The organism is Pseudomonas sp. H2_D02, from assembly GCF_054677635.1.
Genome location: NZ_CP162816.1, coordinates 3451751 through 3682436, shown reverse-complemented (window position 1 = coordinate 3682436; position 230686 = coordinate 3451751). Strand labels below are relative to the sequence as shown.

Sequence of the window (230686 nt, the reverse complement as noted above, 5' to 3'; positions counted from 1 at the left end):
GGCCATCCAAGGGGCCAGGCGCAGGGCATGAACGGCGGCCAACGTCACGCCGCTGTGGCAACTGACCACCGACAGCCCCGGGCAGCCCTGGGACATTTCGTAGATCGGAAACCCGTCGACACTCATCACCCGCAATGCGCCCCAGGCCCGCACCAAATGCACGTCACCCAGCAGCGGAAAACACTGCACGGCGCGCCTGGCGATAGCGGCCATGACCTGGCTACCGGTGCCATCGTCGAAACCGGCCGATTCATGGGAATCGCCCAACTGCACCGTGCCTTCGTCGGTCTGGCGAACATAGGTGGTGGGGTAATGCAGGAAGGGCTTGAGGCGTTCGGTCACCAGGATCTGTCCGCGATTCGGCTGCACAGGCACATCCAATCCAACCTGCTCACCCAACGCGCGATTGCCAAGGCCGGCGGCCAGGACCACCTGGCGGGCCGACCAACGCTGATCGCCTGTCCTTAATTGGAAACCCGTGTCATTCGGTTCGATGGCGTCGACGTGGTAGCCGTTGATCAATCTGACACCACGCGACTTGCACGCCGCGTAGAGCGAACGCAACAGTTTCAGCGGGTTCACATGGCCGTCCATGGGCGAGAAGCAACCGCCCACCACGTCGGGCCCGATGCCCGGCAGGCGGCCGCGCAGTTGCGCCGAGTCCAGCAGCTCGTAGGGGTAGTCACCGTCAAGGGCCTCGCGCAGCCAGCCCAGGCGCGCGGCTTCCTCGGCCATTTCCGAGTCGCTCAGGCACAGCTGGAAACCGCCCTGCTGGCGCAGATGGATATCGATCCCGGTATCGGCTTGCAACGCTGCCGCGAAGCGTGGCCACAACGCCACCGATTCGCGGGTCCATTGCGCATAAGGGCTCATGCCGTAGCCCTTGCCCTGAACCCAAAGCAGGCCGAAGTTGCCCCGGGCGGCGCGGATTGCGTCGTCGCCCTCGTCGAGCACGCTTACCTGGCGTCCGAGCAAGGCCAGGCCATAAGCGATGGACATACCCACCAGGCCACCGCCTACGATGATCACATCAGTTTTTTGCATGGCTGCCCTGCGCTGTATTTAGCCGCTGCGTTTCATTAGAAAACGTTGATTTTTCGGCCTTGTGAATCGTCGAGGGAAATCCTAGGACGCTGCCAAGCTCATGAAAAATGCTTTATTTTGGATAGCTCATGTCTTTTTGTTATGGATAGGTAAACCTATGAACCTTCGCCAGCTGGAAGCCTTTCGTGCAGTGATCCTGGGGCAGACGGTGACCCGCGCCGCCGAAATGCTGCACATCTCCCAGCCCGCCGCGACCCGGCTGATCGCCAGCTTGGAGGAAGACATCGGTTTCAGCCTGTTCGACCGCATCAAGGGGCGCCTGCAACCCACCGCCGAAGCCATGACGCTGTATCAGGAAGTGCAGCGTTCGCTGCTGGGCGTCGAGCGGATCGCGCGCACCGCCCAGGACATCCGCAATTTGAAGCGTGGTTCGTTGCACATCGCCTGCGCACCGGCCATGGGCTTGTCGTTCCTGCCCCGGGCTATCGCCGCGTTCATGGCCGAGCATGACCAGGTGCAGATCACCCTGATGGTGCAGTCATCGCGAGAAGTGGTGGACCTGGTGGTGGGCCAACGCTGTGACCTGGGCTTGATCGTCCTGCCCAACACCTACCCGAGCCCCCGCGCCGAAAGACTGCTTGCGACGCGGATGCTCTGCGCCCTGCCCGCCGGCCATCGCCTGGCGGAGCGCACGACGATCGTCCCGGAAGACCTGCAAGGCGAGCCATTCATTTCCTACCCGCAATCCATTGGCTCTCGCCAGCACATCGACGCAATCTTTGCCGCCCATGGCGTGGAACGTGAACTGCGGCTGGAAACGCAGCTCTCCCAGCCCATGTGCACCTTCGTCGAACAAGGCCTCGGCGTTGCTTTGGTGGACGCGATCAGCGCGGTTGAATACCGGGGCAATGGCATCCTCTTCCGCGCCTTCGAACCGGCGATTGAAATGGACTTCAGCATGCTGTTGCCGATCCAGGGACCACTGTCGAAATTGCAGGCGAGCTTCTTGGCGCACATGCAGCGATTCATCGAGGCGCAGGTGCCGGTGGCGTACCGCTTTTAGGTGGTCCAATGGATCCATTGAGAGCAACCAATCATCAGAAGACCCGCCAAAATCGTTGACAAGTAAATTAGTTAAGAGAGTTAATGGATCCACAGATAAAAACAAAACCAGCCTGGAGATCCGCTCATGTACCCCAAGAACACCTGGTACGTCGCCTGCACGCCTGATGAAATTGAGGAGAAGCCGCTGGGGCGGCAGATCTGTGGCGAGAAAATGGTTTTCTACCCAGGGCACGAAGGCAAAGTCGCGGCGGTCGAGGACTTCTGCCCGCACCGTGGTGCCCCGCTCTCGCTGGGTTATGTCGAAAACGGCAACCTGGTGTGTGGCTATCATGGCTTGGTGATGGGGGGTGACGGCAGGACTGTCGAGATGCCCGGCCAGCGGGTACGCGGTTTTCCCTGCAACAAGACTTTTGCGGTGCAGGAGCGCCATGGATTTATCTGGGTCTGGCCGGGTGAGCAGGCACTGGCCGACCCGGCGCTGATCCCGCATCTGGAATGGGCGGAAAGTGACGAATGGGCGTACGGCGGCGGCCTGTTCCACATTCACTGCGACTATCGCCTGATGATCGACAACCTGATGGACCTGACCCACGAAACCTACGTGCACGCGTCAAGCATCGGGCAAAAGGAAATCGATGAGGCGCCGCCAGTGACCACCGTCGAAGGCGACGAAGTGGTCACTGCCCGGCACATGGAAAACATCATGGCCCCGCCGTTCTGGCGCATGGCGCTGCGCGGCAACAACCTCGCCGATGATGTGCCGGTGGACCGCTGGCAAATCTGCCGCTTCACCCCGCCCAGCCATGTGCTGATCGAAGTCGGTGTGGCCCATGCCGCTAGCAAAGGCGGTTATCACGCGGCGCCGCAGTTCAAGGCGTCGAGCATCGTGGTGGATTTCATCACCCCGGAAACCGAGACGTCCATCTGGTACTTCTGGGGCATGGCCCGGCATTTCCAGCCCCAGGACGAAGCGCTGACCGCCAGCATTCGCGAAGGCCAGGGCAAGATCTTCAGCGAAGACCTGGAAATGCTCGAACGCCAGCAGCGCAACTTGCTGGACCATCCGCAACGCAACCTGCTCAAGCTCAACATTGACGCCGGTGGCGTGCAATCGCGCCGGGTGCTGGAACGCTGGATCGCCCGGGAGCGGGAGCAAGAAGCGGCCCTGATCGCCAGCACGCGCCAGCCGCAACACGCGGAGCAACGGCCATGATCGAAGTCCAAGTCGCGGCGCGGCACGACGAAGCCCTGGACATCTGCAGCTACGAGCTGACACCTGTCGACGGCCAGGCACTCCCGGCCTTTACCGCTGCGGCGCCCATATCGATGTGCATTTGCCCGATGGGCTGATCCGTCAATATTCATTGTGCAATCACCCCGAGGAGCGGCATCGCTACCTCATCGGCGTGCTCAAGGATCCCGCGTCACGGGGCGGCTCGCGCAGCCTGCATGAGCAGATCCGGCCGGGCATGCGCCTGCTCATCAGCGAACCGCGCAACCTGTTCACCCTCGCCGCCGAGGCGCGGCGCAGCCTGTTGTTCGCCGGCGGGATCGGCATCACGCCGATCCTGTGCATGGCCGAGCACCTGGCCCAGAGCGGTGCCGCATTTGCCCTGCATTATTGCGCCCGGTCCAGGGATCGCGCCGCTTTCGTCGAACGCTTGCAGCAATCGCCTTATGCCGACCGGGTTTTCCTGCACTTCGATGAAGACCCCGCCACGGCGCTGGATGCCGCTCGGGTCCTGGCGTCGCCCAGTGACGACCTGCACCTCTACGTGTGTGGCCCCGGCGGCTTCATGCAGCACATTCTCGACACCGCCAAGACCCAAGGCTGGCGGGAACCCAACCTGCATCGGGAATACTTCGCCGCCGCCCCGACCGACACCAGCGCCGATGGCCGATTTTCGGTGAAACTTGCACGCAGCGGCCAGGTTTTCGAGATACCGCCGGACAGGAGCGTGGTCCAGGTGTTGGAAAGTCATGGCGTCGAAATCCCGATCTCGTGCGAGCAAGGCGTCTGCGGCACCTGCCTGACCCGAGTGCTGGAAGGCGTGCCGGAGCATCGGGACATGTTCCTCACTGAAGCCGAGCAAGCCTGCAACGACCAGTTCACGCCGTGCTGTTCAAGGTCCAGGACGCCGTTGTTGGTGTTGGATCTCTGAGTCCGCAGCCCTCTACAAAACCCTGTGGGAGCGAGCTTGCTCGCGATAGCGGTGTGTCAGCAACGTCTTTATTGCTGAACCTCCGGCCATCGCGAGCAAGCTCGCTCCCACAGATATTTGCGCCTCTAGTCAGGCCGCAGGATCACCTTCATCCGCTCATCCGCCAGCGTCGAGCCAAACACCTCGGCATAACGCAGGGTGGCGTTGGCATGCTCGCGCATGATCGCCTCGGCACGGGCGCCCTGGCGATTGACCAGCGCGTCGAACACCGAGTGATGCTGCATGTGGGCGTAGTTGAAACGACGGTACTCGCCGGCCATGTTCTGGCGATCGACCGCCAGGGCGGTGACGGAGGCGAATGGCAGGTGGTCGTTGCGCGCCAGGGCGTCGGCGATGGCCGGGTTGTGGCTGCCTTCGACGATCACTTGGTGAAAGCGCATATTGAGGTCGTGATAGACCTCCAGGTCCTCTTCGGTCACATGGCCTTTGGCGAACAGTTCGTCGCCTTGCACAAGGCACAGTTCGAGCGCGCGCCGAGCCTCGTCGGATAAACCGCGTTCGGCCGTCTGGCGGGCGGCTAACCCTTCAAGCACCCCACGCACCTCCACCGCTCCGGCAATCTCCTCGGCGCTGACAGAGCGCACCTGGAAACCACGCCCGCCAAAACGCACCAGCAGCCCTTCCTGCTCCAAGGTACGAAACGCCATGCGCACCGGCATGCGCGAGACGCCGAACAATTGCGCCGTGGGGATTTCCATCAAGCGCTCCCCCGCCGCCAGTTCGCCTGAAGCGATCATTCGACGCAATGCAACCAGCACCGTTTGGCCGGGCTTACTCATTCAGGTGATATCCAGAGAAGAGAGAGCCGCCATAGTAAAAGGCCTGGAACGGGGTGTCACGGCGCTATATGAATCAGCAGAGGCACCTGTGGGAGCGGGCTTGCTCGCGAAAACGGTGTGTCAGTGAACATGGAAACGACTGAACCACCGCATTCGCGAGCAAGCCCGCTCCCACAAAAAGCGCTTTCAGCCGGTGGTGCTCGAGCGCGCAAGACGGTGGGGTCTTCTCCCCGATACAGCGCCTCGACCTTGGCCGCGCGCCATTGCAACACGGCGCGCTGGTTGATCGAGCCTTTGTCGGTGATTTCACCACGGTCGATGGAGGCCGGCTCGTCGAGCAGTGCGATCCACTCCACACGACTGGCGTTGCCATTGGCATCGCGGTTCAGGCGCTGCAACCAATCGGCAAACCATTGGCGCACCGGCGGGCTTGCCAGGACCTCGGCGTCGCTGGCGTCCGCGGCCAGGCCCGCGAGACGACGGCAGTCGTGCAGGCGCGGGAACACCAGCGCACCGAGGTGCGGGCGATCCGGCGCCGTCACCACCAGGTCCTGGACATACGGCGTGCCTTCGAGCACCGCGCGGTTGCGCAACGGCCCGACGCTGACGAACACGCCGGAGGACAGTTTGAAATCCTCGGCGATGCGCCCGTCGAACATCAGCCCCAGTTGGGGGTTGGCGGAATCGGCGAGCTTGATGGCATCGCCCGAGCAGTAGAAGCCGGCGTCGTCGAACACTTCGGCGGTCTGCTGCGGCGAACGCCAGTAGCCGGGCATGATGTGCGGTCCGCGAAAGCGTCCTTCGAACTTGCCATCCACCGGCACCAGCCGCACTTCGCAACCGGGCGCCGGCAGACCGATGTAGCCAGCCATGGACAGCGGCCCCGTGGTGAAGGTGCAGGACGGCGATGCTTCAGTCATGCCCAGGCCGGCCATCATGCGGATCCGTTCGCCGCAATGTTGCTCGGCGACTTTGTCGAGTCGATCCCAGGTGCTTTGGGAAAGGCCCGCCGCGGCGAAGAAGAACAGGCTGATGCGCTTGAAAAAGCGTTCGCGCAACTCGGCGTCCTGTTCCAGGGCGCTTACCAATTCTTCCCAGCCCTTGGGCACAGTCAGGTAGGCCGTCGGGGAAATTTCCTTGAGGTTGCGCAAGGTCTCAGCGAACCCCTGGACGGTGGGCTTGCCATCGTCCAGATAAAACGTGCCGCCGTTGTACAGCACGATGCCGACGTTGTGGCTGCCGCCAAAGGTATGGTTCCACGGCAACCAGTCCACCAGCACCGGCGGTTCTTCGCCGAACACCGGGAAGGTTTGCAGCAACATCTGTTGATTGGCGCAGAGCATGCGCTGGGTGGTGATCACCGCTTTTGGCAGCTTGGTGGAACCGGAGGTGAAGAGGAATTTGGCGATGCTGTCCGGCCCCGTGGCGGCGAAGGCTCGCTCAGCCTCGACACCACGCGGTTGCGCGAGCAGGCTGGCGAAACTTGTCCTGGTCCGGCCGGGTACGTCTCCACGCACCGTGACCAGGGGAACATCCGCCGGTAACACGGCGTTGATTGCGCGCTCGAACGGCGCGGCGTCGCTGACGAACACCAGCCCCGGCTGCAACAGCTCGCAGACATGCCGCAGCTTGGCGAAATCCTGAGACAGCAGCGAATAAGCCGGCGACACCGGGCAATAGGGAATCCCTGCGTACATCGCGCCCAAGGCCATCTGCAAATGCTCGATGTCGTTGCCCGACAGCAGCGCCAAGGGTTTTTCCGCCGATAAACCATAGGCCAACAAGCCTTGGGCGATGGCCCGCACGCTGTCGAGCATCTCGGCATAACTGACGTGACGCCAGTCGCCCTTGTGTTCCCGGGCAGCGATAAAAGTCTGGTTCGGCCGTACCTCGGCCCAGTGCACCAGGCGATCGAGCAAACGCTGCGGCAACGGCGCCAAGGGTTCGAGGGAACGCATGTGCAGGACGCCCTGCTCTTCCTTCACTTCTACGGCGGGGTGACCAATCGACACCTGGCGATAGCGCACAGGCTCGGGCCGGGAGGATGATCTGAACTCGGAACTCACGGTGCATCTCCTCCATCAAGGCACGCTCGGGTCGCGCGAAGCGAGCGGAACGTGGCAGCACCTGGCTGCGGCCTTGTCATTGTTATGTCTGGCCTGCATCGGGCGATGGCTTTCGCGGCACACCGCCGGCAATGCGACGGATTTTCAGATCGGGTAATGCCGCGGACCGTTCTGCAACGTCACCCAGCGCAACTGGGTGAAATGCTCGATGGACGCCTTGCCGCCGAAGCTGCCGTAACCGCTGGACTTGACGCCGCCGAAGGGCATTTGCGCTTCGTCGTGTACGGTCGGGCCGTTGATGTGGCAGATGCCCGATTCCACACGCTGCGCCAATGCCAGCGCACGCCCGGTGTCGTGACTGAAGATCGCCGCCGACAAACCGAACTCCGAATCATTGGCCAGGCGCAGCAGCTCTTCGTCACCCTCGCCGCGCAGCAGCACCGCCACCGGTCCGAAGGATTCTTCGCGATACAGGCGCATGTCCGGCGTGACACCGTCGAGCAAGGTCGGCTGCAAGATGCTGCCGTCCAACTGGCCGCCCGCGACCAACTTCGCGCCTTTGGCCAGCGCATCGTCGATCAGGCCCTTGATGCGCTGGCCGGCACTGGCGTCCACCAGCGAACCCAGCACCGAATCACTGGCACCTGGATCCCCTGCGCGCAAGGTGGCGATCTTCGTCGTGAGGCGTTCGATAAAAGCGTCGGCAATGCTCGCATCGACGATCAAGCGCTCGGTGGACATGCAGATCTGGCCCTGGTTGAAATACGCCCCGAACGCTGCGGCTTGCACCGCCGCATCCAGATCGGCATCGTCCAGCACCAGCAGCGGCGCCTTGCCGCCCAGCTCCAGCAATGCCGGCTTGAGGTGACGGGCCGACAATTCGCCGACGATGCGACCGACGTGGGTCGAGCCGGTGAAATTGACCCGTCGCACCGCCGGGTTGGCAATCAGGCGTTCGACGATGGCGGGTGCATCCGCCGGCGCGTTGCAGATGACGTTGACGACGCCGTCACCGAGGCCGGCGTCCTGCAATACCTGACCGATCAAACGGTGCACCGCCGGGCTGATTTCCGAGGCCTTGAGCACCACCGTGTTGCCGCACGCCAGCGGCATGGCGATGGCGCGGGTGGCGAGGATCACCGGAGCGTTCCATGGCGCGATTCCCAGCACCACGCCGCACGGCTGACGCAAGGCCATGGCGAAACTGCCGGGCACATCCGAGGGAATGACTTCGCCATTGATTTGAGTGGTCATGGAGGCGGCTTCGCGCAGCATGTTCGCGGCCAGGTGCACATTGAAGCCATACCAGTTGGCCATGGCACCGGTCTCGCCGGCGGCGGCGATGAACTCGCCGCTGCGGGCCTGCAATTGCTCGGCCGCGCGCAGCAAGCGCGTGCGACGTTCGTTGGGCGCCAACGCGGCCCAGGCAGGGAAAGCAGCTTGTGCGGCAGCCACGGCGGCGTCGGCGTCTTCCAATGTGGCGGCAGCGACGCGAGACACCACATCACCGGTCACCGGATTGCGGCGCTCGAAGGTCCGACCGTCACGGGCCGGGCACGATTGGCCGCCGATCAACAGGGGCACGTCCAGCATGGTGATTCCTCTTTATTGTCTTTATCGGAATGCATTCACAGTAGCGCCGGGAGCCGTGGGCGAACAGCTCCGAGGCGCCTTGTTATCTCAACGCTTGTAGGTTTGCAGGCCCGGCTTGATGCTCTTGTCGTCGAGGAACTGCTTCATCCCCTGCTCGCGTCCGCCTTCGGTGTCGAGCAGGCGCGACTGATCCAGCTTGGCGTAGAGGTAATCCTCGTTCTGCTCCCACGTCAGTTCGCGGCAACGCTTGAAGCCATGCTTGGCGGCACGCAGGACCACCGGGTTTTTCTCCAGCAGGTTGCGCGCCAGCTCGACGGTGACTTCACGCAGTTGCGCCAGGGGCACGCTTTCGTTGACCAGGCCCATCTCGGCGGCTTTTTGCCCGCCGAAGGTCTTGCCGGTCATGATGTAGTACAGCGATTGGCGATGGCCCACGGTGTCGGCCATGGCTTTGCTGACCAGGTTGCCGGGTGGGATGCCCCAGTTGATTTCCGAGAGGCCAAAGGTGGCTTCGTCGGCGCAGATCGCCAGGTCGCACGCCACCAGAGGGCTGAAACCACCACCGAAACACCAGCCATTGACCATGGCGATGGTCGGCTTGGCGTACATGCGCAGCAGCTTCCACTGCCATTGCGAGGCTTCGCGGCGGATTTTTTCCTGGAGGATTTCCGGCCCGGCATCCACTTCGCGGAAGTATTCCTTGAGGTCCATGCCGGCGGTCCAGGCTTCACCGGCGCCAGTAAGCACCAGCACGCCAGCGGCGGGATCCTGTTCCAGGGTTTCCAGCACATCGACCATCTCGCGGTTGAGGGTCGGGCTCATGGCGTTGCGTTTTTCCGGGCGATTGAGGATGACCCAGGCGATGCCGTCGTCGATCTCGACCTTGACCGTTGTCCAGCGACCTTCGTAGTTGCTCATGGCGCGTGCTCTCTTGTTCTTGGTTGAAGATGATCAAAAACTAAACCTGAATATTAGTTATGTCAATTAACTATTAATCGATTTATCTTTGTTTTTTCTGCAGCTGGATTGGCGCACTGAACGACAAATATGTGAACGACCGTAGCCATCGCCCGACAACCTCGGCAAACTGGATAGCGTTGTTAACCACTGACTTTGAGGATGCACCTTTCGATGGCCAAGTCTTCCAAGCTCGCCGACCCCGCCGCCGAGGCTCCGCTCGACGCCAGCGACACGCAGGCATCGATGGATTCCGCCCTGGACGAGCTGATCGGCTACGCCTTGCGTCGCGCCCAGTTGAAGCTGTTCCAGAACCTGATCGGCCGTCTCGCGGTCCACGATCTGCGGCCCGCGCAATTTTCAGCCCTGGCGATCATCGACCAGAACCCGGGCCTGATGCAGGCAGACCTGGCCAAGGCGCTCGCCATCGAGCCGCCACAGGTGGTGCCGTTGTTGAACAAACTGGAAAGCCGGGCCTTGGCCGTGCGGGTGCGCTGCAAGCCGGACAAGCGCTCCTACGGGATTTTCCTGAGCAAGACCGGCGAGACACTGCTCAAGGACCTCAAGCAGATCGCCACGGAGAGTGATCTCGATTCCACTGCCGCGCTTTCCGCAGCAGAGCGCGAGGAGCTGCTGCGGTTGTTGAAGAAGGTTTATCAATAGAAGACACCGCTCCCCCGTGGCGAGGGAGCTTGCTCCCGCTGGGTTGCGCAGCGACCCCTTTTAATCTGCTGTCTCGATACTCCAGATTGACCGAGGCGTCTGCGCAAGGGTCTGCTGTGCCCGAAGCGTCGGACCGGCCCAGCGGGAGCAAGCTCCCTCGCCACACAAGCTCTTTCACACGGAGCCAATCACCAAATCGGCACGCTATACGTCACCAGAAACCGCGTCTGGTTTTCATCGCGAAACGCCGCCGTGCCGGGGAAATCGTTGCGATAGATCGATTTGCGCGCCAGCAGGCCGACGTTTTTCAGCGGACCGCTCTGGATCACGTAGCCAAGCTCCATCTGGAATTCTCGCTCCTTGCGATCCTCGGCGTTGAGGGCCGCGAGCTCGATGTGATCGCCACGCACGTAGCGCAACCGGGTTCGCAGGCCTGGCACGCCCACGGCGGCGAAGTCGTAGTCGTGGATCGCTTGCCAGGTGCGTTCCTTGGCGTTGAGGAAGTCCGAACTCATGGTCATTTCGCTCAAGCCCATCAGCTCGGTGCCAGACACGTACGGCGTCGCGGTGTCGCCGCTGGCATGCATGTAGCCCAGGCTCACGCGATGGCCGCCCAGGCGATACCCCACCAGCGCCGATACGTTGCGATTGTCCACCTTGCCAGCCTTGGCGGCGCCATCGTCGTCGCTGAAAAAGCTGCGCAGGTCGGTGGTCAGCACGCCGTCGCCCAGCGGCAGGTTGTGCAGCAATGCGAAGGTGTCCTGTTGGTACAGGTCAGCCACCTCGGCGTGGTAGACGCGCAGGCTGAGGTCCTTGTTGACCTGGTAATCGCCCCCCACGTACGCCATATGGGACGTGGTCGCCGCGCCGTTGAAACGACGATTGGGCGACGCGATGGTCATGGGCTGGTAATCGGTGGAGTCGCGCCGGGCGATGCGGTCGATATAGCCGGTGTTCAGTGTCAGGCCATCGAAGTCCTTGGAGCTGAGCGTCGTCCCGCGAAACGTCTGCGGCAGCAACCGTGAGGGGCTGGCGAAAGCGAACGGCAAAAAGATCGACACGTCGCCGGTCTTTACGGTCGTCTGGGCGAAGCGCAGTTTTCCAGTCAGGCCCAGGCGCGAATACTCGTCTGCCGCGCGCTTATCGCTGGCGGACACCGGCAGCAGCTCAGTGCCGCTGCGATCCGGCGATGAGTCGAGCTTGATGCCGAGCAATCCCCGCGCATCGAGACCAAATCCGACCGCGCCCGGGGTGAACCCCGACTCCATGTTCATGAAGATGCCCTGGGCCAATTCCCGGGCCGCCGTCTTGGCGCCGTCGTCCTTGTAGTCGCGGTCCAGGTAGTAATTGCGCAAGGTCAACGTGCCATGGCTGTCGTCGACGAAGCCTTCGGCCCACGACGCGGCGGAACACAGGCTCAGACCGGCCAGGGCGAGCAGGTGAATGATCGGTGAAACGGCGGGCACGTGGGCGTACCGGATAACGTTCGGCATGTTCGATGTCCATTTTTTGTTGTTGTTTTTCTATCGAGGCGGGCGCCGGATGGCAGCCCCGCGGACAAAGAATGGAAATGATCGAGGCGCCTCGTCAATTGAGAATGTCCGATAATCGAACGTTAATATCTTTAACCAGTTTTACAAAGGACATGCTCTTTCCAAGCAAGCCTTTGATTTGCCGGGTGATCTGCGTCTGTTTTCCAGTCAGCACAGGACGATTCATTTTTTAGTTAGCTTTGTTATCTTAATCGCACCTGCTGGTTGCTTTGCGCCACAGTCCTGACAAAAACAATAAGAGGATTCGCCATGAACCATTCGCCGCGCCGGGCGACGTTGACCATCGCCTTGTGTTTCATCGTCGCGTTGATCGAGGGGTTCGACCTCCAGTCAGCCGGCACCGCTGCCGCCGGCTTGCGGCAGACGTTCAGCCTCGACCCGAAAATGATGGGATGGGTGTTCAGCGCGGGCATCATCGGGTTGCTGCCGGGTGCATTCTTCGGCGGCTGGATCGCCGACCGAATCGGTCGCAAGAAAATCCTGATCGCCGCCGTCCTGCTGTTCGGCGTGTTTTCCCTCAGCACTGCTTATGTCGAACAATTTTCCAGCCTGCTCGTGGTGCGCTTCATGACCGGACTTGGGCTGGGCGCCGCCCTGCCCAACCTCATCGCGTTATGCGCCGAAGCGGTAGGCGAACAGCGGCGCGGCACGGCCATCAGCGTGATGTACGCCGGTGTTCCCCTGGGCGGCGCACTGGCGGCAGTGGTCGCGATGACGTTTGGCGAGCATTGGCAGATGACCTTTTTCATCGGTGGCCTGGCGCCCTTGCTCGTGGTGCCGCTGATGCTGTTGTGGCTGCCGGAGTCGAGCGCGTTCAAGCAGGTCCGGCACGTCAGTGGCGAAGCCCGCAGCTCCGTCGGCCAAGCGTTGTTTGGCGAAGGTCGAGGCATGACCACGCTGGGTCTCTGGTTGAGCTATTTCTTCACCCTGACGGTGATGTACATGTTGCTCAACTGGCTGCCCTCGTTGCTCTTGGAACAAGGCTTCAGCAAACCACAGGCCGGCCTGGTGCAGATGTTGTTCAACATCGGCGGAACTCTCGGCTCGCTGCTCGGCGGCCTGCTGCTGGACCGTTGCAACGCCATCAAGGTCGTGCTCTTCGTTTACGCCGGGCTGTTGAGCGCCCTGGCCGGGGTCGGGGTGTCAGTCGGCATCGTGCCGATGGGCATTGCCGGGTTCGCCGCCGGGCTGTTCGTCATGGCCGCACAGCTGGTCCTCTACGCGTTGGCGCCACCCTCCTACCCCACGGCCGTCCGTGCCACAGGTGTCGGAGCCGCAGTGGCCATCGGACGCCTGGGCTCGGTGGCCGGGCCGCTGGCCGCCGGCCAGATCCTCGCGGCCGGGGCCGGTACCAGCACCGTATTGCTGGCGACCTCACCGGGACTGATAATTGCGACGCTGGCCATCCTCGGCGTGATCCGCAACGCGGGCGGAACACGGGTCAGCACGGTGAACTCGGCGGCGGAGCACTCCTGAAAACAGGAACAGCGGGATACACCGTGCTACCGCCTTCGCGAGCAAGCCCGCTCCCACATTGGATTTGTGGCGGTCACAAGAAGCACATACACCGCAAAACCCTGTGGGAGCGAGCCTGCTCGCGAAGAGGCCGGTACTTTCAGCATCTCCATCGACTGTCATGCCGCCTTCGCGAGCAGGCTCGCTCCCACATTGGATTTTCGGCGGTCACAAGATGCGCATACGTCGCAAAACCCTGTGGGAGCGAGCTTGCTCGCGAAGAGGCCGGTACTTTCAGCATCTCCATCGACTGTCATGCCGCCTTCGCGAGCAGGCTCGCTCCCACATTGGATTTTCGGCGGTCACAAGATGCGCATACGTCGCAAAACCCTGTGGGAGCGAGCCTGCTCGCGAAGAGGCCGGTACTTTCAGCATCTCCATCGACTGTCATGCCGCCTTCGCGAGCAGGCTCGCTCCCACAATGGATTTTCGGCGGTCACAAGATGCACATACACCGCAAAACCCTGTGGGAGCGAGCTTGCTCGCGAAGAGGCCGGTACTTTCAGCATCTTCATCGACTGTCACACCGCCTTCGCGAGCAGGCTCGCTCCCACAATGGATTTTCGGCGGTCACAAGATGCACATACACCGCAAAACCCTGTGGGAGCGAGCTTGCTCGCGAAGAGGCCGGTACTTTCAGCATCTTCATCGACTGTCACACCGCCTTCGCGAGCAAGCCCGCTCCCACATTGGATTTGTGGCGGTCACAAGATGCGCATACGCCGCAAAATCCTGTGGGAGCGAGCTTGCTCGCGAAGAGGCCGGCACTTCCAGCATGTCCATCGACCGTGACACCGCTTTCGCGAGCAGGCTCGCTCCCACTCAGATTTGCGGCGGTCACAAGATGCGCATACGCCGCAAACTTACAGGGGCAATGCGCCCCGCTCAAAGCGCCAAAGCAATAGCCTCCCCAACCTCCTGGGTCGAACCCCGGCCGCCGAGATCAGGCGTAATCGGCCCCTCGGCAATCACCCGTTCAATGGCCCTGAGAATCCCGTCATGCGCCGCACGATAGCGCTCATCACCATTGCCCAGGAAATCCAGCATCAAGGCCCCGGACCAGATCATCGCGATCGGGTTGGCAATGTTACGTCCATAGATATCCGGCGCCGAACCATGCACCGGTTCGAACAGCGAGGGATAGCGGCGCTCCGGGTCAAGGTTGGCCGAAGGCGCGATACCGATGGTGCCCGCGCAGGCCGGCCCGAGGTCGGACAGGATGTCGCCAAACAGGTTCGACGCCACGACCACGTCGAAACGATCCGGTTGGAGCACGAAGCGCGCACAGAGAATATCGATGTGTTGCTTGTCCCAGGTGACGTCCGGGTACTGCTGCGCCATGAGTGCCGTACGTTCGTCCCAGTACGGCATGCTGATGGAAATGCCGTTGGACTTGGTCGCCGCCGTCAGGCGTTTGCGTGGTCGGGCCTGGGCAAGATCGAAGGCGAACTTGAGGATCCGGTCCACGCCGCGTCGCGTGAACACCGACTCCTGCAGCACGAATTCATGTGCGGTGCCCTCGAACATCTTGCCGCCGACCGAGGAGTATTCGCCCTCGGTGTTCTCACGAATCACCACGAAATCGATGTCCCCGGGTTCGCGTCCGGCCAACGGGCACGGCACGCCGGGAAACAACCGTACGGGGCGGATGTTGACGTATTGGTCGAAATCCCGACGAAACTTCAGCAGCGAGCCCCACAGCGAAATGTAGTCCGGGACCTTGTCCGGCCAACCCACGGCACCGAAGTAGATCGCGTCGAAGTCCTTGAGCTGCTCGAACCAGTCGGAGGGCATCATCTGCCCATGTTCCAGGTAGTAGTCGCAGTGGGCCCAGTCGAGCACTTCGATGCTCAAATCCAATTGCCATTTTTTCGCCGCCTGCTCCAGCACCCGCAGGCCCTCCGGCAAGACTTCCTTGCCAATGCCATCGCCGGCAATCGCGGCGATCCTGAATGACTTGCTCATCAACCCAATCTCCTCTGTCCAAACGGTGAAGGGATCACAGCCCACCGATGTGGAAGGCTTTGACTTCAAGGTATTCGTCCAGGCCGTACTTGCTGCCCTCGCGGCCCACGCCTGACTGCTTGATACCGCCAAAGGGGGCAACGTCCATGGAGATTAGCCCGGTATTGAGGCCGATCATGCCGAACTCCAGTGCCTCGCCGAACCGCCATGAGCGGCGCAAGTCCTGGGTAAAGAAATAGGCACCCAGGCCATAAGGCGTTGCGTTGGCCAGGGCCAGCGCCTCTTCTTCCGTGCTGAAACGCATCAATGGCGCGACCGGACCGAAGGTTTCTTCATTGGCAAGCAACATCCCCGCGTGCGCCTCGCCGAGCACCGTTGGCTGGACGAACTGGCTTTCGCCATCGGGGATGCCGCCGCAGAGCAGGCGCGCGCCCTGGCTCAACGCCTCATCGATATGCCGGGCAACCTTGCTGACCGCCGCCGCGTTGATCAGCGGGCCCACGTTCACCTCGGCATCCAGGCCATCGCCGACCTTCAGCTTGCCGACCTCCTCCACCAGGCGCCGGGCGAAGCGATCGTAGATGCCGTCCTGCACGAGGATCCGGTTGGCACAGACGCACGTCTGCCCCGCGTTGCGGAATTTGCTCAGCATGACGCCGGCCACGGCCTGCTCCAGGTCAGCGTCGTCGAACACGATGAACGGAGCGTTCCCCCCCAGTTCCAGGCTCAGGCGCTTGATGTGTTCGGCACTTTGGCGCATCAGCAGCCGACCGACCGCAGTGGAGCCGGTGAACGAGATCTTGCGCACCGTCGGGTTGCCGGTCAGCTCTTCGCCAATGCCGGCGGGCATGCCGGTCACGACATTGAAGACCCCGGCCGGAATGCCGACCCGTTCAGCCAATACCGCCAGCGCCAAGGCCGACAGTGGTGTCAGGTCCGAAGGCTTGACCACAATTGTGCAACCGGCGGCCAGGGCCGGCGCGCACTTGCGGGTGATCATCGCGTTGGGGAAATTCCATGGGGTGATCGCGGCACAGACACCGACCGGTTGCTTGAGCGTCAATAACCGACGATCACCGCTCGGGGCTTGCATGGTTTCGCCGTAGACCCGTCGCGCTTCTTCGGCGAACCATTTGACGAAGCTGGCGCCGTAGCGGATCTCGCCCATGGCCTCGGTCAGCGGCTTGCCCTGCTCACAGGTCAGGATCAGCGCCAGGTCGTCGAGGTTATCGAGCATCGCCTGATACCACCGGTCGAGCAACGCCGCTCGCTCCACCGCCGGGCGCGCCCGCCAGGCCGGCCAGGCACGGTCGGCGGCCTCGACGGCGCGCCGGGTTTCGCTGGCGTGTATCGCCGGTACCCGAGCGAGTACCTCGCCGGTGGCCGGGTTGATGACGTCCAAGGTAGCGGCGCTGTCGGCACCGACCCACTGGCCGTCGATGTAAGCGAGTTCCACCAGCAGGCTGGGGTCTTTCAGGCGATTCTTGAGCATGGCGTGGAGTCCTGTTTTGAGACAGTCTCCAGTCTATTGAGTCGTCCTGGACGAGGATGCTGAAAACGCCGGTCCTACAGCCGTGAATGCTGAATTTCAGCCTTCGACGGCACGCTTTACCGCGACACTACTGAACCCGCATCGAACCCAACAACCCTTGCAGAAAACGTTCGCCCGCGTCCATCTGGCTGACCTCGACGAACTCGTCAGGCTTGTGCGCCTGTTCTATCGAACCGGGGCCACAGACCACCACCGGTACGTCCAGGCGTTGCTTGAACAACCCGCCCTCGGTGCCGAACGAGACTTTGGCGGTGCCGGTGTCCGGGGCGGCAAAGTTTTTCAGGAAACGCACGGCTTCGACGCTCGGGTGGGTGTCGAGGCCCGGATAGACGTTCAAGGTCTCGATTTCGATGCCAGCCACGCTGGAAAGCTTCTTGGCTTCGCGCACGATCAAATCCGCTCGCTCGGTCATTTGCTCCAGGAACCGGTCGAGGTTGTCCGCCGGCAAGTTACGCACTTCGAAATCCAGGGTGCACAGGTTTGGCACGATGTTCAGCGCCTTGCCGCCGACAATCTGCCCGACATGCACGGTGCTGTAGGGCACGTCGTAGTCGGTATCCTGGGCGCCCTGCTCCTGCAACTGTTGCTGGCTCAGGCGCAGCGCGGCGATGAAATCGCAGGCCACGTGGATCGCATTGACCGAGCGCGGTGCGAGGGAGGAATGCGCTTCCAGGCCGCGACAGTAGGTGCGGTAAGAGCCCTTGCCCTTGTGCCCGAGCACGAATTGCATTTGGGTCGGCTCGCCGATCACGCACAGGAACGGCCGGACCGGTGCCAGGTGCAACACATCCAGCAGGCGCCGCACCCCGACGCAACCGATCTCTTCGTCATGGGACAGCGCCAATTGCAATGGCCGGCTCAAGGGCTCATCCGTGGCGTCGAGCATGGCGTCGATGGCCAGCGCGATGAAACCCTTCATGTCGCAACTGCCACGCCCATAAATCCGCCCGTCCCGCACCGTCGCCTCAAACGCCGGGACAGTCCAGGCCTGCCCCGCCACTGGCACCACATCGGTATGACCGGACAGCAGGATGCCCGGCACATCCCGTGGTCCGGCGCTGGCAAACAGATTGGCTTTCTTGCCCGTCTCATCCTTGACGATGAGCGACTCGATGCCCTGGGTCAGCAACAGGTCACGTACATACTCGATCAAGGCCATGTTCGACTCCGAGGAGACGGTGTCGAAGGCCATCAGCCGTTTCAGAATTTCCAATACCCTGGGTTTCATGCGTACGCCGCTACGGTCAGAGGGTTCGATTGCTGGGTTTTTATCAGTTCGGCGCTGTCATGGTGGCAGAGAATTTCACTGCCGCTCGGCGATGGTCCGCCGCTCTGGCGCGACACAATTGCAGAGGCCATCCACCCGCACCGGGCAGCGGCTGAGGAAGGTGCACAAGCCAGGCACATTGGCTCGGGGCCCTAGGGTCGGCAATGTCTGGCACGTCGTTGCCCCGCAGCTTTCCAGCCAGCCCTGACGCAGTTCCGGCACGGAATGGATCAACAGGTCGGTGTAGGGATGGAACGGTGCTTGTGCGTAGGCGTCGCGGGTCCCGGCCTGGATCTTGTGGCCGCTGTACATCACCACGATGTCGTCACACAGGGCCCGGACGGTGGAAATGTCGTGACTGATGAACAGATAGGACACCCCGAGTTGCTGGCGCAGGTCGCGCAGCAGTTCCAGGATCGCCGCTCCGACCACCGTGTCCAGCGCCGAAGTCACCTCGTCGCAGAGAATCAGGTCCGGCTTGGCCGCCAAGGCCCGGGCCAGGTTGACCCGTTGTTTCTGCCCGCCGGACAGCTCGTTCGGCCGCCGGTCGGCCATCGTGCGCGGCAAACGTACCAGGTCCAGCAGCTCACCGATACGCTCGCGCAACGCCGTGCCCTTGAGGCCGAAATACATCTTCAACGGACGACTCAGGAGGGTGCTGACGCTGTGCATCGGGTTGAGCGCGGTGTCGGCATTCTGGAAAACCATTTGAATGCGTCGGAACTGCTCGTGAGTGCGTGACGACAGGCTGCCACCCAAGGGTTGACCATCGAAGGTCAAGCCGCCAAGGGCCGGTGTCAACAGCCCCGCCACCACTCGGGCCAAGGTCGATTTGCCAGAGCCCGACTCGCCAATCACGCCGATGGCCTGGCCTCGGCGGATCGTCAGGTCGATGTCTTCCAGCACGCGAATGGCGGGCATGCCCTGGGCATTTTTGTTGCCGTAGCCGGCGGTCAGTCCCTGGATGGTCAGCAACGGTGTTTCTTGCGCGATGTCGGCCGGTGGACGAATCGTCGTGTCCGGGCGCGCCGCCGCCAGCAAGCTGCGGGTGTATTCGTGGGACGGCCCTTGCAGCAAAGGTGCCGTAGCGCTGTGTTCGAAGATTTCACCGCCGTTGAGTACGACAATCTGGTCAGCCATCTGTGCCACGACCGCCAGGTCGTGGGACACATAGACCGCCGTCGCCCCGCGCTCATGGACCACTCGCTTGAAGGCCCGCAGCACATCGATCTGCGTTGTTACGTCCAGCGCCGTGGTCGGTTCATCGAGCACCACCAGCAACGGATCGCTGATCAATGCCATGGCCGCCATCACCCGCTGCAGTTGCCCGCCGGACACCTGGTGCGGATAGCGTTGGCCGATGCGATCCGGGTCCGGCAGGGCCAGGTCGCGGAACAGTTCGACTGCCTTGGTTTCAAGCTCGGCCCGGCTGCCCAGGCCGTGGATCAATGCGCCCTCCACCACTTGATCAATGAGTTTTTTCGCCGGATTGAACGCCGCTGCGGCGCTCTGGGCGATGTACGACACCCGGTTGCCCCGCAGCTTCTGCAATTGGCTGTTGTTCAGCGCCAGCATGTCATGCTCACCGACGTGCACGCTGCCGCCGGCCAACCGGCAACCGCGTCGGGCATACCCGAGCAGCGCCAGAGCAATGGTGGTCTTGCCGGAGCCGGATTCACCGATCAACGCCAGCACTTCACCCTTTTCCAGGGAAAAGCTGACGCCCTTGACGATATCGACTTCTCCACGCTCGCCACAGGCCACGACTCGCAAGCCCTCGACTCGAATCAATTCGCTCATCTCAATGGCCTCCCGTACGTCGATTGCGCCGCGACGACACCCGGTCGATGAACAGATTCACGCCGATGGTCAGGGTGCCAATCGCCAGGGCCGGAATCACGATGGCCGGCGCGCCCTGATTGAGGCCACCGATGTTTTCGCGCACCAGGGAGCCAAGGTCGGCGTCCGGCGGTTGCACGCCCAGCCCGAGGAAACTCATGCCGCTGAGCAGCAGCACGATGAAACCGAAGCGCAGACCCAGGTCCGCCAGCACCGGGTTGAGGATGTTCGGCAGGATTTCCACGCAGGCGATGTACAGTCGGCGCTCGCCCCGGGTGCGGGCGACTTGCACGTATTCCAGGGCTTCGATATTCACCGCCATGCTACGGGCGATGCGAAAGGCGCCGGGGGTATAGCTCAGCACCGCCGTACAGATCAGCAATGTGACCGAGGAACCGAAAGCCGAAACCATGATCAACGCGAGCATCTTGCTCGGGATCGAAATGAACGCGTCCATCAGCCGGCTGATCAGCTCATCCAACCACTTTGGCGACACCACCGACAGCAAGGCCAGGCTCGTGCCCAACGTGCTGGACAGCACCGCGGCTACCAGCGCGAGGCCGACGGTAAAGCGTGCGCCGACGAGAATCCGGCTGAGCATGTCACGGCCCAGGTAATCGGTGCCGAACGGGTACGCGGCGCTGAAGCTGTCGAAGACATTGTCAGAGACCACCTCACCCACCGGGTGCGGCGCCAGCCACGGGCCGAATATCGCCACCAACAGCCAGATCGCACACATCGCGGCGCCGGCCAGGCCCAGCCAGGACGCGCCATGGGGGTCTTTGCCCAACCCCAGCGCTGCGGCCGCAGGCGGGGATTTCACAATGAGATTGTTCATTGGTTTCTCAGCCTCGGATTGGAAAGAATCGCGCACAGGTCGGCAATCAGCACCAACGCCAGGTAAGCGGTACAGAACAACATCGTGCAGCCCTGGACCAGGGCCATGTCGCGGTTGGTCACGGCGTCGACCATCAGGCTGGCGATACCGGGGTAGTTGAAGATCGTTTCGACGATCACCACCCCGCCCAGCAGGTAGGACAGGCTCAGGGCGATGGCATTGGCGATGGGCCCGATGGCATTGGGCAAGGCATGGCGAAGCACGATGCGGACATTGCTCACGCCTTTGAGCCGGGCCATCTCCACATAGGGGCTGTCGAGCTGATCGATGACCGCCGCCCGGGTCATGCGCGACATCTGCGCGACAATCACGCAGCACAGCGTCATCACCGGCAAGGCGTAGGTGCGCATGAATTGCCAGGGTGAGGTGATGTCACTGGCGTAGGACAACGCCGACAGCCAACCCAGGTTTACCGCGAATATCAGCACCGCCAGGGTGGCCACCAGAAATTCCGGCACCGCTACCATGGTCAGGGTGAAAAAACTCAGGAAACTGTCGATGCGCCCGCCCCGGCCCATGGCCGAGCCGATACCCAGGGTCAACGCCACCGGCACCGAAACCAATGCCGTGGCCGCCGCGAGCATCAAGGTGTTGGGGACCCGGCCGGCCATCAGATCGACGACCGGCATGGCATTGGAAATCGACATCCCCAGGTCACCGCTGAGCAGGCTCGTCAGCCAGTGCAGGTAACGCAACACACCGGGCTGGTCGAGACCCATTTTCGCCCGCAGCGCGGCGACTTGTTCCGGTGTCGCGAACTGGCCCAGGGACTGTTGCGCCGCGTCGCCCGGCAGCACCGCCGTGATGGCGAACACCACCATGGACACAATCAGCAAGGTCAGGACCGCCGCCCCCAGGCGTCGGCCAATCAACCACAGTGTGTTGCTATTCATCACCCGTCCCTCATGCAATGCAGCGCGAACCCGACGGTCATCAGGCGTCCAGCCAGACTTGCTCGGCGAACATGTAGCCCATGAAACCGCCCAACGGGTTGGCGCCATAGCCTTTGACACGCTGGTCGGCGCCGTCGATGTTGCTGATGAACACCGGCACGCCAATCCCGCTGTGTTCATGCACCAGGGCTTGCATGTCGCCATACATCTTGCCGCGCTTGGCCTCGTCGGTTTCCCCTCGCGCCTGTACCAGCAGTTGGTCGAACTGCTCGTTTTTCCAGGCCGATTCGTTCCACGGGGCCGTCGACTGGAAGAACTGCGAGAAGATCATGTCGGCATTCGGACGCGGGTTGATGTTGCCGAAGCTCAGCGGGTGCTTGGCCCAATGGTTGGACCAGTAGCCATCGCTGGGCAGCCGGTTGACGTCGAGCTTGAGCCCGGCCTCCTTGGCCGATTGCTGCAGCAACACCGCGACATCCACCGAACCGGTCGCGGCGGGTGAGCACATCAACGGCATGCTGATGCTTTCCATGCCGGCCTTCTTGAGCAGGAACTTGGCCTTTTCCGGATCGTAGGCCCGTTGTGGCAACTCCGCGTTATAGAAACGCGCACCGGGTGCGATGGGATGGTCGTTGCCGACCCGGGCGTAGCCACGGAAGATCGCCGACTTGATCTGCTCACGGTCCAGCAACAGCTTCATGGCCTGGGTGAATTCCGGGCTTTGGCCCGGCATCTGGTCCTGCCGGATGATCAGGTCGGTGTAGTTGCCCGACGGCGAATCGATGACCCGGTGCTTGGCGCTGGCCTTGATGCGTGTGGTCGAGCGTGGGTTGACCTCGTTGACGATGTGCACGTCGCCCGACAACAGCGCGTTGATCCGCGACGATTCGTCGGCGATGCCGATGAATTCGATCTCGTCCAGGTACGGCAAGCCGGGTTTCCAATAATTGGCATTGCGCGCCCCCACAGAACGCACGCCGGGCTTGAATTCCTTGACCTTGAACGGCCCGGTGCCAATGCCCTGGCTGAAATCGCTGGTGCCCTCGGGCACGATCAGCATGTGCGAGACGGCCAGCACCGACGGCAGTTCAGCGTTGGGGCCGCTCAACTGTATCTGCACTTCGTGGGTGCCAACGGCTTTCACATCGGCGAACTGCGACGCCAGCGGCAGGACCTTGGAACCGGTGATCGGGTCCTTGTGACGCAACAACGAGAACACCACGTCGGCAGCGGTCAGTGCCTTGCCATTGTGGAAGGTCACTTCCTTGCGCAGGCTGATCACCCAGAGGGTGGCGTCAGTGGTTTCGATACGCTCGGCCAGCTCCAGTTGCGGAACCATGTGGCTGTCGAAACGCGTCAGCCCGTTATAGAACATGTAATGGCGCACATAGTCGGTGGACGACGATCCTTTGGCCGGGTCCAGGGTGTCGGCGGTGGAACTGGTCGAACCGGCGACGCGGATCCGCCCGCCCGGCTTGCCTTTGCCAGGGCTTGCGGCCTCGTCATCGGCGAACAGCTTGCCGGCGGTGCCGAACAGGCTGCCGGCACCGGCCACCGCTACCCCGGCCAATCCGAGCATCTGCAACGCATTGCGGCGTGACATGCCGCGATTGAGCCCTTCGAAAATGCGCAGACTTTCCGTACCTGTTACCAACTGGGTGTCGATACTGTTTTTCTTGTCAGTCATGTCAGTTCTACCTTTCGGAAGTGATAAGGCTCGATGGCTCGCGATTAACGCAACGTTGTGAAACGTGATGCGTCCCCCATTAACTCAATGCAAATAGTCTTGAAGCCGGTAATACGCCCCCACGAACGGCAGGAACCAAGGCTTGCCGAAATGCCCGGGGATGGCCGGCCAATCGAGCTCGCGCCAAGGATTGGCCTCGAGGTTGCCAGCCATGACGTCGGCCATGACCTGGCCCATGTGCACCGACATCTGCACGCCATGGCCGCTGTAGCCCATGGAGTGATAAACCCCGCCGTGCTGGCCGGCCCGGGGCAACCGATCGGAAGTCATGTCCACCAACCCGCCCCAGCAATAATCGACTTTTACCTGGGCCAGTTGCGGGAACATCTGCACCATTGCGGCATGCAGAACCTTGCCGCTCTTGGCGTCGGACACGCTGTCCGACATGGCAAACCGCGCACGCCCGCCAAACAGCAGGCGGTTGTCCGGCGTCAGGCGAAAGTAATTTCCGATCATGCGGCTGGTGACATACGAGCGATGGGCCGGCAGCAGGCGGTCGACCAAGGCCTGGGGCAACACCTCGGTGGCGATCACGAAACTGCCCACCGGCACGATCCTGCGCCGATACCAGCCCAACCCGCCTTGCTGGCAGGTGCCGGTGGCCAGCAGGATTTGCGTGGCCTGCAGCGAACCCTTGGTGGTGTTGACCCGATAACCGCCCGCACTGGCTTTCCAGTCCGTAACGGACACGCCCTGGAAAATCAACGCGCCGTGACGCGCGGCGGCCTCGGCCAACCCGACCCCGAAGCGCCCTACATGCATTTGCACGCCATTACGCTGCAGCAAGCCGCCATGGAATTGGGCCGAGTCGACTTCAGCACGGGTCTCCTGGGCGGATAACAACTCGACCTCGGCATCGACCTCGCGGCGAATCAAGTCGCACGTGCGCGCCAGGCCTTCGTAATGCATCGGCTTGGCGGCCAGCTTGAGCTTGCCATTGCGCTTGAGATCACAGGCGATCCGCTCCTGCTCAACCAGCGAGACAACGCTCTGTACCGCGCTTTCATAAGCCTGGTAATAAGCGCGCGCCTTATCGGCGCCAAGGCTGGCACTGAGGGCCGCGTAGTCCTGGGCAACGCCGGTGTTGCACTGGCCGCCATTGCGCCCCGACGCCTCGCCAATCACCCGCCCGCCTTCCAGCACCGCCACGCTGGCACCCTTCAAGGCCAGGGCCCGGGCCGCCGCCAGGCCGGTGAAACCACCACCGACGATGACCACGTCGACCTGTCCGGGCAACGCGCCGAGCTGGGCACCGGTGAACGCCGGTGCGGTATCGAGCCAATAGGACTCACTGCCCATGTCAAAACCCCTTTAGCCTTGAAGAGAGCTCAGAAACTCAGAGACCGACCAGCCCGGCCAATCCGCCGATGTCCGGGATCTGGTGGTAACCAAAGGCCGCGTTCGCCGGGTGTTCATGACCACGGGCCACGAAGGCTTTGTGCTTGATTTTCATGTCGTGGGCCGACATCAGGTCGTAGCGGAAGCTCGAAGACACGTGCAGGACGTCCTCCGGCCCGCAGCCGAGGTTATCGAGCATGTACTCGAAGGCGGCCAGGCGTGGCTTGTAGGCTTGGGCTTGCTGGGCGGTGAAGACTTTATGGAAAGGCGCACCGAGCTTGTCGACGTTGGACATGATCTGCTCGTCCATCGCGTTGGAGAAAATCACCAGGGGAATCTTGTCGGCGATTTTCGACAGGCCGGCCGGCACGTCGGCATGCGGGCCCCAGGTCGGTACGGCATCGTAGTAGAGCTGGCCTTCGCCTTTGTATTCGACGCCCCAGCGTTTGCAGACTCGCGCCAGGGCTGTCTTGAGAATCTCATCATAGGGCCGCCAGTCACCCATCACCTGGTCCAGGCGATACGCCGAGAAATCCTTGACGAACTGCTCCATTTGCTCGGCAGGGACCCGGTCGGCGAACAGCTCGCGCGTCATGGTGCCCATCTGGAAATTGGTCAACGTGCCGTAACAGTCAAAGGTAATGAACTTGGGGCGAAGGAAGCTCATGAGTGCAGTCCTGAGTGATGGTGGAGGTCATGAGGGGCAAGCGATTGCACCGTTCTGGAGGTGGGGGTGCGACGCTGCATCACGGATTTATTACAGCATCATGAGACCGCGCATATACCGTTAAAAGTATAGGTCGCTTGGCACAAACCACCGTTTTTCGGGGCCCGCTCAGCAGACTGTGCGGGATGCGCCATGCCTGGGCATCCGGGCCTTTTTCAAGGCGTCCGGGGCCATTTATGGTGCGCGCAAAGCCTCTTGAACCGCGGCGTGCGGCAGAATCTGCGCCGGCACAACGAGAACGGGCGCAGCCCCTGCGGGTGCGCCCGTTTGTTGTCTTGCCAGTGAGATTTCCGCGTCTCTAGAACTCCGCGACCTTGCCCCAGGACGAAGACTGGAAACGGTCCGGATGATAGGGTCGTGGGTCAACCAGGGGGGCCATGCCCGTGACGATATCGGCGATCAGATGACCCGCGCCCGGGCCGATGCCAAAACCGTGGCCACTGAAGCCCGCCGCCAGCACCAGGCCCGGGAGCTCCGCCATTTCACCGATCCCCGGGACACCGTCAGGCGTGCTGTCGACATAACCGGCCCAGGCTCCGGTGATCGATGAGGCCTTCAGCATCGGCACCAGGTCGATCGCACGTTTGTACGTCAATTCAACCACCCGGGCATCTGCCTTGGGATCCAGGATCCGCATTCTCTCCATCGGGGTGGGCTGGTCCAGGCGCCAATGACCCAGGCCTTCGTGTCCCGCCTGGAACCCTTGCAAGCCACCGGGCGCCAGCTTGCGCCAGCGGCGCTGGAACATCGGCAGGAACTGCGGGGCGAAACGCAGCAGTTGCGGCGTCGGGTCAACCCGCCCCCTGCCACTGATTGCCAGGGTGAAGCCGCCATCCGAGCGCCGGGTCATGGAAATGTCGGCGGTGTGCAGCGCATCCGGGATCTCCGGGGCGCCCTTGGACACCGCCATTACGGTCTGGCGAATGGTCGCCTGGGGAAAACGAATGCCGTACTGCCGGCAGAACGACGAGGCCCACGCGCCGCCCGCGAGAACAGCAAGAGGGGTGCGAATGGTGCCCTTCTCGGTCACGACGGCGGACAGCCGTCCGCCCTCGGTCTCGAGGCCACGCGCCGCGCACCCTTGATGCACCGTGCCACCCAGCTTGATGATTGCCCGCGCCACCGCCGGTGCCGCGCGGGACGGGTCAGCGGTGCCGTCGGTCGGTGAAAACACCCCGCCCCTCCAGGGTTTGCCCGTCACTCGACCGTGTTGAGCAGCCTGTTCCGCCGTCAACATATGGGTTTTGACATTCACGGTCCGGGCGAACTCACCCCATTGCGCCCAGCCGTCCAGCTCCTTCTCACTGTTGCTCAAGTAGAGCAAACCACAGCGCTTGAAGCCGGTGTCCTCGCCGGAGTCCGCTGCGAACTGCTCCCACAGGTCCAGGCTCTTGGTCGACAGCGGCAACTCACGGGCGTCTCGATTCTGTTGGCGGCACCAGCCCCAGTTTCGACTCGATTGCTCGGCACCGATCCAGCCTTTTTCCACCAGGGCGACTTTCATGCCGCGCTTGGCCAGGTAATAGGCGGTAAAGGTCCCGATGATGCCGCCGCCAATCACGACCACATCAGCGTGCGTCGGCAGCTCGGAACTCGTCTCTACGGAAGTTAACGGTGCAGGCATTTGTCAGGATGTCCATTGAGGGCCGGGAAGTAAAAAGCACATCTTCTTCATGGCTTTATTACAACACTTGGAAACCGTGCATAAACCGTTAAAAGCATAGGCTGCCTGGTACAAACCACCGTTTTACGAGACCTGTTCAGCAGACTTTGCGGGACGCCACGAACGCGGGCATCGGTGTGCTTGAAATCGACGAGTTGCTCGTTGGAATACAAAATCCACTCGACAATGGGCCGTCAAAGCCCCGATGGGGCATTTGAGAACAATGCCCCGTGGCGAGGGAGCAAGCTCCCTCGCCACGGGTCCATCATGGTTCTCAAGTGAACAGCATCATCTACCAAAGCGCCACGTCATAGGTCACGTAGATCCGGTTGCTGTCGCGCCCCCGGGAAAAATCGGAGCGATAGACATAGTTGCGCAGTTTCACGCCCAGGCCTTTGAACGTGCCTTGCTGCACGACATAGGCGATTTCGGCATCACGCTCCCACTCCTTCACGGTGCTGTTGGACTTGCCGTCGTTGCCGCTGAGGTAACGGCTGGTCAATGTCAGGCCCGGCATGCCAAGGCGAGCGAAGTCGTAGCCGTAACCGAGCATCCAGGTCTTTTCGTCTTCCTCGATGAACTTGCCGATCCCGACGTTGCTGAAGGAATACACGGTGGCGCCGCTGATGTAGGGCAGCCCCGCTTCGCCGCTGAGTTTCTGGTAGCCCGCGCTGAACGTGTGGCCGGTCACGGCGTACGACAACAGGCCATTGAGCATCTCGTTGTCGACTTTACCGCCGTAGGCCGAGCCGGAATCGGCGCTGTTGAAATAGCGCAGGTCGCTGGTGAGCACGCCGGGGCCCAGCGGCAAATCGTGTTGGATCCCGGCGAAGTGCTGCCGGTAGAAGTTCTCCAGTTCGCCATGGAAATAGCTCAAGCGCAGGTTCTTTGTCAGCTTGTAGTCGCCACCGGCGTAGCTGAAATCGCCTGACTGGTCGCCACCATAACCGTCGGGCACGATCGGCATGCTGTCGCTGGAGTCCCGTAGCTTGAAACGCTCCACGTGCCCGCCCGTCAGCGTGAGGTTGTCGATGTCATTGCTACTGATCTGGGTCCCTTGATAGGTCTGGGGCAACAACCGCGCATCGTTGTAGATCAGCACCGGAGTTTTTGGCAGCAAGGTGCCGTATTTGACCGTGGTCTTGGCCAGTCGGGCCTTGGCGGTCATGCCCGCGCTGGCAAATTCGTCGGCGGCACGGCCGTCATCGTGAACCGGTAGCAGACCAGTGCCGCTGCGGCCACGCCCGGAGTCGAGCTTGACCCCGAGCAGGCCCAATGCATCGACCCCGAAGCCGACAGTGCCTGGCGTAAAACCCGATTGGTAGTCGAGCAGGAAGCCCTGGGCCCATTCGGTGCGTTCGCTTTTGGCGGTCCTCGCCGCCCGTGGGCTCATGCCGTGCTCATCACGAAAATTCTCGTTGAAGTACACGTTGCGCAGTTGCAGCTTGAGCTTGCTGTCATCAATGAAACCTTCGGCGCTGGCCGTGGCGAGGGGCAATAGCCCAAGGATCGGAAACAAAGCCCCGCGGGTAAGCAAAGTGTTCATGTCTGGCTACTCATTGTTTTTATTGGGTGCAGGCCAGCCCGCACCCGCGTGCGGAGGGTGCGTCAGGCGATCAGGCAACGTGATGTCGGGTGAATCAGGAGAACAGCGTCAGCGCCCCGGTCAGCAAGGCCAGCGCGGTAATCACCAAGGAGGTGAGCACGGCCCATTGGATGGTGGCTTTCTGGAAGTCACCGAGGTCGCGGTCGACCATGCCCACCAGCAACAAGGTCGAAGCCACCAGCGGGCTCATCAGGTGCACCGGTTGGCCGAGGATGGACGCCCGGGCGATTTCGACCGGATGGATCCCATAGGCGGCAGCGGCGTTTGCGAGGATCGGCACGACCCCGAAGTAGTAGGCGTCGTTGGACAATACGAACGTCAGCGGCATGCTGGTGATTGCCACCACCAGGGGGAACAGATGGCCCCAGGAAGGCGGAATCCAGTCGACCAGGGTTTGCGCCAGGGCGTCGACCATTTTCGTCCCGGAAAATATCCCGGCGAAAATCCCCGCCGCGAATACCAGCAGCACGACGGTCATGGCGTTGCCCGAATGGGCGAGGATGCGCTCCTTCTGGATGTCCAGTTGGGGATAATTGATGACCAGCGCCAGCACGAAGCCGATCAGGAACAGGATTGCCGAGTGCATTATCCCCATCACCAGCGCGACCATCACCGCGACCACCAGCAGCAGGTTGACGTAGGCCAGTTTCGGACGCTTGTGCGGGGTGTCTTCGAGGATCGCCTTGATATAGCAATCACCGCCACCGCTTTGCAGTTGGATATTGCCGATGCGCTTGCGCTCGGCACGGCCCAGTAGGAACGCCGTGAACACCACCCACATCGCGCCACCGATCATGGTCGGCAGCAACGGCACGAAGTACTCGCCGGCATCCAGGCCCAGTGCCGCGATGGCGCGGGTCGCCGGGCCACCCCAAGGCGTCATGCCGCTCATGATGCTCAGCGACAACATCGCCACGGTCGCCAGGATCATCGGGTTCATGCCGATGCGCTTGTACAAAGGCAACATCGCCGCGCAGGTGATCATGTAGGTGGTCGTGCCGTCACCGTCCAGTGCCACCAGCAGCGACAACAGGGCCGTGCCCACGGCGATTTTCATCGGATCGCCATTGACCCGCTTGAGGATCTTGCGGATCAGCGGGTCGAACAGGCCGGCGTCGATCATCAGGCCGAAAAACAGGATCGCGAACAGCAGCAACGCGGCCGATGGTGCGACCATCTTCAGGCCGTCCAGCATCATCTTGCCGGTGGTGCCGCCAAAACCACCCATCACCGCGAAGATGATCGGCACGATCGTCAGAGCAACGATCGGCGACAGCCGTTTGGTCATTATCAGGAAGGTGAAGACCACCACCATGGCCAAGCCAAGTAAAGCGAGCATATGTCAGATCTCTTGTTGTTATTGAGTAGCTGATGCAATGACAAGGACTGCCTGGGTTATCCGGCCAGGCGCTGGGAAACCGTGGCGTAGACGAAACCTGAAAAGAGCCTGCGAGCGGTACGGACCACCGAGGCGCGGATGGTCTCACCCTTTTCGCCGGTGTAGGACAACACCACATCGATACCACCGCTGGGGTGCTCGATGCGCACCCGCTGCAAACGCGGCTCTCTGGCGCCACCGATGAGATTGGCCGCGACGCTGCCGTCGGTCACGCAGGCGGTCGCCAAGCCGATGGAGCCGGTGATCGCCAAGGCGCGATGACAGTTGTGCGGCATGAAGTAGCGCACCTGGATCGTCCCGCCGCACTTTGGCGCCGACACCAGCACCGGCTTGGGAATCACCTTGTCGCTGACATCGCCCAGGCCCATGGCGAGCCCGGCTTTGAGTCGCAGGGATTCCAGGCGCTGCAAAAACGCCTTGTCCGCGTCCAGCTCTGCGGGGCTTTCGTCACCGCGCTTGCCCAACTGGCTCGCCTCGACGATCAGCATCGGCATGGCCATGTCGATACAGGTCACCGGGATGCCGTCGATCAGGTCCAGGGATTGCCCGGTGGGAAAGAGCTTGCCCGTCTTGCTGCCCGCCGCATCAAGGAAGGTCAGTTGCACCGGAGCAGCCGTGCCCGGCACGCCGTCGATGGCGGTGTCGCCTTCGTAGCTGACCTTGCCTTCCGGCGTCTGGACCTCGGCATTGACGAACGTTCCGGTATTGAGGTTGCGGATCCGCACACGGGTCAGGTCGCCCGTTGCCTTGACCAAGCCTTGCTCGATGGCAAACGGGCCGACGGCGCACAGCATGTTGCCGCAATTGGGTGCGGTATCGACCCGACGCTGGGAAACCATGACCTGGACGAACAGGTAGTCAACGTCGGCATCGGCGTGCAGCGACGGGCTGACAATCGCCACTTTGCTGGTCTGTGGGCTGCCGCCGCCGATGCCGTCGATTTCTAGCTCATGGCCCGAGCCCATCAGATTCAGCAGCAACTCGTCACGTTCAGGGATCGCTGTCGGCAAATCCCACGCAAGAAACACCGGACCTTTGGAAGTGCCGCCGCGCATGAGTACACAAGGAATTCGTTGCATGAACAGTAACTCTTGTTGATCAATCTGGATAATTGATGTTCAGGACACAAGAGTGGCAGGGTTTAAAAAGTGATTCCAATGCAAAGATCGGAGCTATTATTGCGTTTCACAAAAGAATTATCTTAGGATCCGACGCCAGTCAATCCGCCCATCCCACCGAGAGAAAACATGGAATACGAGCTCCAGGACATCCGATCTTTCGTGAAAATCGCTGAACTTGGCAGCTTCCACGAGGCGGCCGATGCGCTGCACCTGTCGCAACCCGCCTTGAGCCGACGGATGAAAAAACTCGAAGAGGGATTAGGCACCGCCCTGCTCGACCGCACGACACGAAAGGTCAGCCTCACCAGCGTCGGGCGTGATTTCCTGCCCAAGGCGCGGCGCCTGCTGGACGACTTCGACGATTCGATCCTCAACATCCGCGAACTGGCGGAGCGGCAGATCGGCCGCGTGACCTTGGCCTGCATCCCCACGGCGGCGTTCTACTTCTTGCCTTCGGTGATCCGGCTCTATAACGAGCGCTATCCGAAGATCCGCATCCGTCTGCTGGATCTCAGCGCCAACGAAGGATTGGAAGCCGTGCTACGCGGCGAAGCCGATTTCGGTATCAACATGATGAGCGGCCAACACCCGGACATCGAGTTCGTGCCCTTGGTCAACGAACCCTTTGTGCTGGCTTGCCGCCGGGACCATGAACTCGCAGCGCGCAGTGCCGTGACCTGGTCGGAACTCAGCGATTATCGGTTGATCGGGGTTGGACGCCTGAGCGGCAACCGGATGCTGCTCGATCACGCCCTGTCCGGCCTGAGCTGGCGCCCGCAGTGGTTCTACGAAGTGCAGCACCTGTCCACCTCGCTGGGGTTGGTCGAGGCCGGCCTCGGCGTGTCGGCGATGCCCAGCCTGGCAATGCCCGCCGAGGACCATCCCACGTTGGTCAGCGTGCCGCTGATCGAGCCGGTGGTGAACCGATCCCTTGGCCTGGTCTATCGACGGGGTGCATCGCTGTCTCCCGCGGCGGAGAAGTTTGTTTCGATTCTGTTGGAGCAGTGGCCGCAGTAGGAGCGGCAAGAACAGGACGTACAACGATGGCAACGCCTGCAATCGGGATAGCTGAGCGCTGTTCAGGAACAGTTCAGCCATACCATCACGCTATAGTGAACCGCCCTTTCCCCGGATGCGCATCCCGGATGCCGGATCGCGTCGCTCGATCGAATGTATGAACCTACCAGTCAGGAGACCCCATGAAGCTCAGCCACCTGTTTTATGCATGCGCGTTATCAGCCACCCTGGCGATTGGCAGTGAGGCATCGGCGCAAACCCTGCCTCCCACGGCTGTGGTCCGTATCGCGCAGCTGGAAATCGATCCGACTCAACTGGAGCGCTATACCGAGATCGTCAAGGAGGAGATGGAGATCTCCGCACGGGTGGAGCCTGGCGTGCTCGCTATTTATTCGGTGGCGGATAAAGACCATCCGCATCAACTCCATTTCTTCGAAATCTATGCAGATGAGCAGGCTTACCAGTCCCACATCATGTCTGCTCATTTCAAGCGTTACGTCGAGCAAACGCAATCGATGATCCGCTCGCGTCGGCTGATCGAGACGATGCCGGTCCAACTGAGTTCGAAATAAAACCGTCGGGGCAGCTTTGCTGCGCAGCAAAATCGCCGGGCCCGGACGAACGCCCAGGCCCAGCCAACACTCAATAATCCCAAGACCCCGCCACCCAGCGAAACGCATCCCCGTTGACCGCCACCCGGCCCACGGAAGGAAACGAAAGGTGAGTGGCCACGAACAGCTCGCCGCTCGCCGCGGCTTCTTGCATCAGCCGTACACGAACGCGCACCGCTTCTTCAGGGTCGTGCTCGAAGCCGTTCTGCCAATCGGGATGGTCGAAGGCCACCGGGAACAGGGCATCGCCGGCAAACGTCAGTTTTTCATTGCCGGACGTCACATGCACCACGCTGTGCCCCGGCGTATGCCCGCCCGTGCGCTTGACCACCACGCCCGGCGCCACTTCATATTCCTGCTCGAAGGTGTGCAGTTTGTCGTGGTACGCCTCCATGAATTGCTGCGCGGTGGTGTGCAACACTTCCGGTATTGGCGAAGGCATGACAGTGCGTGAGAAATCGGGGTTGGCCCAGAACTCGACTTCGGTCGCACACACATGAATCTTCACATCCGGCCGCAGACGGCTCTTCACCTCATCGACCAGCAGCCCGCCTATGTGGTCCATGTGCATATGGGTGATGACCACGTCGGTGATGGAGGAAAGCTCGATGCCGGCCGCTTCCAGTCGCTTGGGAAACAGGCCGGCGCGGGGGAAGCCGGGAAACTGGCCACCCAGGCCGGCGTCGACCAAAAGGGTCTGCTCGCCGCTGCGCACCACCAGCACGTTCAGCGCCCAATCGAATGCGTCGGGGCCGAGGTACATATCCTTGAACCACGCGGCGCGGGCGGCCGGGTCGACGTTGGTGGACATGGTCGAGGTCGGCAGCGGCAGCACGCCATCGCTGACCACCAGCACATCGATGTCGCCGACCTTGAGTGCGTAGCGCGACGGAACCAGTTCTTCGGTCGCGGATACCCCTTGGATCGCTTGTTTTTGCGCGGTGTCTTGCTGATGCATCGTCATGATCGCTCTCCTGTCATGAATGGGGCGAACCGTCTTTCCTGTGCCAGAACAACGGTTCACCTGGAGAACGAGTGTGCGGCGTGGCGTGGCGCGCTCGATACCATACGAGGGTATGCCGCGCCCACATCTTGGCGTGATCGTTTCAAACGAACGGTGGGTGATTTGCAAGATTGGGCAATCATCGGACCGGATCGTGCAAGCTATCGTCCCCAATGCTTCCTATAGTAATCGGTGCCCAACCATCTGGAGCTGGTCCGACTATGAGCGCCCTCAATATCAATGGCCGTGAGCACACGGTTGACGTAGACCCTGGCACCCCGATCCTGTGGGCCCTGCGCGACACGCTGGGCATGACCGGCACCAAGTTCGGCTGCGGCGCGGCCTTGTGCGGCGCCTGCACCGTTCACCTGGATGGCCAGGCCATCCGGTCCTGCGTGACGCCGGTCGCGGCGGCGATTGGCAAGAAGATCACCACCATCGAAGCAGCCACCGATGGCAGCGACCCGGTGGGCAGCGCCGTCCACGAAGCCTGGGTCAAGCACGATGTCGCGCAGTGCGGTTACTGCCAGAGCGGCCAGATCATGAGCGCCACCGCATTCCTCAAGGCCCAGCCCAAGGGCAAGCAGCCGACCCCGGCCGAGATCGACTCGGCCATGGCCGGCAATATCTGCCGCTGCGGCACCTATGCCCGAATCCGCGCCGCGGTGGCTGATGCCGCCAAAGCCCTCGCCTGACAGGGACTTCGCCATGCTCAACGAGATTTTTCCAACCGAACTTCCGCGCGCCTTGCAGCACCTGCTTGAGCGCGATGATGCGGACGGTCCAGCGACCCTGCCCCGCCGCAGCTTCCTCAAAATCGTCGGCATCGGCGGCCTGGCCTTGGGTGCGTTTCCTCACCTGGCCCTTGGGCAGCAAGCCAATGGCGCGGGCGAAGGTCCCCTCAAGCCGACCCAACAACCTTCGGCCTTCGTGCAGATCGCGCCGAGCGGCGAAGTGACGGTGACGATCAATCGCCTGGAGTTCGGCCAAGGTGTGCAGACCGGCCTGCCAATGATCCTCGCCGAAGAACTCGACGCCGACTGGAGCCTGGTGCGCACGCGCAACGGCAGCAACGACGCGGCCTACATGGACCCGGCCTTTGGCATCCACCTCACCGGCGGTTCCAATTCGATCAAGAACAGTTACACCCAATACCGCGAACTGGGCGCCCGCGCCCGGTCGATGCTGCTGGCCGCGGCGGCGGCGCGCTGGAACGTCGACGCCGCCAGCCTGACCACGCAAAACGGCACGGTGTTGGGCCCGGGCGGCCGCAAGGCGACCTACGGCGAGTTGGCCGAAGCCGCCATGGCGATGCCCGTGCCGGAGAAGGTCACGCTCAAGGATCCCAAGGATTTTCGCATCATCGGCCAGGCCACCAACCGCCTCGACGCCAAGGCCAAGAGCAGCGGCCAGCAGGATTTCGGCATCGACGTGCATTTGCCGGGGCAACTCACCGCAGTGGTCGCCCGGCCGCCGGTGTTCGGCGCCCGCATCGCCTCCCTGGACGACAGCGCCGCACGCACCACCAAAGGCGTAAAAGCCGTGCTGCGCGTGCCGCTTGATGGCGGTGCCGAAGGTGTCGCGGTGATCGCCGACGGTTACTGGCAGGCGAAGCTGGGTCGTGACGCGCTGAAAGTCGAATGGGACGCGGCCAAGGTCGAAAAAGTCGACACGGAAAAACAACTGGCCCAGTACCGCGAGCTGGCTGGCCAATCCGGCCCGCTGCACTTCGATGCCGATATGAAGCCCCTGGCCTCCGCGCCGCACCAGTTGGAGGCCGAGTTCGTATTCCCTTATCTGGCCCATGCGCCCATGGAACCGCTGAACTGCACCGTCCAACTGTCCGAGGGCCGTGCCCAATTATGGGTGGGCACACAGTTCCCCGGCGGCGATGGCGCGGCGGCGGCCAAGGTGTTGAACCTCAAGCCCGAGCAAGTCCAGGTGAATGTGCAGACAGCGGGCGGTGGTTTTGGCCGACGCGGCGTGCCCACCAATGATTTTGTCGTGCAGGCCTGCGAAGTCGCCAAGGCCGCCCGCGCCGCCGGGCTCGATGCGCCCATCCGCACCCTGTGGAGCCGGGAAGACGACATCAAGGGCGGCTATTACCGGCCCATGCACCTGCACCGCGCGCGCATCGGCTTCGACGACAGCGGCAAGGTGTTGGCCTGGGACCACGCCCTGGTCGGCCAATCCATCCTCACCGGCACCCTGTTCGCCGGGCAGATGAAAAACGGCATCGACCCCACCGCCACGGAGGGCATGCGCGATCCGTATCCATTGCCGATGCGATTGACCGTGCATCATCCGAAGCTCAACGTGCCCGTGCTCTGGTGGCGCAGCGTCGGCTCGACCCATACCGCTTTCGTGATGGAAACCCTGATCGACGAAATCGCCCGCACGACGAAGCAGGATCCAGTGGCCTACCGGATGAAGCTGTTTGGCGAGCAGAGCCCGCGCCATCGTGACGCGCTGCAACTGGCGGTGGACAAGAGCGGCTACGGCAAGCGCCAACTACCCGCCGGCCAAGCCTGGGGCGTGGCGGTACATGAGTCGTTCAGCTCGGTGGTGGCCTACGTGGTCGAGGCGTCGGTGCAGGATGGCCGTCCGGTGCTCCACAACGTTACGGCGGGCGTGCATTGCAATCTGGCGGTCAACCCGCGCAGCGTCGAAGCCCAGGTACAGGGCGCCGCGCTGATGGGGTTGTCAATGTGCCTGCCTGGTGGCGCGGTGACGTTGAAGGACGGCGTCGTGCAACAAAGCAACTTTGCCGACTTCAGCGTGCCGCGCATCACCGACATGCCGCAGATCGCCGTGCACATCGTCCCCAGCGCCGAGCCGCCGACCGGCATGGGCGAACCCGGCCTGCCGGCCTTGGCGCCGGCGTTTGCCAATGCCATTGCCAGCCTGACGGGCAAGCCACTGCGGCAGTTGCCGTTCAGCCTGGCTTGATTGGAAGTGGATGCCAAACCCGTGGTGAGGGAGCTTGCTCCCGTTGGGTCGCGAAGCGGCCCCAAACCAGCCACCGCTGGGTGTCAGGCTGATCCCAGCTAGCCTTGTGGGGTCTACTGCGCAGCCCAGCGGGAGCAAGCTCCCTCGCCACGGGGACACCGCTTGTCAGCTATTGCGGCGACTTCACAGATGGTCTGCGTCAATCACAGCCTGGGCGAAGGCCTGCGGTGCCTCTTGCGGCAGGTTATGACCCACGCCACCGTCGATCAGTCGATATTGGTATTTACCGGTGAAGCGCTTGGCATAGGCTTCTGCCGGTGGATGCGGCGCACCATTGGCGTCGCCCTCAAGCGTGATCGTCGGCACGGCGATGGACGGAAAGGTCGCGAGTTTCTTTTCGAGCCCTGCGTATTTGGCCTCGCCCTTCAGCAGCCCCAGGCGCCAACGATAGTTGTAGATCGAGACAGCCACGTGATCGGGGTTCTGCAAGGCCGCGGCGCTTCGATCGAAGGTCGCGTCGTCAAAGCTCCACTTCGGCGAGGCCAGTTTCCAGATCAGCTTGGCGAAGTCATGGGTGTTCTTCTCGTAGCCCAGGCGACCACGCTCTGTCGCGAAGTAGAACTGATACCACCATTGCAACTCGGCGGCCGGCGGCAGCGGAGCCTTGCCAGCCTCCTGGCTGCCGATCAGGTAGCCACTCACCGCAACCAGCGCTTTCACACGCTCCGGCCACAATGCTGCGACGATGTCGGCGGTTCGCGCGCCCCAGTCATAGCCGCCGAGCACGGCTTGCTTGATGTTCAGTGCGTCCATGAAATCGATCAGGTCACTGGCCAGCGCCGATGGCTGGCCGTTGCGCAGGGTCTTGCCCGACAGGAAGCGTGTATCGCCGTAGCCCCGGGCATAGGGGATCAGCACGCGATAGCCCTTCTCGGCCAACGCCGGCGCCACATCCGCATAACTGTGAATGTCGTAAGGCCAGCCGTGCAGCAAGATCACCACCGGCCCGTCGGCGGGACCGACTTCAGCGTAGGCCACGTCCAACAGGCCAGCCTTGACATGCTTCAACGGCCCGAACGAAGTGTGGCTGCCCGGGATGATCGTGCCGACAGTGGTGGCGGGAACATCGGCCGCATTTGCCTGGAACGATGCCAATCCCAACGCGCCCAGTTGCAGCAGCGCGCATGCGAGGACGGTGGGTGCAAACCGGCGACGGTGGCGCTGTAGGTTTTCTGGCTTCGACAAAGTGGTGTACATGGTAGATCTCCTTGAAGGCCGACGCCTCAGTTGTCCTGGCCGCAATCCTGGGCAATCGCGCTGTAGTCCAGCGCCCGGATCGCGCCGGTGGAGTCCAGGTAGGTCATGCGCGATTCGACGACGCCACAACCCGACCCCGCCCCTTGCTTGACCGACAGCACCTTGGCGATGTCCAGGTGATCGCCGTACATGTAAGCCTGCGGCTTGACGGTGTCCTGGGCGTTGGCTGCCACGGCGCCGAGACTGAGGATGGCGAACAAGGAAGCGATGCTGAGGTGCTTGAAGTTCATGGCGGTGTCTCCGACGTTTGAGTGAGTACCTGGGACGGCGTGTGCTGTCTCAATGGGGCTCATTTGACGCCGGTGAGGTATCTCGGGTGTGTCGCCGATGGGCTTGGAGGAATCGTTTCGTGTCTACAAAGGCTCTGGATACACAGCGATACATTTGCCTCGGGAGGACTTCGATCTTTTCCTGCGGGAAGTTTGCTTTATCATGGCGACCACCCTTCCCCGACCTGATGGAACCACCATGACTTTCGATTTCGACCTGGTGTTCGAGCGCCACGGCACCGGTAGCACCAAGTGGAGCCGCTACCCGGCCGAGGTATTGCCGATGTGGGTGGCCGACATGGATTTCGCCGCGCCACCGGTGGTCGTCGATGCGCTGCGCAAGCGCCTGGAGCATCCGATGCTCGGCTACAGCGTGGCCCAGGACAACCTTCGCGCCGCCATCGTCGCCGACCTCTGGAGCAAATACGCCTGGCGCGTCGAGCCCCAGCAGGTCCTCTTCCTGCCAGGGGTCGAGCCGGGCTTCAACATGGCCTTGCATGCGCTGGTGGAACCGCAGCAGAACGTCGTGGTGCAGGTACCCAACTATCCGCCGCTGCGCAACGCCCCGGGGAACTGGGGCCTGAAGAAGGTGGAGCTGCCGTTCAACCCGCTCAACGGCGAATTCCACACGGACCTGACCGGGCTGACAGCTGCGTTGCACGGCGGCGGCGCACTGTTGCTGAGCAACCCGCACAACCCGCTGGGCAAGGTGTTCGGCCACAGCGAATTGAAGGCAGTTGCAGACATCTGTGTCGAGCAGGACGCCTGGATCATCTCGGATGAAATCCATGCCGAGCTGTGCTTCGACGGTCGCAAGCACATCCCCACCGCCACCCTTGGCGCAGAGATTGCCGAACGCACCATCACGCTGATGTCCGCCAGCAAGGCTTACAACATCGCCGGCCTGAAGACCTCCTTTGCCATCATCCAGAACGCCAAGCTGCGGGAACGGGTCAACGCGGCCAGGGCCGGCATGGTCGACAGCGTCAACGCCCTCGGCCTCGAGGCCACCCGTGCGGCCTACAGCGAAGCGGGTCCGTGGCTGGAAGCCTTGAAGGACTATCTGCAAGCCAACCGCGATTACCTGGTCGAAGCCGTGAAGACCCGTCTGCCGGGCATCACCATGACCGTGCCCCAAGGCACCTACCTGGCGTGGCTGGATTGCTCCGGGTTGGGGCTGGACGACCCGCAGGGTTTCTTCCTCAAGGAAGCCAAGGTCGGCTTGAGTGCCGGGTTGGATTTCGGCGACGACGCGGGGCAGTTCGTGCGGTTGAACTTCGGCTGCCCCCGGGCGTTGCTGGAGGAAGGGATTGCGCGGATGGAGCGCAGCCTGAAATCCCGAGCCTGACCGAATCTCTTGTGGCGAGGGGATTTATCCCCGCTCGGTTGCGCAGCGACCGCAAAAAACAGGGCCGCTGCGCGACCCAGCGGGGATAAATCCCCTCGCCACAAAGGCACCAATCTCAGACCATGCTGGTGTCAGTCATGCATATCCGGCGTATGCACAAAGCACAACTTGTTCCCCTCCGGATCCCGGCAATAGGCGCCGTAATAATCCTTTGAATATTGCGGCCTCAGGCCCGGTGCGCCTTCGTCGAAACCGCCCAGGTCGAGCGCTGTCTTCCAGGCGTCGCGCACGGCTTGCTGTGACTCAGCAGCAAAGCTGACTTGCATGCCATTGCCCCACGTCGCCGGCAGCCCATTGATCGGCACCTGGACGAACACTTGCGGCCAATGCTTGCCAGGCTGATGCCAGCCCTCCCCGGGTGGCCCCGAATCATCCTCGCTCTCCATGCGCACCAAGCCCAGGCAGCCGAGCACGGCATCATAGAATGCGACCATTTTCGGCAGGTCCCGCGCGCCAATCTGTATGTGACTGAACATGCTGTTTCTCCTGTTGAATCTTTCCTGACATTTGAATAGACGGCCTTACCCACGTTCACCCGGACGTAGGGTCAGTCGACGAACCGCTGCCGGTCACGCTCATCGACCGACGGGATAATCCAACCGAACTCTGCTGGAAAGCCCGAAGTCCACCCTCCATCGCAACCACTCGACATGGAGAACGACAATGGCCAACTACCCCACCCCACCCTTCCCCAAGCAACAACAACCCGTACCTGGCAGCCAGCAGAAGATGGAGCCTTACCCAGACTGCGGCGAACAAAGCTACAAGGGCTCCGGACGCCTGGCGAACAAGATAGCGCTGATCACCGGCGCCGACAGCGGCATCGGGCGCGCCGTGGCGATTGCCTTCGCCCGCGAAGGCGCGGACGTGGCCGTTTCCTACTTGAACGAACATGAAGACGCCAAGGAAACCGCGCGCTGGGTCGAGCAGGCTGGCCGCCAATGCCTGTTGCTGCCGGGCGACCTCGCCGACAAGGCGCAATGCCGCAAGGTCGTCGATGAAACCGTGGCGCGCTTCGGGCGTATCGACGTGCTCGTCAATAACGCCGCGTTCCAGATGACCCATGAGAGCCTGGAAGAAATCCCCGACGAGGAATGGGTCCGCACGTTCGATATCAACATCACCGCGATGTTCAGGATCTGCCAGGCCGCGGTGCCGCACATGAAGGCCGGCGGCTCGATCATCAACACCACCTCGGTCAACTCCGACATGCCCAAGCCGACGTTGCTGGCGTATGCCACGACCAAGGGCGCCATCGCCAACTTCACCTGCGGCCTGGCGCAGATGCTCGGGCCCAAGGGCATCCGCGTGAACAGCGTTGCGCCGGGGCCGATCTGGACGCCGCTGATCGTCGCCACCATGCCCGAGGAAGAAGTGCAGAATTTTGGGTCCCAGACGCCGCTGGGCCGTCCCGGCCAGCCGGTGGAAGTGGCGCCGATCTTCGTGCTGCTGGCGTCGGATGAGTCCAGTTACATCTCTGGCTCGCGATATGCGGTGACGGGGGGCAAGCCGATCCTGTAAGCACACGCACATCCCCGTGGCGAGGGAGCTTGCTCCCGCTCGGTTGCGCAGCGACCGCAAGATGTTGGGGCCGCTGCACACCCCAGCGGGAGCAAGCTCCCTCGCCACAGAAGCGTCCTTCGGATCACTCTTGGCAATCACCGAAATCTTCCCGTTACGCTCGATAATCGCAAACTTGATCTGGTCCAGGGTCTCGATGCCCTGGCTGGAGCGGGCCGCTTCCATGATGTCTGCCTCGATCAGCCGGGCATGGCGCATGCGCCCCTCCAAGATGCGCCCGTCCTCGACGATGATGGTCGGGCCGCCGTCTATCAGCCGGGACACCCAATCGGAGCGCAGCTTGAGCAACGAAAACCCGACGTCGATGGCAATCAGCGTGACGATGACCATGAACGAGTTGGTCATCGAAAAGTCATCCCCCAGCAACGCCTGCTGGGTCGCCTCGCCGATAATCATCAACAGCACAAAGTCGAAGGTGGTGATCTCAGCCAGAGAACGACGCCCGCGATCCTGAACAGCACCATCAATACCGCGTACATCGCGGCGGCGCGCAATACCGAATCCATACGTCACCTAAGGAAAGATGAATTGATTGAACGTCACCACCGCGCCATGGGACGTGGCGATGCGGGTTTGATAGGTGCCAAGGCCTTCGCCGAGCAACGACAGGTGCAGGTTGGCCTGCCCCTCGCCATCCGCCTGCAGCCAGATTTTCATGCCCGGTCCTGCGGCCGCCGAGCGCATGGGCTGCGGTTGCACGCTCTGCACGTCGAACCCTTCCAGCCAGTCACCCCCGAGTTCCACCTCCAGCACGGCGCCAGGCGCGCCCTTCAGGCGAATGATCATCGGGTTGGTCGAGCCGTTGCGGTGGAATTTTTCGTACTCGACACCAATGCTGCCGTCGGCGCTGTGCATTTCGCGGCTACTCAGCGGGCCACGGGAAAACAACCCGAGCAGGGTCAGGATCACCAGCAGCACCAACACGTACCAACCCACCCGTTCGAAACGCCAGACCTTGTGCTGGAACGCCATGTCCTCGCGCACCGGGAACTCGCGGCTACGGTGGTCATCCTGGTCGTCCTGGTCGTATTCGTCGGTCATGACGGTCCTCCCTATCGACGATCGCCCGTCAAAGCCCGCTGGTGATAGCCCGGTATCTGTTGCAAGGCGTACTCACTGGAGAGACGTTGTACCTGGGAACGATCGCCGAAGAACCGCTCCCGGCGACTGAACAGCGCGCGTTGCCCGTCCACTTCGAACGCCCAGGCAAAACACACCGTGCCGGCGGGAATACCGTCCTTGTCGTCCGGCCCGAGCAGGCCGGTGGTGGCGACCGCGACGTTGGCGTTGGCGTCGCGCAGGGCGCCGAGGGCCATTTCCTCGGCGACTTCACGGCTGGTCAGGTTGAAGGTGTCGATGGTTCGTGGCTTGACCCCGAGCAGGCGTTGCTTGGCTTCTGGGGAATACACCACATAGCCGCTTTCGATCAGCGAACCGCTGCCCGGCACTTCGGCCAACAGCGTGACGATCAGCCCCGCAGTGCAGGACTCGGCGGTGGTCAGGCGCAAGTCATGTTCGCGCATGTACTCGATCAGGGAATGGGCAACAGTCATGGCATACAGTCCTTCATGGATGCTGATGGGTTGACCCCCGCCGTTTCGAATCATTCCCTTTATCGCTCCGTCGCCCGGACCGGCCAAATAAATGAAACCCCTGGCCAATCCTGTACCTCATAACCGTATGAGCCTCATGCAGAGGCTGTCCTGATCAGGAGGTCGTCATGTCCGTGCTTTTCGTCAAACTGTTCACCCATCCCGAATTCGCCTGGGGGGACATCCGCGAGCAAGAGCAGGCTCATCCACACCATTACCTGGCGCATCTGCTGTTGCTCGCGTTGATCCCGGCGGTGTGCCTGTTCATCGGCACCACCTGGACCGGTTGGAGCCTGGCCGAGAACGAAACCGTGCGACTCAGCCACGCCAGCGCGCTACAGCTATGCGTGCTGCTGTACGTGACCATCGTGGTCGGCGTGTCGCTGATGGGGTTGTTCATCCGCTGGATGTCGCGCACCTTCGAGGCCCGACCGACGGTCAACCAGTGCATCGGTTTCGCCGCGTACACCGCGACCCCGTATTTCCTGGCCGGAATCTTCGGCGTGTATCCGAGCCGCTGGCTGGCGGTGGCGGTCCTGCTGGCCGCTTCAGTCTATTCGACGTTCCTGCTGTTCGTCGGCTTGCCCAAGTTCATGGGCTTGAAGAAGGAACAGGGCCTGCTGTATTCGGCCAGCGTCTGGGGCGTGGGTTTGCTGGTGCTGGTGACGATCCTGGTGGAAATGATCCTGCTGTGGTTCAACTATCTGCAGCCGGAATACCTGCGGGTTCCGGTAGGCTGAATGGCTTTTGAAGGTACACAATGTGGGTGGCGGCGGCGTAGCGAAGCGTGAGTTTTCGCAATCTTCGCGTAACCCGACTATCCTGCGACTTTTTGTATCCCGAATCGAGTCGGCAGCGCTGGACCGCCCCGCCGCCCTTAAGGCCAAATTTATATGCCATCTTCAAGCAAACGCTCTCCCAACGTGCCACAGCGACGAGAGCTGAGCCCCAGCAGCCTGGATTTCGCCGTGGTCGGAATCGGTGCTTCCGCGGGTGGGCTACAGGCCATCAAGCAGTTTTTCGAACACATGCCCAAGGACAACGGCATGGCGTTCGTGATCGTTTTGCACCTCTCCCCGGATCATCAGAGCATCGCCGACAAGATCATCCAGGAATCCACCAAGATGCCTGTGTTGCAGGTGACCGAGGCGGTGCCGATCGAGAAGAACCATGTCTATGTGATTTCCCCGGCCCATCAGTTGTCGATGAACGACGGCTACCTGAAGGTTTCCCCGGCCGAGCCGCGCCAGGGCGGGCACGTGGCGATCGACCTGTTCTTTCGGGACCTGGCCGATGTGCACAAGGACCGGGCATTTTGCCTGGTACTGTCAGGCACCGGCTCGGACGGCGCCGTGGGCCTGTCGCGCATTAAGGAACAAGGCGGCGTGACCATCGCCCAGTCGCCCCAGGACGCCGAGTTCGATGGCATGCCCCAAGCCGCCATCGACACCCAAATGGTCGACCTGGTCCTCCCTGTCGTCGAGATGCCGCAAAAGCTCTTGGAGCTCTGGCGCAACTCCCAGGCCATCCGCCTGCCGACCGCCAACGATCCGGAGATCCATACCCAACCGCCGGCCTCCGAGCGTGAGGCGATCGCCGCCGAGCAATCGCTGCATGATGTTCTGGTGCTGCTGCGCGCCGACACCGGCCATGACTTCAAGCATTACAAGCGCGCCACCGTGCTGCGGCGCATCGAACGGCGCATGCAAGTCACCACCCAACCGGACCTGGGCGCCTACTACAGCTACCTGCAGAATCATCCGGAAGAAACCAAGGCGCTGCTCGGCGACCTGCTGATCGGCGTGACCAACTTCTTCCGTGATCGCGAGGCCTTCGAAGCCCTTGAGCGTGACGTCCTGCCCAACCTGCTCAAGCCGGTGGAACCGGGCAGCGTGCCGCCGGAGGAGATCCGCGTCTGGTCAGCCGGTTGCTCGACCGGCGAAGAGGCCTACACCCTGGCCATGTTGCTCAGCGACCAGCTGCAACACGACGCCAGCAGCGCCAAATTGCAGATATTCGCCACCGATATCGATGAACGGGCGATTACCGTGGGTCGCGGCGGCGCCTATCCGGAAGCGATCATCACCGACGTCCCCCCTACCCGCCTGCGCCAGTACTTCTTGAAGGAAGGCGCCAGTTTCAGGGTTCGCAAGGAAATCCGCGAACGCGTGCTGTTCGCCAAGCACAGCCTGCTGTCGGACCCACCTTTCTCGCAGATTGACCTGATCGTCTGCCGCAACCTGCTGATCTACCTCGACCGCGAGGTGCAGCGGGAAATCCTGCAAATGTTCCACTTTGCCCTGCGTCCTGGCGGTTATTTGTTCCTCGGTTCCTCGGAATCGGCGGATGCGTGCCATGAGCTATTCAGCCCGGTGGACAAGCGCAACCGGATCTTCCGGGCCAAGTACGGCACTGCCAGCAGCCGCCGCACCCCGACCATGCCCCGTGGCGGCTACGTGCGCAGCACCTCGTCCCTGGTCCCCGCCCAGGTCCCGGTGCCGCGCAAGGTGTCGTTTGCCGATATCCACCTGCGCGCCATCGAACAGGCCGCGCCACCCAGCATCATCGTCGACAGCAATGGCGACATCCTGCACATGATCGAAAGTGCCAGGCGTTTCCTGCGCCATGTCGGCGGCGAGATGTCGCGCAACCTGCTCACGCTGATCAATCCGCAACTGCGCCTGGAAATCCGCACCGCGTTGTTCCAGGTCAACCAGAACGGCCAGCCGGTCAAGTCGCGACAGGTCAACATGGAGCGCGATGGGCGACGTTTCCTGGTGGACCTGCTGGTCCAGCCGTATCGCGACGAATTGTCCGATGGCGAGTTCGTGCTCGTGGTGTTCGAAGAGGAAGAAGTCGACCCCAGCCAACAGGTCGGCACCATCACCAGCCAGACCGAAAACCAGGTCCTGGCCAATCTGGAGCGCGAGCTGCAGCGGACCAAGTTGCACCTGCAAGACACCATCGAGCAGGCCGAGGTCTCCAGCGAGGAGCTCAAGGCCTCCAACGAAGAAATGCAGGCCATCAACGAGGAACTGCGCTCCGCCACCGAAGAACTGGAGACCAGCAAGGAAGAGCTACAGTCGATCAACGAAGAACTGCTGACGGTCAATTACGAGCTCAAGACCAAGGTTGAAGAAACCGACAAGATCAACGACTACCTGACCAACCTGATCGCTTCCACCGACATCGCCACGGTGTTCATCGATCGCAGCATGCGCATCAAATGGTTCACGCCTCGGGCCACGGAGATCTTCAGCATGCTTCCGGTGGACACCGGGCGTTCGTTGCTGGACATCACCCATCGCCTGGACTACCCCGACATGGCGGCGGACGCGACCCAGGTGTTCGAATCCCTGAACATGATCGAGCGCGAAGTCAGCAGCAGCGATGCTCGCTGGTACATCGCCCGGCTGCTGCCGTACCGCTCCAGCGAGGACCATATCGACGGCACGGTGCTGACCTTCATCGACATCACCAAGCGTCGAGCCGCCGAAGAAGAGCTGCGCTTGGGCGAGGAGCGCATGCGCCTGGTGGCGGAAAGCACCCGCGACTACGCGATCATCCTGCTGGACGAGCACGGCGTGATCACCAGTTGGAACACCGGGGCGGAGCTGATCTTCGGTCATAGCAAGAGCGAAGCCGAAGGCAGTTACTACGACTTCGTGTTCACGCCGGAGGACCGTGCCACCGGCGTCCCCGAAACGGAATTGAGCACCGCTCGGGCCAACGGCCGTTGCGAAGACGAGCGCTGGCACCAGCGCAAGGACGGCAGCCGCTTCTTCTGCAGCGGCGAGGTCACGCTGCTCAGCGGCGACTATTTGCAGGGCTACGTGAAGATCGCCCGTGACCTCACCGGCCACAAGCGCCTGCATGAGGAACAGACCCAACGGCTGATGGAAACCCAGAACTCCAGCCATTTGAAGGATGAGTTCTTCGCGGTCATGTCCCACGAGCTCAAGCACCCGTTGAACCTGATCCAGCTCAATGCCGAGCTGCTGCGGCGCCTGCCGGTGACCAAGACCGTCACCGCGGCAGCCCGGGCCGTGAACACCATTTGCGACGCGGTCACCAGCCAGGCGCGCATCATCGACGACCTGCTGGACGTGGCCCGTGTCCGCACCGGCAAGCTCAAGCTCAAGCGCCAGCCGGTCGATCTGGCTCGCGTGCTGCAAGACATCTACACCGTGGTGATCAACGACAATCACCCGAACAAAGTCACCCTTGAGCTGCCTGAGGGCTCCAGCGGCGAGCTGGTCGTCAATGCCGACCCGACCCGGCTGGAGCAGATCATCTGGAACCTGGTGAACAACGCGCTGAAGTTCACCCCCAACGGCGGCCGGGTGCAACTGGTCGCCAGCCATGACGACCATATGGCTCGCCTGGACGTAAAGGACTCTGGCGTGGGTATCGCGGCGGAGCACCTGAACGAAGTGTTCGACCTGTTCGGCCAGGCCGAGACCCAGCACGCCACCCACCAGCGCGAAGGCCTGGGGATCGGCCTGTCACTGGTCCGGCAATTGACCGAAGCCCACGGCGGCAGCGTCGAAGTCAAGTCCGAAGGGCTGGGCAAAGGCTGCACCTTCACCATTCGCCTGCCCTTGAGCAATGCCGCGATCGAACCTAAACCGCAGTCTTGCGACGAACAGTCCGGGCGCCTGGGCGGTTTAACGATCCTGCTGGTGGATGACTCGCCCGACGTGCTCGACACCCTCAAGCTGCTGCTGGAGATGGAAGACGCCATCGTGGTTGCCTTCGATCAGCCGTTGGAGGCGTTGGAAGCCGCCAAGGATGGCCGTTTCGACGTGGTGATTTCCGACCTCGGGATGCCGGTGATGAACGGCCATGAACTGATGCAGGCCCTGCGCAAGCTGCCCCATATCAAGCACATCCCGGCCATCGCCCTGACCGGCTACGGCGCGTCCACCGACCTGAATAAATCCCAGCAATCGGGCTTCGACCAGCACATCGGCAAGCCGGTGTCCTATGACGAGTTGATTGAAACGATCGAGCAGTTGCGGCGTTCGCAGGTTTATTAAAACCAGGGCCTGACCGCTAACTTGTGGCACGAGATTCATTTGTGGCGAGGGGATTTATCGAAACGTCGCACCGCCCCGCTGGGCTGCGCAGCAGCCCCTGGTTGTTTGTCAGACACAGCGAGGTGTCAGGTCTTAGGGCCGCTTCGCGCCCCAACGGGGATAAATCCCCTCGCCACAGTGATCCCCTCGCCACAATCGTTCGATCTGCCATGTGGTTCCACCTGTCACAAAAGGGGTCCGCTCAAGCTACTTGACAGTCTTCTTCATCCCAATCCGCCGCCGCATGTCGGCGGTGATGCTCTGGCGGGTCTTGCGCAAGTCCGCCCAAGGCTCATGCCCCACCTCCGCCAGCCGCTCATGGACGTTGTGCACGTTCCACAGGTTGGCGCCCTTGAGCTCGGCCACTTCTTCGCGGTAGATCGGCACCGACACCGGCAACCCCTCGCGGGTACGGGCGGCGTAAGCGCAAATGGTGGTGGCGCCCAGGCCGTTGCGCAGGTAATCGATGAAGATCCGCCCTACGCGGTTCTTCGGCCCCGACACCGCCGAGAAACGATCAGGCAACAGCTTGGCGATGTGGCTGACGATGGCGTGGCTGAAACCCTTCACCTCGTCCCAGCCCAACTTGCGGGTAATCGGCACGACAATGTGAATGCCCTTGCCGCCGCTGGTCTTCAGGAAGGCCTTCAGGCCCAGTTCATCCAGCACCGACAAGGTCAGTTGCGTGGCTTCCACCATGCTTTTCCAAGGCAGTGCCGGGTCCGGGTCAAGGTCCAGGACGAAGCGATCAGGCTTGTCCAGGTCCACGGAAGTGCCGTTCCAGGTGTGCAGCTCCACGGTGCTCATCTGCACCGCGCCAATCAGCGCCTCGGCGTTGTTGATGATCATGATGGGTTGCCCGGTCAGGTCCTTGTCCAGGCTGGTGATGCCGGGAATGGCCAGGCGTTCGGGGTTCTTCTGGAAGAACAACTCCCCTGCAATGCCATCCGGCGCCCTGACCAGCGCCACAGGACGGTCGGCCAGTTCCGGCAGGATGAAATCGGCAACGCTGGCGTAGTATTCGGCCAGTTGCATTTTTGTCGTGCCGCTGCTCGCGTCGATGACCCGATCCGGATGGGTGATGCGGACCTTGCCGTCCAACGTTGGCGACTGCGCAGCCTTGGGCTTGGCTTTGGCTTTGGCTTTCGCCTTGGCCGGCGCCGCTTCGTCCTCGTCCTTGGCCGCGGTCTTCTTCATGGTTTTCGGCAATTCCTGGGTGATCGCCTTGGCCGGCTTGTCGTTGCGCAAGCCATGGAACACGGCATGGCGTACCGAGCCTTCCTTGGTCATTTCGGCAAACGCCACTTCCGCCAACAACTCCGGCTTGAGCCAGTGCACGCCCTTGGCGTCGTAGCCGGTGGGCGGATTGACCACGGCGGCTTTTTTCGTTTCCAGGGGCAACAGCTGCTGATAGATGCTCTTGAGCGTGGTTTCGTTGAAACCGGTGCCGACCTTGCCGGCATAACGCAACTCGCCGCTGTCGACGTCATGCAGGCCCAGCAACAAGGCACCGAACGCGCTGCGGGCGCCCTTCGGGTCACTGAAGCCAACCACGACGAATTCCTGGCGATTCTTGCACTTGAGCTTGATCCAGTCGCTGCTGCGCCGGGACACATAGGCGCTGCCCTGGCGCTTGCCGATCAGCCCCTCCATGCGCATCTGGCAGGCGCTGTTGAGCAGCGCTTCGGGGGTCTCTTCGAAAGAGTCCGAGAAGCGCAGCAAGGGGTCTTCATTGGGTTCGAGGACGGCGGCCAACGCGGCCCGGCGTTCCTCCACCGGCACTTTGCGCAGGTCCATGCCATTGAGGTACGGCAGGTCGAACAGGTAATACGCAATCTTGCCGCTGCTGCCGGCGTCGAAGGCGTTTTGCAGGGCCTGGAAATCCGGCACGCCTTGCTCGTTGGCGACGACCATCTCGCCGTCGAGCCAGGCCGATTCCAACCCCAGCGCCGCCAGGGCCTCGGCCTGTTTCGGCAGCTTATGCGTCCAATCGTGGCCGTTGCGGGTGATCAAGCGCACGTCGCCGTTGTCGATGCGCGCCATGACCCGGTAGCCGTCGAACTTGATCTCGTAGAGCCAGTCGCCGTCGGGGGCGCTTTCCACCAGGGTCGCCAGTTCCGGCTTGAGGGTTTCGGGGATCGGAGCGGCGACGGCGCCGCTGAGGGTGGTCTTCCCGGTTTTTTTCGTCGACTTCGGCTTGGCAGGTTCTTCCGGCTGCTTGACGGGTTTTGCAGCAGCGGCCTTGCCTCGACGCTTGGGCACGATGGTGCTGTCGCTGAGCACGCTGTCAGGCTCGGCTGCCACCACGTCGTACTCGCTTTCCGGCCGGGCCGCCTCGTCCTGATGCTTGATCAGGAACCATTGCTCCTGCTTGCCCGGCATATGGGTGCGCACCAGGTTCCACAGGCCCGCGAGCTTTTCCCCGCGCAACTCGAACTTGAGCCGGCCCTTTTCGTAGGCTTCGTGCACATCGCCCTGGGGAATCCACACGCCCCGGTCCCAGACGATGACGTCGCCGGCCGCCATAATGCCCCTCGGGAATGCTGCCCTCGAAGGTCGCGTAGTCCAGCGGATGGTCCTCGACGTGGACCGCCAGGCGCTTGACCTTCGGGTCCAGGGACGGCCCCTTGGGCACCGCCCAGCTCTTCAGCGCACCGTCCAGCTCCAGGCGGAAATCGTAATGCAACCGCGTGGCATCGTGCTTCTGGATGCAGTATTGCAAGGCGTGGGCGGTTTTCGTCGATTTGCGCGAGCGCTTCGCCGCCGGCTCCGGGGTGGCGGCGAAATCGCGCATGCGGTTGTAATCGTCGAGGTTCTTGCTGGTCATGGGCCACCTGCTACTTGCGCCAGGGTCGGATCGGCGACGGGCATTCCGGCGGTTTCCGACAGCAGTTGATCGACCACCCGGCCCAGCGCCTCTTCAGTCGTATCGCCCAGCAGCAACCCCTGTTCATAGAGCACCACTTGTCGATCAGCACTGGTGCCCTGCTGGATGATTCGGCGCGCTTGCTTGAACACGTCCTGCACACCCAGCGCCGTCGCGGTTTCGCCGAAGGTCTGCTCGGCGAGGTTCAGCCACTCGCCAATGAGCATCGGTTGATCCTGGCCCTCGACGATAAACTCCGCGAGGATCCCGTGACGCTTGGCCCGGTAGCGGTTTTCCTTGAGGATCCAGTGGGACATCAGGCTGTAGTTGGCGCCGGGTTTGGGTTGGGCGATAGCATGGGCAATCATCAGCCGAAACAGCGAAACGAGGCACAACACGTCTTCGATCCGAGGGCAGGCATCACAGATGCGCAGTTCCAGGGTCGGATAACGCGACGACGGCCGCAGCACCCACCAGCAATCGCTGGGTTGGCGGATCGAGCCGGTGCGCGTGAGCATGTTGACGTAGCCCTCGAACGTCGGCTCGTCCTCGAAGAATTCCGGCACGCCCATGCGCGGCCACTCATCGCAGGCCACTTGGCGATAACTGCTGAAGCCGCTGTAGGCGCCGTTCCAGAATGGCGAAGACGCACTCAGCGCCAACAGCATCGGCAGCCAGGGCAACACCTCGTTCATTACCTTGACCCGATCATGATCCGCTCGGCACTTCCACGTGCACATGCAGGCCCGACAGTACGCTGCGCCGCGCCACACGCTGGTAATCGTCAAACAGTTGCTGGAAGTGCAGCTCGTCGGTGGGTTGCAAGCCGACGGTCGCCATGGGATGCGACCCTGCACTCAACAAGCCAAGGCCATGGGGCGCCAGCCGCTGGGTCAGGCCGCCGCGTACCTGGGCCAGGTAATCGGCGGCCTCGGCCAGGCTGCGGAAGATGGGCGAAGCCATTTCCACCTGGCTCTGGAACATTTCATGGGCGAAATGCTTGCCCAGCTCCTCCCGACAGGCCGCAACCGCTGCCGCGGGCGGCTGCTCGGGCATGCGGCGGGTTTGCAGGTCGGTGATGAAATATTCCTCTTCAATGCCGAACTTCAGACGCCTGTTCATCGATGTTCCCTCCGATACCCGCACCCGTGCGGGTGACAACCAACGCCACCACGGCGATCCTTTCAACGTCCTGATAACCCGGCGTCAGCAGCTCCTCGCCGAATACGTCCGGGTCCAATTCCCTGTAGGTCCAGGCAAACTCCGCCGAATCGCGCCACGCACCCAAGGCTTCGAGGAACGGGTCGCGACCATCGACCATCGCCACGCCGGTGTAGAGCACCAGCGAGCCGCCAGGCGTCAGCCGGGGCAACGCCTGCTCGACGATCCGCAGCGACAACCCGGCGCCCAGCGTTCCGCCGCCATGGCGATACGCGCGCTCGGCGGGGTCGGCCATGTACGGCGGGTTGGCGACGATCAGGTCGAAATCGCCCTCGACGTCCCGGAGCACATCGCTGCGGGCGATCTCGACGTTGGCAACCTCGGCCAGCGCGGCGTTGACGGCACACAGGCGCAACGCCAAGGGGTTGATGTCGACCGCCAGGACCTGGGCCTCGCGGCGGGCACGGGCGATGATCATCGCCTCGACGCCGGCGACCGCAGCCGATGTCCACGGCGCGATGCACGGCGGTGAAGTTCTGTTGCAAATGGGTATGGATCAGATGGGCGAAACGGTAGCTGTCGGGGCCGAAGAACACCGCGTCATTGGCCTGGGTCGGGAACTGCGAATGGGCGAACAGCATGCCGTCCAGGCTCGACCAGCGTACGCGGCTGCGCAGCAGGCCATCGCGTTCTTCCAACACTTCGGCTTCCTGCAATTGGCGCTGCTCGTCGGCGGAAATCAGCCCCGGTGCGAAGGGCCGGGACCAGCCGAAGACATCCCGCAGGGTCTTCGAGCGTTCGTTGCCGGGCCGTTGGTTGACCCGTTCATGGGTCAACGGCGTCGGCGTGATAAAACGGTAGCCGTCGGCGTGCAGGCGGCGACCCAGTTGCAGCAGCGCCAGGTCGGGTTCGGACAGGCGATCTTCCTGATTCATGCAGGGCTCCTAACGAAGGGCGGACTTGAGTTCGATGAACCGACGGGTCGCGAACAACCCGGCCGGATGGCTGTGGCAACGGGCCGAAAGCCAGGGCATCAGCATCTGCATTTGCTCACGGGGGGCCTTGCCCCGCAGCGTCTGCTGCAGGTTCAACACATCCGGGTCTTGGGCCGGTGCCGGCGACTCATGCACCCCGCCGTGGGGACGGCGGGCGCCGGGGCGACCGCGTTGATCCAGCCAGTCACCCGCAATCCAATCGTGCAGCAACTGCTTTTCATACGGGCTGAAGACGCCGAACATGGCCGCGCCCGCGCCTTCGATCAGGGTCCAGAAGCGGCTGTTCTGCGGGTCTTCGTGGCGCTTGATCCATCCCTTGTTCTGCATGGCGTTCAAAAAACCCTCCAGTTGCCCCGGCTCCGCCAGCCATTGGTTGACGGTCTTGCCTTCGAACTTGCAGTAGTCGGAATGCATGTGCTGGCCGAACGGGCGCTTGCGTTCCAGCATGTCGAGCACTTCACGCTCCAGGTCAAACGATTCGATGATCGCCCGGCTGCCCTGCCCCAGGTCGTTGAGGCGATAGCCCAAGGTGACGCGCTGCCAGAACGATTCACGCCCCGCCTCCATCGGCATCAATTGCAGCAGCGATTGCACGGCCTTGTGGGCGTGACCGGTGCTGGCGTTGTCGATGGTCACGTGCAGCGTGAAGTAATAGGGATCGATGTCGAGTTCGCTCAGCTCATAGGCGCTGATCAGCAGATGCAGCGGCAGTTGCTCGTAACCGAGGTTGTAGCCGATGACTTCGGGCAAGTATTCGTCGCCGGCGATAGCCCAGGGCCAATTGAACCGCGCCTTGCAGATAGCGCTCGTCCTCGATGTCGGGCATATCCTGCAAGCCGTGTTCGGCCAACAGCTTGCGGTAGAGCACGACATGGTTCTGGGCGGGAACGCCATCCCCAAGCTCTTCCAGATAGGTGCACAGCAACCCTTCGAAGCGATGGTCATGCCAGTGCTGGAGCACGCCATACAGCCAGGCGCCGTCCACCAGTTTGGTTGGCGCCACGGCCTGGAGAAAATACAAGGCATGGGCCCTGCCACTGAAGAACTCCCGGGGGCCACCGCTCTTGCGCCGTTCCAGGTAGTCGGCGTATTGCCGGGCCACTCCGGCGCTGTGCTGCTCGACCCAGGCCAGCAATGCCGCGGGGTCGTCGGGGATTTCCTGGGGCAATGCGCTCGCCTCTTCAAGGCAAGGTTGCAGGAAGGCTTGGGCGCCAGCTTGCTTGTCAGCATCGTCAGGCCCTTGTAGCAGTCGTTCGTAGCATTGGCGCACATTGCCGGCAGTGGTCATCGGTTGCGCAATGGCAGGCCGGGATTGAAGGGGTGTCAGCGCAGTCATAAGGGCCTCTCGGGTTCTCGGCAGGACGCTGAATCAGCACGTCTCTTCCATTGCAGAGCCTTGCGAACGGCAAAAAATTCCCCTGGACCGAAAAGCGGTCGGATAAACGGGACGCAGGCGATTTGCGGCGGAACCCTCGCTTCGCCGTGGCCCTCGAATGAAGCAAGCCCGTCCAGGTGAAGCACCGTTATCCAAGGAGCAACCATGATCTTCACAGTGTGGGTAGCCGTGCTCGGTGCGGTCTTGCTGACCTTGGCCCTGACCTCCTCCTACCTGCGCTGGATGCCCGTGACCACTTCGGCGGTTTGCCTGGCGCTGGGGGTTGCCATCGGCCCGGCGGGGCTTGGACTGCTGAGGCTGGGCGTCGATGACTCTTCGGTGTGGATGGAGCACCTGACGGAAGTCGCCGTGGTGTTTTCGCTATTCGTCAGCGGGCTCAAGCTGCGTTTACCGTTGAAGAACCGCAGTTGGCGAGTGGCGTATGGGCTCGCCGGGCCGGTGATGATCCTGACGATTGCCGGGCTCTGCCTGGCGTTGCATTACCTGTTTGGGCTCGGTTGGGGGGTGTCGTTGCTGATCGGCGCGATGCTGGCACCCACCGATCCGGTGCTGGCGGCGTTGGTGCAGGTCAACGATGCCCGGGATGATGACCGGGTGCGCTTCGGCCTGTCCGGGGAAGCCGGGTTGAACGATGGCACGGCGTTTCCCTTCGTCATCCTGGGCTTGCTCATGTTGCGCGAGGACGGCAGCGGATTTCTCGGTGAGTGGGCGTTGCGCAACGTGCTTTGGGCGGTGCCGGTGGGCTTGCTGATCGGCTATTGGCTGGGCCGTGGCATCGGCAAGCTGACCTTGTCGATGCGCATCAAGAACGCCGACAGCACGCTGTCCCCCAACGACTACCTGGCCCTGGCCTTGATCGCCCTGGCCTATGTCGCGGCGGAATCGGTCCAGGGCTACGGTTTTCTCTCGGTTTTCGCCGCGGGCCTGGGGCTACGACAGGCAGAGGTCCAGTCCACCGATGAAAACGCGCCGCCCGCCGAGCACCTGGTGCAGCCGGTGGTCGGCCACGAAGCCGTCGATCCCGAGCAGGCAGTGCACGGCGACACCCAGGCCTTGGATGAAGGCCAACTGGCGGCCGGCGTGATGATGGGCGACATGCTGGCGTTCGGCAGTCTGGTGGAGCGTTCGATGGAAGTGTTCCTGGTGACGCTTCTGGGGGTGGTCCTGGCGAATCATTGGGACTGGCGGGCCCTGGCGATTGGCGCCTTGCTTTTCGCGGTGATTCGCCCGCTGAGTGTGTTGGCGATGCCATGGGGAAGACTGCTGGACCACCCGCAACGGCTGTTGATCGGCTGGTTTGGCATACGCGGCATCGGCAGCCTGTTTTACCTGTTCTATGCCCTGAACCATGACCTGCAGCCCGGCGTGGCACAACTGTGTATCGACCTGACCCTGTCAGTGGTGGCCCTGAGTATCCTGGTCCACGGGGTGAGCACCCAACCTGCGCTGGCCTGGTATGAGCGCCAGCAAAAGCGAGGCTCAGCGATCAACCACCGGGATCGCTGACCTGGATAAACACCGAGTAGACCCCGAGCAACACCCAGAACGCCGCAAAAATCCACGGTGTGCGCACCGAAAACAACAGCGACTTGCGATACCCCTTGTGAGTGGACTCCCGCTCGCTGAACAGCGGCGATTCATCGTACGCCAGGCCCATCAGCGGTTCACTGCGCAGCAATTCGCTTTGCTTGAAATGCCAGTGGTCGATGATTTCGTAGGCCGCGCGAATGCCCGGCCAGGCATTGAGCGAGCTCAGGAACCCGAGCAGCGCCAGGAACGGCGGCACGATCAGCGTAAAGAGCTTGCCCCATTCGGGGTTCAGGTTGGCCATGCACGAAGCGAACGCGATCACCAGGAAGGATTGGGCAGCCAGGTAGGCGTCGGTCCGATTGGCGAGGATGCTGGTTTCGTACTGGATTTCCCGGCGATAGAAATCCAGCCGTTCCTTGGGGGATCCGAAGAGCTTGGCCTTGTGTTCGGTCAGTTCTTCTTCCGGGGTTTGCTGGGTAAGGATTCTGGGCATTGCGCAGCGGGGGCCTTGGGTTTGAATGGATGCATTTGGAACGGGCTATGGGGGGGTAAGTTCAAACCGATGGACCGGAGGTGGTCGCCACAGAAGTTCGTTTCCAATGTGTGCTCACCGGCCCCTGTGGGAGCGGGCTTGCCCGCGAAGAGGCCGGTACATCCAGCATTTTCATCGACGGGAACACCGCCTTCGCGAGCAAGCCCGCTCCCACAGGCGAAATGCGGTGCCCTCACCAGAACCAGGTTCAAGCTCACGGCTTGCGAGTCACCCGCCACACGGTATTCGCCAAGTCATCGGCAATGATCAGCGCACCACGCGGATCCACCGTCACCCCCACCGGCCGGCCACGGGTCTTGCCATCGGAGCCGCGGAAGCCCGTCGCGAAATCGACCGGCTCACCCGAAGGCCGACCGTTGCTGAACGGCACGAAGATCACCTTGTAGCCCACCGGCTGGTCACGGTTCCAACTGCCGTGCTCGCCAACGAATGCGCCTTCGGCGAATTTCTCGCCCATGGCCGCAATGGAAAAATCGACACCCAGGGCGGCGACATGGGAGCCCAGGCTGTAATCGGGCTTGACCGCAGCGGCGACTTTTTGCGGATCCTGCGGCTGCGCCCGTGGATCGACGTTCTGCCCCCAATAGCTGTACGGCCAGCCGTAGAACGCGCCTTCGCGCACCGAAGTCAGGTAGTCCGGCACCAGGTCCGGCCCCAGTTCGTCCCGTTCGTTGACCACCGCCCACAACTGCCCGGACCCAGGCTCGATTTTCAACGCCGTCGGGTTGCGCAGACCAGTCGCATAAGGCCGATGGGCGCCGGTTTCGGCGTCGATCTGCCAGACCATCGCCCGGTCGATCTCGACTTCCATGCCGCGCTCGGTGATGTTGCTGTTCGAGCCGATACCGACATACAGCGAGCGTCCGTCAGGGCTGACGGCCAGCGATTTGGTCCAGTGATGGTTGATCGCCGATGGCAAGTCGGTGACTTTGACGGGCGCCCCGCTCGCCTTGGTCTGGCCGTCCTGATAATCGAAGCGAACCAGCGCGTCCTGGTTCGCCACGTACAACTTGCCGTTCGCAAATGCCAGGCCGTAGGGCGCGTTGAGGTTTTCGGCGAAGACCGTCTTCAGTTCGTAAGTGCCGTCGCCATCGGCGTCGCGCAACAGTGTCAGGCGGTTGCCGCCCTTGACCTGGGTGTTGCCCTTGGCCTTGATGACGCTGGCGATCACGTCCTTGGGCTTGAGCTTCGCCGCGTTACCACCACGGCCCTCGGCCACCAGGATATCGCCATTGGGCAAGACAAGTGTCTGGCGCGGGATCTTCAGGTCGGTGGCGATGGCGGTAATTTCGTAGCCCTGGGGCACGGTTGGCTTCTGGTCCCCCCAAGCCACCGGCTCGGCAATTTTCATGCTGGGCAAGAGGCTACGCTGAGGCTCCGGCAACTTCGGGTCCGGGCCGCGTGCTTGGGTGGCGTCCCCTTCACCTCCGCAGGCGCTCAGCAAGAGTGCCATGCTCACGGCCGTCAATGCGATGCGAGGCTTCATTGTTCACCTCCCGAACGCAGGCTGGTCAGTCCGACCCAGGCCGCCACGCAGGCCAGCAGGGTCACCACGACGGACAGCGCCAGACCCTGGGGCATCACGGCCCAGGCATCCTTGGCGTGCTCGAAGGCGTTGATCAGCCCCAGCACCCACGTGGCGAGCAATAGCAGGAAATACCCTACCGGACGCCCGGCCTTGCGCTCCGCGCGGATCAGGTTGACCAGCGCGAACAACAACGCCAGCCCACAGAACAGCAGCCCGCTCGGCAATCAGCCAGGAGGCAAAGTTGCTCCATTGGATCTGGTAGGTCTTGTAGTAGGCGATATCGCTGAGCAGGCCGCCGAGAAACAGCGGAACCGTGCCGGCAAGCAGGACCGCATGCAGCGGCCCTGGCGTGCTTCGGTAGTAAGGATGGGCGGTAACGGTCATGACAGCTCCTTTTCGTCCACGTTGATACGCTAGAAAAAGGATCGTGCCGTGACCGCGTTAGTTCCGATATTTTCACCCGCAGGGGGACCTGCTACCCGAACTGCTCCGGGGCCGCCACACCCAGAAGCTTGAGCTCGGCGGAGGCATCCTCGCCGGAAGCAAAGATGAAGTTATTGTCGCTCAGTTGCGAAGCCACATTGCCCTCCAGGGTGATCTCGAATCGCCGTCCTTCTTCATCGGCGTTGTAGCTTTTCAGGTAGGTCCGCTGGCCGTCTTCGCTGACCACCGCTCGCAGCGATGTGTAGTAACCGCTCCAGAGCTCGGTGAAGCCCAACGCGGACACATCGATCTTGTCGGTGAGCGGATTGAAGTCAGTGATCCGATCCTGGAAGTTGCCGTCGGCCGTGCGAAAGCTGTCCGCCAGGGCGTCGTAGCGAAAGACATCCGAACCTTCGCCGCCCGTGAGCACATCACGTCCCTGGCCGCCTTCGATGACATCGTGCCCATTGCCGCCCGAAACGACATCGTTGCCCGCCCCGGCGATGATCCGGTCGCCGACCACCGAGCCCACCAAGCGATCGGCCGATTCCGTGCCCTGGATCAGGTGCGGCGCAAAGATCACGTTGGTCTCATTGAGGGCCTGGGTCAGGTCGCCGTCCAAGGCCAGTTCGAAACGATGCCCCTGCCAGTCCGGTTCGAAGCTTTTCAGATAGGTTCGCGTCTCGGCCTCGTTGACTTGCACCGCCAGGGTTCCGTCCAATCCATTGCCGAACCCGCTGAACCCCAGCGACGTCAAATCGATGCGATCCAGGTTGGCGTCGAAGTCGGCAATGCGATCACTCACGACTTGGCCGTCGATGCGATAGCTGTCGCCGATCGTGTTGATCCGAAAGACATCGGCACCGGCGCCGCCCTCCAGCACGTCCCGTTGCCCCGCGCCGTCAAGCAGGTCGTCACCGTCGTGGCCGCTGAGTCGTTCCGGGACATAAGTGCCTGACAGGACATCATCGCCCTGCCCCCCGTCGATACGCGGCAACATGCCCTCAAGTGCACCGAAGGTGGTGTCGAGCGTGCCGTCGGGGTTAAGCCGGATGAGGCTGAAATCAAAGTTGCCGTAATACGTGCTCTGTCCCGCCACGAGGATTTTTCCGTCCTCCAGCACGGCAATGTCCCGCACCGAATCCCGGTCGCCGGCCAGGTCGAACACCGCGACGCCAGCATCGCCAAAGCTTGTGTCCAGGGTCCCGTCGTGATTCAGCCTGATGATTTTGAAGTCAAACCCCGTACCGTCTGACTGGACGCTACCCGCCACCAGGATCTTGCCGTCGGCCTGGACACGGATCGAATCAGCCAGGCCCGCGACCGAAATGTCTGCGGTGCCGTCCGTGCCGAAACTGCTGTCCGGACTACCGTCGGCATTCAATCGCGCCACCACGAAGTTACCGTTGTAACCCGGCACGAGGATTTTCCCGTCCGCTTGCAGCGTGAGGCCAAAACCTTCCGGTGCCGTGAGATCGGGCACGGTGAAATTCACTGAATCGCCGCCATTGAAACCCGTGTCGAGCGTGCCATCGGCGTTGAGTCGATTGACCGAAAACAGCCTCTCGTAGGAGTCGTAATTGGAAACGAGGATCTTCCCATTCGGTTGCACAGTCGCGCTCGGCTGAAATCTCCCCATGCCGCCGGCGCCGAGGCAGTGCCGTTGACGCCGAAGCTTTGATCCACCGAACCGTCGAGGTTCAGGCGAACCATGGCGACGGTGGATGAAGGTGTTTGCGGATAAACCATCAGAAACTTGCCGTCCGGCTGGACGGTCGCACTGTAGCCTTCCCCCGGGTAGACATCGCGGGCAAGCAGTGTCTTGCCGTCGTCGCTGAAAGAGGTATCGAGCGTGCCGTCGGCGTTGAGCCGAATCAGCGAAGCCCTATAGCCTTCGTATTCCTGGTCCGGGTTGTTCACCCCGGTCATCCCGGCCAGCCAGATCTTGCCATCCGGGGCCACGGCTATCCCCGCCGTGTTGTTGTAGCCATCCAGGTCCACGAAGGATTTCCCGGTACCGGCGCGCGCGGCCGATCCCGTGTCGATGTATGAGTGGTTCATGCTGGACCTCGCCATGACGAAGGAAACTCCAAAAAATCGGGCACCTTCTAAAATAGCCCGTCAGGCCGGGTTCGCCAGCTTTGGATCCAGTCACCTAAGCCGAGCGGCTCCCTAGACCCTCACCATCAAGGTGCCTTGGGCATCCGCCGCGCCATGCAGCAACTCGATGACCCAGTCGATGAACACCCGCACCCTGGGCGACAACTGTCGATGGGGCGGATAAACCATCGAAATCGGCCAGGACGGCACGGGATGGTCGCTCAGCACTTGCACCAATCGCCCTTCGGCCAACTGCCGCTGGACGTGGTAACGCGGCGCCTGGATCAAGCCGAAGCCCGCTTCACATGCCGCCACATAGGCATCGGCATTGTTGAGGATCAGATCTCCCGGCAGCTGCATCTCGCGAACCCGCCCCGCCACCTCGAATTCGAACGGGAAGAACCGCCCATTGCCGGACGCAAAGGCGATCGCGCTATGGGCCGACAGTTCTTCCAACCGTCGGGGCGTGCCCGAGCGAGCCAGATAGCCGGGGCTGGCACACGTCACTTGGTGCAACCGTACGACCGGTCGCGCCACCAGTGCCTGATCCGTGATATTCCCGGCGCGGATGGCGCAATCGACGCCCTCGCGTTGCAGGTGCACTTGCCGGTCGTGGAAACCGATGTCCAGTTGGAGCTGCGGATAACGTCGATAGAAATCCGGCAGGTTCGGCACGATCCAGGTGCAACCGAAGGCGATGGGCATGTCCACGCGCAACGTGCCACGGGGTTGGCTGCGTTGCGCCGAAAGCGAGGTTTCGAGGTCGTCCAGTTCATCCAGCAACTGGCCGCAGCGCTGGTAATAGGCTTCGCCATCGAGGGTGGCGCGCACTTGCCGTGTGGTGCGCTGCAACAGTTGCACGCCCAAGTGGCTTTCCAATTGCTGGATCAACAGGCTGACGGTGGCGCGAGGCAGCCCCAGGTCGTCGGCCGCCTTGCCAAACCCGCCCAGCTCGACGATGCGCCGGAACACCTGCATTGCCTGTAATCGGTCCATCGATGCCTTCCACTGTTTAGAAATTACGAATAGTTAAACCAAAAATCGCGGGTTTATCCAGAAACTCCCTTGCTTGAGACTGCGCTGGTCGTTCAATCCAAGGAGTCAAATCATCATGATCACCCGCCAACTCGGCCATCAGGGCCCACACGTCAGCGCGATCGGCCTGGGCTGCATGGGCATGTCGGATTTCTACACCACCGGTACCGACGAGCGAGAATCGATCGCCACCCTCCGCCGCGCCGTGGAGCTGGGCGTGACGCTGTTCGACACGGCAGACATGTACGGACCGCACACCAACGAAGAACTGCTCGGACGGGCCCTGCGCGGTAAACGTGAAGGGATCTATCTGGCGAGCAAGTTCGGCCTGGTGCGCAGCGACGATCCCCATGCTCGGGGCGTCAACGGTCACCCCGAGTACGTCCGCCAATCCATCGAAGGCAGCCTCAAGCGCCTCGGCACCGATTACCTCGATCTGTACTACCAGCACCGCATCGACCCGCAGGTGCCGGTGGAGGAAACGGTCGGCGCCATGGCCGAGCTGGTCAAGGCCGGCAAGGTCCGCCACATCGGCATCTCGGAGGCCAGCGCCGAGACCATCCAGCGAGCCCACGCCGTGCATCCTTTGGCGGCGGTGCAAAGCGAATACTCGTTGTGGTCCAGGGAGCCGGAACACAACGGCGTGCTCGAAACCTGCCGGCGGCTGGGGATCGCTTTTGTCGCCTACAGCCCTTTGGGGCGCGGCTTCTTGACTGGCGAGCTGAAAACCCCCGAGGACTTTGCCGCTGACGATTATCGGCGCTTCAACCCGCGTTTCCAGGCCGATAACTTCTATCGCAACCTCGAGCTGGTCGAACGCGTCCGGGCCATGGCCGAGCAGAAGCAAATCAGCGCCGCGCAACTGGCTCTGGGTTGGGTGCTGGCCCAGGGAAGCAATGTCATCCCGATCCCGGGCACCAAGCAGCGTCGGTACCTGGAAAGCAACGTCGCCGCCGCCAGCGTTTTCCTGAGCGACGATGACTTGAACCAGTTGGACGCCATTTTCGGCCCTGAAGGCGCCGTGGCCGGCGAGCGCTACAGTGCCGAGGTGATGACCTTGCTCGACGGCTGATCAACGCTGGCCTGCAGGAACTTCCCCTGTGGCGAGGGGATTTATCCCCGCTGGGTTGCGAAGCGGCCCTAAAACAGTGAACTCAATCTTGCTGGCACACCGAGTTGCTTGGTTTGGGGGCTGCCGCGCAGCCCAGCGGGGCGGGGCGACGTTTCGCTAAATCCCCTCGCCACGGACGAAGCTCATTGCGCGACAGCACAGCGTCGAAGCCCCGGCGGGGACTCCTCGCCAAAGGCTGCTTAGCTACATCGAGTTCATCCCGCAGCACTAACGAGAGCCAGATCCCGATACGACTCATTCTTGCTTACTGAGAATCCTCTGCTATGACTTAACCGGTCACTTCAAGTCTGTGAGGCAAGGGAATGTCAGCCGCCAAGAAAATGAGCGTGGGGCAGCTGACCATGCTGACCGCCGTCAACATGCTGGGATCGGGCATTGTCCTGTTGCCCACCAAACTCGCCGAAGTCGGCGGTATCTCGATCCTGTCCTGGCTCATCACCGCCACGGGCTCGCTGGCACTGGCCTATGCGTTCGCCCGCTGCGGCATGCTCAGTCGCAAAACCGGCGGCATGGGCGGCTACGCCGAATACACCTTCGGCAAGTCCGGCAACTACATCACCAACTACACCTATGGCCTTTCGCTGCTGATTGCCAACGTGGCGATCAGCATCACTGCCGTCGGTTATATCCAGACGCTCTTTGGAATAAAGCTCGACTCGGTCCAGGTTGGCCTGGCCACCATCGCGCTGTTGTGGCTGACAACCTTCGCCAATTTCGGTGGCGCACGCATTACCGGCAAGATCGGCGCCGTCACCGTATGGGGCGTGATTGCCCCGGTAGTGCTGGTCTCGACCGTCGGTTGGTTCTGGTTCGACAGCAGCGTCTACGCGGCCGGGTGGAACCCCCACGACAAGACCTGGTACGAAGCGGCCGGCGCGTCGGTGGCGATCACCCTCTGGGCGTTCCTCGGGCTGGAGTCGGCGTGCGCGAACGGTGACGCGGTGGAAAATCCCGAGAAGAACGTGCCGATCGCCGTCCTGGGCGGGACGCTCGGCGCTGCGGTGATCTACATCGTTTCGACCAACGTCATCAGCCGGCATCGTCGACAACGCCGAGCTGGTCTCCTCCACCGCACCGTTCGGCCTGGTGTTCGCCAAGATGTTCACGCCCCTGGTGGGCAACATCGTCATGGGCCTGATGGTGCTGGCGTGCGTCGGCTCACTCCTGGGCTGGCAATTCACCGTCGCCCAGGTTTTCAAGAGTTCGGCGGACACCGGCTACTTCCTGCCGATCTTCGCCAAGGCCAACAAGCACGGTGTGCCGATCATCAGCATGTTGATCCTGCTGGCGATGCAGACCGCGATGGCGCTGCTGACCATCAGCCCCGACCTCGCCAAGCAGTTCGACACCCTGGTCAACCTCGCCGTGGTCACCAACCTGGTGCCGTACATTCTTTCCATGGCGACGCTGGTGACCTTGCAGAAGGTTTCCAATGTGCCGGCGAACAAGGCCCTGGTCACCAACATCGTCGCGGGCATTGCCGCGGCCTACAGCTACCTGGCGCTCTACAGCTCGGGCGAACAAGCGTTGATGCTCGGCGGCGTCGCGGTCATCGTCGGCTACACGCTATTCGGCTACGTCAACACCCGCCTGATTCGCCTGGAAGCCATGAACAACAGCGTACCGACCCAGACCGTCGCGGCGCAGCACATCGTTGGCGAGGCGATTCCCGTCAACCACTTGAAGCCGGCTAACCTGGAGGCACTGCCATGACGGAACATCGAAATCTATTGGGCATGCTGGCCTTGCTCGTTTCCAACGCACCCGACAAGCGCAGCGTATTCGGCCGGGCCCTGCTCCAGTTGATCAGCGACGTGGAAGAACGCGCCGTCAACGTGCTGACCTCGGAAACCCTGAGCGACGCCAAGTCGATCCTCAGTTCCGACCCGGCGATCCAGTGCGTGTTGATCAGTTGGGAAATGGACACCAGCGACGACCACCGTGAATGCATCGACCTGCTCACGACGCTGCGCGAGCGCAACACCCGTGTGCCGGTGTTCCTGATCAGCGATCGCAGCACCGCATCCAACGTGCCGCTGATCGTCATGCAGCACGCCGACGACTTCATCTGGCTGCCCGAAGACACCAGCCGCTTCCTGAGCGGACGGATCCTTGCGGCCATCGAGCGCTATCGCCAGGCGGTGTTGCCGCCGATGTTCGGCGCCCTGCTGAAATTCGCCCGCAACTACGAGTATTCGTGGCATACACCAGGCCACGCCGGCGGCACGGCGTTCCTGAAAAGCACCGCTGGCCGGGCATTCTATGAATTCTTCGGGGAAAACCTGCTGCGCTCGGACCTGTCGATCTCCGTCGGCGAGCTGGGTTCGCTGCTCGACCACAGTGGCCCCATCGGCCAGGGCGAGCGTTATGCCGCCAAGGTGTTTGGCGCCCATCGCACCTACTACGTGACCAACGGCTCGTCGATGTCCAACCGGGTCATCCTGATGGCCAGCGTGACGCGGGACCAGATTGCCTTGTGCGATCGCAACTGCCACAAGTCCGCCGAACATGCGATGACGCTGTCCGGGGCGATTCCGACCTACCTGGTGCCGACCCGCAACCGCTACGGCATCATCGGCCCGATCCTGCCGCAGACCCTGAGCGCCGAAGGCGTGAAGGCGGCCATCGCGAGCAATCCGCTGGTCAGGAGCCACATCGACCCGACGCCGGTGCACGCGATCATCACCAACTCCACTTATGACGGCCTGACCTACAACGTGACGCGCGTCGAGGAGCTGCTGGGCGAAAGCGTCGATCGGCTGCATTTCGACGAAGCCTGGTACGGCTACGCGCGGTTCAATCCGCTGTACAAGGATCGCTTTGCCATGCACGGCAGCCCGGACGATCACGACCCGTCGAAACCGACCGTGTTCGCCACCCAGTCCACCCATAAATTGCTGGCCGCGCTGTCCCAGGCTTCGATGATTCATGTGCGCAACGGCCGCAACGCAATTCCCCATGGGCGCTTCAACGAGTCGTTCATGATGCACGCCTCGACCTCACCGAACTACGCGATCATGGCCTCGTGCGATGTCAGCTCGGCGATGATGGAGGCACCCAGCGGGCAGATCCTCACCAGCGAATCGATCGAGGAAGCCGTCGCCTTCCGCCAGGTCATTTCCCACATGCAGAGCGAGATGCACAGCCAGGACGATTGGTTCTTCTCCTGCTGGCAGCCGCCATCGATCAGGGTGGATGGACAGGCGATGCCGTTTCACAAGGTCGACCCGGCCCGGCTGAGGACCGACCCGAGCTGCTGGGTGCTGCACCCCAATGAAATCTGGCACGGCTTCGGTGACATCGAAGACGGCTATTGCATGCTTGACCCGATCAAGGTCTCGATCCTCACCCCCGGGATGGGCGACGACGGCAACCTGCTGGATTTCGGTATTCCTGCGTACGTACTCAGCGCCTACCTGGGCACCCAGGGCATCGTGGTGGAAAAAACCACGGACTTCACCATCCTGTTCCTGTTTTCCATCGGCATCACCAAAGGCAAATGGGGCACGTTGGTCAACGCCCTGCTCGACTTCAAGCGTGACTACGATGCCAACCTGGAACTGGAGCTGTGCCTGCCCGACCTGTTGAGCGCCAACCAACAGCGTTACGCGGGGATGGGCCTCAAGGACCTGGCCGAAGAAATCTTCACCGCCATGAAGAAAATCAAGACCACCGCGGCGATGACCAAGGCGTTCGGTACGCTGCCCAAGGCACAGTTCAGCCCGGTGCAGGCGTACGAAAAACTGGTCAGGAACGACGTCGAACTGGTGGCACTGGACGAGGCTGCCGGGAGGATCGCGGCAACGGGTGTCGTGCCGTATCCGCCGGGGATTCCCCTGTTGATGCCAGGCGAAAACGCCGGCCCCCTGGACGGGCCAGTGCTGAACTACCTCAAGGCGCTGGAGACTTTCGACCGGTCATTCCCGGGGTTCACCCATGACACCCACGGGATCGAGAACGATTCGGGCACCTATCGGATGCTGGTGCTGAAACAAGGTTCGACGCAACAGTGAGGTCAATCCCGCCGGCCTAGGCCAGCAGTTCGGTGATCCACCGGACCTGCCGGGCAATCTCCTGCGTCTTCTCCTCGGGCACGGCTTGCTGCGCCCGGGCAAAACTCGCCAAGGTCTTCTGCTTCAGGCGCAGCATGCGTTGCCACTTCGCCAGGAATACCGGGCTGCGGGCTTGCAGTTGCAACGGACCGAAGTACAGCTCCTCGGCGCTGTACTTCACGGGCCCGTCGCGCTCGGCAACGATGATTTCGTAGTAGAAGCGGTTCTCCCGCAGCACGTCCTCATGCAGGATGCGGTAGCCGTTGTCCATCAACCACTGGCGCAGCGGTTGTTCGCCGCCGTTGGGCTGCAGGATCAGGCGTTCCCGACCACTGAGGCGAGCCTTGCCGACGGCGAGGATGTCGCGAATCGTCTCGCCGCCCATGCCGCACAGACTGATCGCCGTAATCCCATCGGCCGGCTCGATCGCCGCCAGGCCGTTGGCCATGCGCACGGTAACCCGCTCCTCCAGGCCGCTTTCACGCACGGTGCGCTCGGCCGAACGGAACGGCGTCAACGCCACCTCCCCGGCCACCGCCGCCGTGATCACGCCACGCTTGATAAGCGCCACCGGCAAGTAGCCATGGTCCGAGCCGATATCGGCCAGGCGCGCCCCTGTCGGCACCAGCTCCGCCACACGCTCCAGGCGCATGGACAATGTCTGTTCGTTCAAACGTCCCATCCCTCTTTCATCATCTTGGGGCTTTTGCCCTGGCGAGGTTTCACACTGTATCGGCGACAGACGCAATCAAGCCCCGGAACCACCGCTGCGCCGGATGGGTGTCGCTGCGCCTGTGCCAGATCAGGTCGAATTGCATGTGCGGCAGCACAACGGGCGGAGCAAACATCACCAACTTGCTGCTGCCCGATGCGCCTGTCGCCACGCGCTTCAGGACCGTTGCCGTAAAACGGCTGCGGGCAATCAACGCGGGAACGGCAAACATCTGCGGCAGGGTCAACGCCAGCGCCCGCCGCTCACCCAGTTGCGCCAGGGCATGATCCACGACGCCGTGCAGTTCGCCTTCGGGAGAAACCAGGACGTGGCGCAGCGACAGGTACGCTTGCAGGGTCATGCCACGTCGTGCGACCGGATGATCATTGGCGACGATGGTCACGAACTCGTCCGTGAGCAGCATCCGCCCGAGAATCCTGGCATCGGCGTGGGTAGGCGGCACGCCGATGGCCGCGTCGATCATGCCGGCGTCGAGCAAATCCACCGCATGGTCCCGGTCGTTGAACGCATGGACATTCAGCGATACCCCTGGGGCCTGTTCGGCGAGTGCCTCCATCAACGGCGGCAACAGCACGTAGGCCGGGTAATCGGACAACCCGAGCTTGAAGACCATTGACGCTTTTTCGGGATCGAACTCCGGCCGGCTGACCAAGGTAGTTTCCAGCTGCCGCAGCGCTTGGGAGATCGGCTCCGCCAACTCACGGGCCCGCGGCGTTGGCAGCAGGCCATCGGCGCTACGGGCGAAAAGCGAATCGCCCAGGAGCGTGCGCAGCCGACCCAGGGCGGCGCTCATTGCCGGTTGACTCACGCCTACCCGAGCGGCCGCGCGCGTGACATTGCGCTCGTTCATCAGCGCATCGAAGGCCACGAGCAGATTCAGATCGATCCCGTGAAAATCCATAAATCAAATAATCATCCATATCGTTTATTTGTTAGACGGATTGTAGCCCGCGACCGGACAATTTCGCCATCGAACCCAACCGCCGCGAGAACATCATGCAAGCGAATCCTGACCTGACTGAACAATTGAAGCGTGAACGCGTAGCCGTTGAGACACTGTATCGGGCCTTCAACGAACAGAATCCCGATCTGGTAGACGACGTGCTCTCGCCCCAGTGGGATGACATTCCCCTCGCCCCCGGCCAGGTGCCTGGCCCTGAAGGCATCAAGCCAATCATCCGCAGCTTCGTCCAAGCCTTCCCGGATGTCCGGATCACCGTCCACGACATGGTCCAGGAACCCGGAAAAATCGGCGTGCGCGCGGAAATTACCGGGACCCATCAAGGCGAGTTTTTCGGCATCGCGGCCACCGGCACGAAGGTCGGTTTCCGCATCCATGAATTCCACGTGCTGGATAACGCCAAGCTGACCACGACCTGGCACATGGAAGACTGGTTCGGCCTGTTTCTCCAACTCGGTCAATTTCCTGCACAAGCCTGATAACACGCGGATTAAGGGGAGTCTCTTGATGAAAAACGCTTTGATTAAAACCTTCGGCAGCCCGGATGTCGTCGAGGAAGGTGAACGTACGTTGCCTGCGATTCAACCTCACGAGGTCGTGGTCCGCGTCGAAGCGGCCAGCGTCAACCCGCTGGATGTGAAGATTATTGCCGGATACATGCAAGCTATCTTTCCAGTCGATTTGCCTTACGTGCCGGGTACGGATTTCAGCGGTGTGGTCGAGTCCGTCGGCGAACAGGTGAGCGACCTCCAGCCGGGCGACCGCGTGGTGGGCCGGACCGCGCCGAGTGCCGGTGGAGCATTCGCCAGGGCGCTGGTCATCGCCGCCTCGGAACTTTGTCTCATCCCACCACAGATGAGTTTCGAGCAGGCCGCCGCCCTGCCCACTGCCTACGGCACGGCGGCGCTGGCATTGTTCGAGGTCGGCCGGCTGCGACGCAACCAGCGCGTATTGATTCACGCCGGTGCCGGTGGCGTCGGCAGCATGGCCGTGCAACTGGCCCACCTTGCGGGCTGCCATGTGATAGCGACTGCGTCTGCAAAAAACATCGAGCGGGTGAAAAGCCTGGGCGCCCATGAGGTCATTGACTACAGGACCCAGACCCTCGAACACGTGCGTGATATCGACCTGGTGCTCGATACCCTCGGAGACGAAACCCTCGAAGCCTCCTGGCATGTGTTGGGCGCCGGAGGCCGGATCGCCTCGCTGGTGGACTTCGACATAACGTCCCGGGACGGGCATGCCGGCGAGTTCGTTTTCTTCTCGACCACAGTGCCGTTCCTGCCCAGGGCGATCGAACAATTCCAGGCCGGCGACCTACAGGTCCTCATAGATTCGACGTTCCCGCTGGCCGAGGCACGTGGGGCCGTGGAAAAAGTGGCCACCGCGCATGCTTGCGGCAAGGTGCTGATTCGTCCGGGCGTTTAAGAGGTTGTTCGCATAACGCGGCTGCGGCAGTCGTCAGGCACGTGTTTGGGTCTATGCTTGTCTTGGGTTCGCTCAGGAAGAGCGAACCGCCCATCAGGAGAACACGTGAAGCATTCGATGCCTGCCGCAGCGCTGCTCTGTCTGTTGCTCGGCCCTGCGACCGCAAGCGAGCAATATCAGGTCGTCACCGAGGAATGGGCGCCCTACAACTATGTCGAGCACGATCAGCTCACGGGCATGACCACGGAAATCGTGCGGGCCATCATGGCGCTGACCGGGGACAAGTTCGAAGTGCTGTTGCAACCCAGCATGCGCGCCACGCAGATACTGAAAAACCGCCCCAAGACCATCATGTATTCGCTGTTCCGCACGCCGGAGCGCGAGCCTTTGTACAAGTGGGTCGGACCGATCGTGGAAGAATCCATCCATGCCTACCAGTTGGCCAGCGCACCGCCGATCAATTCCCTGGAACAGTTGCTGCACGCCCCGCAGATCACCACCCGACATGCAGGCCTGGTGCCGCAGACGCTACAGTCGCTGGGGTTCAACAACCTGGACAAAAGCGCAACCGAGAGCAAGCTGCTCTACCGCATGCTGCTCGCCGGGCGAACCAGCATCATCGTCGGCGACACGGCTGCGGGGGTGGCTTATTACAGCCGGCAATTGGAGATTGCGCCGGGCACCCTGAGGCAGATTCCCATCGAGCTCTATCGCTCGTCCTTGTACATTGCCTTCAGCACCGACAGTGATGACCAGTTGATTGCCGCGTGGAACCACGCACTGGAGCAGCTACGCCGGTCCGGCGAATTGGCCCGCATCCAGCGGCGCTACGAGCAACCTGCCCAGCCATGACAGGCCGGCCGGCAATTCACGACTTGCCGGCGATGCGTCTCACCCTGTGGCAATCCCAGGGCTGCACGACCTGGCCCGCCGATGAGCGAACCTCCATCGGCAACAGGGGCTGTCCGGACGCGTTGTCCAGCAGTACCGAGCGTGTCTCTTCTTCGGCGAACAGAAACCGCTCGCCCCACTGTCTCAAGCTGATCACGATCGGAAAGACCTGCTGGCCTTTTTCCGTGAGGACATATTCCTTGTAGGCGCTTCCGTCCGATGCCGGTTGTACCTGGAATACGCCGGCCTCGACCAGGGCCTTGAGGCGCGAGGCGAGGATGTTCTTGGCGACGCCGAGGCTTTTCTGGAATTCGCTGAAGCGGCGGATGCCGTCGAAGGCGTCGCGGATGATCATCAGAGACCAGCGGTCGCCGATGATGTCCAGTGTTCGGGCTACCGGGCATTCGTTATTCGTTGATGGAGCGTGTCCTGACATCGTGTTGACCTGTTTGAGTTCTTGTAGGAGCGAGCCTGCTCGCGAAGAGGCCTGTACATCCAGCACCTTCATCGAAAATGACACCGCGTTCGCGAGCAGGCTCGCTCCCACAGGGAACGGCGGTGTAGATAATCTGGTTGCAATTAAAAACCTAATCGCGCAAAAATAAAACAGGTTTCTAATTGCAACCGGATCAAGGAGCACCATGACCGCCTACACCCACCTCCCCCAAGGCCTGTCACCCCGCCTGACGTTCCTCTTCTCGATCACCTGCGCCCTGGCCGTCGCCAACGTGTATTTCGCTCAACCACTCCTCGCTTCAATGGCAGAAAGCCTCGACGTCGCCCCCGCCTCGATCGGCAGCGTAGTAACCGCCACGCAGCTCGGATACGCCTTGGGATTGCTCTCCATCGTCCCGCTGGGCGACCGGATCGACGGCAAACGGTTGATCCTCACTCTGGTTACGTTATCGGTGATTGCCCTGGCGGGCGTCGGCGCATCACAGCATTGGCTGGTCCTGCTGGGTGCCATGATCGTCACGGGTTTGCTGGCCGTGGTCGTCCAGGTGCTCGTCGCCTATGCCGCCACGCTGGCTGCCCCAGCCCAACGTGGGCAGGCGGTCGGCACGCTCACCAGCGCTATCGTGCTGGGCATTCTCCTGGCACGGTTCATCTCTGGATTGATTGCCGACCTGGCAGGTTGGCGGGCGGTTTATCTGGTGTCGTCGGGACTGATGCTGGTCATCGCGATGATGTTCTGGAAAGTGGCGCCCACCACGGCGTCGCCCCCTGACCGGCAGTCTTACCCGGCATTGATCCGCTCGTTGTTCCAACTGTTCATGACCGAACCGCTCTTGCGGATCAGGGGCCTGTTCGCCCTGCTGATCTTCGCCGCGTTTTCCGTACTGTGGACCGCCATGGTCCTGCCGCTGAGCGCCCCGCCGCTGTCGCTTTCCCACACCGCCATCGGCCTGTTTGGCCTGGCCGGCGTTGCGGGGGCGCTGGCGGCTCGACGTGCCGGGCGCTGGGCCGATCGAGGGTTCGGACAACGCGTCACCGGCTTGTCCCTGGCGGTCTTGGCGCTCGCATGGCTGCCCATCTCATTTGCCGAAAGCTCCCTGATCGCCCTGGTCTGCGGCGTGGTCCTGCTCGACTTCGCCGTGCAAGCCGTGCACGTCACCAACCAGAGCCTCCTTTTCGCCGCACGCCCCGACGCGCAAGGTCGCATGGTCGGCGCCTACATGTGCTTCTACTCGATAGGCAGCGCCCTCGGAGCCGTCGCCGCGACCCAGGTCTATGGGCTGTGGGGCTGGGTCGCGGTCAGTTGGCTGGGTGGGTTGATCAGTGCGGTGGCGTTGTTGCTTTGGTGCGCTTCGACTCGTCTGGCAGCGTGCGGCGAATAAAAAACGGTATGAACAATTGGCCATACGGTAATCTTCACCGCCAATTTCAGTGTTGATCCAAGGAGCCCTCGATCAATGTCGCTTAGTTTTCGCAGCTACGCCCTGCTGACGTGCCTGTTGTCTGAGCTGTGCATGGCCAAGACGTTGCCTATAGACCCACGCGGTGAAACGCTTTATCAGCAGGCCGTCCCATATCTAGTAGAAGCGAACAGCAAGCTCGAGGCAGTTACAGCCGAGACGCCAACTACCGGAGCGCAGGAAAAGGAGCGCTCCCTGAACCTGGCCGGAGAAGCTGGGTTATTGCTCAAGCACGCAATGCCCCTCCTGGAACAAGCAGCAGCCCTTGATCATCCGGTCGCCCAATATCGTCTCGGGCTGATTTACGTGATGCTTTCTCCAAGCGAAGTGATAAAAGAAAAAGCCTGCCCTCTGTTTGAACAAAGCCTCGCTCAAGGCTTCGCTCCGCCGGCTTTGGAAATCTCATCCTGGTGCATCGCATTTACCGAAACGCCCGAGTACCAGGCTGCATTGCAAGCCATGGAAACCAGCATTCCGCTCTACGAACAATACTTTCCACAGCCTGTCGTCAGGCTTGAATGCAGGAAAGAGGAACCTGTGGGATTCGCCATGCAATGGGGCAGCGGTCGTGACTTCCAGGCGGAGATCTATCGAATACAGGGAAACATCAACCGCGCTCGACGCTTGGAGTATTACCAGAAAGCCATCGACGTCAACGACTGCTACAGGGCCAAGAAGCGCATGGAGATTTTTAAATAGTCGCAGGCGCGATGAGACTGCAAAGCACATTGTTCGATCTAGATGCAGGTCCGCCTGGTACAAATGCTACAGTCGCGCACCAACAACGAGGGAACGCCATGCGCATCATTGGAACAGCTCTGACCATCGCACTGCTGACAGGATGCGCGACGGCCAACGAAACCTTTGGCAACGGGGGGCTCTGCGGCGTCCAACCTTACTGCGGGGTGTACTTCGATTACCAGATTCTCAAGGAAGCGGTGACTGAGGATAACGCGACGTACGCCAGTGCGTTTGCGCCGTTGGCGGCCATCGACCTGCCCCTGAGTTTCGTCGCCGATACGCTGATCCTGCCCTACACCATTTTTCAGATAAGGCCGTCCGAAGAATAAACCCCGCGTCCACGGCCTGCGCCGCCTAGGCGTTGAAACGCTGCTCCAGCTCCTCGCCATGATCGACCCAAATTGTATGGGCGCGAAACGTTCGGTCGCCTGCCCCTCTCCGCCAGGAAATACCCGACCTCTGCCTACAGCCGAAAACGCTGTTGCATGGCCTCGCCAAGCAGATCAATCGCTTCTTCCGCGTATGACGTTTCGGATCGCATGAACACCACTTTGTGGTCGGCAATCACCGGCAGGCCATCAAGGATGCGCATGTTTTCGGTCACACGGGCGCGGTCGATCAGGCTGATCGCCAACCCGGCCTCGACACAGGCCTTGATGGCTTGGTTGGACGGGCTTTCCAGGACGATGCGCAAACGCCGGCCATTGTCTCTGAGCGCTTGCATCATCGCCCGGCGATACGGGCATTGTGTGGCATGCACCGCTAGCGCGAGCGGCGCTGTAGAGCTGGCTGTCGTGTGGATTGCCCCGACCCAAACGGGCGTCGTGGTAGTCAGGACCTGTGCGCCTGTCGAAGGCTGGTCCATCGGCTGGGTGAGCACGGCCGCGTGGAGCTTGCCGCGCTGCACCTGTTCGCGCAGGGCGTAGCTGGGTGCCGTCTTGAGTTCCAGGATCACGTTGGGCCAGGCAGCCGTGAAGGTCGGAAGGATGTCGCGGATGACATGGTCGGCGTATTCGTCCGGCACGCCCAAACTGATGCGCCCCGCCAGCCGTGTGCCTTGGAGGTCAGCCAGCACCCGGTCGTGGGTCGCGAGCAGCTCGGTGGTGGAAACGAGCAAACGCCTGCCCAGCGCAGTCAGGGCGACTGATTGATTGTCCCGGTCAAGCAGACGACCGCCGGCGACCGCTTCCAGGCGCTGGATGTGCACGCTCACCGCCGCCGGGCTTTTATGCAGCTGTTGCGCTGCCGCGCTGAACTTGCCGATTCGCGCAACCGCATGAAAGGTCCGGATCAGTTCGATATCCAGTATGGCTGTCATGATTCAATCTTCGTGAACGAGTACTGCAGGAAATTTTGATTTATTAGATTAGTCGGCTTTCGTAGCTTGTGACCATGAACTCGCCCAAATCGATCACTTGCGCCTCGTCCCCCAGTTGCTACTGGCTGATCCCTTTGCCGCTGCTCGAAGCGGCGTTGCTGGTGGCGTGGAGCTCCGGCTTCGTCGGTGCGCGATTCTCCATCGATTACGCGCCGCCGTTGCTCGTGGTGTTCTGGCGCTGCGTCCTGGTCACGCTCTTGCTGTTCCCATTTGTCGCCAGGCAACTGCGGCAGACTTCATGGGTCGCGCTGCTGAAAAATGCCGGTATCGGCTTGCTGGCCATGGCCGGCTATCTCGCCGGCATTACCCAAGGCATTGCCCTGGGCGTGCCGGCGGGGCTGGCGGCCTTGTTCGCCGACTTGTTGCCGTTGGGCCTCGCGCTGCTGGCCGCCGGTGTGCTCGGCCAACGTCTGACGTCGCGGATCTGGGCTGGCTTGCTCGTCGGCGTGGCCGGCGTCGCCCTCGGCACCCATGGCGCATTGGCGTGGGGCAGCGCGCCCTTGTGGGTTTACGGCCTGCCGTTGCTGGGCATGCTGTCGCTCGCCGCCGCGACGCTGTGGCAAAAGCAACTCCCGGCCTCGCAGTCCATGGACCTGTTGCCCAACCTCTGGCTGCAATGCTGCGTCTCGGGCCTGGCGTTCGCCCTGATCGAAGGCATGCAGGGCGGCCTGGCGCCGATAGCCAATACCGGGTTCGTATTGAGCGTCTTATGGACGGCGGGGTTGTCGACGATGGGCGGATACGGTCTTTACTGGCTGTGCCTGCGCCGAGCCTCGGCGACCCGTGTCGCCAGCGTCCTGTACCTGAGTCCGCCCATTACGATGCTATGGGCGTGGGCAATGTTCGATGAACCATTGTCATGGCAGATGGCGCTGGGGATGGCGCTGTCTGCGGTCGGGATCTGGCTGGTCGTGCGCGAGGAAACGCGTGACGCGCGACGTAAACAACCTCACGGAACGGCTGCCGGGTCGGAGACTGCCGGATAGGTCAGTTTCAGTCCGGACCGCCGTGCCGCCGGATTCAAGACCGCTTGGGTCGCCTTGTCTTTGTCCATGATATGGAAGACGTCGACGTCGCGAAGCAACAGGTAGTCGGTAATGATCCGGCGATGACAGCGCCACCAGACCGCTTCCGCGCACATGATGGCGCACCGTCGCGTCCGGCTGAGCGCCCGGAGGCGATCCAGGCCCGCCTCGAATTCGTCCGACAACGCGTAATCCGCGTAATTATGGAAGCTACGGTTTTCCCAGAATCCATTGACGTCATCGGGAACCGTCACGGACTTTTTTCGCAAGCCGCCCAGCTCTCGGATCTGCTCATGCTGCAACCCGAGGGGCGCCAGCAATCCAGGCAGCGTATCGAGGTTGTATTGAGGATTGGTCCGCGACCTTGGAACGGTCCTGACGTCGACGATCATCTCGACCTCGAAGCTTCTTACGATCTCCACGAATTGCTCGAGCGTCCGGGTCGAGTGACCGATCGTGTACAGGCTGGTTCTTTCCATGGGGGATCCGAATTCAACGATGTGCCTTCACTAGGAGCCACCCTGCGACGGGTTAGTTTCCTCATAATGTGTATTGCACATCGGCGTCTGGTTCTCCCGGTCGACCTCCGATCCAACTGTGGGAGATTGCTCGCAAAGACGGCGGTACAGCCAACATCCCCATCAACCGAACCATCCCTATCGCGAGCAAGCTCGCTCCCACACTGGATTTCGCTTCATCACGAGTCCGGCATACACACCGATCCCTGTGGGAGCGAGCTTGCTCGCGATGGCGGCCTTACAGTCGATGAAACAACCACAAAAAAGCCCGGCCACATTAACGTGCACCGGGCTTGGTAAAGCGCAGGATCAGGCTGGTTGCTTGAGCGTGTCGTACGCCTCCAGCGAGCGTAGCGAGTAGATATACGCCGCACCGGCATTCAACGAGATGGCGGTTGCCAAGGCGGCGGCGACTTCCTCGCGGCTGGCACCGGCCTTGATGGCGGCATCGGTGTGGACCCCGATGCATCCGTCGCAGTGGGTGGTGATTGCCACCGCCAGGGAAATCAGCTCGCGGGTCTTGGCGTCGAGTACGTTGTTTTCGCTGGCGGCTTCTCCAAGGGCCATATAGGCCTTGACCATTTTCGGGTTGCTGCGGCCCAGGGCACCAAAGGCTTTCTGGATGGTGGGCAACAATTCGGACCAATTATTGAACATGGCATTAACTCCTGAGTGGGTTGGGTGTACTGTTTCAACGCCCTCAGTTTTCCACTTGGGTGCGGGTCAGGTTTGTTCGATCCGCTCAGCTTTTGTCGCGAAACGCTCAAATGAATGCCATCGATAAACTCATCAGCCTGGCCAACGTCCGCGGCAGCCTGGACCTGCGTTGTCAGTTCCAGGGTGACTGGGCCCTGGACCACGAACAGCAGACACTCGGCAACGCGCCCTACCACATCGTGCTGGCAGGGGAATGCCGTGTTGAGTTTCCCGACGGCCAGCGCTTGCCCATGCGTGCCGGCGACATCCTGTTATTACCTCGCGGCGCCCCGCATGTCATGCACAGCCCCGGAAAAACCGTGGCGCCGACCTCGCCGAAGGTCATCAGCGGCGCCACACTGCCGATCCATCGCATCGGCGGTGCCAGCCCGGAACTGGACATGCTCTGTGGTGGATTCCACTTCAATCGCGCCTCGCTGCTGTTTGCGTCGCTGCCTGAATACCTGGTGATCCCCAGCGGTGCGCTGCCGGCCAACGGGCCGTTGCCGGCACTGGTCGATGTGATTCGTGCCGAAGCGGACGCGAACAAAGTCGGCGCGCGCTTCCTCCTTGATGCGCTGTCCCAGGCGCTGTTCACCTTGATCCTGCGGGCCCACCTGGCGAACCACGGCCAGGACAGCGGATCGCTGGCGCTGCTGGGCGATAAACGCCTGGGCCGCGCCTGGCAATCCATGTTGGACGACCCGGCCCACGAATGGACCATTCAAAGCCTGGCGGACCTGGCGAGCATGTCCCGGGCCAACTTCATGCGGGCGTTCGTCAAAGTGGCCGGCGTCTCGCCGTGGGTGCTGCTGACGCAGGTGCGCATGGAGCTGGCGTTCAGCCTGCTGAGCCACTCCCATCTGGGCCTGAGTGATATTGCCGTGCAGGTTGGCTACCAATCCCAGGCGGCGTTCAGCAAGAAATTCAAGGAACTCTATGGCGAGGCGCCGGGACGCGTGAGGCGGACGATCTAATCCGCCTGCATCGCCGGTTTCAGGCCTCCAGCACCAAAGGCTCGCTGCCCTGGGCCGGTACCGCGCAACAGATCAGCACTTCGCCATCGGCCACCGGCTCGGCGGGTTGGGTCAGGTAATGCACCTGGCCTTGGGTCATGCGGGTTTTGCAGGTGCCGCAGGAACCGCCGCGACAACTGAACTCCGGGTTCAGCCCGCGGGCCTCGGCCAGCTCCAGCAACGTCCCGCTGCCCGGTTCCCAGCGCGCCTCCTTGGCCGAGCTGGAGAACAGCACTTTCACCGGCTCACTCGCCGCCGGCACCTGTTCGGCCGCCGGTACGCTGACCTCGATATCGCGCACCAACGTGGACGGGCCGAAGGTCTCCGCGTGGATGCGATCATCCGGGATGCGCAGCTTGCGCAGGCCGTCGTACAGCGCCTGGGTAAAGGTACCCGGGCCGCACAAGTAAAAATCGTAGTCGTCCAGGGGCAACAGTTGCTTGAGCAACGCCACATCGATCCGGCCGGCCACGTCATAGCCCTGCCCGGCCTTGCCGTCGGTAGGCGGTTGGCTGATCAGGCGCAGCACCTTCAGCTTGTCACCGGCCCGCGCCACCAACTCATCGATTTCTTCGCGAAAAGCCAGGTCGGCCACGTGCCGGGCACTCTGCACCAGCCAGACCGGGCGCATGCGGCTGATGCGTTTCCCTTGGTAGACGACCTCGCGCAGCATCGACAACAGCGGCGTGATACCGACGCCCGCCGCCAGCAGCACCAACGGGCGGCGCTCGGTGGGATTCACGGTGAAGTGCCCTTGTGGCGCCCGAGCCTCGATGTCATGGCTCGCCTGGATCTGCTCATGCAGATGCGACGACACCACGCCATCGCGCTTGACGCTGATGCGCAGGAAATCGTCCGAGGGCGCGCTGGACACGCTGTAGGTGCGGATCGACGGCGCCTTCTGTCCCTCCAACAACACCCGCACAGGCAGATGCTGCCCGGCTTCGAACCGGGGCAAGCCGGCACCGTCGGTGGTCTGCAAGTAGAACGAGCGGATGTTGTGGCTTTCGTCCACCACGCGGGTGACCTGCAGCGCGCGCCAATGGGTCCTCAGCGCTTCGGCCTGCAAACGCTCGGCGGTCTGCTCCCAACTGCCGGTCATCAGTGAATTGGGCGAGTCGCCTTCGGCCTGATCCTTCCAGCGCAACGGTATCGCCGCCGGACGGTAGACAATGCGCTGCGGGGTAAACCGCAACAGCCGCTCGGCGCCCTGGAACGCGGCGATCTGCGGGTCGTCCAGCAACACCTGCGCCGAACCGCTCATTTGCAGCAGATCGCCGGTCTGGAAATCGACGAAGACCAAGCCGGCGCGAGGGTTCAGCAGGATATTGCCCAGGGTGTTGAAAAACAGGTTTCCGGAAAAATCCGGGATGGTCAGCGTCCCGTCCTCGTCCATGCGCACGAAACCGGGCTTGCCACCGCGATGGGAAGCATCGACCTGGCGCTCGCCGTCGCGCACCACGTAGGTGGCGACGTAGAACGAATCGGCCGCCGTGACCAGCCGACGAACCAGCGGATCCGCCACCGCCAGTTCCCGGGACACGGCTGGCTGCTCATCGACAAAGCTGTATTGCCGCAGATTGATGTAGCGCGGGCAGTTGCCATAGGCCTGGCTCACGGAAATCTCCAGGCCATGGTCGAGCTGGCGGCGCACCACGCCATTCATGCGATTGCGCCGACGGGTGTGCAACTCGATACCCAACATCCCGATGGCATCGCCCTCGCCCATGCCCGCCTGGGCCGGGTCCTCGGGCTGCGGATCGAAATGGATATGCAGCGTTTCAGGATCCGGTGAATTCATGAAACCGGGCTGGCCGGTGCGCAGGGTCGCCCAGACATCGCCCTGGCGATCTACGGCCCCCAGCACCACGAAAGGCAGTTGCGCATAGAACTCACGGTGCTGGTCCGGCATCCAGGTGCGCGCCAGTTGCCGCTGACCGACACCGGCCATCATCTCCACCGCCCCGACGGAGCGCTGCAAGGTCAACTCACCTTCATGCCAGGGCGAAGGTTGTGCTTTCGTGGCTTCGTTCATCAGCTACTCCTTGCGCCCCCGGCTGTGCAACGGGGTGAATGCGCTGTGGTCAGGGAGGTCCAATCACACCGTTGGCGAACGGTGTGTGCGGTGGAGCCATCTTCTGCCCAAAGCGCCGAGCGCAGGAATACGCACGGATTGAAATCCACTGTTGCACGAAATGGAATGACCAGCGGCGCTGGCGGCCTGGAAGTACGTTGACGCTAGACCCGCCAGGCAAAGTGCTTGGTCAGCTCCAGCAAGGTCGCCCGCAATTCCGGCGGCCGCACCGGTTTGGCCAGGATCGAAATGTTCATGTGGTGCAGCGCGTGGCGAATGCGCTCGATCTCATGCCCGGTCATGATCATCGCCGGCACCTCCCAGCCTCGCTGCTCACGGATCGCCGCAATGCATTCGGCGCCGGAGACCTTCGTGCCCAAGTCGAAATCGGCAATGATGATGTCGCAGTCGCTGGTCACGCCAACCCCGTCGCTGTGGGTCTCGACGACACATCCCCACTTCTCCAGCAGTGCCGACGTTGCCATCAGCACGTTGGAGTCGTCTTCCACCAGGCACACCCGCAATCCTTGAAGACGATTTTGAGCGGCGACCGGCCTGTCTACAGGGGTTCTCGGCGCGATCATTTCCAAGCCTTGGATCATCGCGCGGGTGCCTTTCCCAAGCCTGGAATCCAAACGGATATCCAGGTTGATCAGGTGGCTGATGCGCTTGACGATCGACAACCCCAGGCCCAACCCCTCGACATCCTTGTCCCGCACGTGACGCACCCGGTAGAACTCCTTGAACACCTCGGGCAGATGCTCGGCGGCAATGCCTCGTCCCTTGTCATAGATGACGATCGCCAGGCCATCGCCTTTCGGACGCACGCCAATCAGCACCGGTTGCCCGGAGGCATATTTCAGCGTGTTGGAGACGAGGTTCTGCACCATGGTCGCCAGCAAGCCGGCATTGACCTGCACCCAATGCCGGCAGGGCCGCAAGCGCAGCTCGACGCCGGCCCAACGTGCGGCCTCGGTGTTCTGCTTGACCACATCCTGCAGCAGCGCCCCGAGGTTTACCGGTTCGGCCTGTGGTTCGAGCTGGCCGTTGTCGAGGGTGTAGATGTCGAGGATCGAACGAAACAGTTGCGACACGATGTGCAGCGAGCGGTCGATGTTGTCCACCAACCGTAGCTCCTCCCGACCAAGCCTGGCATCGCGCAGGCAGGCGGTGAACAGGCCGATGGAGTGGATCGGCTGGCGCAGGTCATGGCTGGCCTGGGCCAGGAACCGGGATTTTTCCTGATTTGCCGCAATCGCCTCCTCCGAGGCGATGCGGGTGCGTGTCAACAGTATGTGCGCATAAGCGGGCACCACAATCGTCGTGACGATCAGGGTCAGGAACAGGAACGGCTGGCCGCGCCAGAACGGCGTTAACAGGAAAATCGCCACCAGTGTCGCCAACGCAATCAACGTCGCGATCATCAGGTAGCGCGTGCCGAAGCGCATGCCGTTGCCCAGCGTGACCCACAGCACCGCCGCGTAAAGCGGCAGCGCGCCCTCTCCGCCAACGATCAGGGCAAAGGCCAGGCTCACGTAGTCGAGCGTCATGGCGAACAGCCGACGCAGGAAAAAATGCCCCGGCCAACGCTTGATTGCCATGCGCAACGGAATCGCGACGCTGAAGAAAAAAGTCATGTACCACATGATCGGTACATAAGTCGCGAAGTCGCTGGTCGAGAGGCTCGCCACGACGAAGATATACAGCGAGGCACAGGCACCGACGGTCAATCGCAACGTGGCCTGGTCCAACTCGCTATTCTTTTCAGTCATATTCAAACGAATCTCCCGTCCTAAAAGTCTGTTTCAACATTGAAACCCAGCGCCATTGTTTAAGGTACGATGCCCAGGACTTGAAGATCAGGAGGATCTTTCGCATGACCTGCAGAGTAATCGTGGCGGATGACCATCCCTTGTTTCGCGAAGGTATGCTGAGAACGATTGAAAGGCTCTTGCCGACCGCCGTCATCGAACAAGCGGGTAATCTGAACGAAGTATTGGCGCTTGCCCGAACAGGCGCGGAAATTGATTCACTGGTACTCGATTTGCGTTTCCCGGGCATCAAGTCCCTGGACGTCATCAGCCAATTGCGCAATGAATTCAAACGCACTTCCATCATCGTGGTGTCCATGGTCGAGGACATCGATGTCATCGACCAGGTCATTGCGTTGGGCGCAGACGGTTTCATCGGCAAGAACATCGACCCGGCCGGCATCGCCGAAGCCTTCATGGCGATTCGCGAAGGCGAAGTAGTGGTGAGATACCATGCGGAGAACTCGATCCTGGGCGATGTCGAAACAACGGCGTTGTCCCAATTGACGACACGGCAACGGGAAGTCCTTGGCCTGGTCGCCGCCGGCAAGACCAATAAGGAAATCGCCAAGGCATTGGGGATTTCACCCTTTACGGTTCGTATCCATGTTTCAAGCTTGCTCAAGGCGCTGGATGTCCCTACCCGCGCGGCGGCTGCCGCTCAATTTTCCAATTATCCGACCGCAAGCCAATGGCCTGGCAAACAGCAGACTTGAAGCATCGGATAACCATAAGTTTCCCTTAGTGTTTATCCGTCCTGCGCCCCATCGAAGCCATAGCACACTTGTACTATAGCTTGCGTCATTGCCCTCCCCCTAAGCTGTCAGCGCGCCATTAAAGGCCAACACCCCGGTATATAACTTTTCACGCAACACGGCGTGCAGCCCTGCACGTTCCGACGTTTCGTGGATGGCGCTGCGTGCGGCATTGAATTGAATGATTCGCTGGCGTGCGCTGTTGGGTCAACTTCGCGCCTGGCTGGGTGAAATGGAACGGTCCTGAACATTACTCAAGGTGAGTCTTATGTCTTTCAAGTATGGAAAAACACTTAAAAACGGAATGGCACTGTGCTTGCTGGCGGGCGTCCTGGGGGGTTGTACAAACACGGGGGACTTGATGAATTCGCTGAACGCTAAGCGCACAGAAATACAACGTCGGTTACCTGAAGCAAACCATCATTCCGGGCAAGACCACCAAGAGCCAGATCACCCAGATGTTTGGCGCACCGGCGAGCGAGGAGCTCAATTCGACCAGCACCAGCAATGAGTCGAACTGGACTTATGACAAAAGGGAAGAAGGCCTGGATAAATACATGAAGCTGGCTCACAAGTATGTCTCCACCGAGACGAGCCTGAAGATGTACGACACCTCCGCGCAAATTTCCAAAGCCCAGGGTGTTGCCAATGACGTCGGTAGCGTCACCGGCCAGAAAACCGGCCAGAGCCAGACCCAGGGCACCGTCTTGACCATTTATTTCGTGGATGACGTGGTGAAATATTACCGGGTCTATTGAGGCACCCGTTTTATTGAACCGTCTGGGGAGCGGTCCCTCTTGGACTCCCCCCAGACGCAGCCGTCAACCTAGCCGACCCAGCCAATCGCCGTTTTAGGAATCACTTCCGACTCGTCGAGCTTGGACGCAAACATGCTCACCGCCTCCAGCGCATCGGTGGTCCCGGCCCTGATCTGCACGATGACCGATCCCGCCTGGTCCGCCAGGGTAACGCCGCGCAGCGCGCCCTCGTGCGTCACGCTCATGCTGGCCACCGCATCGCGGGTTTCGGAGAGAATCATGCCGATCATCTCGGCGATTTCCGAGGTCGAGCGGCTGGTGCGCCCGGCCAGTTGCCGGACTTCATCGGCCACGACCGCAAAGCCCCTGCCCTGGTCGCCCGCCCGCGCCGCCTCGATGGCGGCGTTGAGCGCCAGCAGGTTGGTCTGGTCGGCGATACCGCGAATGGTGTTGACGATGGCGGTGATCTCTTCCGAACGCGCGCCCAGTTGCCCGACCAGGCGCGCGGAGGCGCCGATGTTTTCGGCGATCTGGCGCATCTCCTTGGCGGTTTGCTGGATCACCTGGGCGCCCTGTTCGGCGACTCTCTCTGTCTCGGAAGAAATGTGGTACGCACGGGAAGCACCGCGTGAATCTTCTTCGAACTTTTCCACCCGTTCGGTGATGTCACTGGCGAACTTGACGACCTTGCTCAGTTTGCCTTCCGCGTCATAGACCGGGTTATAGCTGGCTTCCAGCCAAACCACCTTGCCATGTTTGCCGAGGCGCTTGAATTGACCGCTGAAGAACTCACCGGCATTGAGACGACGCCAGAAGTCGCTGTATTCGGAAGAGTTGACCAGGCTCGTCTCGCAGAACAAGCGATGGTGCTTGCCCTTGATCTCCGCCAGCGAGTAATTCATGGTCTGGAGGAAGTTTTCATTGGCGGTCAGGATATTGCCGCCCAAGTCAAATTCGATCACCGCCATGGCCCGATCCAGTGCCACCAGCCGGCCACGGATTTCCGCATCGCTGGCCACCCGAGCGGTGACGTCCAGTGCGTACTTGACCACTTTCGCGACTTTGCCCTGCTCATCCAGGACGGGGTTGTAACTGGCCTCCAGCCAGACATTGCGGCCTTGGCCACTGATCCGCTGGAACGTCCCGGAAACGAATTGACCGGACCGTAGCCGGTCCCAGAACTCGCGGTATTCGGCACTGCCGGCCAACGCAGGGGTACAGAAATTGCGGTGCGACAAGCCCGCCAATTGATCTTCGCGATAACCCATGGTGTTGAGAAAGTTCTGGTTGGCCCGAAGCACTTTTCCATCCGGGCTGAACTCGATCACGGCCATGGACCGTTCCAGCGCACCGACCAGTCCCTTATAGGTTGCCAAGTCGGCCGTCCTGGCCGTCAGTTCATTTTTTAGTGTTGTGTTAAACATGACGTACCCTCGACGAACCCAAGAAATTCACCGGACCTCAAAGGGCTATCGGCGAATAACTCAAGGACTGAAATGGTTCGAAGGAATTATCTTTTGACGTCAAGAAAGACTATATCGGCGCACTTACTGGACTATCGCCAAAGGAAATATAGCGACCGTACCCAGGTCTGAAAAAACGCTTATCGCGTGGAATATTTCATATTGATGATTTCACTGATTCTTTCCGGGACACCGTTGAACGCAGGCGTGACCGAGCGAATCGACTGGCCACGATAAGGCCCGTCCACCGGGAACCAGTTATGCACCACGACGACCTGCCTGGCGGCGCCGCCCGTGGTGATTTCGTTGGTGAACTTGCAGGTATCGAATGTTCCTAGCGCGGTCGTGAGGGTTTCCCGGCCGTTGTAGGTCAGCTTCTCGGAAATATCGAACTCCACCGTCCCGCCGGCACTCTGCGCCTTGTTCTTGTAGTTGACGGTGACCGTCTGGCCAGGCTGCAGATCGATCGGCGTGGCGGGCGGCGGGCTGTATGTCGAAGTCACCAGCGACGCCCCATCGCCATGCCGGTCGCCGTAGCGAATCAGTTGGCCATCCTTGATTTCCGCATAGGTCTTGGTGAGGTAAAACGGCACGTTGTTCAGATACGACGTGTGCAGTGATACCACCGGATCGGCGCCGGCAAAGGTTTCACGGGCCAGGGTCTCGGTTTTACTGCGACTGGTGGTTGGCGAAAGATTGTCGCGACTTTCCGACATCACCACGGTGCCGGGCTGGAAATCGGTCTCGCGGGTGCAGGGAGCGGACGACACGTCTGCCGCGTATGCCGCCGACGCAGCGGTCATGACGGTCCATGTGCAGGCGGCAAGGGCGAGGCCCCCGGCGACACGCTTGCGACCATCGGTGTTCACGTCTGGATGGCTTGACGGTGTGTTATTCAAAAGCAGCTCCCTGTCTATTCGACTCATTTGCCCACTGCCCTTGTCTGCCTGACAGAGCGCCCATAGATTAGAGTCCATGTCTCGACGCGAGCCATAGCGCAAATGTGCTATGGCTTCGTCCCGGAACACATGCATTCAACGATAAGGTACGTTTCATGAGCCAAGCGTCTTACGTTCCGCCCAAAGTCTGGAAACATGAGGCTCCCTCGGGTGGCCAGTTCGCCAGCATCAACCGCCCTGTCGCCGGGCCGACCCATGAGAAGCCGTTGCCGGTGGGCAAGCACCCGCTGCAACTCTATTCATTGGCAACGCCCAATGGCGTGAAAGTCACGATCATGCTCGAAGAGCTGCTGGCCCTCGGGCACGCCGGCGCGGAATACGACGCCTGGCTGATTCGCATCGGCGAAGGCGACCAGTTCTCCAGCGGCTTCGTCGAGGTCAATCCGAACTCCAAGATCCCGGCCCTGCTGGACCGCAGCGTCGAGCCGCCGCTCCGTGTGTTCGAGTCCGGCTCGATCCTGCTGTACCTGGCGGAAAAATTCGGCGCCTTGCTGCCCAGCGATCCAGCCGGCCGTACTGAAACCCTGAACTGGCTGTTCTGGCAGATGGGCTCGGCGCCTTACCTGGGCGGCGGTTTCGGCCATTTCTACGCCTACGCGCCAGAAAAAATGGAATACCCCATCAACCGCTTCACCATGGAAGCCAAGCGCCAACTGGATGTACTGGACCGTCGCCTGGCCGAAAACAGGTACCTGGCCGGCGACCAGTACACCATCGCCGACATCGCGGTCTGGCCCTGGTACGGCCAACTGGTGCGGAACAACGTGTACTCGGCGGCCGAGTTCCTGTCGGCCCACGAATACACCCACGTGCAGCGCTGGGCCGAGGAAATCGCCAATCGGCCCGCGGTCAAGCGAGGACAGCGTGTCAACCGGACCTGGGGCGATGAGGCGAGCCAGGTGCCGGAGCGGCATCGGGCGGAGGATCTGGAGTAGCCGTGACCTGACGCGTCGTCATCGGCTACCCCGGCTGCCTCACTTCAACCCATTGGACAGGAATTGCTGCAGGCGCTCGCTGCGCGGGTTGTCGAGGATCTCGGCCCCGCCCTGCTCCTCGACCTGGCCCTGATGAAGAAACAGTAGTTGGCTCGAGACCTTGCGGGCGAAGCTCATTTCATGCGTCACCATGATCATGGTCCGACCTTCCTCCGCAAGTCCCTGAATGACCTTGAGTACCTCTCCCACCAACTCAGGGTCCAAGGCAGAGGTCGGCTCGTCGAAGAGCATGACTTCGGGCTCCATTGCCAGCGCGCGGGCAATGGCGACCCGTTGCTGCTGGCCACCCGACAGAAAGGCCGGAAATTGCTCGGCCACCCGCGCCAGGCAACCCGACCTTTTCCAGGTAATGCCGGGCCCGCTCCTCAGCTTCTTTCTTACCGACACCCAGCACCCGGCGCGGCGCAAGGCTGATGTTGTCGAGCACCGTCATGTGCCCCCACAGATTGAAATGCTGGAATACCATCGCCAAGCGCGTGCGCAGGCGCTGCAACTCACTGGCGTCGGCCACGTGCAACCCCAGATGATCCTTGACCATGCGAATCGGCTTGCCGTCCAGGCTCATGGCGCCATCGTTGGGGGTTTCGAGAAAATTGATACAGCGCAGGAAGGTACTTTTACCGGAGCCGCTGGCCCCAATCAGGCTGATGACATCGCCGGTACTGGCTTTGAGCGACACGCCCTTGAGCACTTCGTGGTTGCCGTAGCTTTTGTGCAAATCTTCAACGGTCAGTTTGTACATGTCGCAATCTTCTTCTTTAAGCGGATCGGGATGGACAACGTTCAGGCAGGCATGACTAATGAGCCGGGCCGAGGAAAGCCAGCCAGCGACGCTCGGCGAGGCGGAACAGGCCGACGAGTGCGAACGTCACCGCCAGGTAGATCAGCGCTGCTATGCCAAACGATTGGAAGGTCAGGAAGGTCGCGGAGTTGGCGTCCCGGGCCACTTTCAAGATGTCCGGTACCGTCGCGGTGAAGGCCACCGTCGTGGAATGCAGCATCAGGATGACTTCGTTGCTGTAGTACGGCAGCGAACGGCGCAGCGCGGAAGGCATTATCACGAAGGCGTAGAGCTTCCAACCGGACAGGCCATAGGCTTTGGCCGCCTCGACTTCACCATGGGCCATGCTGCGAATGGCCCCGGCGAAAATCTCCGTGGTGTAGGCGCAAGTGTTGAGGGCAAACGCCAGGATCGTGCAGTTCATCGCATCGCGAAAGAACGCATCCAGCAACGGCTGCGCCCGTACCGCCGCCAGGCTGTAGATGCCGGTGTAACAGATCAGCAACTGGATATAGAGCGGCGTCCCGCGAAACAGGTAGGTGTAGAACTGCACCGGCCAGCGCACCAGGCAACGGGACGAGACACGGGCAATGGACAGCGGGATCGACACGATGAAGCCGACGAAAAGGGAGGCGCTGAGCAGCCAAAGCGTCATCGCCAGGCCCGTGATCTGCTGCCCATCGCTGTAGAAAAACGGCTCCCCGTACATCTTCAGGAGTTCGATCATCGCACGGCCTCCCGGCAACCCGTTGCATAACGCCGTTCCAAGTGACGCAGGACAACGTTGGAGACGCTGGTGATGACCAGATAGGCCAACGCCGCCAGCACCAGGAAAAAGAACAGTTGGTAGGTACTCTTGCCCGCGTCCTGGGCGGCCTTTACCAGGTCAGCCAGGCCGATGATCGAGACCAGCGCAGTGGCCTTGAGGATGACCATCCAGTTGTTGCCCAGCCCCGGCAGGGCAAAGCGCATCATCTGCGGAAAAACCACCAGGCGAAAGCGTTGCGCCCGGCTCAAGCCATACGCAGTGGCGGCTTCCAATTGCCCACGGGGAACGGCGAGCAACGCGCCGCGAAAGGTCTCGGTGAAATAGGCACCATAGATGAATCCGAGGGTGAGGATCCCGGCCGCGAACGGGTTGATCTCGATGTAGTCCCAACCCAGCGCGACCGTGAGCATCGTCAGCCAGGTTTGCAGGCTGTAGAAAATCAGCAGCATCAGCACCAGGTCCGGTACGCCGCGAATGAGCGTCGTGTAGAGCTGCGCCGGCACGCGAAGCCATTGCTTGCCGGAGAGCTTGGCGCTGGCCCCGGCAAGTCCCAGCAGCACACTGAGCAGCAGCGAAGCGACGGATAACTTGACGGTCATCCAGGCACCGTTCAGCAACAGCGGCCCGAAGCCCTTGAGGCTGAACCCTGCGAGCTCCAACGCGTTTGATAGTGTGTCGATCATGGTCAGCAACCTCAGGCGAAAAGATGCCCATCCCCGCGGACGAGCATCGGAGGGTCATTTGCCGCTGTAGAGATTCAGATCGCCGAAATATTGCTTCTGGATCGAATCGTAGGTGCCATCGTCATGGAGCGCCTGGATGGCCTTGTTCAACAGGGCCTTCAAGTCGGCGTTGCCCTTGGCAATGCCGATGGCCGTCTTGGCCGGCAGGTAGGGGCTGTCCACGGTGTTGCTGAGTTCATAACCGGCACTTTGAGGCGACGCCATGAAACCCAGTTTCGCTTGCAGCGTGTCCTGAATGGAGGCGTCCAGGCGCCCCGCCACCAGGTCGTAATAAACCTGATCCTGATTCTGGTAGGACTGGGTTTTCACACCCGCTTTCTCCAGGACAGATTTTGCGTAGGCTTCCTGGATGCTGCCCTGGAAATAACCGACGGTCTTGCCCTTGAGCGAAGCCACCTCCTCGCTCAGCCCCGAGCCTTTCTTGAACACGTAGGAGGTAGGACCGGAAAAGAGTTCGTCCGAAAAGTCGATGGCTTTTTCGCGTGTGGGGGTCACGGTCATGGAAGACAGGATGCCGTCGAACTTGCCGGCCCTCAGACCAGGAATAAGACCGTCGAAATCGCTCTCGACCCAGACGCACTTGACTTGCAGCCTGGCGCAAATAGCGTTGCCCAGATCGATATCAAACCCTTTGAGGCTGCCATCGGCCGATTTGGATTCGAAGGGCGCGTAGTTGGCATCGACACCAAAGCGCAGTGTCGTGTAGTCCTTGGCCGAAGCCACGCCCACACATAACGGTAACAGCAGGACCGCACACAACTTTCTCAACGAAATCATAAATACATCCCTAACTATTGTAATTGGATTAAGGGCAATCGATGTCGGGCACTGGTGTTCCACGAGCGCAACGATTTCGACTTGAACATTACCGGAGCGTCGCGGTTTTACGAATATGGCAAAGTGAACGATATTACGAGCAAACCGCTCGCCTTTCAGGCAGAAACCAACTTCATCATCAACAAACCACTGACAATCAGGACCGCAGCCACGACGCGCGACAGGCTGGCCGGCTCGCCCAGGAAAATGATGCCTGCCGCGAACGCTCCCACCGCGCCAATGCCTGTCCAGATGGTATAGGCGGTGCCGAGCGGCAAACTTTTCATTGAATAGGACAGCAAGGCAAAACTGGCAATTACCGTTATCAGGGTAATCACCGTCGGGCCGACCCGAGTTAATCCATCGGACTGTTTCATCGAAAACGCCCAAACCACTTCAAGTAATCCAGCAATTATTAAACTCAGCCAAGCCACAATCCAACTCCATTAAATACATGGGCAATTATCCAGGGGCACTCAGCAATGACTGAATGAGATAATTGCTCATAATCTTATTAAAAGAACCCCCGCTGGTACGGGGGCAAAGACGGGTTGACCAAACCCTGTTGCGCGACCTGATCAGCCAAGTTACTTGAATGTTTCATCCAGCGCGGCGGTGATGTCGCTGATCAGATCTTCGGGATCTTCCAAACCGACCGAAAAGCGCAAATGCCCGTACTGGCGAAACTCTTCAGGGTACCTGTCGAAACCGCCCCGGCCCTCCGCGCCGACGTGCACGATCAGCGACTCATCATGCCCCAGCGATACCGCTGACGTGATGATGCGCAGGTTCGAGACAAAGCGGTTTTGCGTGTCCGGATCACCTTTCACCGCAAACGCCATCATGGCCCCGTACCCCTTGTCGAGCGAACTGTCGGCGCGCCAATTCGTGCTGGGGATGAGACGCCAGCCCGGGGTAATAGACGTAGGCGATGCGATCGTCGGAATCGAGAAATTCAGCGATTTTCCCGGCGCTGCTCAATAGCTGGTTCAGGCGCAGCGGCAGCGTGACCGAGCCGCGCATGATCATCCAGGCGTTGAACGGCGAGATGGTCGCGCCGAGGTCGACGAGCGCGTCGTTCTTGATCTTGTCGATCATCCTTTGGGTGCCGATCACCACGCCACCCATGGCATCGCCGTGGCCGTTGATGTATTTGGTCAACGAGTGCACGACAAAATCGACGCCCTGTTGGCTGGCGCGGAAAAATGGCGGGGGCGTGAACGTCGCGTCCACGCTGATCAACGCGCCATGGGCATGGGCAATTTCAGTCAGCGCTCCGATGTCCGCCACCTTGGTGGTCGGGTTGGCGATCACTTCGGTGTGGATCAGCCGGGTATTGGGCCGTAGGGCCTGGCGCACCGAATCCAGGTCGCCCACGTCGACGAACGTCGCTTCGATGCCGTAGCGCTCAGGCAGCAGTTCCGCAAAGAGCCGCCAGACCGCCTGATAGGTAATATCGCTGACGATGACGTGATCGCCGCTCTTCAGGAATGAGAAGAACACCGAATGCAACGCCGCTACGCCGGTGGCGAATACCACAGCCGCTTCACAACCTTCGAGTGCGGCGAGTTTTTTCTCCAGGCACACCTGGTTATGACCTTGGTTGCGCGTGTACACCAGCCCGTCCGGACTCGACCAGTCCATGGTGGCCGGGTCTTCAGGCAGCAGATAAGAGTTGGCCATCACCAGGGGCGTACGAACCGCGCCACTGGTGGCGTCGGCAACGTTGCCGCCATGCACCGCCAGGGTGGCCGCAGACAGCGAGGACAGGTTCTTTTTATCAGGACGCATGGGTATTTCCTCAGAAGGATGTTGTTGTCTTGCCGGGTGAAATCACGCTTGCACCGGTGCCTGTATGGTTAAGGCAGACGACCTTGGGCTGGGTCATCTCCTCGTAGGCAAAACGCACGCCTTCGCGGCCCATGCTTCCGTATTTGAAGCCGCCGAAAGGCATCGCATCAAAACGGAAGTCCGACGAATCGTTGATCATCACACCACCCGCCTCCAGCCGTTTGGCGGCGCTCAGGGCAACGTTCAGGTCTCGGGTGAAAATGCCGGCGTGCAGGCTGTATTGCGGCTCATTGGCCAGCGTCAACGCCTCTTCCAGCGAGCCCACCGATTGCAGCATCACCACCGGGCTGAAGACTTCCTCGTACCAGAGCGGACAATCGCAGCCGACGTTTTCCAGGACCGTTGGCGAATACAGCGAGCCCACGCGCAGGTTGCCGAACAGCAACGTGGCGCCGTGATCAACCGCTTCGTTGACCAACGCTTCAGCGCGCTTGGCCGCCGCTTCGCTGATCATGGGGCCGACGTCCGTGCGCTCGTCCGCAGGATCGCCGACGACCAGTGCGCGGGTCTTTTCGACAAAGCCTTTTTTGAAGGCGTCAAAGGCCGGCGCCTCGATCAAGATGCGTTGAGTGCCAATGCAGTTCTGCCCCGCTGCCCAGAACGCACCCGACACGCAGGCGTCAATGGCAGCGGCAAGGTCGCTGTCGGCCATGACGATTACCGGCGCATTGCCGCCCAAGTCCATTGCCAGCTTCTTCAGGCCGGCGATACGGGAAATCTGCTCACCGGTGACGAAGCCCCCGGTGAACGAAACCATGCGCACCGCGCGGTGCGCGACCAGGGCCTTGCCCAACGCAGCGCCACCTGTCGCAACGCTGACCACGCCGGGCGGCAAGCCGGCGTCGATCAGACAACCCACCAGTTTGATCGCCGACAGCGGCGTCAACTCGGAAGGCTTGAGCACGACCGCGTTGCCACCTGCGATGGCCGGTCCGAGCTTATGGGCCACCAGATTCAGCGGATCGTTATAAGGCGTGATGGCGACAATGACGCCGAGCGGCTCGCGGGTGTACCAGCCCTGGCGGGACTCCGACCCGGCGTAGGCATCGAACGGGATCACCTCGCCGGCATTGCGCCTGGCTTCCTCAGCGGAGAGTTTCAAGGTGTTGATGCAGCGCGAGACTTCCTTCCTTGCTTGCTTCAAGGTTTTCCCGGACTCGGCCACGATAAGCCGGGCAAACGCATCCCTGTCGGCTTCGACACCTGACGCGGTGGCTTCCAATATCCGCGCCCGTTCATGTCGCGGCAGCTCCCTGGCAACCAGGGCCCCCAGCAGTGCCGTGTCAATCAGCGGGGTCGCTGATGAAGCGGGCATGTCCATCACCTCACCCACTGGAGAACCGTCAAAGGGGTTGCTAACAACCATCGCCTTATAATCAGCCGCGAGCGAGAGACTCAAATTATTCATAATGATGGACCTGTTGTTTCAATACCAAACAGGTAACTGCACAGTCAGCCACGGCACGTTCTCGTTGTTATAGTTAGGTACTGACGATGATAATTCCGCCATTGATGTTTACGAAGATGGCAAACAGCGCGTTATTACGAGCAATTTGCTCGCGCATCGGCACACTTCGCTTTTCGGTTTACTTAGTGCAAGACAAGACGAAAGACGTGACGGTATTCAATACACCCGGCAACGCCGAGATCTCGCTCCAGACTTTGTGGATGCGATCCGAATTCAGCGCCTCTACGGTCAAGACGATGTCGAGATCACCGCTCATCACGTTGCAGGACGTGACTTCGGGAATGGTGGCCACTGACCGGACCACCTCGGCATCGCGCATCCGGTCCTTTCGATAGACAAAGACCAGCGCCCTGATAGGCCCTGCTTCCGCCGTGCAGCGTGCCCTTGACGATGGTATATCCCCGGATATAACCATCGCGTTCCAATCGCTCAATCCTGAGTCGCACGGCATTGCGCGACAAATTGACTTTCAATCCGATTTCATTATGGGCAAGCCGTGCATGACGGGTCAGCTCATCCAGTATTTTTTCATCAACTTTATCGAGAACACGTTTCATCGCTGACTCCGGTTTTATAACGAGCGAGACTCCGTGTCTTTGGACAAGTCATCAATAAACTGCACCAGCGCGGCTATATCATTGGGTATTGAAATACAACTTCGGTCGGACAAACGCTGCAGCCCGGCATCACTGATCGATGGATGGGTGGTCGCCAGGCAAATCATCGGAATCAGCAAGCTGCGCCGGCTGACACGCGCCGCACGCAAGCCTATGGCCGTGGGTGGACTGATCAGGTAACCGCTCTGCACGAAAACCTCATGGATGCTATTGAAGGCATCCGCATCCTCCACAGCGAGGGAGTCGAACAATTTGCGCGCTTGCAGCCATTCGTCCTGTTCCAATTGGATCCGCCCGTCTTCCTCCAGCCGCTCCATGTTCCTGGCGACTTTGTTCCCACAACCATTGAGCACACTCCATTGCAACCGCTCGAAGTTCGAAGCCACGGAGACGTTCATGCACGGCGTCTGGGTGGCGCGGATTTCATGGCGGCGGTAGAGGTTGTTCTGCAGGAATTCGTGCAGGCCCGCATTGGCGTTCGTGGCCACGATCAATTGCCTGATGGGCAAGCCCATTTCCCTGGCCACATACCCTGCGTACAGCGCACCGAAGTTGCCGGTGGGCACGCTGAAGGCCACCTCCCTCTTTGGTGCCCCGAGTTGAAGCGCCGAATAGAAAAAGAACGACAGGTGCGCCAGTACCCTTACCCAATTCACCGAATTGAAGGAGATGAGCGATTTGCGGGTTCGGTGGCTGCCCTTGAGGAACTTCTCGCATAACCGATGGCAATCGGCGTAGTCCCCGTCGACTTCGATGTTGATGACGTTGGCTTGCCCGGTGCTCAACAAACGCCGTCGATGCGCCTGCGTCATGCCCCGTGACGGGTGCAGTACGACCAGTGTCACGCCTTGCACGCCGTTAAAAGCCTTGATCGCCGCCGCACCGGTGTCGCCGCCGGTGCAGCCCACCACCAAGGCCTCCTTGCCACTCTTGGACAACGTGTACTCAATCAGACGGGCCATCAGCTGTAGGCCGAAGTCCTGATAGACGTTGGCAGGCCCGTGAAACAACTCCAGCACCCACTCGTTAGTCGCCGTCTGGTAAAGCGGCGCGACCGCCCTGCTCTTGAAGCCGCAATAAGCCTGCTCGACGATTCGGAACAACTGCTCCCGAGGTATCCAGTCGCCCAGGAAAGGACCGATCACCTCGCAGGCCAGCTCATGGAAAGGCAGCCACTCCAGCCGGGAAAGCGCCTGATCCGTAAACCGAGGCACCTTGCCAGGAACGAACAATCCGCCATCCGGGGCATACGCGCCCATGAGCACTTCGCTGAATGCGTAGGTCTTGCCGGGTGTCCGCGTGCTGACGTAGTTCATGAATGAGACACCCTCTTGCCCTCTGCGGGACAACCTGTTGTTCAGTGAGCGCCAGGACCGACCAATGCACTCTCGATCTGTACACCCGGCATCATCGCCTGCAACCCTTCGATCAGCCTGTCGCCCGCCTCGGTCAACGCTTCGAGCGGCATCGCCGGCAGGGTTTCGAGGATGAACCACATGTGCCTGGCGTCCGCATCGAGGCGTGTCCTGACGCCCTGACGCCAGTTCCAGCGACGGCACGTCACGCCCTGGTCGTCGCGCCAGACCACTTCGCCGGCGTCTGGAAATTCATGGGCGGGCGCGCCTTCTTTCATGGTGTCGAACGGTTCGGAGCCGTCGGCGATCACGAGCCGCGGCGAGCCCACGTAGGCTTCGATGTTTTCGCCGCCGACGGGGATCGCGTACTCGATGCTGATGGCGTTGTAGAGATCGACGACGGGATCCAGGCTCGGCAAGCCGCCGTCCCGCAGCACGCGCTTGCGCAGGGCCTCGGCCGAGCATGGCGTGCGTTGTGGCTTGGCGCCGAACTGTCGAAACGTGTCGGCCCATTGCTGCAGGTGGGCCTCACCCCAGGCGGGACCGCCGGCCAGCACCGATTGGCAGGCACGATCCAGGGCCGTGCGGGCGACGTCCGGTTGGGTCAGCGGCGCAGCCTGCACCACGATGCTCAGGGCCCTGAACCCGGGCGCCAGCTCGGCAACGGCTTGGTCGATCAACGGCAGTACTGACAGCATCAAGGTTCTCCAGCGATCCAAATTGGCTTTCATGCTAGTCATCGCCGACCGCCAAAGTCAATATATCGACTTTTCTGGTCGATAAACTCCGACGAGCTGATTGACGACGCCACTGGCAACCGTCGAGAATCCTGGCCTATCTTCCTCACGACTCTTTGGTGATGACCCTGAATACCACTCTATCGACCACGCCTGGCGCGGATGCCCACGCGGTGAGCCTGGCCGTTGCCCGCACGCTCAAGCAGGCGCGCAAGGCTCAGAAAATCACCTTGGACGAGCTGTCCCGGCGCTCGGGCGTCAGCAAAGGGATGGTGGTTGAGATCGAGAAATGCACGGCGAACCCGAGCATCGGCATCTTGTGCAAGATTGCTGCGGCGCTGGGCCTTTCAGTGGCGGATATCGTCAACGTGGCGGAGCCACCTTCGGCCCACATCATCGACAGCCAGGACATCCCGACGCTGTGGACCGGGGAATTGGGAGGCACTGCACGCCTGCTCGCCGGGACGACCGGCCCGAACATGATCGAGTTGTGGCGCTGGGAGATGTTCCCGGGCGAATCCTTTTCTTCAGCCGGACACCCTCAAGGCACGCTTGAGCTGTTCCATGTCGAGAAAGGCACGTTGAAGTGCGTAGTGGGGGAAACGGAACTGGTGATTCCCGCCGGGAGCTCGGCGGTGGCGAAAACCGATGTCGCCCACGCCTATTCCAACGCGGGCAAGTCGAAGCTGGTCTTCACCATGTCGGTTGCCGAAATACATCAATAGGCATGCAGCGCGCCGATCGTCGCCAGGACGATCGGCGCGTGGGCAAGATCAATCGTAGAACGGCTCGACCAACGTCCGGCTACCGACGAAAAAGCTGTCCGCAACCAGGCGTAGCGGTTGCAGGTCCATATCGCTGGCCTTGGCACCGATCAGTTGCTGGAAATGCCGGTACACCGCCGCGTACTCACCCTCTTCCGACACCGCCTGGCGTACACCGTCGATGCTTAACAGCGCGCCGCCGTTGTCCAGGCGCAAGGTGCCTTCGGCGCAACGAATCTCGATGCTCCAGAGCTCGTCATGACCATGGTCGAAATCGAACTCCGCGCGGATGTCGAGATGGCCGGCGTCGGACATCTTGATGCTGGCGGCAATCGGCGACTGGCAGTTATCGGGGACGCGCAGTTCGGCGGACTCGACGAACAGTGACCGCGGCAGCAGGTGGGTAGCGATGGACAAGGCATTGATGCCCGGATCAAACACGCCCAAGCCGCCGGGCTGCCAGATCCACGCCTGGCCCGGGTGCCATTTGCGCACGTCTTCCTTCCAGTCGATCTGGACACTTTGCAGCGTGCGGCTAGTAAGCCAGTCGCGGGCCGCCTCGATGCCGGGCGCATAACGCGAATGCCAGGCAAACAGGCCGCTGACGCCCTTTTCACGCGCCTGCTCGACCAATTCCATCGCTTCGCCCAAGGTGGCACACGGCGGCTTTTCCACGAGCACATGCTTGCCCGCTTCCAGCGCCTGGCGAACCAGGCCGAAGCGCCCTTGCGGCGGCGTGCAGAAGGCAATCGCATCGACGTGCGGACCGTTTTCCAGCAACTCGCCCAAGGACTGGAAGTTCTCCACGCCGGCGCACGGCTGCCCTTGCGTGGCGACCGCCACCAGCTCGAACGCAGGGTTGGCGCGGATGGCGGGGACGTGTTGATCCTGGGCGATCTTGCCGTAGCCCACCAGGCCGAGACGAATCGGTTGCATCGATGACTCCTGACTTTTGTAGTTGTGATGGGGCAGCAAACTAGACGTAAATCGGCTGGCGGACAATGGGCTTGTATCCCATCGTTTCACCTCAGGCCTTGGCGGGCGCCTTCATGACTTTGGATATCCGCGCCAAAAAAGGATCGAGTCGTTCGTGCGGCGCATCGTGCTCCACCACCAGCGCGGTGACTTCTTCGCAGGATGCGACCTGGTAATGCGCAACGCTGGATAGCTTTTGGTTGGTGACCGCCACCACCACCTGACCGCTCGCAGCGACCACCGCGCGCTTGAATTCGGCGTCGTCCAGGCCAAACGCCGTGACGCCGTTGTCCGGGTCGATGGCGCAGGCACCCACGAAACACACATCGAAATTGAACTGGCGCAATTGCTGGACAGCCGCCAACCCGATCGCGCCGCCCGCAACAGGGTTCAGGCGACCACCCAGCAGGATGACTTCGGCGCTGGGCAGCTTCATCAGCTCCACCGCGATCAACGGCGAGTTGGTGGTGAGGGTCAAGCGCAGGCCTGGATCGATGGCGCGGGCGATAGCCAGGTTGGTCGACCCGGCATCGAGGAAGACGTGCTGCCCCGCGCTGAGCAGCGAAGCCGCAGCGCGGGCAAGATTGTCCTTGCGGGCCGAGTCCTGATGGATTCGGACGTCTATCGGCACTTCGGCCGCCGGCAAGCGAATCGCACCGCCATAGACGCGCTTGCATAAACCGGCCGCAGCCAAAGCGCCCAGGTCGCGACGTATCGAGTGTTCGGAAACGTTGAATTCACTGGCCAGATCAGCCGCGATGACCCGGCCATACAGGGCAAGCCGCTCGCTGATCAATCGTTGGCGTTCGCCGGGGAATACTTCGAGAGGGGTACTCATGGATCCACAACCTGCATAAACGAGCACAAATAGACACAACCGAGCGCAATATGCCTCGTCTCCATCGGTTCGTCAAACCGGCTCGGCACCCAAGCCAATCCGCCGCCCGGCGTGTCAACGCTCGTTCTGGAACCACTCCCTGAGCTGTTCAAACGCCGCGCGAACCAGCGCTGCCAGCCGGGCAACCTCTTCCCTGTGAGCTTCATCGCGGTGTACGGCCATCCAGACCTGCATCGGCATTCCTCGGTCGAACAAGTCGGGCAAAGGCTGCAGCGTCTTGTCGAGTGCGCAGACGTAATGCGGCAGCAGGCCGACGCAGGCGCTCCATTGGATCATCTGGCGCATCAGTTCATAGGAGTTGACCTGGGTCACGCCGGAGCGACGCGTGCCGACAGTGCTGTTCCAAGGTTGCAGGGAAGGCATTTTCGCGTAGTCGTGCAGGCTCACCAGCATGTAGTCCTGCAGCTCGGCCAGACTGCGTGGGCGGCTCGCTTCCCGTGAATAACGCTTGGCAATGTGCGGGATGTACTCCAGTTCGGCGAGGCAACTGAGCTCAGCCACCGGAAACGATAGCCGCGGCGCTTGCGCCTGCGGGTCGGTAAGCCAGACGACAACGTCCGCCTCGGCCGGCTCCTGGTCGGGGTTACTGTCGAGACGCAGCAAGTTCAGGCGCACGTTGGCGTGTTGACGTACGAAACCGAGCAGCTCGCGATTGAGGATGTCGTGCAGCAGGGGCTCCGCCACGGCCACGCGAACCAGTGCCTGATCCTCGACGAAAGCATCAGGCAAAGCCAGCAAGGCTCGGTGAGCCAACAATTGGTTGCGCAGGCGCCGACCGTCCTGGCTGAGCACCAGTGCATTGCCTCGGTGCTCGAACAAGGGACTGCCGTAATGGATCGACAACCGCGAGAGCTTTTTTCGCAGCAACGACGCTTTGACGTTCAAGCTCCGCGCCGCCTGCATGAAGCAGCTGCAGCGCGCCGTCACCAGGAAAAACTCCAACGCCTGGAGATCCTTGAGGTTATCCAGATGCCGATCATCGCTATTGATCGAGGGTGGCAACCGCGCACAATCGTGAATCTGGCCAACGTCCTCCAAAGCCATACGCCCTCCTCCCTAAGGTGTCCCCACGCGACCGCGCCGCTTAACGAACAGACTCCAATGCCTGATTCAGTTGCGCGCCATCGATGCTCAGCGTTGCCTTGCTCACCAGCCCTTCCATATAGGCCCTGGCCACTTGTTCCTGGCGCTGATTGCGCAGCGCCTCGCGCAGTTGTTCGCGAACTTCATCCAGGCTGGCGGCGCGTGCTGGCTGCATATCGGTCAGTTTGAGAATGTGAAAGCCCGCCTGGCTCCGCAAAGCGTCGGAAACGCTGCCGACCCGTTGTCGGCTCAAGACCTGGCGCATCTCCGGCACATATTGCTGCAACGGTTGCAAGCCGCTGTCACCGCCCCGTTGGGCCGTCGCCTGGTCCTCGGAAAACTGCCGGGCGAGCTCGGCGAAATCGGCGTTGGGAGCCTGGGCACGACGGGCCAGCTCGGTGGCTTTCTTGCGGAGCGATTCTTCGTTGGCTCCCGGCTCAACCGCGATGAAGATCTGGCTGACGCGGTACAACGCCGGGCTTTGCAGCTTGTCCTTGGCACTCTCGTAAGCCTGTTTCAGGGCTTGCTCATCCGGATAGTCGGCGGGGACCTGGCTGACGGATTGCAAGTAAGTGCGCAGCAAAATCTGTTCGGTGGCCGCGCGGGTCATCTGTTGGATGTCCGGACGCTCCTGCCAACCCTGGGCGTCGGCCTGCTGCAACAGGGCTTTCTCTGCCAGGCGCGCACGGATCCAGCCCTCCAGTGCGCCACGATTGCCGCGCAGTTGCTCGCGCACCTGCGGTGTGAGCGAGCTCAACACAGCGTTGAGCTCGACGCTGCTCAGTTGCAGTTCGCCCAGGCTGGCCACGGCCGGCGCCGCCTCGTCCGGGGTTCTGGCGGGTTTCGGTTGTGCCGCGGGCACCGAGGCTTGGGATACGCCGTCAGGGTTGGAGATCACCGTCAGTACAATGCCGCCGAGCACCAGGACAGCCGCACCGATGCCAGCCAGTTTGCTAAACCTGTTCATCGTAATCAGGCCTCTTCGACCGCAGCTTCCTGCGTTGCATCCGCACCGTCCTTTTGCTGCTCGCGTGCGTGCTGGCTGTAGTCGCGCAGGTACACCACGAATTCTTGCAACAGCCGGTCCCAGAGTTCCAGCACGCCACGCACGTGGTCTTCACTGACACCGGCGGCAACGATGGCGTCCATTTCCATCACCAGGAAATCACCCTGGCGACTCAGGCGGGCAAAGCGGCGGCTGGCATTCCATACCTGGACCAGGCCTTCAGGCAATTCGCCCTCGATGCGCAGCGCGCAACTGAACGTGAAATCCAGAAAGCTGCCCTCGGTGGCGGCCGGGTTGCCGAAACGCACGGCAAAGCCAATGCCCTGGCTGGCGCTCAACAACTGCACCACGGCGCCTTGTTCGGTACGATTGACGCGGTAGCCGGCGGCTTGCAGCAGTTCGCCCAGTTGTTCGGGAGTGATGCTCAGGATCAGTGTTTGTGCGGTCATGACTGGATTTCCCTTGTGGTCATTTGATCAATGGTTATTTGCCGGCGGTGGTCTTGGTGGCATCGAACTGGGTCTGGTACAGCGCATCGCCATAGCGCTGCGCCAATTCTTCGAACTTCACCCGCGCGCCACTGGCGAAGGGTTGGCGGATCTTCAATACGTCGCTGACCTCGATGTTTTCGTAGGCAGTCAGGATCTCTTTGGCGATGCCGTACATCTCTTGGTTTTTCGCCACGCACTGCTGCACTTCACTGTCCCGACTGGTCAGGCTGGCTTGCAGCGTGGCACGCGCCGCCTCTATACCCCGCGCACGGCCCAGCAGTTCTTCGTAGGCCTGCTTGAACTTGCCGACCTGCTCGGTACTGGCGGCTATCTGCGCCTGGGCGCTGCTGCGGACAGCGTCTTGCTGTGCGCCCAGTTGTTCGCTCTGGCTGCGCGCCTTGGCGAGTTCGGCGGTCAGTTGCTTGATTTGCGCTTGTGCCGCACTCAGCTCGGTTTGCGCCGCCTGGCGCGCGGCGGTGCCTTGCGCCTGTTCGCTCTGCAAGGCTTGCAGCTGTTGGGTGGTGCTGCGCAACTGGGCACGCAAGCGTTCCTCCATGGTCTCTGCCGAAGCGCCGAGGGCTGCGCCGAGCCCCAACAGCAGCACCACGGCGTGGATCGCGGGATGAAATGACTTTTTCATGCTGTCCCTCCCGGCGCTAGAAGCGCGTGTTGAGCTCAAGTTGCAGGACGTCGATATCGAACGGCGCGCCGTAGACTTCTTCGCTGCTCAACCAGCGCGCGGTCGCGAAGACGTTGTCTTCGATGCCGTAGTTGCCGCCGAGGAAATAACCCTTGGCGTTGGTGCCGCCGAGGTGGAACGAGGAGTCGTTGAAGCCGTCCGGCAAGGCGTCCGGCTCGATGTATTTGTAGCCGGCGAACAGGTTCCAATCGCCGCGCTTCTTCAGGTCCAGGGAACTGCCCAGGGTGAACTGCAGCATCCAGGCGGTATCGCCGCTTTCGATGTCACCGTTTTCGTCCACGTTGTTGACCAGCGCACCGGCCGAGCGCTTGCGCATCTTGCCTTCGTCGTAGCCCAGGTTGACCAGGTAGTTGCCCTGGCTGCGCAACTTGAGATCGTCGAACAGCAAGGTGTCCCAGGCCAGATTGAGGTCAAGCACGTTGAACTCCGAGGCCAGGCCCACGAATTGTGGTTGCGGCGACGTGGTCGGTGCGGACGGGTCCGGCACCAGGTTGCGCAACTCCATCAAGGTGTTGCCCTTTTGCATGAACGCCGGACGCGTTTCGTCGCTGTCACAAGCCGGCGCGCCGTCATAGATGGCGCAGGGATTGGAGCGTCGTCCTTCGATGTCGTCAAATTGGTAGTAGGCCAGCGCGCCCTTGATGCTGTTGTCCGGCGCAAACGCCCAGTTCGCACCGAGTTGCGCGCCGTAGAGCCATTTGTTCTCGCTGTCTTCTTTGTTCAAACCATCGCTCGACGCGCTGTCGGAGCTGTATTCCACCGGGAACGCGCCCAAGGTGCCGAATACCGCCAGGTCGCGGTTCAACGGGTGATTGAACGAGCCGGCGATACCGTCGAAATTGAGATCGTTGGAATACAACAGATCGGTAGACATGAATGGATTGGGCATGCGTCCCCCGGTGAAGCTCCACTCCTTCGTCGGGCGGTAATTGAGGTAGCCCTGATCGAGCCACAGGTCCTTTTTGTCGAAGCCGCCGCCCAGCGTCTGGGTGGTGGACACAGGACTGCTGTCCGAGCCCGTGCCCAGCCGGATGGCGGCGGTCCATTGAGGGGAAAGCGCGGCCCGCAAGCCCATCCGGGCACGCAAGCGCAGCATGTTCTCGCGATCTTCGCGGGTGTTGAGCAGCGGTGGGTATTGCGTACCGCTTCTAGGGTTGACGTCATAGGGCCCGCTGTTATTGAGCTCGGCGAAATCGACGATCTCGTTGCTGTTGCTGCCCGAGTAATAGCGCGACTCGTTGCGCAAACGCACGTCGCCTTCAAACGTGATGCGCGACACCCAGTCGGGAAAGGTATTGGGCTGTGCCCAGTTTTCCTGTTTGGCCTGGGCGATCACCTCGGCCTTCACCTGGTCGCGAATCTGTTCCCGCACGATCGCCGGCACGTATTGCACCCGCACCTCCCCCGGCGCGCCGGGTGCTGGCACCGGCGCGGCAGTCGCGGCGGCCTGCCGGGCTTGCACGGCCTCGGCTTCGGCCTGGTCGATCAGCGCTTGCGCCTGGTCCTGCTTGAGCACGCCTTGTTGAACCAACAGGCGGATCAGGTTGACCGTAGCGTTCTGCGACGGCGTCTGCGCCAAGGCACTGCCCGTCAGGCTGGCGATCACCAGGCCGACACCCAGCGCCAATCGATTGATTTTGCAGATCATGAACACAACTCCTAATGGTCTCTTGGCGACCCGGCTCAGCCCGGTCGGCGTCCTTGTAGGCGGATACGCACCGGCACCTGCAACGAGGCGGGTGGACGTTCCAGATGGGGTGAAGCGCGCAAGGTCGCCAGGACCTTGGCGTCGAGTTCGGCATCGCCACTGCTGCGTCCCAGCTCCACGCGCGTCACGCGACCGGCCTGGTCCAGCCAGACGTCAGCCTCCAGGCGAAACGCCAGGTTGCGCAGCTCGGGCGACTCGCGCAGCAAGCGCTGGAAGCTGTAGGCCAGGAACTGGCTGTAGGTGCCGTTGCCGAGGCGCCCGCCGCCGGTGCCGGCCATGCCGCCGCCCTTGCCCGCGCCAATGTTGAAAGCGTCGGAACCCGCCTGGGCGTCACTGTCCATTTGCATCGGGTCGGCCAGGTCTTCGGCGGGCGAAGGCGGCGCCTCTTCCTCTGGCTTGACTTCCTCGGGCTCTGGCGTGGGCTCGGGCTCGACGATTTTTTCTTCCACCGGTTTTTCCGGCTCCGGCGGTTTTTCCGGTGGCGGAGGCGGAGGTGGCGGCAACGGAATGATCGCCGGGATCTTTGGCGCCTCGCGGCGAATGCCGCTCATGTCATTGGCCCATGTCCACAGCAGCCAGGCCAGGCCCGCGCCCGCCAGCAGGCCAACGCTCCACAGCAGTACTCGACGCACCGTCCTGGTGACGTCGCGCTGTTGCTCCAGATGGCCGTTCTGCGGCTGTTCAGGAAAAGACGTCATGGCTCAGCCCTGGCTCGGTTTGCCGGTGACCAGGCCGACCTGGGACAGCTCCAGGCGACGCAACAGGTCCAGCACTTCAATGACTTTCTGGTACTGCACGGTGGAATCACCGCGCACGATCACCGGAAAATCCGGGCTCTGCGCCTTCTCGATGCGCAAGCGGTCTTCCAGTTCGTTGAGGGTGACCGGGTAGGCATCGAGGAATACCTGGCCGCCATCATTGATGGAAATCGCCTTGGTCTTGGGCTGCGAAAGCGAGATGGTCGAGCTGGCCTTCGGCAGGTTGATCTGGATGCCGGAGACCTGGGCGGTGGCGGTGAGGATGAACATCACCAGCACCACCATGAGCACGTCCACGAGTGGCGTGATGTTGATGGTGTCGACGGCAGCATCTTCGTCATCGTCCAGGGCGCTGTTGAGGTTGGCCATGGTCGTCCCCTCACACCGTCAACGACGGACTGGCGACATGGTTGCCCCGTCGATGCGCCGCTTCGCTGGATTGGCTTTCACCGTGGACTTCGGCCAGGCGGGTGATGAACTCATCCACGAAGACGCGCATGTCGGCGCTGACTTCCTTGTTGCGCGTGGTCAGGCGGTTATAGCCAAACAGCGCCGGGATCGCGACGAACAGCCCCATGGCCGTCGCCAGCAAGGCCGCCGCCATGCCCGGCGCGATGGCGTTGATGTTCACGTCACCGGCCATGGCGGTGCCGAGGAAGACCACCATGATCCCCAGCACGGTGCCGAGCAGGCCAATGTAGGGCCCACCGGCGATGGCATTGGACAGGGTCGACAGCTTGGCGCTGAGCTGCTGGTTTTCACGTGTCCGGACGCCGTCCATGGAGCAACGGATGGCTTCGATGGTGGCGGCGGAAATCGACGACGTATCGGCGCCCTGGTCGCGGCGGGTGCGGATCTCGGCCACCGCCACCGTATACAGGCGCCACAGCGACGAGTCCGCCAGGCGCTGCGCCAGGTCGCGTTCATCGGCCAGCATTTCCAGCCGAGTCCCGACCTTGGCGAAGTGACTGCGGAACAATTCGTTGGCACGGCTGACACGGGCGACATTGCGACTCTTGCGCACCATGATCACCCACGACTGCAACATCATCAGCACCAGGATGGCAATGATCACCCAGGCGTCCAGCGGCACCGCGTTGAGCAGGAAACCCAGGCTGCCGAAGCCGAAGCCGGACTGTTCTTCGTCCACGCCGTAGACCACCAGGCGTGACTCGGCGCCCTGGGCGGTGGCATCGGCCAGGATCAGCTCGGGCGAGCGAGCGATGCGGGACACGCGCAGTTCATCAAGGACGCCGGTGAAGGCCTGATAGGTCGAGGTCGGCGCGCCGACAGCCACCGCTGCCGGTGCATCGCCACCAATCGCGATTGCACTCTGCAAGGCCGGCAGCGGCTGCGCCAGGTTGGCCGCCGCTCTGCCGTTGACGTACAAACGCAACCCACTGGCATCGGCTGTCAACGCCAGGTGTTGCCATTGCCCAAGGGCCACGGCCTGGTTCGCCACCGCGCGCTGGCCGTTCACCTCGACGAAAGGAACGCCCTGGTTCATGCCCACCAAGAGCGAGTTGCCGGCGTCACGACGGGCCAGCAGCAGTTGTTCCCCTGCCCCCTGCTCCATGCGCAACCAGGTGCTGAACGTCATCGCGCCCCCCGCGTTGACGCCCAGGGACGCGCTGGCCGGTAACAACAGCGGTTGGCCGTTGAATTGCGCCGCGCGGCCGATCACGCCGTCAAGGATGCCTGCCGGTGCGTTCTGCGCGTGGTTGGCAAAGGCGCTGGCATCACGCGGTGGCGCGCCAACGGCACCATCGAAGTGATAGACCAGGCTGTAATCGGCGTCGAACGCCAACTGGGGATTGCTGGTGGCCGGTGCTTTCGGGTTGCCGTAGTACATCCAGATGTCCGAGCGCTTGCCCCCCTCCACCATGGGCACGTCCACCCAGATCAAGGCCATGCCCATCAGCGGATCGAAGCTTTCAATCTGGTGGTTGAGCACGGTGTGGTCGTCGGCGGCGACAAAGCGAATGTCCGAGCCGTTTTCGTTGACACCGTCAAAGGTGAAATTGCCGGTGTGCAAACGCACCAGCAGCGCAGTGCGCCCCACCGCCTCGTTGATCGCCGCGCCCTGGGGGGTGGTGTCGATGCTGATCTGTTTGCGGTAATGCCAGTCGTCCTGCCACCAGGCGTTGGCCGTTGCCGAGCAGCGCAAGGCCCAGGCAAGCGAGAAGAATGAAAATCAAGCGATGCATAACGGGTTGCTCCAAGGTCTGTTGCCTGCCGGTCAAAAAGTTGCCTGCACGTTGAAGTGCACGCGTGAGTCGTGTTTGCGGGTATTGGGGCCGTCCTTGAGCGGCAGGCCCCAATCGAGGCTGCCGGACAACCACTCACGCAAGGTCGCGCGAGTGCCAAAGCCAACGCTTGCCAGGCTGTAATCGGCTTCCTGGTCGGGTAATGCGTCTTGCAGGGCCATCTGCGCGCCCTCGGCGAAGACATACCAACGCCAACTGTCGACGTAGCTGCCAAGGCCTTCGCCCAGGTGTTTGCTCAACGACGGCGTGCGCAGTTCCTGGGAAAACAGCACCCCGTCATCGCCCGTGCGTTCCGCAGCCAGGTAACCGCGCACGCTGGTGGCGCCACCGGCGGAAAACTGCTCGTTGGAAACCAGCGGCCCGGAAGCCAGCTGGAAGCTCAACTTGCTCGCCGCTTGCCAGTCACCGGCAAACGTCTGGGTAAAGGTGCTGTCGCCCTTGAACACCGCGAAGCTGGGATTGGATTCATAGCGCTTGGCGCGAAATTCATCGGCGTCGCTGCCATAACCGAAGAAGCTGCGAGTGCCGGCGACGATGCTCAGGCCCAGGCCGAACTGCGAGGTTTCGGTGTAGCGAAAGCCGTTGTAGGCAAGGGTGATGGGCGCGTACTTGATCGGCACTTCATCGCTCGAACCGCCGAACTGCAGGGCTTCATCGAAATCCTTGAAATCCACACCCACCGACAGCGAGTTGGCCCAGACGCCTTGCGGGGGCACGCTGTAGATCAGTGACACGCCGTAGGAATGGCCCTTGCCCAACACATTGCTACCGCCGATGGTTGCGACGTTGCTGTCGGATTGATAGCCGGCGAACTGCACGTTCCAGCGCTCACTCAAGGGGGCGTTATAGGAACCCGACCAGACCTGCGCGTTGTCCCGGTCCTCGGGGGCGGTGAAATAGGTCAGCGAAGCCGTATGGCCGCGCTGCCAGAGATTGTTGTGGCCGAGCGTGACCACCGAACGCAGCTTTTCGGTGTCGGCGCTGTAGTCGTTGTTGAGCCCGATACTGGCCTGCCAGGGGTTCTTGTCTTCGACTTGCAAGTCGACATCCATCGTTCCCGGGCGCTGCCCTTCGCGCACGACCGGCACCACCTGGCGTCCCGGGTTGCGGTTGGCAACCGCCAGCTGGGTTTGCACCGCCGCGAAATCGGCCACCTTGCCTTCTGTCAGCGCCGGAACTTCTTCGCGCACATTGACGGGAGAGTAGTGCTGGGTGCCAACCACGCGCACCCGGCCGATCCGGGTTTCGCTGACTTGCAGGTACACCACGCCGCCTTCGACCTGCTGCTCCGGCAGTTCGACGAACACCGACTGGTAACCCTTGGCCTGGTAGCGTTGTTGCAACGCGTCGCGGGCACCTTCGATATCGGTGAGGCTGCGTTGCGGCCCGAGGAACGCGTACACCGCTTCTTCGATGTCGCGCGCGTCGAGCACGGTATTGCCGCGCACGACGTATTCGTTCACATCCACCAGCCGCGCAGGCGTTCCGGCGTCAGCCTCGATCAGCGTGGCAGCCTCTTCGGCGAATGCCAGCGCCTCGAAGGCCAGAGCGAGCATCAGTGCCGTGGGCAGGAAAGGCCACGGCCTGCGCTTGCTGTTGAAATCCCAATGATCCACACATCCCCCTCGATTCATTTGCGCCACCCGTGCAGCGCCTGCTGCCAAGCCGCGCGCTGCCAGGCCCGCAGCGTTGGCAGCGTGTTGTCCTGTGACGGTTTATTTGTGTTTCGAATGCCTGGACAGCCAGGTGTGCAACAAGGCGAAGTTCAACGAGAATTCCGGCATGTGCATCAAGTCGCCGCAGAACACTTCGCTGACGATGCGCTCGAGCAATTTCGCCGCGTGAGGGCTATCCAGCAGTTCGCCGATATCCCGCACGAAGACGGCGAACGTCCAGACCCGCTGGTTCAGCTCGAGGCCGACAAACCAGCGGAACAGCAAGTTGTAATTGAGCTGCTCGTACAGCTGCTTTTCGCTGGGCAGCGAGTACAACAGTTGGAGCAACAAGGCGAGCATCAACGCCGGCACCGGCACCTGAATCTGATGTTCCCGTGCCCATTGCTGCAGGGGTTCGGAGGAGGCCTCCAGCAGTTCTTCGATTTGTGGGCGCAACATGACCAGGGAATGGCCAGGCGGCACGTAGCTGGACAACTCCTTCAAGGCGCTCTGCCAGTCGTCCTGGGACACGATCCACACCCAGGGTGCGCCGTAGCGATAAACCGAAACCGGCTTCTTGCGTGCAGCCTCGACGATCTTCGACAGGCGCTGGTCCAGCTCCTGCATGCCCACTTTCGAGTAACTTTCCATAGACCCCATAGCCCCTGTCACACCTGGCATCCAGCGCGAAATAGCGCAAAAAAAGTTGTCCGGGCGTCCCTGCCAAAAGCTTCTTTTATGAACGGCAATCCAGTGCCGTTGCCCTTTCACACAACCTTGACCGAGGCAACCGGCCACTACCGAACTTTTGTCATCGAATCTTCATGAACGGCTACGGACAGCGCCCGCGCCCATAAAAAAGGGCGACAGTTGCCTGTCGCCCTCGGGCCTTGATCACAATGCTTACAGCGTCAGGTTGCGGCGCTCCTCGGGGGTCAATTGATTGCGCGCCTGGTCGTCCAACCGTCCAGCCCCCAATACCCGCACGCTGTTGCTCGGTTCCTGGGCCGGCGCACGGCTGGCGCCTTCCTGGGACGGCGCCAGACGTTCGTTGCCGAAGCCCAGTACCTGCACGCTGAACACCGATGGCATACGGTTGCGCGAGGCGGCCTGTTGTTCGCGCGCGACGCCTTCCGCGGCATCGCTCGCGGACGCTGCGGCGGAGCTGGCGTTGGTCAGTGCGCCAGTGTTGACCACCGCGCTGACCGGCACGCCGTTGGACTTGCCTTGCACCTGGATGTTGGCGGCGTTCACTACATGCAACGCGGCAATGTTGATGTTGCCCGAGACCCGGATGCCCGCCTCTCCCGCGTCGATGGTGCCGAGCGGCGCGAGCAGGTCGATGTCGCCCGGCGCGACCTCGGCGATGGGGTTGAGGGTGGCAATGCCGGCGCCAGTGCTCGGCACCGACGGTGACAGGGTGACGTTGCCCCAGTCGTCGTAGACGCGCTTGGGCGGCGTGTACACCAAGGTGGTTTTCGAGCCGCGACCGGCGTTGATATCCCCGGTCGCCGACCAGGCGAGAATGTCGCCGCCGAAGGTGGTCATGATCCGGCTTTGTCCCAGCAACACGCTGCCGTTGCTGAACAACTGGATGTCACCGGTGCCTTGGGTGATGACCCCGGCACTGGACGGCGGGGCCTCGCCTTCGATACCGAACACCTGCTGCCCGCCGGGCGTCAGCATCTGGATATCGCCGCCGAAGTTGGTGTGCACCCCGGCGCCGCCGAACATCGTGATGTCGCCCTGGTAAGCCAAGGCGTTGCCGGCCACGTCATGGGTGGGAAACAGCGCGGCGATGGCGTTGCGACCGCGCAGGTAGCTGCCGGAACGCGGGCTGCTGGCATCGTTGTACTCGCGGCCACCGGCACGCAGCTCAGCGAAGTACACCTGGCGGGCAAACACCCGTTGTTGTTCGGACGGCAATGCCGCGAAGTAGGCCTGTGCCTGCTCGGTATCGCCGTCGAAGCCGTACCGCAATGCCAGCCACGCCGCCAGCTCGACCTCATAAGTCTTCGCCACCTTGCCCGGCTGTTGGGCCAGGCCGGCACCGGCGTCCGCCAAGTTGGCCGGGTCCAGGTATTGCCGCACGAAGCCCAGGTAATCCGGCCCGGCGGCGCCTACACCGGCTTGCATCACGATGCTTGCGCCGGGGCGATTGTCACCGGCTTTCACCGGACCGAGGCTGGTCACGGCGGCCTGGTCTTCCATCAGGATATTGCGCCCGGCGCTGATCTCCAGCGTACCGGGGCCGGCAACGTTGAAGGTGCTGTAGAGGATGTCGCGGCCGGCGGAGACAATGGAGATGTCGGTGGGGTCGTCGTGGACGAACAGGTTGCCGGTGCTGGTGGGCCCGGTTTCGAACTGCGTCAGTAAAGTGCCCGCAATGTCACCACTGTTGACGATATCCCGCCCCGCCATGATCCAGGCGGGACTGGCGGCCTCGTACCAGGTCTCGCCGCCCCTGCGACCGGCACTGAAGGCAATCAGCTCGCCCGTGCGCAACCCAACGATATCGCCCCTGACGGCGTAGAAGCGTACCGGCTGGTCCGCGCCTCGATAATCTCCGCCAGACCCTGTACCGCCGAACGCGAACAAGCCCATTCCGATGCTGCTGAGTAGCGAAGGGTTCGCACTCGCTCCTTCCAGGTCGCCGTGTAGCACACCCGATCGGTCCTTGTAATAGAACGCAGGATGGTCCGGAGTTGCCAGGCTGCTTGCTGAAGCATTGGTCGGTGATATTGCGTAGCCTCCCGCATAAATCGAATCCCCAGCGAGAAACTCCAGCTGCGCCTGGTTTCCAGGCGCCAGGATCAAGGAATAGGGGGTCACAAAGCCCCCTACCCCACGTGATGAGGGCCCGTAATACAGGCTGCCTGAGGGCGCGGCTACCCGCAAAATCGACGGATAGACGAAACGCCCGTCGGTCGGTGAATAGTCCATACCGCCACGAGGCGTGGCGATATTGACGCCAGTCGAAAGCTCTGCGCCTTGGGTCGAAGGCGTAAGGTTCCCTCCAGCGGCAAACAGATCGATAGACGTATGGTCAGTCCACAGGCTGAACCAGGAATATCCGGGGCCTCTGGCCCCGCCGCCCAGGTCCACCGACTGGGCGGCTCGTGTCGGCGCACGGCCCGGGTCCACTGCGGCGCCAAGCACGAGATCGCCACGGGCATCCAGACTGGCGGTGGCATCGCCGGGTACCAGCAACAGTCCACCGGTCGCGCTGGCCATCGTTGCATCGTATGGGTTGTAGGCACGGATCTCTCGGGGGTCCTGCGAAACCTTGTCCGGACCGTTGATCAATTCCATGCCGCCGAACGAACCGGCACTGGCCCTCAGCGAACCCCGCAAGTTCGTCAGGCTGCCATTCATGTCATGGCGCGAATCAACCGGCTGGCCAGCTAAGTCGAGAAACGCCCTAGCCTCCAGTGAAGGGTTGAGCGCGCCGCCGATTGCCAGCGACAGGTCACCGCCACCCGTGAACTTCAATTGACCGTCCACCATGCGCCCGGTCGAGCCGACCGCCAGGACTATCCCCTGACTGCGACTGGCGCCCTGCTCGCCTCGCTCCCCACGGGGGGCCAACATGCCCGCATCTCCCGCGACTCGCACATCCACGTTGCCGCCGCCCAAGGTACCGATACCGGTGAAACCGTTCAGTACCGGATCGGTGCCATGGGGCACATAGGTGCCGAAATTGATCCACCAGGCCGTAGGCGTACCGTCACCATCGCCTTGGCGCCACAACCAATTCCCAACCCCCGAGCTCTCTATCTGCGGTGCGTCTTCGGTCACGAGAGTACTTTGTTTTCTGCCGACTATGTCACCGGCCAAATCGCCGCCCACCGACAGCAGCAGGTTGCCGCCATGGTCTGGATACCATGCGCGATATCGGCTGTCTGCGCCGCCATCCACCAAGCGTTCATAAGGGCTGTCACCGTTCCCCAGGATCGAGTCAGTCGGCAGGCCGGCGTTGTTCACCGAGACGCCTCGCGCAAGGTTGTACGCCGCCGAGTCGGCCAGGCTCAAGGACGACATGCCCGCGGTATAAATGCCAAACAGCGATTGCATGCTGAAATCACCTGCGCTGACCAGGTCCAGATCACCTGTACCGGTACGAAGCACACTGAAGCTGCTGGTGCCCACCACGTAGGTGTAAACGCTCCCACCGACGCATAACCCCGGCGCCTGGGCACAGAATTCGTCCTCCGACATACCGTACAGGTCCGCCAACTCCGCCACTGGCCGACCGGCATAGGTCAGGTCACCGAAATAGTCGAGCGAGGCTTGCTCGGTCAACGTCCGCCCCGCCGCGACGCAGAGCCCTGGCGCCTGCCCGCAGAACTCGTCGACGCTCATGCCGTAAAGGTCAGCCAACTCCGCCACGGGTCGCCCGGAGTAGCTCAAGTCACCAAAATAGTCGAGCGAGGCTTGATCGGTCAGCACCTGGCCTCCCGCCTTCGCCAGCATTCCATAGTGAGTATCGGCCACGGTAAAGCGCCCATGCTCGGCATACGGATTGACCAGGCGGGTATCAGCGGCTTGCAAATCAGCGCCCGCTACGGCACGTAGCGACCAGGACTGCGAACCCTCGGCCAACATGGGCGCGATTGCCCAGTTGTGGCCCTTGCCATCGCCGCCGCGCAGATTGATCTTGTCCACGCCTTCGGCCAGCTTCACGTCGGTGCCTGCGGGTATCAGCGCGCCCAAGGGCAACAGCAACGCGCCCGCCTGAACCACGGTGCTTGGGCTATGAACTGTCACCGAACTTGCCGGGCGGCTGGGCAAAGCCACGCCTTTTGGCCAGACCAATCCGGTCAAGGCGGTATCGCCGATCAACACCGAACCACTCCCGAGGATCATCCCTTGCGCCACGGTCAGGTCGGCGGTCAGGCGCGTACCGGCGGCATACGCCACACGGCCGTCGCGGTAACGGATATTGGCCGCCAACACCGTGCCGGCAGGCAGTGAAATCGCCTCGGCCAACTCACCGTCCACCGGCAGGCGCGTGCCTGCGGCCAGAGTGATGGCTTGCAACGGCAGGTCGTAGTTGAGGATGACGCCGGAGAGGAACGTCGTGCCGTCCTGCAATTCAATGCCCGCGCGGGGCACGATCACATCGCCGTTGAACATTTGCTTGCCGGGCGTCAGCACCCAGCCATCGTCGTCCGGTGTTTCTGGCGGCGGCGCGAAACCATCGTTAATGCTGCCAAGCACGGTCAGGTCGCCCCCGGCGCGCAGTACCAGGCTGCCGACTTCGCCGGAACCGTATACAGACGTTTGGGGTGTCAGCGGATTGAGGCTGGCGTAGCGATAGCCGGACAAGTCCAGGTCGCCCTGCACCACCAGGTCACCGTCGGCGGTGGCACTGACGATTTCGACGCCGGGGCGCAGGTGGAACGCGTTGCGGTACGTCGCATTGTTCAGGCCGGCCAGCTTACCGTCGCGCAAGGCGTCGTTTTTCAAGGCGTTGTCGATGAAGGCCCGGTTTTCGCGGTCGATGTCGTTGAGGTAGTCCTGATTGATGATCTGATACGGCCTGCCGCTGGCCGCCGGATCGCTGCCGTAGTGGGCATTGTCGTAACGCTGCACACCATTGAGCGCTATCAGCTTGGCGCCCTGGATATTCAGGTTGCCGCTGGCGTCGATGGCGATATCGTCGGCAGTCGCCCCGCCCAGGCGAGGAGCGTTCAGTTCCAGGGTGCCGCGGGCCTTGCCGTCGTGGCCGGTCTTGGCGGCAGTGCCGTGACGCAAATCGATCCGAGCGCCGTCGGCCAAGGTCAGCAGGCCATCACCGGAACTGAGCTCGACCATGGCGCGGTTCGGCGAATCGATAATCTGGCCGTAGCTGTCGACCCGGAGCACGCTGCCATGGGCGTCGAGCATGGCGTTGCCGCCAACGGTCAAGCCTTGCTTGCCCGCCAGGCGAATGGACCCCACGCGCTCGCCACTGGCGTCCACGGTGCCGTTGACTGTCAGCTTGCCGCCGTCCACCGACACGCTGATCACGCCGGCCTTGAGCCCATCGCCGATCACCAAGTCACCCTGCTTGAGCTGGAAGCTGCGGCCGCCGAAGACCTGGCCCTGGTTCAGGCGTTGGTTGAGGGCGGCGAAATCCTCGCTCAGGCTTGCGTCACCCAGGCGTTGGGCGCGGATGTCCACGCTGCCGGCCTTGTAGGGCACGGCGGTGCCGCCCGCATCGTAGTAGCCGCTGCTGCTGCCAAGAACAGTGCCCGCCAGGTCGACCTTGCCGGCGGCCGCCGCCAATGCGGTGGCCTTGAGGCTCCCGGCCTGGTTGTTCACGGCGGAGAGATCGATCACCGAGCCGGCGGCCTGGCGGATATTGCCGTTGCGGCTTTCGAGGATCAGGTCACCGCCCCAGCTGTACTTGTTGACATCGTTGAAGGTGACTTTGCGTCCGGCCAGGTCGAGGCGCGCGGCATCGGTGAGGGTCAATTCATCCTCGGCGCTGAGGGTCAGCTTGCCGCTGGGCAGCACCACGTTGCCTTCGACCCGCACATTCTTGCCGTTCAACGCCAGCTCGGCGCCCAAGCTGTCGGCGCTGGCCACCGGCAGGCGACTGCCCGCCGGCGCGCTGACGCGGATATTGCCGCCTGCGGTGATCCGGTTGACCGACCCGGCCTCGCCGGTCATCAACGGCGTGAGGATGTTCAGGTTGCCGCCGCTGTACTGGAAACCTTTACCGGTGATGTATTCGCCCTGGCTCTGGTAAACCGACAAGCCTCCCTTATGGTTGGCGGTGATGCGTTCGCTGGCGTTGAGATTGACGTTGGCGAATCCCAGGGCCAGGCGGTCATAGGCCTTGGCCACCTTGGACTCGGTGGCTGGGGCATAACCAAACTCGATGCGTTGGGCATCGATCTGCAGGTTGCCCGTGCCGGTGCCCGCGCCGCCGGCCACGATGCTGCCAGCCTCGTTTTGCACGCCATTCCAGATCAGGTTACCGGTGCGAATCAGCGCCGTTTCATTGGCATTGCCTTTGCCGTAGATCGCTGGAGTGCCAAGCACCAATTCCTTGAGCCGCGACTTGCCAGTCACCGCGTCAAAGGTATCGAGGCTGGCGTTGCCATAGAAATTCAGTGAATCGCGCGCACCCAGCACCAGGGTTTCGAGCGCCGGCGCGCCAGCGCTGGTATCGCCCAGCAACAGGCGGTCGAGCACCTGCTGGTTGAGTGTCAGGCCGCTGGGCAACAGATTGCGTGACGCCAGGTCGGCCAGGGTCTCGGCGCTGCCAACGTTGATGCCGCCAACCGCCAGGGTCAGGTTACGGGTACCGAAGCGTACGGCATCCGTCAGCTCGAAGCGATTGTCCGTGGCCGAGGCGATGGTGCCTTCGGAATACAGGCGAGTGGTGCCGGTGCAAACGCCGTCGCACACGCCGATGCGGATACTGCCAGGTGCGCTGTCCGGCCTTTGCGGGTTGGGTGCGGAAGGCGCCAACATGTTCACGTAGCCATTAGAGACGGCGAGCACGCTGTTGCGACCGGGGTTGTAGAGATAGCCATCGCGCGAGTCACGCGCCACGGCGCCCATGCCCAGCGTATTGATCGACGCGCCCTGCTCCACGGTGATGCCGCCATTGGGACTCGACGTCACCAGGAACACTTCCGGCGCCCGCAGGGTCGCACCGCTGCGCAGGGTGATATTTTGGGTTCGGGAGGCGCTGCCGTTGCCATCACTGAATTCAAGGAAGTTACCGCCCTGGCCATAGCGGGCCAAGGCGTAACCGCCAATGAACAGGCTGCTGGCGCCGATGGCATTCACCGCATCGTCGGTCAGGGTTACAACGTCCAATCCAGAACTGACCGCCTCTCCTGCCTTGATGATCTCCAGGTTCCCGGCCCTGACCAAGGTGAGTGCGGTGGTGCTGCCGCGACCATCTTTGGCTGCTTTGCTCAGCAGTTTCCCGGCAAAACTGAAGCTCGGTTGGTCACTCTGGTTGCGCTCGAACGTAACGTTGAACGCCTTGGCATCCCGGGGCAGCAACACGGAGGGCACGCCCAGGCGCGCCGCGTCGGCCAGGGCGAACTGGCTGAAGCTGGTCTCGTTGTACTGCGAATAGCGGCGCAGCGTATCCGCCGCGGTGACGATGACCTGGCTCGCCAGGCTGTCGCGTACGCCGGTGCCGGCAATACCCAGCGTGCCGGCCGTTGCCCAGGAGCCGTTACGCATGGCCTGGGTCGGCACCACCCCACCCTGCCCGGCCAGGCCGTTGACCTCGATGCGAAACGCACCCGGCAGCAGCGCGTAGGTCGAGGGCAGCAAGGTATAGGTGCCGGCCGGCAAGCCGGGTACAGCCGGCACCGAGGGTAATCTGCTGGCCGACCAAGGGGGCGACGGCGCCGGCTTCACCACCCGCGGGCGCATAGCCGGTCTGTACGCCAGGAACGATAGCGTAGACCGGGTTGCTGCTCAGTGCCGGTAACAGGAAACCGTCCGGACCGAACTGCACCAAGGGGTTGAAGCGCGCGTCAGTGGAGCCGCCACGCCCCGAGATGAACCCGGCGCCGGTCAATTCACCCCCACCGGACACGTCCACAACGGCTCCCGCCGCAACGTCGATGGTCTCGCCCACCAGATCGATCTTTCCCGGCACGCCATTGAGGGCTGGCCGCAGCAGGCTCTTGTCGAGCGTCACGCCATCGAACACGTAGGACTTGCCATCCGCTGTTCCGCCATAGGGCATGACGAGCCCCGCGCCGCTGACGGAGGTCAGGCTGCCGGGCAGCATGTTCACATCGCTGCCGGGACGGGACGCGGTCTCCAGTGCCGTCTGGCCAATGATCAGGTTGCCCAATGGCGCTCGCAGAATGCCGCCCTGGTTGATGACATCCGCTTCAAGCCGCAACTCGCCGAACGCGGAATAAGGCACCGAGGGAATCGCCGAGCCGTTGCGGCCTATGTCCATGCGCTTGGCGGTCAGCGTCCCTTGCACGCCGGTGCCGGGATAGATCTGCGCGGCGGTGAGGCCCAGGACGCCGGGGGTGCGAAGTAACATTTTATGATCGGCCTGGCTGCTCGCCATCCGAATGTCACCCTGGCTGTTCAACTGCAAATCCGCAAAACCACGACGATCGACGTTTCGAACTTCGCCCTGGGCCATCGTCAGCGTTCCGCTGCCGCCGATCCTCACCGCGTCGCGAACCTCAAGCAACCCGGTCGCTGACACCAACAACTGCCCTGCGGCAGGTCGTGCCGAAGGCGCCAGCCCTATGCCGGTGCTGCTGTTGTCAGCCCCGGCGGTCGTATTATCTTGCGCGCCGGCCAAGCGCACATAGTTACCGCGCAGTTTGACCACCGAGTCCGCCGCCGCTGTCTCCGCCATGCCGTACGCACCCGCGTAGAGCTGAAGCGCATTGGCCATCGTCAAGTTGACATTGCCATCGAAGGTCAGCAGACCGGTACTGAAGAGGGACAACGTATCAAAGCCGCCGGCCTCGACCTGATCCACCGCAAGCCGTGCATAGCCGTGCTCCAGCAGGGAGGCGCCCTGCTCTGGCGCGCTCCCGGCCGTGATACCCGTCGCGGAATGGTGCTGCTCGATAATCAGTTCGCGAGTCTTGCGCTGGTTGTCCGGCAAATCCGAGCTGTTCAAATAAACCGTCGCCCCGAGCCCGACCGACAAGCTTCCGCCCGCCGCTCCGGCACCATGCGGCGGCAGCCTTGAACTGACCGTCCAGGTAAAGCCCACTGGTCGAGCCAAAACTGATGTCGCCGCCGTGGCTGGCAACCACTCGGCGTTGCCCCGCGTCATCCAGCACCGCCTGGGCACCCGAAGCATCGAGCAACGCGCCTTCGCGCACCACGATGAATTTGCCGATACCGCCGCCGTCGCCCGTCGCATGGTCGATTTCACCACCGATGACGATACTTCCGCCGTTACGCACGAACCCGTATTGGGTCCCCCTGGTACCCGTGGCGGTGGCGGCGCGAGCGGCTACGTCCAGGACCGCGTTCTCGCCGATCCAGATCGACTTGAAGTTGTCACTGGGCGGTATGACCGCCGCTTGCGGCCCAGGCGCGGAGCCGACAGTGATCGAGCCGCCCCAGGCATTCAAGGTGCCGTCCACGGTGATCTGGCCAATACCCGTCAAGCGGATCGCTTGTCCGGGGTCGACATTCAACACCGCCGACTTGCCCACCAGCAGGTCAGCCGTGGCGACATTCGCCGCGCCGGTTTGCTGGCTGCCGGCTTGCAAGGACAGGCTGGCACCCTGGCGCTGGGTCAGCACGCCCTTGCTGGCGTCCTCGACGTACAGCGGTGGCGTCCAGGTTTCCAGCGCGCTGCCCAATGCACCACCGGTGGCGACCCCAGGCGCGCCAGCGCCTTGGCGATAAACCGGCAGGGTGACATCGACCCGGGTGCCCTCGGCAACCTCAAGGCCGTCGTTGCCGATGATGTCGTAGGCGGAAAAGCCTTTTTTGAAGAAGCCGCCATCGAGCAGCAAGGTACCGGCCGCCGCGGAGGTCGCGGTGTCGCTGATCAGGACTTTACCGGCCTGCAATTGCAAGGTGCCGCCGCCCTTCACACCCTGGCCCCGCAATTCGCCCCCCAGGCTCAATCCGCCGTTCAGGCTACTCAGGGTTACATCGCCCCCTTTGCCGCCCTGCACCTTGCCCGAGTTGAGCAACACCGCTCCGGAAGAAACGTCCAGCACGCTGCCGGCGCCCAGCGCGATGGCGCCGCCGGTTTTCAGGGCGATGCTGCCGCCGTTCTGGTAAGGCAAGGCGCTGATATCGCCAGGGTCCAGTTGTAGATTGCTCCACAGCCCGCTGGCATCCAGACGCACCCCGTCAGCCACCCTGACCGAGGACGCGCCGACAACCGGCATCGTGCCGTCGACCTGGACGAAATCCCTGCCTACCTGAATGGCACCAGCGTGGGCAGTAAGATTGGCATTCACGGCCACCGTCGGGCCAAACAGGCTGATGGAACCGGCCGGAGCCACCTGCAACGCACCGTTGACTGTGACGCCTTCGCTCGCAGCGACCTTGACGGCACCGAGCTTGAAGCCGTTGAGCTGGTTGCTGTCCAGGTACAACGTGCCCTGGCGATCCGTCGGCAAGGCACCGTCCAGACCGACGCTACCGGCAACGCCCGCCGCGTCTTGGCCGAAAATCACGTTCTTCAAAGTATTGGCCGTGGCGCCAAGGGCATATTCCACAGTACCGCTTTCCTTTACGTAGAACGGCACGTACGAGCCGACCACCAACTGCCCGCCACGGGCCACGGCTTTCTGCGACTGCTGGTAGCCATCCAGGCCAGCCTGGGCGGCGCGGGTCTGGCGGTCACCCTGGAAGGTATCGCTGGCGAGCGTGCCTTCGAGCACCGCGTTTTTAGTCCCGATCACCAGGGTGCTCGGCATCGCGGCCGACCGTGTAGCCGGCCTCCTGGCGCGAACGTGGAGCAATCAAGGGATTGTAGTAATACTTCGTTTGCCCCCAGCGCTGGGTGTGGTCTTCGTATCCCTTGTAGATCCCGGTGTAGAGCATGTCCCCAGGCGCACTGTTGAGTTCATACAAGCGGCCATCGGCGCCCTTGAGCCAGGTCTGCTTGACGGTGCCGCTCTGCACATCCAGCGTGCCGCCGGACAGATTGATCTGCGAGCCGGCTTGGGTCACCACATCATTACCGGTAAAACTCACGGTGCCGCCCTGGGCCATCCATTCGCCAGCGCTGTGGCCCTGGGTGCCGAGGTAGCCGCTGACTTCCAGCAGACCACCGGCGGTGTACCAGCGATCAGTGGCGTAGCCGTTGGTGCCGGCGGGTACGAACACCAGCTCACGCGCATCCACCCACACGTCGTTGTTGTTCAACGTACCTTCATCCCGGTTGCCGGCGGCATCGCGCTGCTCGTTGCCCTGGATGTTGACCTTGATGCTGTTGGCTTCCATCGCCACCTTGACGCCGGTGGCGCCGGAGACGTCGATCACCGCACCGTCACGCACCAGGCTGCGGGTGCCGGCGTTCACCGCCACCTGACCGCCCGTGGCGAGGGTGATCGATCCCTTCTGGAAATCGACGCTGCCAGCGCTGTCGATCTGCACCAGGGACAGGTCTCGGCGATAGGTGTCCGCTGGAATGACTTTGCCGTCCTGGCTGACGATCGGTTTCAAGGCACTGTCGCGTTGGCTGTCCAGGGCCGTAGCGCTGGCATCCACCAGAATCGCCGTGGTACTGCCCTCGCCCAGGGTTACGTTGGCATCGCTGCCTCGCGCCGTGAGGTGCAGCGTGCCACGGGTGTCCGCCGAGGTGCTGGCCAGGGCCACGCCGTTCTGCCGCACCTGGTTGCCGGTCAGGGTCACGTCGCCGTTGGCGGCCATCAACAGCCCGGTGTTGCTTACAGTCCCGGCGCCGCTGGTGCCATCCTGATGGGCGGTGACTTCATTGCCGCGGGTGGTTGACGTCGAGTTGCCGTCGCTGGCGAAGCCTTTCTTGATGGTGAAACGGTCACCGGCCGCCAACACGGTTTGTCCACGCTCGGTACTGATGGTGCCGGCGTTGTCGACACTTTTGCCCAGCAACAAGACATAGCCGCCCCCGGCAGTCGATTTGCTCGGGGCTGTCGTGGAAATCTGCGCGCCCTTCTCCACCCGGATCGCGCCTTGGGCGTTGGTAAAGCTCGCCGCGTTGGCGTTGTAGAGGCCACCGGTCTTGAACTGTTCGTCGCTGAAATCCGTAGCGGCCGCCACCAGGTTACGCACGTTGACCTGGCTGCTGCCGCTGAACACCACGCCGTTGCTGTTGAGGATCATCACCGTGCCGTCGGCCTTGATCTGGCCCTGGATCTGGCTCGGCGCGGTGCTGTTGTTGACCTTGTTCAACGCCGCCCAATTGGCGTCCTGTTGAAACGCCAGGGTGGTGTCACGGCCAATGTTGAACGTGTCCCAGTTAAGGATCGCCTTGTCGGCGGTCTGCTTGATCGTCACGATAACCTTGCCATTGGCGTCGGTCTGTACCGGACCGTTGGCGTTGAGAAACAACGGCTTGCCATCCGGCCCGATCACTGCGTTCAAGCCATTGCCGCCCAAACCGTTATGAATGGTTTGCGGCGCGCCGAAACTGGCCGCACGCCCTGCCGCCTGGGCAGCCTGGCTGGCCGCAATCGCCGCCACCGTGCTGTTCATGTTCGCCAGCGAACGGCCCAACTGCTGCTGCACCCGTTGCTGCTGCGCCAGCGGTGGAGGCGTTCCAGGGCGAGGCGCGCTGGGGCTGGCCGGGCCTGCGACAGGTGCCGCGCCCTTGGCCGCGAACCAGGCCGAACTGAAACTGGTCGCTGCGTAGGCGGGATTGGCCAGCAGCAGCAAGGCGATGGCCTGGGCCAAGGGTTTGAGGCACAGCACAGCAGCGGAATCAGTGTTACGGCGAGTGACTTTCTGGGGGCGGCAACGCATCACTACGGATCCTTTTTACGCAGGGCGAATTCGATAGCGCCCTCTGGACGAGGCGCGCAAATGACTAATCCCAAGGCAGGTTGAAGCCGTCGCGACCGAACTTTTGTCACGCAATGTTCATCTGTCGGGCGGTTGGCTGAAATGAAAAACCGGCAACAGCGCGAGGCTGTTGCCGGTTCATGAAGCAGACCCTGATCAACGCTTATTGCGGACGACCAATGCCGTTGCAGGCGGTGGTGTTACCCACCGACAGCGAGTTGGTAGCGGTCCAGAAAGTGCTGCGAATGGCCGTTTTCCAAGTGTCGGTGATAGGAATCAGCTTGGCGGCGATGATTTCATCGTCGTTGTTGTTGGCATCGGACAGGGTGTAGTGGCGGCTGATGAAGTCACGTACGGCCGCGGTATCGGTGCTGTCCTTGTAGCATTGGTTGAACACCAGGAAGGTGTAGCCGACGATGCTGTAGCCCGTCGCCGGGTTAGGCAGGACCTTGGCCCAGTTTTCCGGCAGGCCACGATCAGCGGTGGCGGGCGGCGCAATGGTGCTCAGCGCGGTCGTCACGTTGCCGACGGTAGGCAGGTTGCCGTTGACGCGAGCGACCACGGCGTTGCTGGTGGCGTTGACATCTTCCGGCCCGACGTAGCCGATGGCGCCTTCGGTGGACAACACGGTGCTGGCCATCGCGGCGCTGCCAGTCACGGCAGTGGCGTTCGCCGGAACGGTGCCGACCGCCGTGGTGAAGGTACCGTTGGTGGTGAACTTGGTCGGGCACTGACTGTTCAGGTGACGGGTGAAGATCTCGCTGGTGCCGCTGCTGCCAGCACGGTAGTAGACCTTGATCGGGGTGGTCGGGTAGGTGCTGTTGACCTGGTTCCAAGTGGTGACGGTGCCCGAGAAAATGTCGCACAGTTGGGCGCTGGTCAGGTTCAGGTTGTTGACCGCGGTACCGTTGGCCAGCGTCAACTTATACGGAACGGTCACCGAAGTGGCTTCGGCAGGAATCTGGATGATCGGACCCCAGTTGGCAGCGTTGCCGGTTGGCACGGCTGGCGACTGGTGAGCGGCGCGATAGGTGGTCAGTTCGGCAGTGGACAGAATCGAATCACTGCCGGCGTAGTCAACGGTCACGGCCGGAACGTAGACCTTTTCCAGGGCAGTTGCGGAGTTGCCGTCGAGGTTCCAGACCAGCACGTCCGAGTTGTTGGTCAGAAAAGCAGTCTTGCCGCCACCGCTGCCCACACCCACGTAGTTGTCGAAGGCCGGTTGTGGCGCTGGACCGTTGAGGATGCCGACGGGCGCTGCGACGCCACCAGTCGGTGGCACGCCGTACAGGTTTTGCGGCAGGGTGGCACCGCCACCGACGACAGCGGCCATGGCCTGGGCAGAGCAAAGGCCGGCGACGGCCATGGAAACGGCGAGAACGTTGCGCTTGAACATGAAGAATCTCCTTTCATCGTGTCTGGACGTTGGTAGTTCGCTTGTGCTTCTCATCGCGACCGCTGCCCCGAGCGGACTTCCGGCGCTCGTTCGAAGGGGTGGCCACGGCGTAGAAACTCTCAATTTCCAGTGACAGAGAAAGGAAAAAAACTCGGGTGTTCGACCTTGTTTTTCCTAAATATTCTCGGGAGTTACCGACACTTTCCTGACATTTTGCTCAGTTTTAGCAGCGCGAGCGTGAGACCGTGGCATGCCCTCCCCCGTGCGCCGTAGCCTGGCGCAGCGTAGATGTCGAACGGATGAACCCGAGTGGCGCTCAGGAGTGGGCTCGCGCAGGTGTCATTGCACCAGCTGATTGATCTCGATGATCGGTAGCAACACGGCCATGACGATGGTCAACACCACCCCGCCCATGATCACGATCATCAGCGGCTCCAGGAGTGCCGTCATGCCCATGGCCCGGCGCTCGATGTCGCGCGACAAGGTTTGCGCGGCGCGCTCGAGCATGGGCGGCAAGGCCCCGGTTTTTTCACCGCTGGCGATCAGGTGAATCAGGATGGGCGGGAACACCTTGCCGACCCGCAGTGCATTGGCGAGGCCCACGCCTTCGCGCACCCGCAAGGTGGCGTCGGCCACGCAATGGGCCAGGCGATCATTGGCCAGGGTCTGCCCGGCGGCATCCAGGGCGCGCAACAGCGGCACGCCAGCGCTGCCAAGAATCGCCAGGGTCGAGGCGAAACGCGCGGTATTGACCCCCAGCACGAAGCGGCCGATCAGCGGCAGCCGCAGCACCCGGCTATGCCAGGCCAGGCGTGCGTCGGCGTTACGCAAATAGCGCCGCCATCCCCACCAGCATCCGGCAAGCCCGGCAAAGCAGGCCCAACCCCAGGCGCGCAGGAAGTCGCTGGCCTGCAACATCACCCGGGTCAGGGTGGGCAAGTCCTGGCGCGCCTGGGAAAAAGCGCTGACCACCTGTGGCACCACGAAACCCAGCAGGAAGATGACGATGACAATCGACACCACGCCCACCACCGCTGGGTAGATGAAGGCCGTGAGGATCTTGCCCCGCAGGTTGTTGCGCTCTTCGATGTAGTCGGCCAGGCGCTCCATCACCTGGGCGAGATCGCCAGACTCCTCGCCAGCGGCAATCATCGCCCGGTAGATCTCGGGAAAATCCCGTGGTCGCGCGGCCAACGCATCGGCCAGGCGCATGCCGTTGCGCACATCGCCGCGCACCGCGCCGAGGGTTTCGGCGATGTGGCGTTTCTCGGCCTGGTCGACGGTAGCCGACAGGGCCGCTTCCAGCGGCAGACTGGCGCCCAACAGGCTCGCCAATTGACGGGTAGCCCAGGCCAGGTCGCTGTCCGACAATTTTGCGCTGAACAGGCCCGAGGCACCGGCGCTGCCGACGTGCAACTGCTCGTCGATGCGCAACGGCGTCAGCCCACGGCCGCGCAGTTCGCCCATCGCACTGCGCTGGCTATCGGCCTCAAGCACGCCTTGCTCGATGTTCCCCGAGGCATCGGCGGCCTCGAAACGGTAGCGGTTCATCAGGCGTCCCGGGTCACGCGCAGGATTTCTTCGCGGGCGGTGGAGCCACTGCTCACCCAGCGTTCGCCGTCCTCGCGCATGCTCAACATGCCGGCCTGTCGCGCACAGGTGCGCAAGGCCTGCTCGCCTTCACCCTGATGGATCAACCGCCGCACTTCATCGTCCACCACGAAGAGTTCGTGGATACCGGTACGGCCGCTGTAACCGGTATGGTTGCAGCGCGGGCAACCATGAGGACGCCATTGGCCCGGCGCGGCTTCGTCAGGCTGTTTGCACGCCGGACACAGGCGACGCACCAGGCGTTGCGCCAGGACGCCGAGCAATGACGACGCCAACAGGAACGGCTCGACGCCGATGTCGGTCAGCCGCGTCACCGCCGACACCGCATCGTTGGTATGCAAGGTCGCCAACACCAGGTGTCCGGTCAGCGAGGCCTGGACCGCGATCTGCGCGGTCTCCTGATCGCGGATTTCACCGATCATGATCACGTCCGGGTCCTGGCGCAGGATTGCCCGCAGCGCCAGGCCGAAGCTCATGTCGATCCGCGTGTTGACCTGGATCTGGCTGATGCCCGGCAAGTCGTATTCCACCGGGTCTTCCACCGTCAGGATATTGCTGGTGCTGGCATCCAGGCGGGCCAGGGCGGCATACAGCGTGGTGGTCTTGCCGCTGCCGGTGGGGCCGGTGACCAGCACGATGCCGTGGGGTTGGCGGATAAGTTGATCCAGTTGGCTCAGCACCGCGGGCGCCATGCCCAGGGTTTCCAATTGCAGGCGCCCGGCCTGTTTGTCCAGCAGGCGCATCACCACCCGCTCGCCGTGGCCGGTGGGCACGGTGGACACCCGCACATCGATGGGCCGTCCGGCAACACGCAGGGCGATGCGGCCGTCCTGGGGCAAGCGTTTTTCGGCGATGTCCAATTGCGCCATGATCTTGATCCGCGACACCAGCGCCGCGTGCAGGGCCTTGCGCGGCGCGACCACGTCCCGCAGGGCTCCGTCGACGCGATAACGCACCACGGAATGGCTTTCGAACGGTTCGATATGAATATCGCTGGCCTCATCCCGTGCGGCCTGGGTCAGCAATGCGTTGATCATGCGGATGACCGGGGCGCCACCTTCGCTGTCCAGCAAATCGGTGACTTCCGGGATGTCCTGCATCAGGCGATCAAGGTCGACTTCGTTTTCCGCCGCGCCGACGATCGCCGCGGCGCTGCCGGTGTCGGCATAAGCGCTGGTCAACAGCGCTTCGAGCTCTTCGTCGCGTATCCGTTGCAACGCAGTGGGACCATAACGCCGGCGTACCTCGTTGATGGCCCAGCCCGGCGTCGCGGCACTGACCAGCAATACGTTGCCCTCCTCGCCGGCCTTGAGGAGGAGCCGCTGCGCCTTGGCCCACGCATAGGGCAACGCGCCCGCACCGGTTTGCAGGGAGGGGCTCATGGCTGCCCACCTGGTTCCAGCGGCACGGCGCGCATCGCTCGGGGTGGCTGATTGAGCGGTATCGGCTGGCGGGGTGACGGATTGAGCGGCATCGCCTGGGCGGCCGGCGGCAACTGCGGTGCTTGCATATCGGTGAGCGGCCATTTGTGCGCTGGCTGCAGATTGCCCTGGGCACGGCGGATAAAATCGTAGCGATTGAGGGTAATGCTGCGGCCGACGTTACTGTCGCGAATGATGTAGGGCCGCAGGAAGACCATCAGGTTGGTCTTGGTCCGCGAGCGGCTGTCGCTGCGAAACAGCGCGCCAATGCCCGGGATGCTGCCCAGCCCCGGAATCGCGTCGGAGCTTTCGGTAAAGCCATCTTGCAACAAGCCACCCAACACCATGATTTGTCCGTCGTCGAGCAGGATGCTGGTGTCGATGGCGCGCTTGTTGGTCACCGTGCCGGCGTCGCTGGAGGCGCGCGGGTCCACGCTGCTGACTTCCTGGTAGATGTCCAGCTTGACCGTGCCACCCTCGGAAATCTGCGGGCGCACGTTCAGGCGCAGCCCGACTTCCTCGCGCTCGATGGTCTGGAACGGGTTGTTGCTGTTGCCGCCGCCGTTGGTCACGTAGTTGCCGGTGACGAAGGGGATGGTCTGGCCCACGAAAATGCTCGCCGCTTCGTTGTCCAGCGTCAGCAGGTTGGGCGTGGACAACACGTTGGTTCCGCCCTTGCTTTTCAGGGCGCGGGCCAGCACCTTCAAATCGAGCACCTGGCCGATGCCGGGAATATTCACCGTGCCCGACACCTTGCCGATGCTCAGGCCTCCGGGCAGTGCATCAATGCTGTTCCTGGCCGAGGTATTGATGCCAGCACCGCCCAGGTTGGCGCCACCGATCCAGCCGTTGCCCGCCAGATCGCCAGCTTGCCACTGGATGCCGAACGCACTCGCATCGTCTTCGCTGACCTCGACGATCAGGCTTTCGATCACCACCTGGGCGCGGCGCTGGTCGAGCAGATCGATGACTTCGCGCAGGTTGCGATACAGCGGGTCGGGCGCGGAAATCAACAAGGTGTTGGTGGTGGTATCGGCCTGCACGGTGACGCCGTTGGCGGAAAACGCCACTGCGCCTTCGCCTGCCTGATGGCTGCCCTGGCCGCTCGACATCTGCAGGCCTGCACTCTGCCCATTGTTGGTTTGCGAACTGCTGCCGGTAGTGCTCGACGAATTATTGCCGTTTCCGCTCGTACTGCTGCCCGCCGGGCCACCCAGGCCACCGCCGTTCAACAGGTTCCGTGCGCTGTCGGTGGACGCACCGGCCATTTCCCCTTCACCGGTGAGCAAGCCGCGCAAGGCTTGCGCCAGCTTGTTGGCCTGGGCGTTGCGCAGGTACACCACGTGGAGATTGCTCGGGTTGTTCTGGGCATTGTCGAGCTTGTAGATCAGCTGCCGGGCCAGCTCGGTGCGTTCGGGGCTGCCGGTGCGCAGGATGATGCTGTTGGATCGTGGGTCACCGATCACCGACACCTTTTGCGTCGCATCGGCGCCCTGCACGTCGAGCAACTCGGACACCATCGTCGCAATGTCGACGGCAATACCGTTCTGCACGGGCACCACATCGGTGTCGATGGCGCCGGGTATGTCGATGTTGGCGATGATCTGCGCCACCCGGTTGAGGTTTTCCGCATAGTCGGTGACCACCACCGTGTTATTGCCGGGGTAGGCATTGATGGGGTTGTTGGCCGATACGATGGGCCGCAGTGCCGGGATCAGGTTGACGGCGTTTTCGTATTGCAAGCGAAAGGTCCGGGTGATCATGCCGTTGCCCGCCGCGCGATCGGCATCCCCCACCGGCCCGCCCAGCAACTTGGCGTCGGCTTCCGGGACCACCTGGCTGACGCCTTCCACTTCGACCACGGCAAAACCCTGCATGCGCAGGGCCGCGAGCAACATGTCATAGGCCGTGCGGGCCGGCACCTCGCCTTCGGACACCAGGGTCAACTGGCCTTTGACACGTGGGTCCACCAGGAACTGGCGACCGGTGGCGCGGGACAGCGCACGCACCACGGCGGGAATATCGGCCTCGACGAAATTCAACTGCACCGGTTGATTGCCCAGTCCGTTGCCAGTCGGGCCAGCATCGAGCGGACGGAGGTTCGGGCGCGACGATGCCTTGCGCGTGACCTGGCGTCGTTGCTCTGCCTGTGCCTGCACGCGCTGGCGCTCGACCAGCGCGTCACCGCTGCCGGTCTGTGCGAGCGGCTGGCCCAGCTCACTTTGAGCGGGAATGGGCTGCGCCTGCTCGCTGCCCAATTGGCTACAGGCACTGAGCAACAGCGCCAAGGGAATTGTTGACGCATACGTACCAAACCGCTTCATGAGGATTCCTTAGCGCCGGGCGCCTGTTCCATGCCAACGACCCCGGAAATCCGCGCGGCCGTCTCAGTGCTTTGCGAGGTTGCCCGTTGCAAATGAGCGTCGCGCACCTGCAGGCCGAGCCTCGGTGCGTCGTCCAATAACCAGTTCAACAAGGCATCGGCGGGCGCGTTGTCGAGGGTCAGCCGCCAGGTTGTGGCGTCGGCCTCGACCCGGTGCTCCAGGTCGTAGGCGCCGGCCAGGCCGATGCCATCCAAACGCTCTTTCACAAGCTGTGGCGTGATCGCGCCGGGCACCACGCCGGCGCCCTGCACCTCGGCCAGCACCCCATCCAGCGCTGCCGCCTGGGAACGCAGGCGCGGCAGTTCGGCTTGCCAATGGTCGATGCGTTGCAGTGGCGGCTGGATCAGGCCGTACCACAGCACCACCACGGGCAACACCAGCGCGGCAATCCGCAGGATGCGTTTATCCCGGGCGCTACTGCGTTGCCAGAACTGCTGAGCGCTGGCTCGCTGCGCCTGCCAGCGGGCGCGGTAACGTGCCAGGCTATTCATCCGTGCCTCCCGCAACGGGCGCTGCCCTGGCGTCCGCGGGCAAACGCTTCAGCGTCCATTGCCCATTGGCGAGATCGGCCACGATGCCCGCTTGCGCCAGGCTGGTTTGCCAGTTGCTATCGGCGGGTGGCTTGCGGGCAGGCGTGCGCGGGGTCAGGTGCAATTCGCTGCCGTCGAAGTCGAGTTTGTCGACCGCGCCCGCCATGAACGGCAACTGCCCAGCCGCCTGCTGCACCAAGGCGGCGAAGCTGACCGGACCTTCGGCCAGCGCCCCATTGCGCCGGGCATCGCGTTGCTGGCGAGCCTGCTGCAAGGGATTGAGGATCACCGGCAGTTCAGGAAAAGCCTGCTGGACCCGGCTGGTCATCTGTCCCTTGATTGCCTGGCCCTCGCCGGCCAACCGCACCGCGTACAGGTTGAGGCCCAGGGTCCAGATCAACGCCGCCACCGCGCAACAGCCGACCGCGCGGCCCCAGCGCCGATTCCCCCGCACGTTTTGTTCGATCCCGTTCAGTAGATTCCAGGCGGGAACCGGACCGAGCCAGCGCTGCTCGTCCGGCCATGAATCGACGGATTCCGGCCCCTCGCCGACCCAACGCACCGTCCGTTCGCGCAACTGTTCGGCGCCTTCCTGCATCATGGGATGCACCCAGGCGCGCTGGATATCCTCACGGACCAGCAAATGACCTTCCACGCTTGCCGCCGTGCATGTGCCCGGCTCAGCCAGCGGCAGAAAACAAGGCGCCGCGTACACACCACGCGGCTGCAACTTGAGCCCCTGCAACAATTGCAAAAGACCCAACAGGGCCGCACGCTCGAACCAAGCCAGTTGAACCTGGCCGCCCGCATCACGAGGCCCGTGCACCAGGTGCACGGTATCGTCGCAGCCCAGCAGGAGGTTGTCTGCCGCACAGCGCACGGCATCGCCAAGGCGCGCCGGTGGAAGTGGCGGCAATTCGATGCAGGCAAGCAACGTGTCTTGAGGATGCAAGCAGAGCTCCATGGCTTTGCCTTGGGCCGCGCCGCTCAGCTCGAGCAGGGGTTGCCTCCCCTGTTCGACCAGCGCGCCCTTGCGATCGAGCCAGGCGAAGTCCAACGGGCTGTCGGCCGTCAACTGGGCCAGCGGCGCCAGCGCTATCCGTAGCAAGGTGCTCATGCGCCCACCCGCGACCAGACCACTTGCGGCCTGCGCTGCTCGCTGCGATAAAACAACGCTTCGACGCCGAAGCGGCGCTGTTCGACCGTGGCCTGCCCCCGCAATAGAAACCACTCGCTGGTAATGCCCAGGCGCAGCTGCTCGGTGCTCATCTGCGGCACGCGCAAGCGGTTGAGGAAATCCCCGCTGTTGATGAACCACTGGCCGCGGTCACGCTCGGTAATCAGCGCCTGCGCCTGCGCCACGCTCATGCCGGGCACTCGCGCGGCCAAGACCTGGGCCGTGGTGGTATTGCCATTCACCCAAGTGGGCGCCGGCAGCACCGTGACATAGGGGCGCAGGCGCTCAAGGGCCGCGAGGTCGATCCCGGGCAGGCCGGCCAGGTCATCGAGACCGCGCAACATCGGCCGGGTGGCGGGCAGCGGCTGGCTTTCGGCGTCCGGCGATGTCAGGCGACCGCTGTCGAACCCGGGTGCCGCGCTGGAGGCTGGCGGCGGTGGACGCAAGCGCTTGGGGTAGGCCTCCACCACGCGTTGGACGATACGGTTGCCCTGGGCCACGGGCACGCCCAGCTCGGCGCACAGGCGTTCGAATACGGCGACTTCCAGTGTGTCGAGTTGGCCGTCGAGGATCAGGTTGCGCAGGTTGAACTTGCTTTGCTCATCGCTGATATGGCCGTCGAACACCCCGCTTTCAGCGTCCAGGCGCACCCCACGCAAGGGCTGCGCCCACGCCTGGTCCAAACGCGTCATGGGCTCGCGCAAGCGTTGCTGCCAGAGCGCCTGGCGGGTCCATTCCAATACGCCATTGGACAGCCAGGCACCCCGCACCCGCTGGCTTTCGCTTTCCACGCTGCGAGTCACCTGGACCTGTCGGGCGATCATGCCAGCGGCGATCACCGCGACCACGGTCGCCACCAGCAAGGCGCTGATCACCGCCATGCCACGCTGGGCTGAGCGATTCACGACTAGAGCTGCCAGGAGCCGATATCAGCGTTGACACCTTCGCCGTCGGGCTGCCCATCGGCGCCGAGGGAAAACACATCGACCTCACCGTTGGTGCCCGGATTGAGGTAGTTGTAGGCGCGGCCCCACGGGTCCTTGGGCAACCGTTCCAGGTACGCGCGCCAATTGCCGCTGGTGGCGTTCGCGGGTTTTTCCGCCAGGGCCTTGAGCCCTTCGTTCATGGTCGGGTAGCGCCCTTGGTCGAGACGGAACAGCTTGAGTGCCTGCATCAGCCCCGCAACATCCTGGCGGGCCGCCGTGGCCCTGGCCTGGTCCGGGCGGTCAAGCACCTTCGGCACGACCATCGCGGCAAGGATGCCGAGGATGACCACCACGACCATGATCTCGATCAGGGTAAAACCTTGCTGCCGGCGAGGGCCATGTGTGGGACGGCCAGACGATGCGACACCCATCTCGACACTCCTTGGCTGGCGCCGCGTTCTGGCGCTGGTTGAGGTTTCCATTCGCTGCGGATTGTTCCAGCGGCATATGTCACTGGTATAAAAAATCCTCAGGAGCTTTGGTCAGCAATCCGTCAAACGCGGGCATTAGGCTGAAGCACATTTCCCCGACGATGCTCATTGCCATGACCCGACAGGTACCCCGGCAACGCGGCTTTACCCTGATCGAAGTATTGGTGGCGCTGCTGATCGTGGCGGTGGCGATGTCAGCGGCTGTTCGCGCCAGTGCACAAATGAGCCAGAGCAACGCGCTGTTGCGGGATCGCTCGATGGCGCTGTTGGCGGCCCAGAACAGCCTGGCCGAATTGCGTCTGCGCGGGGCCACAGATAAGGGCAGCGCCATGCAACGCTGTGATCAAGGGCGCTTGAAACTCAGCTGCGAGCAGCAGGTAACCCGCAGTGGCGACCTGCTGAGCGTGAAAGTGCTGGTGCATGAACGTGAACATGACGGACCGCCGCTGGCGCGCCTGGAAACGCTGCTCAGCCGCCCTGTCACCCCGCCATGAATCAGCGCAACGACGGCAGCGCCACCGGCACCGGCAGACGAGCCATCGACAGGCGAGATTCAACGCCGGCCCGCTCGATGACCACGGCATCAGCCTCGATTCCGCGCAGTCGCACACCTTCGCCCAATTGCTCACCCGCACGAAAAGCCCGCGGCGGCGAGTCCTCGATGCTGAGAATCGCCACCGCGCCATGGGGTCCGGCCAGCAGGCCGCTGAGCTTGATCTCCAGATTCTGCGCGGAACTGGCGAACCATTGCGCCGCGGCTTGGCCAGTGGCTGCCAAGGGCGGCAAGGGTTCGCTATTGGCCTGGGCTTGCACGGGCGCCGAATCGTTGAGCAAGAAGCCCCAGGTGACAAGCCCCGCCACGCTGGCCAACACGGCGACAGCCTGGACCAGCGTGGCCGGATCGAGGCGATGGAAATGGCGCATGAGCGGATCCTCCGTGACGTCCAGTGCTTCAGGCTACCAGCGCTTTCTCACGGTTTTATTGCAAATTCACCCCAGCGAAAGGCGTAGCGACCATGAATGAATGGCGACACCGACAACGCGGCTTCACGCTGATCGAATTGATGGTCGTGCTGGTGATCATCGGCATCGCCACCGCCGCCATCAGCTTGAATATCCACGCCGACGCTGCCAGCGGCCTGCGCGAAGATGCCAAGCGCCTGGCCTTGCTGCTGGAAACCGCCCAGGCCGAAGCGCGCAGCGATGGTCGTCGCATCGCCTGGGTCGCCGACAGCCAGGGTTACCGTTTCGTGCGGCTGGATGCTGTCGGCGCACAGGATCGGGAGTTCATCAACGACCCGCAACTGCGCCCCAGGCACTGGAGCGCGGGACCGGTGCAGGTGCGCATCCACCCAGGGAAAACGCTGGTGCTCGATGCCGAATGGATTGCCCCGCCCCTGCAAGTCATTCTGTCCAGCAACCAGGCCAGCGTATCGGTGACGCGCACGGCGGCTGGCAGCATCGAGGTGCATTGATGGTCCGGCAGAACGGCTTCACGCTGATTGAAGTGATGGTCGCCATCCTGCTGATGACCATCGTCAGCCTGATCGCCTGGCGCGGGCTCGACGGTGTGACCCGCGCCGACGCCCACCTGCAGGACAGCGCCGAACAGCACGCGCAACTGATGCGCGCATTCAACCAGCTGCAGCGTGACTTCGCCCTGCGAGCCACCACTGAACTGGCCGAGCCGCCACCGCCCGATGAACCCACCGCCACCCGCCCCTCGGCGCCTGCCGCGATCAGCATTCGCAGCAGCGACAGCGACCCTTTGCAGTTGGAATTGATACGCGCCGCGGCGGACCAGGACGGCAAGATGCAACGGGTGAGATGGTGGATTGAAAACGGCACGCTTTTCCGTGCCTCGGGCGTCGCCCGGTCACGCTATCCCCTCCCCGCGCCCAAGGAGCGTGTCGCGGTGTTGAGTGAGCTTGAGCGCGTTGATGTGCGTGTATGGCGCGCCGACCGGGGCTGGCGCCATCTGACTGGCAGCAAGGAGGAAAATCCGGCGGGTCTGGAAATCAGCTTCAGCCGTCGCACGGCACACGGCACCGAGCGCTACCGCCAGGTGCTGGCACCGCTTCAATAGCAGCCCACTGGAATGAAAACGCCTAGCTGACCAGCACCACGCCGCCCGGTAGCTCGGTGATGGTGGCGCCGTAGGCATCGCGAATCAGTACGGCGACATTCGCCAGTTGCGCCAGGCTGAAGCGCGCCTGAACCTTGCGCCGCCCGAGCTCAGCGTTCATCAGCACGATCATGCCGGGACGGTAGCGGTTGATCTCATCGATCACGCTCGCGAGGGGGGCATCGTTGAACACCAGCAACTGTTGACGCCAAGCCATGACTTGCTGGGTATCGAAAGAGGTGGGTTGGCCTTGTCGCTGCGCGGTATAGGTCAATTGTCGGCCCTGCTCCAGGCTCACGCGCCGCCCCTGATGTTTCAGTTGCAAGCGGCCCTCCAGGCACGTCACGCACACGCTACCCTCGGTGGCCCGCACATTGAACCGCGCGCCATCGGCGAACAACTCGCCATTGCCGGCAAGCACACGCAACGCCGTGCTGGCCTGGATTTCCACTTCACCGCTCAGTACTTCGATGGCGGCGTCACCAAGGGCCTCGCTGCGCTGGCTGATGCGCGTCTGGGTATTGAGTTCAAGCACCACGCCCTGCGTCAGGTCGACGTGGCGTTGCTCGCCGACACCGGTATGAAAATCCGCGCCCATGGGCCAGCCATCCAGCAGTGACGGACGCGCGACCAGCACCGCAACCGACGCGGCAATCGCGCCGCCGAGAAATGCCCGGCGTCCGAAACGCCGCGGGTGGCTGACGACCTTTACCGCCTGCTCCTGGCGGAGCTTCTGCTCCGCGGGCGCCATGGCCTGCCACAACTGGCGGGCCAGGAAAAAGGCACGGGCGTGCTCGGAACTTTGCGCACTCCAGCGCCGAAAAGCCTCGGCGTCGGCGTGGGTGGCGTGCCCTGAAGTCAAGCGCACCAGCCAATGGAACGCTTCTTCCCGGAGCTGGTTAGCCGTGGCACTGGCCGATTCAGATGCGCTTATAGACATGTTTTTCAAACGTGAAATGACTCAAGAAGGAATGCGCGACGAGCGCCTTATTACCTAAGACTGTTTTCCCGCGCCGGGACCGAACCGCTGAATCACTTTTCTTTCCAGGCGATCGGCACAGTATTGCAGCGCAGCCTTGAGTTCCTTCTCGACCATCCGGGTGGAGATGCCGAATCGCTGGGCGATCTCCTGATGCGGTGTCTGCTCCATGCGTGATGCCATCAATATTTGCCGGCGCCGGGGCGCAAGCTCGGTCAGCGCCTGCATCAGCGCGCGAATTTCAATCTGGCCACCGACGATCACCGCCGGGTCCTGATGTTCGTCGGCGGTTTGCATCAGTTCTTCGATTTCAGTGCCGGTGAGCAAGCGTGCATCCTGCGCACGACGGTCAGCCGCGATGTTCAGGGCCATGCGGAACAGGTAGGCGCCCGGCTTCTGCACATCTGCCGGAGGTTCCATGCGGTCTACCCGAAGATAGGTTTCGTGCAATACGTCGTTGGCCAGGTCATCGGAGCCCAGACGTCGGCGCAAGCGTGCGCGAAACACATCATAGGAAGCCAGGAACACCTTGAGCATGGCGCTCTGCTCCTTTTCCGTCATGGCTTTACCGCTCCTTCCCATGGGTTGCATTCCGTGCCTGCCGAAGCGGCGCCCGGCACCACCAGCACCGTCACCGGCTGCGGCAACGAAGACGGCGGGACACGGCCGATGTCCAATGTGCTCAGGCCCTCGATAATCGCCGCATCGCGCCGGGCGTCACCGGTGGACGCCAGCAAGCGACTCTTGCGCACCTCGCCCGATCCTCCGACCCACAGCTGTAGCGCCGCTCGATAATGGCCCGGACGCGTCACCGCAGAACGGCAAAGCGCCTGCTCCAACGCGACCTGCAATGCACGGGCAAAATTGTCCTCGCGCACCGTGGAACCACCGTTGCGCGAAGACGCATCGGCGCGGCTGGGTAGCTCTGCCTTTTTCACGGTAAAAGCATCCGCACCGGTATAGAGCGCCGCCAAGCCGCTACCGGCCAGCAACTGTTCCAACGCCTGGCGGGCATTCAGACGCCCGTGCACAGCCGTCGAACGTCGCCCGTGCGCAAGTTGACGGTCCACCAGGATCGCCATCCCGCTGGCCCTGCTGTACAGGTCAAGGGCGACGGTCATTTCCTGGGCGGGTATCGCAAACTCGACAGAACGCGCCAGCCTGTCGCCCGCCTCGTGGGGCGCAGGCGTGGCAGACCACGCGTCGCGTTGCGGCATCAATGCATGGAGCAACAGGAACAGTACCGTGGGCGCGAGGCAGCACCTGCTCAGCGCTTCTCTTGACATAGACATCTTCCGGCCCGAACGGCGTGTCGACGCCCTGCGTTGGCGCATCATGAGACGTGTACATGTCGTTTGTGTGACTGGCGCTGCAAAAAAAACATCGTCATACCTTGCTCCAATACGAGGTAGATTCAGGCTTCTACCGTTGGAAAAGGAGCTTCGCCATGGACTGTCGTGTATACGCGCTGCTGCTTGCTGCCCTTCCCTTGTGGGCCCAAGCCGCGGAGCCGGCGAATGAGGGATGCATCAATGTCGAGGTAAACGGGTACAAGGCGCTGTCCTACGAATGCCTGAGCGAACAGATGGCCAACCCGAAGGGTACGGCGGCAGCGCGCAAGAACCAGGAAGCGTTGAACGTGCCGATAGAGCAGCGAGCGCCGAACAAGTTGGGTCTGTACAACCAGTCGGCCACGCGGATTCGCATGGGCAATACGTTCGGCCACTCGGCGTTGCCGCAACGTCCGCCGCAGTAGGATGGACGTTTAATCCAGCGACAGAGTACCCGGTGTGTTTGCCCCCCTGATCGAATCGATCAACCAGGCCCTGAACGCCTCGACCTTTTTCGAGTGGGCTGCTTCGACGGGTGTCACCAGATAGAAACCGAGATCGGACTTCAACCTCAGGGCAAACGGCGCGACCAGTCGACCCGCCTTCAGATCGTCGTCGACGTAGGTCGAGCGGCCGATGCAAACGCCCAAGCCGTCGATGGCCGCCTGCACGGCCATCATCGCCAGGTCGAAGGTCAACCGTGAGCCTTCGGCCAGGGCGCTCGGTTGGCCGGCGGCCCCCAGCCAGAGGCTCCAATCGTCCCGCGTCATGCCACTGACCTGCAACAAGGTGTGATGGGTCAGATCGCCGGGCGCCTTCAGCGCATTGGGTCCCACCAGCAGATTCGGACTGCACACTGGAAAAACCTCATCGGACATTAGCCAGTCAGCGCGCAGGCCCTTCCAATCTCCGGAGCCGTAACGAATGGCCGCGTCGATTCCAACCTTGCGAAAATCCACCAGGTCGGTGGAAGCCGAGACACGTACATCGATGTTGGGATAGGCCTCCTGGAACGAGGCCAATCTAGGCAGCAGCCATTTTGATGCGAAGGACACCAGGGTACTCACCGTCAGCGCACTGTCATGGACCGAATCCAACAAGGTTTCGGTGCAATGACGCAACTCATGGAATGCCGAACGAACGCCTGGAAAATAGGCGCGACCTTCATCGGTCAATGCGAGGCCGTCCTTGAGCCGCAGGAACAGGCGCACGCCCAGTTCGTCCTCCAGCCGCCGGATTTGATGACTGATCGCTGTCTGGGTGACATTCAATTCGAGGGCAGCCTGGGTGAAGCTCATGTGGCGCGCGGCTGATTCGAACGCCTTCAGGCCGTTGAGTGAGGGGATTTTGACGGCCATGGAGGTCAACGTTGCTCATGAGATTTTGTCATACGCTAGCACTCGAAATGTCCTTTGAAAATCTTCCGGTTGGCGCCGATCCTCAGCGGCACTCAACGCCATCAGGAAAATCCCATGAAATTGTATTTCGCGCCCATGACCTGTTCATTGTCCCCGCACATCGTGCTGCGGGAGCTGGGCATTGTCTTCGAGCTGATCCGCGTCGACAACAAGACCAAGCGAACCGTCGGCGGGCAGGACTTTCTCGCCATCAATCCCAAGGGCTACGTCGCGGCGCTGATGCTGGATAACGGTGAAGTGCTGACCGAAGGTCCCGCCATCGTCCAGTACCTGGCCGATCAGGTTCCGGGCAATCACTTGGCACCGGCCAATGGCACCTGGGAGCGGGTTCGGTTGCAGGAATGGCTGAACTTCATCAGCTCGGAAATCCATGGCGGCTGTGCCCCGCTGTTCAACGCCGAGATCCCGGAAACGACCAAGGCCATCTTCAAGCAGAAGCTGTTCAAGCGGCTTGATTACCTGGCCGGCGCTCTCGAACAACACAGCTATTTGCAGGGGGATTTCGGCCTTGCCGACGCGTATTTGTTCACGGTGCTCAAATGGCTGCCGTTTTTCGCCATCGACATCGAGCATTGGCCGGCGCTGGCGTTGTATATGGCTCGGATCGAGACGCGCCCCAGCGTCAGGGCTGCGATCGAAGCCGAGGCGAACGCCGGCCAAGGCTGATCATCGGGCCACGAAAGGATAATGCTCGATACGACAAGGATGTTCGTTGCCGTCGCCTTTGCAGATGCCGTCCAGGTAGCGGTATTTGATCCGGATCGCCTGGCCTTTTACAGGCCATTTGCGCCGGGCAAGCGTGGCCTGGTAGTCAGCGGTTTCCGGGATGAAACTGATCACCGCACCCTCTTCCGGACATTCCACGTCGGGCGAGGCAGGGCTGGTTTTCAGAACCTGGGCGCGGAGACCGGGGAACGGCTGTTTCACCACCTCAGTGACCCGCAATTGCATGTCGCAGATTTGCCACGTCGCGGCGTGCACCGGGGCGCAGAGGGCAGCGAACGTCAGGAGCAATGGCACGGAGTGCGCTGGGAACAGGTTCATCTCAGTCCTTTTTGTCGAGGGTGGCGTCGAATGCGCCATCCTCTCACACCACGATACGCAAGGCGCGCCGGACAAAAAAAGCCCCGCGACCGAATACGGTGCGGGGCAAGGGAATTGGTTGGTTGCGGCCAACCAAAGGAGCACGGAGAAAAGCGTTTACGGACCGGTCAGATGCAATCCTGGGCGGCGCGCTCAAAATTCGAAGGCAGGAAGTTGGAAGCCAGCAAATGCCGCTCATAGACGAACACCTTGCCGCCGCTACCCGCCTTGTAGGCTTCCAGCACGTTGTCCGCCGCCACTTTGCTCGGCACGACGATGCGGTAGCTGCGCTGGGTCTGCGAGACCGTCGGATTCAGCGCGCGGACCTGCAATTTCGGTACGACGCATTCGGCGTATTCGGCCGGCGTCTTGCTGGTCTGCAAGGTCAGGGTCGGATCGTTCGGAGCCGAGGCACATCCGGCCAGCAACAACGGGGGCAAAGCCAGGGCAAGGAAAAATAAGGGGCGCATGTTTCAGGTCCTGCGGTGTTGGGCTGCGTTTCGATGGGGCTGATTCTCCAATGAACATGCGGCAAAGCAGAACTTGCATTTCGTAATGGTCACTATTACTGATGGCAATAGTTGCAAGCCCTGAAAAAACCTATGAGGTATCTGATGAGAACATTTGATCTGATTCGCGGTGCGGTTTTGCCCGACTTCCGGGAACGGGTGGCGGAGTATCTGGTCCCGTACGAAACCGTGCTGCTGGGCGACACCGAAGCCGACCCGCAACTCAACCGGGACACGGCGAATCAACTGCGCGGTTATCTACGCGGCCTGAATACCACGCGGGTGTTGGGCATGGCGGACTGGGAGGAGCTGGACCGGCGGGTCGTTAATACCTGGCTATCTAGCTGAATGGCTGGCCCTCGGTGGAGAGAATCCGTCACTGGCCAAACGCAGGTAAACCTCTTAATCTGCGCCCCCCTGAAAGCGCTCGGCCAGGATGGCACTGATGGACCTCCCCCGACGCAGTTGACTGACTCCACACTGATCAAGGACGTTCATGCTTCATCTATCCAGAATATCGACCGCCACGCTGCTGGCTGCCCTCTGCGCCTCGGCCCTGGTGGGCTGTGCGTCTCGATCCGATAAAATCGCCGAGCACAACAAACGCGTCGCTGCCGAACGCGACGCGCAGAACCTGGCCATGACGGCCCGTGTACTGGCCCAGCCCCTGCCTTTGGATAACACCTTGCGAATGGGGCCCACCGCAGTGCTGATGGTCGACGTGCCCGCCGCGGGCACCCAGCCGGCCACCCAGGCGCGACTCTTCGCCAATTGCGAGGCCCTGATGTTAGCGATGGACTATCGCCAGGCAGAAGGCTGGTACAAGCCTTTCGTGTTGCCGGCGGACCCGCAGCAACCAGCACGCACCACGGCTCAGCAAATGTGCCAAGCAGTGGAGGACGGCGGATGGAGGCAGCTTCCTGGCGATGGTGAAGACATCTTAATGGTCGACTCCGGCAGCCTGGACCTGGACAATGCTCGACGCTCGATATGGGCAGGCATCGACTTTGCTCGCCTGCGCCTGGAGGCAAGCAAGACCTACGACCGTCAGCTTGAGCGCGTCGAGATCAATTGCTCTACACAGCAGGCCAACACCCGCCAGGTCTATCGCATGAGCAACCAAGGCCTGTTGCCGCCCCTGCAGCCGCTCGCCAGCGCTTTGAATGCGAAGCAACGTACGCGCTTGGTTGGCGCTGTTTGCGCCGAACCCGCCAAGCTGGCAAAACTCGACACAGTGGGCGCACTGCGCAAGAAACTACCGCCGGACATGCCTACACCAGAAATACCGTCAGCGTTGCTGGCACAAGTCAGCGCATTGCCCCAAGGACACCCGACCCGCACGCTCAGTCACCTGCAATTTACCTATGACGCCACTTCGCCCATGGCGCCGGGCGCCGTGGTCAAGAACACCCCTATGGATCTCTATTTGCAGCCAGGCCCGGCTCGCGGCATCTGGCGCGAGCAGGCCATGGGCGCATTGGGCAGCGAAAAGCTCAGCGTTCGCTGGCGCGGCCTGATCGAGCTTGCCTCGGCGAGTAGCGCTGAGCCAAAGGTTCCAGCCGAGCGAACAAGCCGTCTTATGCGGATCGATTTGAAGGGGGATTGGCAAAACCTCAAGCCAGGTAGCGCCATCGGCTACAGCAAGAGTTTTGTGAGCAGTGAGGGCAAGCCTTTCGAGCAGACCTTTGAATGTTCAGTCGGTGAGTCCTTTCCCGCCGCGCAGAAAGTTGCTTCGCTGCAAGGGTTGGCGCTTGACGTGAAGTGCAACGCGGACAATGGACTCAAAACCAGCAGTTCGTACCTCTATCTGGAGGCTTATGACCTGTTCGTGGAAACCGCCGATCGCTCCATGCTGCTTGTCCAAGAGAAAACCCTCAAGGCAGCGGATTGATGCCTCACGAAAATCCTGTGGCGAGGAAGCTTGCTCCCGCTGGGCTGTGCAGCAGCCCCAAAAAGGCCAGTCGGGATCAGCCTGGCTCACCGCAGTGATTGGCTCAGGGGCCGCTTCGCGGCCCAGCGGGAGCAAGCTCCCTCGCCACAAGAACCCCTCGTACTACTCGCCCGCCATATTCGTGCCTTGCTGATATTCTCGTGGCGTACAACCGAACTCCCGACGAAACACCGTGTGCAGGTACTGCGCCGACTTGAAGCCACAATTGCGGGCGATGTCGGCGATCGCTGAGTCGGTATTCTCCAGACCACTGGCCGCCGCAGCCAATTTGAAGCGCAGGATTTCGTCGTGAACGCTGCACCCGCGCACCTTGCGAAAATGCGCTTCCAGGGATGAACGCGACACGCCGACATACGCCGCCACCTGGGCGGTCTTGATGCCCTGGCAGGCGTATTGGCGAATGAACAACAGGGCCTGCATGACATAAGGATTGCCCAGCGGCTGGTGCAAGCTCGACGCCTGGACGTTGATCGCCTCCGGCGGGATCAGCACCTGCGTGCCCGTGGACGGCATGCCATGCAGCATCTGGTGGAGCAGTCGCGCAGCGGTCCGGCCCATGGTTTCGGTGCCCTGCACCACCGAGCTCAGCGGCACCCGCGTCAGGCTGCGGGTCAGTGGATCGTTATCGATGCCGATCAACGCCACCTGCTCCGGCACGGCAATGCCTGCGGTCAGGCAGGCCTGCAGCAGCTGCCGGGCCCGCGCGTCGCTGACGGCGATGATGCCGATGGGTTTGGGCAGGCTTTGCAGCCAGGCGATCTGCTGCTCGACAGCGCTGTCCCACAGCGGCGCGCTAGTGCCCATGCCGCGATAGACCTCGGCTTGCAGGCCGTCGCGTTGCATCAATCGGCGAAAGGCCTTCTCCCGTTCCTGGGCCCAGCGATTGGCTTGGGATTCCGGCAGGCTGAAGCAGGCGAAGCGCGTCAACCCGGCTTCGATCAGGTGCTCGTAGGCCAATTTGATCAGCGCATGGTTGTCCGTGGCGACATAGGGAATGCCCTTGGGATAGGCGCGCTCGTCCTGGTACGAGCCGCCCACGGCTACCACCGGCAACTTGATCCCGGCCAGCGCCTCGCCGATCAGCGGGTCGTCGAAATCGGCAATGATCCCGTCGCCCTGCCAGCGCTCGATCCCCTTCAACCGACAGAGGAAATCTTCCTCGAGGAACAAGTCCCAGGACGCGCGGGTGCTGCTCAGGTAGTTGCCGATGCCGCTGATGATGCCGCGGTCGTAGATCTTGCTGCCGTTGAACAACAGGGCGATGCGGTGGACGGGCGGGACGATTTTCATTATTTGAACCCTGGGCCGATGGACAGAGCCTAGGCGCGCCAGCGGCGAATCTCAATACTCAAAATCGAACTGCCTCTTGGTGATTTTCATAATCAGCAGGCCCAGGGCCGGCGTTAGTATCGGGACACCGCCAAGAATAAAAAGGAATCCGCCCATGTCGTACTTTCCAGATGTCCAGCCCATTCGCTTTGAGGGCCCAGGCAGCGATTCGCCGCTCGCTTTCCGCCACTACGACGCCAACAAGCTGATCCTCGGCAAACCCATGCGCGAACACCTGCGCATGGCTGTCTGCTACTGGCACACCTTTGTCTGGCCAGGGTCCGATGTGTTTGGCGCCGGCACCTTCAAGCGCCCCTGGCAGCACGCCGGCGATCCGATGGAGTTGGCGATCGGCAAGGCCGAGGCGGCGTTCGAGTTTTTCTCCAAGCTGGGCATTGACTACTACTGCTTCCACGACACCGATGTCGCGCCGGAAGGCCAGTCGCTGAAGGAATACCGCAACCACTTCGCGCAGATGGTCGATCACCTTGAGGGCCACCAGGAACGGACCGGGATCAAATTGCTCTGGGGCACCGCCAACTGTTTCAGCAACCCGCGTTTCGCCATGCCGGCGCCGCCAGCAACCCGGACCCGCAAGTCTTCGCCTGCGCCGCCGCCCAGGTGTTCAGCGCCATGAACGCCACCCAGCGTCTCAAGGGCTCGAATTATGTGCTGTGGGGCGGTCGCGAAGGTTATGAAACCCTGCTCAATACCGATCTCAAGCGTGAGCGGGAACAGTTGGGCCGGTTCATGCGCATGGTGGTCGAGCACAAATACAAGATCGGCTTCAAGGGCGACCTGCTGATCGAGCCCAAGCCCCAGGAGCCGACCAAGCATCAGTACGATTACGACACCGCCACGGTGTTCGGCTTCCTGCAGCAGTTCGGCCTGGAGAAGGAGATCAAGGTCAACATCGAGGCCAACCACGCGACGCTCGCCGGGCACAGCTTCCACCATGAAATCGCCACCGCGGTCTCCCTGGGAATCTTCGGCAGCATCGATGCCAACCGGGGCGATCCGCAGAACGGCTGGGACACCGATCAGTTCCCCAACAGTGTCGAGGAAATGACCCTGGCCACTTATGAAATCCTCAAGGCCGGGGGCTTCGGCAACGGCGGTTTCAACTTCGATTCCAAGGTCCGTCGCCAAAGCGTCGACGGCGTCGATCTGTTCCACGGCCACGTTGCCGCCATGGACGTGCTCGCGCTCTCCCTGGAACGCGCGGCGGCCATGGTGCAGGACGATCAGTTGCAGAAATTCAAGGACCAGCGCTACGCCGGCTGGCAGCAGCCGTTTGGCAAGGCGCTGCTCGCAGGTGACTACAGCCTCGAAACCCTGGCCGAGCACGCATTTACCAACGACCTGAATCCGCAAGCCGTCAGCGGTCGCCAGGAGATGCTCGAAAACGTCGTCAACCGCTTCATTTACTCCTGACAGCGGACAACGTTGCGGGCGCGGCGAGGCTGTTACATTCGCGCGACAAATCTGTGCCCGCAACGCCAAGCAACGCTCTACAGTTCTACCGGCATCACGTTCATCGTCAGGCAGTGTCTTTCAAAAAACAATAAAAGGACGCACCACCATGAAAACATTCAAACGTACCCTGCTCGCCGGCGCGCTCGCCCTGCTATCGCTTCCCGTCATGGCCGACGCCGCCCACCCGAAAATCGGTTTCTCCATCGATGACCTGCGCCTGGAACGCTGGTCGCGGGACCGTGACTACTTTGTCGCGGCGGCGGAAAAACTCGACGCCAAGGTCTATGTCCAATCCGCCGATGCCAACGAGCAGAAGCAGATCTCCCAGATCGAAAACCTGATTTCCCGTGGCGTCGACGTGATCGTCATCGTGCCGTTCAACGCCACCGTGCTGACCAACGCCGTCGCCGAAGCCAAGAAAGCCGGGATCAAGGTCGTCTCCTATGACCGGCTGATCCTCAACGCCGACATCGATGCCTACATTTCCTTCGATAACGAAAAAGTCGGCGAGATGCAGGCCGGCGGTGTATTGAAGGCAGCGCCCAAGGGCAACTATTTCCTGCTAGGCGGCGCACCGACCGACAACAACGCGAAGATCCTGCGCGAAGGCCAGATGAAGGTGCTGCAACCGGCCATCGACAAGGGCGACATCAAGATTGTCGGCCAGCAATGGGTGAAGGAATGGAACCCCACCGAAGCCCTGAGCATCGTGGAGAACGCCCTGACCCGGAACAACAACAAGATCGATGGCATCGTCGCCTCCAACGACGCCACCGCCGGCGGCGCGATCCAGGCCCTGGCCGCGCAAAAGATGGCCGGCAAGGTGCCGATCTCCGGGCAGGACGCCGACCTGGCGGCGGTCAAGCGGGTGATCGACGGCACCCAGACCATGACCGTCTACAAGCCGCTGAAACTGATCGCCTCCGAAGCCGCCAAACTCTCGGTGCAACTGGCGCGCAATGAGAAACCCACCTACAGCTCCCAATACGACAACGGCAACAAAAAGGTCGACACCATCCTGCTCACGCCTACTGCGCTGACCAAGGACAACATCGACCTGCTGGAAAAGGACGGGTTCTACACCAAGGCGCAGATCGCCGGGCAGTGACCCGGGCAGAACTCTTCAGTTAGACGAAGATCCTGTGGGAGCGGGCTTGCTCGCGAATGCGCTGTATCAGCCGGCATTGATGTTGACTGACCCTCCGCTTTCGCGAGCAAGCCCGCTCCCACAGGTCCAGTGATGCCAGAGCCCTTTTTTACGAGCCCTCGCCATGTCCGAATACCTGCTGCAAATGAACGGCATCGTCAAGACCTTCGGCGGTGTCAAGGCCCTCAACGGCATCGACATCAAGGTCAGGCCGGGTGAGTGCGTCGGCCTGTGCGGCGAGAACGGTGCCGGCAAATCCACCTTGATGAAAGTCCTCTCGGCGGTCTATCCCTATGGCACCTGGGAGGGCGAAATCCTCTGGGACGGCCAGCCGCTGAAGGCGCAATCGATCAGCGAAACCGAAGCCGCCGGCATCGTCATCATCCACCAGGAACTGACCCTTGTTCCCGACCTGTCCGTGGCCGAGAACATCTTCATGGGCCACGAGCTGACATTGCCCGGCGGACGCATGAACTACCCGGCGATGATCCACCGCGCCGAAGCCCTGATGCGCGAACTCAAGGTGCCGGACATGAACGTCTCGCTGCCGGTTTCGCAGTACGGCGGCGGCTACCAGCAATTGGTCGAGATCGCCAAGGCCTTGAACAAGCAGGCGCGCCTGCTGATCCTCGACGAACCCTCCTCGGCCCTGACCCGCTCGGAAATCGACGTGCTGCTGGACATCATCCGCGACCTCAAGGCCAAGGGCGTGGCGTGTGTCTACATCTCCCACAAGCTCGATGAAGTGGCCGCCGTGTGCGACACCATCTCGGTGATCCGCGACGGCAAACACATCGCGACCACGGCCATGGCCGACATGGACATTCCGAAGATCATCACGCAAATGGTCGGACGGGAAATGAGCAACCTCTACCCCACCGAACCCCATGAAATCGGCGAGGTAATCTTCGAGGCGCGCCACGTCACCTGCTACGACGTCGACAACCCCAGGCGCAAACGGGTCGATGACATTTCGTTCGTGCTCAAGCGCGGCGAAATCCTCGGCATCGCCGGGTTGGTCGGCGCCGGCCGCACTGAGCTCGTGTCAGCGCTGTTCGGCGCCTACCCCGGCCGCCATGAGGGCGAAGTCTGGCTGGACGGGCAGCTTATCGACACCAGCACGCCGCTCAAGTCGATCCGCGCCGGCCTGTGCATGGTCCCCGAAGATCGCAAGCGCCAAGGCATCATCCCGGACCTCGGCGTGGGCCAGAACATCACCCTGGCGGTGCTGGAAAATTTCTCGAGGATGACCCGCATCGACGCAGAAGCCGAGCTGGGTAGCATCGACCGGGAAATCTCGCGCATGCACCTCAAGACCGCGAGCCCGTTCCTGCCCATCACCAGCCTTTCCGGTGGCAACCAGCAGAAAGCCGTGTTGGCGAAGATGCTCCTGACCAAGCCCCGGGTATTGATTCTCGACGAGCCCACCCGAGGTGTGGACGTCGGCGCCAAGTACGAGATCTACAAGCTGATGGGCGCGCTGGCGGCCGAAGGCGTGTCGATCATCATGGTGTCCTCGGAACTGGCCGAAGTACTGGGTGTATCCGACCGTGTGCTGGTGATCGGCGAGGGCCAACTGCGCGGCGATTTCATCAATCAGGAACTGACCCAGGAACAGGTGCTTGCCGCCGCGCTCAGCCATCCCGAAAGCAATAACAACAATGATCGGAAGTCCGCGTAGATGAATCAGGTCAAACAAGTCTTCACCCGCTACAAAATGCTCGCCCTGGTGATCGCCGTGGCGGTTATCTGGCTGTTCTTCAGTTGGCAGACCGAGGGCGGCTTCCTGACCCCGCGCAACCTCTCCAACCTGCTACGGCAGATGTCCATCACCGGCATTCTTGCCTGCGGCATGGTGCTGGTGATCATCAGCGGCGAGATCGATTTGTCGGTGGGTTCATTGCTCGGTTTGCTGGGGGGGCTGGCGGCGATACTGGATGTGGTCTATCACATTCCGCTGCTGGCAAACCTGAGCCTGGTCGTCCTGTGTGGACTGATGATCGGCCTGGCCAACGGCTATATGACCGCCTACCTGCGCATCCCCTCCTTCATCGTCGGCCTGGGCGGCATGCTGGCGTTTCGCGGGATCCTGCTGGGCATCACTGGCGGCACGACCATCGCCCCGGTGTCGCCGGAGCTGGTGTATGTGGGCCAGGGTTATCTACCTCACGCGGTCGGCACCGGCCTGGGCGTGTTGCTGTTCGCGCTGACGCTGTTCCTGACCTGGAAACAGCGCCGCAATCGCGCCCTCCACGGCCTGGCAGCTCATTCGCTGGTGCGTGACGTGGTGCGGGTGGTGTTGATCGGCGCGGTGTTGGCCGGGTTCGTCTACACGCTCAACAGCTATGACGGGATTCCGGTTCCGGTGCTGCTCCTGCTGGTCCTGCTGGGGGTGTTCAGCTACGTGACCAGCCAGACCGTGTTCGGCCGGCGCGTCTACTCCGTGGGCAGCAACATGGAGGCCACGCGCCTGTCCGGGATCAACGTGCAGGCGGTGAAACTGTGGATCTTCGGCATCATGGGCGTGATGTGCGCCCTCGCCGGCATGGTCAACACCGCGCGCCTGGCAGCCGGTTCGCCCTCGGCCGGCAATATGGGCGAACTGGACGCCATCGCCGCCTGCTTCATCGGCGGCACGTCCATGCGCGGTGGCTCGGGCACGGTCTATGGCGCGCTGCTGGGGGCGCTGGTCATCACCAGCCTGGACAACGGCATGTCGATGCTCGACGTCGACAGCTACTGGCAGATGATCGTCAAGGGCAGCATCCTGGTCCTGGCCGTGTGGGTGGACGTCAGCACCCGCACCGCCCGACGCTGATCCACGCCGATTCGGGCGGCCATGGAAGGGCCGCCCCGCTCGCCCGTCATGATTGATCACAATCCGTGTGCAACGCCTTCACTCCCGTGCGCTTGATGCGACGGCGGCAGTCAATATGCTGTGTGCAGACCCGCCAGGAATGAAGAAGAGCCTGCATGAACAGCCCCCGAACGCTTTATCAGAAGCACATCGACAGCCATACCGTATGCTCGCTGGATGACCAGGGCCACGTGCTGCTGTACATCGACCGCCAGGTCGCCAACGAGTACACCAGCCCTCAAGCCTTCAGCGGCCTGCGTGAAACCGGCCGCAGCGTGTGGCGGCCGAGCGCGACGCTGGCGGTGGTCGATCACGTCAACCCGACGGCGCCCCAGCGCATCGCAGCCATGCCGGATGCTGGCGGCGCCCGGCAGGTGTCGTACTTTGCCGAGAACTGCCGTGACTTCGGCATCGAGCTGTTCGATGTGCTGGACAAACGCCAGGGCATCGAGCATGTCGTTGCCCCTGAGCAGGGTTTCATCCTGCCGGGCATGGTGGTGGCCGCGGGCGACAGCCACACCACCACCTACGGTGCGCTGGGGGCTTTTGGCTTCGGGATCGGCACGTCTGAAATCGAGCATTTACTGGCGACGCAGACGCTGGTCTACAAGCGCCTGAAAACCTTGCGCGTCACGGTCAACGGCACGCTCGGGGCAGGCGTCACCGCCAAGGACATCATCATGGCGCTGATTGAAAGAATCGGTGCCTCGGGCGCCACCGGCTATGCGATCGAGTTCACTGGCCCGGCGATCACCGCCCTGAGTGTCGAAGCCCGCATGACCATTTGCAACATGGCCGTCGAAGCGGGCGCGAGGGGCGCGTTCATGGCGCCGGATGACAAGGTCTTCGCCTACCTGCAAAGCAAACCGCGCGCGCCCCGTGGCGAGTTGTGGGAGCGGGCCGTGACCAAATGGCGAGCGCTGCACAGCGATGCAGGTGCAGTCTTCGACCGGGAAGTGACGCTCGATATTGATGCGCTGGAGCCCATGGTCACCTGGGGCACCAGCCCTGATCAGGCTGCAGCGATTGGCAGTCGTGTACCTGACCCTTCGACAGAACCCGACCTGATCCTGCGCCAAGGCCTGCAGCGCGCGCTCGATTATATGGGCCTTGAGCCAGGCATGCCGCTCGCCGAGGTGGTGATCAACCATGCCTTCATCGGCTCGTGCACCAATGCGCGGATCGAAGATTTGCGCGATGCGGCACGGGTCGTACAGGGCAAGCATGTTGCCGCCCATGTGCGGGCGATGATCGTGCCGGGCTCGACCTTGGTCCGTGAGCAGGCCGAAGAAGAAGGCCTGGCGACGATATTCCGCGACGCCGGTTTCGAATGGCGCCAATCCGGCTGTTCGATGTGCCTGGCGATGAACGATGACGTGCTGGCCCCCGGAGATCGCTGCGCGTCCAGTACCAATCGCAACTTCGAAGGACGCCAGGGCGCAGGTGCGCGCACCCACTTGATGAGCCCGGCCATGGTGGCCGCCGCCGCGATTGCCGGTCACTTGACCGACGTTCGTCCACTGTTGCCGGAGGCCTGAAGCATGCAACCTTTCACCATCGTACGCGGCACCGCCGCGCCGCTGCTGGCCGCCAACATCGACACCGACGTGATCATGCCCAAGCAGTTCCTCAAGGGCATCGACCGCAACGGGCTGGACCGTGGCGTGTTCTTTGATTTGATGTGGCTGGAGGCTGGCGTTCCCAACCCTGAATTCGTGATCAACAAACCTGGCTGGCGCGGTGCAACGTTCCTGGTGGTGGGTGAGAATTTCGGCTGCGGCTCAAGCCGGGAACACGCGGTGTGGGGCCTGAAGCAAATCGGCATTCGGGCGCTCATCGGCAGCAGCTTTGCGGGGATCTTCTACGACAATTGCCAGCGCAACGGGGTGTTGCTGATTCAACTGCCTGAAGCGCAGCTCAGGAAAATCGCCCAAACGGTCAGCCGCGCCGAAACCGCCAGCATCAGCGTCGATCTGCCAGCGCAACAGATCCGATTGGCGGACGGCGAGACAATTGCCTTCGAGATTGATGAGCTGCGCAAGCAATCCTTGCTGCTCGGGCTGGATGCCATTGGCACGACGCTTCAACGAGCGGAGCAGATACGCCGCTTCGAAAGCCGGCACCTGGCGGAGAATCCCTGGCTGTAGCGCAAGGAAGACTGTGGGAGCGAGCTTGCTCGCGATGGCGGTTTCACCATCGCCGCCCCCCTACCCAGCCGACAAATCCCGAAAATACGCCTCAAGAAACTCGACACACACCCGCAGCTTCGCCGACTGGCTGAGCCGGGTCGGATACACCGCCCAGACATTGGCACTTTGCGAATACGCTCGGCAGCACCTGAACCAATCGCCCCTGTTCAAGCAGGGGCCCGGCGTCCCACATCGAGCGCAGCATGATGCCGCCGCCGCTCAACGCCCATTCCAGGACAATCTCACCATTGTTGGAAGACAACGGGCCACCGACGCGCACCGTCTCCTCCCGCCCGTTCTTGCTCAACGTCCAGATACCGAAGGCGTTGTCGCGCTCCTTGAGCACCAGGCAATCATGGCCCTTGAGGTCTTCCAGCGACTGCGGCGTGCCGCGTCGTTGCAAATATTCGGGAGCCGCGCAGAGCACGCGCCGATTGCTCACCAGCTTGCGGCCCAGGTGCTGACCCGGCAGGTCATCGCCCACGCGGATTTCCAGGTCGAAGCCCTCGCCAACGATATCAACGACGCGGTCAAACACATCCAGGCGGATGTCGAGGCCAGGGTACGTCTGTGACAGCTTGCCGATGGCCGGCGCGACATGATTGCGGCCGAAACCGAAACTGCTGCAGATGTTCAGCGAGCCGGTGGGTTGATGACGTGCGTTGGCGATTTCGCCGACGAACTCTTCGAAATCCCCCAGCAGCCTTTCGGCCCAGATCCACACACGCTCGCCGTCGCCGGTCAAGGCAATGCGCCGGGTCGTGCGATGCAGTAACCGCGTGGACAACGTCGACTCCAGGACAGCAATGCGCTTGCTGACATAGGCCGGGGAATACCCCAGCGCCTCTGCGGCGTTGGCAAAGCCGTTTTTCCGAATGACGGTCACAAAGACCTTCAAGTCTTCCGGCGAGGGGAACTGGTGACGATTCGTGTTCATTGATCCAATCTCGGTGCTATTCCTCACGGATTTCGCGAAGAATAGCACCGAACCGGCCCGACTCAACCGCCGTATTTACCGAGCAGTTTCAGCGTTACCCCGTTCGTCCAGCCGAAGCCGTCCTGCAATTCATATTCACCGCCGCCTCCGCCGCTGCCTTGTCCGGACACGTCGTATTTCTCCACCAGCTTGTCTTCCTTGCGATAAAGCGCCTGGACCTGTTGCAGGAAGCGGCGGCCAATCTCCCGGGCCAGATCCGTTTGGCCGTAGCGCTCCAGTCCCTCGACGGCGACCCATTGCAGGGGCGCCCAGCCATTGGGTTCGTCCCACTGCTGGCCGTTGTTGACTTGGCTGGTGGCGATGCCGCCCGGACGCAGCAAGCCCTTGCGCACGGCGTCGGCGGTACGGTTGGCCCGTTCGCTGGAAGCCAGGCCGGTATAGAGCGGGAACAGCGTCGCTGCGGTGAGCGCCGGGCGCTGGCGGTTCTGCTGCCAATCGTAGTCCACGTAGTAACCACCGTCGGCGTTCCACAGGTGCGTCTCGATAGCGCGTTGACGCTGCTCGGCGCGCTGCCCATAGGCGTTGACGCACGCGACGTTCTCTACGGTTTCACAGGCCTTGGCGATGGTGCGCTCCAGGTGATACATCAGGCTGTTCAGGTCCACCGGCGCGATGGACGTCGTGCGGATGGTCGCCAGGTCCTTGCCATTCCCCAACCAACGGGAACTGAAATCCCAGCCGCTTTCGGCACCGGCACGCAAGTTGCGCCAGACTTCGTCCTTGGGTCGGTCGGCTGCCTGTTCAGCGGTCTTGACGTCCTGCAACCACGACTCCTGGCGAGGCGTCGGGCTGGCGTCCCAATAACGGTTGAGCACGCTGCCGTCGGCAAGCTTGACGACATGGCGCCCAGCCTCGCCCGGCTTGAGGGTCTGCGCCCCTTCCATCCAGTAGGCGTATTCCTTTTGCAGTTGCCCAAGGTAGCGCCCGTAGGCCTGCTCGCCTTCGATGTGCGCCTGCAACTCCACCATGTAGGCGAAGAATGGCGGCTGCGATCGACTCAGGTAATAGCTGCGATTGCCGTTGGGAATGTGCCCGTAGGTGTCGATCATATAGGCGAAATTGTCCGTCATCTGGCGGACCTGCGCCCTGTCACCGCTTTGCTCCAGCCCCAGCATGGTGAAATACGAGTCCCAGTAATACATCTCGCGAAAACGTCCGCCGGGCACCACGTACGGCTGCGGCAAGGGCAGCAGGCTGCTGTACTGCGGGACTTGCGTGTAGGTTCGGCTGAGCACCGGCCAGAGGTTATCGATGTGCTCGTCGATCGGCGCGCCGGGCTTCGGCGTCGGACTTTCCGCCTGGCCGGATTCGATGAAGTTGTCCTTTACGAAGGCGTCGAGATCGAAGTCAGCGCTGCCCCGGCGGGCCAGGTAATCCGCGCGGATCTGCGAGGGGTCGCGCTTGGGCAGCGCGTCGACGAAATGCTTCTGGTCGGTAAAAAGCTGTTGCCCTTGTACCGCTTCAAACAGCTCGGGGTATGCCTGGTCGGGCGGCACCGGGGTGCGACTTCGCGCGTCCTCGTAACTCCAGGTCGCAGGCGGTTGGCTTGAACACGCGACGCAGAGCAGCGCGGTGAAGGACAGGCTGGCGAGATAAACAGAACGCATCTCAGGCTCCTTGATGGGGTGACTTCCTGAAAAAGTGACTGACGGGAACGAACCTCGGTTCACTCGGATTTCCTTTCCTCACTTCGATGGAACCCCGGTTTCACCCCCGCTCTCTATCGCAGAACCAACAGAGCGGAGGTATTGATCATGATTTCCCCGGCAACCGGCATGAGGACGGGCGAGCGCTACGCCGTCGAAAGCGTCGAGCGAGCGCCGCATTTTCCCGGCTTCTTCCTCGATGGAAAGTATTACCTGGGCCCTGAACTGAACACGGCGGTGGGTTGGCTGGAAGGCCAGACATTTATCTACAACCAACTCGATCCCGAGGGCGAACCGGTGTACCCCAACAGGGTCGCCGGCACCATCGAGGACCTGACGCTGGTCATGGCTGACGGTGTGCGCCTGAAGCTGACGCCGTTGCAGCCCGAAATCGACCGGCCTGCGGTCGGCGCAGGCCCCTCCGGACAATCCAAGTCGTCTCCCTTGGCCGAAAAACTCGTGGTCATCACCGGCGCCTCCAGCGGCATCGGCCGCGCCACCGCGCAAGCGTTCGCCCGGCAGCGGGCGCGCCTGGTCCTGGCGGCGCGCGACCGTGCGGCGCTCGATGAGGTCGTCGCGGAATGTCAGGCAGAGGGAGCCCGCGCGCTTGCGGTGTGCACCGATGTCACCAGCAGCGAGCAGATGCAGGCGCTGGCCGCCGAAGCCGCGACGTTCGGTGACGGTCGCATCGACATCTGGATCAACAATGCCGGCGTGGGCGCGGTGGGCGATTTCGAGCAAACGCCGCTGGAAGCCCATGAGCAGGTCTTGCAAACCGATTTGCTCGGTTACCTGCGTGGCGCCTACGTGGCCTGGCCGTATTTCAAGAAGCAAAAACGCGGCATCCTGATCAACACGCTGTCGTTGGGCAGTTGGGTCGCCCAGCCTTATGCCGCTGCGTATTCGGCGAGCAAGTACGGACTGCGCGGTTTGTCCGAAGCCTTGCGCGGTGAGCTGGGGGAATACCGGGACATTCACGTTTGTGACATCTATCCCGCCGTCATGGATACGCCGGGCTTTCGCGATGGCGCCAATTTCACCGGCCATGCGCTCAAGCCACCACCACCGGTGTACGACCCGCATCGCGTCGCCGAGGCAATGGTCAGTTGTGCCCTCAACCCCAAGCCCACCACCACCGTCGGCAGTGCGGCGGTACTGGCGAGAGCCGCACACTTTCTGCTGCCGGGTTTCCCGCAACTCTCGGGCTGGCTGACGCGCTGGGGACTGAACCGCAGCCCGGCATCGGACACGTCCTCGGGCAACCTGTTCGCCCCACCCAGCGGCCAGCGACGTGTCGAAGGCGGTTGGCGCAAGCCGGCGCGGCGACCCACGCCCTTGCTGGTGGCGGGTGCCGCGTTGTTGCTGGGCGGTTGCCTGGTGGCGTTGGGTCGCGAACGAGGTCGAGGCTGAATCAGCCTATTTCGGATCAGTCCAATCCCGAACGGAACGCTTCGACCTTGAGCCCGAATCGGCTCATCTTGTTGTACAAACCGCCACGGGACACGTTCAACTGTCGGGCGGCCAGGCGGATATTGCCTCGCGTGTCCCTGAGGGCGGCGATAATCGCGTTCATTTCATGGGTGCCAAGATCCACGGCCGCTCGTGGCGCGGGAGCGGAATGCCGCGCCAACGGCTGGCCTCCCTGCCTGATGTCCAGTGCAAGATCGGTCGCCTGGATCAGCTCGGTGGCGGCCAGGTTGGTCGCGCGCTCGATGACGTTTTCCAGTTCGCGGACATTGCCCGGCCAGTGGTACGCGCCCAAGCGTTCCAGCGCCTCGGCTGACAGGTCACGCATGGGTTTCCTCAGCGACCGGGCGCAACGCGCGAGAAAATGCCGTGCCAGCATCGGCACATCTTCAACGCGCATCCGCAGGGGCGGCACCGTCAGGCCCAGCACGTTGAGTCGGTAGTAAAGGTCCTCGCGAAAGGCGCCTTCGGCCACGGCCTGGCTCAGGTTGCGGTGGGTCGCGGCAATGATGCGGACGTTGACCCGCAACGATTTCTTCGCCCCCACGCGGGTGATTTCGCCTTCCTGCAGGACGCGTAGCAAGCTGACTTGCGCATCGAAGGACATGTCACCGATCTCGTCGAGGAAAATCGTCCCGCCGTCCGCCAGTTCGAACTTGCCCGCCGAGCCGCCGCGCGCCGATCCGGTGAACGCGCCTTCGACGTGGCCGAACAGTTCGCTCTGCACCAGGTCGCGGGGAATGGCGCCGCAATTCACTGCGACGAAAGGCCCGCCGCGACGCTCGCTGGCATTGTGGATGGCTTGGGCGAACAGCTCCTTGCCAGTGCCGCTCTCACCGAGAATCAGCGTGGTCGAGTCGCTGCGGCTGGCGATTCGGCCCAGGTGCAACGCGTCCTGGATAGCGCGTGAATGGCCCTGGATGGTTTCGAAGGTGTAGCTGGCCTGGGTGCCGATGATGCGGCGGGTGATTTCGCGGATGCGCCGGTTCTCGCGCAACGAAACAACGCGACCGCCCTGCTCCAGCGGACAGACCGACACCAGGCAGGCGAGGTGGCTTCGATCGTGCAGCTCGAACGTGCAGTCCAGGTCCCGCACCCCTTCCCCGGTGCTGCGCAGGATTTCACCGCTCAGTTCGGTCTGCCCCAGGCTCTGGAACGGCTTGCCCAGCCAGGCAGGGTCGACACGAAACAACTGCCGGGCGTAATGGTTGAGGGCCTTGATGTCGCCGTTTTCGTCCAACACCACCAAGCCTTCGTTGAGCACTTCCAGGACCGTTTGCTGTTCTTCCAGCAACGCATGCAGCGTCATTTGCCGGGCGACGGCTTCGGCCGCGGCCTGGACGGTGCCCAAGGTGTGGAAGTGAAACCAGCCGGGTTCGGCGGTCAAGGTCAACATCGCCAGCGTCCGACCGTGGGCGTCGCGGATCGGCGCGGCGGCGCAATGCATATGCCGCTGGCGCAGGCCTACACCGAAGTTCTCGCCAGCCAGCACATACACCAGACGGTCTTCAACCAGCGCCAGTCCGGTGCAGTTGGTGCCTTGTACCGTCTCCAGCAACCGACTGCCGATGGGCGTGAGGTCCAGGCCGCAGAAGTACAAGGTGGTGCCTTCGGCATCCGTCAGGTTGATATGCCCGTTGGGGTTGTAGGCAAGCAAGCCGCGCATGACCTGCGCCGCCGCGGCAATCAACAGTCGATTCGCCGCCAGCGTCTCGGTCAACTCAGCGGGCGCGACGAAACGGTACTCGCCGTCCTCCGGATCGAGGCCGGCATCGACGCTGCGCCGCCAGGAGTTCCAGATCACCTGCCTGACACCCGCGGGACGCTCGGTGATGCCCTTCAAGCAGGCGCGCCAGGCCTTATCCAGCGCCGGGCTTGATCCGCCATTCAACGACGCGGGGCCAAGGGCGGTCAGGTAGTCACGGTCTTCGAGGTTCAAGGCCATCGGCTGTGTGTTCATGGCGGGCTCTATGTTCATATTTTCGACATGTCAGTATAGACATGTCATTCAAATGAACACCCTTGCGCATCAACCATCAATAAAACCTATAGGTTTCAGCCAGTTAGAAACTGGCACAGCGCTTGCTCCCTACCTTGTACCGACAACGAGTCGCGAACAACAAAAAAAGGGAGTCATTCATGAGTACGTCGAACACCCTCCGCCTGGGCCTTATCGGTGCGGGTCGCATGGGCAGTTTTCACGGCCTGACCGCCGCTCGGCACATCCCAGGCGCATGCCTTGCCGCCATTGCCGATCCTACGCCGGGCCAGGCCGCACGCCTGGCAGCGGAACTGGGTGTGCAGAAGGTCTATACCGATCCGAAGCAGTTGCTGGACGACCCGGACATCGACGCCGTGCTGATCGCCGCGCCCGCCCGCAGCCACGCCGAACTGGTGATCAGCGCGGCGCAGGCCGGCAAAAGCGTGTTCTGCGAAAAACCCATGGCCATCACCCTTGAGGAAGCCGATCGTGCCATTGCCGCCGCTGCCGATGCGAGGGTGACGCTGCAAGTGGGTTTCAACCGGCGCTTCGCCAAGAGCTTCCGCACGGCTCACCTGGACGTGGTTGCCGGCCGGATCGGCACGCCACAATTGCTACGCTCGCTGACCCGCGATCCGGCGCTGAACAATCCCGCTGCCTCGCCGCAATGGGTGATTTTCCTGGAAACGTTGATCCACGATTTCGACACGTTGCGTTATCTCAATCCGGGTGCCGAAGCGGTCGAGGTGTTTGTCATGGCCGACGCGCTGATTGCACCGGATTTCAAACACAAAGGGTTCCTCGACACGGCAGTGGTCACGATTCGATTCGACAACGGCGCCATCGCCACGGCCGAGGCGAACTTCCAGGCCGTATACGGCTACGATGTTCGCGGGGAAGTGTTCGGCAGCGCCGGCATGCTGACCATGGGCAGCGTCAACGACGGCGACTTGCTGCGCTACCTGGCCAGTGGCGTGCAGGCCGATACCCAGCGCATGGACACCGACTTGCTGCGTGACGCCTATGTGGCCGAGCTCAATCACTTCGTCGATTGCGTGCGCAGCGGCGAAAAACCCCGCGCCAGCGGTGAAGACGCCCGGGCCGCGCTGGCGATTGCCCGCGCCTGCATCGAGTCTTTCCAGCAAGGCAAAGCGGTGCGTGTTCAAGGAGCGCTTTCATGAGTGTCATACCGTTCAAACTGGCGGTCAGCGCCGAGATGGTGTTCCTCGACCTGCCCTTTGTCGAACGCGTCAAACGCATCCACGCGCTGGGCTTCAGCGTCGAGATCTGGAACTGGACGACCAAGGACATCCAGGCCCTCGCTGCCACTGGCGCTGACTTCACGTCGATGACCGGCTACATCGCAGGCAACCTGACCGACCCCGAGGACATCCGGCAATTGCTCGAAAGCGCCCGGGAATCCTTGGCCGTCGCGGCGCAATTGGGGTGCCCGAGCCTGAACCTGCACGGCACCGGCCTGGGAGACCAGGGTTTGCCGGTAAAACCCGTCGCCCAAGCCACCGGCCGCATGTGGCTGAGCGCCTGCAAGACGCTGGAAAAAATCGCCCGCCTGGGGGAAGACGCCGGCCGGGTGTTCCTGCTGGAAAACCTCAACACCGAAGTCGATCATCCCGGCACACCGTTCGCCCGCGCCGACGACACGTTGGCGCTGATCGAGGCCGTGGGCAGCCCGCACTTGAAGATGAACCTGGACCTCTATCACGCGCAGATCGGCGAAGGAAACCTGATCGAGCTGATCCAGCGCGCCGGCGATGCCATCGGCGAGGTCCAGGTCGCCGATGTGCCTGGCCGCATGGAACCGGGCACCGGTGAAATTCATTACCCCGCCGTTGCCAAGGCTTTGTTCGGCATGGGATACAGCGGTGTGGTCGGCCTCGAAGGCTGGGCCAGTGGGGACAGCGAAGTCGCGCTTGAGCGCTTCAGGCAGGCCTTTACGCTGGATGGGTGAGGTCCGTGCAGAAAAATTCTTGATGACGTTCACTTCATAACAACAAAAGGAAAACCATCATGCGTCGTTGCACACTGCTGTTCGCCACGCTGCTCCTGATCTTCAGCCAATGGGCCGCCGCCGACTATCGCATCGGCGTCAGCATCGCCAGGGTTGACGATAACTTCATGACCTACGTGCGTAACGGCCTGGACGAGGCCGCCAAGAAGGACGGCGTCCAGATCCAGTTCGAGGACGCCCAGGGCGATGTGGTTCGCCAGCTCAACCAGGTCCAGGGCTTCATCAACCAGAAAGTCGATGCGGTCATCGTCCTGCCGGTGGACACCTCTGCCACCGCCAACATCACCCGCGCCGCGGTCGAGGCGAAGACGCCGCTGGTCTACGTCAACCGTCACCCCGACGAACGTACGCTGCCCAAAGGCGTGGTCACGGTGGCGTCCAATGACATCGAGGCCGGCCAACTGCAGATGCGTTACCTCGCCGAAAAACTGGGGGGCAAGGGCAACCTCGCGATCATCATGGGCGACCTCGCGCAAAACGCCACCCATGACCGCACCGAAGGGGTCAAGCAAGTGCTCAAGGACTTTCCCGACATCAAGGTGGTCGAGCAACAGAGTGCCGAGTGGCAGCGCAACAAAGGCATGGACCTGACCAGCAACTGGCTGCTCGCCGGCAGCCGTTTCGATGCCATCGTCGCCAACAATGACGAGATGGCCATCGGTGCGGCCATGGCGTTGCAACAGTCCGGCAAGGCCAAGGGTGAGGTTGCGATTGTCGGCATCGACGGTTTGCCGGACGGCCTCGCGGCGATCAAGCGCGGAATGCTGGTCGCCTCGGTGTTCCAGGACCCCAAGGCCCAGGCGACCAGCGCGGTGCAGGCCGCCCTCAAGATGATCAAGGGCGAGCCGGTGGAATCCGAGGTGTGGGTGCCCTTCCAGTTGATCAAGCCTGAACAACTGGCGGTGTTCGAGCAGCGTTACAAGTAGCAACCTCGATACGGTGACGTTGTTCAGATGGCAAGACGATGGGTGGCGAGGGAGCTTGCTCCCGCTGGGCTGCGCAGCAGCCCTAAAAATCCTACGGTTGCTACGCAACCGAGCGGGAGCAAGCTCCCTCGCCACGGGTTGGTCGACTGCCTTGATGAACAGCAGTGGATCAAGCGATGTGCAACGCCCTGCCCTTGGTCTCGGCGAGGGCATTGTTCAATGCCACGCGGAACAGTTCGACCAGCACATCGATTTCTTCGGCCTGGATGATCAGCGGCGGCAGGAATCGCACCACGGCGCCGTGACGCCCGCCCAGTTCCAGGATGACACCCAGGCGCAGGCATTGACGCTGGATGGACTGGGCCAATGCGGTGTCCGCAGCGGGAACGCGGCTGTCGCTCGGCGTGTCGCTGACCACTTCCACGCCCACCATCAACCCGCGGCCGCGCACCTGGCCCAGGCAAGGGTATTCGCCCTGCAACTGGCGCAGTTGCTCCATCAGGCGCTGCCCCATGACCTCGGCGTGCCCTGGCAGATTTTCGCTGATGATATGACGCAACGTTGCGCCACCCGCAGCCATCGCCATCTGGTTGCCACGGAACGTGCCGGCATGGGAACCGGGTTTCCAAGTGTCGAGCTCTTCGCGGTAGACCATCACGGCCAGCGGCAGGCCGCCGCCGATGGCTTTGGAAAGCACCAGGATGTCCGGCTCGATGTCGGCATGCTGGAAAGCGAACAGCTTGCCGGTTCGACCCAGGCCGGTCTGCACTTCGTCGATGATCAGCGCCACGCCATATTTGCGCGTCAACTGACGCAAGCCTTGCAGCCAGCGTACCGGCGCCGGGATCACCCCGCCCTCGCCCTGCACCACTTCCACGACCACCGCCGCCGGGGGCAACACGCCCGACTCCGGGTCGCTCAACAGCTGTTCGATGAAGTGCAGCCCGGCATCGATGCCGGCTTCACCGCCGATGCCGAACGGGCAACGGTAGTCATACGGGTATGGCAGGAACTGCACGTCGGCCATCAGCGAGCCCAGCGCCTGTTTCGGCCCCAGGTTGCCCATCAGGCTCAACGTGCCCAGGGTCATGCCATGGTAGCCGCCGGAGAACGTCAGGATCGGCTTGCGCCCGGTGGCGATCCGCGCCAGCTTCAGCGCCGCCTCGATGCCATCGGCACCGGTCGGGCCGCAGAACTGGATGCGCGCGTGACGGGCGAAGTTCTCCGGCAAGGCGTTGAACAGGTCCTCGACGAAGCGATCCTTGACCGGCGTCGTCAGGTCCAGGGTGTGCAAGGGCAAGCCGGAATCGAGCGTCTGGCGCATGGCCGCAATGGCCACCGGGTGGTTATGGCCCAGCGCCAAGGTGCCCGCGCCGGCGAGACAATCCATGAACAATTGACCCTGGGTGTCGCGCACATAAAGACCATGGGCTTCCTGCAGGGCCAATGGGATACGTCGCGGATAGGAACGCGCATTCGATTCCCGGGCCGCCTGGCGTTGCAGGTACGGATTGGTATTCAGTTCACGCGGCGCCTGGTGGCGGAACTGCTCCAGCGTGAAGGTGGCGCTGGAGGATGAACGGGGCTGGACACTTTCCATTTTGACTCCCTGAAAATGAGAACGCGGTCGTGGGCGATCAACCCTGTCCTTGTGCCTGCATGGCTTGGCGCAGGCTCAGCGGGCGCATGTCGGTCCAGACCTTTTCGATGTAGGCCAGGCACTCTTCCTTGCTGCCCTGCATGTCCACGGTGCGCCAGCCCTCGGGCACGCTGCGGTAGTCCGGCCAGATCGAGTACTGCTCCTCTTCGTTGACGACAACCAGAAACCGCGTATCCGGGCTATCCAAACTCATTGCTTGCTCCTTGACTGGCATGACGGGAAAGATCGCTACGATACAATACTAATGGTAGCGATTCTCATTAATATTTTAAAAAACTTACATGGCTCGTATATTTCAGGGTCGGCGAACAGTCGCAAGACGCTGGTGCGCTGTTTATACTTCGCCCCCTCTGGACGATAACCCCTCTCAATTCGCGGTCACGGATGAGTCAATGATTCCCAGCCTTGCTCCGCTGTTCACCGGGCCGCTCGCAGCCTTCGAAGAGAAGCTGCAATTGCGCAGCCATCCGCAAACCGACCTGTCGGCGGACCTGTTCTTCCAGCCCGAGACGTTCAGCGCGTTCGTCGACGAACTGCTGGCGCGCTACAAGACCGATGAGCGCCTGGCCCTGGTGTCGCTGTGGTCCAAGTGGTATTTCAGCACCTTCCTCGCGCCGGTGATGGCGGCCAATCTGCTGCTGCAACGGGAGCTGCCGCTCGCCCTGGACGACGTCGGGCTGAAACTTGGCGACGACGCCAGGCCACAGGCCTTGCACCTGCGCGATGCCGGGCAACCCCTGCTGGAATGCATGGCCTTCGAACGGTTCCATACGCTGATCGAGCAGCACCTGGAACCGGTCATCGACACGCTGGCGAGCGTCAGCCGCGCATCGCCCCGCTTGTTCTGGAGCAACGCCGGCAACACCTTCGAGTTCGTCACCACGCGGATCGACCTGCACCCCCTGGCCAATCCCGACAGCACCCTGCCCGCCCGGGAAATCCTCAGCGCCCGCCTGCGTCCCGATGGCCGGCGCAACCCGCTGTTCGCCCCCGTGCGTTATCACGACATCGGCGAAGACGAGCCCCAGCGCCTGCGGCGGATCTGCTGCATTCGCTACCGCCTTCCCGGCGTCGGCTATTGCAGCAGTTGTCCCCTCGATGAATGCAAACGGCAGGATCAGGACGCCTGAGCGCGCCGATCATTTCGCCAACTGAAAGGGGTTCTCCGTCGCTCGGTCGTAATCAACGAGGTGACCGTAGTCGAGACGATAGACCCGGTCCGCGACGTCGAAATAACGGTCGTCATGGGTAATCGCGATCACTGTCTTGCCGGCCGCCTTCAGTTCGGGCAGCAACTCGTTGTAGAACACATGGCGGAACACCGGATCCTGGTCGGCCGCCCATTCGTCCAGCAGGAACACTTCACGGCCTTCCATCATCAGCAGCAGCAACGCCAGGCGTTTGCGCTGGCCTTGGGACAACGCGGTGGTGGACAGGCGTCCGGCGGCGAATTCGACCTTGTGGGCCAGCCCCAGGCGGTCGAGATAATGATCCACCCGAGCCTCCAGTCCTTCATGGTCGCCCGCCTCGCCCAGCACATCGGCGAACAGATAGAAGTCGGCGAAGATCGCGGCGAAGTGCTCGCGGTGCCATTCGCTGGTGCTGGCATCAAGCACCACGCCATTGAGTGATACCTCGCCAGCAGCGGGCACATAGAGCCCGGTCAACAGCTTGGCCAGGGTCGATTTGCCGCTGCCGTTGCCACCGACGATGAAAATCAACTCGCCGCGCCGGATCGTCAGGTCGATCGGCCCCAACTCAAAAGCAAACTCCTCGTTCTTGTCGGCGTAACGGTAATGCACGTCCGACAGGCGCAGCTCGCGAAACGGCTGCGCCGCTTGTGCTGGCGTCTTGAACTCCACCGTCTCGCCCAGTGCCAGGGCGTCGATGGCCTGCAACGCGACATGGCCGCGAATGACCGCGGGAATGGCGTCGAGGATCATCGAGATCGGCGTGCGCAGGAACATGATCGCCAGGACGTAGCCGACCACCACCTGCTGGCTCAGCAACCCCAGCCCCTGGCCGAGGAAAAACAGCGTGCCGATCAGCACGAACACCAGCAACGTCGTCCAATTCAGGTTCACCGCCCACAAGGTGTCGGCGCGTACCGATGCGTCCAGCGAGGCCCGGGCGATGGGTTCGAGCTTGCGTTGATAAAGCAGGTGCCTGGCGCTCCCGGCTCAGGCCCAGTTCGCAACGCCCCTGGATCGCGGCTTCGAACTGCTCGGTGAGTTGGTCGTCCTGTTGCCGGACGGCCTGCATCAAGGTCTTGACCTTACGTCCGAGCAGCACGTCAAGGCCGACGCCGGCGGCGATCACCGCTAGCGTCAAGGCGAAAAACGGCAGGCTCAACCAGGCCATGTACGCCAGCCCCGCCAACAACAGCAAGCCGTTGTACAAGGAAATCGGCAGTTGCTTGAACGCAGTGGCGACGGTGGTCACGTCCTTGGTCAGGGCGTTGTAGATGCGTGGGCTGCCCAGCCGCTCGATGCGTTCCAGCGCAGTGCCCAGCACCTTGCCCACCAGCCGCAGGCGCAGCTGGTACACCAGCCGATGGCCGATCTGCACCAGCAACCATTGCGAGGTGACCCCGCTGATGAACAACAGCACCAGCAGGCCAGCGAACAGCAGCAAGCCCTGGCCGAGATTATCCAGACCTTGTTCCAGGCAACGGTTGATGTAGCCGATCAGACCGATACTGGTGGCCGCGCTCAAGGCACTGCTCAGCACCGCGAGGAAAATACGCCACCGCGCGTTATGCAGCAGTTCTTTCAATAACATCATGGGACCGACACCACCTTGGCAGAGGTTTGCAACAGTAAAGGCAGCAGGTTTTCGGCCAGTCGCGGATCGCCGAGCATCTCATGATGCCCCACATCCAGCGTCCACTGGCTGACGGGTTGTCGTGCGAGGGCTTGCCACTGCGTGCGCAAGTCGCCGTGGGCATTGCCGCGCCACAGCCGGACCGGCACGTCGACGATGGGCAAGGCCTGCTCATACAAACGGGTCTTAATCGCGCGATATTGCGTCATCAGCGCCAGCAGCTCAGCATCCGCCGCTGCCCATTGCAGATGCCCGCGCACCTGCTCATCGTCCAACAACCGAGCGACACCCTCGGCATAGTCAAGGCCGGCCAACAGGCCAGTCAATCGCTCCCGTAGCGATTCTCCGATCGGCTGGCCGTGGCTGCGGCAATAAAACGCGAAATCGGCAATCAACTGACCGGCTTCGTCGCCCTCGCCGGCCAGGCTGCGCTGAGCATCATGATCGAGCACCACCAGGCCTTCGACGCTGAAGCCGCTGGCTTGCAGATGCGGCACCAGCAACAAGGCCAGGCGCGCCGCCAGGCTCCAGCCCAACAGCACCAGCGGACGCTCCTTGAGCTGGACCGGGATACTCGCCACGTATTGCCGCAACAGCGCGTCCATATCGTCGTCAGCCCAGCCATTTTCCAGGGCGGCAAGGCCAAAGACCGAAACTTCGCCGCGCAGGTTGTCCACCAGCGGCTGGTACGCCTGCAGGTGCCCTTGCGCACCATGCACCACCAACAAGGCCGGTGCCTGCGGATCGGCATCGTCGAGGGTCTTCCATGGACTGCTGCCCTTTTCGCCCAGGCCTTGGATGAGGTCACGCACCGTATGCCGCTCGAACAAGAGATTGGTCGGCAGGCTGAGGCCCAGCCGTTCGCGGATCAGCGACACCACTTTGATCGCCGCCAACGAATGCCCGCCAACGGTGAAGAAATTGTCGGTCACGCCCAGGTCATCGACACCCAGCACGTCGCACCAGATCGCGAGCACGGCGGTTTCCAGTTCTCCCACCGGCGCCACGCGGGTGTTCTGCAAGCGCTGCCGGGCGCGTTCGAGCAGGTGCTTGCGATCGAGCTTGCCGTTGCTGTTCAGCGGCAAGGCCTTCAGCGCAAAGATACCGCTGGGCAGCATGTAGTCCGGCAGTTGGCGAGCCAGGCTGGCGCGCAACGGGTCCGTCCCCTGGAACTGAACATCGTCCGTGACCACGAAGGCCAGCAACCGAGCGTGATCGCCTTCGCCATCCAACAGCACAGCCGCCTGCGAGACGCCCGGCTGGGCCAGCATCGCTTGCTCGACCTCCGCCAGTTCAAGGCGGAACCCGCGGATTTTCACTTGCTGATCGTTGCGACCCAGAATGCGCAGGGCTCCGTCGGCCTGGCGCAAGGCCAAGTCACCGGTGCGGTACAGGCGTTGACCGCTGGCGGGATCGACACCGAAGGCAGCGCCACCGACACTGCCGACGTAACCCCTGCCGACACTGGCGCCACTGATGCACAACTCGCCGGCCTGGCCGGATGGCACTGGCCGTTGCTGCTCGTCGAGCAACTGAACGCGGTTGTCCCCCAGCACCTGGCTCAACGCACAGCCATTCACGCCCTGCGCAAGATCGATGGCTCGCCACAACACGCCGACGGTGGTCTCGGTCGGGCCGTAGTGGTTATACAGCCGGCAAGTCGGTCCGGCTTGGGCCAAGCGTGTCATCAACGCCTCGCCGATCGGTTCTCCGCCCAGCACCAGCACTTGGCGCGGAAGAACGTCGGCGGCCTGCTCGCCCATCAAGGCTGCGAGGTGCGACGGGACGATTTTTAAAACGTCGAGGGGATAACGCCGCAGCTCTTCGGCAAAGGCCTGGGCGTCGGTCACGGTCGATTGCGCCAGCACGTGCACGCAGCCGCCCTGCAGCCACGCCGGGAACAACACGGTGTTGCCCAGGTCCGCGAGCAGCGAGGACACCAGCCCGTAATGCCCGCCCTCGGGCAGTTGCAGCGCACCGGTCACTTGGGTGACGTAATGACGCAATTGCCCTTGTTCGATCTGCACCCCTTTGGGCTTGCCGCTGGTACCCGAGGTGTAGAGCACGTAGGCCAGGTCTTGCGCGGTGCCACAGTGCGGCGTATCGAACAGCGGCCCGTTGCTCGCCTGGGACCAGCACAGCGTGCGCGCCGACGTTTCCGGCGCCAGGCCCTCCAAGTGCAGCAGCAATGCCGGTTGAGCATCTTCGAGTATCCCGGCCAGGCGCAGCGGCGGCTGCTGGGGATCCAGCGGCAGATAGGCGGCGCCGACCTTGAAACAGGCGAGCATCGCCACCAGCATTTGCGCGCCGCGTGGCAGATACAGCCCCACCACCGCTTCACGGCCCACGCCCGCCTGATCCAGGCTGCCGGCGACGCGGTCACTCAGGGCATCGAGTTCAGCGTAGGAAAACAACTGGTCGGCATAACGCAGCGCCGGCCGATTGGGGTGTGACTGGGCGTGCCGGCGCAGGGCCGCGACGATGTCCAGGTCCGCTCCGAAGTCAGGACGCGTCGACGACGCCAGGGTCTCCTCGGGCAGACACGCATCGAAGCCATCGATAAGGCCATTGGGTGATTGCACCAATTGGCCGAGCCAATGTTCGAGACGCTTGAGCAACGCCTGCATTTGCTCGTCGCGGTACACCCTGCAATCATAGGCCAGCGCCAGCTCGCCAGTGCCCTGGGCGTCAAGGCTCAATTGCAGTTGCAGCTCGACCGGCGTGTCGAACGACAGCCACTGCAACGCACCCAGTTGCGGCACGCGCACAACCTGCAACCCGGCCTGGAAACTGGCCCGCCAATCCGGCAACAACTGCGCCTGGCCGAGGTATTCCTGCCAGTCGACGGCACTCTCCAATTGCCGGGCCAGTTGCCGGGCCAGGTTCACCAGGGTGCTGTGCTCGGACAGTTGCACCACCATCGGCAACGTCTGTTCGAACACCCCAAGCGCGCCGGTCAATTCCTCGTAGTTGTCACGGGGGTCGTGCTGCACACCGAGTTGGCCTTGGCGTTGGCCGTTGAGCCTGCCAAGCAGCGATCCCCAAGCGGCTAGCACCAGCTGTTCGATGGCCACGCCTTCACGATCGGCCAATGCCGTAAGCAGCGGCGCAAGAGTCGGCGCCAGTGGCTGGCGGACCACCGCGTGACGTCCGCTGGCAATACCGTAGCGCTCGACGAGGCGCATGCCCGGGATGTCCTGCAAGGCCAGGTTGCGCCAGAACTGCGCGCCCTGCTCGGCGTCTTCATCCAGTTGCAGGCCATTGATCCACTCGACGTAGTCCGCGTACTGCATAGGTTCGTCATCGAGCAACGCGGCGCGACCGAGCAAGTGCTCGCGCAACTGGACCAGGCTGCGCGCGTCCAGCGAGTACACCGGGACCGCCAGCAACAGCTGATCATCGAGCAGCCAGGCGAGCATGTCGGGCTGTTCGGCCTGGCAACGACGCTGGGCCTCGTCCAACCATTTTTGCCCATCGTGGCCGTCGACCGTGCGCCCCTGGCGCCAGTCCAGGCGCAATGCCTGGGGCTCGATCACACGTTGGCGCAACCCGGTGGCGCCCAGCGGACGCTCGTAGCGCAGGCACAGCGCCTGGTGCTGCGCCAGGCTGTCGCGCAAGCATTGCTCGACGGTGCCTTCGGCAACGCCTGTCAATGACATGCGCACCCAGCGCCAGGCGTGCGGATTGGCCTGGGCCAGTTGTTTCTGCTGGGGTGAAAGCGTGAGTCCAAGGTCCATCATGGGGTCAACTCTTCAAGTGTTTCTTCGATCTGCGCCGGGGCGGCCATGACTTGGTGGCGGGCATAGATTTCACCCATCGCCACGACGATTTTGCGCTCGCCCTCGAACGGATCCCGGGCGTGCGCCGCCAGCATGTTATCGAGCATCACCACGTCGCCCTGTTGCCAGTCGAAGCGCACCGCGCAACGGTCGTAGGCGGCATTGATGGCGTCGATCGCCGCCGGTTCGAGCTCCGAGCCGTCACCGTAGAACACTTGCCTCGGCATGGCGGACTCGCCGTCGCGCAGGAACTGTTCGCGGATATCCGCATCGAGAAATGCCGGGTGGTACAACTGGATCTGGTTGAAGAAGCTCTCTTCGCCCGTCAACGGGTGCAGGATCACCGCCGGGCACACCTGGCGGGTGTGCAGGTCGTTGGCGCCGCGCCATTGGAACTCTATGTTGCTCTCACGGCAGATCCGCTCGACCTCGGCCCGATCTTCGGTCTGGAAGAAGTGCTGCCAACTGACGTCCAGGCTGGTGCTGAAATTGCGTACATACATCAGTTGCTTGCGGCGCAGGTTGGCCTGCAGCCAGGCCGGCAGGTCACGATAGACCTGGCGGCTGTCGACGATCGGGGTCGCGCCACCGGACGTCGCCGGCGTCTCGCAGTAGAACCACTGCCGACGTGGCCAGCGGTGTTGGTGCGCACTCTCGTTATGGAACAGGATCATCCGATCCTTGGGGTATGGCGTCGACTTGTAGATGTTCTTGCCGCCCTCTTTCTTCGGCAAGTCACCGTACTGCCCGTACAACTGCGGACACAGCGCCTGGCAGAACGCCTCGAAGTCCGCCGGGGTCGGCAGGTCGAAGCCACGGAACAGGATGCCGCCATGCTCGCGCAACCAGTTCTCGACCTTGTCGCGGTTGGCTTCGGCCCAGATGGCCGGGGCCAGCTCGCGGTCGCGCAGGGAAACCAGCAACGGAAACTTCGAGTCCTCTCGCAGAGGTCGGGCTTCGATGGGCTCCCGGGTCGCCGCCGATCCGCTCTGGCGCATCTTGCCCAATTTGCTCATTTTGCGTTGCAGCGGATTGTCCGTGGACATTGCAGCAGCTCCCTTTACAGTCGGAATCAGAGTATCGATGGGGGTGTCCGGCGCGCCTAGCGCCAACTCCAGCAGCGACTCGAAGCCGCCGCGCAAGCGCTCGACGGTGGCCGGGCGGAACAGGCTGGTGCGGTACACCCAGCGCAGGCTGATCGCATCACCGTCTTCGCTGGCGAACAGGGCCATGTCGAACTTGGAATGGTGTTGCTCGCCCGTCAGCGGCTCGACCTGCAGATTGCCCAGTTGGCGCTGCTGGCGCGGCGTGTTGTCGAGCACGAACAGGGTCTGCAAGAGCGGGTGCACATTGGCCACGCGCGGCAGCTCCAGGCATTCGACGACCCGTTCGAACGGCGTGTCCTGCCAGGCGAACGCTTGCAGGCACAGCTCGCGGACTTGCAAGGCTTGCTCACGGAAGCTCAATTCCGGTTGCACACGGATACGCAAGGCCAGCAAGTTGACGAAGAAGCCGATCAGCGATTCGGTGGCCGGATGGTCACGGTTCGCCACGTCCGTTCCGATCACCAGGTCGCGGCCCTGCGTCTCGCGTTGCAGCACAGCGGCGTAGCACGTCAGCAGGACCATGAACGGCGAAGTGCCGCTGTCCTGGGCGAAGGTTTTCAAGCGGCCCACCGTGGCGGGCGACAATTGGAAATCCACCGCCGCCCCGGCGCCGCTGTCACGCTCCGGACGTGAAAAATCGAACGGCAGTGGCACCTGCGCGGGGATGCCCGCCAGGGTCCGTCGCCAGAAATCCAGGCCTTCGCGCTGACGCAACTGGACCGCAGCCGAACCTTGCCAAACGGCGTAGTCGACGTACTGGATCGGCAATGCTTGCTGGGCCAGCGGCACGCCGGTGCTGTAGGCCTCGTAGCCTTCGATCAGCTCATCGACCAGCACCGCGCCGGACCAACCGTCGGAGGCGATGTGGTGCATGACCATCTGCAACACATGATCCTCTTCGCCAAGGCGATACAGGACCATCCGCAGCGGTGCCTGGCGAACAAGGTCGAACGGGCGCAACGCCATGTCCCGGGCTTCAGCTGTCCACTGTGTTTCAGTCGAGGCAACGGCTTCCAGGACCACCGCCGACTGTGGGTGGATGCGCTGGCGCAGTTCGCCGCCACGCGAGTGATAGGTGGTGCGCAGGATGGCGTGGCGGTTCACCAGGCGTTGCAACGAGCGCTCCAGGGCCAGGACATCCAATCGCCCACGCAAACGGACGTTGCTGCTCATGTTGAAGCTGCTGTCGGCCAGATCCAGTTGTTGCATCAACCAGACCCGTTGTTGCGCCGAGGACAGTGGCTGTTCGATGCCTTGGTCAACCGCCGGAATCGTCAGGGAAGCCAGATCCTGCTCGGCGGCGAGGCCCTCGATTCGCTCGGCCAGTTGCGCCAACACGGGTGTTTCGAACAACCAGCGCAAGGGCACCTCGAAGCCCTGCTCACGCAGGCGGCCGCGCACCTGGGCGGCCATCAGCGAATGCCCGCCCAATTGGAAGAAATGTCCATCGGCCGGGACGTCTTGCACGTTCAGCACCGAGGCCCAGATCTGCGCCAGCACGGCCTCGCTGGCCGACAGCGCTCGCCCGGTCGCTGGCACGCTGCCGACAACCGATTGCAAGCGCGGCAGTTGTTTGCGATCGACCTTGCCATTGCTGTTGAGCGGCAGTCGGTCCAGTGCTTGCAGGTGCGTCGGCACCATGTAGACCGGCAAGCGCGCCTGCAAATACTCGCGTACAGCCGCTTCATCAGGTGCAGCGTCCGGATCCGCGACCCAGAACGCGACCAGGTGCTCGCCTTGCACCGCCACGACAGCTTGCAGCAATTGTGGATGGCTGAGCAGGACGGCCTCGATTTCCCCCAGCTCGATGCGATAGCCGCGCAACTTGATCTGGTCGTCGGTGCGTCCCAGGTAGTACAGCTGGCCGTCGGGCTGCCAGCGCGCCAGATCGCCAGTGCGGTACAAGCGACCGCCGTGACCGAACGGGTCGGCAATGAAACGCTCGGCGGTCAGCCCCGGCTGCCCGGCGTAACCCCGGGCCAGGCCGTCCCCGGCGATATAGAGTTCACCGACGCAGCCTGGAGGCACTTCGCACAGGTGTTCATCGAGGACATGGCAGCGGGTGTTGAGGAGCGGCCGGCCTATCGGCGCCACTGGCAATCGCAGCGCGTCGATGGGCGTCTGGGTCGACCATACCGTGGTCTCGGTCGGGCCGTAGACGTTGATCAATCGAGCGACATGCCGCTTCAGTTCGCTGGCCAGTTCCGCCGACACTGCCTCGCCGCCGGCCAGGGCCAATCGCCCTTCCAGCACCTGGCGATCACCTTGCAACAACATCGCCCAGGTGGCGGGTGTGGCCTGGATCAGGTCGACCGATTGTTCCTTGATCAAGCGTGCCAGCAGCTGCGGATCCTGGCGCTGGTCCTCGTCCGCCAGTACCACGGCGCCACCACGCACCAGCGGCAGGCATAGCTCCAGGCCGCAAATGTCGAAGGTGATGGTGGTCAAGGCCAGGTAACGCTGCACATTGTCCAGCGGCAAGGCCTGCTCCATGGCCAACAGGAAGTTGGCGAAGTTGCCACGACTGATCTGCACACCCTTGGGCTGTCCGGTCGATCCCGAGGTGTAGAGGGTGTAGGCCAGTTGCCCAAGGTGCGTCGGCAGTCCCGGCGCCTGCGCGGCGAATTGCGCCAACGGCAGGTCCGTCCACAGGCAAACGCGCAGGTCGGCAGGCCAATCCGCCGTCGCCGAATCGCAAAGCAGCAAATGCGGCTGCGCCCGGTTGAGCACCTGCGCCTGGCGGGCCGGGGGATGGGCGCGATCAAGCGGCAAATAGGCGGCACCGGCCTTCTGGATGCCCAACATACACACCAGCAAGCGTTCATCCCGTGGCAGGCAGAAGGCAACCAACGATTCGTGCCCGACGCCCTGGGCCAGCAACCAATGGGCCAAGCGGTTGGCTTGGGCCTCCAGCGCGGCGTAGCTCAGTTGACGGTCGGCGCAGTACACGGCGATGCGCTCGGGATGCACGGCGGCTTGCACTTCGAAGCGCGTCACCCAATCCGCTTCGCCATGCAATGGCAACGACTGCCCTTCAGTCGCCAAGGCCGCAACCGAGCACAGCGGGATCTCCAGCAAGCGCGCATCAAGATCCAGGCTCGCCAGGCTGGCGAGCAACGCCTGGTAATCCTCCACCAGACGCCGAGTGATGTCGGGCCGCAACAATGCCGTCGCGTATTCGACGATCAAACCGGTGCTCGCCTCGGCACCGCGCCCTTGGGTGAACAGGTTGAACGTCAGGTCGAACTTCGCGCTCACCACGCCACCCGGCAGCGCCAACGCCTGGGCACTGATGCCGGGCAGGTCCAGGCTGCGGGAATCCTGATGATCGACCTGATAGTTGAACATCGTCTGGAACAGCGGTGTGCGATCCAGGCTGCGCTCGACATCCAGCACGTCCAACAACTGCTCGAACGGCAGCGATTGATGGGCCAGGTCCTCGCTCAGCTTGCTGTTCAGGGCTTGGACGAACGCTTGCAGGCTCTGGCGGCCATCGATCTGCACACGGTGGGCCAGGGTGTTGACGAACAGCCCGACCAACGCCTGGCTCTCGACTGATTCACGCCCCGCCACCGGCAAGCCCACGGCAAAATCATTGCGCCCGCCGTGGCGCCAGAGCAGCAGCTGATAAGCCGCGAAATACAGCACGAACGGCGTGACGCCAAGCGCCCTCGCCCGGGCTTCGACCGCAATGCTCAGCGAGCCGGGCAGGACATATTCGTCTCGCGCGCCAGCGTACGCCTGCACCGCGGGACGGGTGGGTTGCTCGGGCAGTTCCAGCGGCTCGTTGCCCAGGCCTTCCAGGCGCTGTTGCCAATAGGCCAACAAGTCCTTGCCATGCGTGCCCTCCAAGCGTTGCCGCTGCGTCTTGATCAGCGGCAGCAAAGCGCTTGCCGCCGGCAGGCTCCTCTCTTGATAAAGCGCTGCCAGGTCCTGGACCAGCAAGCCCATGGACCAGCCGTCCACGGCGATGTGGTGCACGTTGAACAGCAGGCGGTACTCAGCGGGTGCAATACAAAACACATCGATGGCCAGTAGCGGCCCCTGCGTGAGGTCGAACACGCGCTTGGCCGCGCTGGCAATGCTCGCTTGCTGTTCCGAGTCACTCAGGGCGCCGATGTCATGGACGTTGAAGATCGGCGCGGCCATATCGTCCAGGCGCTGCCAGACTTGCCCTCGTTCTTCGAAGAAACGGCAGCGCAACGCGTCATGACGGGCCACCAGCGCCTGGCAGGCGCGTTTCAGCCGAGGCACATCCAGCTCGCCGCGCAAGGCCAGCAACTGGGTGACGTTGTAGGCGGTTTCAGCCGGCTCGAACTGCTGCATGAACCACACCCGTTGCTGGGCATGGGACAGCGGCTGCGGTTGTCCCTGCTTCTCGCTCCGCTCCACGGCTTCGGCGACCGGCGCGACGACCGGCGCGAGCACCTTGGCCAGTTGCCGAGGCGTCGGGTTTTCCAGCAATTGCCGCGGCATCAGGCGCAGGTCGGCCTGACGCAAGCGCGCGATCAACTGCAAGCTGAGAATCGAGTCGCCGCCCATGGCAAAGAAATCGGCGTCTGGCCCCACGCCAGGTTGCCCGAGCAGCTCGCGAAAAGCCGTCAGCACGGCAAGCAATGCCGGCTCGGCGCGGCAGTCGATGCACAGGGCCATGGCTGCCAGGGTCGGATGCTGCAAGACATCCCGCGGTTGTAGCTTGAGGCCTTCCCGGGACGCCAGGCCGATCAATTGCAGACTGAGGATCGAGTCCCCGCCGAGGGCGAAGAAATCGTCCGTGCGGCCGACCTGCGCACACCCGAGGACCTGGCACCACAGTTGCGCCAGGCGCTGTTCGGTGGCGCCGCTCGGTTGCTCGGCGGCTTCGGCGGCTGGTTCATCGGTGGCCGGATCAGGCAATGCACGCCGATCCAACTTGCCGTTGGCCGTCAATGGCAGCGTGTCCAGTGCCAACCAATGGGCCGGTACCATGTGTTCCGGCAGTTGACGCTTGGCTTCGGCTTGCAGTGTGGCCAACGCTTCGGTGGTCATCGTAGGGCTGAGATACGCCACCAGTTGCGTCCGCCCTTTTATCTCACAGGCCACCACGGCGCCTTCGCGAACCTGAGGCTGGGCATTGAGCCAGGCACTGATCTCGCCCGGTTCGACACGGAAACCGCGGATCTTCACTTGATCGTCCTGGCGCCCGAGGAACACCAGGCGCCCGTTTCGATCCAGGCGAACCCGGTCACCACTGCGATAAAAACGCTGGCCGTGGGCAGTGGAGCCGAACGCGCGTGCGGTCAATTCAGGCTGACCGAGGTAGCCTTGGGCAACCTGCGGACCACCGATCAGCAGCTCACCGGCGACACCGAGCGGCACCGACCGGTCGTGGCCATCGACGATGCGCAATTCGCAGCCGGGCAGCGGCTGGCCCAACGGCAGATACTGCCCCGCGTCGAACACGTCGGCGTCGAAGATTTCTCCGCAGACCACGCCTACGGTAGTTTCCGACGGGCCATAGTGATTGAAGACGCGCAGTTGCGGCGCCAGTTCACGCACCTTGGCGAACAACGCCTGGTCGAAACCTTCGCCCCCGAGGATCAAAAGCGCCTTGGGCAACACGCGGTGGGCGTCGTCCAAGGCCAGCAAACCGCGCAGGTGCGAAGGGGCGATCTTCAGGCAATCCACCGGATGCTGGTCGAGAAAATCCGCCCAGCCGGGCGGATCGAAGGCCAACGATGCCGGCGGCAAGACCAGCGTGTCGCCTGCGTTGAGCGCGGCGAAAACAGAGGTCAAGCCGAGGTCGGCGGCGACGGTTGCCAAGGTCGCCCAACGACTGCCCGGTTTGGCTTGCAAGCGTTGGCCGACGGCATTGGCATAATGCGCGAGGTTGGCATGAGTGACCTGCACGCCTTTCGGCTGGCCGGTCGAGCCCGAGGTGTAGATCAGGTACGCAGGCAATTGCAGCTGGCTGAGGCTTTGGTTCTGGCCGATGTTCGCATTGACAGACCAGTCGGCGGCGCTCAGCACCAGGCGCGGGAGGTCCACGCCGGTCTCGGGCGCTTGCGCCAATGTCAGCCACAGGCTCGCGCCGCTGTCTTGCAGCAGTTGCGCGAGTCGCCGGGCCGGTTGCGCCGGATCGAGAAACAGGCAAGTCGCACCACGCTGCCAACACGCCAGGGTCGCCAGCAGTTGTTCGGCACAGCGCGGCATGCACAGCGCGACCACCTGCCCCGGCCCAACGCCCTGCCCGGCCAGCCGTGCGGCCATCGAGCGACTGGCCGCGCCAAGCGTGGCGTAATCGATGCTCTGCTCCGCGCTGCACAACGCCACCGCGTTCGGCGTGTGCGTGGCCCAGTGCAGCACTTGCTGGTCCAAGGGCAACGCAGTCGCTTCCAGGGCAGGACCGCGCAGTTCGCTCGGCGTGGACACCAGTTGCAGCTCCGACAGGCGCCGCTGCGGATGAGCCGAGCCCTCGTGGAGAATCGCCAGCAAGTCGTCGAGCATTTGCTCGACCGTGGCCGCGTCGAACAATTCGTCGCTGTATTCCAGTTCGCAGCGCAACTGTGCATCGGCGGTGCGGACCATGCGCAACGTCAGGTCGAAACGTGCGTGGCGTTGCGGCGGGTCGAGCACCTCCACCGCCACGCCGGGCAAGGCCAGGGTGCGGCTTTCGGGCAGATCGACCTGGACGAACATGACCTGGAACAGCGGGTTCGAACGCGGGCGCTCAAGGCTTTCGAGGATGTTTTCGAAGGGCAACTGCTGATGGTCGAACGCCGCCGCAACGGTGTCGCGAGTGCGCACCAATGCACTGCCGAAGTCCGGGTTGTCTTGCAGGCGCTGGCGAATCACCAGGGTATTGAGCAATGGGCCGATCAACGGTGCGAGTTCCGGACGGTCACGTTGCGCCGCCGAGGTGCCCAGGCACAGGTCCGTCTCGCCGCTGTAGCGCGACAGCAGGCAGCTGAACGCTGTCAGGCCGTAGATGTACAGCGTCACCCCGTGATTACGGATGGCCGCCTCGATCGCCGTTGTGAGGTGCGGCGGGAGTTCCCGGGCCAGGACCGCGCCACTGTGGCGGCGTTGTGTGGGCGCCGGGCGCGGACGGTCCAGTGGCAACGCCTTCGGCGCCGGTGCATCGGCCAGTTGGTCGCGCCAGAAATCGATGTGCTGTCGGCAACTGTCGCTGTCCAGCCATTCACGCTCCCACGCAGCGTAATCGACGTATTGGATGGCCAACTCGGGTAGCGCGACAGCCTGGTTCGAGGCGAGCGCCCGGTAAGCCTCCGCCAATTCGAGGGTGAGTTGCTGGGCCGACCAGGCGTCATAGGCGACGTGGTGAATGGTGAAAAACAGCCAGGTGGAATGCTCCTGGGCGTCGCTGAATGCTTGCCAGCGCCAAGGCATAGACTGCGCCAGGTCGAAGGGTTCGGCGAGTTGGCGGGCGTATTCATCGGCGCACCATTGCTCGTGTTCAGATGCGGCGAGGGTCAAGCGCTCGACGCCCGGCAGCTGCACCTGTTGTGGCGCGCAATGGGGCTGCAACTGTCCGCTGGCATCAGGGCGGTAGCGTGTGCGCAGGATCTGATGGCGATCGACCACCTGTTGCATCGCCTGCTGCAAACGCGCGCCGTCCAGGCGTCCATCGAAGCGCAGCACCGAGCACAGGTTATAAAGGGCCCGGCTGCTCAGCGCTTCAGCCGACAGGAAGCGCCGCTGCGCCTGCGCCAACGGCCTGTGCTCGCCGTCGTCGAGCACGGCGGGGACAATCGGCAGGCGCCAGCTGTCGATGCCCTTCTCGGCCAGGCGCTGGCGAAAGACCTTCTTCTTGTCCGCGGGCAAGGATGCCAGCCGCTGCGCAATCTCCAGGAAAGCTTGTTGCGTCATCGTACTCATCCTTACATTTCCATCTCGGCCAACAGGCGCTGCATTTCGTCCAGGGCTTCGTCGGTCGACGGCCCCTGGGGTTTTTCGATCTGTTCGGCGAGCGCGGCGATCGTCGGGTTCTGGAACAGGCTGCGAAGTTCGAGCTTGACGCCGAAACGGCTCTCGACTTGCGTCATCAAGCGCATGGCCAACAACGAATGACCGCCCAGCTCGAAGAAGCTGTTGAACACCCCGACCTGCGGCAACGCCAGCAGCTCCTGCCAGATGTCCGCCAATTGCTGCTCCAGCTCGCTGCGCGGCGCTACACCCTGGATCGCCACCGGCTGCGGTGCCGGCAAGGCCTTGCGATCGATCTTGCCGTTGGCGTTAAGGGCCAGGCGCGGCTGTTCGATGAAGCCGGCCGGAATCATGTAGCCCGGCAACACGCCTTCCAGATACCGACGCAACGCCGCCTGATCGACCGGGTTCGGTGCCTGCAACCAGGCAAACAGACTCTGACTGCGCGAGTCGATCATCACCACCGCCTCCTCCACGCCGGGGTAACGGCGCAGCAGCGATTCGATTTCACCGGGCTCGATGCGGAAACCGCGAACCTTGACCTGGAAGTCCGCGCGACCGACATAGGCCAGCCGCCCATCGTTGCGGCGGCGTACCAGGTCGCCGGTGCGGTACATGCGGCTACCCGCTTCGCCGGCATAGGGGTCGGGCAAATACGCCGCAGCCGTGGTGGCCGGCGCGTGCTGGTAACCCCGGGTGACGCCGGAGCCGGCGATATACAGCTCGCCCGTCGCCCCCAGCGGCACCGGGCGGAGCATGTCGTCGAGCACGTAGCAGAGGGTATTGAGCAGAGGCATGCCGATGTCGGCGACGCCGGACGGCACGTCCTGCAATGCCTGGGTGGTCGACCAGACGGTGGTTTCCGTCGGGCCGTAGGCGTTGATCAGCGCCACGCCACGGCTGCGCAGTTCATTCACCAGCTCACCGGGCACCGCCTCGCCACCGATCAGGCCACGCAGCGGCGGCCAATCGACCTGGCCGGTTTCCAACAGGATCTGCCAACCCGCAGGGGTGGCCTGGAACACCGTGGCCCGGCGCAGCAGCCCGAACAACTGATGTCCATCGACCACCTGCTCGCGGCGCGCCAGCAGGATGGCCGCGCCGTTGACCAGCGGCAGGAACAGCTCCGGCTTGCACATATCGAAGGCGTACGTGGTGCTGGCGAGCCAGACATCCTCGGCGCCGAGCGGCAGCAAGCGATCGAGGCCGGCCAGCAAGTTGCTCAGGTTGCCGCGGCTGACCTGCACGCCTTTCGGTGTGCCGGTCGAGCCCGAGGTGTAGATCACGTAGGCGCGCTGCTGCTCATCGATCGGCAACGCAAGGTTGGCGTCGCTGCGGGTGTCCAGCGGCAACCGGTCGAGCAGGATGTGATCGACGTCGCCCAAGGCCTCGGCGCACAGGCTTTCGCTGAGCACCAGGGCCGGACGCGCATGCCCGATGATGAAGCCCAGGCGCTCGCTCGGGTGCTGCGGATCCAGCGGCAGGTACGCCGCACCGGCCTTGTGGATCGCCAGCAAGGTTGGCAGCAGCCATGGGCCACGACTCAGGCAAACGGCAACCAGGTCATCGGTGCCGACACCTTGCGCACGCAGCCAATGGGCGAGGCGATTGCTGATGGCGTTGAGTTGCGCGTAGCTCAGTTGCTGGTCCTGGCAATCCACCGCCAGCGCCTCGGGCGACAGGACGACCTGCTGTTCAAAACGGGCGATGACGTCCATCACCGGCGCCAAGGATTGCGCAGGTCGATTCCATGGGCGCTGGGCCAAGGCATGATCGGCGTTGGCCAGGTCGATGTCCCAGAGACGCGCATCCGGTTGTTGCAACATGCCTTCGAGCAGGCAGCGGAACTCATCGGCATAACGTTGTGCGGTGTGTGCCAGGAACAGGTCGGTGTTGTATTCCAGCACGCATTGCCAGTCCTCGCCCTGCTGCTCGATGTGCAGGCCGATGTCCACCAGGGCACTGTCGCTTTCAACGTTGAGCCGCTGTCGCCGGCAAGCCGGCGAAATGCTGCTCGAGCGTTGCGTTGGCGTCGCGCTGGATCAGGTTGAACAACGCCTGGAACAGCGGCGTGTGGCTGAGATCGCGGCGCACTTGCAGAGCTTCCACCAAGCGTTCGAACGGCACGTCGGCATGCTGTTGCGCCGCCAGGTGCGTGGCTTGCAATTGCTGCCAGAACTGCTCGACCGATTGCCGGGGATCGAGGTGGCTGCGCAGCACCTGGGTGGTGGCGAAGTAGCCGATCAAGTTGTCGGTGTGGGCCTGGTGACGATGGGCGACCGGCAGGCCGATCCAGATTTCCCGTTGCCCCGAGTGTCTGGCCAACAAGGTTTTCCAGGCCGCCAGCAACGGTGCGAAAGCGGTCAGGCCATGGCGCTGCGCCGTCTCGCGCAGGCGCTTGACCAGCGTAGCCGGCAGGTGGAAGCGCAGGCGCTGGCCCTTGTAGCCCTGCTCCGCGGGCCGTGGCATGTCGGTCGGCAGGTTCAGCACCGGCGGTTCGCCCGCCAGGGTGCGTCGCCAGTAATCAAGCTGCGACTCGATCCGCGCCTGCCCCGCCGGGCTTTGCCAACTGGCCGCGACGTCGGAAAACTGCAGCGGCAAGGCTGGCAGGCAAGCGTCGCATCCTTCCAGCAAGGCTTGGTAGATGTGTTGCAGTTCGGCGAAGAGGATTTCCAATGAGCGCGCATCGGCAATGATGTGGTGCAAGGTCACTTGCAGCACGCTTCGGCCCGGGCCTTGGTACACCCGCACCCGCCACAGCGGCGGCGCGGTGAGGTCGAACGGACGCTGCGCCTCCTGGCTGAGCTTCTGGGCAAAGCCGCTGGAATATTCGTCGCTTTCCAGCGGTTCGAAGCCCAGCGGCATCGCGCCGAGGTCTTCGACATGCTGGCGTGCGCCCTCGGCGGTGTCGCTGAACACCGTCCGCAGGCTGTGTTGGCGAAGCACCAGTTGCGCCAGCGCCTGTTCCAGCAATGCCGGTTGCAGGAGGCCGTCCAGGCGCAAGGCCAGGGACAGGTGATAGGCCTGGGTATCGCCCTGCAAACGGTCGAGGAACCACAAGCGTTGCTGAGTGAAATGCAACGGTGCGAGGGGGGCTTCGAACGGACGCAGAATGCCGTCGGCCTCGGTGCTGGCCTCGGCCAATGTCGCGGCGAGGTCGCGCAGCACCGGTTGTTCGAACACGCTGCGCAACGGCAGGCGCCGACCATGCTGTTCGGCGATTCGTGCCACCAGCCGCGCCGCCAACAGCGAGTGCCCGCCCAGGGCAAAGAAATTATCGTCCGCGCCAACGTCGGTGCATCCCAGCAGCTCTTGCCAGAGGCCAGCCAGGGTCTGCTCCCACTCGCTCGACAATGCGCCCTGCTGGCCGTCACGCTGCTGCGGTGCTGGCAGAGCCTTGCGGTCGACCTTGCCGCTGGGGCTCAACGGCAGGGTGTCGAGGCGAACGAATTGGCTGGGCAGCATGTAGTCCGGCAACTGTGCGCCGAGGCTGGCGCGCAGCGTCGTTTCGTCCAGCGCATCGCCAGCGTAGTAACCCACCAACCGCGCCGATTCCCCGCTGCCGAGCAGCACCACGGCCGCCTCGCGAACCCCGGGGACGCGGGACAACAGCGCTTCGATCTCACCCAGCTCGATACGGAAACCCCGCAGCTTGACCTGGAAGTCCAGGCGCCCGAGGTAATCCAGGCTGCCATCGCTATTGCGGCGCACCCGGTCACCGGTACGGTACATGCGCGCGCCGGCCACGAAAGGATCCGGCAGGAACGCCGCGGCGGTCAGGCGCGCGGCAGCGAAATAGCCGCGACCCAGGTTGGCCCCGGCCAGGTACAGCTCACCGGGCACGCCGCAGCGGCGACCGGTTGCAGGTCGGCGTCGAGCACGTACGCAGCGGTATTGGCCACCGGTTGCCCGATCGGCACCTCCACTGCGCTTTCATTGCCACTGCGCACTTCGAAGGTGCTGTAGACGGTCGCTTCCGTCGGGCCGTAGCCGTTGATGACCTTGGCGCCCCTGCCCTCGATGGCTTCGGCCAGCGCGCACGGCAGGGCTTCGCCACCGGAGACGGCACGCACGCCCTGCCAACTGCGCGAGGTGTGCGCCACCAACATCCGCCAAGTGGCCGGCGTGGCCTGCATGACGGTGGGTTGTCCGGTCAGCAACAATTGATCGATCGCTTGCGGATCCCGCGCCTGCTCCCGATCGGCCAGGAGGATGCTGGCGCCATGGGCCAAGGGCAGGAGCAACTCGACGATGGCAATGTCGAACGTCGCGGTGGTCAGGGCCAGGACCCGGTCGCGGGGCGTCATCGGCAAGACCTGATCGACGGCCAGCATCAGGTTCATCAGGTTGCCACGGCTGATCGCCACGCCTTTGGGCCGGCCGGTGGAACCCGAGGTGTACAGCACGTAGGCGAGTTGACCGGCGATGCAGGCCACAGGCTTGCACGGGACGGCCGAGCCGCTGGCGTCGATGTCCAGCAACGGCAGCCCGGTGTTCCACTGCGCCAACACGCCGAGGCTCGCGGTGGTGCCCAGGCATAACGTGGGCTGCGCCGCTTCGAGAATGTAGCGGCCACGCTGCGGCGGCGTGTCCTCGGCCAACGGCACGTACGCCGCACCGATCTTGAGCACCGCCAGCATGGCCATGGGCAGGCGTGCATCGCGGGGCAGGCTCAACGCCACGCGGTCTTCGATGCCGACGTCATGGGCCTGCAACGTCGCCGCGAGCGCCTCGGCGGCCTGGTCCAGCTCGGCGTAAGTCAGTTGTTGATTGCCGGCCACGACGGCAATCGCCTCGGGCTGGCGGGCAACCTGAAGCGCGAACGCTTCGAGGATGTCCCGTTGACCGGCCACCGCGCGGCCATCGATCCGCGCCAGCGCCCGTTCGGCGGGCTGCCATGCCAGTTCACCCAGCGGCTCGGCAGCTTGCTCGATCAGCGCATCGAGCAAGGCCAGGTATTGCTCGGCCATGCCTTGCACGGTCTGCTCGCGGAACAGATCGCTGCTGTATTGCAAGCTGAGGCTGATGCCATGCTCGCTGTCGCGCACGTCCAGGTGCAGGTCGCACAAGGCGCTGTCGGGGCGGTTGTCCAGCGGTTCGGCGATGACGTCGGTGAGTTCGAAACGCTCCAGGGCGTTGCCCGGGAAGTAGTTGAACATCACTTGGAACAGCGGGTTGTAGCTCACCTGCCGGACCACGCCCAGTTGTTCGATCAAGTAGTCGAACGGCAAATCCTGGTGGGACTGGACCGACACGGACAAGGCCTGCAATTCGTTCATCAGTTGCAGCGGGCTGCGTTCGCCGGAAAGCTTCTTGCGATACACCAAGGTGTTGACGAAACACCCCACCAGCGGCTGCAACACCGCATGGTGCCGGTTGGCCGCCGGTACACCGACGAGGATGTCGTCTTCGCCGCTGCGACTGCGCAACATCAGTTGGAATGCCGTCAGCATCGGGATGAAGTTGCTCCAACCATGACGCGCGCTGAAGGCCCTGAGCCGTGCCGCCAGGTCCTCGGATAAGCGACACTCGACGCGTCCACCAGCCTGGCTGGCCTGGGCGGGACGAGGAAAATCGGCCGCCAGGTCGAGCACCGGCAGCTCGCCGGCCAGTTGCTCGCGCCAGTAGGCCAGCTCTTGCTCACACGCCTTGCTGCCTATCCATTGGCGCTGCCACACGGCGTAGTCGGCGTATTGCATTGCCGGGACGGGCCGTGGGGTCGCCACGCCCTGGCGACGATTGCGGTACTGCTCGCAGAGGCCGTCGATGATCAGTTGCAGGGACCAGCCATCGGCAACGATGTGGTGGCAATTCAACGACAAGACGAACGTCTCCGGCGCCAGGCGATACAGCCTGGCGCGCAGCAGCGGCGCCGCGTCGAGGGCGAACGGCGTCATTGCGTCCAGGCGCAGTCGTTCGTGCAGCGCGTCTTCGCTCGCCACATCGATGACCGGCAACTCAAGTTCGCTGTGCGCAAAGATTACTTGGCTCGGCCCTTCGGCAGCGCCGATGAACCCGGTGCGCAGCACCTCGTGCTGGTCGAGGACCGCTTGCAAGGCCGCGTGCAGGTCAGCGACGTGCAGCTCGCCGGTCAGGCGCACGGCGCCGGCCAGGTTGTACGCCGGGCTGTCGGGGTCGAGTTGTTGCAAGAACCACAGCCGTTGTTGGGCAAACGAGAGCGGCAGCGTTTCCGGACGCGGCAGCAACGTCGGCGACGGCTTTACCGCGCCGGCCTGGTTCTCCAGCCAATCGGCCATGGCGGTGATGGTCGGACGTTCGAAGACCACGCGCAACGGCAGGTCCTTGCCGCTGAGCTTGCCGATCAGGCCGATCAACTGGGTCGCCAGCAGCGAATGGCCGCCCAGCTCGAAGAAGTTGTCCTCGACACCCACCTGGCCCAGACCGAGCACGCTTTGCCAGGCTTCCACCAACTGGCCTTGCAGCTCGCTGCTCGGCGCCACATAGCGGGCCTGGCTTTGCGCGGCAAAATCCGGCGCGGGCAACGACTTGCGGTCGATCTTGCCGTTGCCGTTGAGCGGGAAACGCTCCAGGAACACGAATGCGCTCGGGATCATGTAGGCCGGGAGATTGCCCAGCACATGCTCGCGCAACGCCTCGATACTGCTGGCGTCATCGGCCACGACGTAAGCCACCAGCACCTTGGCGCGCTGCTGGTCGTCACGGGCCACGACCACGGCTTCGCGCACGCCGGGGTAACGGGTCAGGCAAGCCTCGATCTCGTCCAGCTCGATGCGATGGCCGCGAATCTTGACTTGGTGGTCGGTGCGTCCGACGTATTCCAGGTCGCCGTTGGGCAGGAAGCGCGCCAGGTCACCGGTGCGGTACAGGCGCGAACCGTCGTTGGCGATCGGATCCGGCAGGAAGACTGCCGCCGTACGCGCCGGATCGGCCATGTATCCGCGCCCGACGCCGACGCCGGCGACGAAGATCTCCCCGACCGCGCCCACTGGTATCGGCTGCAGATCGGCGTTGAGCAGGTACAAGCGATTGTTCAGCGTGGCACGGCCGATCGGCACGTTGATGCGTTGTTCCGGCAAGCGTTCGAGCAGCGGATGAAAAGCCACGTCATCGGAGCATTCCGCCGGCCCGTAGGCATTCATCAGCGGGATCGCCGGGTAGCGCTCGAACCAACGACGCGCCAAGGCTGGCGGCAAGGCCTCGCCCGTGGCGAGCACCCAGCGCAGGGGGGACGTTTCCAAGCCGGCGTCCAACAGACTTTGCATCAGGGACGGCACCGCTTCGAGGATGCTGATGCCGTGGCGTCCGATGGCCGAGGCCAGTGCCTCGGGATCCTGCACGACGCAATCGCCAAGGATCACGGTGCGGGCCCCGAGCACCAGCCCGGCGAGGGTCTGCCAGACTGAAATGTCGAAGCACTGCGGCGCAGTCTGGGCGATCACGTCGTTCGCATCGAGCCCCAGCCCCGGCAACTTGCCGAGAATGTTATTGAGCATGCCCGCCTGCGCCACCATCGCGCCCTTCGGCGTGCCGGTGGAGCCGGAGGTGAAGATGCAATAGGCCAACGATGTGTCGTGCACGGCGATGTTCAGGTCATCGTCGCTGTAGCTGCCCAGTACCGAGGGGTCGTAGCGCACGGCCTTGGGCCGCTGGTCGAGCAGGTCGAGGGCCTGCATCGCCAGTTCGCCCTGCCCTGCGCTATGAATCAGCAACGGCGTGCGGCTCTGGCGCAGCACCTGGGCCAGGCGCTGGGCCGGGTTGCGCGGATCGAGCGGCAGCCAACCGGCACCGGCCTTGAGCGTGGCGACAATCATCACCACCAGGTCCAGGCCCCGCTCGTCGAACACCGCGATCAAGTCGTCACTGCCCACACCTTGGGCGCGCAAGTGCCGGGCCAATCGGTTGGCGGCGCGGTTCAACTGATCGAACGTCAGGCTTTGCTCACCATGGACCATGGCGACGCGCTCTGGGGTCTGGCGAACCTGCTCCTGGAAACGCTCGACATACAACGGCTGCAGCAGTTGCTCGTCGGGTTCCAGCCCTCCGCCGGCCCAAACCTCGTGCTGGTGAGTGATTTCACTTGCATCGAGCATCGCCAGTTGATGCAACGGCGTGCCGGCGTTTACGTCGAGGGCTTCGCCCATGTTCAACAACAAGGTGCGGAAATGCCGCAGCATCTGCTGGACTTCTTCGCGCAGGAACCAGTCGGTTTGATAGGTCAACTGCAGGTGCAGGCGCTCGCCCGGCACGATCACCACCGTGATCGGGTAGTTGGTGTGGGTGCGGTTGGCCATGTCACTGATCAGGTAGTCCAACTGCCCCTGGCGCAGGTCGGCGGCAATGGGCGCGTTCTCGAACACGAACAGGCTCTGGAACAGGTCCTGGCGCTGCACGTCGCTCCAGCGCTGGATGTCCGCCAGGGAAACACTCTCGTGCTCGCGCAGGCTCAGGTTCTCGGTCTGCAGGGCTTTCAGCCACGGACCAAGCCCATCCTCCGGGCCACAACTCCAGCGCAGCGGCAAGCTGTTGATGAACAGGCCGACGATGCTTTCCATGCCTTGCAGGTGCACCGGGCGGCCGGCGACGGTGATACCGAACACCAAGTCGCGATCGCCGCTGTAGCGCGCCAGCAACAAAGCCCAGGCGCCTTGCACCAGGGTGTTGAGGGTCAGGCCATGCCGGGCCGCGACGTTCTGCAATGCCTGGGTCTGCCCGGGCTCCAGGAATTCGACACAGTCCTCGACCGGTTCGGCAGCGCCTTGGACCCGGCCGATGTGACCGAAGCCAAACTCGTTGGGCGTGTCGAAGCCCGCCAAGCGCTGTTGCCAGAAAGCTTGGTGATCTTCCGGTTTCTGGGTTTCCAGCCAGCGAATGAAGTCGCGATACGGGCGCGGTGTCGGCAGGTTCAGTCGACGTCCTTCCCGGGCGGCGCGATAGCCGTTGAGGAAGTCCATCATGATGATCGAGAAGCACCACGCATCCATGAGGATGTGGTGGTAGCTGCGCACGAACTGGTAGGTGTCGGGCGCCAGCTTGTACAACCGGACGCGCATCAGTGGCGCCTTGGTGAAATCCAGCCCTTCGGCGCGTTCTTCGCCGAGCAATTGCTCGAGGCGGTCCTGCTGCTCGCCTTCGCTCAGGAGCGACCAATCCTCGTAGGTGATCGGCAGTTCGACCTGCTTATGCACCACCTGCATCGGGCGCTTCTGCTGCTTCCAGACGAAGGAGGTGCGCAGCAGTTCATGGCGCTCCACCACCTGCGCCCAGGCCTGGCGGAAGGCCGCGAGGTCGAGGTCCGGCATGACCATGACATGGCGATATTGCAGCAGATACATGCCCTTGCCAGGGTGCATCAAGCTGTGGAACAGCAATCCTTGCTGCATGGGAGCCAGCGGGTAGATCGCTTCGATGTTGCGCGAAAGAGCCTTGACCTTGTCGTTCATGCTGACGGTATCCGAACCTGTAATGTTTGGGACGCGGGGGCTCATTGCTCGAGTTGTTCGAGCAGCCCCAGGAATTCATCGTCGGACAGGCCTGAGTCGGCGAAATCCGAAGCCGTGGCGCGGCCCACCGAGGGGGCCTGGCAGTGCTCCAGCAAGGCGCTGATCCGCTGCTGGAACTGACGCGCCAGTTCGTTCACCAACACCGGGTCGTGGACCTGCGGTGCGTAGCGCCACTCGACATGTAGCTGGCCTTCGTTGACCAGCGCCGTCACATCCAGCCAGTGCGTGCGGTGGGTGCTCTCGGCGCGCATGCCGGGGCACATCGGCCGCGCGAGACGCCAGAGGCTCGATGCGCCGATCCATTGGTCGACCCGCCCCAGGTAGTTGAAGGTCAGCAGCGAGGCGGCACCCAGGCCGTGGGCCGGATCCTGGCGCAACAGGCCGTAGCCGATGCCTTGTTCGGGGACGCGGCGCAGGGCTTCCTTGGCCGCGATGATCGACGACTCCAGGTCCCACGAAGTTTCGACCGCCAGCGGGTAGCGGCTGGTGTGCCAACCGATCGAGCGCGACAGCTCGGGGCCTTGCTCCCAGCCGCTGCGGCCGTGGCTTTCCAGCTCAAGGGTGACGCGCTCGCGGCCCTGCCATTGGCCGATGACACCGGCCAATGCGGCCACCAGCAGATCCTGGACCTGGGTGCCGTAGGCCGCGTGGCAATCGCCCAGCAATAACTGCGTTTGCTCCACCGACAGTTGCATGTCCAGTGTCCGGCTTTCGCCGTATGCATTGGGCTGTTGAAGAACGTTATGTTCGGCGGCCAACTGCTCATGCCAATAGCCGACCTGGGCCAGGACGGCGGGCTCCAGGCGATGTTGCTGCAAGGCCTCGCTCCACACATGGAAACCCGCCGAAACGCCAGGCAACGCCACGCTTGGTTGCAGGTAGAGGCTTTCCAGTTCTTCCAGCAGCACCTGCCAGGACACGGCATCGACAAGCAAGTGATGCGCCGTGCACAACAATGCCTGGCTCTGGGAGAAATACACCCAGCGAATCAATGGCGCCTTGCCCAGCTCGAAGCCTTGTTGCCAACGCTGCAACAGCGCGTCGTCCAGCGGTTGGTCCTCGACCTGGAATAACCCGTCGAGCAGGCTCGGGGAAAAGGCCTGGTAGCGTTGCTGCCAGCCTTGCGGCGAGGTTTCGAAGACCAGGCGCAAGCTCGCGTGACGCTGCAGCAACGCGCCCACGGCCTGGATAAATCGCGGCTTTTCCAATGGCGCGTTCAACGCCAGCAGCAAGGATTGGTTCCAGTGCCCGGATTCGGTTTGCTCCTGGGCGAAGAACCATTGCTGGATCGGCGTCAGGGCAAATGCGGTGGCAGGTTCAAGCACGGCTGGCGTAGCGCCCGCCTTCACCGCGCCAAGATCAACCACCTGCTCGGCCCAACCGCGCACGGTGGGGAACTCGAAAATCTGCTTGGGCTTGAGTTGCAGCCCCTGCTGCTTGGCCCGGGCGATGATCTGCAAACTCAGGATCGAGTCGCCACCGACACTGAAGAAGTTGTCATCGACCCGCAGGTCGGGGTTATTGAGGATCTCGCGAGCGATGTCGAGCAGACGCTGTTCAAGGCTGCGCTGTGGCGTTTGCACCACTCGGGCCAAGGCGCGTACGGTCTGTTCGGCGAACAGTTGCTTGGGCGTCATCAGGATATGTTGCTGGCGCGCCAACGCGATGATCTGCAGGCCGAGGATCGAGTCGCCGCCCAAGGCAAAGAAGTTGTCATCGGGCCCCAGGTCAGGATTGCCGAGCAGCCCGCGCCAGATGCCGAGCAACGCGCTTTCGACCGCGTCCAGAGGCTCCACGATTGGAGACACTTCCTGCGCGGTGGCCGGCGCTTGCTCGGCCAACTGCAGCAATGCCTTGCGATCCACCTTGCCGTTGGGCAACAAGGCAAACCCATCGAGGCAATGCCACTGGGCCGGCTGCATGTAGTCCGGCAGTTGCGCTTGCAGGGCGGCTTGAATATCCGGCAACGCGCTCGACGGTGCGACCAGGAACGCCACCAGGCGGTTGCCCGTCAACGGCGACGGGCTGTTCAGCACTTGTACATCGCTGACGTGCGGCATCGCCCTCAGCCGTGCCGCGACTTCCGCCGGCTCTACCCGGTAGCCACGAATCTTGACCTGCTCATCGAGCCGGCCGAGAAACTCCACCTGCCCCAGATGATTGAGCCGCACCCGGTCGCCGGTGCGATAGCCATGGGCTCCGAAGCGGGTGCGGTCGGCGTCGCTGGCGCTGAGATAACCCAGCGCAACGGTCTTGCCCTGCACGCAGAGCTCGCCGCTGACACCGATCGGCAACAGACGGCCGTCGGGCGAACGCACGCTGACCTGGACATTGGGCAGCGGTCGACCCAGCGGTGCCGCGCCATCGATATCGACCTCATGGGTCAACACCCCGACGGTGGTTTCACTGGGTCCGTAGTGGTTGACGATACGCAGGTCCGGCTTCAATGCCCGCAAGCGCGAGACCAGTTCATGGCCCAAGGCTTCGCCACCGGTTACCAGGCATTGGCGCGGCAGCAAGCGTTGCGGATCGTTGGCGACCAGCAAGGCGTTGAGGTGCGACGGTACGATTTTCAGCAGGTCCACGGGCTCGCGTTCAAGCACGGCCGCCAGCTCCTCGGCGTCGAAGGCCAGTTCCTCGGCCAGCAGCCGCAGGCGACGGCCGCTGAGCAATGCACCGAACAAGGCCGTGTGCCCCAAGTCGGTGGCGCAACTGGCCAGGCTCGCCAGGCTGGCATCGGCCGGCAGGTCCAGGCGTTCGAGGCAGCCCGTCACGTAATGGATCAGGTTGCCCTGGCTGACCGCCACGCCTTTCGGCCGGCCGGTGGAGCCGGAGGTGTAGACGACGTAGGCTGGCAGGTTCGCAGCCAACGACGCGCGCAAGGGCGATTCGCTCGACGACTCGGCACTGGGCAACGACAGCCAGCGCACCGCTTCCGGCAGCCATTCCGGTCGCAGGCCCTCGCCGACCCAGACCTTGGGCGCAGCGTCCTGGCAGATGTCCTGCAAACGCGACTGCGGCCATTGCGGATCGAGGGCCAGGTAGGTGGCGCCGCACTGCCAGGCCGCGAGCATGTGCATCACCAGCTCGCGGCTGCGGGGCAGGCACAGGGCGATGCGCGCGCCCTCCAGGTTCGCGCTTGCCTGCAAGCGCTCGCCACGGGCCGCCACCGCCTGGCCGAGTTCGGCATAGCTGAGCGTACCTTGCTCGTCTTGCAGGGCAATCGACGCCGGCTTGTGGGCGCACTGCTGGGTAAATGCCTGCCAGGCGTTGCTGACCGGGACCGACATGTCCTCGCCGCTGAGGAGCGACTGCTGCGCCGGTGCCAACCAGTCGAGCTGGGCAAACGGTACGCCCGGCTGTTCGATGACCGCGTGGACCAGGGCAACGAATTGATCGCAATAGCGCTCGACCGTTTCACGGCGATACAGCGCCTTGCTGTAGCGCCACCGGCAAAGGAAGCCCTCCTCCTCGTCGATCACCACCATGTTCAGCTCATGGGCCGCGCCGCGCTGCTCCGACAGCAGGCGGTCGACATACTGCTCGAACGGCGCGATGCGTTCCTTGTTAAGGGTGAACATGTGCTGGAACAGCGGCGCCCTGCCCATCTGCCGTGGCAGATCCAGCTGCTTGACCAGGCGCGAGAACGGATAATGGCGGTGCTGCAAGGCCTGCTTGACGGTGGCGTCCACCTGCCTGGCCCAATCGCCGCTGGACAGCTCGCGTTGCAAGCGGCAACGGATCGGCAACGGGTTGACCAGATACCCCGGCAGGTTGACGTGCTCGCGGCGCAAGCGCCAGCCGCTGGGCGTGCCCAGGACAAAATCATCCTGCCCGGACAGCACGCCGAGGAACTGCTGGAATAACGAGAACCAGCAGATATAAGGCGTCACACCCCATTGGCGGGCCACGGCACGAATCCGCGCCGCAGTGGCCGGATCGAAACGAACCGACAACTCTCCGCCCTGGAACGCCTGGTTGCTGCCGTAGTGAAAATCGGTCGGCAATTCCAGTGCCGGGGCATCGGCCAATTGCGCTTGCCACCACGCCAACTCCACCGGTTCGGCGGCTTCGCTGCGCACATGCAGGTCGCTGCAATAGTCGCGATACGCGTCCGGATTCACAGCGGGCAGCGCTTGCTCATTGATCAACGCGAACAGTTCGTTGAGCACGATGTAGAACGTGGCCAGGTCGGCGGCAATGTGATGAATCACCAGCAGCACGGTGTGCTCGACATGACCGGCCTGGGCATTGCTCAACAGGACGACCCGACTGACGTCGCCGGCCTCCAGGTTGAACGGTTTATCGGCCCACTCGGTGATGCTCTGCTGCAATGCCTGGGCATCGGCCGCCTGCAACGCCACGCGCTCCAGCGGCCGGACGTGCTCACGATGACTCCACTGCAACAGGTCACCATTGCGCTCGGCATAGGCGGTGCACAGCATCGGGTAGCGCCGCTGCACCGTTTCCCAGGCGTCTTGCAGGCGCTGGGGCAAATCTTCGGTGACGAACTGCGCCTTGATGCGTCCGGCGTAGGCGATGTTATAGGCGCAGCTGTCCGGCTCCAGGCGCTGGAGAAACCAGAGCGCCTGCTCGTTATCCGTCAACGGGCGCGCCGCAAAATAATCGGGGTGCAAGGCCAGCCAGTGCAGCACCTCGGCGCTGCGCGCCGTCAGTTCGCGAGCCAATTCATCATCCAGCGCCTTGGTTGATCCGGGCGTGACAACCAGTTGGCCTTCGGCTTCCGACAGGCGAATTCCACGCAGCCAGCAGCGATGCATCAGGCGATCGAGCATTTGATGTCCTTCATTTTGCTTGTTTGGAATAAGCCGCCCAATGCGGCGGCTTAATGCAAGAGCGTCGGGCTCAACCCGCGGAAGCAGGCTCGGCCATGGCGACCACGACCTTGCGCGCGCCCTGGAATGTCGAGCGGCCGTGGGCCACCAGCATGTTGTCGAGCATCAGCACGTCACCCGCCTGCCAGGGGAAGCTCACCTGGCAGCGCTGCAATACCGCACGGACATGCTCCAGGGCTTCGAGCTCGATAGGCGAGCCATCGCCGTAGAACACGTTACGCGGCACGCCCTCCTCGCCGACAATGGAAATCAGCGTCTCGCGCACGGGCGCGGCGAGATTGGAGATATGGAACAGATGCGCCTGGTTGAACCACACCCACTCCCCGGTCACCGGGTGCTGGGCCACGGCCTGGCAGACTTGGCGTGTGGACAGCTCACCGTCATCCTTCCATTGGAACTGGATCTGGTTGGCGCGGCAGAAATGCTCGACTTGGGCGCGATCTTCAGTACTGAACGCCTGTTGCCAGGGCAAGTCGAGGCCATTGCCATAGTTGCGCACGTACATCAGGCGCTTCTCGGCAAAGCGCTGGCGGATTACGGGGTCGAGTTGCTGGTAGACCTTGCGGCTGTCGGCGATGGGGGTTTCGCCGCCCACCGGAGACGCCTGCACGCAATGGAACCAGATTTTCATTGGCCAGTTGAGCGAGTAGGACTGCTCGTTGTGCAGCGGGATGACCTGGTGGGCGGGGTATTCGGTGGAGGTGTAGACCCGGTTGTTGAGTTTGGTGCGCGGCGTCGAGGCGTAGTCGTAGGTCAGCAGTTCGTGACCGAAACTGCGGGCGAACTCTTCAAAATCCGCTTCGCCCTTGAACGCAAAACCACGAAACAGAATGCCGCCCGCAAGCGGCAACTCGGCCTCAACCGCGTGCAGGATCTGCGCCCGGCTATCCTGCCAGACAGCCCCCGCGCCTGGCGCCTGGAAAATGAACGGCAAGGTCAGTTCGTCACCCGGTACGCCTTCCATGGATTGAACCTGTGCACGCGCCAAACCCGTTTCCATCTGTGATCCCTCGCCATTCCGATGAGCGTGTTTTTTTCGAGAGCACAAACTAATACAAACGAGTAACAACCGCAATAGAGAATCATTGTCATTAATGACTTTTGTATGACAATCGATACAAAGTCACTTCGCCTGAAGCACGCGTTCTCGCTCGGCAATATGGGACATCAGCAGGTAGGCGGAACCCAGCAAGCCCTGCATCGTATCGGCATAGCGGCTGCGGTTCAGGTAGAGAAACTGGCGGTTCTTCACCGCAAACAGGTTCTGCCATTGAGGCGACTGGCGAAACGCAGCCGTGCTGGCTTCCGAATCGAGCAGTTCTTCGTAGGTATCGATAATGAAATCACTGTCGAAGTCGCCGATTCGCTCCAGGCTGTAAGGCACGTTCTGGCGCGCCTCGCGATACGCGGCGACACGGCCCAGGCCGAAGTCCTTGATAACGTCATCCATACCGCCACGACCGATCAGCTGGAAACCATCGGTATAGACTTCGAGCGTCGTGACCGTGATGCGCGAGGGGTCCTTGACGCGCTTCTTGAACTCGCTGACGACCCATTCGTATTCGTGGAGCATTTCTTCGTAGCGCTGCTGCTTGCCGACCAGTTCGGCGAGCTGCCTGGCGTAGGTCTTGATGTCACTTTCACGCGAGGGCAAGAGCACGACCGGTGCGATTTTGCTGAGCTTTTCCTTGAGGTCCGCGTGGTACGACAGGCCGATGATCAGGTCCGGCTTCAACGCAGCGATGGCTTCCAGGTCGGGGGCCTGGTGCGAGCCGATGTACTGGATGCCCGTCACGTCGAAGCGCTCCTGCGCACCACGGAACACCACGTCCGAGAACAGCTTCTTGCGGCCGGTCGAGCCGCAGGGCTTGATGCCCAGCTCCAGCAACTGATCGGTCAAGCTGAAATCGTGCAGGGAGACGATGCAGTGAGGTGAAACAGGTACTTCGACCCGCCCGAAACTGTTCTCGAACACCTTGGTTTCAGCCGCGCAGCGGCGTGCATCGACATCAATGCCAACGGCACGCACAGCATGCCGAGCAATCCCTGGAACATTCCCTTCACTCTTTCCCGCACGCGTTTTTCTCCAATGTTTTCAAGATATGCATCGCTGTGTCTTCAGCGACTGCGTTGACGCGCCAACAATAGGATCAGATAAGGCGCGCCGATGATGGCGACCACCAGCCCCGCCGACAACTGCAACGGCGGGAAAAGCCCCCGCCCCAGCGTATCGCCCGCCAATACCAGCAACGCCCCCACCAACGCCGACAACGGCATCAGCGCACCGTGACGATCACCCGCCAGTTGGCGCGCCAGGTGCGGAGCCACCAGCCCGACGAAGGTCATGGTGCCGACATTCGCCACGGCGGCCGCCGTCAGCATGACGCTGCACAGCAACAGGAAAATCATCACGCCGGTGACGTTCAGGCCACGGCTGAGCGCGACTTTTTCGCCCAATTGCAACAGGTTCAACTGACGGTGGAAAAACAGCAACGGAGCCCCCGCCAGCAGCAGCCAGATACCGAGGCTGCGGACCTGAGGCCAACCGGCCCGGTGCAAGCTGCCGCCCAGCCACATCAGCGCCGATTCCACCTGATCGATGTTGCCGTAGGTGATCAACAGGTCGGCCACCGCACTGAGCATGGCAGTCAGCCCGACGCCGACAAGAATCAACCGCAGCGGTGAAATGCCCTGGCGCCACGACAGCAATGCGACGAACAATGCCACGGCCAACCCGCCCGCCAGTGCCGCCAACGGATAGAGTTCCAGCGGCAGCAGCGTGGGCCAGAGCACGATGATCAGCAGCATCGTGACACTGGCGCCCGATTCCACGCCCACGAGGCCCGGCGCCGCCAGCGGATTGCGCGTCAACGACTGCATCAACAGGCCGGCCAGCGACATGGCCATGCCGGCGAGGATCGCCAGCGCGACACGCGGCAAACGCAACTCCCAAAGCAGGTTGCGCATCGTCGAGTCGACCCGATCAGGGGACCACAAGGCTTGCCAGGCCTGGGCGACACCCAACGAATAGCTACCGACGGTCAAGGCGTACAACGACACGGCCACCAATGTAAACATCAACACCAGCACCCAGATCACATCGATCGGCCGGGCCACCCAAGGCAACAAGGGCAGCGTCCTGGGCAAGGTCAGTCCCAGGCGCGTCATTTGACTTTCCTCAACACCAGCGCAACGAAAATCGGCCCGCCAATCAGTGCCGTGACAATCCCGGTGTTGAGCTCGAAGGGACGCACCACCGTTCGTGCGGCGATGTCAGCCAGGATCAGCAGCAGCGCGCCGAGCAAGGGCGCGGCCAGCAACAGCCGTCGATAATCGTCGCCGAACAACAGGCGCGCAGCGTGAGGCACCACCAGCCCGACAAAGCCGATCGGCCCCGCCAGAGCGACCGCGCACCCCGACAGCAGGACCACGGAGGCCAGGCCGAACAGGCGCATTTTCAACAGGTTGACGCCCATGCCAGCGGCAGCCTGTGGACCCAGTCGATGGGCATTCAGTGCCCGGACATTGACCAGGCACAGAAGCATGCCCAACACCACATACGGCCAGACCCACGCCTGCATCGAGCCGCCGGTCACGCCAATCGACCCGGTGAGCCAACGGCGCAGGCTGTCGAGCCCCTGCTGGTCGAGCAACAGCAGGATCGAAGTGATGGCGCTGAACAATGCCGCAATCATCGCCCCGGACAAGGTCAGCCGGATCGGGTTATGCCCGCGGCCCGCCAGCAGCAGGACGCCGACGGCTGCCACCAGCGCGCCACTGAACGCGAACAGCGGGATCATCGACAGGTCGTGCCCCGGCAACACCAACAAGCCGAACACCACGAACAATGCCGCGCCGCTGTTGATGCCGAGGATGCCCGGATCGGCCAATGGGTTGTCGCCCACGGCTTGCATGATCACCCCGGCCAGGCCAAGGCTGGCGCCCACCAGCATGGCCACCAACAGGCGCGGCAGGCGGCTGCCGCGAATGACGCTCTGGTCGGCGTTGTCCGGCGCATAAGCCACCAACGCCTGCCAGGCTTCGCTCCAAGGGATGCTCTTGGCGCCAACCGCGAGGTGCAGCAGCGCGGCCAAGCCGATGGCGACCAGCAGGCCCAGCCACACCGGCAATCGCAAACCGTGACTCACATCGCCTCCCGCACAGCCGAGGGCTGGCTACGGGTGGTTTGCGGCACGCACAGCGGATCGCCCGAATAAGGGTCGGTGATGATGTGCGCGTCCAGGTCGAAGACAGCCTTGAGATTCTCGCGGGTGAAGACGTCGGCGGGCGTGCCCTGGGCCAGCAAACGGCCTTCGCGCATCATCACCAGGTGATCGGCATAACGCGCGGCCTGGTTCAGGTCATGGAGCACCGCAACGACGGTCTTGCCTTGCTCGCGCAGGTCCACCAGCAGTTCGAGCAAGGTGATCTGATGGGCGATATCGAGAAACGTCGTGGGCTCGTCCAACAGGATCACTGGGGTGTCCTGGGCCAAGGTCATGGCAATCCAGCATCGCTGCAATTGGCCGCCCGACAGCGTGGCCAGCGAACGATCGAGCAAAGGCGCGATGCCCGCCAGGTCGATGGCACGGTCAATGGCCTGCTGATCCTGCTCGGACCACTGGCGCCACCAGCTCTGCCAGGGAAAACGCCCCTGCATCACCAATTCCCGGACGCTCATGCCGGCCGGCGAGGTGGTGCGCTGGGGTAACAACGCCATGCGTTGCGCCAGCGCCCGGCGCGAATACTGGCCCAGGGCCTTGCCGGACAGCTGCACCTCGCCCGCGCTGGGCCGCAGCATGTGCGCCAACACATTAAGCAGCGTGGTCTTGCCGCAGCCGTTCGCCCCGATCAACGCCGTGAAGCAGCCTTCGGGAATATCCAGGCTGACACCGTTGAGAATCTGTTGCTCGCCATAGCTCAGCCGCACGTTGCTGGCTTTCAGCATGACCGTCCCTCCACCGCCCTAGAGGGCCTGATCGAATCGTCCATCGTACCGAACCCTCGCAATCGTTTCCCGGTGACAGCACCGCGAAACCCATCGAGGGCCAAAAAGTGGGGCACAGAATATGTCGAAACTAAAATAATTTCCCTACAAGACTGACAATATTAATGCAAACCCTTATCATTCACAGTCAGATTATGGCCAGTAGACACTAACCTCGCTTGCCTGCCTGACGCCGCTGGACCGGGACAGCAGGCTCGCGAAGATGAAAAACAACCCCAAGGACTTCCTCGATGCTCGAAAGAAAAACAACAGTTGGCACCGATAAACATTACGTCTCGCGTCACCCAGCTTTTCACCTGAGCACTCTGGCCCTGGCCTTGGGGAGCATCTTTTCAGCCCAGGCGATCGCCGCACAGGAAGAGGCCACCGCCAACGCCCCTCTTCAGCTGGGCGAAATCAACATCAATGCCGCCGCGGTGGAAAACCCCACGGCTCCGCTGGCCGGCAAGGTCGCCCTGCGCAACGGCAGCGCCACCAAGTCCAACGCGGCCATTACCGAAACGCCGCAGTCGGTGTCCGTGGTTACCGCCGATGAAATGCGCGATCGCAAGTCCGACACCCTGGCGGACGCCCTCAGCTACACCCCGGGCTTCACCAGCCAGCCAAGCAGCTTCAACCGTACCTCCGACCGGTTCCGCATGCGCGGCTTCGACGTCGAGTCCGCCACGGGCGGCTCGCTGCGCGACGGCATGCGCCTGCAATACAACTCTTATGACGGCGTCCAGGAGCCCTATGGCCTGGAACGCGTGGAAGTCGTCCGTGGCGCGGCTTCGGTGCTCTACGGCCAACTGTCGCCTGGCGGCTTCGTCAACGGTGTCAGCAAACGACCGACCGAAACCCCGCTCCATGAATTGGGGCTGCAATACGGCAACCACGATCGCAAGCAACTGACCGCCGATTTCAGCGGCCCGCTCGGTGACAGCGATGTCCTCAGCTACCGCCTGACCATGCTCCAGCGTGACAGCGACACCCAGCAGGACTACATCAACGACGACAAGCTCTACATCGCCCCGGCCCTGACCTGGCGCCCCGATGAAGACACCTCGCTGACCCTGCTCTCGTTCTACCAGAAGAGCGACACGCGCTTCTCCGCCCCACTGCCCTACCAATTGGTCAAGGGCGTGGGCAAAGGGCCATTCACCATTGGCCGCCACGATTTCATCGGCGAACCCGACTACGACGACATGAATGGCGAGATGTCCGCCATCGGTTATGAGTTCGAGCACCGATTTGACGAACACACCCGAATCAGCAACAAGCTGCGTTACTACGAAGCGGATGTGAAGTGGAAGTACATGCAGGTTCGGACAGGGAATCCAGTCAATACAGCAGCAGCCACGGGCGTCCTCGCTCGCCAGTACAGTGACCGCCGTGAACGTTCCCGGGCGTTGGCCAGCGACACCAACATCGAAACACGCTGGAACATCGGCGGCGTGGAAAACACCTTCCTGATGGGCGCTGATACCTACGACGCGTCGTACGACTCGCATAACTTCCGGGCCAACTCCACGTCCATCAACATCGGCGACTACAACTACGGGCAGCCAGTGGTAGTGGACAAAAGCCGGAACCGCGATCGCGGTTCGCAGATCGACACCTTCCAGACAGGTATCTACCTGCAGGACCAGATCAAGTTCGACGATCATTGGCTGCTGCTGCTCGGCGGTCGCCATGACTGGGCCGACCAGGACCAGGAAGGCTTCGCAACTGGTCAAAAGCTGAGCCAGGACGACGAATCCACAACCTGGCGCGCCGGCCTGGTGTATCAGGCAGATAACGGCCTGGCCCCTTACATCAGCTACAGCGAATCGTTCTTCCCGGTCGCGGTGGCTGAAGCAACGGGCCGGACCTTCGATCCGACCGAAGGCAAGCAGTACGAAATCGGCATCCGCTACCAGCCTCCTGGCAGCAACACACTGCTCAGTGCAGCCGTCTATGAGTTGACACAGGAAAACGTCGTGAAGCGCGACTTGGCTGGCCTCAATCCCCAGCAGATTGGCGAGCAGCGCTCCCGTGGCCTGGAACTGGAAGCCAAGTCCGACATCACGCCTCAACTGACGGTCATCGCGACGTACGCCTACACCGATGCGCGCATCACCAAAAGCGTAATCCAGAGCGAAGTGGGTCAGCGCAGCGAAGATACGCCTTACCACCAAGCCGCGCTGTGGGCTGACTACAACTTCGCCCTGTTCGGCGTGCCACAGCTGAAAATCGGCGGCGGCGCGCGCTACAAGGGAACCACCCAGGCGTCCGGCATCGATTCGCAAATGCCGGCCTACACGCTGTTCGATGCCATGGCGAGCTACCAGATCGACAAGAACTGGGACATCGCCCTCAACGCCAACAACGTGACGAATAAAAAATACGTCTATTGTGAGGCTGCCATCTGCCGCTACGGCGACGAGCGTGAATTGGTGACCTCCGTCAACTTCCGCTGGTAAACCTCTGGCTCGGTCGGCGCCGACAGGCGTCGACCGGAGTCATTTCACACCGTACAAACACCTTTCTGCGCCCGTTCGAATTCCCTTCATTGCCCCTGTCCTGCTGAATCCTCTTTTGACCTTGACGCACCGGATTACGATCGTCATATTACGACCATCATAAGCCAGACAAAAACCGGCCAAGGGGATTGATCCATGGAAACTGGAACTGCATCAGCGATTGCAGACGCGCAGCCACACGCATCGAGTCCAGCCCTGACCGGCCGAATCGTCGCGTTGCTCGCCGGCCTCGCGGCCATCGGCATGCTCTCCACCAATATCATCCTCCCGGCGTTCCCGGTCATCGGCGACGACCTCGGCGTGACTGCCCGCGAACTGGGCCTGACACTCTCCAGCTACTTCGTCACGTTTGCCCTGGGCCAGTTGGTGGTCGGGCCGCTGGCTGATCGTTATGGGCGGCGCAAACTGGTGCTGGGCGGACTCTTGGTATTTATCGTCGGCACCGTCATCGCAGGACTCGCCACCACGCTCGATGTCATGATCGCCGGACGCATCGTCCAGGCATTGGGCGTGTGCGCGGCCTCGGTGCTGTCGCGTGCCATCGCTCGGGACCTGTTCGAAGGCGAGACATTGGCTCGCGCCCTGTCGTTGACCATGGTTGCCACCGCCGCCGCACCCGGTTTTTCGCCGCTGGCCGGCAGCGTCCTGTCCGTCACGCTCGGATGGCGCGCCATCTTCATCCTGGTGGGATTGGCCGCCGTGGTGCTGGCGTTCTTCTATGTACGCGATCTTGGCGAAACCCATCCCGCCGACCGCCGCGCACCCCACTCCACCGCCAGCGTCGTGCGCGCTTACGCAAGGCTGATGGCGGACAAGCGCTTCATCCTCCCGGCCCTGTCGATGAGCCTGTTGCTCAGCGGCCTGTTCGCCTCTTTCGCCGCCGCCCCAGCCATTCTCATGAAAGGCATCGGCTTGACCTCGGTACAGGCCGGCCTGTATTTCGCCTCGACGGTGTTCGTCGTTTTCGCCGCGGGCATGGCCGCACCGCGCCTGGCCCACCGCTACGGCCCGCAAAACATTGCCTTGCTGGGGATTACCTGCGCCATGGTCGGCGGGGGGCTGCTCATCATCGGGCCGGCCCATCCGGGTCTGGGCTGGTATGCCGTTTCGATGGTGACGTTCCTGTGGGGGATGGGGCTGGCGAATCCGTTGGGTACGGCGATCACCATGGGGCCTTTCGGCAAAGAGGCCGGGATGGCCTCGGCGCTGCTGGGTTTTCTCTCCATGGGCGCAGCCGCGTTGACCACCTGGCTCGCCTCCGTGTTGAGCTTTTCGCCCATCACCACGCTGGGCGCGATTCAGGCGTTGACTTGCCTGATCGCGCTGGTGCTGTTTTTCCTGCGCCGCTGACGCGGCGTCAGTCTTCCCAACGACGGAACAACACGCTGGCGTTGACGCCACCAAAACCGAACCCATTGGACAGCGCATGGGTGATCGGCATCTTCCGCGCCTTCAGGCCGACCAAGTCGAGCCCGTTGGCCGTCTCATCGGGATGGTGAAGGTTCAGCGTCGGCGGCACGACCTGATCGCGTAGCGCCAAGACCGTGAAAATCGCTTCGATGCCGCCCGCCGCGCCTAACAAATGGCCGGTGGCGGATTTCGTCGACGTAATAGCCACGCCCGCGCCCGCCCCGAACACTGCACGAATCGCCGCCAGCTCACCGGCATCGCCGACCTGGGTGGATGTCGCATGGGCATTGATGTGCTGCACCTCGGCGGGACTGATATCGGCCTGGCGTAGCGCCTGTTCCATGGCGCGGCGGGCGCCGTTGCCATCCTCGGGGCCAGCGGTCAGGTGATAGGCATCGGCGCTGGTGCCGTAACCCACCAATTCTGCCAATGGCTTGGCGCCACGGGCCAGAGCGTGTTCCAGCGACTCGATCACCAGCAACCCGGCACCTTCGGCCATGACGAAACCGTCTCGATCCCGATCGAACGGCCGCGAGGCCTCTTGCGGACGCTCGGCAAATCCCGTGGACAGCGCCCGCGCCGCGGCGAAACAGCCCAGGGTCACACGATCGATCGCCGCCTCGGTGCCACCGCAGATGGCAATGTCCGCCTCGCCACTCTTGATCAGCCGGGCGGCGTCGCCAATGGCTTGTACGCCGGCAGCGCAAGCGGTAACGGGCGCACCGAGCGGCCCTTTGAAACCATGCCGGATGGAGACCTGCCCCGCCGCCATGTTGGCCAGGAAAGCCGGCGCGGTGAACGGCGACAACCGCCGCGGACCGCGCGCATCCGTGGTGCGCACCGCATCGGCAATCGTGGAGAAACCACCGACGCCCGAGGAGATGATCGTGGCGGTCCGCTCCTGATCGACGGCTTCGACCGGATGCCAGCCCGCCTGCTCCAGGGCTTCGTGAGCCGCCACCAGGGCGAACTCGATAAAACGGTCCATCTTCTTGCGATCCTTGGGCGCGATAAGGCGCTCCGGGTCGTAACCGGCGACACCATCCTCTTCCAGCGTTGGCACCTGCCCGCCCACGGCGACGCCCGTGCCTTCGATGACATCCGCGGACAGGTTGCGAATGCCGGAATGCCCGGCCAGCAACCGCTTCCAGACCTCTTCGACAACGCAGCCCAACGGTCCGACCATGCCAACGCCGGTGACGACGATGCGTTTTTGACCTTCGCGATTTTTCATGGAGCCCTCTTCGTATCAGGACGGATCTTGAACCAGATGGAATACATCGCTGGCAGGAACACCAGCGTCATGATGGTGCCGACGAACGTGCCGCCGATCAGGGTGTAGGCCAGCGTTCCCCAGAACACCGAATGGGTCAGGGGAATGAACGCCAGGATCGCCGCCAGCGCCGTGAGCAGCACCGGTCGCGCCCGCTGCACCGTGGCTTCGATCACCGCGTGGAATGGATCGAGACCTTCGCTGGCGTTGTGATGGATTTGCCCGATCAGGATCAGCGTATTGCGCATCAGGATCCCCGACAAAGCGATCAGGCCGACCAGCGCGTTGATACCGAAGGGCTGGTTGAAGATCAGCAACGTCGGCACCACGCCGATCAGCCCCAGCGGCGCGGTCATGAACACCATGATCATGGCCGAGATCGAACGGACCTGCAGGATGATGATCAGCAACGTCATGGCGACCATGATCGGCACCAGCGGCACGATGGCCTTGCCGGCCTTGCCCGACTCCTCGATCGCGCCCGCCTGCTCGATCCGGTAACCGGCGGGCAGGCTGTCGATCACCGGCTGCAATTGCTTGATGATCGCGCTGGAGACGTCCGGTGGTTGCAAGCCTTCGGCGATGTCGCCGCGCACGGTCATGGTCGGGGTGCGATCACGACGGCGCAGGATCGGGTCTTCCATGCGCACATCGACTTCGCCGACCTGGGACAGCGGAACACGCTGGCCCGTCGCGCCCACCAGGGTGAAGCCTTCGATCTTGGCCGGATCGAGGCGGATGTCCCCCGCTGCGCGGCCGACCACCTGCACCGAACGGATGTCCTCGCGAACCGCCGTGATCGGCACGCCAGTAAGCAGGAATTGCAACTGCTGGGCGACCGCGTTGGAGGTCAGCCCTACGGCCTGCAAGCGGTCCTGGTCCAGGTTGAAATGCAGGGTCGGCACCAAGGGTCCCCAGTCGGTGTTGACGGTCCTCATCAGCGGGCTCGCCTGCATGATGCCCTGGACCTGGCTGGCGATCTCGCGCAGCTTCGAAGGGTCGGGCCCCATCACCCGATACGCCACCGGGAACGGTGAGTACGGGCCAAACACCAGTTGCGTCACCCGCACCCGCGCCTCGGGCGCGAGCCCATCGGCGACCGCTTGGCGGAGGCGGAACTTGAGGGCTTCGCGCGCCTCCTGGCTGTCCGTCAGCACGACAATCTTCGCAAACGACGGATCGGGGAGTTCCGGCGCCATCGCCAGGTAGAAACGCGGCGCGCCTTGGCCGATATAAGCAGTGACGATCCGAGCCTCTTCCTGCTGATGCAGCCAGGCCTCGACCTTGGCAGTGGTGGCGCTCGTCTGCTCGATGGAGGTGCCGTACGGCATCTGCACTTCCACCAGCACCTCCGGCCGGTCCGAAGTCGGGAAGAACTGTTTCTTGACCAGGCTCATGCCGAGGATCGCCACCACGAATGTCGCGATCACCGTACCGGCCACCCACCATTTGCGCGCGATGACCCGCGTCAGCACCTGGCGGAAGCGGTTGTAATGGCGAGTGTTGTAGATGGCCGCGTGGCCGCCTTCGACCTGCTTGATGTCGGGCAACAGTTTCACGCCCAGGTACGGCGTGAAGGCCACCGCGACCACCCAGGAAGCGATCAGGGCAATGCCGACGATCCAGAACATGTTGCTGGTGTACTCGCCGGCGGTCGACTGCGCGAAGCCGTTGGGCATAAAGCCGATGGCGGTCACCAGCGTGCCGGAGAGCATCGGCGCGGCGGTGTGGCTCCAGGCATAGGCGGAGGCCTTGATCCGGTCGTAGCCCTCCTCCATCTTCACCACCATCATTTCGATGGCGATGATCGCGTCGTCCACCAGCAACCCGAGCGCGAGAATCAGCGAGCCGAGGGTGATGCGGTCGAAATTCTTGCCGGTGGCAGCCATGACCACGAACACCACGGCCAACGTCAACGGCACAGCCGCCGCGACCACCACACCGACGCGCCAGCCCATGCTGAGGAAGCAGACGATCATCACCACCAGCAGCGCGACGAAGAACTTGACCATGAACTCGCCGACCGCCGAGTCGATGTTCACCGACTGGTCGGTGACTTTGCTCAGGGTCATGCCCAGCGGCATGCCCTCGTTGATCTTGCCCGTCTCGGCGTCCAGCGCCTTGCCCAGGTCCAGGCCATTCCAGCCCTCGCGCATGATGACGCCCAGCAGCAGCGCCTCTTCGCCGCCGCTGCGCACCAGGAATGAGGCCGGGTCTTCATAACCGCGCTCGACGGTGGCCACGTCCGACAGTTTCAGCGAGCGCCCCTGGACCGTGACCGGCGTGTCGCGAATCTTCTGCAGCCTGTCGAAGGCACCGTCCAGGCGCAGGAAAACCTGCGGCCCGGCGGTTTCGATGGAGCCGGCGGGCGTGAGCATGTTCTGGCTGTTGAGGGCGGCAAAAATATCCTGGGGCGAAACACCGAGGGTCGCCAGGCGATCATGGGAAAACGACACGAAGATCCGTTCGGCCTGTTCGCCAATGATGTTGACCTTCTTCACGCCCGGTACGTGCAGCAACCGTTGGCGCAACGCCTCGGCATCGCGCACCAGCAGGCGCTGCGGCTCGCCCTTGGCTTTCAACGCGAACAACGCGAAGGTCACGTCGGCAAACTCGTCGTTGACCATCGGCCCGATGACACCCGCCGGCAGCTTGATCGCCTCGTCGGCCAGTTTCTTGCGCGCCTGGTAGAACTCTTCCTGCACCTGCGACGGCGGCGTGCGATCGACCAGCGACACCATGGTGAAGGCAAGTCCGGGGCGGGTGTAGGTTTCCGTGCGGTCGTACCACTTCAATTCTTGCAGGCGTTTTTCCAGCGGTTCGGCGACTTGGTCCTGCATCTCCTGGGCCGTCGCGCCCGGCCAGGCCGTGATGACCGTCAGTTGCTTGACCGTGAACGGTGGATCCTCGGCGCGGCCCAACTGGAAGAACGCGAGGACACCCGCGACGGCGATCAGGAACAACAGGAAAACGGTGATGGAGCGCTCGCGAACGGCGAGCGCGGACAGGTTGAAGCTCATGGGTGATTCCCCGCAACGTTGACGTCGCCCGGAGGAGCCATATTCACCGCCTCGCCTTCGTGCAACAGATGCGTGCCCAGCGCGACGATCCGCTCACCCATTCTCAAGTCGCCGGAGACCTGCGCGGCATCGTCGCTCAAGCCGAGGACCTGGACGGGGCGCCAGGCGACTTTCGCCGGCTCACCCGTGATAACCCAGACGCCGGTGCCCTTGCCCGCATCATGCACGGCGGCAATCGGTACTTGCAGCACCTGCCCTTGCCGAGCGCCCGTGGCGATCCGAAGCGTGACGGTCGAACCCAGCGGCGCATTGCCCAGCGCGCCCTCCAACACGTACCGCGCCTCAAAGGTACGCGTCACGCGGTCGGCGGAATCCGACAGCAACCGCAACTTCGCGCTGACCACTTGCGAAGCGTTGCCATACAGCGTTGCCTGCGCAGTGGCCCCCGGGGCGGGCCGCAGCGTCTCGGGCAATTGCACAACGGCTTCGCGTTGACCGGCCCGCGCCAGTCGAACCACGATTTGTCCTAGGGCAACGACTTGCCCGGGCTCGGCCAATGTCTCCATCACCACGCCATCGGCGTCGGCGAGCAGCACGGCGTAGCCGGAAGCGTTGCGGGCCACATCGGCCTGGGCCTGGGCCGCGCTGAGCTGTGCCTTTGCAGTATCGGCGGCGGCCTTGATCTGGTCGTAGCCCGAGGCAGAGATGGCGCAGGCGGCGACCAGTTCCCGATAACGAGCCTCATCGTCGGCGGTCTGCTTGGCCCTGGCCCGGGCGGCGGCGACAGCCTCTTCCTGGGCCCGCGCCTGCAGGCCGAGATCGATAGGGTCCAGGCGCATCAGCGGTTGCCCGCGCTTGACGGTCTGGCCGGTATCGACCAGGCGCTCCAGCACCTTGCCCGACACGCGGAAACCCAGGTCGCTCTGGACCCTGGCCGTGACTACGCCGGTGAAGGAACGTGAGATTTCGGGGGAACCCAATACTTCGGCCACCCTCACCAAGGGCGCCGCCATGCGTGGATCTTTCGCGGTGGATGACTCGCCACACGCCGTCAGGACGAGAGGCAACAGGCAAGCGGCAAGGGTGACAGGTCGACGCCGAAGCATAGGATCCCTTTCTTGAACGGACAGGATGGAGAGCGCATTCTCATTCTCGTGACCATTTCTGTCAATCGTCACAAATCAGTCAATTTGCCTCCCCCCAAGGATCCCTTGTTACCGGACCACCATCCTCATGAATCCCGTCGACCACCCTAACGAGCACGATTGACAGGATGTGACCATACCGTAATATGGTCACAATCTACGTCCCCCAAGGAAACGCCATGCCTCCCCTCCGCCCACTTGCTCTTCTACTGGGCACCTGCTTGATGGCAGGGTGCGCAGTCGGCCCGGATTACCATCGTCCGGTCGCCCCGCTTTCGAGTCGGTACCTGGGCCAACCTTCGGTCGAACAGCAGTCCTCGACCAGCCAGGCCGATTTGATTGCCTGGTGGGAAAGCTTTGGCGACCCCATGCTTGCCGGCTTCGTCGTCCAGGCGTTGGAACAGAACCTGGACCTGGCGCAGGCATCTGCGCGGGTGATGCAGGCTCGGGCGGGACTGGGTGCGGCGAACGCCGCTTTACTGCCCTCGGGCAACATCAACGGCCAGGCCGCGCGCGCCTACCAATCGGTCGAGACGCCGCTCGGCCAGGTGCTGGATTCCACGCCTGGCTATGATCGATACGGAAGTTCCTACGAGCTCAACCTCGGCGCCAGTTGGGAGATAGATGCCTTTGGTGGCCTGCGGCGCGGACGCGAAGCGGCGCTGGCCGATTACCAGGCATCCGAGGCAGGCGCTGTCGCCACACGACTGGCCATCGCCGCGCAAGTCGCCGATACCTACATCACGGTTCGTGGATTGCAGGCCCGGCTGGACATTGCCAACCGACAGGTCAGGACGCAGCAAGACCTGCTGGAAAAAGTCCAGTTTCTCTATGAAAAGGGCCTTGCTGCCAGTTATCAGGTTCGCCAGGCCGAGGGGCAATTGGCACAAGTCCAGGCAACGGTACCGGTCCTGCAGACCGGGTTGGATGCAGCGACGAACGCCCTGGATGTCATGCTCGGCACGCCGCCCGGCACTCATCGACCACAACTGGCCGAGCGCCGCGAGATTCCCCTTGCGCCGCAAATAACTGCCATGGGAACCCCTGCGGACCTGCTGCGCCGCCGGCCGGACCTCATCGTCGCCGAGCGCCGCCTGGCGGCGTCCAATGCTCGCATCGGCGAAGCCGTCGCCGAGTACTATCCGAAGTTTTCCCTGAGCGCCCTGCTCGGCAGCGCCACGGCAGTATCGAGCGGTAACCTGTTCAGTGGCGGCGCCAGCCAGTCGGCGGGCGTGCTGGGCCTGCGTTGGAGGCTGTTCGATTTTGGCCGCATCAATGCCCGGATCGACCAGGCCAAGGGACAGGAAGCCGAAGCGCTGGCCGCTTATCGCCAATCCGTGCTGCGCGCCACCGAAGACGTTGAAAACGCCTTCAGCGCCCTGGTCAATCGCGAAGCCCAGGCAACCACCCTCACCCAAGGCGAAACATCCTTGAGCGAGGCCCGCCAGTCATCCTTCGTCGCCTATCAGAAAGGCACCGCGAGCCTGATCGATGTGCTCAATGCCGACGAGACGCTGTTGCGCACCTCCGATACCCGGGCGCAGGCGCGAACGGAATCGGCACGTGCAGCGGTCGCGGCATTCAGGGCGCTTGGCGGTGGTTGGCAGTCGCCAGGGGAAGGTTCGCTGGCGACTCGGTGAGCGTGGAGCGTCCTGACTGCAAAACAGACTTGAGAACGAATCCATAGCCACAAGCGTGACCATCACACAAAATGGTCACGCTTCTGTTCAATCTGCTTTAGGACCGCATGGACGCGCCGTCAGTCGAAGCCTCAGGGCATCAGGCTGCGCAAAATAAGATTGGCGGTCAGCGCTGGGCCCTCTTCGACGAAGTCCAGGCTGTGCTGCAGCAATAACGGATTGACGAAAGGCCGCAGGGTCAAGTGGATGGCATCCACGGTTTCGTCCAGTGGCGTGCGACGTTCAAACTCACCGAGTTCGCGGCCCTCGCGAATGATCTGCAACACGAATTCCTTGATCCTGGCGTCGTAGACGCGGGAGCTGGGCCAGCGTTCCGAAGCAGAGAAGGCCGCGATGTCGTAGAGCTTCCGGTCGTTGAAGAACAGGCTCACCCCGGTAACCACCAAGGTCTTGACCAGCCGACGAAAACGCTCGGTCGCCGAAATTCCTTCTTCATTGATGGCCTTGTCCACGGCGTCGACGATCGTCGACAGACAATTGGAGCAGATGGCTTCGCCAATTGCCTGCTTGGAGTCGAAGAACTTGTAGATGTACGCCTTGGAAAAGCCGATGGCCTTGGCCAGGTCGGAAACCGTGGTCTTGCCGAAGCCGTACTGGCTGAAATGTTCGTGGGCAGCCGCGATGATCTGGTCACGAATTTCGTGATCGGCTGGGCCGCGGGCGCTGGGCGGTGCTATCGATGGCTGGTTCATGGGGGCAGCTTACGCATCCCAAGGAGGGTTGACAACTTATGACCAAATTAAGATTCAGTCACAAACTGACCGCCAGTTGCTTCGATAAACCGCCATACCGCAACTACCCGATCACCCGCGCATACACCGACCTGTCGACATTGCCACCGGACAGAATCACCCCGACCTTTTTCCCCTCCATCTCCGCGCGCTCCTGGATAAGCGCTGCCAACGCCGCGGCCCCGGCACCTTCGGCCAGATTGTGGGTGTCGGTGTAATAGACGCGCATGGCCTCGGCAATCTCCTCATCGTTGACCGCTACGATCCGCGCCGCCCCGGCGCTATAGATGGCGAAGGCTTCTGGAATCGGCTTGCGCACAGCGAGACCGTCGGCGAAGGTATTGGCCGAGGGGGTTTCGTGGATTTCAGCCGCTTCAAACGATCGTTTCGCCGCCATCGCCTCGGTGGAGACCACGCCCACGATTTGGCTCTGCAAGCCGAGGGCATCGCGGGCGGCGATGACCGCGCAGATTCCCGAGCCACAGCCAATCGGCACGTAGACGGTGTGCAGGTCAGGCGCAGCCTTGAACAACTCCAGCGCATAGGTGGCGACGCCCTTGACCAGCTCGGGGTGAAACGGTGGTACGAGATAGAGCCCATGGGTTTGCGCCAGGCGCGCCGCCTCTTCCCGGGCCTCGTCAAAATCGCGGCCATATTCGACCACCTCGCCGCCGAAGCCGCGCATGGCGTTGTTCTTCTCGATCGAGTTGCCCTCCGGCACCACGATCAACGCCCGCAGCCCCGCCGCGCTGGCCGCCAGCGCCAGGCTCTGGCCGTGGTTGCCCCGGGTCGCGGTGACGATCCCGTTCACGTGCGGATGCTCGCGCTTGAGCCACTGCATGAAGGTGATGCCGCCGCGCACCTTGAACGCGCCCGTCGGGGTATGGTTTTCATGCTTGATCCACACCGTGCAACCCAACCGCTCCGTCAGCAAGGGCCAGGCATACTGCGCGGTGGCGGGCATGACCTGATAGACCTGGCGAGCCGCTTGTTCGATATCGTCGTACGTCAATGTGTGCATGGTCGGTCTCCTGTGGTTTTGCCCAGTCTAGGCAGGGTCATCGAACCCAGGCTTTCAAAAAACCGACCTGACTTTTATGCCGCCCCTTCACTACTATGGACACCATGAGCCATCGAAACCGCCCCCAGCCACCGCGCCCGACTGAATCGACCCGTCGCATCGAGGCCGGCCCGTGGCTGATCGAATTGCTCCCCCGCAGCGCCTATGCGGCCCGATACGTCGCGACCCAGGCGGCGATCGGCTTTGCCTTCGACAGCCAGCGCGGCCAGCACGCCATCGGCAGTGATCGGGTACTGCCTTTCAATGCGATGCCCAACGGCCTGGCGTTCGTCCCGGCCCAGTGTGATGTGTATTCCGAGTCGCCCCGCGGCGGTGAATACCTGCGGGTGATGCGCACCGACGGCGTCGAGTTGGCGGGCGATCGAGCCTTCAACAATCGCATCGACCCGCGCGCCATCGCCCTCGCGCAACGCATGCGTCGGGCGCTGCTGCTCGGCTCGTTCGACGACGATTGGGAAGCCTGGGCCCACGCGCTGGCTGAACGCGCAGCATCGGAAAAAGCCCTGTCGGCACGGCCCCAAGGCTCTATCACCGACAGCCGCATGCGTCTGCTGGATGAGTTCATCGATGCCGGCCTCGACCAACCGTTGGGCGTGCGAGCCATGGCGCAACTGCTGGGATTATCCGAGGGGTATTTCATGCGGGCCTTCAAGATCGCGACCGGTAAAAGCCCCCACGGCTACCTGATCGACCGACGCCTGGCCAAGGCCCGGGCGCTGATACGAGACTCCTCGGCGACCCTCGCAGAAATCGCCCACGCCTGCGGCTTCAGCTCACAGGCACACATGGCAACGACGTTCAAGCAGCGTCTTGGGGTGAGCCCGACACGATTGCGTTAAATGACGAAGTGCATTTGACGCCTTTGACTTAATGGTCCAGTTTTTAAAAGAAGCTACAAATTGCATTCCATTCGTTAATCAGAGGGCCACTGCCGCCTATGAGTGATGTACGAAGGACCTTCCCCGCAGTTGAACGTCGTTGGGCATGCCAGTGCCGTTGATTCCCCTGGTTGTGTGTGACGACTCCACCATGGCGCGCAAGCAAGTGCTGCGTGCGCTGCCGCAAGACTGGCCGGTTTCAGTCACCGAGGCGGTCAATGGCCGCCAGGCCATGGATGCCATACGCCAGGGCCTGGGCCACGTAGTACTGCTCGACCTGACCATGCCGGAGATGGACGGCTACCAGGTATTGAGCGCCTTGCGCGCCGAGGGCCTCACGGCGCAAGTCATCGTGATTTCAGGGGACGTCCAGGACGAGGCCGTGCGCCGCGTCCATGAACTGGGCGCCTTGGCCTTCCTGAAAAAACCGTTCGACGAAAACGAACTGCGCCAGACCCTCAACCGGTTGGGACTGCTGACCCAACCCGGCAAGACGCCGCTGCAGAACCGGCCGGCGTCGAACGCGACCATCAGCTTCCAGGACGCGTTTCGCGAAACGGTCAACGTTGCCATCGGCCAGGCGGCGGCGCTGATTGCCAAGGTGCTGGGGGTCTTCGTGCAACTGCCAGTGCCGAACGTCAACGTTCTCGAGGTGGGCGAATTGCACATGGCCTTGAACGACGTCGGCAACTCCCAGCAACTCACGGCCATCTGCCAGGGATTCATCGGCAGCGGCATCGCTGGCGAAGCCCTGCTGATCTTCCATGACTCGGAGATTGCCGACATCGCGCAACTGATGCAGCGCCAGAGCGCCGATTACTCTGACCTGGAAATGTTGGTGGACCTGTCGAGCATCCTGATCGGCGCGTGCCTGAGCAGCATTGCCGAGCAGATCGATGTGATTTTTTCCCAGGGCCATCCGCAGATTCTTGGCCAGCATGCGGCTATCGAAGAACTGATCCAGGCGAACCGCGTCCGTTGGAAAAAGACCTTGGCGGTGGAAATCAGCTACAGCCTGGAAGGGCAGAACATCCGGTTCGATCTGTTGCTGCTGTTCACGGAAGACTCCATCGAGCGGCTGACCCACAAACTCGCCTACCTGATGAACTGAGCCATGAACGAATCCATCGATCTGAACGAATTCCACTGGTTGCTGGCCATCGTTCAAAGCATCGACGTCGGCGTGGTGGTGCTCGACCGCGAGTACCGCGTGCAAGTCTGGAACACCTTCATGGAGAACCGCTCCGGGGTCCAGCCCAAGGACGCCCAGAACCGGAATTTCTTCAGCCTGTTCCCGGAAATCGACCACCAGTGGTTCAGCCGCAAGGTGGAAAGCGTCGCGACCCTGGGCACGCCCGCGTTCACCGTCTGGGAGCAGCGCCCGTACTTGATGCGCTTCAAGAGCTACCAGCCGATCACCGGCCAGGAAGAGTTCATGTACCAGAACACCACGCTGCTGCCGCTGCGCTCGCCGGACAACCGCATCAACCACATCTGCCTGGTGATCTACGACGTCACCGATGTCGCCACCAATCGCCATCAGATCCAGGCTGCCAATGCTCAGCTGCAGCTGCTTTCCAGTACCGATCGCCTGACGGGCCTGTACAACCGCGGCCATTGGGAAGGCAGCTTGAAGGCCGCGTACGCCCGACACCAGCGCTACGGCAATGCGCTGAGCCTGGTGATGCTGGACATCGACCACTTCAAGCACGTCAACGACACCTACGGCCACCAGGCCGGCGACAAAGTCATCGAGCAGCTCGCCCAACTGCTGCGCGAGCATGCTCGCGAGTCCGACGTGGCCGGGCGTTACGGCGGCGAGGAGTTCGGCGTGGTGCTGTCGGACACCGACCGGGCCGGCGCACGGATTTTCGCCGAACGCTTGCGACAGGCCGTCGAGCACTTGTTGGTGCAGTACAACGGCCAGGACATCCGTTTCACCATCAGCCTGGGCGTGGCCGACCTTAGTGCGCCGGCGAACGACCATGCCGAACTGATCGCTCGGGCCGACCAGGCGTTGTACACGTCGAAGAAAACCGGACGCAATCGCGTGACAGTCCACGGTCACTGACCCACCAAGACTTTGTGGGAGCGAGCCTGCTCGCGAAGACGTCGGCATATCCAACATCACTGCAAGCTGATCCACCGCTTTCGCGAGCAAGCTCGCTCCCACAGGGATCTTGGGTTTCCATGAGCTTTGCATTCAGCGCAGGACTATTGTGGAAGCGAGCTTGCTCGCGAAGACGCCGGCATATCCAACATCACTGCAAGCTGATCCACCGCTTTCGCGAGCAGGCTCGCTCCCACAGGGATCTTGGGTTTCCAGGAGCTTTGCATTCAGCGCAGGACTATTGTGAGAGCGAGCTTGCTCGCGAAGACGTCGGCATATCCAACATCACTGCAAGCTGATCCACCGCTTTCGCGAGCAAGCTCGCTCCCACAGGGATCTTGGGTTTCCATGAGCTTTGCATTCAGCGCAGGACTATTGTGGGAGCGAGCCTGCTCGCGAAGACGTCGGCATATCCAACATCACTGCAAGCTGATCCACCGCTTTCGCGAGCAAGCTCGCTCCCACAGGGATCTTGGGTGTCCAGGAGCTTTGCATTCAGCGCAGGACTATTGTGGGAGCGAGCCTGCTCGCGAAGACGTCGGCATATCCAACATCACTGCAAGCTGATCCACCGCTTTCGCGAGCAAGCTCGCTCCCACAGGGATCTTGGGTGTCCAGGAGCTTTGCATTCAGCGCAGGACTATTGTGGGAGCCAGCCTGCTCGCGAAGACGTCGGCATATCCAACATCACTGCAAGCTGATCCACCGCTTTCGCGAGCAGGCTCGCTCCCACAGGGATCTTGGGTTTCCATGAGCTTTGCATTCAGCGCAGGACTATTGTGGGAGCGAGCTTGCTCGCGAAGACGTCGGCACATCCAACATCACTGCAAGCTGATCCACCGCTTTCGCGAGCAAGCTCGCTCCCACAGGGATCTTGGGTGTCCATGAGCTTTGCATTCAGCGCGGGACTATTGTGGGAGCGAGCTTGCTCGCGAAGACGTCGGCATATCCAACATCACTGCAAGCTGATCCACCGCTTTCGCGAGCAGGCTCGCTCCCACAGGGATCTTGGGTTTCCATGAGCTTTGCATTCAGCGCAGGACTATTGTGGAAGCGAGCTTGCTCGCGAAGGCGTCGGCACATCCAACATCACCGCAAGCTGATCCAACGCTTTCGCGAGCAGGCTCGCTCCCACAGGGATCTTGGGTTTCCATGAGCTTTGCATTCAGCGCAGGACTATTGTGGGAGCGAGCTTGCTCGCGAAGACGTCGGCACATCCAACATCACCGCAAGCTGATCCAACGCTTTCGCGAGCAAGCTCGCTCCCACAGGGATCTTGGGTTTCCATGAGCTTTGCATTCAGCGCAGGACTATTGTGGGAGCGAGCTTGCTCGCGAAGACGTCGGAATATCCAACATCACTGCAAGCTGATCCACCGCTTTCGCGAGCAAGCTCGCTACCAGAGGGATCTTGGGTTCCCAGGAGCTTTGCATTCAGCGCAGGACTATTATGGGAGCGAGCTTGCTCGCGAAGACGCCGGCATATCCAACATCACTGCAAGCTGATCCACCGCTTTCGCGAGCAAGCTCGCTCCCACAGGGATCTTGGGTGTCCAGGAGCTTTGCATTCAGCGCAGGACTATTGTGGGAGCGAGCCTGCTCGCGAAGACGTCGGCATATCCAACATCACTGCAAGCTGATCCACCGCTTTCGCGAGCAGGCTCGCTCCCACAGGGATCTTGGGTTTCCATGAGCTTTGCATTCAGCGCAGGACTATTGTGGAAGCGAGCTTGCTCGCGAAGGCGTCGGCACATCCAACATCACCGCAAGCTGATCCACCGCTTTCGCGAGCAAGCTCGCTCCCACAGGGATCTTGGGTGTCCATGAGCTTTGCATTCAGCGCAGGACTATTGTGGGAGCGAGCTTGCTCGCGAAGACGTCGGCATATCCAACATCACTGCAAGCTGATCCAGCGCTTTCGCGAGCAAGCTCGCTCCCACAGGGATCTTGGGTGTCCATGAGCTTTGCATTCAGCGCGGGACTATTGTGGGAGCGAGCTTGCTCGCGAAGACGCCGGCATATCCAACATCACTGCAAGCTGATCCACCGCTTTCGCGAGCAGGCTCGCTCCCACAGGGATCTTGGGTTTCCAGGAGCTTTGCATTCAGCGCAGGACTATTGTGGGAGCGAGCCTGCTCGCGAAGACGTCGGCATATCCAACATCACTGCAAGGTGATCCACCGCTTTCGCGAGCAAGCTCGCTCCCACAGGGAATTTCGCGACATCCGGAACCTGATTCCACCGTATTAACGTGTGGAGGCGAGTTGGCTCGCGCTTACGACTACTGGTCAGTCCAATCTATTTTTTTAACAATTGGTCTTGCCAATATTTTTTTGGGCGCGTAGTTTCGGACCGGCATCAACGGCACATCGCTGCCGCCCATTATAAAAAACAGCGCCTCGGTTCCAGCAGCCGTGCGCCCAAACCCTCCTCCCGCCTGCGCTCAAGCATTGCCTGCAGGCACGTCAAGGAGCCTCACCATGCTGACTGTCATCTGCAACGAACCCGGTTCATTAACCGCCCTCGAACGTGAAAAACCACTCAGGAAACCGGGAGAAATCCTCATCCGGGTCAAGCGCGTCGGCATCTGCGGCACCGATTTGCACATCTTCACCGGCAATCAACCGTACCTTGAATACCCACGCGTGATGGGCCACGAATTCTCTGGAATCGTGGACGCCACTGACGATGCCAGCGAGTTGGCGGTGGGTGACGTCGTCTATGTGATGCCCTATTTGTCTTGCGGATCCTGCACTGCCTGCCGCCAAGGCAAGACCAACTGTTGCACGCGGATCCAGGTGCTGGGGGTTCACTGCGACGGTGCCTTCACCCAATACCTGAGTGTTCCCCAGCAATTCGTGCACAAGGCGGATGGGATTTCCCTTGATCAGGCCGCGATGATCGAATTCCTTTCGATCGGCGCTCACGCCGTGCGTCGCTCCAACGTCCAGACAGGGCAAAACGCCCTGGTGGTAGGCACCGGCCCGATCGGCATGGCCGCGGCGATCTTCGCCAGCCTGCGCGGAGCGAAAGTCACCGTGCTGGATACCCGCGAGGACCGCTTGTCGTTCTGCAAGGAACACCTGGATATCCATGCGGCTGTGCAAATCGGCGAAGGCGACAAGCAAACCCTGGCCGAACTGACCGGAGATGATTTTTTCGACGTGGTCTTCGACGCCACCGGCAATGCCCGGGCGATGGAGCGTGGGTTCGAGTTCATCGCCCACGGCGGCACCTATGTGATGATCTCCGTGGTGCGGGATTCCATCACCTTCTCCGACCCTGAATTCCACAAACGTGAAGCCACGTTGATGGGCAGCCGCAACGCCACCCGGGAAGACTTCCTGCATGTCGAGCAATGCTTGCGCGACGGGTTGATTCCCGATGCCGCCCTGAACACCCACCGACTCACGCTGGCCGATGTGCCCGACTCGTTCGCCACCTTGCTCGACCCCAAGCAAGGCGTCGTCAAGGCAATCATCGAGTGCTAGAAACCGGAGGACGCAGCATGAACCCAGCTTCTTCTTTGCTTGTCCTGGCACCCGGCGATGACGTCGCGGTGGCCCGGGGCGATATCGTCGAAGGCCAGACGGTGAGCGCCGACGGCATTACACTGACCGCCCGGCAAACGATCTCATCTGGCCACAAAATCGCCCTGCGCAAAGTGTTGGCCGGCCAGCGCGTGCTCAAGTACGGGCAGGTCATCGGCCAGGCGACCCAAGGCATCGAACCCGGTGAGCACGTCCACGTGCATAACCTGGACATGCCCGCCGCCACCGCTGAGCAAAGCGTACGAAACGTCTACGTACCCACGTCGCTCAGCCCCCATCCCGCTACGTTCGAAGGCTACGTGCGTGATGACGGACGCGTCGCCACCCGCAACTACATCGGCGTCGTCTCCAGCGTCAATTGCTCGGCCACCGTCTGCAAGCAGATCGCCAACGCCTTCTCTGCCGAGGGCTTGAAAGACTTACCCAACGTCGACGGCGTCGTTGCAATCACCCATGGCAGCGGCTGTGGCATGGGCGCCAAGGGCGAAGGCATCGACATTCTCAAGCGCACCTTGCGCGGTTACGCCGACCACGCCAATTTTGCCGGTGTGCTGTTGATCGGACTCGGTTGCGAGGTCAACCAGCTCACGCCGTTGATGAATGAACTGGCGAATCGCCCCGCTGCGCTCAAGACCAGCCTGGTCATCCAGGAGGAAGGCGGTACCCGCGAAACCGTGCAACGCGGCATCGCCCATATCGAAGCGATGCTGCCCCTCATCAACCAATGCCGGCGAACGACCGTTGCCGCCAGCCACTTATGCGTCGGCTTGCAGTGCGGCGGCTCGGATGGTTACTCGGGCATCACGGCCAACCCGGCGCTTGGTGCCGCCGTGGATCTGCTGGTGCAACAGGGCGGCACCGCGATTCTTTCGGAAACACCAGAAATCTACGGAGCCGAACACTTGCTGACGGCCCGCGCCGCTTCCGTCGAAATCGCGGAAAAACTGATGGAACGGATCCGTTGGTGGGAAGCCTACGTTCGCCACAACGACGGCGACATGAACAACAATCCGTCTCCGGGCAACAAGGCCGGGGGCATCACTACCATCCTGGAAAAATCCCTGGGCGCGGTGGCGAAAGCCGGTGCGAGCGGGCTGATGGGTGTCTACCAGTACGCCGAAGCGGTCGATACCCGAGGCCTGGTGTTCATGGATACACCTGGCTACGACCCGGTGTCGGCAACCGGCCAGGTGGCGGGCGGCGCGAATCTCATTTGCTTCACTACGGGTCGCGGTTCGACCTATGGGTGCAAACCCACGCCATCCTTGAAGATTGCCACCAACACCCGCCTGTTTCAGCGCATGGAGTTGGACATGGACTTTAATGCCGGCGGCATCGTCGATGGCGTGGAGTCGGTGGCGCAGGCCGGTGAACGGTTGTTTCGACTGATGCTGGAGACCGCTTCCGGACGTCGCACATGCAGTGAAGAGAACGGCTTGGGCGATAACGAATTCCTGCCCTGGCAGATCGGCGCGGTGATGTGAAACGGAGTCATTGCTACCCTTTTCCTGTGGGAGCAAGCTCGCTCCCACAATCAGGCGCCTATGGTAGCCTTTGCGCATTCTCCGATGGACGCCACCCATGGTTTCACCGATCAACGCCACCGAACGCAAGCCGTATCAGAAAATCGCCGATCAACTGCGCAGCTACATTGCCCAAGGAGATTTCAAGGCGGGCTCCAGGCTTCCTCCCGAGCGCGACCTGACCCAACTGCTGGGGGTTTCCAGGCCATCGCTGCGCGAAGCGCTGATCGCCTTGGAAATAGACGGTGACATCGAGATCAAGATGGGTTCCGGTGTGTACGTGCGGGCCAGGTCCACGGACGGAAAAAGCCAGGCCATGCCCTTGGGCGAGAGCCCTTCCGAGCTGATGCAGGCCCGTGCGTTAATCGAAGGTGAGTCGGTGATCCTGGCGTGCCTGCATGGCAAGAAAAGCGACCACCGCTATCTGCAGGAATGCATCGACGCCATGCGCGCGAGCATTGCCAACGGCCTGCCGCCGCTGGAGGACGACCGCAAGTTTCATCAGCGCCTGGCAAAAATGACCGGCAACTCTGCCCTGGTCAGAATCATCACCGCTCTCTTTGATGAACGACACACCCCCATCTCCGCTCACCTGAGCAAGCACTCGGAAAACGCCCTGACCTGGGAAGCCGCCGTCGTCGAGCATGAGGCGATCCTGCGCGCCGTCGTCAACAAGGATGTGCTCGGCGCCCAGACCTCGATGCGCCAGCACCTGAGCCGCTCCGAGAACCGCTGGCTGCAGGCGCTGGAGCCGGAAGACAACAGCGACTGAGCCCACGGTTTGGCTTCTGCGGCGAGGGAGTCCCCGCCGCGTCGCTGACGCTGCGCTGTCGCGTAGGGAATAGGTCTTGTGGCGAGGGGATTTAGCGAAGCGTCGCACCGCCCCGCTGGGCTGCGCAGCGGCCCCCAAACCAGGCAACTCGGTGTGCCAGTAAGGTCGAGGTCGTTGCTTTTGGGGCTGCTGCGCAGCCCAGCGGGGATAAATCCCCTCGCCACGGGATTAGTGCGCCGTCTGGTTCAGGTGTTGGCGCACCGCCAGTTCCACGCCACGGATTTCCGCCAGGCCCTTGAGACGGCCGATCAGCGAGTAGCCCGGGTTGCTCTTGCGCTGCTGGTCGTCGAGCAGTTGGTGCCCGTGATCCGGACGCAGCGGCAACCGCGGGCCGCCTTCGCGTTCGCGCCGGCGTTCTTCAGCCACCAAGGCGCTGATGACCCCGACCATGTCCACGTCGCCGTCCAGATGATGAGCCTCATGGAAGCTGCGCGGGTCGGCTTCCCGGCGGGTCGAGCGCAGGTGGGTGAAATAGATGAACGGCGCAAACTGCTTGGCCATCGCCACCAGGTCGTTGTCTTCACGCACGCCATAGGAGCCGGTACAGAACGTCAGGCCATTGGCCGGGCTCGGCGCGGCATCGAGCAGCCATTGGGCGTCACTCGCGGTAGACAGGATGCGCGGCAAGCCGAGCAGTGCCCGGGGCGGGTCGTCCGGGTGGATCGCCATGCGCACGCCCACCTCCTCCGCCACCGGGATCACCGCGCGCAAGAAATATCCCAGGTGTTCACGCAGCTTGGTCTCGTCGATGTCAGCGTAGGTCCCCAGCAAGTCGCGGAAATTATCCAGGCTGTAATGTTCTTCGGCGCCGGGCAAACCGGCGATCAACGTATTGACCAGGGTTTCGCGCGCGACCGGCGTCAATTGCTCGACATAGGCCTTGGCCTGCTGGATATCCTCGGCGCTGTATTCGGCCTGGGCACCGGGGCGCTGGAGAATGAACAGGTCGAAGGCGGCAAACGCGGTCTGATCGAAACGCAACGCCCAGCCGCCGTCCTCCAGCTCATGAAACAAGTCAGTGCGGGTCCAATCCAGCACCGGCATGAAGTTGTAGCAGACGATATCGATGCCGCAGCTTGCCAGGTTGCGCACGCTTTGCTGGTAGTTGGCGATGTACTCGTCGCGCCGCCCGCAACCGCGTTTGATGTCTTCATGCACCGGGATGCTTTCCACCACCGACCAGCTCAGGCCGGCCGCTTCGATCATCGCTTTGCGTGCCGCGATGGCCTCCACCGGCCACACCTCGCCATTGGGAATCTCATGCAGCGCGGTGACGATGCCGGTCGCACCGGTCTGGCGAACGTCCGCCAGGGAAATCGGGTCTTTGGGGCCAAACCAACGCCATGTCTGTTCCATGTTGTTCTCCTTGTCTGTCAGTTGGGTGTGGCAACGGTCTGCAAAAGGTTGCCCACGCCGTCGCGGGCCAGGGCGCTGTAGGCGCGGTGAACGGCATCGCGAAAGGCCGGGTGTGCCGACAATGCCGGCGGGAATATCTCGTCCAGGTCGAGAAACGCGTCCACCCGCGATGCGCCGTCGAAGCGTCCGGCAAGGTCGGCGAAGGTGGCGCTCAACGGGTCGTCGACCACATGCGCCGGACGCCCGGGCAACGGCTGCGTGCAGTAATGAATCCAGGCGGCGATGCCCAGCGCGGTGCAGTCGATGCCGCGTCCCTGGTCAAGCAATTGCTGGGCGCCGAGCAACCAGCGTTGCGGCAGTTTCTGCGAGCCGTCCATGGCGATCTGGCGCAAGCGGTGTTGCAGGCTGTCGTTGGCAAAACGCGCCTGAAGATCTACTGCATATTTCATGAGATCAATCCCGGCCGGCATGTGCAAAGTGGGCACCGCTTCCTCGGCCATGTAGCGCTCGATGAGGCGCGCCAGCCGCCCATCGTTGACCGCTTCGAAGACTAATTCATGACCCGCCAGCAAACCCACGTAGGCCAGCAGCGAATGGCTGCCATTGAGCATGCGCAGCTTCATCGTCTCAAACGGACCCACGTCGTCGACCATCTGCACGCCTTCTACTTCCCAGTCCGGGCGGCCGAGGGGGAAGTGATCCTCGACCACCCATTGACTGAAGCTTTCGCTGACCACTGCCGCGCGGTCGTGGCAATCCAGCTGCTCCAACCGGCAGAACGACTCCTCGTCCATGGCCGGCACGATGCGGTCGACCATGCAGCTGGGAAACGCCACCTGCTGCTCGACCCACTGCGCCAACGCTGGATCCTGCAACGCCGCCAGGGCACCCACGGCCTGGCGGGTGCGCTGGCCGTTGTCGGGCATGTTGTCACAGCACAACACCGTGAACGCCGCGATGCCTGCGGCGCGACGTCGGCGCAGGGCTTCAAGGACGATCCCCGGCGCCGAGCGTGGCGTGTATGGATGAGCGATGTCATGGGCAATCGTCGGATCATCGCGGCGCAACTGCCCGGAAGAAGGGCTCAGACAATAGCCTTTTTCGGTGACGGTGAGCGTGACGATCCGGGTTTGCGGCGCGGCCATGCGCTCAAGCAATTGCTCCAGTTCATGACCGCCCTCGCCCGCATACAAGGCCTCGCGCAGCACACCGATTTCCCGGAGCGTCACTTGCTCGCGATCGCGGTACTCGGCCACGTGGTAGCGGCCATCCTGCTCGCGCAATTGCTCGACCAAGGTGTGATTGGAGCGCAGGTTGGCGCTGCACAAACCCCAGTCGCTTGTGCCATGGCGATTGAGATGGCGTTGCAGATAGACCGCCTGGTGGGCGCGATGAAACGCGCCCAGACCCAGGTGCACGATACCGATCTGCGTTGCGCTACCGGTGCAGGGTACGCGGTTCACTACGGGCATCGATTCACTCCTTCTGTTCAGGGATGGCCCAGGGCCGACGCGGGTTGCGGGCTTTGTGCCGCCGACTGGCTGGTGTCCGCCACGGACAGCGGTTTCACGTAGCGCGCCACGCACACGGCACCGATCACGGTCAGCAGCCCTGCCAGCAGGAACGCACTGGTGAACGAGCCGGTGAACTGCACCAGGAAACCCGTCAAGGTCGGGCCGACAATGCCCGAGGTGTTAGCCAGGAAATGCATGAAGCCACTGACGCCACCCACCCTCGCGGCTGGAACGGTGTCCTGGATGATCGCCCAGTAGATCGCGCCGGTGAGGTAGAGGAAGAACACCGCCAGCGCGACGAGAATCACCGCCGGATACAAGGTCGTTACCATCCCCGCACAGGCGATGCAGGCGGCGCAGGCCAGGAGGCAGGTGACGAGCACGACTTTGCGGGAGAACATCATCCGCCCGGTCTTCTTGAACACGAAGTCAGAGATGAAGCCACCGAGGGCCAGGCCAATGAACCCCAAGACCCAGGGAATGACCGTGGCGATGCTCATGTCCTTGACGTTCAGGCCGTGGGCCATGGTCAGGTAGCTGGGGAACCAGGTCAGGAAGAAGAACAGCGTGTAGTTATAGGAAAAGAACGCCAGGGAGGTGAACAGCACCGTCGGCTGCTTGAGGTAGAAACGCAGCGGGAATACCGGTTGCGCCGCCATTTCACTTTGCCCCTCGGCCCGCAGTATGTCCTCGGCGCCCTCGCCTTCAGGCCGCTCCTTGACGAACTTGAACCACACGGCCGCCCAGATCAGGCCGACCAGCATGATGATAATGAACGACACCTTCCAGCCGTAGGTGACGGCGATAAAACCCACCACCGGACCGGAAATCGCCCCACCCAACGGCGTACCGGACATCGATGCACCAATGGCCCGCGCCCTGCGCTTGGGGGTGTACCAGTTGTTCACCATTTTGCTGGTGGTGACGCTCAACGGCCCTTCGCCCATGCCGAACAGGATGCGGATGAGCACCAGCGAAGCGAAGCCCACCGTCAGCACGGTGAGGCCGCTGAACAACGACCACAAGACCATCGCCAGCAACAACGTAGTCTTGGCGCCATAACGGTCGGCGGCCCAGCCACCGATGAAGTTGAAGGCGGCATAGCCGACGAAGAAACTGCTGAAGATCATGCCCATCTCACCCGTACTCAGACCGTAGTCCTTTTGGATGAAAGGCGCCGCCACAGACAATGCCGACCGGTCGAGGTAATTGATGACCCCGGCCAGGAACAACATGATGATGATTAAGCTACGTCCTTGACCAAACATGGTGGAACCTCCCGCTTGTTGTGTTTATTCGGTGAGGGTGCCCGTGACGGGCACGATGGAACGGTGGTACAGACGGCTCAGTGATGGGCGTTCGTCAGCTCCACCAGCACTTTTCGGGTTTGCTCGGGGTGTTTTTCGATCAGGTCGATGGCGCCGGGCATGTCATCGAAGGTGACGCGATGACTGATCAGGTCCTGGACCTGCAACTTGCCGCTGGCAATCAACTCGATCACCCGGGGGAACTTGCGGTTGTTGAGCCGCGAGCCCACCAAGGTCAGTTCCTTCTTGATCATTTCCAATTGCACCAGGTCACTGGGCGTGGCATTGAAGCCCAGCAACCCGATGCGCCCGGCCGGCGAGGCCAGGCGCACCATCTGCGGCATCAGTGCCGGTATGCAGGCGGCATCGACGATCAACGGCACACCTTCGCCGTCAGTCAGTTCGCGCATGACTGCTTCGACATCGACTTCCTGGCCGTTGAGGGTCCGACTGGCGCCCAGCGCCCGGGCCGTCTCCAGGCGACTGTCGATGACATCGGTGACGGTGATGTCAGTCATTCCCAGCGCCTTGGCCATCTGCACCAAGGTCAGGCCGATCACCCCGGCGCCGTAGATCAGCACGCTGTCGCCCGGCTGTGGCTGCATGCGATCGAGCACATTGAGGGCAATGGAATAAGGTTCGACGAGAGCGCCATGGCTTAGGGACATCGAGTCGGGCAAACGGTGGGCGTTCTCGGCCGGTACGCAAACCTGCTCGCTGAAACCACCGTCGCGGTGCACGCCGATCACTTGCAGCCGCGTGCAGACGTTGGGCCGGCCAATGCGGCAGGGATAACAGGTGCCGCAACTGATCACCGGATCGATGCACACCCGGTCGCCCGCCTGCAGGTGCTCGACGCCTTCCCCTACTTGCCGGATCACCCCGGAAAACTCATGGCCGGTGACACGGGGGAAACGCACGAATGCGTTCTGCCCATGAATGATGTGCATGTCGGAGCCACAGATGCCTGGCGTAAGCCACATCGACCTGGACCTCACCCGGGGCAACCTCGGGTCGGTCGACCTGGGCCAGCCCGAACTCGAACGGTGCTCTTACCTGGAACGCTTTCATCGGATCACTCCTGGCGGGACGTTCGCCCCGCTTCCTCAAAGGGTTAAAACCGTTTCACCAATGCCAGAGCGTGCCGTCTTCAAGACGGTTGACCGGCAGGCTGGCGCGCTTGTAGGGGTACTGGCGGGCGAGATCTTCATCGATGTCGACGCCGTGCCCCGGTGTTTCGCCCGGCGTGAAGTGGCCGTCCTCGAAGCGATAGGCATGGGTGAAGACTTCATCGATGCGGTCTTCGTGAGGCATGTGTTCCTGGATGCCGAAGTTGGGCACCCAGGTATCGAAATGCAGCGCCGCGCCCATGCACACCGGGGACAGGTCGGTGGCGCCGTGAAAGCCCGTGCGCACTTGGAACAACGCGGCGAAATCGGCAATACGGCGCACGTGGGTAATCCCGCCGGCATGCACCAGCGTCGTGCGGATGTAGTCGATCAACTGTTCCTGGATCAATTCGCGGCAGTCATGGATCGAGTTGAACACCTCGCCAACGGCCAGCGGTGTGGTGGTGTGCTGGCGGATCAGGCGAAAGCTCTGCTGGTTTTCCGTCGGCGTGCAGTCTTCCAGCCAGAACAGGTTGTACGGTTCCACGGCCTTGCCCAGGCGCCCGGCTTCGATCGGCGTCAGGCGATGGTGCACGTCGTGGAGGATATGCAGGTCGTCGCCAAAGCGTTCGCGCACGGCGGCGAACAGCTTGGGCACGTAGTTGAGGTATTTGGCGGTGTCCCACACGTGTTCGGCGGGCAGGTCGCTGTCGGCCGGTTCATAACGCTCGCCGCTGCGCTTGGCGACGCCGTAGGTGGTGGCGATGCCGGGCACGCCGCATTGCACGCGCACGGCTTTGTAGCCGAGCTCGACGTGACGGGCGACTTCGTCCAGGCAGCCTTCGATGTCCTTGCCGGTGGCATGCCCATAGACCATCACCCGCTCGCGGCTCTTGCCGCCGAGCAACTGGTACAACGGCATGTTCGCGGCCTTCGCCTTGATATCCCACAACGCCACGTCGACGGCGGCAATGGCGGTCATGGTCACCGGCCCCCGGCGCCAGTACGCACCGCGATACAGGTACTGCCAGATGTCCTCGATGCGGTGGGCATCACGGCCGATCAGCGCGGGCAGGACGTGCTCCTCCAGGTAAGCGACAACCGCCAGCTCACGGCCATTCAAGGTTGCATCGCCGATACCATAGAGGCCTTCATCGGTGACGATTTTCAAGGTGACCAGGTTGCGGCCAGGACAGGTAACGATGACGCGAGCTTCAACGATTTTCATAAAGTCAGGCCTGTACGACAGAAGGAAGTGAGGACGCGCCCATGTTCGGCATGGCCGCCTTGGGAATCAGCGCGCCCCGGTACTGGACGACCTGGGCCGCCAGGCGATGCCCCCAGCGGGCGGCCTGCTCGGGATCGCCGCCGCGTAGGCGGCAGGCCAGGTAAGCGGCGCTGAACGAATCGCCGGCAGCGGTGGTGTCGACGACATGGGCGACGGTTTGCGCGGGTACTTCAAGACGCCCCGTCGGGCACTGGATCAGGCAACTGGCGGCGCCACGCTTGAGGGCAACTTCGCGTACACCTGCCTCGGCATAGGCTTTGAACAAGGCATCCGTGTCGCGGTAGCCGAACAGCAACGCGTCATCTTCCCAGGTGACCAGCGCCAGGTCGGTCAAGGGCAACAGTTCGCGGTACGCCTGCCGGGCGGTTTCAGAGTCGGGCCAGAGATGGGGACGGTAATTGTTGTCGAAGGCGACGCGGGTGCCCGCACGGCGAGCCCGATGCAAGGCCTGGATCAAACGTTCACGCCCTTGCGGCAAGAGGATCGCCAGGCTGATACCGCTCAGGTAGACATAGTCGTAATCGGCCAGCGCATCGAGCATGGTTTCGGCTTCGGGGCCCTCGAACATGCGCCGCGCCGCGGCTTCCCCGCGCCAATAAAGGAAACGCCGCTCACCGTGCGAATCGGTCTGGATGAAGTACAGCCCAGGCAGTGCATCTTCGATCACACGCACATGCGCGTCGCCGATACCTTCGTCCAGCCACGACCGGCGCATGGCAAAACTGAACGCATCGCTGCCCACCGCCGTCATGTAGTCCACGGCCACTGCGCCACGCGGGTTCAATCGCGCCAGATAGACCGCGGTGTTGAGCGTATCGCCACCGAACGTCTGGGTGATCGCGGCACCCGGCTCGCCGCGCATCTCGATCATGCATTCCCCTACTAAAGCAACCTTCAGCGGGCATGCATCTGGGCAATGGTTAAGCATCAAATCCATCATTACGCGCCTTTTCTTTATTTTTAAAACGGCGTTTCATTTTTATCTCAAGGCCCGAGTCTAGTCAGATTTCCAGTCGCGTCAAGCAAAAATGAAACAGCGTTTTGTTCTGCTAGCGTATATCCTTGGGTTTTACTTTCACGTTGGAGCCTTCATGGACAACAGCGTCATTCCCAATAACGATCTGGTGTCGGCGGTGGGCCGGACCATGGCCGTGCTCGAGGCACTGGCCGAGCATCCGGAAGAAAGCGGCGTGTCGGAAATCGCCACCAAACTGGACATGTCGAAGGCCACGGTTTATCGCTTCTTGCAGTCGCTCAAGGCCCGTGGGTATGTGGTGCAGGATGCCGAGGATCGCTATCGCCTCAGCGTCCGCCTGTTCGAATTGGGCGCCCAGGCCCTGCCCCACCTGGACATCGTCCGGGAAGCGGAGCCGGGCATGCGGCGGATCAACGAGCTGACCGGCGAGACCGTCCACCTGGGGATCCTCGACGAGGGCAGCATCGTCTACGTGCACAAGATCGACTCCAAGTACAACCTGCGCATGTACTCGCGAATCGGCCGGCGGGCGCCGTTGTACTGCACCGGGATCGGCAAGGTGCTGATGGCCTGGCTCGAAGAAGATGAGTTGCTGGCGCACCTGGCGCAGGAAAGCTTCGAGCGCCGCACCGCCAACACCTTGACCAGCGTCGAGGCGTATCTGCAGGAATTGGAAATCGTCCGCCGGCAAGGCTATGCCGAGGACCACGAAGAGTTCGAAGACAACATGCGCTGCCTGGCGGCACCCATCCGCGACCGTTTCGGCCATGTGATCGGTGGGATGAGCGTTTCATTCCCGTGCTTTCGCTTCAGGGAAGAGTTGAAGCAGGACTACGTCAGGCAACTGATGCATGCCACCCAGCAGATCTCAAGCCAGTTGGGTTGGCATGCGGGGTAACAGCAAAATCCCATGTGGGAGCGAGCTTGCTCGCGAAGGCGTCGGCACATCCAGCATCATTGCAAGCTGATCCAATGCTTTCGCGAGCAAGCCCGCTCCCACAAGGGGTGTGGCGTACGCAAGGTCTGTGAGCAACTCGGTAAAACTGTGGGAGCGAGCTTGCTCGCGAAGGCGTCGGCACATCCAGCATCATTGCAAGCTGATCCAATGCTTTCGCGAGCAGGCTCGCTCCCACAAGGGGTGTGGCGTACGCAAGGTCTGTGAGCAACTCGGTAAAACTGTGGGAGCGAGCTTGCTCGCGAAGGCGTCGGCACATCCAGCATCATTGCAAGCTGATCCAATGCTTTCGCGAGCAAGCCCGCTCCCACAGGTTTCAACTGGCGGGCATCAGAACCAGGTTTCCATCTGGATACCGTACTGCCACACACCGCCAGCGTTGAAGTCGGTCTTGCCAAAGGAATCCGTGGCGCTGTACCTGTCCAGGTCCGAGGACCAGTTCATGACGCTGGCGAACAGACGCAGCTCAGGGCGCGTGAGCAGATCGCCCAGGTCGGGCTTGAAGGTCGGGGCGACCGTGAATTTCCAGAAGTTACCGTCGACTGCGCTGCGTTGCAGGTAACCCTTGGGGTCAAGCTGCATGGTTTGCCAGCTCATCTCGTAGGCCATTTCGAAATTGCTGTTGATCGCATTGGCCAACCGCACGTTGAGCGTCATCCAGCGGTAGTCATCACCGTTGACGTAGCGGTCCTTGCTTTGCTCAGCCAGCAGGCTCGGGCCGATGCGCCAGTTGGGCGACAGGGGCGTTTCGCCGTACAGCGCCACGCGCAGGGCACGGGCGTCGTCGATCAGTTCGCCATCGGCGCCAACGTTCTTGACCTCGGCCCCCAATCCCTGGCCATAGAGCAGCGCCGTCTTGAAGAAGCCTTCGCGGCCGAAAAAGGTATTCTGGTGATTGGCGACCATGCTGTGCAAGCCAGAGTCGGCTGGCGCCAGCCCTGCTTCGTTGACGCGGGTGCCGAAGTCGTTTTTCTTCGAGCCGATGGCGTTGAACATCCATTGCCACTGCCCACCGTCGAAAAATTGGTTGGAGGTCAGGATGTAGCTTTCCACATCGGCATTGACGCCGCCCTCGCTGAAGTCCCCGTAGTTGCGACCGATCAATGAGTAGTTCGAGCGCCAGTTCCTGTTCATCTGTACATCGTAGATACCGCCGCCGGTACCCGCCAGATAGACAACATCGGAGTCCAACCAGTGGATGTCGAAATTGTCCCTGTCGAAGCGCTTGCCTGCCCACAGGGTCGAATTTTCGAACATCGCGTTGCCCTTGAATGCCGCGAGGTGATCGAGTTCGGTGAACACCTGGCGCACGTTCAGGTTGCTTTCCTCGGCAGTCCAGTCATTGGAGCTTTCCACGCCGTCGGCAATGGACACGGTGAATTTGGAGCGGGTGCCGTTCTGCGCGTACAGCTCTTTCGACAGGTCGATGCGCATGTAGGTGTCGTCCTCGTTTCCGAGTCGCCCGACGGCGCCACCGACAGAACCGGCCGGCGTGGTGTATGGACCGCCACGACCACCGCCCAAGCCATCGTTGATCAGCAAGCCGGAGCGGGCGTAGCCCTTGAAGCTGAAGCCGTCCGTGAGGTGTGCGCCACTGCCCTGCTTTTCCGTGCTTTGCTGGCGGGCTTCGAGTTTTGCCAGGCGCGCATCAACGGTCGGCGTCGCAACCGGGGCAGCAACGGCGACAGCAGCCGCTGGCGTGGCGAGTTTGATTTGCTGCAGTTCCCTGGCGAGGGCCTGGGTTTGCTGTTCGGCAGCTGCGGCGCGTTTTTCCGCTGCGCTGGCACGGGCTTCAAACGCCGCCATTCGCTCTTCGAGAGTAGCGGCCTGAGAGGTGACTGCCGAGGCGCCGAGCGCGCTTGCGAGTAGCCAGCTTGATGCTTTCTGCATGTGGATTTCCCTGTCTTGTTTTTATTGTTCTGTTGCCGCAGCCGGTCTTTTCCCCAAGGTCCGGAGTTATCGATCCTGAGGAAAAAAAGGATGCCTCGTTGCTAATACACTGCTACATTTGGCGATGTTAACGTTAACTTTTCCAAAAACAAAAATAAAGAGGGCTTTATGAAACAGTTCAAATCGCTCGTCCCGACGGCGCTGCTCAGCCTTTGCATCGGGTTTCCATCCCTGTCGATGGCTGCCAACCTGACGATTTCCTGCGGTGCCGTGGGTGCGGAATTGCAACTGTGCAAGGAGGCTGTCGAGGCGTGGTCGAAACAGACGGGCAACAGCGTCGAAGTGGTTTCCACGCCTAACTCGGCGACCGAGCGGTTGTCGTTCTATCAACAGATCCTCAGTGCGCAATCCAGCGACATCGACATCATCCAGATCGATATGGTCTGGCCGGGCATGTTGGCCAAGCACTTGATGGACCTGCGCGAGGTGCTGCCGGCCAACGCCACCCAAGGTTATTTCCAGGCCCAGGTGGACAACGCCACGGTGAACGGACGCCTGGTGACGATGCCGTGGTTCACCGACTCGGGGCTGCTGTATTACCGCAAGGACTTGCTCGAGAAGTACAACAAGCCCGTGCCCCAGACCTGGGAAGAAATGACGATCACCGCCAGGGCCGTCCAGCAGGCCGAGCGTGATGCCGGGAACGCTAACGCATGGGGTTACGTTTTCCAGGGGCGCGCCTATGAAGGCCTGACGTGCAATGCGCTGGAATGGATCAGCAGCCAACCGCAAGGCGGGCTGGTCAATGCCCAAGGCGACATCGTGGTGAACAATCAGGCCTCGAGGGCGGCGTTGACCCTGGCGAAAAGCTGGGTGGGCGACATTGCCCCGCGTGGCGTGCTCAATTACACCGAGGAAGAAGGACGCGGCGTCTTCCAGTCCGGCAATGCACTGTTCATGCGCAATTGGCCGTATGTCTGGGCCCTGGTGCAAAGCCCGGACAGTGCCGTCAAGGACAAGGTCGGCGTCGCTCCCCTGCCCCGCGGCGGCGCCACGGGCAGCCACGCGTCCACCCTCGGCGGCTGGGGCCTGGCGGTGTCGCGCTACAGCGCCAATCCGAAGCTCGCCGCCGAACTGGTGAGCTACCTGAGCAGCGCCCAACAGCAGAAACATCGCGCCCTGGTGGGTGCCTACAACCCGGTGATCGAGTCGCTCTATCAGGATCCCGAGTTGCTCGCGGCCATGCCTTACTACAGCCAACTGCACAGCATTCTCAACGACGGGGTCATGCGCCCCGCCTCGATCACGGCCGACCGCTATCCACGGGTGTCCAATGCATTCTTCGATCAAGTGCATGGCGTGCTCGCGGGCGAGCGGCCGGTGGACCAGGCGCTGGCCGAGTTGGAAAGCGAACTCACACGGATCAAACGCCGGAGCTGGTAAGCCCCAAGGAAGGAAATCACCATGTCTGTCTCCACGACTCTCGCCCACGACGATGGCGAGCAACTGCTCACCCGGGAAACACCGGTACAACGCCGCCGCGTTCGCGCCGCCTGGCTGTTCCTGACCCCGATGTTGCTGTGCCTGGCGCTGGTGGCGGCCTGGCCGTTGCTGCGCACGTTCTGGTTCAGCCTGACCGACGCCAGCCTGGCCGCCACCGGCGACGCCACCTTCATCGGCTTTAGCAACTACCTCTTCTATAGCGGTTCCGCCTGGTCAGGCCTGCTCGTCGATCCACAGTGGTGGAATGCGGTGCGCAACACGTTGCATTTCACCGTGGTGTCGGTGGGGCTGGAAATCGTCCTCGGGCTGCTGGTGGCGCTGCTGCTGAACGTCAAGTTCACCGGTCGCGCCCTGGTGCGGGCGTTGATCCTGATTCCCTGGGCGATCCCGACCATTGTCTCGGCGAAAATCTGGTCATGGATGCTCAACGACCAGTTCGGCATCATCAATCACCTCATGCTCAGCCTCGGCCTGATTGACGCGCCCCTGGCCTGGACAGCCGACGCGGACCTGTCGATGTGGGCGGTGATCATCGTCGACGTCTGGAAGACCGTGCCCTTCGTCACGCTGCTGATGCTCGCCGCCTTGCAGATGCTGCCCAGCGATTGCTACGAAGCCGCGAGGGTCGATGGCATTCACCCGGTCAAGGTGTTCTGGTGGGTCACCCTGCCGCTGCTGATGCCGGCATTGTTAGTGGCAGCGATCTTCCGCATCCTCGATTCATTGCGGGTGTTCGACGTCATCTATGTATTGACCTCGAACTCATCGAGCACCATGAGCATGTCGGTCTATGCCCGCCAACACCTGGTGGAATTCCAGGACGTCGGCTACGGCAGCGCCGCCTCGACCTTGCTGTTCCTCGTCGTGGCGGTGATCGCCATGGCTTATCTGTACCTCGGACGCCGTCAGCTGGAGGTGCGCTCATGAGCCCG

General features: G+C 62.5%; 158 protein-coding genes and 20 pseudogenes (2 of these 178 cut by a window edge). 60 read left to right on the top strand and 118 right to left on the bottom strand.

All coding sequences use genetic code 11. From position 1 onward, the window contains the following. A protein-coding gene (locus AB4N42_RS16940; RefSeq protein WP_460115030.1) for an NAD(P)/FAD-dependent oxidoreductase crosses the window boundary here: on the bottom strand, window positions 1–1044 show its 5' portion. It extends 81 nt beyond the left edge of the window; only the first 1044 of its 1125 coding nucleotides appear in the window; it begins with the start codon at window positions 1042–1044; its stop codon lies off the left edge, out of view. A 157-nt stretch (window positions 1045–1201) separates the two neighbouring features. Here AB4N42_RS16940 and AB4N42_RS16935 point away from each other — a divergent pair, with 157 nt between their 5' ends. The 3 genes and pseudogenes from AB4N42_RS16935 to AB4N42_RS16925 all read left to right on the top strand — a co-directional run bounded on the left by AB4N42_RS16935 (window position 1202) and on the right by AB4N42_RS16925 (window position 4271). Next, complete coding sequence (locus tag AB4N42_RS16935; RefSeq protein ID WP_460115029.1) at window positions 1202–2107, top strand: LysR substrate-binding domain-containing protein; 906 nt, start codon at window positions 1202–1204, stop codon at window positions 2105–2107. 126 nt (window positions 2108–2233) lie between these two features. Continuing rightward, entirely contained in the window at window positions 2234–3322 is a 1089-nt protein-coding gene (locus tag AB4N42_RS16930) for a Rieske 2Fe-2S domain-containing protein (RefSeq protein WP_460115028.1), read from the top strand. Further along, window positions 3319–4271, top strand: a pseudogene (locus AB4N42_RS16925) (PDR/VanB family oxidoreductase). The gene AB4N42_RS16930 and the pseudogene AB4N42_RS16925 overlap by 4 nt, the downstream one beginning before the upstream one ends. A gap of 125 nt (window positions 4272–4396) precedes the next feature. Here the strand turns inward: AB4N42_RS16925 and AB4N42_RS16920 are convergent. The 4 genes and pseudogenes from AB4N42_RS16920 to AB4N42_RS16905 all read right to left on the bottom strand — a co-directional run bounded on the left by AB4N42_RS16920 (window position 4397) and on the right by AB4N42_RS16905 (window position 9687). Further along, window positions 4397–5110 (bottom strand): GntR family transcriptional regulator, encoded by a 714-nt coding sequence (locus AB4N42_RS16920; protein ID WP_030140649.1) that lies wholly within the window; start codon window positions 5108–5110, stop codon window positions 4397–4399. Window positions 5111–5307: 197 nt separating this feature from the next. After that, window positions 5308–7176 (bottom strand): annotated as a pseudogene (locus tag AB4N42_RS16915) (feruloyl-CoA synthase); the annotation flags it as partial. Window positions 7177–7320: 144 nt separating this feature from the next. Next, the gene (locus AB4N42_RS16910) at window positions 7321–8769 is read right to left on the bottom strand and encodes an aldehyde dehydrogenase (protein WP_431145439.1); all 1449 of its coding nucleotides are present in this window, start codon (window positions 8767–8769) and stop codon (window positions 7321–7323) included. Between the two features lie 87 nt (window positions 8770–8856). Then, window positions 8857–9687, bottom strand: coding sequence for a p-hydroxycinnamoyl CoA hydratase/lyase (locus tag AB4N42_RS16905; RefSeq protein WP_249874645.1), 831 nt, complete (start codon window positions 9685–9687; stop codon window positions 8857–8859). A gap of 213 nt (window positions 9688–9900) precedes the next feature. Between AB4N42_RS16905 and AB4N42_RS16900 the strand changes: the two genes are divergently transcribed. Continuing rightward, a complete protein-coding gene (locus tag AB4N42_RS16900; protein WP_460115027.1) occupies window positions 9901–10389 on the top strand; it encodes a MarR family winged helix-turn-helix transcriptional regulator in 489 nt (162 codons plus the stop codon). 188 nt (window positions 10390–10577) lie between these two features. Here the strand turns inward: AB4N42_RS16900 and AB4N42_RS16895 are convergent, their stop codons facing one another. Continuing rightward, window positions 10578–11882, bottom strand: coding sequence for an OprD family porin (locus AB4N42_RS16895; RefSeq protein WP_460115026.1), 1305 nt, complete (start codon window positions 11880–11882; stop codon window positions 10578–10580). 309 nt (window positions 11883–12191) lie between these two features. Between AB4N42_RS16895 and mhpT the strand changes: the two genes are divergently transcribed. After that, window positions 12192–13418: a 3-(3-hydroxy-phenyl)propionate transporter MhpT gene (mhpT, locus tag AB4N42_RS16890; RefSeq protein ID WP_030140642.1), complete on the top strand. Its 1227-nt coding sequence runs from the start codon at window positions 12192–12194 to the stop codon at window positions 13416–13418. 924 nt (window positions 13419–14342) lie between these two features. Here mhpT and AB4N42_RS16885 read toward each other — a convergent pair. The 13 genes and pseudogenes from AB4N42_RS16885 to AB4N42_RS16825 form a co-directional block, all read right to left on the bottom strand. Continuing rightward, window positions 14343–15422, bottom strand: coding sequence for a tartrate dehydrogenase (locus AB4N42_RS16885; protein WP_460115025.1), 1080 nt, complete (start codon window positions 15420–15422; stop codon window positions 14343–14345). 34 nt (window positions 15423–15456) lie between these two features. Beyond that, window positions 15457–16914, bottom strand: coding sequence for an NAD-dependent succinate-semialdehyde dehydrogenase (locus AB4N42_RS16880; RefSeq protein WP_431145438.1), 1458 nt, complete (start codon window positions 16912–16914; stop codon window positions 15457–15459). A gap of 127 nt (window positions 16915–17041) precedes the next feature. Next, window positions 17042–18202, bottom strand: coding sequence for an acetylornithine deacetylase (gene argE, locus AB4N42_RS16875; RefSeq protein ID WP_460115024.1), 1161 nt, complete (start codon window positions 18200–18202; stop codon window positions 17042–17044). Continuing rightward, window positions 18199–20041: pseudogene (locus AB4N42_RS16870) on the bottom strand (ABC transporter ATP-binding protein). Before AB4N42_RS16870 ends, argE begins: the two are co-directional and overlap by 4 nt. Before the next feature lies 1 nt (window position 20042). Beyond that, window positions 20043–20918, bottom strand: coding sequence for an ABC transporter permease (locus tag AB4N42_RS16865; RefSeq protein WP_334597724.1), 876 nt, complete (start codon window positions 20916–20918; stop codon window positions 20043–20045). After that, window positions 20915–21871, bottom strand: coding sequence for an ABC transporter permease (locus AB4N42_RS16860; protein WP_030140636.1), 957 nt, complete (start codon window positions 21869–21871; stop codon window positions 20915–20917). The genes AB4N42_RS16865 and AB4N42_RS16860 overlap by 4 nt, the downstream gene beginning before the upstream one ends. A 40-nt stretch (window positions 21872–21911) precedes the next feature. Then, window positions 21912–23558: an ABC transporter substrate-binding protein gene (locus AB4N42_RS16855; protein ID WP_460115023.1), complete on the bottom strand. Its 1647-nt coding sequence runs from the start codon at window positions 23556–23558 to the stop codon at window positions 21912–21914. Between the two features lie 84 nt (window positions 23559–23642). Beyond that, window positions 23643–24917, bottom strand: coding sequence for an NAD(P)/FAD-dependent oxidoreductase (locus AB4N42_RS16850; protein ID WP_460115022.1), 1275 nt, complete (start codon window positions 24915–24917; stop codon window positions 23643–23645). A 37-nt stretch (window positions 24918–24954) separates the two neighbouring features. After that, complete coding sequence (locus tag AB4N42_RS16845) at window positions 24955–25623, bottom strand: haloacid dehalogenase type II (protein ID WP_030140633.1); 669 nt, start codon at window positions 25621–25623, stop codon at window positions 24955–24957. Between the two features lie 358 nt (window positions 25624–25981). Next, complete coding sequence (locus AB4N42_RS16840) at window positions 25982–27307, bottom strand: NAD(P)/FAD-dependent oxidoreductase (RefSeq protein ID WP_030140632.1); 1326 nt, start codon at window positions 27305–27307, stop codon at window positions 25982–25984. A 331-nt stretch (window positions 27308–27638) separates the two neighbouring features. After that, on the bottom strand, window positions 27639–28892 hold the full coding sequence (locus AB4N42_RS16835) for an OprD family porin (protein ID WP_198796827.1): 1254 nt from the start codon (window positions 28890–28892) through the stop codon (window positions 27639–27641). A 94-nt stretch (window positions 28893–28986) separates the two neighbouring features. Then, window positions 28987–30291: a CitMHS family transporter gene (locus tag AB4N42_RS16830; RefSeq protein WP_030140630.1), complete on the bottom strand. Its 1305-nt coding sequence runs from the start codon at window positions 30289–30291 to the stop codon at window positions 28987–28989. A 56-nt stretch (window positions 30292–30347) separates the two neighbouring features. Beyond that, entirely contained in the window at window positions 30348–31430 is a 1083-nt protein-coding gene (locus AB4N42_RS16825) for a 4-oxalomesaconate tautomerase (protein ID WP_030140629.1), read from the bottom strand. 168 nt (window positions 31431–31598) lie between these two features. Here AB4N42_RS16825 and AB4N42_RS16820 point away from each other — a divergent pair, with 168 nt between their 5' ends. Further along, window positions 31599–32489 carry a LysR family transcriptional regulator gene (locus AB4N42_RS16820; protein ID WP_030140628.1) on the top strand — a complete coding sequence of 297 codons (891 nt, stop codon included), beginning with the start codon at window positions 31599–31601 and terminating at the stop codon, window positions 32487–32489. Between the two features lie 182 nt (window positions 32490–32671). Beyond that, a complete protein-coding gene (locus AB4N42_RS16815) occupies window positions 32672–33061 on the top strand; it encodes a putative quinol monooxygenase (protein ID WP_030140627.1) in 390 nt (129 codons plus the stop codon). Window positions 33062–33131: 70 nt separating this feature from the next. Here the strand turns inward: AB4N42_RS16815 and AB4N42_RS16810 are convergent, their stop codons facing one another. Next, a complete protein-coding gene (locus AB4N42_RS16810) occupies window positions 33132–34064 on the bottom strand; it encodes an MBL fold metallo-hydrolase (RefSeq protein WP_030140626.1) in 933 nt (310 codons plus the stop codon). 260 nt (window positions 34065–34324) lie between these two features. Here AB4N42_RS16810 and AB4N42_RS16805 point away from each other — a divergent pair, with 260 nt between their 5' ends. Further along, window positions 34325–34798, top strand: a complete 474-nt coding sequence (locus AB4N42_RS16805; protein ID WP_217859581.1) for a (2Fe-2S)-binding protein — start codon at window positions 34325–34327, stop codon at window positions 34796–34798. A gap of 13 nt (window positions 34799–34811) precedes the next feature. Beyond that, window positions 34812–37052: a xanthine dehydrogenase family protein molybdopterin-binding subunit gene (locus tag AB4N42_RS16800; protein ID WP_198796823.1), complete on the top strand. Its 2241-nt coding sequence runs from the start codon at window positions 34812–34814 to the stop codon at window positions 37050–37052. Between the two features lie 183 nt (window positions 37053–37235). Here the strand turns inward: AB4N42_RS16800 and AB4N42_RS16795 are convergent, their stop codons facing one another. Together AB4N42_RS16795 and AB4N42_RS16790 are read right to left on the bottom strand one after the other, a co-directional pair. Next, window positions 37236–38309 carry an alpha/beta fold hydrolase gene (locus tag AB4N42_RS16795; protein ID WP_217859583.1) on the bottom strand — a complete coding sequence of 358 codons (1074 nt, stop codon included), beginning with the start codon at window positions 38307–38309 and terminating at the stop codon, window positions 37236–37238. Window positions 38310–38335: 26 nt separating this feature from the next. Then, window positions 38336–38599, bottom strand: coding sequence for a DUF2790 domain-containing protein (locus AB4N42_RS16790; protein WP_334597731.1), 264 nt, complete (start codon window positions 38597–38599; stop codon window positions 38336–38338). A 238-nt stretch (window positions 38600–38837) separates the two neighbouring features. Between AB4N42_RS16790 and AB4N42_RS16785 the strand changes: the two genes are divergently transcribed. Next, window positions 38838–39986: a MalY/PatB family protein gene (locus AB4N42_RS16785; RefSeq protein WP_460115021.1), complete on the top strand. Its 1149-nt coding sequence runs from the start codon at window positions 38838–38840 to the stop codon at window positions 39984–39986. A gap of 131 nt (window positions 39987–40117) precedes the next feature. Here AB4N42_RS16785 and AB4N42_RS16780 read toward each other — a convergent pair whose 3' ends face one another. Next, window positions 40118–40522 carry a VOC family protein gene (locus tag AB4N42_RS16780; protein ID WP_181288785.1) on the bottom strand — a complete coding sequence of 135 codons (405 nt, stop codon included), beginning with the start codon at window positions 40520–40522 and terminating at the stop codon, window positions 40118–40120. Between the two features lie 187 nt (window positions 40523–40709). Between AB4N42_RS16780 and AB4N42_RS16775 the strand changes: the two genes are divergently transcribed. Continuing rightward, window positions 40710–41567 carry an SDR family oxidoreductase gene (locus AB4N42_RS16775; RefSeq protein ID WP_460115020.1) on the top strand — a complete coding sequence of 286 codons (858 nt, stop codon included), beginning with the start codon at window positions 40710–40712 and terminating at the stop codon, window positions 41565–41567. Window positions 41568–41702: 135 nt separating this feature from the next. Here AB4N42_RS16775 and AB4N42_RS16770 read toward each other — a convergent pair. The 3 genes and pseudogenes from AB4N42_RS16770 to AB4N42_RS16760 all read right to left on the bottom strand — a co-directional run. Next, window positions 41703–42133: pseudogene (locus tag AB4N42_RS16770) on the bottom strand (DUF421 domain-containing protein); the annotation flags it as partial. Between the two features lie 7 nt (window positions 42134–42140). Then, window positions 42141–42668 (bottom strand): hypothetical protein, encoded by a 528-nt coding sequence (locus tag AB4N42_RS16765; RefSeq protein WP_217859588.1) that lies wholly within the window; start codon window positions 42666–42668, stop codon window positions 42141–42143. An 11-nt stretch (window positions 42669–42679) separates the two neighbouring features. Beyond that, window positions 42680–43180 (bottom strand): CinA family protein, encoded by a 501-nt coding sequence (locus tag AB4N42_RS16760; protein ID WP_181288788.1) that lies wholly within the window; start codon window positions 43178–43180, stop codon window positions 42680–42682. Window positions 43181–43347: 167 nt separating this feature from the next. On the opposite strand from AB4N42_RS16760, the gene AB4N42_RS16755 reads away from it, so the two are divergent. Further along, entirely contained in the window at window positions 43348–43959 is a 612-nt protein-coding gene (locus tag AB4N42_RS16755; RefSeq protein ID WP_249874605.1) for a Yip1 family protein, read from the top strand. Window positions 43960–44112: 153 nt separating this feature from the next. Further along, window positions 44113–48258 carry a CheR family methyltransferase gene (locus AB4N42_RS16750; RefSeq protein ID WP_460115019.1) on the top strand — a complete coding sequence of 1382 codons (4146 nt, stop codon included), beginning with the start codon at window positions 44113–44115 and terminating at the stop codon, window positions 48256–48258. A 246-nt stretch (window positions 48259–48504) separates the two neighbouring features. Here the strand turns inward: AB4N42_RS16750 and ligD are convergent, their stop codons facing one another. The 5 genes and pseudogenes from ligD to AB4N42_RS16725 all read right to left on the bottom strand — a co-directional run bounded on the left by ligD (window position 48505) and on the right by AB4N42_RS16725 (window position 54655). Then, window positions 48505–50823: a DNA ligase D gene (gene ligD / locus AB4N42_RS16745; RefSeq protein ID WP_460115018.1), complete on the bottom strand. Its 2319-nt coding sequence runs from the start codon at window positions 50821–50823 to the stop codon at window positions 48505–48507. Further along, a pseudogene (locus AB4N42_RS16740) lies at window positions 50765–51091 on the bottom strand (DNA polymerase ligase N-terminal domain-containing protein); the annotation flags it as partial. The gene ligD and the pseudogene AB4N42_RS16740, both read right to left, overlap by 59 nt. 29 nt (window positions 51092–51120) lie before the next feature. Next, a pseudogene (locus AB4N42_RS16735) lies at window positions 51121–52285 on the bottom strand (carboxylate-amine ligase). Next, window positions 52257–53259 (bottom strand): annotated as a pseudogene (locus AB4N42_RS16730) (methyltransferase). The pseudogenes AB4N42_RS16735 and AB4N42_RS16730 overlap by 29 nt, the downstream one beginning before the upstream one ends. 9 nt (window positions 53260–53268) lie before the next feature. Beyond that, window positions 53269–54655: pseudogene (locus AB4N42_RS16725) on the bottom strand (iron-containing redox enzyme family protein). A 204-nt stretch (window positions 54656–54859) separates the two neighbouring features. Between AB4N42_RS16725 and AB4N42_RS16720 the strand changes: the two are divergent. Then, window positions 54860–56221, top strand: a complete 1362-nt coding sequence (locus AB4N42_RS16720) for a cation:proton antiporter (RefSeq protein ID WP_431145425.1) — start codon at window positions 54860–54862, stop codon at window positions 56219–56221. Here AB4N42_RS16720 and AB4N42_RS16715 read toward each other — a convergent pair. The 6 genes and pseudogenes from AB4N42_RS16715 to AB4N42_RS16690 all read right to left on the bottom strand — a co-directional run bounded on the left by AB4N42_RS16715 (window position 56202) and on the right by AB4N42_RS16690 (window position 61845). Then, entirely contained in the window at window positions 56202–56738 is a 537-nt protein-coding gene (locus tag AB4N42_RS16715) for a hypothetical protein (protein WP_030140608.1), read from the bottom strand. The two genes, AB4N42_RS16720 and AB4N42_RS16715, sit on opposite strands and share 20 nt — an antisense overlap. Before the next feature lie 253 nt (window positions 56739–56991). After that, window positions 56992–58284, bottom strand: coding sequence for a PQQ-dependent sugar dehydrogenase (locus tag AB4N42_RS16710; RefSeq protein WP_030140607.1), 1293 nt, complete (start codon window positions 58282–58284; stop codon window positions 56992–56994). After that, window positions 58281–58710: pseudogene (locus tag AB4N42_RS16705) on the bottom strand (DUF2231 domain-containing protein). Before AB4N42_RS16705 ends, AB4N42_RS16710 begins: the two are co-directional and overlap by 4 nt. Window positions 58711–58801: 91 nt before the next feature. After that, window positions 58802–60343: a M10 family metallopeptidase C-terminal domain-containing protein gene (locus AB4N42_RS16700; RefSeq protein ID WP_460116402.1), complete on the bottom strand. Its 1542-nt coding sequence runs from the start codon at window positions 60341–60343 to the stop codon at window positions 58802–58804. Further along, a complete protein-coding gene (locus AB4N42_RS16695) occupies window positions 60241–60810 on the bottom strand; it encodes a delta-60 repeat domain-containing protein (protein ID WP_460115017.1) in 570 nt (189 codons plus the stop codon). Before AB4N42_RS16695 ends, AB4N42_RS16700 begins: the two co-directional genes overlap by 103 nt. A gap of 111 nt (window positions 60811–60921) precedes the next feature. Further along, window positions 60922–61845, bottom strand: a complete 924-nt coding sequence (locus AB4N42_RS16690) for a LysR family transcriptional regulator (protein WP_030140604.1) — start codon at window positions 61843–61845, stop codon at window positions 60922–60924. Between the two features lie 115 nt (window positions 61846–61960). On the opposite strand from AB4N42_RS16690, the gene AB4N42_RS16685 reads away from it, so the two are divergent. The 3 genes and pseudogenes from AB4N42_RS16685 (at window position 61961) to AB4N42_RS16675 (ending at window position 67029) form a co-directional block, all read left to right on the top strand. Next, window positions 61961–62956, top strand: a complete 996-nt coding sequence (locus tag AB4N42_RS16685; protein ID WP_460115016.1) for an aldo/keto reductase — start codon at window positions 61961–61963, stop codon at window positions 62954–62956. A 362-nt stretch (window positions 62957–63318) separates the two neighbouring features. Beyond that, window positions 63319–64707, top strand: a pseudogene (gene potE / locus AB4N42_RS16680) (putrescine-ornithine antiporter); the annotation flags it as partial. A gap of 18 nt (window positions 64708–64725) precedes the next feature. After that, window positions 64726–67029 carry an Orn/Lys/Arg family decarboxylase gene (locus tag AB4N42_RS16675; protein ID WP_460115015.1) on the top strand — a complete coding sequence of 768 codons (2304 nt, stop codon included), beginning with the start codon at window positions 64726–64728 and terminating at the stop codon, window positions 67027–67029. A 16-nt stretch (window positions 67030–67045) separates the two neighbouring features. On the opposite strand, the gene AB4N42_RS16670 is transcribed toward AB4N42_RS16675, so the two are convergent. Both AB4N42_RS16670 and AB4N42_RS16665 read right to left on the bottom strand, forming a co-directional pair. Further along, window positions 67046–67741, bottom strand: a complete 696-nt coding sequence (locus tag AB4N42_RS16670; RefSeq protein ID WP_258650992.1) for a tRNA (adenine(22)-N(1))-methyltransferase — start codon at window positions 67739–67741, stop codon at window positions 67046–67048. A 49-nt stretch (window positions 67742–67790) separates the two neighbouring features. After that, window positions 67791–68702 (bottom strand): LysR family transcriptional regulator, encoded by a 912-nt coding sequence (locus tag AB4N42_RS16665; RefSeq protein ID WP_258647349.1) that lies wholly within the window; start codon window positions 68700–68702, stop codon window positions 67791–67793. A gap of 95 nt (window positions 68703–68797) precedes the next feature. Here AB4N42_RS16665 and AB4N42_RS16660 point away from each other — a divergent pair, with 95 nt between their 5' ends. The 3 genes from AB4N42_RS16660 (at window position 68798) to AB4N42_RS16650 (ending at window position 71042) form a co-directional block, all read left to right on the top strand. Then, window positions 68798–69241 (top strand): ester cyclase, encoded by a 444-nt coding sequence (locus AB4N42_RS16660; protein ID WP_198796798.1) that lies wholly within the window; start codon window positions 68798–68800, stop codon window positions 69239–69241. A 28-nt stretch (window positions 69242–69269) separates the two neighbouring features. Continuing rightward, window positions 69270–70190, top strand: coding sequence for an NADP-dependent oxidoreductase (locus tag AB4N42_RS16655; protein ID WP_460115014.1), 921 nt, complete (start codon window positions 69270–69272; stop codon window positions 70188–70190). A 117-nt stretch (window positions 70191–70307) separates the two neighbouring features. Then, window positions 70308–71042 (top strand): substrate-binding periplasmic protein, encoded by a 735-nt coding sequence (locus tag AB4N42_RS16650; RefSeq protein ID WP_460116401.1) that lies wholly within the window; start codon window positions 70308–70310, stop codon window positions 71040–71042. A 16-nt stretch (window positions 71043–71058) separates the two neighbouring features. Here AB4N42_RS16650 and AB4N42_RS16645 read toward each other — a convergent pair whose 3' ends face one another. Continuing rightward, window positions 71059–71517, bottom strand: coding sequence for a winged helix-turn-helix transcriptional regulator (locus AB4N42_RS16645; RefSeq protein WP_460116400.1), 459 nt, complete (start codon window positions 71515–71517; stop codon window positions 71059–71061). Between the two features lie 205 nt (window positions 71518–71722). Between AB4N42_RS16645 and AB4N42_RS16640 the strand changes: the two genes are divergently transcribed. From AB4N42_RS16640 to AB4N42_RS16630, 3 genes are all read left to right on the top strand, one after another. After that, window positions 71723–72919, top strand: coding sequence for an MFS transporter (locus tag AB4N42_RS16640; protein WP_431145420.1), 1197 nt, complete (start codon window positions 71723–71725; stop codon window positions 72917–72919). A gap of 75 nt (window positions 72920–72994) precedes the next feature. Beyond that, window positions 72995–73696, top strand: a complete 702-nt coding sequence (locus AB4N42_RS16635) for an SEL1-like repeat protein (RefSeq protein ID WP_217859607.1) — start codon at window positions 72995–72997, stop codon at window positions 73694–73696. A gap of 98 nt (window positions 73697–73794) precedes the next feature. After that, window positions 73795–74067: a YceK/YidQ family lipoprotein gene (locus tag AB4N42_RS16630; RefSeq protein WP_198796796.1), complete on the top strand. Its 273-nt coding sequence runs from the start codon at window positions 73795–73797 to the stop codon at window positions 74065–74067. A 134-nt stretch (window positions 74068–74201) separates the two neighbouring features. On the opposite strand, the gene AB4N42_RS16625 is transcribed toward AB4N42_RS16630, so the two are convergent. Beyond that, window positions 74202–75056 (bottom strand): LysR family transcriptional regulator, encoded by an 855-nt coding sequence (locus tag AB4N42_RS16625; RefSeq protein WP_460115013.1) that lies wholly within the window; start codon window positions 75054–75056, stop codon window positions 74202–74204. Window positions 75057–75130: 74 nt separating this feature from the next. Between AB4N42_RS16625 and AB4N42_RS16620 the strand changes: the two genes are divergently transcribed. Further along, on the top strand, window positions 75131–76102 hold the full coding sequence (locus AB4N42_RS16620) for a DMT family transporter (protein ID WP_334597749.1): 972 nt from the start codon (window positions 75131–75133) through the stop codon (window positions 76100–76102). Here the strand turns inward: AB4N42_RS16620 and AB4N42_RS16615 are convergent. Together AB4N42_RS16615 and AB4N42_RS16610 are read right to left on the bottom strand one after the other, a co-directional pair. Next, window positions 76066–76620, bottom strand: coding sequence for a DUF488 domain-containing protein (locus tag AB4N42_RS16615; RefSeq protein WP_030140591.1), 555 nt, complete (start codon window positions 76618–76620; stop codon window positions 76066–76068). The genes AB4N42_RS16620 and AB4N42_RS16615 overlap by 37 nt on opposite strands. A 348-nt stretch (window positions 76621–76968) precedes the next feature. Continuing rightward, window positions 76969–77316, bottom strand: a complete 348-nt coding sequence (locus AB4N42_RS16610) for a carboxymuconolactone decarboxylase family protein (protein ID WP_030140590.1) — start codon at window positions 77314–77316, stop codon at window positions 76969–76971. Window positions 77317–77426: 110 nt separating this feature from the next. Between AB4N42_RS16610 and AB4N42_RS16605 the strand changes: the two genes are divergently transcribed. Then, window positions 77427–78332, top strand: coding sequence for an AraC family transcriptional regulator (locus tag AB4N42_RS16605; RefSeq protein ID WP_198796793.1), 906 nt, complete (start codon window positions 77427–77429; stop codon window positions 78330–78332). A gap of 19 nt (window positions 78333–78351) precedes the next feature. On the opposite strand, the gene AB4N42_RS16600 is transcribed toward AB4N42_RS16605, so the two are convergent. Both AB4N42_RS16600 and AB4N42_RS16595 read right to left on the bottom strand, forming a co-directional pair. Beyond that, the gene (locus tag AB4N42_RS16600) at window positions 78352–80406 is read right to left on the bottom strand and encodes a 2Fe-2S iron-sulfur cluster-binding protein (RefSeq protein WP_460115012.1); all 2055 of its coding nucleotides are present in this window, start codon (window positions 80404–80406) and stop codon (window positions 78352–78354) included. Window positions 80407–80609: 203 nt separating this feature from the next. Beyond that, a complete protein-coding gene (locus AB4N42_RS16595) occupies window positions 80610–82217 on the bottom strand; it encodes an ATP-binding response regulator (RefSeq protein WP_030140588.1) in 1608 nt (535 codons plus the stop codon). A 104-nt stretch (window positions 82218–82321) separates the two neighbouring features. Here AB4N42_RS16595 and AB4N42_RS16590 point away from each other — a divergent pair, with 104 nt between their 5' ends. Further along, window positions 82322–82972, top strand: coding sequence for a response regulator transcription factor (locus AB4N42_RS16590; RefSeq protein ID WP_334597753.1), 651 nt, complete (start codon window positions 82322–82324; stop codon window positions 82970–82972). A gap of 497 nt (window positions 82973–83469) precedes the next feature. Next, entirely contained in the window at window positions 83470–83769 is a 300-nt protein-coding gene (locus AB4N42_RS16585; RefSeq protein WP_460115011.1) for a hypothetical protein, read from the top strand. Between the two features lie 68 nt (window positions 83770–83837). Here the strand turns inward: AB4N42_RS16585 and AB4N42_RS16580 are convergent. The 3 genes and pseudogenes from AB4N42_RS16580 to AB4N42_RS16570 all read right to left on the bottom strand — a co-directional run. After that, window positions 83838–84314, bottom strand: a pseudogene (locus AB4N42_RS16580) (methyl-accepting chemotaxis protein); the annotation flags it as partial. A gap of 111 nt (window positions 84315–84425) precedes the next feature. Then, window positions 84426–85103: pseudogene (locus AB4N42_RS16575) on the bottom strand (PAS domain-containing protein); the annotation flags it as partial. Window positions 85104–85372: 269 nt separating this feature from the next. After that, window positions 85373–86131, bottom strand: coding sequence for a hypothetical protein (locus tag AB4N42_RS16570; protein WP_460115010.1), 759 nt, complete (start codon window positions 86129–86131; stop codon window positions 85373–85375). A 155-nt stretch (window positions 86132–86286) separates the two neighbouring features. On the opposite strand from AB4N42_RS16570, the gene yghU reads away from it, so the two are divergent. Beyond that, window positions 86287–87126 carry a glutathione-dependent disulfide-bond oxidoreductase gene (yghU, locus tag AB4N42_RS16565; protein ID WP_030140583.1) on the top strand — a complete coding sequence of 280 codons (840 nt, stop codon included), beginning with the start codon at window positions 86287–86289 and terminating at the stop codon, window positions 87124–87126. 39 nt (window positions 87127–87165) lie between these two features. On the opposite strand, the pseudogene AB4N42_RS16560 reads toward yghU, so the two are convergent. From AB4N42_RS16560 to AB4N42_RS16510, 11 genes and pseudogenes are all read right to left on the bottom strand, one after another. Continuing rightward, window positions 87166–87928: pseudogene (locus tag AB4N42_RS16560) on the bottom strand (ABC transporter ATP-binding protein). A gap of 55 nt (window positions 87929–87983) precedes the next feature. Beyond that, window positions 87984–88694, bottom strand: coding sequence for an ABC transporter permease (locus AB4N42_RS16555; RefSeq protein ID WP_030140581.1), 711 nt, complete (start codon window positions 88692–88694; stop codon window positions 87984–87986). Beyond that, window positions 88691–89419 carry an ABC transporter permease gene (locus AB4N42_RS16550; RefSeq protein ID WP_407683232.1) on the bottom strand — a complete coding sequence of 243 codons (729 nt, stop codon included), beginning with the start codon at window positions 89417–89419 and terminating at the stop codon, window positions 88691–88693. Before AB4N42_RS16550 ends, AB4N42_RS16555 begins: the two co-directional genes overlap by 4 nt. Window positions 89420–89473: 54 nt before the next feature. Beyond that, a complete protein-coding gene (locus AB4N42_RS16545) occupies window positions 89474–90256 on the bottom strand; it encodes a transporter substrate-binding domain-containing protein (RefSeq protein WP_051065989.1) in 783 nt (260 codons plus the stop codon). 155 nt (window positions 90257–90411) lie between these two features. Beyond that, on the bottom strand, window positions 90412–90729 hold the full coding sequence (locus AB4N42_RS16540) for a DMT family transporter (protein ID WP_030140578.1): 318 nt from the start codon (window positions 90727–90729) through the stop codon (window positions 90412–90414). Between the two features lie 153 nt (window positions 90730–90882). Then, the gene (locus tag AB4N42_RS16535) at window positions 90883–91140 is read right to left on the bottom strand and encodes a PLP-dependent transferase (protein WP_460115009.1); all 258 of its coding nucleotides are present in this window, start codon (window positions 91138–91140) and stop codon (window positions 90883–90885) included. After that, a complete protein-coding gene (locus AB4N42_RS16530; protein ID WP_460115008.1) occupies window positions 91115–92086 on the bottom strand; it encodes a trans-sulfuration enzyme family protein in 972 nt (323 codons plus the stop codon). The genes AB4N42_RS16535 and AB4N42_RS16530 overlap by 26 nt, the downstream gene beginning before the upstream one ends. Window positions 92087–92096: 10 nt before the next feature. Next, window positions 92097–93554 carry an aldehyde dehydrogenase family protein gene (locus tag AB4N42_RS16525; RefSeq protein ID WP_407683230.1) on the bottom strand — a complete coding sequence of 486 codons (1458 nt, stop codon included), beginning with the start codon at window positions 93552–93554 and terminating at the stop codon, window positions 92097–92099. Window positions 93555–93732: 178 nt separating this feature from the next. Next, window positions 93733–94171 (bottom strand): annotated as a pseudogene (locus AB4N42_RS16520) (Lrp/AsnC family transcriptional regulator). A 14-nt stretch (window positions 94172–94185) separates the two neighbouring features. Next, window positions 94186–95547: a threonine synthase gene (thrC, locus tag AB4N42_RS16515; RefSeq protein WP_198796787.1), complete on the bottom strand. Its 1362-nt coding sequence runs from the start codon at window positions 95545–95547 to the stop codon at window positions 94186–94188. Between the two features lie 41 nt (window positions 95548–95588). Further along, window positions 95589–96284, bottom strand: a complete 696-nt coding sequence (locus tag AB4N42_RS16510) for a B3/B4 domain-containing protein (RefSeq protein WP_460115007.1) — start codon at window positions 96282–96284, stop codon at window positions 95589–95591. Window positions 96285–96445: 161 nt separating this feature from the next. Here AB4N42_RS16510 and AB4N42_RS16505 point away from each other — a divergent pair, with 161 nt between their 5' ends. After that, on the top strand, window positions 96446–97048 hold the full coding sequence (locus AB4N42_RS16505; RefSeq protein ID WP_030140572.1) for a helix-turn-helix domain-containing protein: 603 nt from the start codon (window positions 96446–96448) through the stop codon (window positions 97046–97048). Window positions 97049–97096: 48 nt separating this feature from the next. On the opposite strand, the gene AB4N42_RS16500 is transcribed toward AB4N42_RS16505, so the two are convergent. The 21 genes and pseudogenes from AB4N42_RS16500 to gspG all read right to left on the bottom strand — a co-directional run bounded on the left by AB4N42_RS16500 (window position 97097) and on the right by gspG (window position 131962). Further along, window positions 97097–98023 carry a Gfo/Idh/MocA family protein gene (locus tag AB4N42_RS16500; RefSeq protein ID WP_431145412.1) on the bottom strand — a complete coding sequence of 309 codons (927 nt, stop codon included), beginning with the start codon at window positions 98021–98023 and terminating at the stop codon, window positions 97097–97099. 91 nt (window positions 98024–98114) lie between these two features. After that, complete coding sequence (locus AB4N42_RS16495; RefSeq protein WP_217859617.1) at window positions 98115–98900, bottom strand: DeoR/GlpR family DNA-binding transcription regulator; 786 nt, start codon at window positions 98898–98900, stop codon at window positions 98115–98117. 114 nt (window positions 98901–99014) lie between these two features. Further along, window positions 99015–100004, bottom strand: coding sequence for a LysR family transcriptional regulator (locus AB4N42_RS16490; protein ID WP_198796783.1), 990 nt, complete (start codon window positions 100002–100004; stop codon window positions 99015–99017). A 40-nt stretch (window positions 100005–100044) separates the two neighbouring features. Then, window positions 100045–101010: a peptidylprolyl isomerase gene (locus tag AB4N42_RS16485; RefSeq protein ID WP_460115006.1), complete on the bottom strand. Its 966-nt coding sequence runs from the start codon at window positions 101008–101010 to the stop codon at window positions 100045–100047. 5 nt (window positions 101011–101015) lie between these two features. Next, window positions 101016–101498: a YbjN domain-containing protein gene (locus tag AB4N42_RS16480; RefSeq protein WP_198796781.1), complete on the bottom strand. Its 483-nt coding sequence runs from the start codon at window positions 101496–101498 to the stop codon at window positions 101016–101018. Window positions 101499–101532: 34 nt separating this feature from the next. Then, entirely contained in the window at window positions 101533–102180 is a 648-nt protein-coding gene (locus tag AB4N42_RS16475) for a coiled-coil domain-containing protein (RefSeq protein ID WP_198796780.1), read from the bottom strand. Between the two features lie 16 nt (window positions 102181–102196). Next, window positions 102197–103888 (bottom strand): putative porin, encoded by a 1692-nt coding sequence (locus AB4N42_RS16470; RefSeq protein WP_217859621.1) that lies wholly within the window; start codon window positions 103886–103888, stop codon window positions 102197–102199. A 35-nt stretch (window positions 103889–103923) separates the two neighbouring features. After that, complete coding sequence (locus AB4N42_RS16465; protein WP_198796778.1) at window positions 103924–104646, bottom strand: energy transducer TonB family protein; 723 nt, start codon at window positions 104644–104646, stop codon at window positions 103924–103926. A gap of 3 nt (window positions 104647–104649) precedes the next feature. Further along, on the bottom strand, window positions 104650–105075 hold the full coding sequence (locus tag AB4N42_RS16460) for an ExbD/TolR family protein (RefSeq protein ID WP_181289694.1): 426 nt from the start codon (window positions 105073–105075) through the stop codon (window positions 104650–104652). A 10-nt stretch (window positions 105076–105085) separates the two neighbouring features. Then, window positions 105086–106913: pseudogene (locus AB4N42_RS16455) on the bottom strand (DUF2341 domain-containing protein). Window positions 106914–106945: 32 nt separating this feature from the next. Further along, the gene (locus AB4N42_RS16450; protein ID WP_460115005.1) at window positions 106946–108607 is read right to left on the bottom strand and encodes a ShlB/FhaC/HecB family hemolysin secretion/activation protein; all 1662 of its coding nucleotides are present in this window, start codon (window positions 108605–108607) and stop codon (window positions 106946–106948) included. Window positions 108608–108688: 81 nt separating this feature from the next. After that, entirely contained in the window at window positions 108689–109279 is a 591-nt protein-coding gene (locus AB4N42_RS16445; protein ID WP_198796775.1) for a transposase, read from the bottom strand. Between the two features lie 252 nt (window positions 109280–109531). Beyond that, a pseudogene (locus AB4N42_RS16440) lies at window positions 109532–122047 on the bottom strand (filamentous haemagglutinin family protein). Window positions 122048–122249: 202 nt separating this feature from the next. Then, complete coding sequence (locus tag AB4N42_RS16435; RefSeq protein ID WP_198796773.1) at window positions 122250–123482, bottom strand: substrate-binding domain-containing protein; 1233 nt, start codon at window positions 123480–123482, stop codon at window positions 122250–122252. Window positions 123483–123821: 339 nt separating this feature from the next. Next, on the bottom strand, window positions 123822–125033 hold the full coding sequence (gspF, locus tag AB4N42_RS16430; protein ID WP_407683222.1) for a type II secretion system inner membrane protein GspF: 1212 nt from the start codon (window positions 125031–125033) through the stop codon (window positions 123822–123824). Beyond that, window positions 125033–126475: a type II secretion system ATPase GspE gene (gspE, locus tag AB4N42_RS16425; protein ID WP_198796771.1), complete on the bottom strand. Its 1443-nt coding sequence runs from the start codon at window positions 126473–126475 to the stop codon at window positions 125033–125035. The genes gspF and gspE overlap by 1 nt, the downstream gene beginning before the upstream one ends. Continuing rightward, window positions 126472–128838 (bottom strand): type II secretion system secretin GspD, encoded by a 2367-nt coding sequence (gspD, locus tag AB4N42_RS16420; RefSeq protein WP_460115004.1) that lies wholly within the window; start codon window positions 128836–128838, stop codon window positions 126472–126474. Before gspD ends, gspE begins: the two co-directional genes overlap by 4 nt. Next, window positions 128835–129389 (bottom strand): type II secretion system protein GspM, encoded by a 555-nt coding sequence (gene gspM / locus AB4N42_RS16415; protein ID WP_323155778.1) that lies wholly within the window; start codon window positions 129387–129389, stop codon window positions 128835–128837. The genes gspD and gspM overlap by 4 nt, the downstream gene beginning before the upstream one ends. Beyond that, window positions 129382–130545, bottom strand: a complete 1164-nt coding sequence (gspL, locus tag AB4N42_RS16410) for a type II secretion system protein GspL (protein WP_460115003.1) — start codon at window positions 130543–130545, stop codon at window positions 129382–129384. The genes gspM and gspL overlap by 8 nt, the downstream gene beginning before the upstream one ends. After that, the gene (gene gspK / locus AB4N42_RS16405; RefSeq protein ID WP_460116399.1) at window positions 130542–131486 is read right to left on the bottom strand and encodes a type II secretion system minor pseudopilin GspK; all 945 of its coding nucleotides are present in this window, start codon (window positions 131484–131486) and stop codon (window positions 130542–130544) included. Before gspK ends, gspL begins: the two co-directional genes overlap by 4 nt. A gap of 26 nt (window positions 131487–131512) precedes the next feature. After that, entirely contained in the window at window positions 131513–131962 is a 450-nt protein-coding gene (gene gspG, locus AB4N42_RS16400) for a type II secretion system major pseudopilin GspG (RefSeq protein WP_323155780.1), read from the bottom strand. A gap of 173 nt (window positions 131963–132135) precedes the next feature. On the opposite strand from gspG, the gene gspI reads away from it, so the two are divergent. Next, window positions 132136–132516, top strand: coding sequence for a type II secretion system minor pseudopilin GspI (gspI, locus tag AB4N42_RS16395; RefSeq protein ID WP_217859629.1), 381 nt, complete (start codon window positions 132136–132138; stop codon window positions 132514–132516). A gap of 1 nt (window position 132517) precedes the next feature. Here gspI and AB4N42_RS16390 read toward each other — a convergent pair whose 3' ends face one another. Continuing rightward, window positions 132518–132946, bottom strand: a complete 429-nt coding sequence (locus AB4N42_RS16390; RefSeq protein WP_460115002.1) for a type II secretion system protein N — start codon at window positions 132944–132946, stop codon at window positions 132518–132520. A 92-nt stretch (window positions 132947–133038) separates the two neighbouring features. Between AB4N42_RS16390 and gspH the strand changes: the two genes are divergently transcribed. Further along, window positions 133039–133497: a type II secretion system minor pseudopilin GspH gene (gene gspH, locus AB4N42_RS16385; protein WP_460115001.1), complete on the top strand. Its 459-nt coding sequence runs from the start codon at window positions 133039–133041 to the stop codon at window positions 133495–133497. Further along, window positions 133497–134108 (top strand): prepilin-type N-terminal cleavage/methylation domain-containing protein, encoded by a 612-nt coding sequence (locus AB4N42_RS16380; RefSeq protein WP_217859632.1) that lies wholly within the window; start codon window positions 133497–133499, stop codon window positions 134106–134108. Before gspH ends, AB4N42_RS16380 begins: the two co-directional genes overlap by 1 nt. A gap of 22 nt (window positions 134109–134130) precedes the next feature. Here AB4N42_RS16380 and AB4N42_RS16375 read toward each other — a convergent pair whose 3' ends face one another. From AB4N42_RS16375 to AB4N42_RS16365, 3 genes are read right to left on the bottom strand one after another with little or no spacing between them, the layout of a single operon-like run. Further along, a complete protein-coding gene (locus tag AB4N42_RS16375; RefSeq protein WP_460115000.1) occupies window positions 134131–135087 on the bottom strand; it encodes a FecR family protein in 957 nt (318 codons plus the stop codon). Between the two features lie 54 nt (window positions 135088–135141). Further along, window positions 135142–135687 (bottom strand): RNA polymerase sigma factor, encoded by a 546-nt coding sequence (locus AB4N42_RS16370; protein ID WP_198796762.1) that lies wholly within the window; start codon window positions 135685–135687, stop codon window positions 135142–135144. Beyond that, entirely contained in the window at window positions 135684–136412 is a 729-nt protein-coding gene (locus AB4N42_RS16365) for an STN domain-containing protein (protein WP_460114999.1), read from the bottom strand. Before AB4N42_RS16365 ends, AB4N42_RS16370 begins: the two co-directional genes overlap by 4 nt. Before the next feature lie 161 nt (window positions 136413–136573). Between AB4N42_RS16365 and AB4N42_RS16360 the strand changes: the two genes are divergently transcribed. Then, complete coding sequence (locus tag AB4N42_RS16360; protein WP_181289710.1) at window positions 136574–136882, top strand: hypothetical protein; 309 nt, start codon at window positions 136574–136576, stop codon at window positions 136880–136882. 9 nt (window positions 136883–136891) lie between these two features. Here AB4N42_RS16360 and AB4N42_RS16355 read toward each other — a convergent pair whose 3' ends face one another. Further along, the gene (locus AB4N42_RS16355; RefSeq protein WP_460114998.1) at window positions 136892–137815 is read right to left on the bottom strand and encodes a transcriptional regulator GcvA; all 924 of its coding nucleotides are present in this window, start codon (window positions 137813–137815) and stop codon (window positions 136892–136894) included. 114 nt (window positions 137816–137929) lie between these two features. Here AB4N42_RS16355 and gstA point away from each other — a divergent pair, with 114 nt between their 5' ends. Continuing rightward, window positions 137930–138541, top strand: coding sequence for a glutathione transferase GstA (gstA, locus tag AB4N42_RS16350; RefSeq protein WP_460114997.1), 612 nt, complete (start codon window positions 137930–137932; stop codon window positions 138539–138541). Here the strand turns inward: gstA and AB4N42_RS16345 are convergent, their stop codons facing one another. Beyond that, a complete protein-coding gene (locus AB4N42_RS16345; RefSeq protein ID WP_460114996.1) occupies window positions 138542–138919 on the bottom strand; it encodes a hypothetical protein in 378 nt (125 codons plus the stop codon). It lies immediately after the preceding gene. Window positions 138920–139086: 167 nt separating this feature from the next. Beyond that, on the bottom strand, window positions 139087–139428 hold the full coding sequence (locus AB4N42_RS16340; protein ID WP_460114995.1) for a hypothetical protein: 342 nt from the start codon (window positions 139426–139428) through the stop codon (window positions 139087–139089). A gap of 144 nt (window positions 139429–139572) precedes the next feature. Here AB4N42_RS16340 and AB4N42_RS16335 point away from each other — a divergent pair, with 144 nt between their 5' ends. Beyond that, window positions 139573–139815, top strand: a complete 243-nt coding sequence (locus AB4N42_RS16335; RefSeq protein ID WP_033864527.1) for a hypothetical protein — start codon at window positions 139573–139575, stop codon at window positions 139813–139815. Window positions 139816–139963: 148 nt separating this feature from the next. Continuing rightward, window positions 139964–141358, top strand: a complete 1395-nt coding sequence (locus AB4N42_RS16330; RefSeq protein ID WP_460114994.1) for a hypothetical protein — start codon at window positions 139964–139966, stop codon at window positions 141356–141358. Window positions 141359–141520: 162 nt separating this feature from the next. Here AB4N42_RS16330 and AB4N42_RS16325 read toward each other — a convergent pair whose 3' ends face one another. Further along, on the bottom strand, window positions 141521–142708 hold the full coding sequence (locus tag AB4N42_RS16325; RefSeq protein ID WP_460114993.1) for a XylR family transcriptional regulator: 1188 nt from the start codon (window positions 142706–142708) through the stop codon (window positions 141521–141523). 154 nt (window positions 142709–142862) lie between these two features. Here AB4N42_RS16325 and xylA point away from each other — a divergent pair. From xylA to leuD, 6 genes and pseudogenes are all read left to right on the top strand, one after another. Next, a pseudogene (gene xylA / locus AB4N42_RS16320) lies at window positions 142863–144181 on the top strand (xylose isomerase). 148 nt (window positions 144182–144329) lie between these two features. Continuing rightward, window positions 144330–145331, top strand: coding sequence for a D-xylose ABC transporter substrate-binding protein (xylF, locus tag AB4N42_RS16315; protein WP_030140560.1), 1002 nt, complete (start codon window positions 144330–144332; stop codon window positions 145329–145331). A gap of 163 nt (window positions 145332–145494) precedes the next feature. Further along, on the top strand, window positions 145495–147051 hold the full coding sequence (gene xylG, locus AB4N42_RS16310; RefSeq protein WP_431145402.1) for a D-xylose ABC transporter ATP-binding protein: 1557 nt from the start codon (window positions 145495–145497) through the stop codon (window positions 147049–147051). After that, complete coding sequence (locus AB4N42_RS16305) at window positions 147052–148188, top strand: sugar ABC transporter permease (RefSeq protein WP_030140558.1); 1137 nt, start codon at window positions 147052–147054, stop codon at window positions 148186–148188. Window positions 148189–148343: 155 nt separating this feature from the next. Continuing rightward, the gene (gene leuC / locus AB4N42_RS16300) at window positions 148344–149765 is read left to right on the top strand and encodes a 3-isopropylmalate dehydratase large subunit (protein WP_460114992.1); all 1422 of its coding nucleotides are present in this window, start codon (window positions 148344–148346) and stop codon (window positions 149763–149765) included. Window positions 149766–149768: 3 nt separating this feature from the next. After that, window positions 149769–150374 (top strand): 3-isopropylmalate dehydratase small subunit, encoded by a 606-nt coding sequence (leuD, locus tag AB4N42_RS16295; protein ID WP_460114991.1) that lies wholly within the window; start codon window positions 149769–149771, stop codon window positions 150372–150374. Between the two features lie 60 nt (window positions 150375–150434). Here the strand turns inward: leuD and AB4N42_RS16290 are convergent. After that, window positions 150435–151353: pseudogene (locus AB4N42_RS16290) on the bottom strand (LysR substrate-binding domain-containing protein). 62 nt (window positions 151354–151415) lie between these two features. Then, window positions 151416–153020, bottom strand: coding sequence for an alpha,alpha-trehalase TreA (treA, locus tag AB4N42_RS16285; RefSeq protein ID WP_460114990.1), 1605 nt, complete (start codon window positions 153018–153020; stop codon window positions 151416–151418). A gap of 147 nt (window positions 153021–153167) precedes the next feature. Between treA and AB4N42_RS16280 the strand changes: the two genes are divergently transcribed. Further along, window positions 153168–154469 (top strand): SDR family oxidoreductase, encoded by a 1302-nt coding sequence (locus AB4N42_RS16280; RefSeq protein ID WP_460114989.1) that lies wholly within the window; start codon window positions 153168–153170, stop codon window positions 154467–154469. A gap of 16 nt (window positions 154470–154485) precedes the next feature. On the opposite strand, the gene AB4N42_RS16275 is transcribed toward AB4N42_RS16280, so the two are convergent. Further along, entirely contained in the window at window positions 154486–156486 is a 2001-nt protein-coding gene (locus AB4N42_RS16275) for a sigma-54-dependent Fis family transcriptional regulator (protein WP_460114987.1), read from the bottom strand. Between the two features lie 179 nt (window positions 156487–156665). On the opposite strand from AB4N42_RS16275, the gene AB4N42_RS16270 reads away from it, so the two are divergent. Genes AB4N42_RS16270 through AB4N42_RS16260 form a run of 3 tightly spaced genes read left to right on the top strand, consistent with a single transcriptional unit; the run spans window position 156666 to window position 159462 of the window. Next, on the top strand, window positions 156666–157688 hold the full coding sequence (locus AB4N42_RS16270) for a Gfo/Idh/MocA family oxidoreductase (RefSeq protein ID WP_258647408.1): 1023 nt from the start codon (window positions 156666–156668) through the stop codon (window positions 157686–157688). Continuing rightward, window positions 157685–158476 (top strand): TIM barrel protein, encoded by a 792-nt coding sequence (locus tag AB4N42_RS16265; protein ID WP_460114986.1) that lies wholly within the window; start codon window positions 157685–157687, stop codon window positions 158474–158476. The genes AB4N42_RS16270 and AB4N42_RS16265 overlap by 4 nt, the downstream gene beginning before the upstream one ends. A 59-nt stretch (window positions 158477–158535) precedes the next feature. Then, the gene (locus AB4N42_RS16260; RefSeq protein WP_030141556.1) at window positions 158536–159462 is read left to right on the top strand and encodes a sugar ABC transporter substrate-binding protein; all 927 of its coding nucleotides are present in this window, start codon (window positions 158536–158538) and stop codon (window positions 159460–159462) included. Window positions 159463–159631: 169 nt separating this feature from the next. Here AB4N42_RS16260 and AB4N42_RS16255 read toward each other — a convergent pair whose 3' ends face one another. Both AB4N42_RS16255 and AB4N42_RS16250 read right to left on the bottom strand, forming a co-directional pair. Further along, window positions 159632–161062, bottom strand: a complete 1431-nt coding sequence (locus AB4N42_RS16255; protein ID WP_460114985.1) for a diaminobutyrate--2-oxoglutarate transaminase — start codon at window positions 161060–161062, stop codon at window positions 159632–159634. A 37-nt stretch (window positions 161063–161099) separates the two neighbouring features. Beyond that, window positions 161100–161315: an MbtH family protein gene (locus AB4N42_RS16250; protein ID WP_030141558.1), complete on the bottom strand. Its 216-nt coding sequence runs from the start codon at window positions 161313–161315 to the stop codon at window positions 161100–161102. A gap of 199 nt (window positions 161316–161514) precedes the next feature. Between AB4N42_RS16250 and fhuF the strand changes: the two genes are divergently transcribed. Further along, window positions 161515–162252: a siderophore-iron reductase FhuF gene (fhuF, locus tag AB4N42_RS16245; RefSeq protein WP_431145391.1), complete on the top strand. Its 738-nt coding sequence runs from the start codon at window positions 161515–161517 to the stop codon at window positions 162250–162252. Between the two features lie 9 nt (window positions 162253–162261). Here fhuF and AB4N42_RS16240 read toward each other — a convergent pair whose 3' ends face one another. The 13 genes and pseudogenes from AB4N42_RS16240 to AB4N42_RS16180 form a co-directional block, all read right to left on the bottom strand. Next, the gene (locus AB4N42_RS16240) at window positions 162262–163206 is read right to left on the bottom strand and encodes a cyclic peptide export ABC transporter (RefSeq protein WP_460114984.1); all 945 of its coding nucleotides are present in this window, start codon (window positions 163204–163206) and stop codon (window positions 162262–162264) included. Window positions 163207–163381: 175 nt separating this feature from the next. Next, window positions 163382–163903 (bottom strand): annotated as a pseudogene (locus AB4N42_RS16235) (ABC transporter transmembrane domain-containing protein); the annotation flags it as partial. Then, window positions 163903–167685 (bottom strand): non-ribosomal peptide synthetase, encoded by a 3783-nt coding sequence (locus AB4N42_RS16230; RefSeq protein ID WP_460114983.1) that lies wholly within the window; start codon window positions 167683–167685, stop codon window positions 163903–163905. The pseudogene AB4N42_RS16235 and the gene AB4N42_RS16230, both read right to left, overlap by 1 nt. Next, complete coding sequence (locus AB4N42_RS16225; RefSeq protein WP_460114982.1) at window positions 167682–176699, bottom strand: amino acid adenylation domain-containing protein; 9018 nt, start codon at window positions 176697–176699, stop codon at window positions 167682–167684. Before AB4N42_RS16225 ends, AB4N42_RS16230 begins: the two co-directional genes overlap by 4 nt. 11 nt (window positions 176700–176710) lie before the next feature. Continuing rightward, entirely contained in the window at window positions 176711–178711 is a 2001-nt protein-coding gene (locus tag AB4N42_RS16220) for a non-ribosomal peptide synthetase (protein ID WP_460114981.1), read from the bottom strand. A gap of 16 nt (window positions 178712–178727) precedes the next feature. Then, on the bottom strand, window positions 178728–180599 hold the full coding sequence (locus tag AB4N42_RS16215; protein WP_460114980.1) for a condensation domain-containing protein: 1872 nt from the start codon (window positions 180597–180599) through the stop codon (window positions 178728–178730). Further along, window positions 180533–186178 (bottom strand): amino acid adenylation domain-containing protein, encoded by a 5646-nt coding sequence (locus AB4N42_RS16210; RefSeq protein WP_460114979.1) that lies wholly within the window; start codon window positions 186176–186178, stop codon window positions 180533–180535. The genes AB4N42_RS16215 and AB4N42_RS16210 overlap by 67 nt, the downstream gene beginning before the upstream one ends. Before the next feature lie 41 nt (window positions 186179–186219). After that, window positions 186220–191034 carry an acyl carrier protein gene (locus tag AB4N42_RS16205; protein ID WP_460114978.1) on the bottom strand — a complete coding sequence of 1605 codons (4815 nt, stop codon included), beginning with the start codon at window positions 191032–191034 and terminating at the stop codon, window positions 186220–186222. A gap of 70 nt (window positions 191035–191104) precedes the next feature. After that, entirely contained in the window at window positions 191105–192058 is a 954-nt protein-coding gene (locus AB4N42_RS16200; protein ID WP_033864612.1) for a TauD/TfdA family dioxygenase, read from the bottom strand. A gap of 159 nt (window positions 192059–192217) precedes the next feature. Continuing rightward, window positions 192218–193123, bottom strand: a complete 906-nt coding sequence (locus AB4N42_RS16195; RefSeq protein WP_460114977.1) for an iron-siderophore ABC transporter substrate-binding protein — start codon at window positions 193121–193123, stop codon at window positions 192218–192220. 89 nt (window positions 193124–193212) lie between these two features. Next, complete coding sequence (locus tag AB4N42_RS16190; RefSeq protein ID WP_460114976.1) at window positions 193213–194262, bottom strand: FecCD family ABC transporter permease; 1050 nt, start codon at window positions 194260–194262, stop codon at window positions 193213–193215. Then, window positions 194259–195242, bottom strand: coding sequence for a FecCD family ABC transporter permease (locus AB4N42_RS16185; RefSeq protein WP_030141569.1), 984 nt, complete (start codon window positions 195240–195242; stop codon window positions 194259–194261). Before AB4N42_RS16185 ends, AB4N42_RS16190 begins: the two co-directional genes overlap by 4 nt. Continuing rightward, window positions 195239–196042: an ABC transporter ATP-binding protein gene (locus AB4N42_RS16180; protein WP_217859654.1), complete on the bottom strand. Its 804-nt coding sequence runs from the start codon at window positions 196040–196042 to the stop codon at window positions 195239–195241. Before AB4N42_RS16180 ends, AB4N42_RS16185 begins: the two co-directional genes overlap by 4 nt. Window positions 196043–196332: 290 nt before the next feature. Between AB4N42_RS16180 and AB4N42_RS16175 the strand changes: the two genes are divergently transcribed. Then, on the top strand, window positions 196333–198543 hold the full coding sequence (locus AB4N42_RS16175) for a TonB-dependent siderophore receptor (protein ID WP_460114975.1): 2211 nt from the start codon (window positions 196333–196335) through the stop codon (window positions 198541–198543). A gap of 195 nt (window positions 198544–198738) precedes the next feature. Further along, a complete protein-coding gene (locus tag AB4N42_RS16170; RefSeq protein ID WP_323155370.1) occupies window positions 198739–199953 on the top strand; it encodes a multidrug effflux MFS transporter in 1215 nt (404 codons plus the stop codon). A gap of 7 nt (window positions 199954–199960) precedes the next feature. On the opposite strand, the gene fabF is transcribed toward AB4N42_RS16170, so the two are convergent. From fabF to AB4N42_RS16155, 3 genes are read right to left on the bottom strand one after another with little or no spacing between them, the layout of a single operon-like run. Continuing rightward, window positions 199961–201247, bottom strand: coding sequence for a beta-ketoacyl-ACP synthase II (gene fabF / locus AB4N42_RS16165; protein ID WP_460114974.1), 1287 nt, complete (start codon window positions 201245–201247; stop codon window positions 199961–199963). Continuing rightward, window positions 201244–204306: an efflux RND transporter permease subunit gene (locus tag AB4N42_RS16160; protein ID WP_460114973.1), complete on the bottom strand. Its 3063-nt coding sequence runs from the start codon at window positions 204304–204306 to the stop codon at window positions 201244–201246. Before AB4N42_RS16160 ends, fabF begins: the two co-directional genes overlap by 4 nt. Then, complete coding sequence (locus tag AB4N42_RS16155; protein WP_460114972.1) at window positions 204303–205412, bottom strand: efflux RND transporter periplasmic adaptor subunit; 1110 nt, start codon at window positions 205410–205412, stop codon at window positions 204303–204305. Before AB4N42_RS16155 ends, AB4N42_RS16160 begins: the two co-directional genes overlap by 4 nt. A gap of 218 nt (window positions 205413–205630) precedes the next feature. On the opposite strand from AB4N42_RS16155, the gene AB4N42_RS16150 reads away from it, so the two are divergent. Further along, window positions 205631–207091: an efflux transporter outer membrane subunit gene (locus tag AB4N42_RS16150; RefSeq protein WP_460114971.1), complete on the top strand. Its 1461-nt coding sequence runs from the start codon at window positions 205631–205633 to the stop codon at window positions 207089–207091. A 131-nt stretch (window positions 207092–207222) separates the two neighbouring features. Here the strand turns inward: AB4N42_RS16150 and AB4N42_RS16145 are convergent, their stop codons facing one another. Together AB4N42_RS16145 and AB4N42_RS16140 are read right to left on the bottom strand one after the other, a co-directional pair. Beyond that, entirely contained in the window at window positions 207223–207843 is a 621-nt protein-coding gene (locus AB4N42_RS16145; RefSeq protein WP_030141577.1) for a TetR/AcrR family transcriptional regulator, read from the bottom strand. 103 nt (window positions 207844–207946) lie between these two features. Beyond that, window positions 207947–208903 carry a threonine dehydratase gene (locus tag AB4N42_RS16140; RefSeq protein WP_460114970.1) on the bottom strand — a complete coding sequence of 319 codons (957 nt, stop codon included), beginning with the start codon at window positions 208901–208903 and terminating at the stop codon, window positions 207947–207949. Between the two features lie 95 nt (window positions 208904–208998). On the opposite strand from AB4N42_RS16140, the gene AB4N42_RS16135 reads away from it, so the two are divergent. The 6 genes from AB4N42_RS16135 to AB4N42_RS16110 all read left to right on the top strand — a co-directional run bounded on the left by AB4N42_RS16135 (window position 208999) and on the right by AB4N42_RS16110 (window position 217796). After that, window positions 208999–209802 carry a helix-turn-helix transcriptional regulator gene (locus tag AB4N42_RS16135; protein ID WP_460114969.1) on the top strand — a complete coding sequence of 268 codons (804 nt, stop codon included), beginning with the start codon at window positions 208999–209001 and terminating at the stop codon, window positions 209800–209802. A gap of 145 nt (window positions 209803–209947) precedes the next feature. After that, window positions 209948–210952, top strand: a complete 1005-nt coding sequence (locus AB4N42_RS16130) for a response regulator (RefSeq protein WP_334597794.1) — start codon at window positions 209948–209950, stop codon at window positions 210950–210952. A gap of 3 nt (window positions 210953–210955) precedes the next feature. Then, a complete protein-coding gene (locus AB4N42_RS16125) occupies window positions 210956–211912 on the top strand; it encodes a sensor domain-containing diguanylate cyclase (protein WP_217859663.1) in 957 nt (318 codons plus the stop codon). Between the two features lie 2518 nt (window positions 211913–214430). Next, window positions 214431–215441 carry a zinc-binding alcohol dehydrogenase family protein gene (locus tag AB4N42_RS16120; RefSeq protein ID WP_460114968.1) on the top strand — a complete coding sequence of 337 codons (1011 nt, stop codon included), beginning with the start codon at window positions 214431–214433 and terminating at the stop codon, window positions 215439–215441. A gap of 17 nt (window positions 215442–215458) precedes the next feature. Continuing rightward, window positions 215459–216985, top strand: a complete 1527-nt coding sequence (locus AB4N42_RS16115) for a UxaA family hydrolase (protein ID WP_460114967.1) — start codon at window positions 215459–215461, stop codon at window positions 216983–216985. Between the two features lie 97 nt (window positions 216986–217082). Beyond that, window positions 217083–217796: a FadR/GntR family transcriptional regulator gene (locus AB4N42_RS16110; protein ID WP_030141584.1), complete on the top strand. Its 714-nt coding sequence runs from the start codon at window positions 217083–217085 to the stop codon at window positions 217794–217796. Between the two features lie 228 nt (window positions 217797–218024). Here the strand turns inward: AB4N42_RS16110 and uxuA are convergent, their stop codons facing one another. The 6 genes and pseudogenes from uxuA to AB4N42_RS16080 form a co-directional block, all read right to left on the bottom strand. Then, the gene (gene uxuA, locus AB4N42_RS16105) at window positions 218025–219212 is read right to left on the bottom strand and encodes a mannonate dehydratase (RefSeq protein ID WP_258647452.1); all 1188 of its coding nucleotides are present in this window, start codon (window positions 219210–219212) and stop codon (window positions 218025–218027) included. Between the two features lie 17 nt (window positions 219213–219229). Next, window positions 219230–220684: a mannitol dehydrogenase family protein gene (locus AB4N42_RS16100; protein WP_460114966.1), complete on the bottom strand. Its 1455-nt coding sequence runs from the start codon at window positions 220682–220684 to the stop codon at window positions 219230–219232. Between the two features lie 17 nt (window positions 220685–220701). Beyond that, window positions 220702–221994, bottom strand: a complete 1293-nt coding sequence (locus tag AB4N42_RS16095; RefSeq protein WP_460114965.1) for an MFS transporter — start codon at window positions 221992–221994, stop codon at window positions 220702–220704. A 77-nt stretch (window positions 221995–222071) separates the two neighbouring features. Next, a pseudogene (locus AB4N42_RS16090) lies at window positions 222072–223104 on the bottom strand (Zn-dependent oxidoreductase). Window positions 223105–223158: 54 nt separating this feature from the next. Then, the gene (gene manD, locus AB4N42_RS16085; protein WP_460114964.1) at window positions 223159–224370 is read right to left on the bottom strand and encodes a D-mannonate dehydratase ManD; all 1212 of its coding nucleotides are present in this window, start codon (window positions 224368–224370) and stop codon (window positions 223159–223161) included. Window positions 224371–224374: 4 nt separating this feature from the next. Next, window positions 224375–225367 carry a sugar kinase gene (locus AB4N42_RS16080; protein WP_460114963.1) on the bottom strand — a complete coding sequence of 331 codons (993 nt, stop codon included), beginning with the start codon at window positions 225365–225367 and terminating at the stop codon, window positions 224375–224377. A 154-nt stretch (window positions 225368–225521) separates the two neighbouring features. On the opposite strand from AB4N42_RS16080, the gene kdgR reads away from it, so the two are divergent. After that, the gene (kdgR, locus tag AB4N42_RS16075; RefSeq protein ID WP_030141591.1) at window positions 225522–226304 is read left to right on the top strand and encodes a DNA-binding transcriptional regulator KdgR; all 783 of its coding nucleotides are present in this window, start codon (window positions 225522–225524) and stop codon (window positions 226302–226304) included. A 387-nt stretch (window positions 226305–226691) separates the two neighbouring features. On the opposite strand, the gene AB4N42_RS16070 is transcribed toward kdgR, so the two are convergent. Beyond that, a complete protein-coding gene (locus AB4N42_RS16070; protein WP_460114962.1) occupies window positions 226692–228251 on the bottom strand; it encodes a carbohydrate porin in 1560 nt (519 codons plus the stop codon). A gap of 168 nt (window positions 228252–228419) precedes the next feature. Here AB4N42_RS16070 and AB4N42_RS16065 point away from each other — a divergent pair, with 168 nt between their 5' ends. The 3 genes in view from AB4N42_RS16065 to AB4N42_RS16055 are tightly spaced (at most 21 nt apart) and all read left to right on the top strand, a layout consistent with a single transcriptional unit that may run on beyond the window. Next, complete coding sequence (locus tag AB4N42_RS16065; RefSeq protein WP_460114961.1) at window positions 228420–229694, top strand: ABC transporter substrate-binding protein; 1275 nt, start codon at window positions 228420–228422, stop codon at window positions 229692–229694. 21 nt (window positions 229695–229715) lie between these two features. After that, window positions 229716–230681 (top strand): carbohydrate ABC transporter permease, encoded by a 966-nt coding sequence (locus tag AB4N42_RS16060; protein ID WP_460114960.1) that lies wholly within the window; start codon window positions 229716–229718, stop codon window positions 230679–230681. After that, window positions 230678–230686 carry the 5' end (the start) of a carbohydrate ABC transporter permease gene (locus tag AB4N42_RS16055; protein WP_217859676.1) on the top strand. Its footprint extends 834 nt past the window's final position, so 9 of the gene's 843 nt are visible here — the first part of the coding sequence; its start codon is at window positions 230678–230680; its stop codon lies beyond the right edge, outside the window. Before AB4N42_RS16060 ends, AB4N42_RS16055 begins: the two co-directional genes overlap by 4 nt.

Bases quoted from the DNA above. Each gene is read 5' to 3' on its own strand.
- AB4N42_RS16590 (WP_334597753.1), top strand. From the start codon at position 82,322: ATGACCTGCAGAGTAATCGTGGCGGATGACCATCCCTTGTTTCGCGAA.
- AB4N42_RS16325 (WP_460114993.1), bottom strand. From the start codon at position 142,708: ATGAAAATCGTCCCGCCCGTCCACCGCATCGCCCTGTTGTTCAACGGC.
- AB4N42_RS16340 (WP_460114995.1), bottom strand. From the start codon at position 139,428: ATGCGCCCCTTATTTTTCCTTGCCCTGGCTTTGCCCCCGTTGTTGCTG.
- AB4N42_RS16065 (WP_460114961.1), top strand. From the start codon at position 228,420: ATGAAACAGTTCAAATCGCTCGTCCCGACGGCGCTGCTCAGCCTTTGC.
- AB4N42_RS16555 (WP_030140581.1), bottom strand. From the start codon at position 88,694: ATGATCGAACTCCTGAAGATGTACGGGGAGCCGTTTTTCTACAGCGAT.
- AB4N42_RS16930 (WP_460115028.1), top strand. From the start codon at position 2,234: ATGTACCCCAAGAACACCTGGTACGTCGCCTGCACGCCTGATGAAATT.
- AB4N42_RS16755 (WP_249874605.1), top strand. From the start codon at position 43,348: ATGTCCGTGCTTTTCGTCAAACTGTTCACCCATCCCGAATTCGCCTGG.
- AB4N42_RS16230 (WP_460114983.1), bottom strand. From the start codon at position 167,685: ATGATGGACCTTGGACTCACGCTTTCACCCCAGCAGAAACAACTGGCC.
- AB4N42_RS16695 (WP_460115017.1), bottom strand. From the start codon at position 60,810: ATGAACCACTCATACATCGACACGGGATCGGCCGCGCGCGCCGGTACC.
- AB4N42_RS16810 (WP_030140626.1), bottom strand. From the start codon at position 34,064: ATGACGATGCATCAGCAAGACACCGCGCAAAAACAAGCGATCCAAGGG.
- AB4N42_RS16190 (WP_460114976.1), bottom strand. From the start codon at position 194,262: ATGACGCGCCTGGGACTGACCTTGCCCAGGACGCTGCCCTTGTTGCCT.
- AB4N42_RS16380 (WP_217859632.1), top strand. From the start codon at position 133,497: ATGGTCCGGCAGAACGGCTTCACGCTGATTGAAGTGATGGTCGCCATC.
- AB4N42_RS16600 (WP_460115012.1), bottom strand. From the start codon at position 80,406: ATGAACGAAGCCACGAAAGCACAACCTTCGCCCTGGCATGAAGGTGAG.
- AB4N42_RS16765 (WP_217859588.1), bottom strand. From the start codon at position 42,668: ATGACCGACGAATACGACCAGGACGACCAGGATGACCACCGTAGCCGC.
- gspE (WP_198796771.1), bottom strand. From the start codon at position 126,475: ATGAGCCCCTCCCTGCAAACCGGTGCGGGCGCGTTGCCCTATGCGTGG.
- AB4N42_RS16330 (WP_460114994.1), top strand. From the start codon at position 139,964: ATGCTTCATCTATCCAGAATATCGACCGCCACGCTGCTGGCTGCCCTC.
- AB4N42_RS16780 (WP_181288785.1), bottom strand. From the start codon at position 40,522: ATGTTCAGTCACATACAGATTGGCGCGCGGGACCTGCCGAAAATGGTC.
- AB4N42_RS16845 (WP_030140633.1), bottom strand. From the start codon at position 25,623: ATGAGCTTCCTTCGCCCCAAGTTCATTACCTTTGACTGTTACGGCACG.
- AB4N42_RS16760 (WP_181288788.1), bottom strand. From the start codon at position 43,180: ATGACTGTTGCCCATTCCCTGATCGAGTACATGCGCGAACATGACTTG.
- AB4N42_RS16795 (WP_217859583.1), bottom strand. From the start codon at position 38,309: ATGTACACCACTTTGTCGAAGCCAGAAAACCTACAGCGCCACCGTCGC.
- manD (WP_460114964.1), bottom strand. From the start codon at position 224,370: ATGAAAATCGTTGAAGCTCGCGTCATCGTTACCTGTCCTGGCCGCAAC.
- AB4N42_RS16685 (WP_460115016.1), top strand. From the start codon at position 61,961: ATGATCACCCGCCAACTCGGCCATCAGGGCCCACACGTCAGCGCGATC.
- gspL (WP_460115003.1), bottom strand. From the start codon at position 130,545: ATGAGCACCTTGCTACGGATAGCGCTGGCGCCGCTGGCCCAGTTGACG.
- AB4N42_RS16615 (WP_030140591.1), bottom strand. From the start codon at position 76,620: ATGGAAAGAACCAGCCTGTACACGATCGGTCACTCGACCCGGACGCTC.
- AB4N42_RS16480 (WP_198796781.1), bottom strand. From the start codon at position 101,498: ATGACCGCACAAACACTGATCCTGAGCATCACTCCCGAACAACTGGGC.
- AB4N42_RS16585 (WP_460115011.1), top strand. From the start codon at position 83,470: ATGTTTGGCGCACCGGCGAGCGAGGAGCTCAATTCGACCAGCACCAGC.
- AB4N42_RS16250 (WP_030141558.1), bottom strand. From the start codon at position 161,315: ATGAGTTTGGATAGCCCGGATACGCGGTTTCTGGTTGTCGTCAACGAA.
- AB4N42_RS16500 (WP_431145412.1), bottom strand. From the start codon at position 98,023: ATGCAACCGATTCGTCTCGGCCTGGTGGGCTACGGCAAGATCGCCCAG.
- AB4N42_RS16750 (WP_460115019.1), top strand. From the start codon at position 44,113: ATGCCATCTTCAAGCAAACGCTCTCCCAACGTGCCACAGCGACGAGAG.
- AB4N42_RS16665 (WP_258647349.1), bottom strand. From the start codon at position 68,702: ATGGATTTTCACGGGATCGATCTGAATCTGCTCGTGGCCTTCGATGCG.
- AB4N42_RS16130 (WP_334597794.1), top strand. From the start codon at position 209,948: ATGCCAGTGCCGTTGATTCCCCTGGTTGTGTGTGACGACTCCACCATG.
- AB4N42_RS16505 (WP_030140572.1), top strand. From the start codon at position 96,446: ATGACCCTGAATACCACTCTATCGACCACGCCTGGCGCGGATGCCCAC.
- AB4N42_RS16200 (WP_033864612.1), bottom strand. From the start codon at position 192,058: ATGGAAGGCGTACCGGGTGACGAACTGACCTTGCCGTTCATTTTCCAG.
- AB4N42_RS16205 (WP_460114978.1), bottom strand. From the start codon at position 191,034: ATGCTCGATCGCCTGATGCATCGCTGCTGGCTGCGTGGAATTCGCCTG.
- AB4N42_RS16935 (WP_460115029.1), top strand. From the start codon at position 1,202: ATGAACCTTCGCCAGCTGGAAGCCTTTCGTGCAGTGATCCTGGGGCAG.
- AB4N42_RS16635 (WP_217859607.1), top strand. From the start codon at position 72,995: ATGTCGCTTAGTTTTCGCAGCTACGCCCTGCTGACGTGCCTGTTGTCT.
- AB4N42_RS16720 (WP_431145425.1), top strand. From the start codon at position 54,860: ATGATCTTCACAGTGTGGGTAGCCGTGCTCGGTGCGGTCTTGCTGACC.
- AB4N42_RS16530 (WP_460115008.1), bottom strand. From the start codon at position 92,086: ATGCGTCCTGATAAAAAGAACCTGTCCTCGCTGTCTGCGGCCACCCTG.
- AB4N42_RS16125 (WP_217859663.1), top strand. From the start codon at position 210,956: ATGAACGAATCCATCGATCTGAACGAATTCCACTGGTTGCTGGCCATC.
- AB4N42_RS16840 (WP_030140632.1), bottom strand. From the start codon at position 27,307: ATGCCTGCACCGTTAACTTCCGTAGAGACGAGTTCCGAGCTGCCGACG.
- AB4N42_RS16360 (WP_181289710.1), top strand. From the start codon at position 136,574: ATGGACTGTCGTGTATACGCGCTGCTGCTTGCTGCCCTTCCCTTGTGG.
- AB4N42_RS16145 (WP_030141577.1), bottom strand. From the start codon at position 207,843: ATGAACCAGCCATCGATAGCACCGCCCAGCGCCCGCGGCCCAGCCGAT.
- AB4N42_RS16335 (WP_033864527.1), top strand. From the start codon at position 139,573: ATGAGAACATTTGATCTGATTCGCGGTGCGGTTTTGCCCGACTTCCGG.
- AB4N42_RS16510 (WP_460115007.1), bottom strand. From the start codon at position 96,284: ATGCTGTCAGTACTGCCGTTGATCGACCAAGCCGTTGCCGAGCTGGCG.
- fhuF (WP_431145391.1), top strand. From the start codon at position 161,515: ATGATTCCCAGCCTTGCTCCGCTGTTCACCGGGCCGCTCGCAGCCTTC.
- AB4N42_RS16435 (WP_198796773.1), bottom strand. From the start codon at position 123,482: ATGTTCAAGCGCAACGTTCTCGCCGTTTCCATGGCCGTCGCCGGCCTT.
- AB4N42_RS16270 (WP_258647408.1), top strand. From the start codon at position 156,666: ATGAGTACGTCGAACACCCTCCGCCTGGGCCTTATCGGTGCGGGTCGC.
- AB4N42_RS16675 (WP_460115015.1), top strand. From the start codon at position 64,726: ATGACGGAACATCGAAATCTATTGGGCATGCTGGCCTTGCTCGTTTCC.
- kdgR (WP_030141591.1), top strand. From the start codon at position 225,522: ATGGACAACAGCGTCATTCCCAATAACGATCTGGTGTCGGCGGTGGGC.
- AB4N42_RS16475 (WP_198796780.1), bottom strand. From the start codon at position 102,180: ATGAAAAAGTCATTTCATCCCGCGATCCACGCCGTGGTGCTGCTGTTG.
- AB4N42_RS16115 (WP_460114967.1), top strand. From the start codon at position 215,459: ATGAACCCAGCTTCTTCTTTGCTTGTCCTGGCACCCGGCGATGACGTC.
- leuD (WP_460114991.1), top strand. From the start codon at position 149,769: ATGCAACCTTTCACCATCGTACGCGGCACCGCCGCGCCGCTGCTGGCC.
- AB4N42_RS16170 (WP_323155370.1), top strand. From the start codon at position 198,739: ATGGAAACTGGAACTGCATCAGCGATTGCAGACGCGCAGCCACACGCA.
- AB4N42_RS16855 (WP_460115023.1), bottom strand. From the start codon at position 23,558: ATGACTGACAAGAAAAACAGTATCGACACCCAGTTGGTAACAGGTACG.
- AB4N42_RS16805 (WP_217859581.1), top strand. From the start codon at position 34,325: ATGAGCGCCCTCAATATCAATGGCCGTGAGCACACGGTTGACGTAGAC.
- AB4N42_RS16885 (WP_460115025.1), bottom strand. From the start codon at position 15,422: ATGAGCAAGTCATTCAGGATCGCCGCGATTGCCGGCGATGGCATTGGC.
- AB4N42_RS16460 (WP_181289694.1), bottom strand. From the start codon at position 105,075: ATGGCCAACCTCAACAGCGCCCTGGACGATGACGAAGATGCTGCCGTC.
- AB4N42_RS16655 (WP_460115014.1), top strand. From the start codon at position 69,270: ATGAAAAACGCTTTGATTAAAACCTTCGGCAGCCCGGATGTCGTCGAG.
- AB4N42_RS16120 (WP_460114968.1), top strand. From the start codon at position 214,431: ATGCTGACTGTCATCTGCAACGAACCCGGTTCATTAACCGCCCTCGAA.
- AB4N42_RS16265 (WP_460114986.1), top strand. From the start codon at position 157,685: ATGAGTGTCATACCGTTCAAACTGGCGGTCAGCGCCGAGATGGTGTTC.
- leuC (WP_460114992.1), top strand. From the start codon at position 148,344: ATGAACAGCCCCCGAACGCTTTATCAGAAGCACATCGACAGCCATACC.
- AB4N42_RS16545 (WP_051065989.1), bottom strand. From the start codon at position 90,256: ATGATTTCGTTGAGAAAGTTGTGTGCGGTCCTGCTGTTACCGTTATGT.
- gspD (WP_460115004.1), bottom strand. From the start codon at position 128,838: ATGAAGCGGTTTGGTACGTATGCGTCAACAATTCCCTTGGCGCTGTTG.
- AB4N42_RS16135 (WP_460114969.1), top strand. From the start codon at position 208,999: ATGGACACCATGAGCCATCGAAACCGCCCCCAGCCACCGCGCCCGACT.
- AB4N42_RS16605 (WP_198796793.1), top strand. From the start codon at position 77,427: ATGAATGCCATCGATAAACTCATCAGCCTGGCCAACGTCCGCGGCAGC.
- AB4N42_RS16900 (WP_460115027.1), top strand. From the start codon at position 9,901: ATGGCCAAGTCTTCCAAGCTCGCCGACCCCGCCGCCGAGGCTCCGCTC.
- AB4N42_RS16390 (WP_460115002.1), bottom strand. From the start codon at position 132,946: ATGCGCCATTTCCATCGCCTCGATCCGGCCACGCTGGTCCAGGCTGTC.
- fabF (WP_460114974.1), bottom strand. From the start codon at position 201,247: ATGAAAAATCGCGAAGGTCAAAAACGCATCGTCGTCACCGGCGTTGGC.
- AB4N42_RS16865 (WP_334597724.1), bottom strand. From the start codon at position 20,918: ATGAACAATCTCATTGTGAAATCCCCGCCTGCGGCCGCAGCGCTGGGG.
- AB4N42_RS16715 (WP_030140608.1), bottom strand. From the start codon at position 56,738: ATGCCCAGAATCCTTACCCAGCAAACCCCGGAAGAAGAACTGACCGAA.
- AB4N42_RS16640 (WP_431145420.1), top strand. From the start codon at position 71,723: ATGACCGCCTACACCCACCTCCCCCAAGGCCTGTCACCCCGCCTGACG.
- AB4N42_RS16825 (WP_030140629.1), bottom strand. From the start codon at position 31,430: ATGCAACGAATTCCTTGTGTACTCATGCGCGGCGGCACTTCCAAAGGT.
- AB4N42_RS16800 (WP_198796823.1), top strand. From the start codon at position 34,812: ATGCTCAACGAGATTTTTCCAACCGAACTTCCGCGCGCCTTGCAGCAC.
- gspH (WP_460115001.1), top strand. From the start codon at position 133,039: ATGAATGAATGGCGACACCGACAACGCGGCTTCACGCTGATCGAATTG.
- AB4N42_RS16710 (WP_030140607.1), bottom strand. From the start codon at position 58,284: ATGAAGCCTCGCATCGCATTGACGGCCGTGAGCATGGCACTCTTGCTG.
- AB4N42_RS16305 (WP_030140558.1), top strand. From the start codon at position 147,052: ATGAATCAGGTCAAACAAGTCTTCACCCGCTACAAAATGCTCGCCCTG.
- AB4N42_RS16835 (WP_198796827.1), bottom strand. From the start codon at position 28,892: ATGAACACTTTGCTTACCCGCGGGGCTTTGTTTCCGATCCTTGGGCTA.
- AB4N42_RS16180 (WP_217859654.1), bottom strand. From the start codon at position 196,042: ATGCTGAAAGCCAGCAACGTGCGGCTGAGCTATGGCGAGCAACAGATT.
- AB4N42_RS16785 (WP_460115021.1), top strand. From the start codon at position 38,838: ATGACTTTCGATTTCGACCTGGTGTTCGAGCGCCACGGCACCGGTAGC.
- AB4N42_RS16100 (WP_460114966.1), bottom strand. From the start codon at position 220,684: ATGCCCGTAGTGAACCGCGTACCCTGCACCGGTAGCGCAACGCAGATC.
- AB4N42_RS16820 (WP_030140628.1), top strand. From the start codon at position 31,599: ATGGAATACGAGCTCCAGGACATCCGATCTTTCGTGAAAATCGCTGAA.
- AB4N42_RS16485 (WP_460115006.1), bottom strand. From the start codon at position 101,010: ATGAACAGGTTTAGCAAACTGGCTGGCATCGGTGCGGCTGTCCTGGTG.
- ligD (WP_460115018.1), bottom strand. From the start codon at position 50,823: ATGGCGGCCGGCGACGTCATCGTCTGGGACCGGGGCGTGTGGATTCCC.
- AB4N42_RS16910 (WP_431145439.1), bottom strand. From the start codon at position 8,769: ATGCTGGACGTGCCCCTGTTGATCGGCGGCCAATCGTGCCCGGCCCGT.
- yghU (WP_030140583.1), top strand. From the start codon at position 86,287: ATGAGCCAAGCGTCTTACGTTCCGCCCAAAGTCTGGAAACATGAGGCT.
- AB4N42_RS16445 (WP_198796775.1), bottom strand. From the start codon at position 109,279: ATGGAAAGTTACTCGAAAGTGGGCATGCAGGAGCTGGACCAGCGCCTG.
- AB4N42_RS16355 (WP_460114998.1), bottom strand. From the start codon at position 137,815: ATGGCCGTCAAAATCCCCTCACTCAACGGCCTGAAGGCGTTCGAATCA.
- gspG (WP_323155780.1), bottom strand. From the start codon at position 131,962: ATGGGTGTCGCATCGTCTGGCCGTCCCACACATGGCCCTCGCCGGCAG.
- AB4N42_RS16650 (WP_460116401.1), top strand. From the start codon at position 70,308: ATGCCTGCCGCAGCGCTGCTCTGTCTGTTGCTCGGCCCTGCGACCGCA.
- mhpT (WP_030140642.1), top strand. From the start codon at position 12,192: ATGAACCATTCGCCGCGCCGGGCGACGTTGACCATCGCCTTGTGTTTC.
- AB4N42_RS16630 (WP_198796796.1), top strand. From the start codon at position 73,795: ATGCGCATCATTGGAACAGCTCTGACCATCGCACTGCTGACAGGATGC.
- AB4N42_RS16225 (WP_460114982.1), bottom strand. From the start codon at position 176,699: ATGACGCAACAAGCTTTCCTGGAGATTGCGCAGCGGCTGGCATCCTTG.
- AB4N42_RS16140 (WP_460114970.1), bottom strand. From the start codon at position 208,903: ATGCACACATTGACGTACGACGATATCGAACAAGCGGCTCGCCAGGTC.
- AB4N42_RS16850 (WP_460115022.1), bottom strand. From the start codon at position 24,917: ATGGGCAGTGAGTCCTATTGGCTCGATACCGCACCGGCGTTCACCGGT.
- AB4N42_RS16255 (WP_460114985.1), bottom strand. From the start codon at position 161,062: ATGGAAAGTGTCCAGCCCCGTTCATCCTCCAGCGCCACCTTCACGCTG.
- gspF (WP_407683222.1), bottom strand. From the start codon at position 125,033: ATGAACCGCTACCGTTTCGAGGCCGCCGATGCCTCGGGGAACATCGAG.
- AB4N42_RS16525 (WP_407683230.1), bottom strand. From the start codon at position 93,554: ATGAATAATTTGAGTCTCTCGCTCGCGGCTGATTATAAGGCGATGGTT.
- AB4N42_RS16365 (WP_460114999.1), bottom strand. From the start codon at position 136,412: ATGTCAAGAGAAGCGCTGAGCAGGTGCTGCCTCGCGCCCACGGTACTG.
- AB4N42_RS16495 (WP_217859617.1), bottom strand. From the start codon at position 98,900: ATGAGTACCCCTCTCGAAGTATTCCCCGGCGAACGCCAACGATTGATC.
- gstA (WP_460114997.1), top strand. From the start codon at position 137,930: ATGAAATTGTATTTCGCGCCCATGACCTGTTCATTGTCCCCGCACATC.
- AB4N42_RS16625 (WP_460115013.1), bottom strand. From the start codon at position 75,056: ATGACAGCCATACTGGATATCGAACTGATCCGGACCTTTCATGCGGTT.
- gspM (WP_323155778.1), bottom strand. From the start codon at position 129,389: ATGAATAGCCTGGCACGTTACCGCGCCCGCTGGCAGGCGCAGCGAGCC.
- AB4N42_RS16790 (WP_334597731.1), bottom strand. From the start codon at position 38,599: ATGAACTTCAAGCACCTCAGCATCGCTTCCTTGTTCGCCATCCTCAGT.
- AB4N42_RS16110 (WP_030141584.1), top strand. From the start codon at position 217,083: ATGGTTTCACCGATCAACGCCACCGAACGCAAGCCGTATCAGAAAATC.
- AB4N42_RS16450 (WP_460115005.1), bottom strand. From the start codon at position 108,607: ATGAATCGAGGGGGATGTGTGGATCATTGGGATTTCAACAGCAAGCGC.
- AB4N42_RS16175 (WP_460114975.1), top strand. From the start codon at position 196,333: ATGCTCGAAAGAAAAACAACAGTTGGCACCGATAAACATTACGTCTCG.
- AB4N42_RS16275 (WP_460114987.1), bottom strand. From the start codon at position 156,486: ATGAACACACAGCCGATGGCCTTGAACCTCGAAGACCGTGACTACCTG.
- AB4N42_RS16815 (WP_030140627.1), top strand. From the start codon at position 32,672: ATGAAGCTCAGCCACCTGTTTTATGCATGCGCGTTATCAGCCACCCTG.
- AB4N42_RS16210 (WP_460114979.1), bottom strand. From the start codon at position 186,178: ATGAACGACAAGGTCAAGGCTCTTTCGCGCAACATCGAAGCGATCTAC.
- gspI (WP_217859629.1), top strand. From the start codon at position 132,136: ATGACCCGACAGGTACCCCGGCAACGCGGCTTTACCCTGATCGAAGTA.
- AB4N42_RS16465 (WP_198796778.1), bottom strand. From the start codon at position 104,646: ATGACGTCTTTTCCTGAACAGCCGCAGAACGGCCATCTGGAGCAACAG.
- AB4N42_RS16860 (WP_030140636.1), bottom strand. From the start codon at position 21,871: ATGAATAGCAACACACTGTGGTTGATTGGCCGACGCCTGGGGGCGGCG.
- uxuA (WP_258647452.1), bottom strand. From the start codon at position 219,212: ATGGAACAGACATGGCGTTGGTTTGGCCCCAAAGACCCGATTTCCCTG.
- AB4N42_RS16550 (WP_407683232.1), bottom strand. From the start codon at position 89,419: ATGATCGACACACTATCAAACGCGTTGGAGCTCGCAGGGTTCAGCCTC.
- AB4N42_RS16490 (WP_198796783.1), bottom strand. From the start codon at position 100,004: ATGGCTTTGGAGGACGTTGGCCAGATTCACGATTGTGCGCGGTTGCCA.
- AB4N42_RS16345 (WP_460114996.1), bottom strand. From the start codon at position 138,919: ATGAACCTGTTCCCAGCGCACTCCGTGCCATTGCTCCTGACGTTCGCT.
- AB4N42_RS16595 (WP_030140588.1), bottom strand. From the start codon at position 82,217: ATGACTGAAAAGAATAGCGAGTTGGACCAGGCCACGTTGCGATTGACC.
- AB4N42_RS16775 (WP_460115020.1), top strand. From the start codon at position 40,710: ATGGCCAACTACCCCACCCCACCCTTCCCCAAGCAACAACAACCCGTA.
- AB4N42_RS16645 (WP_460116400.1), bottom strand. From the start codon at position 71,517: ATGTCAGGACACGCTCCATCAACGAATAACGAATGCCCGGTAGCCCGA.
- AB4N42_RS16920 (WP_030140649.1), bottom strand. From the start codon at position 5,110: ATGAGTAAGCCCGGCCAAACGGTGCTGGTTGCATTGCGTCGAATGATC.
- AB4N42_RS16905 (WP_249874645.1), bottom strand. From the start codon at position 9,687: ATGAGCAACTACGAAGGTCGCTGGACAACGGTCAAGGTCGAGATCGAC.
- AB4N42_RS16280 (WP_460114989.1), top strand. From the start codon at position 153,168: ATGATTTCCCCGGCAACCGGCATGAGGACGGGCGAGCGCTACGCCGTC.
- AB4N42_RS16150 (WP_460114971.1), top strand. From the start codon at position 205,631: ATGCCTCCCCTCCGCCCACTTGCTCTTCTACTGGGCACCTGCTTGATG.
- AB4N42_RS16620 (WP_334597749.1), top strand. From the start codon at position 75,131: ATGAACTCGCCCAAATCGATCACTTGCGCCTCGTCCCCCAGTTGCTAC.
- AB4N42_RS16370 (WP_198796762.1), bottom strand. From the start codon at position 135,687: ATGACGGAAAAGGAGCAGAGCGCCATGCTCAAGGTGTTCCTGGCTTCC.
- AB4N42_RS16375 (WP_460115000.1), bottom strand. From the start codon at position 135,087: ATGTCTATAAGCGCATCTGAATCGGCCAGTGCCACGGCTAACCAGCTC.
- AB4N42_RS16260 (WP_030141556.1), top strand. From the start codon at position 158,536: ATGCGTCGTTGCACACTGCTGTTCGCCACGCTGCTCCTGATCTTCAGC.
- AB4N42_RS16160 (WP_460114973.1), bottom strand. From the start codon at position 204,306: ATGAGCTTCAACCTGTCCGCGCTCGCCGTTCGCGAGCGCTCCATCACC.
- AB4N42_RS16895 (WP_460115026.1), bottom strand. From the start codon at position 11,882: ATGCCGAACGTTATCCGGTACGCCCACGTGCCCGCCGTTTCACCGATC.
- xylF (WP_030140560.1), top strand. From the start codon at position 144,330: ATGAAAACATTCAAACGTACCCTGCTCGCCGGCGCGCTCGCCCTGCTA.
- gspK (WP_460116399.1), bottom strand. From the start codon at position 131,486: ATGGCGGTGATCAGCGCCTTGCTGGTGGCGACCGTGGTCGCGGTGATC.
- thrC (WP_198796787.1), bottom strand. From the start codon at position 95,547: ATGAACTACGTCAGCACGCGGACACCCGGCAAGACCTACGCATTCAGC.
- AB4N42_RS16830 (WP_030140630.1), bottom strand. From the start codon at position 30,291: ATGCTCGCTTTACTTGGCTTGGCCATGGTGGTGGTCTTCACCTTCCTG.
- argE (WP_460115024.1), bottom strand. From the start codon at position 18,202: ATGAAACCCAGGGTATTGGAAATTCTGAAACGGCTGATGGCCTTCGAC.
- AB4N42_RS16080 (WP_460114963.1), bottom strand. From the start codon at position 225,367: ATGGATTTGATGCTTAACCATTGCCCAGATGCATGCCCGCTGAAGGTT.
- AB4N42_RS16070 (WP_460114962.1), bottom strand. From the start codon at position 228,251: ATGCAGAAAGCATCAAGCTGGCTACTCGCAAGCGCGCTCGGCGCCTCG.
- AB4N42_RS16610 (WP_030140590.1), bottom strand. From the start codon at position 77,316: ATGTTCAATAATTGGTCCGAATTGTTGCCCACCATCCAGAAAGCCTTT.
- AB4N42_RS16880 (WP_431145438.1), bottom strand. From the start codon at position 16,914: ATGCTCAAGAATCGCCTGAAAGACCCCAGCCTGCTGGTGGAACTCGCT.
- xylG (WP_431145402.1), top strand. From the start codon at position 145,495: ATGTCCGAATACCTGCTGCAAATGAACGGCATCGTCAAGACCTTCGGC.
- AB4N42_RS16060 (WP_460114960.1), top strand. From the start codon at position 229,716: ATGTCTGTCTCCACGACTCTCGCCCACGACGATGGCGAGCAACTGCTC.
- AB4N42_RS16095 (WP_460114965.1), bottom strand. From the start codon at position 221,994: ATGTTTGGTCAAGGACGTAGCTTAATCATCATCATGTTGTTCCTGGCC.
- AB4N42_RS16155 (WP_460114972.1), bottom strand. From the start codon at position 205,412: ATGCTTCGGCGTCGACCTGTCACCCTTGCCGCTTGCCTGTTGCCTCTC.
- AB4N42_RS16690 (WP_030140604.1), bottom strand. From the start codon at position 61,845: ATGGACCGATTACAGGCAATGCAGGTGTTCCGGCGCATCGTCGAGCTG.
- AB4N42_RS16535 (WP_460115009.1), bottom strand. From the start codon at position 91,140: ATGATGGCGTTTGCGGTGAAAGGTGATCCGGACACGCAAAACCGCTTT.
- AB4N42_RS16660 (WP_198796798.1), top strand. From the start codon at position 68,798: ATGCAAGCGAATCCTGACCTGACTGAACAATTGAAGCGTGAACGCGTA.
- AB4N42_RS16470 (WP_217859621.1), bottom strand. From the start codon at position 103,888: ATGATCTGCAAAATCAATCGATTGGCGCTGGGTGTCGGCCTGGTGATC.
- treA (WP_460114990.1), bottom strand. From the start codon at position 153,020: ATGCGTTCTGTTTATCTCGCCAGCCTGTCCTTCACCGCGCTGCTCTGC.